A 230,686-nucleotide genomic window follows, 5' to 3' on the forward strand; every position below is an offset into this window, starting at 1 on the left:
ATGTGGTTGCCCGCCGCCTGGCGCCACCGACACTGCCGCGGAGTTCAGTGTGACGTTGGGGTTGGTGCCGCCGTTGCTGTACAGCCCCTTGGTCGAGCTTTGCGCGGTGAAGACCCCGAGCGTGCGCGAGGCCGGTGCCTGGGTGTCGACCGGCGAGGCGGCATCGGCCAACTGCGTGCTGGCGTAAAAGGTATGCGAGTGAGCGGGCATGTGTTGCACGCCAATGGTGGTCTGTGCACTGCCCATTGCCTGGCCCAGGTTGCGCTGCGTGAGGCCGGGGCCTGCGCCGGCGCCTACCGGTACCCGGCCGCGCAGGTCGGGCAGGGCGAAGGTGTTGACCCCATCACCGCCATAGGTGGTGCCCAACAGCGTGAACAACACCTGGTTCTGCTGGATCGACAACAGCTGGCCATTGCACAGTGCCCAGTCCTGTGGCTCGTAGTTGCCTGCGAACAGACGGATTTCCCCGATAAAGGCTTCAGACATGGTTCATTCCTTGATGTGAAGGAGCGTGTTCACGGGCGCGGTGGGTAAACGCCAACACTGGCGATGCAGTACTGCAGCACCAGCGAAGGCTGCATGTTGTCCAGGGGCTGTTGGGGTGGCGTGGGCTGAATCGTTGCCGGGTTGAGCGCTTGCTGCTTGCTACTGTCGAACTTGACGTAGGTGCTGCGCGAAGCGACCGGTGGGGTTGCCAGGTTGGCACTGGTGGCCGGGAACGCACCGGCCGGCCCGCTGTTGCCCAGGGCATCGGATACATAGACCTCATGGGTATGCTGGGCGAGTGCGGCGGCGGGCAGTGTTTCTTTCTCGGTGCCGGCTGACTGGCCCTGGGTATGATTGCTCAGGCCGGGGTCAGGGGTGCCGGTGCTGTTCCGGGCCAGCGCGGTGCGTCCGCGCAGGTCAGGCAGGGCAAACAGGTTGTTGCCGGAGCTGCCGAACTGGGTGCCGAGCAAGGAAAACAGTGCAGCGTTGGTTTGCGTGGATAACAGGCGTCCGTCGCACGGCAGCCAACCCTTGGGCACGAAGTTGTACGGGAACAGGCGGATTTCACCCACGAAAGGTTCCATATGAACAAACCTCCATCATGTTTCTCAGGCACCAAAAAAAACCCACTTGCAGGCAAGTGAGTGACAATCACGGCAGAGCTGACTAGCTAGGTAAGGCGGTTATCGATCACGGCTTGTGGCCGTTCCAGCTTCCATCTGCGCTTCTTCATGAGCGTTCCTTCCATGGTTGCGATAACAGGCAGAGGGTCCGGCGAAGCGGCCCTCGGGAGGTGGGTTGATGCTAGGCGAGGTAGTGACGCATTGCCATCACTGAAAATGGGTATTTCGACGATTTTTTTCAAACGATTGTTTGACTCGGGGCGGCTGTCGGTAATCTGGCGCCAGACACACGTCGCGCCCGGCATTCATGGGCACCTGGCCGTGCCCTGTAGCCAGTGGCTGCGTGCTGTGGAAAGATCCGGGTTCTTTTCCGTGCCGCACTGACGAGCAAGCCATGATCGATTTCCACAATGTCACCGCCTACCAGCAGCACAACCGTGTGCTGGACGGTTTCTCCCTGCACATCGGTGCCGGCGAGAAGGTCGCCATCCTGGGCCCCAACGGGGCCGGCAAAAGCACCCTGCTCAAGCTGATCACCCGCGAGCTGTACCCGGTGGAGCGCGAAGGCAGCCACCTGAAGCTGTTCGGCAGCGACACCGTCAACCTGTGGGCACTGCGCAGTCGCCTGGGGTTCGTGTCCCAGGACCTGCAGGAAGACTACACCCCGCACACCCAGGCGCTGGATGTGGTGGCGTCGGGCTTTTTCGGCGCCATCGGTGCCCATGGCCATCTGCAGCCCGATGACGAGCAACTGGCGCAGGCGCGTGCGCTGCTGGCCGAGGTGGAAATGGCCGGGTACGAAAGCACCATGTTCCAGCGCCTGTCCACCGGGCAGAAGCGCCGCCTGCTGCTGGCCCGCGCGCTGGTTCACCGGCCCAGTGCGCTGATTCTCGACGAGCCGGCCAACGGCCTGGACATGGGGGCGAGCCTGGGCATGCTGAGGTTGCTGCGCAGCTTCTGCGCCGAGGAGCACGCCATGATCATCACCACCCACCATATCGACGAGATCATCCCGGAGATCGAGCGTGTGGTGCTGCTTAGCCAGGGGCGCATCGTGGCCGACGGGCCCAAGGCCGAGGTGCTGACCAGCGCGGCACTGTCGCAGCTGTACCAGACGCAGCTGCGCATCAGCGAACAGGATGGCTGGTACCGTTGCTGGCACGCCTGAACCGGCCTGCGTGCGGCCGGCTCGGCGGGGTCAGGGCACAGGGTTGATGAACGGGCCGCCGGTGAACTGCACGAACAGCTGGCGGTACTCTTCGTTTTCCGGGTCGATGATCAGTGCCTGACGCAGGAACTCCAGCCCCTCGCGAGCGTTGTCCAGCTGGCAGCTGAGGGCAAAGGCCAGGTACAGGTGATAGGCGTTGAAGAAGTCGAACGACAGCGCCACCTTCACCAGGTGCAGGGCGCCGGTCAGGTCCTGGGCCCGCAGGCGCGTGCCGATCTCGTGATTCAACTGGGCGCCATCCTTGATCATCAGGTTCGCCAGGCCGACCTGCTTGCGCAGTACAACCGTATGGCCGTTGCCGACCTTCGAGTCGGTCTGCTCGACGCTTTCGACCAGCCAGTGCCCCAGCCCGACGTTGTTGATCAGGTTGACGGCCCGCAGCATGCTCTGCAGGGAGAGCACCAGGTGATGGCCACGCCACAGGTGCGCGTCGATCGTGCTCATGTCGACGCGCTTTTCGTAGGCGTCGATCATCTGTTCCAGGGTGGTCAGCGCGCGGATGCGGTCGGTGGGCTCGGCGTTGCGGTTGGGGAAGATGCAGAAGAACACGCCACCGTCCTTCACCACCCGGGATGACTCCACGTAGGCCGCCAGCAGGTTGGGCACATGCTCGATGACGTGGGAAGTGATCAGGTAGTCGAAGGTCTGGTCGGCAAAGGGGATATCCAGGAAGTCGCCCAGCGCGTCGACCCTGGCGGGCTCGACGTGGTAGTTGGCCTGTTCCTGCTTGTAGTGCGTGTAGTCTTCCAGGTCCTGCGGGTACAGGAATGCCTCGCCATCGCAGGGGGCCAGGTTGATGCAGTCCGGCAGGTAGAACGCATTATGCGCGGCGGCACCGATCTCCAGGCCGCGGCCCTGACAGTATTTGCTGGCCAAGGCCATGCCTTTATGGTTCATCGACGCTTGCTTCCTCTGAAAAAATGCCTTGCGCAGGCTATCGGCAGGGCCGCGCAAGTATTGAGCCGGGTATGCAGCGCTCGCGTTCAAAGACTTCCCGCGCAGCGTGCAATAGAATACCCGGCGGGCGAACCCGGTTGGTTCGTCCAGTGCCGAAGCCTCTTGTGATTCGTGTAGGCATCAGGCTTCTTGCTGAATTGAAAATAGGCCACACATGCCAAGCGTTTCCCCGGAAGTACAAGCCAAAGAATGGCACAGCATGGTTTCCCAGTACCCATGCACGCTGACCCAATCGTTGCAGGGCCTTGTCGAGCGCAACAAGGTCATGTTGGCCGCGCGGTTCTATGAACACATGCTGGCCGACCCCAATGCTTCGCTGATCCTGTCCCACGACGAGGTCAAGAGCCGCCTGGGCAGTTCGATGCAGGCCTGGCTGGTGCGGGTCTATTCGGTGTCGCCCACCGATGACTGCATGCCGCTGGTTGCCCTGCAGAAGCAGGTGGGGGAAGTGCATGCGCGCATCGACGTGCCGCTGCACCTGGTGCTCAGTGGTGCGCGGCACCTGAAGAAGTTGCTGTTCCAGCTGATTCTCGAACAGCAGTGGGCCAGCGAGGCGCAGGCATTGCGCCTGGCCAGCGAAACCATGGACCTGGCCATGGAAATCATGAGCCACGCCTATTCGCGGTCCCATGACCGCAACTCGCGCAACGAGGAAGGCTACCGGCTGTTCTCGGTGCTGCAGAACATCAGCACCGAGCGCGAGCGTCAGCGCGGCGCCTTGCTGGACTGGGAAAACAGCCTGATGTTCGACCTGGCCATGGGCTCCAACGGCGTGAACCTGCCCAGGCTCGCGGCCTCTGATTTCGGCCTGTGGTTCCGTCACAAGGGCGCCTACGCCTTCCAGAACACCAGCGAAAGCGATCAGATCCTGAAGATCATCCGTCACATGGATGACGTGTTGCTGCCCATGTTTCTTGCCTCGATGCACGAGCAGGAGACGCGCATGCGCCTGCTGCGCGACATTCGCGACCAGACCAAGAGCCTGATGTTCAACCTCGACAACCTGTTCAACACCGCCAACGAGCTGGAAAGCGGCCGCGACGTGCTCACACGCATGCTCAACCGCAAGTTCCTGCCGGTGGTGATCGGCAACGAGATCGCCATCGCGCAGAAGACCGGGCAGACGTTTTCGGTGTTCTCGGTGGATATCGACAACTTCAAGTCGATCAACGACAACTTCGGTCACGAAGCCGGCGACGCGATTCTGCAGCAGATCGCCGAGATCCTCAGCAGCCACAGCCGCGCGGGGGACTACGTGTTCCGCATGGGGGGCGAGGAGTTCCTGATGATCCTGGTGGACATCGACAGCGCCAACGCCATGAAGGTGGCGCAGAAGTTGCGGCGCAAGGTCGAAGCGGAAAAGCTGCAACTGACCGAAGGCCGCAGGCACCAGGTCACCGTGAGCATCGGCATGGCCACCTACAACGGCCACCCCGACTACCAGCACCTGCTGCGACAGGCCGACCAGGCCATGTACCAGGCCAAGCAGGGCGGCCGGAACCGGGTGGTGGCGTACGGGGAACTGACCTCGCCGGAGTGACAGACCAAGCCTGATGGAGGCGACGATGCACACGCCAAGGCGCCTATGGCGCAGCGTTATGTGGTTGACAGTGCTGTGGCTGATGGCCAGTGGCGCGCTCGCCGCCGAGCACGGCCACTGCGGGCGCCAGGCCGGCCCGCAGTGCCTGCACAGCTTCGCGTTGCCGGCAGGTGCAGGCCAGATGCATTACTACGCATCGCGCGTGCCAAGGCCCGGCGACCCCCACGGCCCGCAGACGGCACTGCTGATACTGCACGGGCATCCGCGCGATGTCGGGCGCAGCTTCGAGGCCGGCTTGCAGGCGGCACGTGCTGCGGGCCGGTTGCCGCGTACCCTGGTGGTGGCGCCGCTGTATCAGGTGGCGCCGGCGCAGGCCGGGCGTTGCAGCATGCCGGACACGCCCGGCGCTCAACCGGGCGACGCGCTGTGGAGCTGTGCCGGCTGGCTGGCGGGGGCTCCCTCGCTGGGCGCCCATCCGCTTGGCGCCTTTGCGGCACTGGACGCCTTGCTGGGCGAACTGGCCCGGCAGTGGCCGAGCCTGCGCAGTGTGACCCTGGTGGGGTTTTCGGCCGGTGCGCAGATGCTCCAGCACAGCATCGGTTTTGCCGCCGACCCGCCGGCGGGTGTGGCGCTGCGCTATGTGATCGCCGACCCGGGCAGCTGGCTGTACTTCGACCCGGTTCGCCCCGTGCCCCTGCGGGGCGAGCGAACGGTGCCGTGGGAGGCCTGTGGTACGGGGGGCTGCACCTGGCGCTTCGACGTGCCGGCGACGTCTCCGGCCTGTGCCTATGACCACTGGAAGTACGGCACCCAGTCGCTGCCTGGCTATCTGCCGCGTACCGGCGCACAGGCCCGCGCACACTATGCGGCGGCCCAGGTCGATTACCTGGAAGGTGCCCTCGACAGCAGTGCCGACAAGGGCACGTTCTATCCGATTCTCGACAAATCCTGCGCGGCCATGTTGCAGGGGCCTTTCCGATTGCAGCGAGGGCTGGCGTATGCCGCCTATGAACAGGCCGTGCTCAAGCCGCGCACGCCCAGGCGCATGGTCATCGTGCCAGGTTGCGCGCATGACGTGGCCTGTGTACTGGGCGCCGATGCAGCGCGGCCCGTGCTGTTCGCGCCGCCGCCCTGAGCGTGCCGCAGCGCCACGGCAGGTCAGGAAAATAATTCAGGACCAGCCCATTTTTTTTCGCTTGTGCCAGCCCCTTCGTGCCCTAAGACTCGAGCAGGGCGACGACCGCCTGTTCCCGCGTCAGTACCGGGCTTGCGGGTTCGGGGGCGTGCGCCAACAGAATAACAATCACAAGGTTGGAGGTGCTCGTGAGTGACTACGCTGCTGTGCCAGATGAAAGCGGCCATATCGATGTGCCGGGTGGGAAGGTCTGGTACCGGCTCAACCGCTCGGCCAACAGCGGTGCCGTGCCGCTGATCGTGCTGCATGGCGGCCCCGGCAACTCCCATGACTACCTGCTGCCGCTGCTCGAACTGGTGCCTGACCGCAGCGTGGTGCTGTACGACCAGCTCGATTGCGGACGCTCGCAGCGGGTGGGCGACACACGCAACTGGACGCTGGAGCGTTTTACCGACGAGATAGATGCCGTTCGCGAGCACCTGGGCCTGGGCCAGGTGCATCTGTTTGCCAGCTCGTGGGGCTGCAGCATCGCCATCAACTATGCGGCCCGGCAGCCGGCCGGGCTGTGCTCGCTGGCGCTGTCGGGGCCGTTGGTCGATGCCAAGCGCTGGATGGCGGACTGCGAGCGATTGAAGGCGCAGTTGCCCGACCACCTGCAGGCGGTGATGCGCCGGTGCGAGGCGCAGCGCGACTTCACCAACCCCGAGTACCTCGAGGCGGTCAACGCGTTCTATGTGCGTCACCTGTGCCGCGTGCAGCCCTGGCCGCAGATCGTGGTCGACACGATGGACAATTGCGCGACCGAACTGTACGGCTACATGTGGGGCCCCACCGAGTTCTTCGGCACCGGCACACTGGCGGACCTGGACCTGACCCCGAAGCTGGCGTCGATCGAGGTGCCCACGCTGTTCATGTGCGGGGCCCACGACGAAGGCACCCCCGAATCGGGCCGGGCCTTCGCGGCGATGGTCAGGGGCGCCGAGTTCTGCTGCATACCCGAGGCCTCCCACATGCCGCATATCGAAAACCCCGAACCCTTCTTCAGGCACCTGCGCGCCTTCATTGCCAAGGCGACCCCGCGCACCTGAATGCCGTCGGGTCGATGCACAGCCAGGGCGGCACCGCTGGGGATCATTCCGCCGACGACTGATTGCATGCGCAATGGTCGCTTGTTCGCCTGGTGGCCCACTTTGATACTTGCCCCTTGCAGGAAGCAGCCCCGGTACAGCGCACGCAGCCCCGCGAGCGCTGTACCGACCCTTGAAGTCATGGATAAAACTATAAAAAACAAGTCGACCCAGGCCCCTGGCGAAGCAGGGGGTTGCGCCTCGACGATCTATTGCTTCGGAGATTGCCCATGTCGATTGCCAATGCGTCAGATACCCCCAGTACACAAGACCCGGAGCAGGCAGGGCTCAAACGGGTACTGAGCTTTTCCGATGTGCTCGCCTACGGTCTGCTGTATTTCGTGCCCATCGCCCCGGTCAGCGTGTTCGGGCTTATCTACAACACCTCCGCCGGCATGGTGGCGCTGGTGTACCTGGTGGCCGCCGTCGCGATGATCTTCAGCGCCATCAGCTACAGCCAGATGGCCAGGAAGATCCCCCTGGCCGGCTCGGTCTATTCCTATGTCACCCACGGCACCAACAGCAGCCTGGGCTTCGTGGCCGGCTGGGCGATTCTGCTCGATTACCTGCTGCTGCCGGCACTGCTGGCGGTGCTGGGGGCGGCGGCGCTGTCGGCGCAGTTCCCGCAGGTGCCGACCACGGTGTGGCTGGTCACCTTCGTTGCGGTGCCCACGGCGGTCAACCTGATGGGCATCGAGATGAATGCCAGGTTGAGCAAGGTGCTGCTGCTGATCCAGCTGGTGGTGCTGTTTCTGTTCGCCGCCTTCGCCACCTCTCGCATCATCGAACTCAAGCCGACCCTGGAGCACTTCATCGCGCCATTCTACAACCGCTCCGACTTCTCCATGGCCATGGTGTTCGCCGCCGTACCGATTGCAGCCCTCAGCTACATCGGATTCGACGCGGTGTCGACCCTGAACGAAGAGGCCAAGGGGGGCGGGGAGACGGTCTCCAGGGCCACGATGATGCTGCTGGTGCTGGTCACGGTGCTGTTCGTGGGGCAGGTGTACCTGGCGGCAGTGTTCGTGCCGCTGGGCACGGTGTACCAGGGCGCCGCTGCCGACACCGCGTTCTATACCCTCAGTGCCGAGATCGTCGGGGCCTGGTTTCTGCCGGTGATCACCCTGACCAGCGGCATCATCGCGCTGATGGCCAACACCCTGGTGTCCCAGGCGACCACGGCGCGGGTGCTGTTCAGCATGTCGCGGGACAAGCGCCTGCCCGCGTACCTGAGCCGCATCAGTGCCCGCACCAACGTGCCTGCCAACGCCATCGTCACGGTTGCGCTGGTTTCGTTCGTGGTGGCGTTCGCCGGGGCCGGCTACCTGGATGTGATGGTGACCCTGGTCACGTTCGGCGCGCTGACCGCCTACATCCTGTTGCACGTGTCGGTGATGATCTACTTCAGGAAGATCGGCCAGGCGCAGCTGTTCAGCCATGGGGTGTCCCCGGTGCTGGGCGTGCTGCTGTTGAGCTATGCGCTGTGGAGCACCAACGTGCACGCCAAGGTGCTGGGCGCCGCCTGGATGCTCGGCGGCCTGCTGATTGCCTGGGTGATGCGCCGGCGGGGGGCGCCCTCGCTGACCTGGACGGACTGACTGCACGCTGCTGCCCATGCATCGCCTGGAACAATGCCCGCTCATGCGGGCATTTTTATTGAAAATAAATTCAGTAACGGTCTTGATCGTTATTGAAGATATTTTCAGTATCGCCTAGGATTGCCCCAGCCTGACAAGAACAAGACGGGGTATTGCAGTGACACGACTCAAAGACAGGGCCTATTGGCTCGACAAGGCAGCAACGTTGCCGCTGGAGGGCAGGGCATTCATCGACGGGCGCTATGTGGACGCGCAAGACGGGGCGACCTTCTGCACCCGCAGCCCGGTTGACGACGCCGTGCTCGCGGCGGTGGCCCAGTGCGCGAAGGCCGATGTGGACCTGGCCGTGGCTGCTGCGCGGCGCAGCTTCGAGGCCGGCGTGTGGAGCGAGCTGGCGGCCCGCGAGCGCAAGGCGGTGCTGCTGAGGTGGGCCGCACTGCTCGAGGCGCATACCGACGAGCTGGCGCTGCTGGAGACCCTGGACAGCGGCAAGCCGATTGCCGATACCATTGGTGCCGACCTGCCGGGCACGATCTACTGCCTGCGCTGGTTTGCCGAACTGATCGACAAGGTGCACGGTGAGGTGCCGGCCACCGACCCGCAGTTCTTCGGCACCGTGACCCAGCAGCCGCTGGGCGTGGTGGCGGCGGTGGTGCCCTGGAACTACCCGCTGCTGATGGCCGCCTGGAAGTTCGCCCCGGCCCTGGCAGCCGGCAACAGCGTGCTGCTCAAGCCGTCGGAGAAAACCCCGTTGAGCGCCTTGCGCATCGCCGCCCTGGCGATGGAAGCGGGTGTTCCGGCTGGGGTGTTCAACGTGCTCCCCGGTGATGGCGCGGTAGGGCGCGAGCTGAGCCTGCATGGCGACGTCGACTGTATCGCCTTCACCGGCTCCGGCGCGGTGGGGCGGCAGATCGCGCAGAACGCCGCCGCCTCCAATCTCAAGCGTGTATGGCTGGAGCTGGGCGGCAAGTCGGCCAATATCGTCATGGCCGATTGCGCGGATATCACCCAGGCCGCGCAGTCGGCAGCAGCGGCGATCTTCGCCAACATGGGCCAGGTGTGCAGCGCCGGGTCGCGTCTGCTGGTGCAGCGCTCGGTGATCGAGCCGCTGCTGCGCGAACTGCTCGTGGCCACCGACAGCTATTACCCGGGGCACCCCCTGGACCCGGCCAGCGTCACGGGTGCGATCATCGACGCGGTGCAGTTCGAGCGCGTCCAGCGCTACATCGAAACAGGCCGGCACGAGGCGCAGTTGCTCAAGGGCGGCCAGGCGCTCTCGCCGGTGGGGGCAGGCGCCTACCTGGAGCCGACGATCTTCCTTGCCCCGGACGCAACCGCGCGTATCGCCAACGAGGAAATCTTCGGCCCGGTGCTGGTGGTGATTCCCTTCGACACCCTCGATGAGGCCATCGCCATCGCCAACCAGACCGAGTTCGGCCTGGCGGCGGCGGTGTGGTCATCCGACCTTGGGGCCATTCACCGCGCCACCCGCCAGCTCAGGGCCGGCACGGTGTGGGTCAACTGCTATGACGAACTGGTGGACATGAACTTCCCGTTTGGCGGGTTCAAGGAGTCCGGCAATGGCCGGGACAATTCGGCCCATGCGCTGGGCAAGTACACCGAATTGAAATCCACCATCCTGCGCTGCCGTTGAGGTCAACCCCATGCAAAACACGCTTTCAGCCTTGAACCCGCAACAATGGACCGTGCCACTGCCCATCGAGTACGGCCCGGGTGCGCGTCATCACCTGGCCAGGCTGTGCCGGGACTTCAACATCAGCCGACCGATCATCATCACCGATCAGGGCTCGCTGCGCCTGCCCTTCGTGGATGAACTGCAGCGCAGCCTGACCGAGGCGGGGCTTGCCTGCGGCCTGTACGGCGGCATCGAGCCCAACCCCACCGACCAGTCGGTACTGGCCGGTGCCGCAGCCTATCGGGCCTGGGGCGCCGACGGCATCATCGCGCTGGGGGGCGGCAGTGGCCTGGACGGCGGCAAGGCGGTGGCCCTGGTCGCCCGTCAGCAGCGCAGCGAGCTGTGGGCCTTCGACTTCGACAAGCCGGTGCCGGCAGGTTTCAGTGCGGCGGACTTTGCGCCGGTGATCGCGATTCCCACCACCGCCGGCACCGGCGCCGAAACCGAGAGCACCGCGATGCTCACCGACACCGGGCGCGGCATCAAGGGCTGCGTGTGGCACCCACGGGCGCGCCCGGCGGCGGTGATCCTGGACCCGGAGCTGACCCAGAGCCTGCCGGCCAACCTGACCGCATGGACCGGGTGCGATGCGATCATCCATGCCCTGGAAGCCTACTTCGTGCCCAGCTTCAACCCGCTCAGCGATGGCGCCGCGTTGCAGGCATTGACGCTGCTGTGGGGCTCGATCGACACCGCCGTCGAACGCGGTCACGACCTGGAGGCGCGGGGCAACATGCTGATCGGCTCGTGCCTGGCCGGCGTGGCGTTTCTCAAGGGCCTGGGGCTGGTGCACGCACTGAGCCATATGGTGGGCGCCACCTACAACACCCACCATGGGTTGACCAACGCGGTCATCCTGCCGGTGGTGCTGCGCTACAACCAGGCGCAGATCACCCCGCGCCTGATGCCGGTGGCGCAGGCCCTGGGCTTGCCGGACGCCGAGTTCGAGACCTTCTACAACGCCGTGTGCGCCTTGCTCGACCGCCTGGAGATTCCCAGGTCGCTGGCCGAGCTCGGGGTCCGCCAGGCCGATGTCGGCGCCGTGGCACGCAAGGCCATGGGCGACCCGGCGCGGCTGACCAACCCGCGCGACAGCACCCAGGCACAACTGGAGGCGCTGTTGACCCAGGCGATCAACCACGCCCGCGATTGATGAACCCGCTGTTTTCCGCTTAGCCGTGCAACCAGACCAATAAAAAAAGGTGCAACTGCCATGTCTGCCTCCCACTCGGCGTCCAAGGGACGCCTGAACCTTGAAACACGCTCCATCGATTACGTCCCGCTCGCAGAGCGCCACGGCAAGGCGTGGCACCTGTGGCCCATCTGGTTCTGCGGGGAAGCGCACCTGACCACCCTGGCGGTGGGCATCATCGGGGTCGGCATGGGCGCCAACCTGTTCTGGTCGGCGGTGGCGATCTTCCTGGGCTGCGCCTTCGGCACGCTGTTCATGGCCGGCCATTCCACCCAGGGCCCGCAGATGGGCCTGCCGCAACTGATCCAGTCGCGCCCGCAGTTCGGCTACCTGGGCGCGTTGCTGGTGTATGTGGTGGCCATCGCCACCTACGTGGGCTACAACGCCTTCAACCAGTTGCTGGTGGGCCAGACGCTGCACGAACTGTTCGACGTTCCCGAAAACGGCTCGGCCATCGCCTTCTCGCTGCTGGCGATCGTCATGGCGATTGCCGGCTACAACACCTTCCACAAGGTGCAGCGGCTGCTGGCGTTCGTGCTGATCGCGGTGATGCTGGTGTTCACCGTGGGGCTGTTCTTCTTCGTCAAGCTGCCAGCCGATCAGCTGAGCGTCTCGGACTTCAAGGCAACGCCGTTCCTGGCGCAGTTCTTCGTGGCCGCCGCGTATCAGCTGAGCTGGGCGATCTACGTGTCGGACTACTCGCGCTACCTGCCGGCCAATGTCAGCGTGCGCTCGTCGTTCTGGTGGACCTACATGGGCGCGATGATCGGCGGGGTGTGGATGATGCTGATCGGCGCCCTGGCCGCGGCACTGAGCCCGGGGCAGAACCTGGCCAAGGGCCTGGTGATGCTGGGCAACACACTGTTCGGCGGCTTCGGTGAATGCCTGCTGATCCTGGCGGTGCTGAGCCTGGTGACCAGCGCGGCGCAGAACTTCTACGGCGCCTCGATCACCTTGCTGAGTATCGCCGACACGGTGAAGACCCAGACCTCCACCTTGTTCAAGCGCATCGTCTCGATGTTGCTGGTGGGCGGGACCGCGATCGCCATCGCGATGACCGCCTCGGACAACTTCGTGAAGGACTTCGGCGACTTCCTGGCCATCCTGCTGTACCTGTTCACCCCGTGGACGGCGATCAACCTGGTGGACTTCTACAAGGTACGCCACGGCAAGTTCTCGATTACCGAGATCTTCAAGCCCAACGGGATCTACGGGCGCTGGAACTGGCGCGGCATCGGCGCCTACGTGGCAGGCTTCGTGGCCATGCTGCCGTTCTCCAGCACCGGGCTGTATACCGGCTACGTGACCACGCTTCTCGATGGCGCCGACATCAGCATGCTGGTGGGCCTGGTGGTGTCGGCGCTGGTCTACGGGTGGCTGTGCCGCACCCAGGACATCGCGGCGGAGCTGTCGCGCATCGATGAACTGGACAAGGACCTGGAGCGCGGCCTGAGCGCCAACTGAGCCTGTCGACGATTGCCCCGGCGTGCGCAACGCACGCCGGGGCAATCGCCATTTCCTGTCACTTGCCCGGGCAAAAGTTGCTAAATTGTCGCCTCGCTTGGCGACTGAGATGTAGCCGCTGTCCGGAGACCGGGGCCATGCCCCGCAGTGCACAGGTTGTTGACGTATGAGCAGTGAGCCCGAAGTAACCCAACCCAGGAAGCGTCGAACCCGCATCGACCCCGAGACGCGCCGCAAGGCCATCATCGAGGCGACGATGCAGTGCATCACCCGCTATGGCCACAGTGGCAGTACCCTGGAGCGCATCTGCGCGCAGGCCGGGGTGTCCATCGGGCTGATCGGCCATCACTTTTCCAGCAAGGAAGAACTGATGCTGTCGACCTACCAGGAACTCACCGACCAGCTGCGCGAAGAAACCCGCAAGTACCTGGCGGTGCAGGGCGGCACCCCCGAGGACCGTCTGCTGGCGATCATCCGCTCCTCGTTTCGCGGGCAGATCTTCAACGAGTTCATCCTCACCACCTGGCTGGGGTTCTGGGGGGCGGCGGTATCGTCGGAGCAGCTGCGCGCCTTGAACAAGAAGCTCTATGCCGACTATCGCAAGGAACTGGAGTCGGTGTTCAAGGCCATCGGCAAGGCACAGGGCACGCAGATAGACGCCAAAAGCGCGGCGTTGACCATCACCGCGCTGATCGACGGCTTCTGGCTGGAATGGGCGCTCGACCACAAGGCCTTCAGTTCGAAGAAGGCCGAGAAGTGCTGCATTGTCACGGCGCAGATGTTCGTCAAGGGCGCCGAACCGCTGCAGCCTTGAACGGCTAGGCGAGAAACTCCGGCTCGGCGGGGGGCGCCTGCGGGGTGTCCTCGCGGATGCTGATGTACAGCGCCGCACCGCACACGCCCACCAGCCCCACGCTGGCGATCACGATCTCGCCCAGCAGCATTCCCACGATCAGCAACAGCAGGCTAAGCCGGCAGAACAGGGTCATGGCTGTCTCCTTGGCAGTTGGATTGTTGTGCGGCCTACCTTATACGTTCGCCGTGGCTGCATGCAGCACCGGCGCGTTGCCATGGCATTGCTTCCCTGTGCTTTGGCCGAATTACCACCTGCGCCCAGGCCGGCCGAGGGCTACTTCGGGGTTGATGGGCAAGACGTGGCCGGGGCGCTAGCCGTGACCGGGCAGTGGCTCAGAAACGCCTGCAGACCTTGCTGATAGTCCTGCGCCGGCATCAGCTCGCTGTGCCTGGCAATCAGGCAGGCCATGCCCTTGGCGCGCATGTCTGCGCTCGCCACGTGGTAGAAATCCGGCGTTTCCAGCAGGTGTACGACTTGCTCCCAGGCCAGGACCGTCTTGCCGCCCCGGGCCTTGTCCAGCGTGAAGCCCTGATCATCGAAGCTCAGCTTGTACGTGTCCTGGGCCGATTTCAGGGGTGCCCGAAGCCTGGCCTCGATCAGGCGCTGGTTGAGCCCGCGTACCGGTGCCCGGGGCTTGGCGTGGTTGGCGGCGATCCGCGCTTGCAGGTGGCCGACCCAGCGCCCGGAAAAGCGCCACCACAGCGGGATGAACACCAGTGCGAACAGCAGCAGGGCGATGGCTTTCTCCGGGGTGATGCGTCGCTCCGGGAGATACACCGCCAGCAGGGCGCCGATCAGGCACAGGGCGAACATCAGCGGGCCGATCAGGCGGCTCTGCCACCTGGCGAAGGTGGCCAGGGCACGGGCCTGTTGCGCGTCCTGCTTGAGCAGTTCCTGCTTCAGCGCTTCGGCGATCAAGGACTGGAGGTGGTCGGGGGTGATGCGGTAGTGCAGTTCCATGAGGGGGAATCCGAGGTCCGTCGGGGAGGGCGGCAGTCTACCGGCTTGCGCGCTGCAGGGGCGCGGCTCAGGCGGGAAACTGCGCCATGTGCCGCTCCACCCACGCGTACAGCTGCTCGTCGAGCTGCGTGCGCTGCTGGTTGAAGCGGGTTTGGCAGGCGTCGAAGAGCGGGTCCTGCTGGACCCGTATGGCCAGCTCGACGTGGCGTTCATCGGCATGGGCCTGGCGCAGGTGCTGCTGGCGCTGATCGGCCTGCTCCAGTGTGTTCGCCAGGGCATCGAGCTGCAGGTGCCTGAGTTGGGCGATGGCCTGGGGCAGGTGAAAGTGCAGGGCACTGTCAAAGCCTTCCCATTGCTCGAAGGCCAGCCATTCGTGGATCACCATGAAGCAGCGCAGCGCCGGGGGCAGTTGATCCAGGCGCTCGAAATCCAGCCAGTACTGGCGGGGCAGCTGTTCGGCGGTTTCGATGGCCTGGGCGATCAGGTCCAGGGCGCGTGGTTTGTCCTGGTGATGGTGGCGCAGAATGCGCTGGGTCAGGGTGAAACGCGCTTCGTCCAGGGCGGTCAAGGCGCGGCTCAGGTCGTAGCCCGCACTGTGCAGGTACTGGCGGGCTTGGTGGTGTGGCAGCCCGGATTTTTCCATCAGCACCTGCAGTAGTTCGGCCTTGTACAGCTCGGCGGCCTGCTGCGGGTTGCCGGCGCAGCGTTGCAGCAGGGCCCGGGCGTGACGCAGGCCGATGGGCAGGGCGCTGCGCAGTTGCGCAAGGGCCTGGGTGAGTGTCGGGTCCATTGACGGAGGTGCCTCGGTGTCTGCTGGGGAGCGGGTGTGCAAGAATGCCGGCTCATGACTGATGGACACAACCAGAGGCGCAACAACAATGAACCGTCCGCTTTTCGTTTCGCTGGATGGCCCCAAGGGAACCGGCAAGACCACGCTGCTGGAAGCCGTGACCCAGGCACTGCGGGCGGACGGCAGAAAGGTGGTCCGGCTGTCCGAGAAAAACAGCGACCCCGGCCGGGGCGAGACGATGGCGCTCGTCAACGCACTGGTCAGAAACCCCAGCCGGTCGCTGGAGTGGGCGGTTTGCGAACGCCTTGCCGACAGCCGGGCCTGGATTTCCCGGCAGGTGCTGACCAGGCAGCCGCCCAACAGCATCATCCTGATCGACCGCTGGTATCCATCGGATGCGGCGTTTCGCCGGATAGTGCCGTTTGCCGAGATTCTGCGGTTGAACCTCGAGCGCGAGGTGAGTGTGCCGGACCTGCACGTAGGGGTGGTTACCAGCCCGCAGATTTCGTGGGCGAGGGCGGCGGCCAGAACCCGAGGGCTGGGCAGTACCGTGATGTTCAGCCTCGAGGAGCAGGTTGCTGCCACGCAGGCATTCGAGCAGGCGGTTGCGGATAACGGGTGGGTGCTGTGCCGTAATGAAGGCACGGTTGAGGAGGCGGTGAGGCAACTGGTTTGCGAGATCCATGCTGCCAGTCAAAGGATTCACAAGGCGATCGGTTGATCGTCCCATGCCCAGAATGTGCCGTTCAGCACCATCCGATTTTCCAGCGCTGGCTATCCCTGAGTTCCTGCCAGTCGAGCAGTTGTTTTCGCCCGCTGTGCACGGCCTGCAGTTCGATCTGCAGGGGTGTGCCGTGCTCATCGCAAATCAACTCGGTGACCAGGAAGTGCTTTTCACGGTTGACCGGCTGGCAGGCGGTCCACTTTGACAGCCCAAGCTTTCGTGGATTGAAACGGTTCATGCGTCCTCCGGCAGTTTCGAGCAGATTGCGAGTTGCCCAAGAGGCTGTCGACTGCTGAAGCAGTGCCTCTCGACCCAAGGTGAACGCTCGATCAACGCGTTCGGGGTCTCGGGACGCTCCACTGTAGCCTCTTTCAACCAGGCTCGCAGTGTGGCGCGGGCTTGGGGGCGGCCTGGCCGTTGACCGCATCGGGCATCGGCGGGTGATCCTGCACGGCCTGCATCAGGTCTTCTGTCAGGCGCAACTCGGCACCGGTAGGCGAAAAGGTTGCCGAGGCCGTGAACGGCGCAGGATTGACCGGTACCGGGCGCTTGCCGCGACGCCAGACGAAAAACGTCACCATGCTCAGGTTGACCACCGCGAAGGCCCAGAACAGCCCGTTTTCGCCCAGCGATGTCATGACCGGCGAGATCATCAGCGGGCTCATGGCAGAGCCCAGCGAGTTGATCAGCAGCAGGCCCTGAATCATGGGTACCAGCGCCTCGGGCGACGCGCGGTCTGCTGCATGGCTGACCGCTACCGGGTAGAGCGCGAACACGCCGCCGCCCAGCAGGAACAGCAGTGCGGCCAGCAGCGTCGCGGACAGCGGCAGCAGTACCACGGCCAGCGACAGCACGCTGCATACCCCCGCCAGCACGGTCAGCACTTCCAGGCGGTCCCTGCGGTCGGACCAGCGCCCTACGGGATACTGCAGCAGCATTGCCCCGAGAATCGTCCAGGCCATCAGGCTGCCGACTTCGCCGATATCGTGGCCGATACGCTGCAGGTACAGCGGAAGCAACGAATACACGGCGGCAATGGCCACCCCTGAGCCAAAGCAACCCACCAAGCCGGTAGGCGTCACCCCCAGCAGCTGTCGTGGTTTGAGCGGCTCGACCTGGTCGAGCAGCGGCGACACCCGTGGCAGGATCACGATCGGCAGCACCGACAAGGACGCGAGCATGCCGGCGACCATGAATGGCGCCGTGTCGCCCCAACCGGTGATCTCGCCCAGGGTTGCCTGGCCCAGCACGCCAGCGCCGTACAGGGCGATCATGTAGAGCGCTAGCAGGCGCCCGCGGATCTTTGCGTCACCGGCCAGCAGCAGCCAGCTTTCAATGACCAGAAACACGCCGACGGTGGCCCAGCCGTTGATCAGGCGCAGCACGAACCAGCCCCAGGTGTCATAGAACATGCCCTGCAGCAGGATGGTGACGCCAATCAGCGAGGCGAAGCTGCTGTAGGCACGGATATGGCCGATCCGCAGGATCAGCCGGTCGTTGAACAGGGCGCCTAGCGTAAGGCCGATGAAGTAGGCCGAGGCGACGATACCGATCATCGTGGCCGATTCCCCGGCTTCGCCCAGGCGCAACGTGGTCAAGGACGACAAGGCACCATTGCCCAGGGCGATGATGAACAGGCCCAGCAGGGGCGCCAGCGCCATGGCCAGCAAACGCGGAGACATAAAAACCTCGAGTGACCTGCTGCACGGCGCCTTCGGGCAGTACGCGCGATGTATCGAACGGCAGGAAAGGGCCAGCCAGGGCAGGGCGATGCCCCCTGCAGACTGTAGAAAAGGAGGCGAGATTTTAAGCATTGCGCGGCATTTGCCAAGTCACTTTGCTGCGACGTTGGGACGCAGGCGGTGAGGGGGGAGGAAAGTGCGCAAACTGTTCGCCATTCTGGCGTTATGTCTTAAGATGGCCGGTTGCCGAAAGAACCGTCATGGCAATCGCCATGAAGGGCTTTCATCCTTTGCATATCAAGTGTGGTGAAGATGAACAGGCCTTTCATTTCGCTGTGCCCTGAAATTACCCGGGCACATGCGCTGACGTTGATGGACTGGTTGGAAGACGAACGTGTTACCTGCTATCTGAGTGATTCGCGTGATGTTTCTCGCTCCATCGAACAAGCCATCGATCGGACTCAATTGCCGATCCTGACCCATCTATTCAATCGGGGCGGCCGATTCTTCATGGCCTATGACCGACATGACGCCCCCGTCGGCTTTGTCCGCCTCGTCAAGACTGGCTCCAACTGCGAGATCGTCCTGGTCATCGGAGACAGCGACAAGTGGGGCCGAAACCTTGGCGCCCGTACGATTCGCGAAGGCATGAAACTGGCCTTCCTCGACATGCGGGCCAAGAAGCTCATCGCCAAGATCCACCCGGACAACACGCGCTCGCTGAAAGCCTTTGTACGCAGCGGCTTTGTGCTGGAGAGCGAAACCCCGACATTGAAGTCATTTGCCATGACGATGGGGCGCTACCTCACGTTCTTGCGCGAAGGTGCCGTGGGCGACTCCACCGGGATCTACATCACAGAAATCGACAAGGCCAGGCTCGAGGGCCTGATCGCGCTAGAGGAAGGCCCGACCGTGGTGGAACTCGAGCATGAGCTCGAGCGGGCCATCGTCGTGAAGCCGCAGCAGGTGGCGCGCAATGTCGTCACGATGAACTCCAGGGCCTTGTTGCAGCTGGACGACGAGGAGATCGAAGTGGCGTTGGTCTACCCCGAAGACGCGGACAGCAGCACCGGCAAGCATTCGGTGTGTTCCGACATCGGCGCCGCCATCCTCGGCTATCAGGAGGGGGACGCCATCGACTGGCGAATCGCTGATCGAACCCGCCGGATCGAGATCCGGAAGGTGCTCTATCAGCCCGAGGCTGCGGGGCATTTCCACCTGTAGCTGCACTTTCAGTGGATGGTGGCGATACAGTGGCTATGCTTGGCGTTTCGCAACCCGGCTCCACGAGCCACCTGATGCTCGATTCCAAGGACGGACCATGCACGCTGAAAGTGATAGTACAAACATAACCGGTGTGATTCGAGCCTACGGCGCAAGGTCTCTTGAGACCGAGCCTGCCTGGGCTGCATTGAATGACACTGGCGGTGCGAGCGCCGCGATTGGCGATGACGGGAATGAGGCTGCTGAAAGTACCGACAAGGACGCTTTCGGCCGTGCCATGAAGATGAAGGCTGCCCTTGACCCGTTCAGAGGCTTTGCGTGAGTGCGCAAGTCTGGATGGCGAAATATGGTGCCCTGCGCACCACGCCAGAAGCTGCAGGCAATGGCTGCGCGCAGCAGACCGTATCGGTGCTGCTGGAGGAGGGCTGTACCCTGTGCGATCAGGGCGAGTTCGATGCCGCACAGGCATGCTTTCGTGCCGTTGTGCAGCAGTGTCCTGACTGGGCTGTTGGCCATAACAACCTGGGTTGGGCCTTGCAGCAATCGGGGCGCAATGAGGACGCAATTTCGAGCTACAAGGCTGCGATCAGCCTGCAGCCTGCCTTCGACCTGGCCAGGGCCAACCTGGCCTTTTTGCTGGCCACGCTGTATGGCCACATGGGCCAGCACGATTCGGCCCGTGGCATGTGGAAGGTCCTCGGCGAACTGTACCCGCGCGATCCAGAGATCCTGGAGCAACTCGTCAGCACTTCATTGCGTACTCACGACCTTGACGCTGCGGGCCTGTGGGCTGCGCACTATGCCTCTGTAGTTCGTGGTGACGAGCGCAGCCTGTCTCAACCCGGTGCCTTCGAAGGGCGTGGTGCTGTATCGAGGGCTTCGCGGGCCAAGCTGGTCCACGACCTGGAGCAGTTACGCTATTTGCGAGACCACCAGCTGATTGGTCCGCGTCTTGAGGCGGAGATTGCTAGCTATCAGGCAGCTCTCCAACCATTCGAACAGCCCAACAGTTTGGCAACACCCCCGGCCAACGTCGCTGCGCTGCCCCCGAGCTACGGGCGTAATGTGCACCAGTTGCAGGCTCCGCGACTGCAAGAAGGGGCCTTGAAGATGAGCCAGGCGCTGCTGCGAGCTGAACGCGATTACCTGGAGAGCCCCCTGGGCCTGGTCGTGATCGACGACTTCCTGTCTGCTGATGCACTGGCGCTTGTGCAGGCGTTCTGTTTGCAGTCCACCATCTGGCATACCGACCGATATGCTCATGGTCGGCTCGGCGCGTTCTTCAGGGAGGGTTTCAATTGCCCGCTTCTGCTGCAGGTTGCCGATGAGATTCGGAGTTGCTTCCCCCAGCTTATCGGCAAGCATCACCCATTGCTTCAGATGTGGGGGTTCAAGTACCAGCATGACCAGCCTGCGACACACCCCCATGCAGACTTTGCCGCTGTGAACGTGAACTTCTGGATCACGCCGGACGAGGCAAACCTTGACCGCGACTCGGGAGGGCTTGTGGTCTACGACGTCGAGGCACCCTCTGACTGGGATTTCGAAACCTACAATCGCCAAGGTGATCGAATTGCCGCCTTTCTGAAGGAGGCTGGAGCCCGGCGCACAGTCATCCCTTACAGGTGCAATCGCGCTGTGATTTTCAACTCAGATCTGTTCCATGCCACCGCGCCACTGGCTTTCCGGCCGGGCTACCTCAATCAACGGGTCAATGTGACGCTGCTCTTCGGGGAGCGTGGCAGCGCGCCGGGGCAATGAGGCTGCCAGCCCGGTGAGGTCGCCACCGGGCTGGCAGCATCGGCTATTCGCCTTGCGTGCGGATGTCTACCTGCATGCTACCGACGTTGTCCGTCAGGCCCGCACCATAAATCCCGTTGAGGTCATCATTGATGCACAGTTGCAAGACCCCCGACTGTCCTGCCGGCACCTTGACCTGAGGCCCAACCAGAAACGGTGCGTTGTCGCCAATGCGGCCGATCAGGGCCCCCTCGAACTGGCCGGGCAGGGTATAGCCTTGCTTGGCGCGATAGTTCGTGTTGCCGGCCGGGCCTGTTTTCCCTGTTGCCGGGTTGGAAGTCCAGGAGCCTTGCGCTGCAATCAGGGTGACCTGGCGGCCAGTCACTGTCAGGCCGCTTTGCTGCCAGGCTTGATTGGCCTGAATGGTCACGGTAACCGGATACAGGATGTTCACTGCATCACTGACGCTGGAGGCGTCGAAACCCGCTTTGCCAAGGGCTTCATTCATCTCGGTGGCCGGTGTGGCTGGCAGCACTTTCGGGTTGAGAATGGTTTTCCCGACGTCAAGCGCAGTCAGGTCCGGATAGGTGGTGTGCAGGATGATTGCGAGTTGGGTCGCGGTCAGGGGCGAGAAAACCTCGATCACGGCTTCGGCCACTGCGGTGTTGTCGGTGGTAGCCCCTCGGGCACGTGACTGGAGCTGGGCCAGTGCCTCTTTGACCGCCTCAAGGGGGCTCAGCCCTTGTTGCTTAAGAGACTGCAGGATGCTGATCAGGGTTTCGGTGCTCATGCTGTTTACCTCTCGTAGTCGCTGTTTGTAATGGGGTGAATGACGCAGTTGAACGGTGGACCTTCTTGCTCGGCATGGGGGCGTCACTGATAAGCGAGCACCAGCGCAGTTGATAGCGCCACAGGCGAGATGGCGGGGTACGCCACCTTGAGGCCTGTCGCGGTGTCCGTTGCGGGGTAACCTGCCTTTGCCATGGCGCGCGCCATCTCTGATACGCCAAGCTGTGGGAATGCCTTCAACAGATTGACTGCGCACAGCTCACCAGGCACGCCCTGGTCACGCTGGGAGGCGGCAAACTGCAACGGATCGGGATACGCCAGGGCGAGTACGGTCGCCAGCTCAAGGGGTGGGGTATCAGGCCACACAGCAAGCAGGCCATTGCTGGTCTCAATGGCGGGGTAGCCGCCTTGCGCCATGGCGATGGCCAAAGTGTCCGGTGTCAGGTTCGGGAATGCCGCTATCAACTGTGTACCGCACGCGTTCCCCTCGATAGTGAGGGCATGCAGCGCGGTGGCCATTTCTGATGCGGTTGCATAGGGCGTAATCGTCACCTCGACGACGGCCGACGGCACGCCCGCTACGTAGTTCACCTGGTCAGCGCCAGGCAGCGCCCAGACCTGCACCTGGTAAACGGAAGGCGAATGCGAAGGGCAGGGTAGAGCGAAGTCTGCATGCTCGACGCCGCTTTCCTCCCGGGCGTGCAGCTCAATAACCAAAGGGGCAACCCCTTTCTTCTGCGCCAATGCCTGGTAGCGCAATGCACCGGCAACCGAACGCCAGCGCAATGCAACATTGCTGCCTATACTGCTGGCCTGGAAGTCCTGGGGCTGGCCTGGACGTACAAGCGTCAGCGGCTCGCTGTCTGGACTCGCTACGGATGCATGCCCACCCTTGGCCGTTACGCTGAAGCGATAATCCCCCGCTGGGGAAGCCTCTTCGAAAATGAATGCGTATGTCGCAGGTGGGAGCGACTGATCTGCGCCGGGCTCGATCTGGACCCTATCGGTCGCACTCCCGGGCAGGCGGGTAGAGAGCTCGTACGAGGAGGCCCCGGCAATCGGTGGCCAACTCAGCTGCACTCCATATGCTGGCGCCGGGACCGTGGTGTCTGCTTGAGCGCTGGGTTGGGCCGGCGCTGTCAGCCGGTTGAAGGGAGCCGCCGCCCAGCGGGTGGCCGATTGTTCATGAACACCCTGGACCTGGGCCGTGTAAGGGCCTGAAGGCCACTCTGGGCCAAACTCGAACTGGGTCTGCCGGGCCGCACCCGCCAGGTCCGGGTTGTTCAGCAGGATGGTCGCGGCACTGTCGAGCAATTGCGCGTGATAGCGCGCATTGCCCTGGCCACCCCCCCAGGTCAGAGTGACCACACGGTTGGTGATGGTGACTCGCGGATCAACAGGCGGGCTCTGTGTCGCGGTTCCTGTTCCTGTTCCTGTGCCGCCAGTGCCAGTGCCAGTGCCAGTGCCAGTCCCTGTGCCTGTGCCAGAAAAGAAATCTGCAACCGCGACTACGGCCCCGGCGACCAGGGCCCCAGCAGCGCCGGCCCCCGCCTCTGCGGCCGTGGCTGCGGCAAGGGTCTCTGCAGCTGTCGCAACAACAGCATCTGCTGCTACACCGTCGATCAAGGCCTGGCAGGCAAGAGTAGCGGCATAGGAGGCCGCGGCTTTTCCCGCGGTGAGACCAATGACGGCAGCAATGGCCTCTCGGTTTTTCACCAGGGCTTTGACAAATGATTCAGCTGCTGCAGCCAGAGCACGTTCGATGTAGTTGCCCAACTCGGAAAAGCTGATCGAGTTGGGTAGGGGGATCGACACCAACCCTGGAAATGGAATCGCTACCGCGGTGAGGGAGGTCTGCGCGACGCAGAGCGTATAGGACCCATCGAGGACCAGCGTTACCCCCTCATCATTTTCCTGGGTACCAAACGAGACATTCACGCGGAATTTCGACTGTAGAAGCTTCTCGAAGGCGAACCCGACGAGTTTGCCGCACCCGGCGCTGCCCTGGTCGGAGAGTTTCTGCAGTGTCTTGATGAAATCGATGGCGTTGGTCAGATACTCGAAACTTGGCCAGTTCGTCACCTGGAAGCCACCGTCCTTGCTGTACCGAAGCCCCAGGGATGTGCCAGCGGGCAGGAACGGTGGGTAGTTCGATAGCGCCGTGAGCGTACCGTCGACCTGGGTGTTTCCCTTCGCGTTTCTGGTGGCTTTCACGCGGACGTCGACGCCAAATTGTTCCTGCATGAACCATAGGCTGCCAACGAAACCCATAGAGGATTTCTTCTCGACGGTAGACAGCTCGAACGCAGGCCCGCCGATGGGCTGTGAGGCGCGTGATGCCGCGATGGTCACGATGAAGAGGTCGATGGGCTTGCCCAGGCTGATATCGGCAGTGACGCCATCCTCGGCAATCTGGATCGTGCCGACCACTTCCAGGGTCTTGACGAGTGTCAGGTCGAACAGCGCCCTTATGTTGAACCCATTCTGGTAGTCGATGCTGGCGCTAAGTTGACGATCGGGCAGGTCCCCCTCGGCAGGGCATGAGAATGTCTCCAGTCTTGCGAGTTGGCTTCCAGCGGCCGAGCGGTAATACAGCTCGCTGCCTGCCTTGAAGGTGATGTCGATGAGCGAGGTCGGCCACGGGGCCCCCGGGATGCATTGGTTGAACACATCACCGATCGACAGTGCCTTGTCGACTTTTATGCTGGCCACCTGGGGTTTGCCGTTGTGCAGGTAGATGTACCCGGTCAGCTGGGCTGAGCCGACTCTGACCGTACCCTGGACCTGGAATGTTCGTTGATCATCGTTGTCGCCATAGCGAGCGAATATCCCGAACACCAGGCGCTGGAAGGTAATGCCACGCATCTGGTCGCCGAAGAGCCTGGTAACGCTTTGATCGGGTTCGGCACTTTTCAAGCAGGCTGAGAAGGTTCTGTTGACCTCGTCCGAGTTCAGTACCCCTTCGAACAGATACTGCTTCTCATCAAAAAGGGACACACGCAGCTTGCCTTTGACATTGAGCTGTCTGGCTTCCTTGAAGCGATATCGAACCTCGACCTCTTCAAAGCCGAACAGCTTGAACAAGCGGATGTTCGGCAAGCTGGCCAAGTAGATCGCGTCACTCACCGCCTTGCCGGCGACAGTCCCTCTAGCCAGCACCGCGGAGAGTGAAAGTTTGTCACCGTCGCCAGAGGGCGAGGCGTACCCTATTTCAATCAGGCTGCCGAACAGCTTGATATCGTCGAGGCTTACCGTCAGCCAAAACCCCGCTGTATTGGTCATCGGCTCGGTGGCCCTGGAGACACTGAGTGGAACCGGCGATTGCGGAAAAATCTTGTGCAAAGAGGTGTTCGGGGGGACCGCCCCGTTGCCGAAATGACTGAATGTGAAGAACCCGGCATCCATCACCCTCAGATATTCGGCCGGAAGCTTGATATCGAAGGCTTTGTTGAGTTCAGCGAGAACATTCCACCCCTGTGCATCCTCTGTTCCCAGGTCTGCATAGATCAGGCTGTACTGGCGTGACAGGTCCAGCTGGCACTTGCTTCGGGCGGCGATCTTGCGACCAAAAATCTCCGACCAGGCAAAGTGCGCCGTAACGCGGATATCCATGGGCGAGGGGCCCTCCCGCAGGCAGGTACATCAATGCGGTGGGGCATAGTGACATGCCCCACCGTGGAGGAGTCAGGCCTTGACTTCGAATTTCCCGTCTTTGTATTTGCCTTCGGAGACTTCAACGTTGAGCGCCTGGACGACCTTGGCGTCACCACCAATGGCGTCGGAGATCAGGTCCATGGGTGGTGCAACTGCAACGTATACCTGGTCGGTGGCGCCGACAGCGACTTCGAGAAGTGTCTGCAGTACCGCGTCTGCGGCTTCGCCTTTGGAGGTGACAGTGAAGATGAACGGCTTATCGGCAGTCGGTGCGGAGTTGGGGATGTTGAGCGAAGCTTTGTAGGTCTTGTTGTCGATCAAAAACTCAGCATTTACTTTGGCACTGATACCCATTCTGAGAGCTCCTTGCTGCATGGACTGGGGGGGAGGTGGCCACCTTCCTGGTGACGCGACGGTGGCGCTTGGAAAAGTAGTAGGCACTCGGCGATATAGCAAATGGCCACGATCTTTTTTTGCTTCGCTGCAGGTGCGTTGCGGGCGCGGCATTGCTTCGCTTGTGGACTTCCGGGGGCGGCCACGAAGCAAAGAATGTGTCTATAAAGTCCGGGGCGATTCAGACATCAGTCGTAAGCCTCCAAGATGAACTCACATATTTTGCAGGCGAGGGTATGCGCGGCCCCGCGCATGGTGATGGTAATTTTTGTTGGCGGCTAGCGGCTGACCGATACTCCGTATGCACATAAAGTCCAAGCTCCCAAGATTCTCGATCCGGCAGCACCGGCTAGGCCGGCCCAAATAGCGTTCTTCTCAGCCTGATTAATCCTCTCCCGGCCTGTTCATGCAGCGGATCGTGCAGAGGTAAGCTAGCGCCTGGTGAACAAAGGGTTCGCAGGCGAAGATGGCCGTGAGCTATCATCCCAATCCTCATATCAGGCTCACCGGAAGTTCACCTTCCCGCTAGACCCAAGATCGATCATTCAGTCTTCGGCAGATGAATGCCTGGTAGCCACCAGCCTGCTTGGAGACACGGATGTTCATTCGCTTGCGCGCCATCTATCACCGGGCAGTACATGCCTATCTCGTCTGGAACAACGAGACTCGCCGCAAGCTGGCCGCCCTACAACGATACCCTTGCGCGGTCGTCGCTGCTTACAAGGCCGCTTATGCGTTCTTGGCCACGCCTACTCATGAAAATCTGTTCCAGCCGCTAACCCCTGTGCTCATTGAGCCTGAGAAGATACAGCGGTATGAGCGTGAGTTATTAAACGGTCTGAGGAACGATCAAGTCAGGAACATCGCTATTACGGGGGAGTACGGGGCAGGGAAGAGCAGCGTGCTTCGCACCTTCGTCCACCGCCACCCGGAGTTTGTCTACGCGTTTGTTTCGTTGGCTACCTTCGGCAAGGATAACGAAATCTCCGGGGCGTCTGATCTTGTTAGCGATACCGACGTGGCCTCGGATTCTTCGCGGCCCTCCGAACCCTCCACCAAAGCAGGGCAGGAATCTAAATCCGAGGCAAACAAGGCTGAATCCGATCTCGTTGCTAGGATCGAGGAGACGATCGTCCAGCAGCTCCTGTACGCCGTCCCAGCAAAGACGCTTCCCAAGACCCGCCTTAAGAGAATCGATCAGGCTTCCGGCCTGAAGATCTGGTGGAAAACGCTCTGCTATGGCGCCCTCATTTTGGCAGCGCTGAGACTTTACGTTCCTGTGGCGGAAAAGCTGCCAAGGATCGAGCCGACTTGGCTCATGGAATGGCTGCTGTTGATCCCGAGCCCTCTAGCCGTCGGGATCGCCGCGTTAGGATGCATACACCTGCTACACACGTGTCTGAGGCTGGGTTCGCTGTTTAGTATCGATGGGTTGACGCTCAAAGGCGGCAAACTGGAGACCACTCACCATGGTTCCGTCCTGCACAAAAATATCGATGAGATCATTTACTGCTTTGAGCGAAGCAGCATTGACGTGGTGATCATTGAGGATCTCGACCGATTCGGCATTCATGACGTGTTCACCCGATTGCGGGAAATCAATTTCATCATCAAGCAATCACCTCAGGTGAAACGACCTGTCTATTTCGTCTACGCGCTGCGCGATGAGATGTTCGTCGTCGGCGAGAAAACCAAATTTTTTGACCTCATCGTCCCTGTGATCCCCGTCATCAACTCGGAAAACTCCCAGGAAAAGATGATGGAGCTTCTGAACCTTCGAACCTTCAAATCGAAACCCTTGGGCGAACACCTCGACCGTCGACTGGTGGAGACGGTCTGCTACTACATCGATGACCTCCGGCTGGTGAAAAATATCGTCAATGAATTCGATATGTTTTCAAATATCCTTGCCAGCGGCCTACGCCTGGAGCCAGACAAGCTGTTTGCGATTGTCGCCATCCGAAATCTCCATCCCGGCGCGTATGCCGACCTGGTCAAACGGAGGGGGGCGATCTATGGCGTTATCAAGGGCCTCGATACCTGGAAAATCCAGCAGAACAGCGCCAATGCCAAGCGACTTGATGACTTGCGGCTTGAGCGGGATGAGCGAGTCGCCGAGCTGGCCAACAATGTCACTGAGCTGAGGGCCTACGTTTGGTTCACGCTTCTTCGATTGACCGATTCCAGCCTCGCGACTCATGTGCGAGGCGGTGGTACCCGGTACACGCCGCAGGAATTCGTAACCGACGAAGTATTCGACTTACTGAAGACTAATGCCACGACCCTCACAACGGATGCCGTGGAGCAATATGGGCGGGCGACTAGTTACGCCTCTCGGAACATCTCAATGACTGAGCTGCTCACCGCCACATCCTATGAGCGGCGCCATGCTTTGCTTGGGCGGCGACTTAGCACCATCGCGGACGAAATCGCAGCGGTGCAGAGACAATCGGATCAGGTCATCAGGATGTCGTTCACGACCGCCGTCAAGAAAGGGTATGGAGAGGTCGTAAGGAGCAATCTTCCAGGCTTGGATGTCGTGAGCTATCTAATGCAGCATGGCTTTCTCGATGCCGACTACACCGACTACCTAGGTTATTTCTATCAGGGATCGCTGACGCCTGGTGACAAAGATCTGATCCTTTCATTGAGACGTGGCGTGCTGCCTAAAGTATCCACGCCTGTCGACAGCCCGAGTACCGTGCTGGAGAAGCTCAAGAGCGACGAGCTCGACGAGGGTAGGGGGATCATCGTCGATTTGATCGCCTGTCTCAGCGCCCGACCAACCTCGCTCGCGGCTGGCTCAGCAGACACACAGCTAGGCCATATACTGAGGAGCGGTCTGAACGAGCACACCGAACGAATGGCCATCGCAGTGCGCGAGCTTTTGAGTCGAACAGACGCGGCTGGATTTATTCGCGCCGTGTACCGCCTCGAACCCAAACTGTTTAATAGCCTTTTCAACGCTAGGGAAACGGGGGACGCTGGTGGCGTTTTTGAAGGAAGCGAGGCCCGTCAGTCCTTCGTCAAAGCAATCGTCGACAACCTGCCGGAATCCGACTTCAAGACCCTGGCCGGTGATTCCTCGACGGATCTGGTGCCTACAATCGATGGGCTGGAAGATGCTTCACGGCTGATGCCAGGACTAGAGAGCAATGTGGGAGCATGGGCGTGGCTCAGGGCGTACCCAGTCCAGTTTGCCTCACTGGGCCATACGATGAGTCTCGCAGACCTCGAAAGGCTGATCGACTGGGGCTGCATCAAGATCAACCTGCCTATGCTATCGCTGATATGCGCGAAGTCAGAAGCTGGGCAGGATTCTAAAGACGCCAAATCCGAACCTGCAGATGTGGGCATCGTGTCCTTGCGTAGGCTGCAGGCTTTGGGCATCAATGGGCTCGGTAATTATCTGCTCTCTCACGCCGATGAGCTCGGTAGCGCATTGCTAGATCAGTCCGCTGTCCTGGATGAATCAAGCGACTCCTTGACCAGCTTACTAGCAGAAGTGGACGCAGATCACGATCTGACAAATAGACTCTTCGATCACACGACCTGTGACCTACACACACTCACTGACGCCCCGAGATATCTTTGGGCAAAGGCACTTGAGAGTGATCGCCTGGTGGCCAAAGCTGACGCAGTGTGGATTTTTTTGAGAAAGTCGTTGGGCCAGACGGCAACGTCTCGGACGAAGAAATCGGATCGGAACCCACAGCCGTATTCACCGGCTTCATCGCTCGGAATGCTTCGCCTCTCAAAGGCACGCTGTGGCAGTCAACGAGCGCAGACTGGTCGCTGCAACAGTATCTTCTGGGCTCCACCGGTATCAGTAATGACGTGCTCCAGGTATTGCTCGATGGCGTCGTGCTTCAAGACCTAGCAATGATAAAAACAACGCTACCTGAGGGTCGCTGGGGCATGCTGGTAGCCTCATCATTTTTGCCATACAGCTCGGAAGTCAGGGAGATCGTACTGAATACTTGCCCACACTTCGAAGGCAAGTACCTGGTTGAACGGTGGGATCTAGCAAAAGCAGAGATTGATATGAGCTCGCTCCAGCTTGACACGATGCTCACGCTCAGCAGAAGCAAAGCGCTGTCACTCACACAGAAAATTCAGATGTGGTCAGGGCTTAGCCTGGAGACGATTGAAAGCAAACCGGAAGCGGTTCCAGAGCTCGGCCGTGTATCGATGCTGGCCAATCAAGCTGGCGAAAGGTTTGCTGATTCGCTGATGCCTGTGCTGCGACATCTGGTTCGCAACGCGAGCCTCACCCCGGAGCAGCGCTCTGAAATGCTGACACAATGTCTTCTCGGGATGAAGTGGCCGGACATTGCTGCAGCTCTAGGGTTGCTCGACGATGAGGACTTCAAAACCGTGAGCGCGAAGGTCAAGAAGATCAAGGTGAGAAACACCGAGTCAAATCGGAGGTTGGTCAACGCGATGAAGTATGAAGGGTACTTGGCAACGGTGACCACTGAGGACGACGTCATCATCGCAACCACCAGGCCCTCGTCAATGGCATCTGAGAACGGATGGCTCTAGCCTGAGCGCCGAAGGTAGCAGCTTAGCGACCACCGTAGAGCGCCAGATAGGGCTTGATGCTGACCGCATGGCGGTAACCTGACCCTCGCACATGGCTTCTCTAGCTGCTCGTAAGAGCAGCATGGGCGAGGGGAGTGCAGACGTGAAGCATGGGGCTGTTCTTGTGCCAGCAGGCGGGCGATGCTGGAGCTGTAGCGTGGATACAAACCAATTTTGGGGAAAGTTGGAATCGATGGGAGAGGGTGGAGCGGATCAATATTCAGGTAACGCAGGTAACGACCAAAGACTTCATCGAAATGAGGTGACAGCGGCAGCCAGCCATCCTTGGCTGAGCGAAGCTCAACCGAGCGTCCGTCCGACCTACGATTGAACTGATCGAGATGGCTGGGCGACCTGGCGTTTCCCATGACGCTCCAGAGCCGGCGGCCCGAGTACCTACCCATGATCAGGTACATCTCAATTATTCGGAATTCATGCACGCCCAAGAAATTTGGGAGTGACTTCGGGTTGCTTGAAAGCAAGATCAGCAAGGGGCTGTGCGGCAACGTTTTCACGTGAGGCTGAAGTATCCTTGAGGTAAAAATCCAGAAACTGCGTCGCGCAGCGAATCTCTCGCTTCCAGACATTTTTCTCGATTTCGCCGTCATCACCAATTGATCTGGAATCAAGGAACGGGCGCCAGATTGGGTTTATAGACCAGCCCTCAAATGCGACGCCGGGTTCCTGCACGAAGCGAGCCTGTTTGCCGTACACAGTCCAAGCTTTTGGCGGGTTGAGCACAAACTCTGCGTAGTTCTCAAAATCGTTGCGGCGCCAGTCAACGAGTGACAGGTCATGAGCAAAGCTCCAATTGAGCATTTTCTCCAGACCCATAATGCAGCTGTGGTACTGGCGGTGAGGATTTTCTGTGCCCAATTGTGAGCAATCCAATTCACATACCTGTCGACGTACCAGATGTTGATGAAGGGATGGGCTGCCGGGTCTATCTGGGCTAGCCGATCAGCCACAGCTAGATTCGTAGGAAAAGATTGAAGCTGATTTGGCCTCCAGTAAACGTAGGGAGGGAAAATCCGGCCGAGTCATGACAGAACCAGGGGGCTAGAATGAGTAATGGCTCCTTTAACCTGTAGCAGAAAGCTGCAGCATCGCCATGGTGGGTGTCATGGTCGAGTGGGTTGAGGATCGGATGGGATCAATCGGAGGTTAGTGAAGGGCCATGCGCAGATAGGATTATGAATGGAGCCCAAGCTTTTGAATTTCTGGGAAACGGGGGTTTGTGGGGATTTGACCGGAGGTATGTGGGATTGGACAACGTGTGACCATTAGAGAAAAAGTGGAAATTCTCAAGCTATTGATTTTAAGAGCCTTTCCACCGATTAACTGTTAATGAATGGAAGATTTTTCATTAAATCGGGAGAAATTCCACTCATTAACGGTTATTGACGCCTCGTTCTTCACCACTTGCGTCTAGTATTGGGATGTCGGTAACTGACTTTTTTGTTGTGCTGGCTAAGAATGCTTAATACAAACCTTTCTAAATGAATGGGTTTTAAGTTGCGGTCCAGCAGTAAGCGTAGATAGTAAAGAGGTAATCGCTGTAAAGATTCGCTCAAGTCCAAGTCCTCAATCGATGGAATTGGTTTTTGTTGTGTATTGTTGGTTGGGGCTGCTGTGGTCCCATAGTATGAAAACCAGTGGAAAGGTAACGAGTTAGCTGATATTGAGGGATTGCGGATTATCGAGAAGTAGCTGCGCAGACAAAGTTTTATTTTGTATGCCAAGTTGTACATGATTTCGCGTCGTGTGATGCCGGCAGCAATTATTATTCCTAGGCACACATCGCTGCAGATTATTATTTGCGGGGTAAACGTGGCCATTTTGAATTGATCGTAGACCGGGAAGCCTAGGTCTAAACAGTTGATTCTAATATGTGTAAGCCTAACATTTGCCATGATGAAACCCTCGAAGAAAACTTTGGTAAGCAGCACAGTTCAGTATTTCGGAATAACTGTACAATCTTGCTGTGACGGCTGGATTAACCTCGCTCATTACCAATCTACTCAAGCTACCGATTGATTCGGGTCTAATAGGATAGTGGTAGCCGAAGCCGGTAATTTGGGCGGCAATAGGAGCGATTGATATTTGCGAAGCGTCTGATGTGATGGCGTGAAACATAATAATTGCACACCCGCGCTCCAGCGCGTTGCTAATCACCGCGCCGGTTTGAAAGCTGGACTGCCAACTGAAAGGCTGCCATTGGCTATTACGGGGCCTCGGGGCACTCATATAAAAAGACGCGATGCCTCCGGAGTCGGACTGTGCATGAAGGAATAACTCAAGTAGGAACCTGAAAGCACTGAATCGCTTCTGGGCGGCAGCAGGACATTCGAAATGCATTGTTTCAATCAAGTCTTCATATATTTTGATAGCGGCGCAAGCAATCATCTGAAGTACACTTTCTGGGAGGGTAGTGCGCAGCGAGCTGGGCTTCTGTACTAGGAAGTTCATTAAGTCACTGTTTCTGGCTGGGAAAGAATCCAGCAATTTATTATGTGATTTACAAAAGGGCTGAGCGACTTGACGCCAGGCTTTCATAAACCTCAAAGCGTGATATTCCTTCAACGATGACGCCAAGCACTGCATGCAAACAAAATCGGAAACGGTGTGAGGAATTATCCAGCAGTCATGAGGCTTAACCCTGTCGTAAACAGCCGCAGAGCCTGATTGAGTGTAAGTGTGATCGAAATCGGGGTCGCCTTCGAGTGTGAAATCTTTGATTTCATCGTCGAAGGTGTGAACCTCCGGGGCCTTAAAGACATCTCTCATTACCAATGAAGAAAAAGATTCATCGTCACATAGCGATTTCATAGAAGATCCTGGCATTGTCTTCAATCAATTCCTTTAGTTTTTTTGTGGCAAAAATTATTGTCATATCTGACTGATGATTTAGCATTAGATTTATAACGAGCTGCCGCAAGTGGCGGATCAAGTTTCCAGTGTTGCCATGGGAATGTTGATAGAGCTGGCTCTGGAATTCTTGCAGTTCCATTTTCAGACCATATTTCGTCAGTGCTAGATCGGAAAGTTGACTCAGGTAAAGGTCGAATGAGGGGCCTAGTGACCACTCATCTATATAGATTGATTTGTAGTTCGGGACACCAGATAACCATGTAGGTTTAAGGCGACCTGGATTTCCGAAAATTATCGATGTTTTCGGTATTGCATTTGCCACATTAGTCCACTGAGCTAAATGCTTGGATATATCTTTTTTTTCAATAACTCCATTAAGAAAATCATCTAAAATAATAACCTCAGGTTCAGCCATAGCCAAAAGCTTGGTGATGTAATGAGGCAAATCGTATGATGAGCCGAGTCGCGCACTGTCGACCGGTCTGAAGCCATAATGGTGGAGCAGCATTTGATACGGTGAGTAGAAGGCAAGATCTTGACGTTGCAATACTACAACACCTGTGCTCGTTAATTCGAATTGGTGAGCTATTCGAGACATTACCGTCGAAATTCCGCTTCCAGAATTGCCGCACACTAAAACAGGCATGCGTTGGCGGCGCTCACTCTGAGACTTATGATGCAACTGGATTTCGTCTATGCACTGCGTTACCTGCGGGGTTAAAAACTGCACGTCGTCATGGATGGACTGCGTCAGCAAGCTTGATTCATTCATAAGCTTCCCCGAGCTCAGTGGGATTTCATTAGCGAGACTCCATAGTGTGGAGCAAGCCGGTGCACATGTTCTATGATTTCTGCGCTAATTTGTTCTTCTCCAGTACGTATTGCTTCCGCAGCCGCAACCTGAATAATTTTAGCAACATTGTCCATAATTCCTGAGGATGTTTTTAGTATCATTCGCGCGATTACCTCATCCCATATCCGTGATTGATTTTTTAGCGGTAAAGTGCGTTCATAAGCAAGAAGGAAGGACCGGAAATTTTCGTCGAGCTCCCATTTTGCTAGAGGCCACTGTAGGTAACGTCTTTCCAGTTGGGCGTCGAGTCGGAGTGCTTCACTGGCTTTTTCTGTACCAGACGCAATCACGCTCAGATTGAATTGCTCTCCAGAAAGATTTTTAAGTAGCGATAAATTTGCGCGTTGCTGAAAAGGGGTCAGCGTGAGCGCGTCATGAATTTCGTCAATAACGATGCCTTTGATATTGTTATGAGCGACTGTGCGTGCGAACTCCTTCGAGGCATTAAAGCCACTAAATTTTTTGGTTAGGGGGATCCCGAACGCCTCAAGCAGGAGCTCGCGAAAGTTGTAATTTTCTGGCGTCTGCCGCATACTCATGAAAACAAGTTTATTGGTTTGCTCAACGTTCCTTTCCTTGATTTTCCTGATCAGGCTGGTTTTGCCATATCCGCCTTCACCCCATATCAGCATGCAGGGTGCTTGCACTTTGTTTTTTGACTGAAGCATATAGTCTATTGATTTAAGAATCGAGTCTGCGATTGGGTAGTCGAGAAATACATCTTCTAAACAGATCGCCATTCGCTGCTCAGGTTCAAGTAGCAGCAAAGGCCTGCGCGACTCCCTTACATGTGCATCTGAATAATTGTTGCTAGCTTGATTTGCGAATGTTTCAGTCATATCGAATTCCCTGTTGATTGAATTTATAAGCACGCGATGGGTCGCTAACAACAAAGACAATCTAAAGTTAGAAGCCACACTTGTATTCTGCTCTGATCGAGTTGATCAGTCTGTCAAGTCGTAAAGCGTTGGCGGCAATGAGAAGTTTACGTTGCGCTGAGCAGAGTCTTGCGGATTTTCGATCGAGTCAGGAAAATGAGATCTAGGCAAACCGGATTTTATTGCGCGGTTGTGCTGACGCCTAGCTTCATCTGCATTGTTCATCGCGCTGGCAGCCCGAGTACGTTTTCGGCTAGTTTTAACCAGATCATTATTTTTCAAGACCTGGCGAAGAGCATCCGGATCAGTGATTGTGCCAGGCGGAGCAGACTTGTTAAATTTACGGTTGCACCTATAGCTTTCATAGTTTATGAAATCATGCTCGCCGGTTATTTTGGGTACTTGGACATAGTTATCGCCGACTTTAGCCCAAATCTGTTCTAGATTGTAGGGGTCGAACTTGATAGTGATTTTTCCCCGACCTTGAACTTGGTTGATACCCTGCGAGTGGTATCTATTGCCATTAACATGGATGCCGCTATTATGCACCGGCCTCTGTAGCTCCGGCATAAAGTCGATGAAAAACTGCTGAGGGTTAGTAATCAGCTGTGGAGTTGCTCCTTTAGAGTTGAAATACCCATTCCAGGCGTCTTTAGGTGATTTCTTTAGCACTGAGTGCACCGTTCCATGATAGATCATTACCTGGCCAGCGAACCACGTGACAAACTCGCTGAAGGTCAGCGACGATAGTTTTTCGCTATTATAATCCCCGCGATGTTGAGGATTAGAATATGTTGTACCAGGGAGGAAATGTACTGCAGTAGTCATGAACGTACCGATCAAGCGTTCGATGTGTCCTCCCATATGCTTTTTGTACGGCTTCCTGTACTCTGGTTTTACGTTGTACTTGCTCATGGCTGCACGCAATGTCAGACATCTGAATTCTTTGGCGTTGTCCATGAGTACTATTTGGGGGAGCCCGTAATAAGGATACTCGACATAATCCAGGTCGCTAACAAAGTATCCCATCTTTTTCGGGAGCGCGGCCATCCCTAAACTTTGCTGTACCGAAATTAGGGACGGAGGAAACATTGAGATGTAGTAGCCGAGAATAACACGGCTATATATGTCAATGATTAGCGTTACCCACGGGCGGCCGACAATTATGCTTCTGTCGTGCTCAGCACGCAAAAGCAGATCCACCATTGTATGATCCGTTTGAGCGATACTTAGTGGGGCACTTGCTTCAACGACTCCAGGCCTTGGCTCATATTTTTGGCGTGCTGCATCTTGTCCATTTTTTTTGAGCTCTCTTTCTTTTTGATCGTGCATCTTGATTAATCGGGTAACGGTTCCAAGACTCGGGCATTGCAGCCCTTCCTTGAAGCACTGCGCCTGAACCTGTCTCCAAACTGCTGAATAACTTGCTGCTGGCCCGTTGTAGTGTTTATCAAAGCATTCGTCCACGATGTTGGATATATGCTTGCTGATTCGGGTAGAGCCAATTTTCGGTCCAGCGGTTTGGCGTACTATGCTAGATGGACCAAAGTCTTCGCTGTAGTTTTTGTTGAGTTTGTAAAATTGGCTTTTCTTTATGCCGAGCAACTCGCCGCTTTGTTTAACGTTTAATTCGCCTCTCCTATACTTCATGATCACTTCTGCACGCTCAGCAGCTTGCACTAAGGACTGTGCTGTAGCAGGATCTGTCGGGTCTAGTCGGAAGTTCTCAGGTTGTTTAGATGATTTCGGAATCACTCTGATATCACCTACATTCACTGTATATAACAAACCTGACTCGTGCTCTCTCACCTTTAGATTTTCAGAGCCGATGAGTTCACAAATAACAGCAATCACGCCGTTTACGATTACGTACTCACCAATTTCCAGAATCTGATCCATTGCTCAATTCTCTTATCTCTCCACCTGGCAAGTTCCGCAGATCCGCATTGGATCACGAACAGCGGTACACTGAAGCCGATGTGTACCATTCTAGGGGGGCAGGAATTGAGCAGTCACGAGGCAAAAAAACTTAATTTATGAACAAACAAAACGATAGGAATCAATACCATACAAGATTCTGCATCCCGCGCATTGAGAATCGGTGCGAACGGTAGGGCCCCGATTTAGGAGTACGATGTGGCGCGACCACGTAAGCAGCCCGTTGATTACCTGAGAGTGATGGCGATGGCCATGACCATTGCAGACGAGGCGAGGATTGCTCGCACTGGCTACGCAATGGCTAGGTGGTTTGAGCAAATCCACGGTATGGAATCAGGATCTCTGGATCCAAAACCATGGAGATTGTTTTTGAGAGGGCATCAGCCTCAACACAGCACATTCAACCAGATACTGCTAGCATGCCCTCAAGCATCTGATGTGTATCACCATCCACTGTGGAAACTTCTAAAGGAAGACTGCGACTACTCAACACGAATTGATGTGCTCAATTGCTACGGAGCGGTATCTCCGTCGAGTAGTTATTACTCGCTCAAGGAACTGCAAAAATATAAAAGTTTCGATAGGCTAGCGATATTTATTGCGAGCACTTGTAACGCGATTGACTTGCGAGGAGGGCAAGCTTATCAGGATTTTTTAGATGTGGTTGCTCAACTACTTATTGAGCAAAAGTGGACTATCCTGCATGAGGAGTTCTCCAGTGTGGTCTTCGGCGCTGTAGAGACAGTAGGGGGTGTTTTTTTTGATTCCGCGTGCTATGAAATACGTGGGGTAATCAAATTCTGGGAGGCTGTTTATGAGGGGTATTACAGTCCAGGGGGAAGAGATTATTCAGATGTATGGCTAACGTGGCGTTGCGTCATTAGAGAAATGAACTGGCTAGAACGCATAAATCTGGCAAAGTATTTAAGGACTAGAGCGGATAAAGGAAGCGCTGAGAATGTCGATGGGGAGAAACAGCTAAAACGTATACAGAGAAAGGTGTACAGGTGTTGCCCGCGCACCATTACAGTTTAATGGATGCGCGCAGTGCCTCTAACGCTTGCTTTTGAGATGTGCGTAAAGCTTCGTTATTGGATTGACATATGGCCAGTTCGGTTTTTAAATGCTGTATAGTTAAGCACAGTTTGTTGACTATCACTCGGGCCTCTCCCAGTGATTCTAGACTTTCAACGATTGCAGAAGGCTCTTCTAATGAAAGGCTGGCAGTTGCTAATGAGCCATCAGTGCCTGCAGGTAGGATATTTGAAAGATTAGTAGATTTATTTTGCTCGCTAAGAGTTCGCACCATCCGTAAGATGGTTGTCTTGGATCCTTGATTTCCCAGTTCGGCTCTAATGGAATTGAGGGTTGGTTTCATTCCTTTGGTCTTTAAACGCTGGATTGCTCGTGCGACATCCATTTCGGTTATTTTGCTTTTCATTACTTTGAGCTCCGAAGCCTGCGACCCAAAATATTATGCCCAAGCGTCTTTTTTAAGTCAATGCTAGAAAGCTTAATAAAGCTTCGTCACGTTATGGAGATGCAGCGCTTGTCAGTTACTCTAGCTAGTCACAAGTGCAAGTGCGGTTCACTATGGTATTTATTTCTTGATCAAAGCTTGCTCTCATGTTGGTGTTAATGCAGGTGATTTTTTGAATTCTTGTGGTGTTTTGCAGGTGTAGCAGAACTACTCATTTAAATGCTACGCATAATGCAACTTGTAGCGGCATTACACAGTTAGGTCACTCGGAATATCTCATTAGAATATTTGCTCGGGCAGTACACGAATAGGATGTTTGTGTGCCAAATGCTATTGGTAAACCCCGAACTTTACGCGCTGTAGATACGTTTCGATCAAGCGGTATGCATAGGGATTATGTATCACATCAAGTGGCACATCGCCGCCTAAGAAGCGGCACGGTAATCTCATCCATTGTTCAGCGAGTTCGCGCGTACCAAAAATATTAAGGGATAACTCAAAAATCTTGGCATACATATAGGCCACAGCGCTCTGCTGGGAATTCAGACGTACTGGGAGACGTCCTGCGCGGAGCTTGGCAGAAGTAGGCTTGCCTAATATTCGGCGCAATGTTGGGCCGCACGAGCGTGGTGTAATCTCCAACAACATCTGTTGAACGTCCAACAATGTGAAACCGGCGTTAATGTGGTGATAAATCAGCACGGGGCTCAGTTCACCAATATTGGCATGGATCAAGTATTCCGTTGCCCTGCGTGTGCCACTTTCACGAATCGGAACCATTGAATGTACTCCATTGGCATTCCACCAGCATTTTGTGCTGTCGCTCAGGGTACATCTTACACGTGGCCCTGAGGGTTGACACCCGTTGACCATTGCCAACGTATGGACACCGGGTGTGACGATGCCGATACGCGTGATCGCCGGCGGATCGATCAGCATTTTGAGCGTCGTCTGCCGCCTGACGCTTTGCCACGTTACTTGAGGACCGCAACTGGCTCGCCCTTAGCTCCAACGCAGATAGCAAAATGACGTCCCACCTACCTTGCTCTGGACAAAAAGCTGGAATTCATCTCGGGGGAGGCCGGGCGGTTATTAAAAGAAATCTCGGCGTTCTCGGAAAAAATCGTGCGGCGGCGCGGTGTGTCGCTAGGCTTTGTACGAAAAGTGCCTGCGCGACGATCAGGCTGCGTTGAAAACAGGCTCGGAATGCTCATTTACAACCAGTAAACTCCGCTTCCTCGCCTGTTTTCGCCTTGCCTGATCGCCGCTCGGCGACTTTTCGTACAAAGCCTAGAAGCCCTGGAGGCCAAAATCGCTGAAAGCCTTAAAGAACGGCAGAGCTGGTTGAGGGTGACCGGGGGGCAGAGCGCGCCTGGGCCGAAGACTGAGCTTGTGAGCGCACGATCGCTGGAAATGCTGGCGGATACGAAAAAGCCCGCTTTTAGGGCGGGCTTTCAGGCGTCTCCAAGGGGAGGCGTTTTGCCAACAAAGTCTCGGAGCCAATCACCCTAGATTACACCCCACCGCCACCTTTGTCAGCCCGCTTGAGGTCAGGGCTTCAGCCTCCTGCCTAGCAGCGCATTACTTTATTCCAATCAATTTCGTAGCCGGCGTCCTGTAGTTCCCGGCTCAAGGCTTGCTTCCAACCCTCGTCGCTCATGGAAGTCCAGACTACGCCTGCGAAGTCGCTGGGTATTTCCACTTGGTCACGCTTGAGTGCACAGACCCTGTCACGCCCCAGGTAGCCCAGGAAATAACCAAGTTCCAACAGGACGTTCTGTCTGGCGCGCGGCTCTAATTCTCCGCCCTTTACGCAGCCTTGGTCGTCAGGCGTGAGCAGCACCACCGCAAATCCTACGTCTCGGTGTGCTTCAATCTTCTCGATGACGGTCCGACCACGATTGGCCTGTTCATGGAGAATGACGGGCTCGAATCCAAGCTTTTCAAGGAATCGAGCCACCGACTCACGAGCTCCCTCGTCATGGCCGTGGACAACAAATACTCGATCTGAATGGACAAGCTTATTCTCACGGCCCGAGGCGCTCTGCGTATCCTTCGCAGCTGGGAGATCAGCCAAATCCTCCTTCAAGCTTTTCTGTGCCTGTTCAAGCAGCGCGATGGAGTTCAGCACCCTGCGTTGAATTGGTCCGTGATAGTCGACCGTCTGCCCGGTGGTGAAAACCATCGGGTAATAAGTGAGGTCGGTGGCGGCCGCATAGGTGCGGTAGCTACTGGTGTCCTCGCCGAAACAGCGGGTCAGACTGTCCTTGATGGCAACCTCCAAGGCCTTTAGCTCGGGTGTATTGCCATTCCGGACGGTACCGAGGTCAAAGGCGTGAAGCTCTGCAATTCTTTCGGATAACCGGGCGATACCACGGTCGATCTCTTGCGACGTCAGTTTTAACTTCGGCTGTGGAGGTACAACAGTGGAGGATTTTCGGGCCATGGTTCGCGCGTTCCTTGGTGGCGGTAGGCCATTATTGCTGATTTGAGATGCCGCTTCATCCACTGCTACTTACGTCGGGCGATCGCTCCGGGCTGGCTTCGCCGAGCTGCACCTTGATACTCAGGAGGCGAAGTTGAAAGCGGTTGGTGGCGTGGTGTGGGCTGCACACCCTACTTGTTCACGCATCTGGCGGGCGCCTCCCTGCGCGCTAGGAGGGATTCGCTGTAGGCTGAAGGTCATTTGGCGCGTTCTCGTTGGACGATTCCATCGTAAGGAGTTGGCTGGCACGACTGCCCAGTAAGGACCCCGCCTGGAAATAGCCCATTACGGTACTGACGCTACGGTGCTCAGTCATCGCCATTACCTCGCCGAGAGGCACCCCCTGGCGTCCTGCCTCGGTGACGAAGCCCGAGCGTAGGCTGTGCGCTGCCCAGTCGCCGTCGAGGCCGGCCAGTGCCGCACGGCGTTTGACAATGCGCGCGACCTGGTCACCGGACAGACCAGCAGACGCGACCCGCCCCCCTTTGTACAAGCGGCGAAACAACGGGCCCTCGCAGGCCGGTGCTACAGCGAGCCAGGCGTTAAGTGCCTGTGCCGCCGGCCCCTGCAGGGGTTTTTCCCGACGCACGCCACTACTGTCGGTTTTGGTAGTCCCAAGCGCATATAGCCAGGTGTCGGCGTCCAGACGGCGCAGGTCTCCGATCTGCAAACCCACGATTTCCGAGCGGCGTCGGCCACCGCCGCTCCAAGCCAGCAACAGCAGGGCGCGATCGCGCGTGCCACGCACGCCGTCAGTGCAGGTGGCGAGCATGGCCTGCAGCGGCTCCAACACCACAGCGGTTTTCTTCCGCACGGATACGCCTTGGCGCGCCTGGGCCTTACGTGCCTCGCGAAGAAGCGTCTTCACCGCAGGAGCCTCACTTGGGCTATCCCAGTTTCGCAGGCGATGCCATTTAGCCAAAACTGCCAAGCGATGGCTAACTGTGCTAAACGACAGTGGCCCCGGCTTGCCCTTGACCTTGGCTTCCACCAACGCGGCATCGACGGCCGGCGGTAGCAGGTGTGTCCAGTTACCAGAAGTATCGGGCCTGGCCAAATGGTCGACGATGAATTGCAGGGCGACCTCGGGTGGCAACGCGCCGTCGCCGAGCGAGCGGCGATAACGCAACCGCAACCACGCGGACCAGTAGGTGAGGGCGCTCTGGTAGCTACGCACGGTATTAGCCGCAGTGCCTGCCGCGATGAATGCCTCAGCCGCGGCGCGGGTGCTGTCGGCCAACTCTGTTAGCACCAGCGGCTGGGAGGAGGGCATCTGTACCGGCTCTGTCAAATTCATCTCGCTCAACGCTGCAATAGGTTCGGACAACCTGTGGCTTATCAGACCTAATATAGCGAAGAGCTCGGCGTGACGATATCCATGACCGTGAAGGGCGGCAATCGACCCATAGCGGTCAATCAGATCTATCCGCCAGGTTGCCTTTCTTCAATGGTTTGGGGTCAGACGCTGAGGGGTGCTAACCTGGCAGCTCCCCCGACTCAATCTGCCCCTGCATCCAGTCGACGAACGCCCGTACATTCGGCTGCCCCAGCTTTTCCTTGTGGGCAACCAGGTAGTAAGCAAAGCGCGAAGGCCATGGTCGATCCACAGCCACCACCAGCTTGCCAAGACGCAGGTCTTCTTCGGCATGCTGTAACTGTACAAGCGCAATGCCCTGGCCGCTGACTGCCGCGCGCAACAACAGTAGATCTTCATCAAAACTGGGGCCTCGGCGACTGCGGTGGTCGGGCTCGACGCCGTGGGCCTGCAACCACAGCGTCCAATCGGCGCGATCGGCGTCCTGCAACAGAGGGTAATGCAGGCAGTCCTGCGGTTCATGCAGCGCTGGGCCAGTTGCAAGCAAGCCAGGGCTGGCTACCGGAAGCAATACGGGTGCAAAAAGCGGTATCGACTCCACGCCAGGGTAATCACCCAAGCCATGGCGAAGAGCAATGTCAACCGAGTCACGTTGCAGGTCGGCAAGTTCGGCTGTGGACTGCACGCATACATTGATCTCTGGGTGTAGTGCGTTGAAATCAGCCAAGCGTGGTACCAGCCAGCTGGAGGCGAAGGAAGGTTGGGTGCTGATGTTAAGAACGTTGGCACGGCTCAGCACTTCTAGATCGAGCAGAGCGCTTTCGATCTGGCCAAATCCGCGTGATAGCCCTGGATAAAGACTTTCACCTGCCTCGGTGAGCTGCACGCCATAACGGCTTCGGGTCAGGAGGGTGACCCCGAGACGGTCTTCCAGCAGGCGAATTTGCTGGCTGATAGCACCCGGCGTCACGCCCATGCGCTCGGCGGCGGCCTTCAGGCTACCCAGTCGCGTGGTTTCAGTGAAGGCGCGCAACGCGAGCAGAGGCAAAACTGCACCCATTAGAATCCAACCTTAGAAAAACTGATTTTACTCATAGGAATGATCGTTAGTAGGCCCATAGACCAACAACTAGCATGGCCATGAGCAAACCTAACACGGATCAGTTTTACTAAGGTGAACTACATGCAGGAACCCGCACTTGTACTTTATACCGATAGCTCCCCTAACGGTTTCAAGATCACCATTGCGCTTGAGGAGATGGAGCTGCCTTATCGCCTCGTCCACGTGGACATCGACTTGGGCGAGCATCGGCAGGCTGACTTCCTGGCTCTCAACCCAGCAGGGCGCATTCCGGTCCTGATCGACCACGCAGCGGGGATCGTGCTGTTCGAGTCGGCAGCAATTCTGTTGTATCTGGCGCAACGCAGCGGCCAACTGCTCAAACAGGCCACCCAGCCGCGCTGGGAGGCGATTACTTGGCTGATGTACCACAGCGCGAGCATGGGCCCTATGCTGGGACAGCGTGTGCACTTCGAATGCTTCGAGGCCATACCTGACCCTGTTGCGCAAAAGCGCTATCGCACCCTTACTGAAGAAGCCTTCGCCCTTCTCGATCAGCAGCTTGCCACGCGTGAATGGCTGGCCGGCGAAGCCTATTCGATTGCAGACATCGCCAGCTTCGCCTGGCTACACATTGCCGCAATCGTGGGTTTCGACTTCAACGCCTATGGGAACCTCTGTCGCTGGTACCGGCAAGTCGAGCAGCGCCCGGCGGTACAGCGAGGCATTCGTCTTCCCGCCCCGGCCACTGGCCCCTGACTAAGGACTGTCGATGAAACTCAACACCATCAAAGGCGCCAGCGCCGATGCCTTCGCTCTGCATCCGGGTTACCGCCGCATGTTTGCCCATGGTCAGTTGACCCTGGGCATTTTCCTGCCACTTCGCTTCTATGACGGTGACATGGGTGTGCTCAATGGGCAGGCGCAACTGGTCAGCGAAATCGACCACTTGGGTTTCGCCGCCGTATGGGTACGTGATGTGCCCTTGTACGACCCGGCTTTCGGCGATGCGGGCCAGGTTTTCGACCCTTTCACCTACCTGGCCTACCTGACAGCCCATACCCGCACCATCGCACTGGCAACCGGAAGTGCGATCTTCGCTCTGCGCCATCCCATAGATCTGGCCAAAGCTGCGGCCACGGTGGACTGCCTGTCAGGTGGCCGTCTGGTGATGGGCATTGCCTCAGGTGACCGCCCTGTAGAGTTTCCCGCTTATGGCCTGGCCCATGAAGAACGCGGGGAACGTTTCGTGCAAAGCGTGCACTATGTCCGTCAGTTGCTGGCAGATAGCTCCATGCCAATCACCACGCCGCTGGGGCGGCTTGATCGGGCGCGCCTACTACCCAAGCCCGTCACTGGGCGCATCCCTTTGCTGGTGACCGGCTCATCACGCCAATCCATACAGTGGCTCGGCGAGCAAGCCGACGGCTGGATCACATACCCGGACACCACCCACAACGTCCTCGGCCCTCGGCGTCTGGCCGAAAAAATCCGGGGCTGGCGAGCGGCCATTCCTGGGGGAGGCTTCCGACCGCATGTCACCAATGAATGGATTGATCTCGATGAAAACCCAGACTTCCCGCGAACACCGCTACAGGGTGGTTATGTATTGCGCACAGGCCGCAACGGGTTGATCGAACTGCTTCATGAGTGGCGCGAGGCCGGGGTCAATCACGCGGCTCTTGGCATTCAGATGGCACAGCGCCCTGTGCAAGAGGTGATCCAGGAGTTGGCGGAAGAAGTACTGCCACTCTTTCCATCGTTGGCCGGGCCAGAGGCCCATGCGCAGAACTGGTAGCCATTACGGTGGCTGCCAGTTTCAACGGAACGGGTAGCGGCCTACGCTAGCGCCTGCTATGGGGCGTAAGTATCCGGTCATGGATGGCTGCTTACGACCCAAAGCTGCCGGTGGTTGAGGGCAGCAAACGGCCATTAGTTGCCTTTAGCGAGAGGCCGCAGTCGACCCGAAGCCGCCCTTCATTCAGGGCAGCAACCGGCCAATAGCAGACAGATCGTTCTACAGCCTCGGCGCTTTGTATCAGCCAGCAGAGCACTAGCGCAGAGAGGAAAAATACTGAGTAGGCGGTTTACCCAGTGCTTTCTTGAACATCGTGATGAATGCATTAACAGAGTCATATCCCAGGATGCCCGCCACACGTTGCACGGATACCCCCTCCGCCAAATGACTCAGTGCGATCATCAAATGCAATTGTTGACGCCAGCGTCCGAAGCTCAGTCCGGTCGTGCTTTCTACAAGCCTGGCCAGCGTTCGTTCACTGGTTGCAAGCCGAGTGGCCCACTCGCGCAACGTGGTTCGGTCGCCTGGATCTGAGAAGAGCGTATCCGCGATTTGTTTGATCTTGGGGTGGTCTGATATCGGCAAATGCAGCTCTTTCAGCGGGGCATCGGAAAGCTGCTCAAGCAGCACTGCAACCAGCCGAGCCGTCTTTCCCTCGGAATGGTAAGCAGGTTCCTGTTCAGCGAGATGCAGGACCATCTCCCGAACAAGGGGCGTAATGGCAACCGTGCAGCATTCTTCAGGCATGGCTGCCGCACCGGGCTCAACGAACAGAAAGCAGGTCCGGGCGTTTTCTGTCACTCGGCAACTGTGCGGCGTGCCGCCCGGGATCCATACGGCGTGCTGGGGAGGGACAAGCCAGAGTGCATTTTGCACCTCACAGCTCACTGCGCCATGCAAAGACAGGATGAGCTGGCCTTTGCGATGATCATGCGGACGGGCACCCGAATCATTGCGGTCAGGCGCAACCTTGAGGGCAATCGCTTCCTGGGCGAAAAGGTCTGAATCGAAATCTTCCGGCGAGGAAACGACATTTTTTGAGCTTGGCATAATTTAGATATCAGGTGTCTTGATATCTATATTAGACGGTTCTGAAGTTCTCTACAGTTGTCTTCTTTTAAGAGGACAGATAAAGAATATGTCAGATACAAAAAACAAGTGGCATGCCATCGCGCTCGTCGCAGGCATTCTGCTTATCGCCGTGAACCTGCGCGTTCCCTTTACCAGCATCGCGCCCGTTTTGCCGCTGATCCAGAATGATTTTGGCTTGAGCGCCTCAGCTCTAGGCCTGCTTACTTCACTGCCATTACTTGCCTTTGCAGCCTTCTCCCCGCTCAGCGCATCGGTCGCCCGAAGGTTCGGCATTGAGCGCACGCTTTTCGGCGCACTGTTGGTCATTTCAGCGGGCATCCTGCTGCGCTCCGCAGGCAGCGCATTGGCGTTGTACGCTGGCACGGTATTGATAGGCACCGGTATCGCACTGGGCAACGTGCTGCTGCCCGGCCTGATCAAACGGGATTTCTCAACGAAAATGGCGTCCATGACCGGCGCTTATTCCATCACGATGGGCGCAGCGGGCGCTGTCGGTTCAGCCGTGATAATTCCACTGACCCAATCATGGGGATGGCCGATTTCCCTGAGTTTGTTGGTCGCTGCCCCTCTGTTGGCGCTGGTTTTGTGGCTGCCACAGTTGAAAAAACACGAACACGTGAGTCTGTCCGGCCCGAAACAAGCGCCAACCGTGGCCGTCTGGCGTTCGCCGCTGGCATGGCAGGTCACACTGTTCATGGGGCTGAACGCGATGCCCTTTTATGTCGCCGTAGGCTGGCTGCCGACCATTCTGATGGACCATGGCATATCCCCGGAGCAAGCAGGTACGGTACACGGCACGTTGCAACTGACCACGGCCATTCCCGGCCTGATTTTGGCAGCCACGCTTCGCCGTCTCAAAGACCAGAAACTGGCAGCCGCTACCGTCAGCCTGTTAACCGCCTCATCCCTGATCGGGCTCATTTACGCGCCAGACTACGCCATGTTGTGGGCCGCGTTCCTGGGCTTCGGCTCTGGTGCCAGTATGATGCTCGGCCTGACCTTCATCGGCTTGCGCACAAAAAATGCCGGTGACACGGCGGCACTTTCAGGAATGGCGCAGTGCGTCGGCTACCTGATGGCAGCCGCAGGTCCCTTGCTGCTGGGCCAACTGCACGACTGGACCGGTGGCTGGACATCACCGCTGCTGATCACAGCCGCAATCTCTGTAGCCGGCGCATTCACTGGCATGCTGGCCGGGCGCAACGTTCAACTTGAACCTGCTGAATCATCGTCGCGAACAAGCCCGGCAATCCAGTCAGCGAATGCACTCACGGCTGGCGACAGAAAGCGCTGATGAGGGTATAGCAGGTGCACAGGAACCGAGGCCGGCTGCCAGTCAGCAAGCACCTCGACCAGCCGCCCTTCTCGCAGATGCTCGCTGACCACGTTCTCAGCGAGCTGCACAAGTCCAAAACCTTCAAGGCACATTTTGATGTAGAGCCCAGTCTCGTTGACGGCCGCAGTGCCGTTGACCGGAACTGAGAGCTTTTCAGTACCACGGGCAAAGAGCATTTCACCTGCTTGCCTTGCGCGGCTCGAGAAGTAATGGATGGCGCGGTGGTGAGACAAATCTTGCGGAGTTTGCGGAGTACCGTTTTCTTCGAGATAGGCGACAGAAGCACAGGTCACCCAGCGAAACCGGCCGAGTGGGCGCGCAACGAGCGTTGAGTCATCGAGCTCGCCTGTACGAATGACGCAATCGACACCTTCCTGAATCAGATCAACCTGCCGGTCATTGACGCCTATCATCAGGTAGATATCCGGGTAGCGCCGGTAAAAGTCTTGCAGGTTTGGCATGACGATGAAGTGTGCAATGCCGCCCGGCATATCGACCCGCAAGCGCCCCTGCGGCCGTGTTACGGAATCCGCCACACTTGCCTCCGTGTGTTCGATCAGCTGCAATATTTCTCGGCATTGCGCCAGATACTGTGCGCCCTCAGGTGTCAGGCTAACCCGTCGCGTTGTTCTGTTCAGCAGGCGCACCTTCAGGTACTTCTCAAGATTTTTAACGCTGCTGGTCACTGTCGAGGCCGGCAGAGAGAGCGTCTGCGCCGCCTGGATAAAGCTTCTTGCTTCAGCCACACGAACGAAAACCTGCATCGCTTGAATACGGTCCATGACGGTTAGAAGTCCCAAATCAGTGATCAAGAAGGCATTATTATTCGCCATTATTGAATAATAAAAACGATTTAACTCTCTTTTTCCCGCAGTATCGCCTTGCGTACAGTTCTTCCAACGAAATTTGAAGAGGTGTACTGAAATGACTGAATACAGCCGCAGCATCGTGCAGGCCCCGGCCGCTCCGGCCGCCCGCACACTTATCTGCGGCGCTACCATACTGAGCATGGACGGCGACATCGGCAATCTGTTGCGCGGCGATATCCTTATCGAAGGCAGCACCATCACGGCCATCGGTGAAAATCTCGCAGCTGGCGACGCTGTGGTGATCGAGGCATCCGGGATGATCGCCATGCCGGGCATGGTCGATACGCACCGTCACTCCTGGGAAGGGCAACTACGGCGAATCAATCCGAACGCCGCAACCCTGGAGGACTACTGCAACGCCACCCACTTCTCGTTCGCCAAATACTATCGTCCAGCTGACATGTATATCGGCAACCTGCTGAGTGCATTGGGCTGCATCGATGCCGGTATCACGACCCTGGTGGACAACTCCCATAACAGCCGCACCGGTGCGCACTCCGATGCCGCGGTCGAGGCGCTGCTCGATGCAGGTATACGCGCCGTACACGCCTCGGGGGCGCCGGTTGCTGGTGAGTGGGACAAAGCCCACTGGCCCGGCAACCTGGAGCGTCTGCAGGAAAAATACGTCAAGAACGGTGACAACCCTCTGCTCTCGCTGGCGGTGATGGCGCAGCTGGAACCTGAACTCTGGGCTGAAGCCCGGCGCCTGGGGCTGCCGATCATCACCGAGTTTTTTGGTGGGGACATGGCCGCTGAGCTGGAAGGATTGCATCGCGAGGGCCTGCTGCGCTCCGACAACATCTTCAACCACTGCACCGCACTGCCGGACGCCGGCTGGAAAATCATTCGCGAGGCTGGCGTGCGGGTCAACGTATGCCCGCGTTCAGATGCCCACTACGGCATTGAAGATGGAATGTTCGCCATGCAGTCGGCCCAGCGTCACGGCATCAGCCCGGGGCTGAGTGTGGATAACGAAACCTCCTACAGCGGTGACATGTTCATGGAGATGCGGGTGGCGTTCTACCTGCAACGCGTCATGGGCATGCACCAGCAGCGCTGCTGCGGCGCAGAGCATCATCCTGTGACCCTGCCGGCTCATGGCCTGCTCAAAGCCGCCACTCTTGACGGCGCCACCTGTGCAGGATTGCAGGACAAAGTCGGCACCCTGACCCCCGGCAAACAGGCCGACCTGATCCTTATCAATGCGCAGGACATAAACCTTTACCCGTCGGGTAACGCATTCGGCACCGTGGTACACGCGGCCGAACGCAGCAATGTCGACACGGTCATGATTGGCGGGCGCATCGTCAAGCGCGGCGGCAAGGTGCTGGGCGTGGACAGCGAAAGGCTGCGTGCAGCAATCGACGAATCCCGTGAGCATCTGTTTGCTGCCGCAGGCTACCAGCCGGATATTTTTGCCGAGACATTCATGCCGCTTGAGTCAGCCAAGTAAGGAGGCGCGAAATGAACGCAGCTTACTACCTGCTGGCCATCGCCGCGGGGCTTGGCATTACCCTGCAGACCACGCTGAATGGTCAACTCGCTAAAGGTGTGGGTGGAGATTCCGTAGCGGCGGCGCTGTTCTCATTTACTGCCGGAGCGGTGTGCCTGGGCGTCTTTTCATTGATGCGTGGCGGGATAGTGGCCTCACTGGCGGCTGTACCTGCCCAGCCCTGGTGGAGCCTGCTGGGCGGTCTGCTGGGTGGCGGTGCCTTGCTTAGTTATGTGGTGCTTGCGCCAAAAATCGGCCTGTCAGCCCTGCTGGGCCTCGCTATCGCAGGTCAGATTATCTCCTCACTGGTTATCGATCATTTCGGATTGATGGGGGCATCGGAAAGGCCGGTGTCTCTCATCAAGTTGGCCGGGTCGATGGTGATGCTCGCAGGACTGGCCATCGCCCTGTTCGGTGACAGGTGGTCAGCGCTTTTCTCCAACTGACTGCCTTGTTTGCCCCATCCTGTTTCGTAGGACGCAACCATGTTTAAAACCCTAACCGGCACCACCAGTCTTCTTGGCGAGTGCCCTGTCTGGTGTGAAAGAATCGAACGCCTGTTCTGGACCGATATGAATGACCGCTTCTGGCCGATTTCTGCCTTTCACTGTTCGTTTAGGCAAAAGCCCCAAGGAATTTTTGCGTCTCCTTCCACACGTTAGTTTTTGGACGCCTTCGTTTCCCTGAGAATTCTTCCTGCATCCCTGGCAGGAGGAAGGCCAAATACCCGCGCGTAATCCCGGCTGAATTGCGTCGCGCTTTCATAGCCCACCTCGAAAGCTGCCGCTGTGACGCTCTTGCCACTGGCCACCATGAGCATCCGCGCCTGGAGCAAACGCACGCGCTTTTGATATTGCAACGGGCTCAGGGTGGTGACCGCCTTGAAGTGGCGGTGAAAGGCCGAGACGCTCATCGCCGCTTTGTGCGCCAGGCTTTCTACTCTGATCGGCTCGGCAAAATCCCGACGGATCCATTGAATGGCCAGATTTACTCGGGCCATGGCGGTATCCGGTGCTGCGATCTCCCGCAGCATCCAGCCATGGGGGCCTTGCAGCACGCGAAACAGAATCTCGCGCTCGTATGCAGGCGCCAGGGCGGCGATGGCGTCCGGGTTACCCATCAATCGCAACATGCGCACCCAGGCATCCATCAGCTCGGGCGTGACGGCGGCCACCGAAAACCCAGGTTCGCCCTCATGGCGATCAGCAGGTTTAGGCAGGTCAGCCAGCAGCGTGGACAACACGGTGGGCTCAAGCGTCAGGCTGATGGCCAGGTAGGGTTCGCCTGATGCAGCAGGGTGCACCGTGCCCACCGCGGGCAGCTGAATGGACATGACGAAATAGGTCGCCGGGTCATACCGCAGCGTGGAGTCGCCCACGGTCATGGTTTTGCTGCCCTGCAGGATCAGGTTGATCATTGGGTCATAGACCGCCGCCAGCATATGCTCAGGGATTTTGCCCTGGACCATGGCAACGCGCGGAATGCCCGTCTCCGTGCGGCGGTTTTCGGCCCTGGCGGCGAGGGTGCGGAGTTCGGTTAGCTGATCATTCATGCGGTCATGCTGAATGGCGGAACAGGCGCAGCGCAAGCAAAAAGCAGAAACAGGCAGGTTTCGAGTAGGAACGGCTGCGCCCGCGATGACGAGGTCCCTTAACGTGGAGGCTCATTCAATCAGCCAAGGAGCACGTCATGGGCGTTATCGTCATTACCGGAGGCAGTCGAGGAATTGGTGCCAGTGCAGCAGAACACGCCGCCCGGCGCGGCATGGGTGTCATCCTTACATACAACCAGCATCCGGACGCCGCGGATGAGGTAGTGCGACGCATTGAACAAGCGGGCGGCAAGGCCGTTGCGCTCAAGCTCGACGTCGCGGATGTCCGAAGCTTCGACGCGTTCCGTGAAGCCGTCCTTGCTGCACTCCATGAAACGTGGGGTACGAGCACGCTCGCAGGCATGGTGAATAACGCCGGTTACGGCCTGTTCAACCCGCTGGCATCGGTCAGCGAGGCGCAGTTCGATGGTCTGTTCAATGTTCATCTAAAAGGTCCGTTCTTCCTGACGCAGGCCTTGCTGCCACTACTGGAAGAAAACGCCAGCATCGTCAACCTGACCAGCGCCACCACGCGGGTGGCCACCGCAGGAGTGGCACCTTACGCGGCGTTCAAGGGTGGGCTGGAAGTACTTACGCGCTATATGGCCAAGGAATTCGGCGATCGACGTATCCGTGCCAACGCTGTTTCCCCTGGGGCGATTCGAACCGAGTTGGGCGGTGGACTCAATGATGAGTTCGAGGCGATGCTGGCTGCGCAAACGGCGCTGGGCAGAGTCGGTGAGCCCGATGATGTGGCCCGGATCATCGTCATGCTGATGTCGGAAGAGGGCGCGTGGATTAACGCCCAGAGCATTGAAGTCGCGGGCGGCTACGTCATCTGAACGAGGAGCTTTCAGCATGCTGGATCACATTTTTCTGTCGGTAAGCGACATTGAGCGCTCCATCCATTTCTACGAGGCGGCCTTGGTGCCGCTGGGTATCACCGCGCGCCTGGACTACGACGGCAAGGACGGCCCACCCGGGCACCCGGACTTGAAAGGCTTCGGCGCCAACGGCCGGATGTTTTTCTGGCTGCGCCAGGGTGTAGTTGAAGGGCGAGCTGTACACATTGGTTTTGTGGCAAATAGCAAAGCCGAAGTTGACGCCGCCTACGCAGCCGCGTTGGCTCATGGCGCGGTCGACAACGGCGCACCGGGGGCACGTCTTCACTACGACCCGAACTACTACGCCGCTAATGTCCTGGACCCTGACGGCTATAGCCTGGAATTCGTCTACAAGAATTGGCAGCACGTCCAATGAACAAATTAATGATCTATGGCGCAACCGGTTACGTGGGGCGCATGGCGGCGGAGTATGCCAAGGCACAAGGGCTGGACATTGTCATTGCCGGGCGCCGCCACGACAAAGTACGTACATTCGCCGCAGAGCTGGACGTTCCTTATCGCGTATTCACGCCTGATGCGCCGACAGCAGATTCCCTTGAAGGCGTCGGCGTGCTGGTGAACTTTGCTGGGCCCTTTGCGCAGACCGCCGATGCCTTGATGCGAGCCTGTATCAAGGCTGGCGTCGACTATCTGGATATCACGGCCGAGATCAATGTGTACCGGTTGGCTGAGCGATTGGGCGCTGAGGCGGCCGAGTCAGGGATCATGCTGCTGCCTGGCGTCGGCTGGGACGTGGTGCCGACAGACTGCTTGGCGGTGCATGTCGCTCGCCGAGTGCAGGATCCGCAGTCACTTAGCATTGCACTTCAGGTCGCGGGTTCCATGTCACGTGGATCGGCGCTGAGCGTTAGCGAGATTGTTGGAGCAGGGCTGCTGGCCCGGATTGACGGGCAGCTCGTGGCAACGCCCGATGCGCAACCACGACATTTCGATTTTGGCGATGGCCCGGAAGTCTGTGCGCCGCTGTCTTTCGGAGACTTGGTTACCGGCTGGCACTCCACCGGTATTCCAAACATTTCCATGTTCGTGCATTTCTCAGGCGAGCCCTTTCCCGAAGGCGATCTCTCTCAGCTTCCTGATGGGCCCAACACGCAACAACGTGAAGCCCACCGCGCCCGAGCAGTGGCTGAGGTCACCGGCGCTGACGGCACAGTCGCCCGTTCAGTGATCGAGACTGTCAACGGCTACACCTACACACCGATCGCTGCGGTGGAGGCTGCGCGCCGGGTATTGAGTGGCGAGCGGCGGCCGGGCTTCGAGACGCCGGCAACGCTACTGGGCGTTGGATTCGCCGAGAGCATCGTCGGAACGACCATCACTGATCGCTGACCCTCTGGTACGGCAATGCTGATTTACTCAGCAATTCGCAGCTCTGTCACTTGCTTCGAACTCACGGGAGATCAGCTTGCCAGCAGTTTGCGCCACCTCCACCAGGCGTTCGCAGGGCATGCCACTGCATGCTGCTGCCGACAGCCCGCGCAGGGTGACTAGCAGATAGTCAGCCAGCGCCTGAGCAGCGTCTGGCCGGACCTCATCAAGGTAACGGCGGATCGTCTGGATCCCGGTGTCGCCCAGCTTCTCAGCCATGTTGCGGGCGATCGGATCGTCCGCGCGCATGCCTTCGGTGATCAGGCAGCCGCGCAAAGCGCTGTCGCGTCCGTACTGCTTCGCAGCGGCAACCAACAGCGCAGTCAGCGCTTCGGCAGGTGGGCGATCCGGTGCCAGCAATTTGTCCATCGGGAGCGCGTTTTCACCGGCGTAGCGATGCATCGCACGTTCGAACAGCTCGGCCTTGCTGCCATAGGCGGCGTAAAAGCTGGGCGGCTTGATGTTCATCGCCTCGGTCAGGTCGGCCAGGCTGACAGCGTCGAATCCACGCTGATGAAACAATGCTTGTGCGATGGCTATCCCTTGCTCTCGATCGAAAGCGGGGCGGCGCTGCCTGGGTTTTTCGTTCATGGGTATCTCTCATCTCAATACGACTACTGTAGCGATCGCTACATCCATGTTCAATCGCAATTCCCTGAAAGGTGATTTTAGTGATTACTAAATAGCTTGCGAGCGGCCCTGGGCTTATGTAGTGTTTGCTACATATTCACTCGTTAAGGTATTTGTCATGCAGTTCAAAAACAAGGTTGTGCTGATCACTGGCGGTTCTTCGGGCCTAGGCTTCGCGATCGCCGAAGTGTTCGTCAGTCAGGGTGCCGACCTGATCATCACCGGGCGCCGCCAGCCGCAGCTCGACGAAGCCGTTAGCCGCCTCGGTGGAAATGTTTCTGCCGTGCGGACCGACATCTCGAGCCCTGCAGAACTTGCCGATCTGTACACGCACATAAGCGCAGTCCATGGCCGTATCGATGTGTTGATCGCCAATGCCGGGATGGGTGAAGTCGAGCCTCTGGGGGCAATCACTGAAGCGGGTTTCGATCGGGTGTTCGCAACCAACGTCAAAGGCACCACGTTTACAGTTCAAGGGGCGCTGCCGTTGATGGGCGAGGGCAGCAGCATCGTCATCGTCGGCTCGACTTCCTCGATCAATCCTGGGCCTGGTATGAGCGTCTACGGAGCCACCAAGGCCGCATTACGGGCGATGGTGAGGAGCTGGATTCTCGACATTAAAGGCTCAGGCGTACGCATTAACCTGCTCAGCCCCGGTCCGGTGGACACCCCGTCACTGCGCGACGTACTTGGCGAAAACGCGCAGCAGGTGATCGATGTATTCAATGAGAAGAGCACGCTCGGCCGGATCGGCCAGGCGCACGAGATCGGCCAGGCCGCGCTATTCCTGGCGAGCGATGCGTCGAGCTATGTCAACGGCGCCGAGCTGTTCGCTGACGGTGGGGCTTCCCAAGTCTGAACAACGCTGAGCTACCGCCCCACGCCGGTCCTTCTGAATGCCAAGGAATAATCATGACCGCTTCGCCGTCTGCGCCTGAGGTGCGTGCGCTTCTTCCCGTCGATCAACACGTGCTGGCGCTGGTCGTTATCCTCGCCGCGCAGCTCATGCTGCAGATGGATTTTCTTATCGTGATGGTCGCCTTGCCGCAGATCCAGATGGACCTGGGATTCTCCTCTGCGACGCTTTCCTGGGTGCCCAACGCGTTCGCTTTAGCTTTTGGCGGACTGCTGCTACTTGGTGGGCGGCTGGGCGATGCGTTCGGACGTGTGAGGGCTTTCCAACTAGGGCTGGCAGTCTTCGTGCTGGCTTCACTGGTGGGCGGGTTGGCGCAGAGTCCGCTCATGCTGATTGTCGCACGGGTACTTCAGGGGGTAGGGGCCGCCGTGGCCGCGCCCAGTGTTCTGGCACTGGTGACCAACCTGGCTCGCAACGAGCAAGAGCGCAACCGCGGCATGGCGCTGTTCATCACCGTGTCGTCAATAGGGGCTTCGGCCGGCCTGATTCTAGGTGGCGCACTCACTGAATACATATCCTGGCGCTGGTCACTGCTTATCAATGTGCCGATCGGTGCACTGGTGTTGCTGATGATCGGCCGCTTGGTAGTGGAGACCCCCCGAACGCCGTCGACCTTCGATATTTCTGGCGCGCTGACCGCCACCCTGGGTTCCATCGCCCTGGTGTTCGGCTTCATAAGCGCTGCCGAGCATGGCTGGACCGATGCGGCAACTCTACCGTCGTTCGTAATTGCCATCGTGCTTTTGGCGACGTTCCGCGTCATCGAGGGCCGTGTAAGACAACCGCTATTGGACCTCGACCTTTTGCGCAACAGAACGCGTGTCGTTGCTCTGGTGACCATGGCGGTGATCGTTGGAATGCATTTTTCGATGCTGTTTCTGGTCGTGCAGTATTTTCAGAAGGTGCTCGGCTTTAGCCCGCTTTATGCGGGCCTGGCCTATCTTCCCGTGTCCTGCACGGTGTTCGCGGTGACTCACTTCATGGCGGGCCTGATCGAACGCTTTGGCGCCGAAAGACTACTTGTAGCCGGCTGCGCGCTGGTGTCCTGCAGCTTCATCGGCTTCGTGCTGATGGACGGCCAGGGCAGCTACATGTCCGCAGTCCTGGCGCCGATGTTCGTTCATAGCCTTGGCATTGCCCTGGTATTTACCCCAGGCACGGTACTGATCATGCAGGACGTACCTGCCGAACAATCCGGCAGTGCCTCGGGGCTCTTGCAGATGGACCAGCAGATCGGTGGCGCGCTGGGTATCGCAGTGATCACATCGATTTACGCTGCCACTTCGGTGCCAGAAAATTTCGTATCCGGATTGCCTATGGCCTTCGGCATAGCAGCGCTGTTTTCGCTATTGGCCGGCCTGTCGTGCTGGCTGTTAAGACCTATCCGTGCGGTCGGCCACGCCACCCGCTGCTGACGACGAAGCCCTACGAACCTGCCGAACAATCGGCGCCTTAAGGAGTTACCTGATGAGTGAGTTTGCTGGGTCGGCAATCGATCATATGGGCATCGGTGTTTCGGACATTTTGCATGCACGTGATTTCTACGAACAGGCGCTCAAGCCGCTGGGCATCACATTGATGATGAGCATTGAGGCCGATCCACCTCGATCGAAGCCTCGACGACTGGGGTTCGGTTCCGCAGATAAGCCGTTCCTCTGGCTGCACGACGCTCCCGTTCCCAGCCAGGGGGCCCATATTGCGCTGATCGCGCAGAGTCATGAGGCGGTCGACGCGTTCCATGCGGCTGCTATTGCCGCTGGCGGAAAGGACAACGGAGCGCCGGGGATCAGGCCTCGTTACCACCCTAATTATTACGCAGCCTATGTACTGGGCCCTGACGGAGTGAATCTGGAGGCTGTTTGCCAGCTGACGACTTAAGCGTCAGGGCCACACTGGATGTTTAACGGGCGTCGTTCTTAGCCGGCGATGCGACCAGCCATATCAACGCGTCGAGCTATTCGCCGAGGAGGGCTTCCGAGAATTGAATCCTATTTTTCCGACATTATCCTTGGAGCAACTGGTATGACTGACAGCACCAACCAACGGGATCTCGTGGCACGCCTGGATGCCGAGAGCGCGATCCATCGCCTGCATGCCATCTATATCCATCGTCTCGACAACGGTGACTTCGAGGGCGTAGCAGAGGTTCTCAAACATGCCGTTATCCATGTGCTGGGCAACGAGGCATCGACTGTCGAAGGGCTGATGGCGTTTTTCACCGCTGGTCTTCAGGTCCATGGGGATGGCACTCCGCGTACGTGGCACTCGATTACCAACCAGCTCATTGACGTGGACCCGTCCGGTGAAAGGGCGAGTTCGGCAAGCTACTACACCGTTCATCAGCAGGTCGATGAGTTCCCGTTACAGCCTATCTGCACCGGGAAGTACCTCGATCAGTTTGAGCGGAGTGATGGGGAATGGCGCTTCACCCGGCGGGAGGTGACGCTGCGTTTTGCAGGGGGCCTTCAACACCACGTCAAAGGGACTCAGAGAGATGCGGTAGCGCAGACCACCTGACGGCGTTGCCACTATTTTTCCCTTTGCCCCTAACCACCGAGGATTACGCATGATGTTTTTTAGTAAGCGACAGGCGCTAGTTACCGGCGCCACAAGGGCATAGGTCTCGCCACAGTCAGGGGGTATGGCAGAACTCTTTTCCGTGTGGGTATATACCTCCTAGTTCTAAGGGTGTTACTAGTGAGAGGCAGCTCATCTAGGGCTGCCTTTGGCTGGTAGCTCCGCTTCTGGCCGTTTGCCAAGGGCCGCTTCTGGCCGATTTCTGCCCGTCGCGAAGGCCAGCTATGGGTCGAAAGCGGTCGGTCGAGGATGAGCGCCTCCGACCCAAAGCAGCCCTTCGTGCGGGGCAGCAATCGGCCAGAAGCAGCCACTCAAGTCGGCCGCTTCTGGTCCAAATTTGCTTATCGCTGCAACTTCCCGTGTGCATGTATTGTCGCTGGGGGCTATGGAGGCGGTTCAACCTCTGCGTCGGCGGATATCTTGGAACAGGGTATTGACGGCCTCGATATCACGCAAGAGCTCGTCCGGTTGCGTAACGGCCCGCTGCTGGCCCGCCGCATGTGAATGCGCGCGCACGTTGCGGCAGCACTTGTCATGCAAGCGCTGCACTTCGCGGTAATCAGCTTCCTGCACGCTCATCACACCATTAAGCCGACCGACTGAGATACCGTCGCGGAACCGCACTACCGTTTCATTGAGTATTGTGTCCTCGATCCCTACCTCAATCGTGACACGAAGGTCATCGTAAGCATTGCGCATCGCAAGTCGCTCATCATCCCCTGGTGGATTAGAGAAGTTGGCTACGATTCGTTGGTGGTCAGCACGGTGGTATGTAATGCGCTCACGGTGTCTACGCATGTCGTAGGGCAAACCGGCATCGATATAACCCGGCCCTTCGGCTCGGTAACTGATGGACCTGACCTCAGGGACCAATTGCGCATCTTGGCAAAGGGTAAGCAGCTCTCCGAAAAACACCGCGTCGTGGGTAAATACTATGACTTGTCGGCTGACAGACTCCTCAACAATCCGTCGTGCGACGGCGGTCCGATGGCTGTGGTCAAGGCTTGAAACCGGATCGTCGAATACGATTCCGGAAGTGGACCCTGACTGGTGGAGTTCTGCGAAGAAGTAGGCAAGCGCGCACATGCGCTGCTCTGCCTCGCTGAGTACAAGATGCGGATCAAGCTGGCATTCGTGGAGTTGAATTCCAAGGCGCACCGATCCCGCATCACCGGTTGAGCTGACTCCGGCCCGAATGTGGTAAAGATCCAGTCTGTTAAGTTCGTCGTTTATCCTTCCGGCCAACGCCTCGCTGACGTACCGCTTGGCTAACTGACCTGCAAGCACGCTGATAGAGCGGGTGCCGCCGATGTCCTCAAGGCAATTCTGAAGCTTTGCTCTGAGAGCGAGATTTTCTGTCACCCGGGCGATGCCTTCGATATGTTCGGAAAGTAGCCGCCGCGCTTCCAGCTCCCTCAGGCGAAGCCTCTTCGCCGTCAAGGCCGCTGCATCAAGGTTCGCGCGCAGTCGGACTGCCTCAGCGCGAAGGTCATCCGCGACCTGAAGGAGTGAAGCTGTCGGGGTTGCACCACGATAAGTTGGTCGATCCAACCATTCGCCATCAGCAACGGCCGCTCTGAGCCACTGAAGTCGAGCGGCCAAATCTTCCTGGAAAGTCCGGATTTCGTCCGGTAGCGTTGCGACTCGCGCGCCCAAGTTCTCAAGCATGACCGGGGAAATGGCAAAGGTAACGCTCGTCTGATTGACGTCACGTACGATCTGCTGCCAAGCGTTACGCGCAACTTGCGCTGCATCGGCCGCCCTGTCTCGGATATAGCGATCAAACCGCTGTAAGCGATCTTTCGCTTCAGGAGTCAGCTCCTGCTGGCAAAGCACGCATAGTCCACCTTCGTCGGTGACCGGAAAAGCTTGTCCGGGATATGCAGTGCTGGTCGAGTACTCGCGTGCAGAGTTGAACAATAATGCCCATGGACCTTGTCCAGTTCCGGGAAGCAGCTGCGTGGCATCTTCCGACTGCAATAGCGCAGATGCAGCGCATTCAGCCGCCTCGGCCTCCACAAGGCTTCGATGAGCCGACTGCGTGGCACCAATCGTATCATCAGACACTATGTTGGCAGCCATAGTGATGCTGTTCGCCAGCTCATCGACCCTGATTGCTGCGTTGTCGAGATTCGTCGCCCTGGCGGTGGGATCTGCCTCGCTAATCTCCTGCGGCAGACGCGCGAGTTCTGCTTGCTCAACCGCAGTGAGCGTGGCCAGAGCACGCGCGTGCGTCAGATCAGTGGCCGGACCAATCGGATGTACTGCCTGGCCGGCTACGGTATCGGCGGGAATGACATTGAACTGTGTAATGTCTGTGGTGAGCCCCGCGATTTCTGCCTGAAGCCTTGGGCGGAGTTCCTGATTTAGACCATTTGCCAATTGTTGGAGGTAGGCCAAGGCGGACGGCTGAAAGGTGGCAGCTTCTCTCGACTGGAGGTAATGACGGGCGCAGTCGCTATCGAAGACGGAGATTCCCCTGAGCTCGGTCCGAGGGACATGACCGCGCTGACCGCTCCAGATCGCCTGCTCAGGGGCATGATCCAATTCGAAGTCGATAGTGGCGCTCGGTGTAAGCTGCTGATAGTTCGGGTCGTAGGCATTGGCGTAGACGGTACCTGGGCTCCTCGCCCGGCATGCTTGCTTAAGTACTCGCGCATAGCCGGACTTACCTGCGCCATTGCCACCGTATACGATCGTGAGTCCATGTGACTGAAACGTCAGAGCTTGGTCGCTCGGAATTTTCCCAACGTCAATAAGCGTATGTAGCGATGTGAGAACGACCGTCCTGTCCCGATTCGCCTCGGCAGGGAAATGGTCTGAGGCGAATCTGATCGGCACCGGCACAGGCTCAATTGTGCTGTTTATCCCGTGATGCTGCTTGGCTAGATCGAGAATCTCACCAAGATCCGCCTCGCTCCAAGCCCCTTGAACACAAAGTCTTCGCAAAGCGTCCTGTCGCCACGGTGGTAGCCTGTCCGCCCATGCCAGCACTTCCTCGTAAATAGCCATATCCATGCTCCATTTTTCCCCAAAGGGAATTAGCACAGAAATTATCACTGTGCCATCAAGCGACCGGAAACGCTGGATCAAGGCCAAGGGCTGTCGCCCAGGCTTTCACTATTCGAGCGTATTGCCTGGTGGAGAGATGATCTGAGCCGTGTAGCCGACTCGGAAACAGACACTCCTCGCTACGGAGGTGAGCCTGATGCCATATGGGTTTGCTCGGTGATCTCAAATTGCACTGGATCTGAGTCTTCTGCTGATTCACGATCGCTCGTGACGGCCATGCTTTCCATGGGATAGATCCCGTACACGGACCTTGGTTAAGTCGCAGGCTCGCAGCTTGCTGTCAATGGCCCAGTTAAACAACGCCAGATCGCTAGATTTCTCCGCGATCTGGAGACTTACCCGGATGCTCCAGATATCTCTGAGTCGGAGCGGGGGGAGCGTCAACCAAGCCGGTCTTTGTCCGCAAAGGCAATTCACACATTCGTGTGCTCTATTGGATCCATATCAAATCTGAGTGAATAAATTTCAAACCAATTTGGCAACCTGGGGGCGCTATAGCTTTGCGTACTTTGCAGACTGCATCGAAGCGAATTGCGATCCGCTGAATCTGCAAGCTGCTGAAGTCGCGAAGACCCTTCGGGAGGTATACCGCCTGCAGTTAGAAAGAGCAGCTTCGTAAACACCAGGCCGCCCCATGTGGGCGGCCTTTTTTATGCGTGCCAAAAGTGGGTGCGAAATGACGCACGCAAGGGTGGTGCTATGCACGATGCTGGATACCGACCGCCATCGCGCACTGTGAGTTGACGGCCGGGGCGTCAAAAGGCGAGGGGCAGGTCGTTCCATCGATGCCCGCTCATGGGTGTATCGCCAGTACAGCCATGACCGAGGCTTGCTTGCCCTTGAGACCGAGGCACGAGAGGGAATGGTTGGCTTGTGGGCATTGCCGGAAAGTGAGCGAATGCCGCCCTGGGAGTGGCGGCGGGCCCACCAGCGCGGCCGCTGAAAGAGGGCCAGAACGTCTGGCCCTGTCATGTCTCAAGCCGCTGCGGTGATGACAGTGCGGCTGCCCTGATCATCCGACGCGGAGACGACACCCTTCTTCGTTTTTGAAGCGCACGAGCGAGCCCTCATCGTTCGTTTGCATCTCGCAGTCGTTGAGTATGAAGAACCCGTGGGTGGGCTTTTGGTTTTTGAGCCAGTCGGTCAACGTGGCGGAAGGTGCGATTTTCATGGCTACCGGACGGACCGGTAAGCTGCCGATGGCTTCACGGAGACTGCTCAGCACCGTTTCCGCTTGCTTGTGCGTGTTGGCGTCGACATACACCAGGCCGCTCTGCAAGTCGATTGCCGCGTAGGTGGTTGCTCGCTTGGTCAAGGCTTTGGGCAGGTATTCCTGCAGTACTTGGTCTTTGATCTGGTCCTTCTCTTTGCGGTAGACCTTGCGCACCTCGGCCTTTTCGATCTCCGCGACCTTGTCATTCACCTTTTGATTGATCGCTGATGCCGGGAGGATCTTCGATTCGACCAACAGGCAAATGAGAGCGCTGTTCTCAGCCCAAAGGCTCAGGGGAGGGGTATCGTCGCTGCCATCCACCGTGTTAGGGGCGAGCGGGCTCACGAAGCCGGCCTTGCTGGCTTCTTGGCTGGCGCACGGACGGAAGCGCTTTGATGCTAAGGCTTGATCCAGTGCTGCTTGGTCCAGTTGAAGCGCTTGTGTCAGTCGATACCCCTCAAGTCAATCCTGCAGTCTCCTTAAGCGGTAGATGTGAAGCGTACTGCGGGCTCAACTCAATATTCCACGCTATGGCTCTGGATGACCCGGCATGGACGTATCTACCTTTGCCCACAAGAAAAACGTTTCAGCTGACGTTACGTCTCATTCTGGACATGGTGCATGTGAAGCTCGGGAAATCGAAGCGTTGACATTGGTGGTATTACGGTATTACGGTAACACCCTGAGCCGCTCGCTGGCTGAAAATAAGTCCAACAACCCAGAAAAATGGTGTACGTATGTCTCAGCAATCCCTTCGTACCGGTACCAAAGTCCACCGTATCGCCGTCATCGATGGCCCGAACATGACGAACCTGGGGGCACGTAACAAGCGCGTTTACGGCCGAATCAATTCCTTGTCCGACCTGCAGGCTTATGTGATCGAAAGCGGTCAGAAGCTTGGTGTCGAGGTTGAGGTCTTTGCCTCGAACTACGAAGGCGCCATTCTTGAATTTATCCATGAGTCGGCCTCGCGCGTTGACGGCTACATCATCAACCCGGCTGGTCTGACCGTCGTTGGTGAGGCTACCCGCCATGCTCTCGAAGAAACGCAAAAGCCCGTAGTCGAGGTGCATTTTGCTAATATCGTCTGCCCGCCTACTGCCCCACGTGGCCTGCCTGGTGGCCCATGGGAGTCGAAATTCAGCCGCTCCGCTACCGGTGTAGCTATGGGGTTGCGTCAGTACAGCTACGTTGCAGCGCTGACTGGCCTTACTCTTGCGCTGGATGATGAATCCTTCCTGGGCGCGCCGGCAGCGGTATAAATTCGTAAAACCTAGGATCTCGAAATGACACAAAACCCGTTCCTTCAACTCGCAGCGCCATTGAGGCAGCAGACAGCAGATCTGTTGCGGGCAGCAATCGTGGCGATGGAGTTCAAGCCTGGCGAGCGTCTGATCGAGACACGGTTATGCGAACGTTTTGATGTCAGCCGAACAGTGGTTCGGGAAGTACTTCGGCAGCTGGAGGCCGAAGGTATTGTCGAGATGATTCCAAGGCGTGGCCCTCGTGTCGCGATTCTCACCGAAAAAGATATTCGGGATCTCTACGAACTTCGGGGTGTTCTAGAGGGCTTGATTGGTCAACTCTTCGCGATCCGAGCGTCTGCAGCGCAATGCGCTGAAGTGATTGGATTGACTGAGCAGATCGGCAGCTCTCTTGAGCATCTCCCTGTAAGCGAACGAACCCAACTCAAAGATAGGTATTATCACGTCCTGCTTGCAGGGGCGGATAATGAGGCCGTTGAGCGCGCCTTACGCGCTATTCACAGCCGAACTGAACTGCTACGTGCGTACACCCTAAACCTGCCGGGCCGAGCATTGAGAAGCATCGAAGAGATCAAAGTGATTTCTGAGGCTGCCGCAGTGCGTCGTGATCCTGTCGCGGCGAGAGCTGCATGCGAAAAGCATGTACAGGCCGCCTACGAGGCAGCAAAAGATGGATTCCACGTACTAAATCAGATTGGTGGTGATTGACGGTCATGCACGCATAGGTGCCTGTGATGTCAGAAATACTGAGCTCCGTATGGATAGACCGGTGGTTGGAAAAAGTTGCACAAGATAGAGAGCTTTCCCACATAGGGAAGCTCTCTCGTTTTGGTCTAAAGCTAACTGCCGGCAATGTCACCGCCTGTTTTAAACTTGTACAAGGGCAGTTTGAATATGTCGAGGGCGACCTGACGACGGATTTTGATGTAGTTGAATTTGTCGGTAGCCGCCAAGCATGGGAGAAGATGCTTAAGGTAATTCCCGATCCGCTGCACAACGATTTCTTGGCAATGGAGAAAATTCACGACGAGTTTTCTATTCCGTCGGAGCGCGTCTACCTGCTGCGGCATTTGAGAGTGCTTCAAAAGCTTATGAACATCGCTCCGCGGAGGGGGTAAAAATGGCCTATATTGAAGACGTAATCGGTCGTTACTTGCACCTCAGTATTGCCGGTGTGGAACAGCGGATTTTTTTTGAAGAGGCCGGGCAGGGCATTCCCCTGATTTGCCTGCACACTGCTGGGGCGGATTCACGTCAGTACCGGCAACTGCTTAACGACCCTGAAATCACCAAATCCTTCCGAGTTATTGCATTTGACTTGCCATGGCATGGACGGTCGTTGCCGCCTGATCGCTGGTGGGAGCAAGAATACCTGCTCACTGCAGAAGTGTACGCCCAGACGGTAGAACGATTTGCTGAGGTGTTAGAGCTTGATCGTCCCATTGTGATGGGGTGCTCAATGGCCGGCTCACTAGTGCTGGAACTCGTGCGGCGTAATGCACAGAAATGGCGCTGCGTGATTGGTCTGTCGGGTGCTTCCAATGTAAAGGGCCGCTTCCAGGATTGGTCGTTGGCCCCAGATATCAACGCACAGCAGAGCGTTGCTTCATGGACCTACAGTCTCATGGCCCCCATGAGTCCTGAATCATCGAAGCGAGAGGTCTGGTGGATCTATAGCCAAGGTGGGCCGGGCATTTATCGTGGTGATACCTATTTCTATAGCCAAGACCTTGACCTGCGCGGCCGGGAAGCAGAGATCGACGCAACGACGTGTCCGGTGTATCTGCTAACCGGTGAGTACGATCATGCGTGCACGGTTTTCGATACACAGTCCACCATTGATGCCATTCCTGGTGCGAAGGGCGGGCGAATGGTAGGCATTGGGCATTTCCCAGTGAGTGAAAATTACCCGCTTTTCAAAGAGTATCTCCAGCCGATCCTGGCTGAATTCGTCGATTGAACGACAGGTCTGCCCCACAGTGGGCAGGCGTTAATTCAAGGGCATTCATAATTATCCCGTTGTATCTGAAAAGATGCTGACGCGCCTTCACGCATAACTACAAAAGGTGTTGGTATGATAGACCAAAACATAATTGAGGCTGCCCATAAGGCGTGCGAAGCAGATCGTGCTAAAACGCAGGCGAATCATCAGGTTTCACAGCAAGAAAAAGTCTTTGCCAAAGTAAAGCGACACATTATACCGATTGCGATTCTTGGTTTGTTCGTGGCTTTCATTGACCGTACGAACCTGAGTGTTGCTGGGCATTCGATGAGCGACAGCCTCAGTCTGAGTCCTGCGGCCTTTGGATTGGCAGCCGGCTTATTTTATCTCGGATACATTCTCACCGAAGTCCCTAGTAATATTGCGCTGCGACGATATGGAGCCCGCCGTTGGATTGCGCGCATCATGATCAGCTGGGGAGCAATCACCATGCTCACCATGTTCGTCAACACTGCAGAGTCGTTATATGTGGCGCGATTCCTTTTGGGTATTGCTGAAGCTGGTTTCTATCCAGGCATTTTGTTCTGGATGAGTTTTTGGCTGCCTTCGCGCTCCTTGACTCGAGCTTACTCACTGTTTCAGCTGGGTATCCCCATTTCGCTTGCACTCGGCTCGCTCGTGACCGCTCAACTGCTGCGAATGGATGGGCTCGGCGGAATTCATGGCTGGCAGTGGGTGTTTCTGATTGAGGGCGGCGCCGCTGTATTAATGGGCTTTTTCACGCTCAAGTACATGGCCAACAGCCCGTCTGAGGCCAGCTGGCTGTCACAAGACGAAAAGCAAATTCTGAATGAGGCTCTCAAGGAGGATGCAGCCGCCGTCCATGAACCAGATTCGGGTCACTCGAAGGCGCTACGAGAAATATTCTCTAGCGGAGCCGCTTGGGCATACTCCGCCTGCTACCTCTTCATGATGATCGGTTTCTGGACTGTTACCTACTGGCTGCCTCAAATCCTCCAAGACAGGCTTCAGGTAGACACGGTGCAAGCTGGGGTGTGGTCTGCGGTGCCATGGGTGATCTCCGGTCTGTCCTTGCTCATCGTATCCAAGCGGATCGAAAAGGGCGCCTCGCTAGAAAAGGCCATGGTGGCCGTCCTGTTCTTCTGTGCTATTGGATTTGTCCTTTCCAGCTTGGCGACTTCCGCAACCGTCGCATTCATTGGTCTATGCATGGCCGCTTGCATTCAGGCAGCCGTACCTCTGCTGTTCAGTTTCCCGTCCCGTCATTTCGACGGCGCTCGGGCAGCTGTTGCTCTCGCGATGGTCAACTCCGTGGGAAGCCTCGGCGGCTTCATCGGCCCTGTTCTGCTTGGTTGGATGAAAGGTGCCACAGGAAGCAACCAGGCGGGATTGCTGGCTATGGCGGGAGCATTCGTCATCGCCGGTCTCATTGCAGCCATGCTTCCCAAAATCCTTAGCGCTGCCAAAGCGAAGTCCATCGCTCAACCTTGAAGTGAAAGCAAAACTTTAACCATCAGAGGATCTACGCATGAATCAAGAACTGTTTGACATTGGCCTCAAAACTCGTCGTGAGGTTCTGGGCTCGGAGTACGTCGATGCGTCGCTGAAAAACGCTGACGATTTCAACCGTTGCATGCAGGAGCATGTGACCCAGTACTGCTGGGGTGATGTCTGGAATCGTCCAGGCCTGGATCGCCGCACTCGCAGCTTCTTGAACCTGGCCATGCTCACCGCTCTGAATCGTCCACACGAGATCAAGCTACATGTCCGCGGCGCGATCAATAACGGGTTGAGCAAGGAGGAGATTGCTGAGGTCTTCCTTCAGTCAGCAATCTACTGCGGTGTTCCAGCCGCGATCGATAGCTTCAAAATTGCCAAGGAAGTGTTCCAGGAGATGGGCCTTTAATAGCCCAGTACCCTCGTTCTGCCGGCCCACGGGCTGGCAGGGCGGTTAGAAGTCAGCCTCCATAGGTGGAAACACTGCTTGGGCCTAACCAACAGGTTCGGTTTCCATTCGTGCAAGGTAGTCGTAAAGCTTGCTGGCTTCCGGTGATAGGTTCGACTCGCTAAGCACCCCTACAAACAGCGTCCGTTTGGCCCAGTCGTCTGTCAACTGAATGGCCTCCAACTGACTGCCCAGTAGCTCCTTGCGCACCGATCCCAGGGGGAGCACGCCAATACCGAGGCCTGCTTCGATCATTCTGCAGATGCCATCAAAGCTGCTCACCTGAATTCTAACCTTCAGCATTTTGCCGTTTGCGACGGCTGCATCCGTGAGGCGCCTGAGCAGGGAGCTACCCTGATTGAGGGCAACGAAATCGTAATCCAAGGCCTGTGCCAACGTCGTCTCTGGATGTGCCGTGAGGGGATGGTCGCGTGGGACGAGCAATACGAGCTGGTCTCTACGATAAACACGTTTGACTAGCCCTTCAGAGCTTACGTTATCCGCAAAAATACCAATGTCCGACCTGCCATCGAGCAGCGCAGCAACGATGTCGTCGCTCAATGCTTCTTCCATGCCGATTCGTATGAGCGGATTCTCCGCGAGGTAGCTGGCCAAGTCCTGAGGCAAAAACTGAACAACCGCAGAGGTGTTGGCTGTTAGGCGGACATGCCCTCTAACGCCCATCGCAAAGTCGTTCACATCATAGGCCATGCGATTAACGCTCTCGAGGATGTGGCGTGCGTGGTCGGCGATGCCTCTGCCTGCTGCGGTGAGCTCCATTCCCCGCGGCAACCTCACGAAGAGTGCGCAATCGGTGATTCTCTCTAGCTCAGAAATACGTTTGCTAGCGGTCGAGAGCGTCATGTTGGCTCGCGAGGCTGCCTGGGTCAGATTGAGTGTTTCCGCTGCAAAGACCAGCAAGCGAAGAGTGAGAAGATCGATTTGGAGCAAATTCATTTCATGTCCCAAGGCTTTCCATGTTGGAAAGGGTACTGGAAAATTTTGCAATTTTCATCTACCGAGAGTGGGGCGATCATCTGGCCATAACAATCAACAATATCGGAATACGCCAATGACCTCTCCATTGAAAGGCATTAAGGTTATCGAGATGGGGCAGCTGATCGCGGGCCCCTTTGCTGCCAAGATCCTCGGTGAATTTGGTGCTGACGTCATCAAGATCGAACCGCCAGCTACTGGTGACCCACTTCGCAAATGGCGAATGCTTCATGACGGCACATCCGTGTGGTGGGCTGCTCAATCCCGCAACAAGCGCTCCGTGACCCTTGATCTCCGTCAGGAAGAAGCTCACGACGTCATCAAGCGCCTCGTTAAAGACGCAGATATCCTGATCGAAAACTTCCGCCCGGGAACCCTTGAGAAATGGGGTCTGGGTTGGGACGTTCTGCGCGAAATCAATCCAGGCCTTGTGATGCTTCGTGTATCCGGTTATGGCCAGAGTGGCCCTTACCGTGACCTTCCTGGCTTTGGGGTTATCGGTGAGGCCATGGGCGGGCTCCGTCACCTGTCTGGCGAGCCAGGTCGCACGCCGGTTCGCGTAGGTGTATCGATTGGCGATTCGCTGTCCGCACTCCACGGTGTGATAGGCGTTCTGCTCGCACTTCGTCATCGTGAGCAAAACAATGGTGAAGGTCAGCAGGTAGACGTTGCGCTGTACGAGTCCGTCTTCAATATGATGGAGAGCTTGATTCCGGAATATTCCGTATTCGAGACGATTCGCCAGCCCGCTGGCAGCAGCTTGCCAGGAATTGCTCCGACCAACGCGTACCGTTGCCAGGACGGAAAGTATGCATTGATCGCGGGTAATGGAGACAGCATCTACCGGAGACTGATGGAGAAGATCGATCGCATCGATCTGGCTGATGATCCGGAGCTAGCGCAAAACGATGGCAGGGTGCGCCATGTCGCGCGAATTGATGCGGCTATCTCCACATGGACGGCAGAACGCTCTTTGGAGGAGGTTCTGGATGCGCTCAATGATGCGCGCATCCCGGCAGGCAAAATCTACGATGCCGCCGATATCGCTAGCGATCCTCACTACAAAGCCCGAGACATGCTGCTTGAAAGCACACTCGACGACGGCACGGCGGTGACATTGCCTGGGATCGTCCCGAAGCTTCTGTCGACACCAGGGGCGGTGAGTCGAAAGGCGCCTCGCCTTGGTGAGCATACCGACGAAGTTCTGGAAGCTCACGGCTTCGACGCCGAAACCCGTGAAGCGTGGCGCAGCCGCGGCATCATTTGAAGTACGGAGTAGCCTGATGAAACGCCTATACATGCAGGAAGTCGCAACCCGTGACGGCTTCCAGAACGAATCCACGTTCATCGAAACTGCCGACAAGATCTCAATGGTTAACGCATTGAGTGAGTGCGGATACGCGAAAATTGAAGTCACTTCGTTCACCTCACCGAAAGCGATCCCGGCACTCAGAGATGCTGAAGCTGTTATGCAGGGTATTCAGCGTCATCCCGGCGTTGAGTACACGGTATTGGTACCAAATGTGCGAGGCGCTGAACGTGCATTGGGCTGCGGGGTTGATGAAGCCAACTTGGTGATGTCGGTCAGTGAACCGCACAACCGTTCCAATCTGCGGATGACCCGCGAGCAATCGTTCCTTCAGCTTAAGGAGGTTGTTTCGGTGATTGGCCAAGGGCCTGTCGCGGTGAACGTCTCTTTATCAACCGTCTTCGGCTGCCCCATGCAGGGTGACGTAGCGCTAGATGAGATCCTAGGTTGGGTAGATCGTTTTGCCAACCTCGGCGTTCGGGGCGTCACCTTGTGTGATACGACAGGTATGGCGTTCCCCTCTCAAGTTCAGACCTTTTCCGCGGAGGTCATCAAGCGTTTCCCAGAGCTTCAGGTGACGTTGCACTTCCACAATACGCGCGGGATGGCTCTGGCAAATACTGTGGCGGCCCTCCAAGCCGGCGTGGATCGCTTTGATTCATCGCTTGGTGGGCTGGGCGGTTGCCCATACGCACCTGGCGCCAGTGGAAACGTTTGTACAGAGGATCTGGTGCACATGTTGCAGCTCATGGGCTACGACACCAATGTAGACCTCGACCGAATCCTCCAGGCCTCTGCAAGGCTTCCTGAGCTGATTGGTCATGCAACCCCGAGTCAGATCTTGAAAGCTGGGAAGCGCTTGGATCTGCATCCGATTCCCGAACACGTTCATACGCTGTCCAAGCAAGTGGTGTCTAACGCTACGGAGGCGGTGAAATGATCGACCATCTCGATCACCTGGTACTGACGACTATTGATCTTGACGCCTGCAAAGACTTTTACCTGCGTGTGATGGGCATGGAGTTGGAGACTTTCGGCGCGGGCCGGATCGCATTTCGCTTCGGCAATCAGAAGATCAACGTTCATGCACGCGGGAAGGAGTTTGAGCCCAAAGCTCACCTGCCGGTGCCGGGTGCGTTGGATCTTTGCTTCATTGCGAGCAAAAGCCTTGAAGCGGTCATTGCCCACTTGGAATCGGCGCAATGGCCAATCATCGAGGGCCCTGTCCAGAGAACAGGTGCAACCGGGCCGATCAGATCCGTGTATGTCCGAGATCCGGATCTCAACCTGATCGAGATTTCTGAGCAGCTTTAACGCTGTCGGAACTGAGTACTGAGGTTACCTATGAACATTGTATTTCTGGATGGGGCGAGCCTGCCTTACCCAATGGATCGTCCTGCCCAGGCGACAAACTGGACTGTGCGTGAAAGTACTTCGCAAGATGAGCTAGTCAGTGTCTTGGCAGAGGCGGATGTCGCTATCACAAACAAAGTAAAGCTCGGGAGAGTGCAACTGGAGCAGTTCCCAAATCTCAAGCTCATCTGTGTCGCTGCCACCGGCTACGACTGCGTTGATGTTTCTGCTTGCCGTGATTTGGGAGTGACGGTTTGCAATGCACCTGCCTACTCGGCAAGCAGCGTTGCTGAAGCCGTTATCGCATCGCTGTTTGCGCTTCGCCGCCGCCTTTTCGAATACCGGGAAGCTGCCACCAAGCGTTGGCCTGAGTCAAACCACTTCTGTGTACACGCTACACCGATCCAGGACATCAAGGGATCGACCCTTGGGATCGTCGGGTGGGGTGATATCGGTAGTCGCGTAGCTCAGCTTGCTGTTGGCCTGGACATCAATGTCATCTTTGCAGAGCACCGTGGGGCTGCGCATGTTCGGGAAGGTTATGTCCCATTCGAAACGGTACTTCAAGAAGCCGATGCTATTTCCCTGCATTGCCCTTTGACCCCGCAAACCCGTCATTTGATAGGCGCGGAGCAGCTCAGCCAGATGAAGCAGGGTGCACTGCTTATCAACACCGCGCGCGGGCCTCTGGTGGATGAGCAGGCAGTGCTGGCCGCCTTGCATTCTGGGCATCTTGGCGGTGCAGCACTGGATGTGCTGGATGTAGAACCGCCTCGAGCTGATCACCCCCTGCTTAACGCAGATCTGTCGAATTTGATCGTAACTCCGCATGTCGGCTGGGCGAGTCAAAGCAGTGTGGCACGTCTGATCAATACCTTGCTCTCGAACATTGCTGCCTACGCATCGGGAAAGGCTATCAACGTGGTGACGTAAGTTCCCAAATCGAAATCTAAAAAAAGGTAGAGCGCCATGACAAAAACAATCAGCTCTTCGGCCGACCTGCCTGACCTTCCAGTGGTCAAGCGTAAGCCGTTCTATCACCATCTCTACGTTCAAGTTTTGGCTGCGATCCTGCTCGGTATCCTGCTCGGGCATATCAGCCCAGGCCTGGGTGAGCAGATGAAACCGCTGGGTGACACGTTCATCAAGCTCATCAAGATGCTGATCGCGCCAATCATTTTCTGCACCGTTGTCAGCGGTATCGCAGGCATGCAGAACCTGAAGAAAATTGGCCGTATTGGCTTTAAATCGTTGGTGTATTTCGAGGTGCTTACCACCCTGGCACTGATTATCGGCCTCATCGGGGTAAACCTGTTCAAGCCGGGCGTTGGGATGCATATCGACCCGGCGACGCTGGATGGTTCTGCAATCGCTGGCTACACAAAAGCAGCACATGATCAGAGCGTCGTAGGCTTCCTCACTCATATCGTACCGACTACCGTCTTTGGTGCGTTCAGCGAGGGTGACATCCTTCAGGTCTTGTTCATTTCGGTGCTTTTCGCATTCGGCCTTCAACTGCTTGGGCCGCTGGGTAAGCCTCTGCTTGATACGATCGATCTGGTAGCGCAGGCGTTCTTCCGCATGCTGAAGATCGTGATGTATGTGGCACCTTTGGGCGCCTTCGGTGGGATGGCATTCACTGTCGGCAAATATGGGATCGGCTCCTTGGCGTCGTATGGTCATCTGTTGCTCTGTTACTACGTGACCGGCTTTGTCTTCGTCTTCGTGATCCTCAACCTCGCTGCGCGCTTGGCAGGCTTCAGCCTCTGGAAGTTCCTGAAGTACATTCGTGAAGAGCTCGTACTGGTTCTCGGTACGTCCTCTTCGGAGTCGGCATTGCCTCGCTTGATGGGCAAGCTCGAGAAGCTTGGCTGTGAAAAGTCCACGGTCGGCTTGGTCGTACCTTCAGGCTATTGCTTCAACCTGGATGGCAGCTGCATCAACATGACGGTACTCGCCATCTTCATCGCCCAGGCGCTTGATATTGATGTGTCGATTTACCACCAGGTCACCCTGTTGTTGATTCTTCTGCTGACCTCAAAAGGGGCCGCGAGCGTCACGGGTGGTGCCTTCATTACCCTCGCAGCGACGCTTGGATCTATCGATGTAATTCCAGCAGCAGGCCTCGTCCTCGTGCTGGGTGTATACCGCTTCATCTCTGAAGGTGGTGCCCTCATCAACGTTATCGGTAATGGCGTTGCAGCGCTCTTCGTAGCGCGTTGGGAAGGGGTGCTCGATCGGGATCAGCTCAAACGAGAGCTGGGTTAGGTTTGCGTCCCGGCTCAGTGCTCGCCAACCACGCTAGGCGAGCGTTGGGCCGGTTCGCGACTTTTCATAATCATGCGAGGGGCACATGCCTTATCCGTTTCTGCAAGGTGTGAGTGTCGTTGAGAGCTCAGCATTTGTCCCTGCACCACTGGCTGGGTTGGCCCTGGCTCAGTTTGGAGCAGATGTCATCCGAATCGATGCGATTGGAGGTGGTATAGACTACCGCCGAGCGCCTCGCGTAAGCACGAATGGCCGTAGTCTTTTCTGGACATCGCTAAATGCAGGCAAGCGCTCCGTGGCAATTGATTTTCGCCGCCCTGAAGCACGTGAGCTGGTTCAAGAACTAGTTTGTCGGACCGGCAATTTACTGACCAACCGAGCTGCATCCTGGCTGACTCACAGCATATTGATGAAACGGCGACCAGATCTGATTACATGCCTCATTGAGGGTAATCCTGACGGCTCCTCAGTTATGGAATGTACGTTAAGCAGCGCTACAGGTTTTCCATTGCTTGCTCGGGAGAATGCAAGCGAACGGCCAGTAAACAGCCAGCTTCCGGCTTGGGACGTTATCACTGCATATCAGGCAGCATTTGCGTTTGTGGGCGCGATCAACCGCCGCCTAGTGAAAGGCGAAGGATCCCTGATCAAGTTAGCTATGTCTGATGTAGCATTTTCTACGATGTCTCACCTGGGATTGCTGACTGAAGCTGATGTACTCAATCGTGATAGGGAACCGGTGGGCAACAACATTTATGGTGCTTTTGGGCGAGATTTTGTGACCGCGGATGGGCAGCGACTGATGGTGGCAGCAATCACCGCTACCCAATGGCGCTCCTTGGTTAGCTGTTGTGGCCTTGAGGCTGAGATGTCGCAGTTGGAGATTCGACTCCATCTAGATTTCAGTAATGAGTTTCAGCGTTACGAGGGGAGGGAGGGCATCGTTGAGTTACTCGAGCCATGGTTCCGTAAACGCTCCTTTGCTGAGGTACGTAGGCAGCTTGATCAATTTCAGGTGTCATGGGGCAAGTATTCGAGCGTAAAGCAATTACTGGAGGAAGATACTCGCGTCGGGCTGACCAACCCCATCTTTGAGACCCTTATTACTGATGGCGTGGGTGCACACATCAGTGCAAAGTTAGCAGCGAGATTCGAGGGTGTCGGTCAGACATCGAGCTCACCAGCACCATTGTTAGGTTCGCATACCGACGAAGTGCTCCACGAAGTGCTAGGTCTTTCGGGGGTTGAAATCGCACGCCTGCATGACTCTGGCGTCATTGCAGGACCCAACGCCGATCCTTTTGCTTAATCCTAGAAAACGCATCAACAGCCTTCGCTTTGTTGGTCGCAAAGCAGAGGGGTCATCTTGAAATGATGGCCCCTATTTTTTTGGATGATATCCGATAAATCACCTCCACAATTCCATGTCCACGTTCTAGCGTAGCCACATTGAATAATGCTGCATCAAGCCCGAACCCTACTGTCCCGCCAGTGAACCCAGCTGTGGAGTCTTACCGAGGTGATCGAAGTCCAGCGTGCCCGTTAGCTTTCGGAAGCGAGCCTACAGAGGTGGAAGCGAATCGGCAGGCGACACGAACTGGACATACCAACGCGCCATATGGAATGTGTCCCTGATCGCCGATCCTCTACCAGCTCTCCTACTAGTGGGAAAAAAGCGCTCAAATAACCGCGCGTTCATGCAGGAACTTGAGCAGATGTTCGACGTCCGCATTTGGCAAGCTGCCCGACCGCCACGCGAGGTGCAATTGACGCACAGCCCAGCGCTCCATGACGGGCACCATCACCAGTTGTCGGGAAGTGACAGCGGTGGCGACGGCCGCTCGGGGTAGAACGCTGACGCCATGGCCGGCTTCTACCAAACTAAGGATGGCCTCAAAGCTGGTGGCCTGCAGAGCGATACGCAATGATCGTCCCTGAGCTCCAGCTAGATCGCTCAGCAGCCGAAGAATGGCGCTTCCTTCATTAGTGCCGACGTACTGCTGCTCGAGTATGTGCTCGAGTTTGAGCTGCTTTTCAAATTGCAAAGTGTGCCCCGTGGGCACTACCAGCACCAACTGATCCTTTCGGTACTCCGTTTTCTCAAGGCCCACGCTACTGCAGTTCTGGGCGACAATGCCTAAATCGATATCGCCTGCCTGCAAAGCGCGTACAGTGTCTTCCGAAAGGCGCTCCTGCATCTCGATCCGTACCTCTTTGTAGAGGCTGCGATACGCATACAGATCCTTGGGTAAAAACTGAATGACCGCAGATGTATTTGCCCACAGCCTGATCCTCCCCCGGATGCCTTGAGCGAAATCGGTCATGGTACCTGCCAACCGTTCGGATGCGCTGACGATGAACTGCGCTTGTGCCAGCAGGGCATGGCCGGCAGGGGTCAATTCCATAGACCGGAACCGCCGTTCGAACAGCGCGATACCGATTAACTGCTCAAGGTCGCTCAGGCGTCTGCTCACCGCCGAGAGCGTCATGTGTATGCGCTCCGCAGTCGTCGTAAGGCTTTTGCTTTGCGCGGTGAGGACGAAAATGCGCAATGTCTGCAAATCGAAATTGGATGGGTTGATCACAGCCATGTCGTATCTAGAGGTCAGCTGCGCAGTGATGCGCCGTGATGGGAGGAAGCCAGCCTAGGGCCGGCAGCGAACAGCTTCTCACGCAGGGTACCCGTACGGTAGGCCGTTTTGAATACACCGCGTTCCTGCAGTTCGGGAACTACCCAACGGATGAAACCTTCGACACTCTCCGGCGACACGCTCCGAATGAGGTTGAAACCATCGACATCCGCTTCTTGCTGCCAGGCACACAATTCATCGGCCACTGTGCTGCCATTGCCGATGATCGTGAGTATTCTGGAGCCCAAGGGCATTGACGAGAGTAGCTTGCGTACCGTCCACACCTTGCCTGGGCTGCGACGCGTGAAGGCTTCGAGGGCTGATTGGCCCGACTCGGTCTGTTTGTAAATGATCGGCTCATCCAGACCATAGCGCGAAAAATCTATACCAACGGTAGACGAAAAGTGCGCAAGGCCTGCTTGTGGGCTTGCATACCGACGATAGTCGTCATAGCGCGCCTGCGCAGCAGATAAGGTCGCATCCACCACCACGTTGATCCCGGCGATAACCCGCACAGAATAGGGGTCCCGGCCCGCATCCTTCACTGCCTTGCGCAGGTCACGTACGACAGCGGCAACTACTTCCTTGCTGGGCCCCATGACGAACACGCACTCGGCATGACGCGCGGCGAACAGTTGTCCGCGACCTGACGCCCCTGCCTGATAGATGACCGGGGTGCGTTGGGGTGTTGGCGCGGTCAAGTGCGGCGTGCTGACGTTGTAGTAGGGGCCGGAATGTCTGATTGGGCTGACACCTTGGGGCCGTGTGTAAACCCGGGCATCGCGGTCCAATACGACAGCATCGTCACGCCAGCTTCGCTCCCACAGCTTGTACACGACCTCCATGTAGTCGTCGGCCCGATCATAGCGCTCGTCGTGCCGCGGCTGCTCAACGGCTCCATTGGCTTTGGCGGCGCTGTCCAGGTAGCCAGTGACTACGTTCCAGCCGACACGCCCGCCGGTCAATTGATCGAGGGTGGACATACGTCTGGCGAACAACGCCGGTGGCTCGTAAAGCACGTTGGAGGTAATGCCGAAGCCCAGATGCTCGGTGGCGTGGGCCATGCTGGGCACCAGCAGCATAGGATCGAGTCGCGGCAACTGAATGGCTTCTTCGAGCGCCTTGTCGTAGTTGCCCTCGTAGACGTCGAACGCCCCGAGGCCGTCAGCGAAGAAGATGCCGTCGAACAGTCCCGATTCCAGGGTACGCGCCTGCTCAATCCAGTAATCCAGCTCGTTGAAGCGGTGCGACTGATCGCGAGGGTGTGTCCATAAACCATGGCAGATATGCCCAGGACACGCCATTTCGAACGCGTTTAGCACGAGGTGCTTGGGCTTGCTCATTCAAATATACCCTCGGCGTGGCGGCAGTTTGTCGTTCAGGTAGTAATCCCCCAGAGTCGCGAATTTCCAGCGCACAGGGTCGTGCAAGGTGTGGGTGCGGGCATTGCGCCAATGGCGGTCAAGGTTGTACTGGGCAAGACTCGACTGAGCGCCTGCGAGTTCTACCAGTTTGCTGGAGGCTTTCAGGGCCAGTTCGGTAGCCAGGACTTTGGCCTGCGCCACGGCGACAGACGCAGTTGCCAATGCTTCGGCGGGAGCGTTTGATTTGAGGTCTTCGACCCGGTACGCCGCTTCCTCGAGCAAGGCCTCTGCCGCGTGAAGATCGACCTGCAGGGCGCCAGCGTCGAACAGGCTCAGCACATCGTCGCTGGCGCGTTCAGCGCCGCTATCGATCCAGGGGCGCGCTTTGGTGGTCACGAAGCACTTGAGGTCTTTCAGTGCGGCCCTGGCTATACCTACCTGAATAGACGTATGCCACAGCTGCGCGAACGGACCCAGGCGGCTTGGCTCGTCGAAAATGCGCTGGAACGGCAGCACGTGCTCAGCCAACACAGGTACATCGTCGAACAGTGCAGTACCGCTGCCGGTCGAGCGCTGCCCCATGGCGTCCCAGTCGTCGTAGAGCGTGAGTCCCTTGGCATCGACCGGGACATAGGCCATGTGTTGATAATCTTGCGCGTCCTTGACGAATACAGCGATCCAATCGCTCATCAGTGCGCCAGTGCAGTAGGCTTTCTTACCCTGGATATGCAGACCGTCGGCGGTCTCTATCAGGCGTGTCTTGCGGTGTTTGGCCGTCGAAGTGGGGGTCCCTGTCTCAGCCACTGCGTTGCCCAGCCTGGCACCTTGAAGAATACGGCGGTAAAAGAACTCTCGCTGCTTGGCCGTGCCGACTAGGCGCAATGTCTCGATCGAGTATAAGTGGTTTTGTGGGATTTGCCCGATGCTGGAGTCAGCCTCGCTGAGCAAGACCCCGACCTTGGCCAAGGTATTCGCGCTGACATCCGCCCCACCGTGATCTTTGGGGATGGTGATCGCTAAAAGCCCGGAGCGTGAGATCAAGTTCATTTCCGCGCGAGGGAGCGTGCGATTCGCATCGCGAAGCGAGGCGCCCTCGGCTATTTGCTCAGCAAGTGCGTGTGCGGTTTCTAGCGCTTGCTGATCTGATCGAATGATCACCGTTTTGCTAGCGTGATGCTGATTGTCTTCAAACTCAGAAACCATGTTCATACGAATGAATGCCTGTCAGGTTGAACGCCATTGAGCCAATAGTTGCCTATCAGCTTGTACTTCCAGCGCACGGGGTCATGAAGGGTGTGAGTACGAGCATTGCGCCAATGACGGTCCAGGCCGTATTTGGATGAAGTGGCGCTGGTACCACACAGCTCGAACAATTTCTCGGACGCTTCCAGTGCAACCTGGGTCGTCAGCACTTTTGCTTCAGCTACTGCCACAGATGCATGGGCCGCCGATTGCGCGGTGACTTCGGTGGCACTGACTTGGTCCAGGATGCGCGCTGCACGTCGCAGAAGCGCATTGGCCGCTGCAATGCGTACTGACAGATTGCCGAACGCTGCGATGATGTAAGGGTCTTCGGCTGCTGTCTCTTTACCGCTGTCAATCCAAGGGCGAGAGCGCGTTTTCACGAACGCTTTGGCATCGGCGAAGGCTGCTTCGGCGATGCCGGCGTCTATGGCAGCCTGCATGATCTGCGCGACCGGGCCCTGGAGAGTGATCTTGCCGTCGAACAGCAGATGAGCTGGGAGAATCTGCGAATCATCGACCTTTACATTGTCGAACGTTACTGTCCCGCTCGCGGTGGTGCGTTGCCCGAAACCGGTCCAGTCGTTGTGCAGAGTGACACCTTCGGCATCGGCGGGTATGAATACCCGTGTCAGGCGTTCGGCTTCGTCCAATGCCAAAACCTGTACCCAGTTGGCAAACAGCGCCCCGGTGCAATAAAACTTCACGCCTTGGAGACGCCAGTGGTCGTCACTGCGACGGATGCGAGTCTTGAAGTCGCGCGCATGGCGTGTGCCTCGCTCGGACGTCGCGCTGCCGAAACGCTGGCCAGCTATTACCTTGGCGAAGTAATCGTGCTTTTGCGCTTCGCTGCCGATAGTGCGCAGGCTGTTGACCGCGCCGAAGTGGGTCTGGGGAATTTGCCCGATGCAGGGGTCCGCTGCCGAAATGATACGAAAAACGTCAGTCAAGGTTTCAAAGGATACATCGGCACCTCCGTAGGCCTTTGGGACGGTGATGGCCGTCAAACCGGCGCTCGAGTAAGCGTCCATTTCTGCGTGGGGAAGGGTACGGTCCCGATCACGCTGCGCGGCATCGAGCGAAAAGCGCTGCGCCAGCGCGCGCGCAACTTCCAATGCTTCTGCGTCATCTCTGATGATTCGGGCCGGTGGGGCAGAGGGAGTCTGGGTCATGGGCTGGGGCTCAAGCGGGCGCGCGATGAATGGCAAGGGGCGCAAAACTTTGCGCCACGGGCATGACTTCGATGCGGTTGATGTTTACGTGTGCAGGCAGTTGGATGATCCATGCAACGGCCTCGGCGATGTCGTCGGCCGTCAGGGGTGTAACGTCGTCATAGCGCTTGGCTGCCTCGCCGGCATCTCCGCGCAGCCGCACGGTGGTAAATTCGGTGCCTCCCACCAGTCCGGGCTCAAGGTTGGTCACCCGCAACGCTGTGCCCGCCAGGTCAGAGCGCAAGTTGAGGCTGAACTGCTGGACGAATGCCTTACTTGCGCCGTATACGTTGCCACCCGCGTACGGGTAGGTACCTGCCACAGAACCCAGATTGATGATCGTGCCCTTGTTACGAGCCACCATCCCGGGAAGAACCGCGTGGGTGAGTTCAGTAAGGCCAATGATGTTGGTATTGATCATGGCCCGCCAATCGTTGAGATCGGCGTCTTGTGCCCGCTCCAGCCCCAGTGCGAGGCCGGCATTGTTGACCAGCACATCAAGAGTGGCGAACTCCGCAGGAAGCCCCCCCGGCAGGGCCGCTACGGCCTCTTTATCAGTGATGTCCAGCGCCACAGGGTAAAAGCGCTCGCCCAGTTGATCGGCCAATTGCTCAAGTCGCTCCAACCGCCGTGCGATACCCACGACACGGTGGCCATCATTGACCAGACGCTGCGCGATTGCCTTGCCAAAACCTGAAGATGCTCCGGTAACAAGAACAGTCATATATCGAACCCTTAGTGGAAAGTAACTTCATTCTTGGCACGGCCATTTCGCTATTACCATTGCTGGAACGGAAACGTAAGTTTCGCTGAAAGCAAGGCAACCATTTACTGTATTGATTTAGGTCAAACTGTCGCCTGAGCAACAGTAATGTTCAATTTTTCCAAGGGGTTGCAAACTAACAGGTCTATCGTTATGTCTCTTGAGTCTAGTTCATAAGCTTATGTTCAAAACGTGTATTGCCCCGTGCTACTGCAATGCCTAGCGTGGCGTAATTCTAATCGCCAGGACGTAACGTTATGTGGAAGCTGGTTCGGACAACACGCTATTTAATAGGGGTCGCAGGCGTTCTTTTCTCGGTCGCCAGCATGGCCGCCAGCGACACGCTGGTGGTCGCCAAGAATCTCGAGGACGTACTGTCCCTGGACCCCGCAGAGGCATACGAAAACACCACCGGCGAAATACTCAACAATGCCTATTCGCGACTGGTGAGTCGTGACCCGAACACGCCAGCGCAGGTCATCGGTGATGTAGCTGACCGCTGGACGGCCGCTGCCGATGGCTTGACGTACACATTCCACATACGGGGGGGCCAGACCTTTGCCGATGGTAGGCCTCTTACCGCAGAGGATGCGGCCTGGTCACTGCGTCGCGTGGTCAAACTGAACAAGACGCCATCCTTCCTGTTCGGCCAGTTTGGCTGGACGCCTGCCAATGTCGATGGCCTGGTCCGCGCCACAGCCCCCGAGACCTTGGAACTCAAACTCGGCACAGCCTTGGCGCCTGGCTTAGTTTTGCAATTACTGGCTACTTCGCCAGCTTCGATCGTCGACGCCAAGACTGTACAAATGCATGAGCGTGACGGCGATCTTGGCAATGGGTGGTTGAAGACCGCGTGGGCAGGTAGTGGGCCGTTTTCAATCGCGACCTGGAAGGCCAAGAATGCGATCGTTCTGCAGAGCAACCACGCCTACTATGGCGGCAAGCCACTGCTGGAACGGGTGATCTTCCGCCATGTGGCCGAAAGTGCGACGCAAGCGCTGCTGGTGGCCAAAGGTGATGTCGACATGGCCTACAACCTGGACCCGGACCAAATCAAAGCGCTTGCACCTGCCGCAGCGTTCAACCTCACCAACACCCGCAAGCTCACCGAGATCTACCTGCCGCTCAACCAAAAGAACCCTGCGCTTGCAGACCCCCGCGTCAGAGCTGCTCTGCGCTCGGCGATCGATTACCAGGGTATCGCCAGCAATCTGCTGGCGGGGCAGTGGACCGTTCATCAGAGCCTCTATGGCCAAGGGATTCCCGGAGCGGTCTCCAAGCCGCTCTATCACCTGGACATTGCCAAGGCCAAGCAGCTTCTCAAGGAGGCCGGCTACGACAAGGGCTTGACCCTGAACCTCGATGTCGAAGGGGGCAGTCCTTATCCAGAGATCGCCCAGTCGATCCAGGCAACGTTCGCCCAGGCAGGTATCACTCTCAATCTTTTGCAGTCTGATCGTCGCCAGGTGGTCACCAAGTACCGGGCGCGTGAACATGAAGTCATTCTTTGGCATGCCTCGGTGGATTACAACGACCCCAATGCAGCTGCCAACGATTACGCCCTCAACGAGAACAACGCGGACGACGCGCCTCTCAAGAACAGGGCGTGGCGTAGCGGCTGGGTTGACAGCGAGGCCAACAAGCTGACCCTGGCTGGCCAACGGGAACAGGATCCGCAAAAACGCGCTGCCCTCTATGCGAAGTTGCAGCAACGCGTCCTGGATCAGGCACCGTATATCTTTGCCTTCCAGCAGGTCGAGCAAATCGTCCTGCGAGCCAACGTCAAAGGGTTTCAGAGTGGACCGAACTTCGATTCGGCCGTCTACACCCACGTGAGCAAGGACTGAGAAGATGAACGCTCATGGTCACTGGCTCAAGTCGAGTGTAACCGGTGCTGCTTCGCTAGCCGCGACCTTGCTCGGTTTGCTGGTACTGACATTCTTCATAGGTCGAGCACTGCCTGTGGATCCAGTGCTGGCAGTGGTCGGCGAGCATGCTAGCGCAGATGTCTATGAACGTACTCGTATAGAAATGGGCCTGGACCAACCGGTGACGGTGCAGTTCGCGCGGTACCTGGGGCGCGTGTTGAATGCCGATCTCGGAACATCCGTGGTGAGCGGGCAACCTGTGTTACGCGACCTGGCCAGTTTCTTCCCGGCCACCTTTGAGCTGGCGACGGTCGCCATGCTGATTGGTGCGTTGGTTGGAATACCTGCCGGGGTCTTGGCCGCCGTACACCGCAACCGCTGGCCTGATGTGCTGGTCAGGATAACGGGCCTGGTCGGTTACTCCGCTCCAGTTTTCTGGTTGGGCATCGTCGGACTGGTTGTGTTCTATGTGACGCTTGGCTGGGTGGGCGGCCCGGGTCGGCTCGATACGCTGTATCAATACAGCATCGAGGAGCGTACCGGCTTGGTCTTGATCGACACACTGTTGGCCGGTAGCTGGGATGGGTTCGTCAATGCCTTGAGTCACCTGCTGTTGCCGGCTGTTGTACTGGCCTGGCACACGGCTGCGTACCTCAGCCGGATGACGCGCGCGCTGATGATCGACGAACTCAACAGCGAGTACATCCTGGCAGCGCGCATGAAAGGCCTGAGCGACTGGCGCGTGGTATGGCGCCATGCATTCATCAACATTCGTGTGCCGTTGCTCACATCGGCGGCACTCGCCTATGCCTATCTACTCGAGGGCGCAGTGGTCACGGAGACCGTCTTCGCTTGGCCTGGCATCGGCATGTATATCACCCAGTCGCTGTTCAGCGCAGACCTTCCTGCAGTGCTGGGTGCGACGACGCTCATTGGCTTGCTGTTCCTGATGCTCAATCGTTTCGTCGACTGGCTCTACCCGCGATTGGACGCGAGGATCAAATCATGAACATGTCTGTATCACCCCTACCGCTGGACCTTCAGCCCGCTCCTGAACATGGCGGAGCACGCGGCCGCTGGCGCTGGGCGCTCGATCAACCACTGATGGCCATGGGTGTACTGATCCTGCTGGGTCTGTTGGTGGCCGCGTGTGCTGGACAGTGGGCACCGCAGGACCCCTATATGCAGGCCTTGAGCGAGCGGTTGCAGCCGCCCTCGGCAGAACATTGGTTCGGCACCGATCAGTTGGGCCGGGACATTTTTAGCCGTGTGCTGCATGGGGCGCGCTATACCTTGCTGATCGTGCTCATGGCGGCTGTCAGTGTGGCCCCGGTGGGCATGGCGGTCGGGCTTTGTGCGGGCTATTTCGGTGGCGCACTGGAGACTGTGCTGATGCGCATCACCGACATCTTCATGGCGTTCCCGCGTTTGCTTCTGGCCCTTGCACTCGCCGCCGCCCTCGGCCCAGGACTGGAGAACGCTGTGTTGGCAATCGCAGTCAGTGCGTGGCCACCTTACGCGCGGCAGGCGCGTGCTGAAGCCAAGCGCCTGCGCGAGCGAGAGTTCATCTGGGCGTCACGTCTGGCCGGGGCCTCCCACCTACGCATTCTGCTTCGGCACCTCCTGCCGCTGTGCGCCAGCTCTGCATTGGTGAGGCTCACGCTGGACCTGGCCGGCATGATCCTAATTGCCGCGGGCTTGGGGTTCCTTGGCCTCGGCGCACAGCCGCCTACGCCGGAATGGGGGGCGATGGTCGCCGCTGGACGACAGATCCTGGCACCGTACTGGTGGGTGGCAACCCTGCCCGGATTGGCGATCTTTCTCGTTAGCCTGGCATTGAACCTGGTAGGCGATGGCCTGCGTGACGCGCTAGACCCTCGCGCGGGTCGTTGAGGAGAAAACCATGAATTCACTGCTGGATGTACAAGGTTTGACTGTCAATTACCACCACAAGCGTGTGGTCAAAGGCATTAGCTTCAGCCTGGCGGCCCGGGAACGCCTAGGCATCGTCGGCGAGTCAGGATCGGGCAAGTCACAGACGGTGCGTGCGATTGCCGACCTGCTGGGGACCCGCGCCCAAGTGTCGCTGCAGCGGTTGGCGTTCGACGGCGTCGAACTGACTGCTGCCCATGCCAAAAAACGCGCGGCACTGCGGGGGACGCAGATCGGCATGATCATGCAGGACCCTGGCTATTCGCTCAATCCGGGCATCAGCGTCGGCGAACAGATTGCAGAAATGTACCGGGTACACCGTGGCCTCGCACGCAGAGATGCTTGCCAAGCTGCGCTGCAGGCTATGCAGACGCTGCACATCGAGGCGCCTGAGCGCGTGTACCAACGCTTCGCGCATGAGTTGTCAGGTGGCATGGGGCAACGCGTGATGATCGCAATGATGCTGGCCGCCGAGCCCAAACTGTTGATAGCCGACGAACCGACCTCGTCTCTGGACAAGGGCAATGCCAGGGCGGTACTCGAATTGCTCGACCAGCAGGTGCGTGATCGGCAAATGGGTTTGATCTTGATCAGTCACGACCTCGATGCGATAGCTGGCTGGTGTGACCGGGTGCTGGTGATGCGTGACGGTGAAATCATCGATCAGTGTCTGTCCAGTCAGCTGGGGTATGACGGACATCCCTACACCCGCGCGTTACTGGCCTGCGTTCCTCGCCGAGGTGATCACGGCGCACCGCTGGCGACACTGCAGGATTTCGATCTGGAGCCTGCCCGATGAGCCAGCCTGTGCTGTCAGTCAAGAACGTGTCGATCAATCTGGACGGGCGATCCATCCTGCGCGATGTTTCATTCGACGTGGCGCCCGGCCAGGCTCTGGGACTACTTGGGCGCTCAGGCTCTGGCAAGTCCACGCTGTTACGCGCCCTCTGCGGCATGGTCAAGCTGAGCACTGGCCAGGTTAGCGTCGGCGGTGTGGCGGTCACGGCCGCAGGCGTGGACCATCGTGCCCTGGCGTCGCAGGTACAGATGGTGTTCCAGGATCCCTACGCCTCGCTGCACCCGAGGCACACGGTGGGTAGTACGCTGCTCGAGCCATTGCAGATTCACGGCCTCGGCGATCAATCTCAACGTGTGGCGGCGGCACTCGAAGAAGTCGGCCTGGATGCGACGATGGCGTCGCGTTTTCCACATGAGCTTTCTGGCGGGCAACGCCAGCGGGTGGCCATCGCCCGAGCGCTGATGCTCAGGCCCCGTTTGCTGCTGCTAGACGAGCCAACCTCGGCACTCGACGTATCGGTGCAGGCAGAGGTACTCAACTTGCTGGCCCGCCTCAGGGAACAGCACGACCTCGCGTTGATGATGGTCAGCCACCACCCGGCTGTCGTGAGCTATCTGTGCGAAACCATGATGGAGGTGAGCGATGGCAGCGTCGATGCCCCCTTCGCACGACTGGAACAATCCATTCCCATAAGACGCGTGGCGTGGTGACGCCAGCGTCTGCTGTTTCACCCTGAACCGCAGCACAGGTTGTGCCCCCTGAAACATCGACGCGATGACGCGTAAACGTGCCTGGCGACAGTTGATCGCCAGTGCATGCCACCGTGCCCGATCGATGACGAACGCAAGTTTCTTGCAACCACAATGTACGCAGATAGGAAGTGTCGTATGCGTGTCGGAACACAAACTGCCATAACCGCGTTGCTGCTGGTCAACGGTTGCGTTCACGCGAGTGAACAAGAGAGCGCTACCGGCTTTATCGAAGACAGCTCGTTGAAATTGCTGAACAGGAATTTTTACTTCAACCGAGACTTCAGGGATGCCTCACCCGGAAGCCAAAGTTACCGTGAGGAATGGGCGCAGGGTCTGCTGGGTTTCTACCGGTCAGGTTTCACCCAGGGGGTGATCGGCCTGGGGGTCGATGCGCATGTGTTCGCCGGGGTACGCCTAGATGGCGGGCCCGGCCGGTCGAAGGGCAAGTTGCTGCCCGTCGACAGCGATGGCCGACCTGCAGACGGCTATTCCACGGCCGGGGCAGCGTTGAAAGCACGAATTTCATCGACCACGCTTCGCTATGGCGAGCTGCAACCCAATGCGCCCGTATTCGCCACGGCCGACTCCAGGTTGTTTCCCGAAACGGCCACCGGTCTTCTACTTGAAAGCCATGAAGTTCAAGGGCTGAACGTACAGGCCGGACACTTCACGGCGTTCAAGCGCCGCGAGGCCAGCGGACACGACGGTGACCTGCTGTTGTATTACGGCGATGGCAAGGTCGGCTCCAGCATTGATTTTGTCGGCGGTGACTACGCTTTGGGCAAGCAGCTGACACTGTCACTCTACGCCTCGCAGTTCGACGATACCTGGAACCAGTACTACGGCGGCATCAAGTACCTGCTGCCCTTGTCTGCATCGAGCAGTTTCGCAGTGCAGGCCAATGCCTACCGGACCCGTGATACGGGGGCCGCCTATCAAGGCAGGATCGACACCACCGCGTACAGCATCGCGACGACCTACACCCACGGCGCTCACCGGTTCACCCTGGGCTATCAGAAGATCAACGGCGATACGCCGTTCGACTACGTCGGCACCGGTTCGATCTTTCTGGATAACGCCTCCAATTACTCAGACTTCAATGGCGCACACGAAGCCTCGTATCAGGCGCGCTATGACCTGAATCTGGCAGCCCTGAAGCTTCCCGGAGTGACGTTTTCCGTGCGTTATGTAACCGGCGCTGGCATCGACGGCACGGGGGCGGACATCGACGGTGGCTACGTCGGCCAGCAAGGGCGTGGGGGCAAACACTGGGAGCGTGATCTGGACCTCAAGTACGTCGTTCAGAGCGGCGCGGCGAAGGATTTGTCGCTGCGTCTTCGCCAAGCCACGCACCGCGCCAACGCGTCCCAAGGCGAAAGCGATATCGATGAAGTACGCCTGATTGCCGAATACCCACTGAGCATTTTTTGATCGCGACTCCCGCTTGCCGCATGGGGCAGGCGGGGTTATCCCCGAACAATACGAGAGCACATCATGAACAGCGAAGATTCATCCTGGTTTTCTGGGGCCAGCCAGGGGCGGCGGAGCTTTTTGAAAACATCCATTGCCCTGGGCATGGCCGTCAGCACCGGCGGAATTCTACTGCCGGACGGTGCACAGGCCAGCGTACCGCTGGCGTCCTCTGGCGGGCATCTGCGCCTGGGCCTGGCGGGCGGCGCGACCACCGATAGCCTGGACCCAGCGCTGTGGAGCGACTCCTACATGATTCTCATTGGGTTCGCCGTGCGCTCCAACCTGTTCGAGATAGGCCCGGATGGTAATTTGCTGCCGGACACTGTACGCACCTGGGAGCACTCCGCCGATGCCAGAACCTGGCGCTTCGAGACCGTCAAAGGCGCCACCTTCAGCAACGGCAAGGCGCTGACCGCAGCCGATGTCGTGGCGTCGCTGAATTATCACCGAGGCGAACAAAGCCGCTCTGCTGCGCGTGCCGTCTTCGAGGGAGTGGAGGACATTCAGCTCGATGGGCGCGATGCGTTCATCGTCAGGCTCAACGCGCCCAATGTCGACTTTGCCTACTCGCTCTCCGATCAACACCTGAACATTCTGCCCTCCAGCGAGGGCGTCGTCGACTGGCGCTCCGGGATCGGTGCCGGCCCGTTCATCCTCGAGCAATTCGAGCCTGGGGTGCGCGCGGTACTCAAACGCAACCCGAACAGTTATCGCGACGCTTACCTGGATTCGGCCGAGCTGGTGTCCATCAGTGATGTTGTCTCTCGCCAGTCTGCCCTGCAGAGCGGTCGAGTCGACGTCATCAACCGCGTGTCCTTGAAAACAGCGGACCTGCTTGCCAGAAGCAAGGCAATTACCGTGCAAGAAACCGTCGGCCGCCTGAACTACTGGCTCACGGCCAATACCCAGGCTTCGCCTTATGACAACGCTGACCTGCGAAACGCGCTCAAGTACGGGCTGGACCGGCAACAGTTGCTGGACGTCGTATTCAATGGGCATGGCCGAATCGGCAATGACCAACCGATCACGCCGGGGTATCGGTACTTTAATGTCGAGAACACGCCCAAGGCATATGACCCCGATAAAGCGCGATTCCTGATTAAGAAGGCCGGGCTTGATCGACTTTCAGTGCGGCTTCATACCTCGGAAGCCGCGTTCCCGGGGGCTGTCGATTTTGCCGTGCTTTACAAGCAACAAGCGAGTCGGGCAGGCATCGACATCGATGTCGTCCGAGAGGGCGCAGATGGTTACTGGGCGAAGGTCAAGACCAATACCCCTTCTTGGTACATGACTTACTGGAGCGGTCGCATGACCGAAGATGACATGCTCTCCACGGTCTTCGCACCCACGTCCCAGCGCAATTATACGCACTGGAACAATCCCACGTTCAATGCGTTGCTGGCAGCTGCACGCTCGGAAACCGACGACGCCAGGCGCAGGGCGATGTATGGCGAGATGCAGACCTTGGTCAGCGATGACGGAGGGGCCGTGATTCCGATATTCGGTAATTACCTGAACGCATTCACCCAGCGCGTCAGGCCGTCCGCGAAGATGGCGACCAATGAAGACCTCGATGGCGGCCGACTCCTCGAGCGTTGGTCACTCACCGCGGTTTGATCGTGTGCCGACGCACATGTCTACACCATTTCATGAAGAAGGCATCTATGACTACACGGTCCCCCATCCCATTGGGCTGCATCGTCGACCCCTACGGCAACCATCCAGCGGCTTGGCTCACCGCCACGGCCAAAGCGGATGCAGCGACTCAACTGGCGACCTACAAGGCCATCGCGCGCCTGGCGGAGGTCCATGGGCTGGACTTTGTGTTCGTCCCGGACTCCCCAGCCATGCCTGAAGGCTCATTGGCCCAGGCCAGTCGCTCACCACGCAGTACCAACCGCCTGGAGCCGCTCACCCTGTTGGCGGCATTGGCAGCGGTGACCGAGCGTATCGGACTGATCGCGACCGTCAGCACGAGCTACAGCGAGCCGTTCACGATCGCTCGTCAGTTCGCCTCGCTTGACCATATTAGTGGCGGACGCGTGGGTTGGAACGTCGTTACGACCGAGAACGGTGGTGCGTGGGAGAATTACGCAGGGCAGGGGGCGTTGGCGCACGGTGATCGCTACCTACGGGCACAGGAATACGTCGAGGTCGTGCGGCGTCTGTGGGACAGCTGGGCAGATGACGCGGTGGTGTTCGACCAGGCCGCCGGTCACTACTTTGAACCGAGCAGAGTCAAACCGATCGACCATCGCGGACGCTGGTTCTCGGTCAAAGGGCCGCTCAATATCTCCCGCCCTCCACAAGGGCACCCGGTCATCGTTCAGGCCGGTGGCTCACCGGAAGGACGCGACCTGGCGGCCAGGTATGCCGACCTGGTGTTCACGGTGCAGCCGGACATCGATTCGGCACGAGCGTTCTACGCCGATATCAAACGCCGGGCATCTGCGCACGGGCGTAGCCCGCAAGCCATCAAGGTGCTGCTTGGCACCACGGTGGTGGTGGGCATGGACAAGGCAGATGCCGATGCCCAGCTCGTGGCGCTCGGTGAGCTCATCGATGAGGAGCAAGGTCGTGCAATGGTCGAACGCATTCTGGAAGCCGACCTCTCGGGAGTGTCTTATGAGGCCCCCATTCCCACCGCGCTCATCCCCTCATCCAGCAACCGCAACACAACCTATTTCAATGCACTCAGCGATGCCATACGCAGTCATGGCCTGAGCTTGCGTCAGGTGGCCGGGCGCCTGTCGGCCACCCGCATAGGCAATGCGTTCGTGGGCGATGCGCAGCAGATCGTTGACGAGATGGAGACCTGGCTGGAAGGCGCCTGTGATGGTTTCATGGTGCGTCCCACGCATTTCCCGACCTCGCTCGACGTATTCTGCGATCAGGTCGTGCCGGTCCTTCGTCAGCGTGGGCTGATCAGGTCGGCCCCCGCAGCGGGTACGCTGCGCGATGCGCTGGGCTTGCCGCGACCTTCGGTGGCTGGCGGGGAGGTCGCCTAGCATGCGCGCGTTCGCCACACAAAGCTTGCTCGCCTTGACTACCCTCTGGATGTTGTCGGCGCTCATTTTCCTGGGCATCCGCATATTGCCAGGTGATGTCGCCGTCGCCATCCTCGGGCAAGGGGCGACAGAAGAGTCGCTTGTCGCTCTGCGCCACTCCCTGGGCCTTGACTCTAGCGCTTGGCAGCAATACTGGCTTTGGCTGAACCAGTTGCTGCATGGGGAGCTGGGTAACTCGCTGACCACCAATGCGCCGTTTGGCCCTGTGCTGCTGGGCCGCCTTGGCAACACGCTAGAACTCGCGCTGTTGAGTACCGCGTTGGTGGTACCTCTGTCCTTGCTGCTGGGCGTGGTGTCGGTCATCCAGGAGGGGCGCGGATTCGACCGGGCCTGCAATGCGGTCGTGCTGTTTCTGCTGTCAATGCCAGCATTCCTCGTCGGTTACATGCTTATCGTCAGTCTTTCGGTAAGCATCGACCTCTTCCCCAGCTTGTCGATCGTGACCCAGGACATGGCCGTCGGTGGGTACCTCTGGGCGATGACCCTGCCGGTGCTGACCCTTACGCTCTCGGTACTGCCCTACATCGTGCGCATGACCCGCGGTGCGCTCCTGGATGTGATGCAGGCGCCCTACATTGAAATCGCGGTGCTCAAGGGGCTGCCTCGCTGGCACATCGTGGTGGTTCATGCACTGCCCAATGCTGTCGGCGTGATCATCCAGACCATTGCGCTGAACGTCGCCTACATGGTCGCGGGGGTGGTCGTTATCGAGCAGATCTTCGTTTATCCCGGTCTCGGCCAGTACATGGTGGATGCGGTGGGCAAGCGGGATATCCCAGTCGTTCAAGTGGTGGCGCTGTTTTTTGGAGCCACCTACATCATCCTCAATCGGTTGGCGGATAGCTTCAGCCGTAACAGCAACCCACGTCTGAAAGGGGAGGCCTGAGATGCCAGCGTCGGAAAGGGCAGCAGGAAGATCCTATCGCCAGGTAGGCCTGATACTGGTAACGCTGGTGGCTGTGCCAGCACTGATGGCACCTCTACTGTCTGGCGGTGACATGGGTAATGTGGTCGGAGCACCGTGGGCGGATGCCAGCCTGCAGCACCCGCTAGGCCTGGATAACTTGGGACGTGACATGGCCAATCGGCTGATGTGGTCTGCACGCACGTCGTTGTGTGTATCTCTGGTCGCCACCTTGTTGGCATTCGTAGTGGGAACGAGCCTGGGGGCGTTGGTCGCTGTCCGGGGACGGTGGGTGGAAAAGGTGGCTGACAGAGTGGTAGACCTGCTCATGGCACTGCCACCGCTGATCTTCGCCCTGGTCGTGCTCTCGATTGCTGGAACCTCGTTGGCATCGCTCGTCTTTACCGTTGCGATCATGTCAGCCACGCGATTCTTCAGGGTGTCCCGCACGCTAGCGGCCAGTGTGGTGGTGCAACCCTACTTCGAAATTGCCATCGCGCGAAAGGAGAGGCTGACCTGGCTCATCTTTCATGAAGTGTTGCCGAACATCGTCAAGCCGCTGTTGGCTCAAAGCGGATTGCAGTTGTGTTCTGCGCTGCTGCTCGTCGCATCGCTGGGCTTTCTGGGGTTCGGTTTGGCGCCTCCGTTGACCGACCTCGGCTCAGTAGTACGTGAAAACGCCCCTGCACTGGGCTTTGGACTCTGGGCACCTTTGTTTCCGGCGATCACCATCGCCTTGTTCATTTCTGGCATCAATCTGCTGATCGATGCTGTCTCGGGTACTCGGTCCAGGAGTTGATCAGTTGAGTGAGAACATATTGAGTGTTTCGGGTCTGACCGTTGAACGAATGGCGAGCAGCCCGCAATCTCGGGAACCTGTCACACGGTTGCTGGACGGCGTCAGTCTTTCATTACGCGCTGGAGAAGTCCTGGGTATTGTCGGCGGCTCGGGGGCCGGCAAATCCACGCTTGGCCGAGCTTTGCTCGGCTATGCACGCTCGGGTGTGCGCATCTCGGGCGGCGTGGTGACGTACCGAGGTCGTGATCTTCTGCAAATCCCCGAGCACGAACTGCGCGGAATTCGAGGCGGTGGCATCGCCTATATCGCGCAGAACCCGGCTGGCAGTTTCAACCCGGGCCTAACCATCGGCCGGCAGATCGTCGAGGTGCTCCGCAGACACCGCGCGCTGGATTCGAGATCCGCCAAGACTGAGGCGGCCAAGCTCTTGACGTCCCTCGAACTGCCGGACCCCCTGAAGTTCATGAAACGGTATGCCCACCAAGTGTCCGGCGGGCAGGCGCAGCGGGCGCTCATCGCGATGGCGCTGGCCGGTGGGCCATCCTTGCTGGTGCTGGATGAACCGACCACCGCGCTGGATCCAACGACGCGGGCGACGGTGGTGGCATTGATCACTTCGGTCATCCGCTTGCATGGCACTGCGGCAATCTACATCTCTCATGATCTGGAAGTGGTCAATGCCATTGCGGATAGGATCATACGTCTGGAAAAGGGCGTGTTGATGAGCGAACAGGATGTCGCTGCGTTGATGGAAGAGCATGCCATGCCTAGGCCGTCGCGGTTGCAATCCAGGGTGAAACAATTGCCAGAAGCGCTGCTCGAGGTGACCGACATCCGTGCAGGGTTCGCAACTGCGCAAGAGATATTGCGGGGCGTATCACTGACACTGCGACCGGGCGCCATCGTCGGCCTCGTAGGGCAATCCGGAGGCGGGAAAAGTACCCTGGCCAGGATCATCTGTGGACTTCATCCCGATTACGAAGGCCATGTCTCGCTCTCTGGACAACGGCTCGACCCGTCCATAAAGCGACGCGCTGCAGAACAGGCACGGCGAGTACAGATGGTGTACCAGTCAGCTGAAATGGCCATGAATCCCCAGCATACGGTCGAGAAGATCATCGGGCGCGTAGTGCACCGTCACTTCGGGCTCGACCGCAAAGCCGTCACGGCTCAGACCGTCACGCTTCTGCAAAAGGTCGGGCTGGACGGTAGCTTTCTTTCACGCACGGCCCGGGAAATGTCCGGTGGCCAACTTCAGCGTATAGGTATCGCCCGTGCCCTCGCGGCCAGGCCTGAGCTGATCGTTCTCGATGAAGTGACATCGGCGCTGGATGTGCAGACCGCGCGCGGCATTCTTCGCTTGCTGCGCACATTGAGCGAACGTGAGGGGGTGGCCTACCTGTTCATCAGCCATGATATGAGCGCGGTGATCGAGCTTTGTGATGAGGTCGCAGTGCTGGATAACGGTGCTGTGGTCGCCGTCGGGGAGCCTCGTTCGGTACTCGGCTGCGCTGCGCTGCAAGACCCTCGCAGCGTGGCAACCGTCGCCTGATCCAACGCTTTCGCGAGCAAGCCCGCGCCCACAGGGGGGCTGTAAGGCAAAAATCTTTGGGCTGCGCAGAAAGCCTCTGTGTCCGGCCTTGTGTCGCGAAAGGGTCACAAAACAGACGACCAAGTCTTGACTGACCGGCATTGCCCTGGGCACCCCGTCAGCACCGGAGAGATTTTTAAGGTGTCGGGGGAGGGCACAGGCCGAGGCGCCGTTGGCAATCCAGGGGGCTGAATGCGCCTGGGCCTAGCGCGCGGGCGTCAACCCATAGCGTGGGCCCTGCGTAGTCGAGCAACTCCTTCGTGGTCCTCATCGAGTTTGCCGCGCCCTCCAACCTGCTGGAGATCGGTCCGGAAGGGAATTCGCTGCCGGACACTCGCACGTGAGACCATTTGCTGATGTGAAGACCTGACGCTTCGAAATCGTCCAAGACTCTACTTTAAATGGGAAAATCTTTTTCACTGAGGTGGTAGGCGGGTATGTTTTGATTTATCAAAATTAGACTAAATAACAGTGCAATCATGTTTATGAGTTTCACAATAATAAGTTACTCGCGCAATGTTTCGTTTATCTTAGCTATATTAAAACCTGCTATCCCGGCTGTTAAATTTCTTGGCGGTATAGCGAGGGCTTTCTACGTTCTGCTGTCAGATCTAAGTATGTTGAATTATGCATGTCGCGACCTCAACGGCTATGGGCCACACAAATCATTATTGCGATGGCGGGGTAGTGTTAGTATATCAGTGAAATAGCGACGCCTGCCTTCCCGTGTTACGGCGGCGATTGAGATTCCTGAGTTCGGTCTTTTTTCTATCCGATATAATGGAGGTCGAATTTCTTTTTAATGGGCCGGGCTACAGTGAAAATAATAGAAAACCAGCACTCCAAAAGATCTGGCAAGCTATAAGTGCTGGTGAAAGTTATACTCAGCTGTCCTAATAGATACGATTTTTTGCGGTTTTTTTGATTAGTTTTTTTGTTGGTTGTGGATGGGTTGCACCCGGTTGACATGCTAAGCAAGCTGATGAATGTTTGGACCTACCCTGAAGGACAAACTCATGTCTAAACTCGCTGAATTTCGTGCCCTTGAGCAAAAGCTTGCGGCGCAGCTGGCCGAGCTGGATAGCTTGAAAAATGACAACGCTCTTAAGCTCATTCACCCGACGGAAGCCGCGTCTGGCGTCTATGGGGCCAAACAGAGAAGGTGAGCGGCAGCTATCGACCCATGCCAGTCGCTAAAATAACGGGTTTAGTGAGCGCGACGCGCACTCTGTGGGAGCGGGCGTGCCCGCTTCCACAAAGATTGCTGTTCGGCTGACCGGCAGCATGGGTCGATTGCAGCCGGTCATCGATGACCTGTTCCGACCCAAAGCAGCCCTCAGGAAGGGCAGGATTCAGCCAGAAGCAGGCGCTTAAATTCATAAGCGAGATGCGCCTCCACGTTTCTGGCGCTCATCACGATCTCTGGGATCGCTAAGCCCCTCTACCTCGTAACAAAGTTTTACATCTCATGGAGAGGCCTATATGATCGGGTGCTGGAGATGGCATTCCTCCACTTACCAACCGCTGCGCCTATAGCAGCTGATGATGCCTACAGACGCCTGATCAAGACAGGTCTGTAGGCGTTCGCGCGCAGAATCCCCCTTTTTTGGTCAGGCCCACTTTCTTTTGTGTGGCTGATCTCATGTCAAAACTCAGAAAACCCGAACAACTCGATCTGCTTCCCTATATCGGGAAATGGCTGGTGCTTGCCAGTGCCGTGGCGCTTCTGGCGGGATCGGCATCCGCGCTGTTTCTGTTCTCCCTCGATCACGCGACCCAATGGCGCGAAAGCCACCGCTGGGCCATCTGGCTGCTTCCCCTTGCAGGCTTTGCGGTGGGGCTGGTTTACCACCTGATCGGCAAGCCGGTAGACGCGGGCAACAACCTGTTGATCGACGAGATTCACGATCCGAAGAAAACCGTGCCCTTGCGCATGGTGCCGCTGGTGCTGGCGGGTACGCTGATCTCGCATCTGTTTGGCGCATCGGTCGGACGCGAAGGCACCGCCGTGCAAATGGGTGGCGCGCTGGCCGATCAGATTACTCACCTGTTTCGCCTACGCCGCGAAGATCGCCGAATCATGCTCATGGCAGGCATCAGCGCAGGTTTCGCTTCGGTCTTCGGCACACCGCTGGCCGGAGCAATATTTGGCCTCGAAGTGCTCGCCATCGGCCGCATGCGCTACGACGCGTTGTTCCCGTGCGTGGTCGCCGCCATCGTCGCTGATCAGGTCGGGCTGCTCTGGGGCGTTGCACACACTCACTACATCATCGGCGAAATCGCGCCCGTGCAGTTCTGGACAGTGATGGCAGTGGTCGCCGCCGGCATCGTGTTCGGGCTCGCGGGGCTGCTGTTCGCCACCGCCACCCATACCCTTGGGGCGTGGATAAAGAGGCTGATTCCCTACTCGCCCTTTCGTCCCGTACTCGGAGGGATCTTGGTAGCCACGGCGGTGTGGGCACTGGACGCTTATCAGTATATCGGCCTGGGCATCCCGAGCATCGTTCAGTCCTTTGCAGCCCCCGTGGCCCCCTGGGACTGGCTTGGCAAACTTGCGTTTACCGTAGCCTCACTCGGTACAGGCTTTAAAGGTGGCGAGGTCACGCCGTTGTTCTACATGGCGCGACGCTGGGCAATGCCCTTGCGCCGCTGTTGCACCTGCCGTTCTCGATGCTTGCTGGCATCGGCTTCGTCGCTGTCTTTGCCAGCGCCGCAAACACCCCGCTGGCGACCATTGTCATGGCCATGGAGCTGTTCGGCCCCGATATCGCCCCTCTTGCCGCGATTGCTTGTATCGCCAGCTACCTGGTGTCGGGCCATACCGGCATCTATCACGCCCAGCGCGTGGGTCAAAGCAAGCATCGTGGTGTCCTGCCCGCTGATATCCGTCTTTCGGAGATCAAGACCTTTCACGCACAGCGCAACGATGCGAGCACAGCCAACCCGGTCGTCGAGGATAAGCAGAAATGAGTGAGTCAAAACCGAATCGCTTAACCCTGTTGCAGCTGTATTTTCCAAGTGCGAGCCGTGCTCGTGTGACCCGCTTCTGGCACCGATTCAGTGCTCCTACACTCGCCCAACACCTGTTGAGGGTGGCCACTGCGGCGAAAATCGAGCAGGTGATTCTACGCACTGTGGCAGCAGGCTATCTGCCTGGTCAGCGCTTTTCGCATTATCACCCTGAGCTTGGCGGGATGCGTCATCCTCAATGCCTGGAATTGCTGGATACCGAGGATCGGTTACGTGCCTTCCTGAGGGATCACTCCGAGGAGCTGCGCAAAGTTCGTGCAGTCCTGATGTAGTGGTCTAATGAAACCGGACACCCATTTAGGCGAGAATGCTCGCCATAGAGAGGTGTCTGATGACCAAGCAACGTCGTACCTTTACCCCTGAGTTCAAGCGCGAGGCTGCGTGCCTGGTGCTCGACCAAGGCTACAGCCATATCGAAGCCGCCCGTTCGCTCGGATTGGTCGAATCGGCGCTTCGTCGATGGGTGAGCCAGCTTCAGCAAGAACGTAGCGGTGTTACTCCCACCAGCAAGGCTCTGACACCTGAGCAGCAAAAAATCCAGGAACTCGAAGCCCGTATCAATCGGCTAGAACGGGAAAAATCGATCTTAAAAAAGGCCACCGCGCTCTTGATGGCCGAGGAACACGAGCGTTCGCGTTAATCGATCAACTGCGGGCTCAAGAGCCTGTTGATCTGTTGTGCTCGGTATTTGATGTCACCCGATCTTGCTACTACGCGTACTGCCGGAAACGTCGGTATCCGGATGCCGAACGAGTAGTCTTGCGTAGCCGCGTGAACGAGTTGTTTACGCAAAGCCGAAGCGCTGCGGGCAGCCGGAGCATCATGCTGATGATGAAAGAGGACGGCATGCAGATCGGGCGATTCAAGGTACGTAGGTTGATGCGCGAGCTGAACTTGATCAGCAAACAGCCGGGCTCCCATGCCTACAAAAAGGCTACCGTGGAGCGGCCTGATATCCCGAACGTGCTTGATCGCGGGTTCAGCGTGGCATCCCCGAACACAGTCTGGTGCGGTGACATTACGTACGTCTGGGCTGAAGGCCAATGGCACTATCTGGCGGCTGTCATCGACCTTTGTGCCCGGCGTGTTGTAGGTTGGGCGTTCTCAGCCAAGCCTGATGCCGACCTGGTGATCAAGGCATTGGATATGGCCTATGAGCAGCGTGGCCGGCCTCAGAATGTGCTGTTTCACAGCGACCAGGGCAGCCAATACGGCAGCCGAAGTTTCCGCCAGAGACTATGGAGATACCGCTTCACGCAGAGCATGAGTCGGCGCGGCAACTGCCACGACAACGCGCCGATGGAGCGGCTATTTCGCAGCCTGAAGACTGAATGGATACCGACGGTGGGCTACATGAGCGCTGTGCTGGCACAGCAAGATATCAGTCGGTTTTTGATGGAGCGGTACAACTGGCGGCGACCGCATCAATTCAACGAAGGGCTACCGCCTGCGGTCGCAGAGGAAAAACTCAATTCAGTGTCCGGGATCAGTTGACCACTACACTTGCTTCTTCAGATCTCCGAATGGCCAGCCTCTCTTCTACTTTGCAACACGTTTCCTGCAAGTTTCCCAAGGGGTTCAGCATCTCTCCCAGCAGCTTCCGCACGCGAGAGAAATCTTCCTCTTCGCAGGCTGAAAATGTCAGATTCCAAGATCGCTCTGGCATCTTGGGTGAACTGCGAAATTTGCTTCCACTTTGCCGACTTCGCTTTACGTCGCCCCTTCATCTGCTCCTCGCGTCAGTAACCTGGCCTGAAGAATTGATAGATCTGGAACTGATCACAGCTCGTCCCCACGCGGAAAACCCAATGCCCTGGGATATTTACCAAGCGGCCTCCAATGCCCGTGAATGCTGCTGTCAGTGGAGGAGAGGCCTCACAAGCATTTCACTTTTGACTGAGGAGATCATTAGTGGAGTCGAACAGGACATGACTTGTTGAAAAGCCTTGGGGGTCGTGGCTTCCGTTCAAAAAGTAGCTATGGCCGCCCTTGACCTCGTATTGCAGTTCAAAGTCATTGGTGCCCCCTGAGCTGAGCACACTCAATTTCTCAAGTTTCTCCATCATCCATCGAGCTTGCCCGTTGGTATGTGGTGGCGTTACCAGCATCACCTCATCAAGCCATGTGTGGCTGGATTGACAATCGACGAGATCTCGAAGCTCTTGGGCATGATGGACCATCATCATGGACGTTGAGACCTGACTCCCTGACTTGCGGCTCACCTGAAGATAGAACCATGGGTGAATCAGCTCCTGCTCAACGCATCGCCATAGCTGGCTGTGACCATGACCCTCAAGCCCTTCGATTACCATTTCAGTGTGGCGATAGGTAGTGAACATCGGCAAGCCCTCAAAATGAACACTATAGATTGTAGCCCTATAGGATTCGATAGCGCTTCATCGTTCCTTTTGTGGGAACGTAAAATTGGAACTCAGTATCGCGTTCGGCCTTGCGCTCAAAAAGGTTCGAAACAGTAGAAATCTCACGCAAGAAGATTTCTCTACCGTGAGCAGCCGCACGTATCTCAGCTCACTGGAACGAGGCCTGAAAAGCCCTACGCTGGAGAAAATCAATCAGCTAGCGGGTACGCTCGACGTTCACCCGCTCACCATCCTCGTAGCCACATACGTCGCGCGGGACGCCAACCTGGACATTGAGGGTCTTTTTCAGAGAATCAAAGATGAATTGGCTGGGATGAGCTCTTTCCAAGACCTCTCTCAATGATGCGCTAGCGCCTCTCGCTGAACCTGTGATGAGTGAGCGCATGCTATCGCTGGGCATGGAGGTCTTTGAGGGTACGGCGTGAGCAAAAGGGGCAGGGCAGAGGTACATCGTTGGTTACCACCAGAGTGAGAGGCATAAGATCTGCCGGGTGCCTGGTGTGCCGGGATACACTGTTGACGCAGCCTTGCCTGTTCCACGTTCTTCGGCAAGCGGCAGACTGCCGAAAACCTTGGCTGCCTGCTCAAGAACCTTGGCGAATTGAAAGGCTATTGCGCTCTGCGCGTCGGCGCAAGTGATCAGCATAATTGAATGCCAGGCTTGGGATACGAGTAGCGAAGACCGTACACTGCATGAACGGATGCTGGCCCAGCGTGACCTGTTACCCAACGATGCTACTCCTTGAGGTAAGCCAATGCTTGGAAAAAGCAATCCTCACACAGGTGCAGTTCATAGCGCTCCCCATCCAGGACGGAGCGTAGGTTAGCCAAAGTGAAGAGGTAGACGACCACGGTAATCGCCATCTATTCAGAGATCACGATCTACAATGCTCAAATCTTTGTTGGACCGGTGACGTTGTTCGTCAATGCTGTGGTAGTAATTGTTCACCGTAGTGGACAAGCTTTCGTGACGCAAATCAGCCTGCAGGTCTTTATCATTACGAACTTTTGCATCGAAGGTTGCTGAGGTATGACGTAGCCAATGGGTCGAGGCAGAACGTAGGGCATCTATCTCGTCCTCAGTTCGATCTTCCTCCTTCATTCGGCTTAGGGCCTCATCAAAGACACTCTGCACCAAAACACGAATATGTCCTTCAGACAATCCTTCTCGTCCATGATGAGCGCGGAGTAGGGGTGTTGCATCATCCGAGGTGGGGGTAGCAGTTAAGCCTAGATAATGACGGTACCGACGCATCCAGACATCGATATATTCATTTTTAACGCTAATCTTGGCAATTTTGTTACCCTTGCCGATTACGTGAAACCACCAGGCGCCGGATGAGTCCTTCCGGAAATCACTCATCAAAGGTTGCCAGTTATCACGACCGGCTAAGTCAGAGATACGGAGGTACATCGAAAAGATTGTTGAGATGATGAATAAGGTGCGCTCATGCTTATCCGGATCAGAGCTCGCCATGCCCTCAGCCGTATCAAGAACGTAGCTCCATTGGAGTGGAGTCAAAGATTTAGCTTTTTGAGTCCCGGAAACACGCTGCTTATACTTGGATTTCTGCTTAATGGCTCGAATGGGGTTAACGCTTTCAGTCAGGCCTTCATCAGTACAGAATTGGAAGAAGCTACCGCATACCGCAAAGATTTGGGCGATCGAGTCTTGAGCCAGCTTGCGTGACTGCGGCTCAAGCTCGCGCAGTGTCTCTTTTGCAATTTTCGCGGATCTTTTACTGGTGGTAAAGAAAAAAGGACGCCATTGAGGATTGGCAATATACGTGTCTGTGTCTTTAGCCTTGCGGCCTCCGATGCGCTTGAATCGGGCCTTGACGATTGGACCGATCCACTCAGCCGGAGGCTTGATGCAAAACTCCATGAAACGTTCGCCATCCTGGCGTTTCATCTCCAGCAGCGGTTTTTTTGCCACGATGAGACACCACAGAAGCATTCGTTCCACATGGGTGCGGTAGGAATTGAAAGTCGCTTGGTTACCACCGTACGATCGGAGAAAACTGCGGACAGCTAGATATCCCTCAAATGGCTGAAGGGCTTCAGGGAATGACTTGAGAAACTCGAGGACTGGAGGCTGCTCAGCACTCAAATTGCTATGGTTTAACTCTTGAAACCGGTCGTGGGTTTCAAAAAGCGGAAATGGAGAAACTGCAGTAGCCATTGGAAATCCCGGGATGGATGCTAGTGAATCGTACATCTGAACCTCCGGTGCTGCAATATTCGGTTCTGACAATTATCGAATATTGCAGCACTCAGAATGAGTTACCTCAACTACTCCGTTGAGGCGCCGGAGCGCAACGGACGGAAATCCGATCGGGACCATGCTTGATCTTCCGCTAGCGCGGCATCGCGCGCACCAGCGCCCTTCAGAATTGCAAAAGGGGCAGTCCTGAGCTGAAGGCATCGCTCTTTAATGACACCACTGGCTTCCATCTTGTCAGCAATAAGTGCGAAGAAAACGTTAACAAGTTCTCGAATTTGTCGAGCGCTGAGCCCAGGCCTTCCGTATGAGGTCTCTAACAGAGCGACGTCCTCTTTATCTGTAGGGAATGGAGGCAGTCCGCGGCTTAACCGATAACGCTCCAGGTACGGTAGGAGACCTAGCGGAACTCGAGTAGGAGTTATCTCGTGCACGCAACTATCTAACTTGAACCACCATACATCGCGACGCTTAAAAAAAGAGGTCATTAACGGGGCTTGCCGATTGCTACCTCCTAAGTCCGAAATACGGACGCGTAAGTGGTATGCGCACATAATTATAAACAGTGCTCGCTCATGCCTCTGATCTTCATCAGCTAACGCAACTGCAAGCTGGCTTGCAAACTGCCACAGATCAAAAGCCAAAGCTGGTCTGGGTGCACGAAAGGGTTTCTCGCGCTTTGAGTGCACTGAATTTAGGACTGCAACTGGATTGACGAAAGCGTTCCCAGTAGCCAGCAGGTAATTATAAAGAGAGCTGCATATTCGGAGTAGCTGTACTATAGAGCTGTTTGACATCGAGAGTGATCGCGCATTGTTGAAGGGTCGCCAATTTTCGTTGAATGATATTCCGTCCTCCCCATTCACGAAGCGTTTCCGGGGGCACGCTGTTTGCCAGTTGTCAGGCGGCATCTTATTAAAAGCAATAAAGTCTTTAATCTCCAGGACCGACAGATCAAGAATTGACTTATTTGCTACTAGCCAGCTCCAGAGCAAAAGACGCTCAGCAGACTGCCTGTAAGATAAGAACGTGCTTTGCTCATCCGTGTATTGAGCTAAGAAGCCGCGAACCAAAGTAAAGTCAGTCAAATATCTTTCAGGGGCGAGCAGATTTTGAAGGAAATCCGAAACAGGCGCGTAGTGCTCCAGAAAATCCTGCAGAGGAATCTCCACGGACATACGGTCATTAAATATTGGGCGAGGATGCATTCGGGCGTACCGCATAACTGGGACTGATCTTTACGTTAAGTTGACATCTTCGGCGCGTCAAGAACGCGTTTGTTCAAGCGGATGTAATCGGTAAATTCCACTCATTACCAGTGATGAGCGGAAAAAAATTTGGATGATTTTTTTGCTACCATTGTCACTCGAACCCCCGTGATACAGCGCCTCCAGTGCGACAGCGCCGGAAAGCTATCGATTAATAAGTGGACAAGGTATGACGCGAACATGGTTCGTTTCGCCATTAATGGGTGGAAAATCTGTAGATGCAGCCGGGCCGAAGGGTGATTCCACTCAATAACTACGGTTTCAAGTGGTACAGATTATGAGGGCGAACGAAAAAACCATTGAAATCAGGTGGTTGCTTGAGAGAGCGCCATTCCATTCATTAAGTGACGGTCACACAACGTGAACTTACCAACGCTACACATGATTTAACATAATATACATTATGCGTACTTACGTATCATCCGCTCAAGACTACGCCAGGCCAGATTTCAACCCTGAGCCCCCCGTGCTTTCCCACCACGAATCGCTTTGCGGCATACTCACAAGCTTTGCACCGCTTGCACGCACTTCAAGGGACGACATGGTAAGAACATTTGAACCGCAAGACATGGAACGCGTCCTCGACATCTGGTTACGCGCTTCGATCAAGGCCCATGACTTTATCGACGCGTCGTATTGGCAATCCAATGTCGTGGCAATGCGCGAACTCTATATCCCTGCATCACAGACAATTGTCATCGAAGACAAATCGGCGGTTCAGGGATTTTGCTCGTTGCTGGACAACCAACTGGCGGCACTGTTCGTGGACCCTGACCAGCAAGGCCGCGGACTGGGTCGTCAATTGCTCGAACACGTCAAATCGTTGCGTACCGAATTGAGCCTGGGGGTTTACAAGGAGAATTCACGCAGCATCGCTTTTTACCAGTCCCAGGGTTTTACAGTGATCAAGGAGCAGATTGATCCGCAGACAGGCCATGCCGAGTACCTGATGAGCTACAAGAGCCACCTTTAAACGTCTGGACGCCACATTCGTCCGTTGGACCCCTCAACCTTCGAGGTTTTTGCATGAAGCAATGTTTCGCCGTTCTAAGCAGCCTGTTACTGATTGCTGGTTGCGATGTTTCATTCAACACAAACGCCAGCGGTACACAGGCGTCCGCAGTCGTAGTCTCCGATCCAGGCTCTGCGCAACAGCAACGCCTGGTGGTCGATACCGCTGTGCAGTTCCTGATGTTGCTCGATGCCGGAAGAACCGACATGACCTGGGCCACAGCGGGCTCCGCGCTCAAGGCAACCACGACCGAGTCGAACTGGGTAAAAGGCATCGGGACGTTGCGCATGGGCCTGGGCGAGCTGAAGCAACGTGATCGAGCACAGATCACCTTCACCAAACAGCTGCCTGATGCGCCGCCTGGGCATTACGCTGCAGTTCAGACCCAATCGGCCTTTTCGAACCTCACCGTCACCGAGGCTGTGCTGCTGGCTGAAGAAAACGAACAGTGGCGCGTTGTCGGCTACAACCTCAGTAAAACCGTCGAAGTTGCTGCAAAAATGCGGCTCTTCTAGTTGCGTTGGTGAGGTTGGATTCGCAGCGGATCAAGGATGCCCCTGCTCCCCGCTAAACTAGCCTTTTCTTATAACTCAACTAAAGGACTATTTAGTTGAGTTATATTGAAATGTGGAAAGCAGCTGGTCACGCCTACCTGTACCCTGCCCCCTCCTGGTCAATTTGCTGCCTCATCAGGCAAACAATTTCAGCGCATCGTCATTCCACTCATGGCCCTGCTCCGACCAGCCGTTACCCACAGGTGGTGGAAATGCGGTATGGCAATAGCCCTGCTTGCCCGTGAAATCAAACACAGCATGAGGGCGATCGTTGATCAGCAATACCGCCTTGCTATGGTCCATGGACCAGCCGACCTTCACTGTCGAAGGCTTTTGCCGATCAGTTACCTCGTCCACGTTGTAGATGTGCAACGCATCCTGGATCGGGTTCTCGGTAGCCGTGGTGTCAAGTGCATAGAAGTAGCCGGTCTCCTCGTCGTCCTCGAACACCACAACAAAGGCCCCCTCCTGTGCGGGCGCCTCGACTACAGTGGCTTGGCCTACGATGAGTTCCTGCTCTGCTGCGAGGTAGATGGGCATGCGAACGGTCCTTGTCACCGAATAAAAAGAAGGCGCGAATGATGCCTAGCCTTGCGTAGTGCTCGCAAGGCCCGGCACTCACATAAGTTTGCGTATGACCTGCAGCGCGCCAAGATGCACCGGGTAGAACCAGTACGCCCAATGGCGTACCGGCCAGATGCCGGTGGTGAGAGGCATGCGTAACAGCCACAGGCCGAACAGCGGTGCAAGGAACGCGGTGCCGAGTACCGCCAGTGAGTAGGCGTCCACTTCCATCGCCCTCGCCCACAAACTGCTGCGGGTATTGACCGCCACGCTGAGCAAGGCCGGCACCAGCCATATCGGCCCCGGCCGCTTGATGGCCAACAGCAGGGCCGCCGGCAGCAGGCAGCCGAGAAATCCGTACATCAGCCGCTCGTCCAGCCAGGCGGCCGCAACAGCGGCGCCCACGGCCAAGGCGGCACTGAGCGTGTTGCGATGCTGAAAGCCCCAGGCAATCAGCAGCCCGAGGGTCAGGGTGAACATCACATTGAGGGTGCCCAGCGCACTGATGGGGCGGTACACCCCTTCGGATATCACGCTGAACACCAGCATCCAGCCCAGGTAGCGCGTGTTGCTTTGGCTGAGCAACTGGCCAGGGCGCGAACGCGCGACGTTGGCGGCGATCGCCAGGCAAAACAGCGGGAACGCCAGCCGTCCGGGTATGAACAGGGCGTGGGCGTCGGGCCACAACAGGCGCAGATGATCCAACAGCATGGTCAGCATGGCCAGCCACTTGATCAGGTCCAGCGGGATATCGCGCCGTGTCGCTACAGTCATGGCTCCTCGTTTGGGTCAATGGAAGGCCAGGCCATCATCACACTTGCCGGGCTACCCGCGCCAGCAACACCTCAAGCGGGTGCTGCAACCCCTGCCCCTCCTGGCGCTTGACCTGGCTGCGGCACGAATAACCATCGGCCAGCAACCGGCCACCCTGCCCATGCCGGGCCACGATCGGTTGCCAGGACTGCTGGTAGATGATCGCGGAGGTGGCCACGTTGCGGGTCTCGTGACCATAGGTACCGGACATCCCGCAGCAACCGCTCGCAAGCACCTGAAGCTTGAGCCCCATGCGTTCGAACACCTTCTGCCACAGCGCGATCGCCGCCGGCTCGTTGGTCTTTTCGGTGCAGTGCGGCAGGAACTGGTAGACCTCTTCGTCGACCACCGCTGGCGATTCGGGCAGCACCGACGCCAGCCACTCCTGTGGCAAAGCCACGGTCGGGGCACCGTCGTTGCCCAGGGTCTTGCGGTATTCCTGGCGATATACCAGGGTCATCGCCGGGTCCAGGCCCACCAGGGGTACGCCCGAGGCCTGCAACAGCAGCAGCGACTTGGCGTTGAACTGCGCAGCCTTGGCGAACGCCCCCAGAAAGCCCTGCACCTGCAACGGCTTGCCATTGGGTGCAAACGGTGCCAGGTACACCTGGTAGCCGAGGCGGCTGATCAGTTCCAGCCACTGGGCTGCCAGAGGCGTTTCGAAGAAGCGGGTGAACGCGTCCTGCACCAGGATCACGCTGCGCTTGCGTTGTTCGTCGGACAACGCGGCCAGGGCGCCCACACTTGCCTGCTTGACGTTCCAGCGCTTGCACTCGGCTTCGAAGTCATGGGTGCTCAGCAGCGGGCTGTCGACCATGCCGGCCATGTGCTGCAGCACGTAGCGCACCGGTGTGGCGGCCATGATCGCGTTGTACAGTCGCGGCAAGCGCGCCAGGTGCGGGATGCTGAACTCCAGCGAGCCGATCAGGTAGTCCTTCATCGGGCGCAGGTAACGACTGTGGTACAGCTCCAGAAAGCGCGAGCGAAACTCCGGTACGTTGACCTTGATCGGGCATTGCCCTGCGCACGACTTGCACGCCAGGCAACCGGACATCGCCTCGTACACCTCATGGGAGAAGTCCTTGCGCCCTGCCAGGCGTGCCAGGGAGTTCCAGGTGCGCTGCGCTACACCGGTTACCCTGCCCGCTCCCGCCAGGTTCAGCACGTCCACCCCCGCCTCGCCCTGGCGGCGCAGCCATTCGCGAATCAGCGAGGCACGGCCCTTGGGCGAGTGGATGCGGTTGCGCGTGGCCTTCCACGACGGGCACATGGCGTCGTTGGGGTCGAAGTTGTAGCACGCGCCGTTGCCGTTGCAGTGCACGGCGCTTTCATAGTGTTGCCACACGCGCTCGTCGATGGTGCGGTCCAGGTCGCCGCGCAAGGTAACCGCGTCCACCTCGGTCAGGCGCGCCGTCGGCACGCTCGACGGGGTGGCGATCTTGCCAGGGTTGAGCTGGTTGAACGGGTCGAACGCGGCCTTGAGGTCCTGCAGCGCCGGGTACAGCTCACCGAAGAAGTCCGGCACGTACTGCGAGCGCAGGCCCTTGCCGTGCTCGCCCCACAGCAGGCCCCCGTACTTGTGCGTAAGCGCCGCGACGGCGTCGGAAATCGGCCGGATCAGCTGGGCCTGGGCCGGGTCCTTCATGTCCAGGATCGGCCGCACGTGCAGCACGCCGGCATCCACATGGCCGAACATGCCGTACTGCAGGCCGTGGCTGTCGAGCAAGGCGCGAAACTCGAAGATGTAGTCGGCAAGGTTCTCCGGCGGCACGGCGGTGTCTTCCACAAAGGGCTGCGGGCGTGCCTCGCCCTGCACGTTGCCCAGCAGACCGACCGAGCGCTTGCGCATGGTGTACACCTGGTTCACCGCCTGGGCACCCACCGCCAGGGTATGGCCCAGGCGCACCACCGAGGTGTCGCGCTGCAGGTGCTGGATGAAGGCGTCGACGGTCTGTTCAAGGGCATCCAGGTCGTCGCCGCTGAACTCGATCAGGTTGATGCCCAGGGTCTGGGTGTCGGGGTGCGGCGGGAAGTACTGGGCCACGCCGTGCCACACGATGTCCTTCATCGCCAGCATCAATACCTTGGAGTCCACCGTCTCGATCGACAGCGGGCTGTGCGCCATCAGCGCCTTGGCGTCGCGCAGTGCATCCATGAACGCGGCGTACTGCACGTTGACCAGGATCGAGTGTTTGGGGATGGGCAGCACATTGAGCCTGGCCTCGACGATGAAGCCCAGCGAGCCTTCCGAACCGCACAGCACGCTGTTGAGGTTGAAGCTGTCCGGGGTTTCGCGCAGGTGCGCCAGGTCGTAGCCGGTCAGGCAGCGGTTGAGCTTGGGGAAGATCGCCTCGATCAGCGCCGCCTTGCCGTCGGCAATGGCCTGGGCGCAGCGATAGACTTCGCCGACCTTGTCGGTACGGGCGGTACAGGCCTGCAACTGCGGGTTGTCGATCGGTGCGGTGTCCAGGCGAGCGCCACCCAGCAGCACGGTGCTCAGTTCGAGCACGTGGTCGCGGGTCTTGCCATAGGTGCAACTGCCCTGCCCGCTGGCATCGGTGTTGATCATGCCGCCCACGGTGGCACGGTTGGAGGTGGACAGTTCCGGCGCGAAGAACAGGCCGTGGGGCTTGAGCGCGGCGTTCAGCTGGTCCTTGACCACCCCGCTCTGCACCCGCACCCAGCGCTGCTCGACGTTGATCTCGAGGATGTTGTTCATGTGCCGCGACAGGTCGACGATGATCCCGTCGGTCAACGACTGGCCATTGGTACCGGTACCGCCGCCACGCGGCGTGAGCACCACCGAGCGATGCTGCGGCTGGGCGACCAGGCGTGCCAGCAACTCGACATCCTGCGCGTCACGGGGGAACACGGCCGCCTGGGGCAGGCGCTGGTAGATGGAGTTGTCGGTGGCCAGCACGGTACGCAGGCCCATGTCGCGCGCGACCTCGCCCCTGAAGCCCTCGCTCTGCAGTGCATCGAGAAAACGCTGGTAATGGCTGGCGGGGACACGGTCGGGGGCAAGCAGAGCAATCATGACAAGGGATCCTGAGGCGATATATGACGCAGCGTCACATTCAAAACACGTATGCTTGGCAGCCAGGCAAGGTCTGCCGCATGCTTTATGGGGCTATGTTCCCGTGTGCGGCGCGGGCCTACAACTGAATTTCGTGTGACTTTTGCATGAGCTTTATGAATGAATCCAAGACGACTCACCCCTTCCATGTCGGTGCTTATCGCGTTTGAGGCCTCGGCGCGCCATGGCAGCTTCACCAAGGCGGCCGAAGAACTGGCACTGACCCAGAGTGCGGTCAGTCGCCAGGTGCAGGCGCTGGAGGCGCAACTGGAGGTGGCGTTGTTCAGCCGCGTGGGCCGGCATATCGAGCTCACCGCCGCCGGCGCCCTGTATCACCACGAGCTGGCCGCGGCCCTGGCCCGCATTCGCAACGCGACGCTGCAGACCATCGCCCACAAGGCCGGCGACGGGCCGCTGCACCTGGCGGTGCTGCCCACGTTCGGCTCCAAGTGGCTGCTGCCGCGCATGAATGACTTCTACCGCCGCCACCCCGGCGTGCTGGTGCACATGCATTCGCGCATTGCCCCGGCCGAGCAGGACAAGGATCAGATGCACGCCTTCATCAGTGTCGGCACCGGGCATTGGCCCGGTCATGTGGCGCATCGGCTGCTGTCCGAGACGCTGGTGGTGGTGGCCAGCCCTGGCGCCCTGCCCGGCTACGCCAGCCTGACGCCGGCGGACATCTCGCAGCAGGCCCTGCTCAGCGTGGTGTCACGCCCCCATGCCTGGGCCGACTGGTTCGAACAGAACGGCCTGCAGCACCGGGCCATGCGCATGGGGCCGGGCTTCGAGCTGACTGCCCACCTGATCCAGGCGGCGGTGGCCGGTATCGGCATCGGGCTGGTGCCACGCATTCTGGTGCAGGACGAGATCGCCAGCGGCGAGTTGGTGGCGTTGTTCGAGCCGGTGGACAGCGGGCGTGGCTACTACCTCACCTACGCCACGCGCTATCAGCAGTTGCCAGCGCTGCAGGCGTTCACCCAGTGGCTGCTGTCGGTCGAGTTTCCCGACAGCTGAGCGACCTTACCGGCGCCCTGTAGGAGCCGGCCTTGCCGGCGAAGGCACCGACGCCGTTGCCGCAAGGTGCGCGCTGCCCCTTCGCTGGCATGGCCAGCGCCTACCGGTTGCCGGGCACAAAGCCCACTGTGTTCGCTAGCGAACAGACGCCTGCGCCATGCGTCGCCACACTGGGGGCCAGACCCCGCGACGCGAGCACCTACAGGCCTTTATGGATAATTACTGGAGCCGTGCACGCGCCAGCCTGCGCAACGCAGGCCTTTGGCGCACCACACCCCGCAAGTTCGAATACGAAGCCATCCTGCGCTCCGAACTGTTCAGCGCCGAGCAGATGGCCGCCCACGGCACCTTTCTGGCCCAGCACCACGCCCTCAGCCCCCGCAGCGGCAAGGACACCCTGCTGGCACGGCTGGCCGACAACGAACGGACCCTGGCCAGCAGCTGCGCGGTGCTGATCGCCGAACAGCCCACCGCGCGACGGGTCACGCCGGCGGCCGAATGGCTGCTGGACAACTACTACCTGGTCGAAGAACACATCCGCATCGCCAAGACCCACCTGCCCAAAGGCTACAGCCGGGAGCTGCCACGCCTGGCCAACGGCGTGTCCAGCGGGCTGCCGCGGGTGTATGACATCGCCCTGGAAACCATCGCCCATGGCGATGGGCGCGTCGACGTGGACAGCCTGAGCCACTTCGTCGAGGCCTACCAGAGCGTCACCTCCCTGGCGCTGGGCGAGCTGTGGGCCATTCCGATCATGCTGCGCCTGGCGCTGATCGAAAACCTGCGCCGGGTCGCCTCGCGGGTCATGGCCAGCTGGGCCGACCGCAACCTGGCCAACGACTGGGCCGACCGCCTGCGCGAGACCGCCGGGCGCGACGCCAAGAGCGTGGTGCTGGTGCTGGCCGACATGGCGCGCTCGCAGCCGCCGATGACCGCCGCCTTCGTCGCCGAGCTCGCACGCCGCCTGCAAGGCCAGAGCGCCGCGCTGATCCAGCCGCTGACCTGGGTGGAGCAGATGCTCGCCGAATCCGGCCTGAGCATCGAGCGTCAGGTGCAGCTCGATGCCCAGCAGCAGGCAGCCGACCAGGTCTCGGTCAGCAACAGCATTGCCAGCCTGCGCCTGCTCGCCACCAGCGACTGGCGCGAATTCGTCGAGCACATGAGCCACGTCGAACGGGTGCTGCGCAGCGATCCTGCCGGCATCTACCCAGCCATGGACTTCGCCAGCCGCGATCATTACCGGCATGTCATCGAACGCCTGTCCCGGCACAGCGCACAGTCGCAGGCGGCAATCGCCCGCGCCGCCGTCGAACTGGCCGCCGGTGCGCCCAGCCCGCTGCCACACGCCAGCGCCACCACCCATGTGGGGTTCTACCTGGTCGGCGCCGGGCGAGCGCAGCTAGAGCGCCGCGTGCACGCCGGCGTGGCGCTGGGCGAGCGTTGGCGGCGACTGCTGCATCGCGCGCCACTCACGTTCTTCCTCGGCCCGGTGGCGCTGCTCACGCTGGGCCTGAGCGCACCGCTGCTGTACACCACGCTGCGCGATGGCTGGCCACTGGCAGTGCTGCTTGCGCTGGCCCTGCCCACGCTGGTGATGACCAGCCGCCTGGCCATCGACCTGGTCAACTGGCTGGTGACCCTGAGCGTGACGCCCCGCCTGCTGCCGCGCCTGGATTTCAGCGAGGGCCTGCCCGCTGAGGCGCGTACTTTGGTGGTGGTGCCCACCCTGATGGCCAATGCCGCCGATATCGAGGAGTTGGCAGAGGGGCTGGAAGTGCGCTTTCTGGCCAATCGTGACGATTACCTGCACTTTGCCCTGTTGACCGATTTTCTCGATGCGCCCAGCGAAACCCTGCCTGAAGACGCCGCGCTGATGGCCCTGGCCGCCAGCCTGATCGAGGGCCTGAACCACAAGTACCCGAACGATGCGCGCTTCGTGCTGCTGCACCGTCCGCGGCGCTGGAACCCCGCCGAGCAGGTGTGGATGGGCGTGGAACGCAAGCGCGGCAAGCTGGCCGGTCTCAATGCACTGCTGCGCGGGCACGGTGAGGGGCGCTTCATGTTGCAGGTGGGGGATGTCCAGGTGCTGGAGGCGGTACGTTACGTCATCACCCTGGACACCGACACCCAGCTGCCGCGCAATGCGGCCCGCCAGTTCGTCGGGGCCATGCAGCACCCGCTCAACCGCGCCCAGGCCGGCAGCGGCTACGCCATCCTGCAACCGCGGGTCGGCATCAGCCTGCCCAGCGCGGCGCGCTCGCTGTATGCGCGACTGTTCGGCAGCGACGCCGGCGTCGACCCGTACACCCGCGCAGTGTCGGACGTGTACCAGGACCTGTTCGAACAAGGCTCGTTCATCGGCAAGGGTATCTACGACGTGGATGCGTTCGAGCAGGCGCTGCAAGGCTGCCTGCCGGACAACCGCATCCTCAGCCACGACCTGATCGAGGGCTGCTACGCCCGCAGCGGGTTGCTCAGCGATGTTCAGGTGTTCGAAGAGTACCCGGCCCGCTACAGCGCCGACGTCAAGCGCCGCCACCGCTGGATTCGCGGGGACTGGCAACTGCTGCCGTGGGTGTTGCCCTGGGCGCCCACCGCTGGCGGCACCTATGCGCGCAACCGGCTGGATGCCCTGGCCCGCTGGAAGCTGTTCGACAACCTGCGCCGCAGCCTGGAGCCCGGTGCATTGCTGTGCCTGTTGCTGTGGGGCTGGCTGGCCTCGGGCCGGCCCGGGCTGTGGACCCTTGCCGCGCTGTTGCTGGTATTGACCCACGCGGTGCTCGGCACCCTGCTGGAGATGCTGCGCAAGCCTGTCGACGTACCCCTAGCGCAGCACCTGTGGGCGGCGCTGCGCGGCTGCGCCCTGCATTTCGCGCGCGCCGGCCTGCACCTGGCCTGGCTGCCGTATGAGGCCTACTACAGCCTTGACGCTATCGTGCGTACGCTGTGGCGCATGCTGGTCAGCAAGCAGCGCCTGTTGCAATGGAGCCCGTCACGGGAAGTCGAACGCACCAGTGTCAATCGTCTGGGGGCTCTGTACCGCAGCATGTGCAGCGCCCCGATACTGGCCCTGGTCGTGGGCCTGTGCCTGTGCCTGCTGCCCAGCCCCATGACCCTGGCCCTGGCGGCGCCCTTGCTGCTGGCGTGGCTGGCCAGCCCGGCACTGGCCTGGTGGATCAGCCGCCCCTCCCCGCGCGCGCACTTCGACCCCACTGCCGAAGACCTGCGCTTTCTGCGCAACCTTGCGCGCCAGACCTGGGCGTTTTTCGAGCAATACGTCGGCCCCGACGACCACTGGCTGCCCCCCGACAACGTGCAGGAACTGCCGGTTGCCCGCATTGCCCACCGCACCTCGCCCACCAACATGGGCATGGCATTGCTGGCCCACCTGGCCGCCCACGATTTTGGCTACCTTGGCGGCGGGCGGCTGCTCGAGCGCCTGCAGTCCATGCTCGACAGCATGGACGGGCTGGAGCGTCACCAGCGCCACTTCTACAACTGGTACGACACCCTCACCCTGAAACCCCTGCCACCTCTGTACGTCTCCACGGTGGACAGCGGCAATCTCGCCGGTCTGCTGCTGACCTTGAATCCCGGCCTGCTGGGCCTGGCCGACACACCGCTGGATGACCCGCGCCAGGCCCAGGGGTTGCTCGATACCCTGGAAGTCTTCGGCCAGGCCTTGACCAGTGCCGGCCTGCCCGCCACCGAGGTACAGGCGTTATGCCGGCGTCTGCTGGCACCTCAGCCACACGATCTGGCGCAGCTGCTGCAGGACGCACTCGACCTGCCGGCGCCCGCCGACGATCCGGACGCGCGCTTCTGGTTCGACAGCCTGCAACGTCAGTGCACCGAGCAGCGCGACGAACTGCTGCGTTTTGCCCTGCCTGCCACCAACGAACCGGGCGTGCGGCCGCCGACCGGTTGCTGGCGCGACCTGGCGCGGCTGGACGCCGAGCAGTGGTGCGCTGCCGATCGCCCGCAGGTGCTGCAGGTACAGGCCCTGGCCCGCCAGCGCATGCAGCAGGCGGCGCAGCTTGCCCAGCGCGTCGAGGCCATGGCCGACATGGACTTCGGCTTTCTCTACGATGCCCGCCGCGAGTTGTTCGTGATCGGCTACAACGTCGATGAGCGACGCCTGGACAGCGCCTTCTACGACCTGCTGGCATCCGAAGTTCGCCTGACCAGTTTCGTGGTCGTCGCCCAGGGCCAGGTGCCTCAGGAAAGCTGGTTTGCCCTGGGGCGCCTGCTGACCAGCAATGCCGGGGTGCCGGTGCTGCTGTCGTGGTCCGGCTCGATGTTCGAGTACCTGATGCCGATGCTGGTGATGCCCAGCTACGAAGGCACACTGCTCGACCAGACCTGCCAGGCGGCCGTCACCCGCCAGATCGAGCATGCCAGCCAGCTGGGCACGCCCTGGGGCGTTTCGGAGTCCGGCTACAACACCGTCGATGCGCACTTGAACTACCAGTACCGCGCCTTCGGCGTGCCGGGGCTGGGCCTCAAGCGTGGCCTGGGCGAGGACAACGTGGTCGCGCCCTACGCCAGTTCCCTGGCACTGATGGTCGCGCCCGCGGCCGCCTGCCACAACCTGCGGCGCCTGGCCAAGCAGGGGCTGGCCGGGCGGTTCGGGCTGTACGAGGCGGTCGACTACACCCCGGCACGCCTGCCCCCTGGCACCGATGCCGCCGTGGTGCGCTCGTTCATGGCACACCACCAGGGCATGAGCCTGCTGGCCCTGACCTCGCTGCTGCTGGGCCAGCCCATGCAGCGGCGCTTTGCCGCCGAGCCGGCCTTCCAGGCCTGTGCCCTGCTGCTGCAGGAGCGCGTGCCCAAACGCGCCACGCAATACCTGCATGCAGCCCAGGCGCCTACCGTCGACGATGCCAGCCAGGGCAATGAAACCAAGCTGCGCGTGTTCACCGACCCGGACCGTCGTCGGCCGGCCGTGCAACTGCTGTCCAACGGGCGCTACCACGTCATGGTCAGCAATGCCGGTGGCGGCTACAGCCGCTGCAACGACATGGCGGTAACGCGCTGGCGCGAAGACATCGCCAGCGACAGCCTTGGCACCTTCTGTTACCTGCGCGACGTGGCCAGCGGGCATTTCTGGTCCACGACCTACCAGCCCACCCAGCATCGCGCGCACAGCCAGGAAACCGTGTTCACCGATGCCCGCGCCGAGTTTCGCGTGCGCGAGTTCAACTTCGACTGCCACACCGAGATCGTGGTGTCCCCCGAGGACGATATCGAGCTGCGTCGCCTGCACCTGACCAACCGCGCCCGTACCCGGCGCACCCTGGAGCTGACCAGCTACGCCGAAGTGGTGCTGGCCTCGGCCATCAGCGATGCGCTGCACCCGGCGTTCAGCAAGCTGTTCGTGCAAACCGAGCTGGTGCGACCGCTGCAGGCGATCCTGTGCAGCCGGCGTCCGCGTGCCAGTGACGAAGCCGTGCCGTGGATGTGCCACCTGCTGGCAGCCCACGGGGCGGACATCGAGCAGATCTCCTACGAAACCGACCGTGCCCGCTTCATCGGCCGCGGCCGCACCCTGCAGGCGCCGGCCGCGCTGACGGACACCTGCGAGCAGCTGTCCGGCACTGCCGGTGCGGTGCTCGACCCGGTCGTGGCCATCCGCTGCCGTATCAGCCTGGAGCCTGGCCAGAGCGCCACCATCGACCTGGTCACCGGGGTGGCCGACAGCCGCGAGGCCTGCCTGCACCTGATCGACAAATACCGCGACCGGCACCTGGCCGACCGGGTGTTCGACCTGGCCTGGACCCACAGCCAGGTGCTGCTGCGCCAGCTCAACACCTCGATGGCCGATGCCCGGCTGTTCGAGCAGATGGCGGCCTCGGTGCTGTATGCCAACCCTGCATTGCGCGCCGAAAGCGCCGTGCTGGCCAGTAACCGGCGTAGCCAGTCGGGGCTGTGGGGCCAGGCGATCTCCGGCGACCTGCCCATCGTGCTGGTGCAGATCGCCGACCCGGCCAACATCGAGCTGGTGCAGCAGATGGTCCAGGCCCATGCCTACTGGCGCCAGAAAGGCCTGGTGGTGGACCTGGTGATCTGGAACGAAGACCAGGCCGGCTACCGCCAGCAACTGCAGGACCTGATCATGGGCCTGGTGACCTCCGGGGTCGAAGCGGCCCTGCTGGACCGCCCCGGCGGCATCTTCGTGCGTCCTGCGCAGCAGCTGTCCAGCGAAGACCGCACGCTGATGCGCTCGGTGGCACGCCTGATACTCAACGACAGCCATGGCAGCCTGGCCGAGCAGGTCCACCGGCGGCGCATCGAGCCGGCCCTGGCGCCGTTCACCCCCAGCCTGCTGCAAGGGCCGCAGAGTGCCGGCTACACGCTGCAGCCGCTGGCCATGGCGCCCACGCTGGGCAACGCCTACGGCGGCTTCAGCGCCGACGGCAGTGAATACATCATCAATCATCGCCCGGGCCAGCCGACCCCGGCACCCTGGGTCAACGTGCTGGCCAACCCCGGGTTCGGCAGCATCGTCTCGGAAACCGGCGGTGCCTACAGCTGGTACGAAAACGCCCACGAGTACCGTTTGAGCCCCTGGCACAATGACCCGGTCAGCGACCCCGGCGGCGAAGTGCTGTACCTGCGCGACGAAGATTCCGGGCAGGTCTGGTCGCCGACCCCGGCGCCCTGCCCGGGCAGCGGCGCCTACCGAACCCGCCACGGCTTTGGCTACAGCGTGTTCGAGCATGTGCAGGACGCCATACACAGTGAGCTGTGGGTGTTCGTGGCGCTGGATGCGCCGGTCAAATTCTCGCGCCTGGTGCTGCGCAACACCGGCGATCGTGCGCGACGCCTGTCAGCGACCTGCTACGTGGAATGGGTGCTGGGGGACTTGCGCAGCAAGTCGGCCATGCACGTCGTCACCGAAGCCGACCCGTTCAGTGGCGCACTGTTTGCGCGCAACGCCTACTCCATCGAATTCTCGGGTCGCGTGGGGTTTCTGGACTGCGACTGGCCCCAGGCCGGCCTCAGTGGCGACCGGGTCGAGTTTCTGGGGCGCAACGGTACCCTGGCCGACCCGGCAGCCCAGCGCCGGGCGCGCCTTTCGGGGCGCCTCGGCGGCGGCATGGACCCCTGTGGTGCGTTGCAGGTAAGCGTCGAGCTGGCGCCTGGTGAAAGCCGCGAAGTGGTGTTCCGCCTGGGCGCCGAGCAGGACGCCAAGGCCGCCACCCGGCGGGTGCAGCAGTACCGCGGCGTACGCGCCGCCAACGTCGAACTGGCGCGGGTCACGCAGCACTGGCGCACCACCCTGGGCAGCCTGCGCATCCACACCCCGGAGCCTGCGCTGGACGTGCTGGTCAACGGCTGGCTGATGTACCAGGTGATTGCCTGTCGCTTCCATGCCCGCAGCGGCTATTACCAGTCCGGCGGTGCATTTGGCTTCAGGGACCAGTTGCAGGACAGCATGGCCATGGTGCACGCCGACCCTGCCAGCAGCCGCGCCCACCTGCTGCTGTGTGCCCGCCACCAGTACGTGCAGGGCGACGTGCAGCACTGGTGGCACCCGCCGATGGATCGCGGCGTGCGAACACGTTGCAGCGACGACATGCTCTGGCTGGCCCTGGCCACCAGCCGCTATGTGCAGATCACTGGTGACACTGCGGTGCTGAACGAGCCCGTCGGCTATCTGGACGGTCGCGCACTCAACAACGGCGAGGAGTCCTACTACGACCTGCCCGGTCATTCGCCCCTGCAAGAGCCCCTCTACCAGCATTGCCAGCGCGCGCTGGAGCACGGCCTTTGCGTCGGGGCCCACGGCTTGCCGTTGATGGGCAGCGGCGACTGGAACGACGGCATGAACAAGGTGGGCGAGCACGGCATCGGCGAAAGCGTATGGCTGGGCTTTTTCGCCCACGAGGTGCTGCGTCGGTTCGCCGAAACGGCGCAGTTGCATGGCGACGCCCGCTTTGCCCAGCGCTGCGGCGAGCAGGCGCTGCGGCTGCGCAGCAACCTGCAGGCCCATGCCTGGGACGGCGCCTGGTACCGGCGTGCGTATTTCGACAATGGCCAGCCCCTGGGGTCGGCCAGCAACCAGGAGTGCCGCATCGACTCCATCGCCCAGAGCTGGTCGGTACTGTCGGGCGCCGCGCCCCTGGATCACTGCCGCAGTGCCATGGCGTCGCTGGACCGCCACCTGGTGCGGCGTGATATCGGCATCGTGCTGCTGCTGGACCCGCCGTTCGACAAGGGCACGCTCGACCCCGGCTACATCAAGGGCTATGTACCGGGGGTTCGTGAAAACGGTGGCCAGTACACCCACGCCGCCGTGTGGGCGAGCATGGCGTTCGCCCGCCTGGGCGACGGCGCCCGCGCCTGGGAACTGATGCGCATGATCAGCCCCCAGAGCCAGGGCCATGCCACCCGCATCGACACCTACAAGGTGGAGCCCTACGTGATGGCGGCGGATGTCTACGGTGTGGCGCCCCATGCCGGGCGCGGCGGCTGGAGCTGGTACACCGGTGCGGCCGGATGGATGTACCGGCTGATCGTCGAATCGCTGCTGGGGGTGGAGCGCCAGGGCAGCACACTGCTGCTGCAACCGCTGCTGCCGCCAGAATGGTCGGGCTTCAGCCTGCAGTACCGGTATGGCGCCAGCGTTTATCACATCGATGTGCACCACGGCACACAGGCCGTACAGGTGCTGAGCCTGGATGGCGGGGTGATCGACGGCACAAGCCTGTCGCTGGTCGATGATGGCGCCGAGCATCAGGTCACCTTGCTGTGCGCTGCATCGGCAACCGCGACGTTACCCTTGCTAAAGGGAGTACCCTAGGGCCTTACCCTATGGATGCCGGCCCCATGTCCCATGATCCAGCCAGCGGGCAGAACCATCTGCTCGCCGCCCTGCCCGACCCGGTACGCGAGCGGCTGCTGCCGCACCTTGAGCAGGTTGCCTTGCCGCTGGGCAAGGTGATCTACGAGCCGGGCGACAGGCTGACGCATGTGTACTTTCCCACCGATGCCATCGTTTCGCTGCTGTATGTCATGGAAAACGGCGCCTCGGCGGAGATCTGCGTGGTGGGCAATGAGGGGCTGGTGGGCATTGCGGTGTTCATGGGCGGCGAAAGCACCTCCAACCGTGCCGTGGTGCAAAGTGCCGGGCTTGCCTGGCGCTTGCCGGGCCAGCGGCTCAAGGACGAGTTCGACCGCCATGGCGAGCTGTTGCTGCTGATGTTGCGCTACACCCAGTCGCTGATCACCCAGATGGCACAGACCGCCGTGTGCAATCGCCACCACTCGATCGATCAGCAGTTGTGCCGCTGGCTGCTGCTGTCGCTGGACCGCCTGACCGGTAACGAGCTGAACATGACCCAGGAGCTGATCGCCAACATGCTGGGCGTGCGCCGCGAAGGCGTCACCGATGCGGCCGGCAAGTTGCAGCGCCTGGGGGTGATCGAGTACAGCCGCGGGCACATCAAGGTGCTCGATCGGCCGCAGCTGGAACGACTGAGTTGTGAATGCTATGCGGTGGTGCGCAGTGAAACCCAACGCCTGTTGCCCTACTTGCCGTTACGTACCTAGTTTTCCATACCCAATACCCTACGGTACGTAACTCGTCACCGGTGCCAGGTTCTTGTAGAACCTCAATGCCTGATCATTTATTCCAAAGCAAAAGCCGAGAATCACATGGCTGTCGTTATTGTTCAGGTAGCGGCCAAACTCCACCTCCGTCATTCCCTTGAGGTCGACTACCCTCACTCTTCCTCCCACTGCGCCACCATGGGTCGCCGTATCCGATAGGAAAAAATCTGAATTGATCAAGGTTGATCTGCGGATGCCATTACTGGCCCAGTTGGCTCCATCGGGTGCGCCGTGAGAGCCCGAAAAAATCAAGATCTCCCGTGGAACGGCATTCACACTCGTTCTACGGCGGAAATAATTCAGGGGCGTATTGAAGTTTTTTCCTGCAACGGGGCGGTTGCTACCGAAGATGATTTTATCCTGCCCCGTCGAAAAGCTTTTCCAGGCCGCCTTCGGTGCCGAACTCAGGGGTTGCGTGGTCACAGTCGGCAGGCTGGAAAACTTCGAAGCGCTTCTTTTCAGCAGTTGACCATTGCGCAGGCCACCCACTAGGCGATTGGCCTTCGCGGCAACTTTTGGCGCAGACGACCCAATCGACATACCTAACGAAGCCAGGCCTGTTCCGAACGATATCCAGCCCAGAATGCCAGCAGCCTTTTCGTTGCCACTGGCCTCAAGCGCCATCGACGCAGCTCCGCTACCCAGGGCAATGGCTTCCACCGCTACCGCTGCCACCGATACGGCTCCTGCAATGGATGTGGTGGCCACTGCCGCGACAGCGCCTGCCGCAGCACCTGCAGTACTCGCACCGGCACCGAGCAAAGCTGTGTACGCCGCACCTACCGCAGGCGCTGCGGTGCCGGCAGTCACGACCACTGCAATCGCCCCCATCACCAGCCCGATACCAGCCACGACCCAGTTCCACCACGCATGCCCGTCCGGGTCAACGCGGTTGACCGGGTCGCCGCTGCAGTACGCATAGCGGTTCAAGCCGCCCGCACCATCGGGGCTTGCACTGTCGGGGCTGAGGAACATGAACAGGCACGGGTCGTAAGGGCGGTTGCTGCCGGGCATGTACAACAGACTGTCGGTTTCGCGCACTTCACCGGCGTAGCCCACCCTGCTTTGCGCGGTGCCGTTGTCCAGGCCATGTGCGCTGTAACCCACAAAGCAATTGCTCTCGCCGGTTTCAATCTGCACGCTGCCTTGCCCATCGCTGGCGCTGATCATAACCGTGCGTACCGCCTGGCTCAGCAGGGTCTGGGCGAACACGGTGCTGCCGGCACGCATCAAGGTCAACCAGCCCTGGTCGCTCTGCTCGTTGACCATACGCTGGCCGTCATAAAAACGGTGGCTCGTGGTGCCATTGACGCGGGTCTCGATCAGACGGCCCAGCGGGTCATACGCATAGTCGCAGGTACTGGTGCCGTCCTCCCGGCGCGTCAGGTGCCCCTGGCTGTCCCAGGACAATGCCCGCCACAGTTGTCCGTCATGCCGCTCCCTTGTCAGTTGACCAGCGGCGTCGTATTCAAGGTCGATGATCAGAGCCTGCGGCCAGCTGTGGGTGATCTGAACCGGACGATCTGCAGCCACATCGCTGTCGTAGGCGAACCTCATGTGGTTGCATTGACCATTCTCGTACTCGGTGTCGATCTGTTCATAACCGTCGAGCGCATTGAAACAGAACGTCTGGCGACGAATGCGCTGCCCGGTGCGGGGGTCGGTGACCAGATGAGGCCCTTGCGTGGTGGCTTCGACCAGGCGATTGCGCACGTCGTAGCGGTAGTGCTCTTCGCTCAACAAGGTAGCCTGCTCCGCCTCCAGCGATTCCCACGTGCGTGTCGCCACCTGATCCTGCTGGGTCCAGCTCAAGCGCTGGCGAAAGCGCTGCATACCCGAGATACCATGGCACACCCATGTCCGGGTGCACTCACGGCCCAGGAGGTCGTAGGTCAGGGTCTGCTGCTGGGACTGGCCGTGCTGGCCGTCGGTGGTGAGGGTCTGCGCCAACCGACCGAATGCGTCGTAGCCCAGTTGCAAGGCCAGCGGGCCGCAGTGCTGGCCACTGATACGCCCCACGGCATCGTAGGTGCAGTAAGTCATCTGGCCGTGTACATCGGCAAACGACAGCACGCGACCGTTCAACGAATACTGCCAGCCGCAGGTATGGGGCTGTCCTGCATGGTGCCAGTGCTCGGCACTGGTCACACCCGAGGCGGTGAAATCCCAAGCTATCTGCCCCAGCCCGCCGGTGGCCCGGGTAAGGCGACCGTGGGGCGGGCTGTAGGTGAAGGTACTTTCACTGTTTTCGCTCGGCCGCGCGATGCGCTTGAGCTGATAATCCAGCTCGGGTTCATAGCCGAAGTGCGTGACACTGCCGTTGGAGCGTGTGAGTGCTTCGGGAGGAATCTGCCCCGGCACATACGCCAGGATTTCCTGCTGCCCGCCGCAATCGCGCGTCAGGGGGCGATCCAGGCCATCGAACGTCTGCTTGAGCAGCAGCGTCTCGCGGGTTGCGGTGCATAGTGAAAGGGTTGCAATGGCATCGCCATCGCTGTGGGGGGCGAAGCGCCATTTCACGCGGCTGTGGTCTTGCAGGGTACGCTGCGCGACCCGGCCGTCACGGTCGTAGACGGTGGACGTGGTGCGCTGCTCGCCATCGGGCGTTTCTATCGTATGGGCTACCGGACGCTGAAGCGCATCGAGTGTCCAGCGCTCCCGGCGCAACAACGGGCCACCCCCAGGCTCATGCAGCTCCACACGTTCGACACTGCCGCTTGCATTCAGGTACAGCGTGGTGCGAGGCCCTTGCTCCCCGGTGGCGCTCTGTTGCCAGGACACTTGGGTACGCTGGATGGGGTCGTGCTTTGTATGGTCCACCGTGCCGTCTGCATGCTGCACCCGGCATGCGGAGCCCCAGTCATCGTAGGCGGTGAGCACCGTACTGCTACAAAACGGGGTGTTCTGGGCGGCAGCCCAGTCCTGCGAGGTCTCACTGGTGACATTGCCCTGTACGTCGTAGGTCACTCGGCGCACTTCACGCAGGGGGGCACCGGGGCTGTCCAGAAACTCGAGCAGTTCGCGCACCGGGCGTCCCTGACCATCCAGCTCCACACGCAGGCGCTGGCCGTTGCTGTCGGTCTGCTCGACGTACACCGTTCGATCACGCTGCAGGCCAACCAGCTGGTAGGTACAGCGGGTGCTGGTCGCATACGGCGTGTTCGCGCTTTCTATGCGGCGTATGGTGCGGCCCAGTGCGTCGTGGTCAAAACGGGTCACGGTACCGTGTTCGTTGCGTTCTTCGATGGTCAGGCCCGTCAGCACGTGGCGCAGGGTCGATGAGCTGATTACCAGGTGGTCATGGCTGATCCGTTGCTGGGTTTCGCACAGCAACGGGCCTTCGAAGGTGCGCAGGAAATTCGTGGTGGCGGCGTAGCCGTTGTAGAGCGTGACACTGGATATCGGTAGGCCATGGAACGGGCTGTCGGCTGCCTGCTCGACACGCTGCAGGATTCTGGCCGTTTCAACTTCCCCGCTATCAATCGCTTCCCGAGCCACTTCGCTGTCCAGCACCAGGTGCTGTCGATCCTCTGCCTGGCGCTTGTGCAGCCTGACGTAGGCATAGTCGGTGTGCGCCACATGACCCGCTGACCGTGCATCGGGTGCCGGGGCAGTAGTGGTGAAGCGCTTGAGCCAGCGCACGAACCTTCCCCCGTCATCCGGGCAGCCCTGCGCGCCACCCAGCGGATAGTATTCGCGGCTTTCGCTGCGCCCATCGGCGAATCGCTGGTTCAGTACATTGCCATAGGCATCGTATTCGCACGTGTCGCGTTCCTCCCTGAACCGGTTGCCGGTTTCATAGCGGGTAATGCGGGCAATCGGCAGCTGACACCAGGCCGGCTGGTCGTCCCAACCCACTGCAGGGTCGTCTGCGTACACGCTCTGCTGGCAAACCCTGCACTCGCCGCGCACGGTCAACTTCTGCGTCTGCAGGTGATAGTGATTCCAGGTGTATTCGACACTTTGCACCTTGCGCCCCTGTTCGTCGTGCAGGGTTTGCAGGCATCCATAGTCATAACGTGGCAGAAGATAGAGGTTGTCCTTGCCGTCTGCCCATTCACCTGCCGAGACACCCCCGTAGCCAAAGCAGTTGTTGGAGCCGATCAGGGCGTAGGTGGTGTAGGCCACCGGCTGGGCCGCACCGGGGTCGTGCCGATGCGTGGACACCCTGGGCAAAGCGGTCAGCGGCGCGCCCTGTGGCAGCCGAAGCCCATTGTTCCCCGTGGCGTAATCGACTTCGTCCGTGCTGCCCAGCGGCCCCAGCACCTTGCTCGGGAACAGCAATCGGCTTTGCGGATCCTGCCAATAAGTGAAGGCCCAGCGGTTGCCGCCATCAGGCAGGATCAGCTCATTGAGCCGGTCACTTCGCAGCAGCGTGACGACTGTGGTGCTGTCAGAACCCGGAAACATCACGAAGCGGGTTTCATCCCTATCATGCTGGACGTCCAGCAACAGACGCTGCTCGTCGCGGATGGTCCACAGCAGGTAGGGGCCACTGCCTGCAAGCCATTCAAGGTACGCGCGGCGCCCCTGGGCAGAAACGATCTGCTTGAGCATGGCCATGCCGCTGTTGTCCTGGACCTCGAGGTACTCGCAGACGCCATCCTTGTAGTCGATGCGAAAGCAGCGAGCCCTGTCGTCAACGGTGAACACCTTGAACGAACACAGCTTCTGGTCTTCGAACACCAGTTGCCCGCCCTTGCTCAAATCCGAACGGTCGCTATCGAACTTGAACGTGTCGCCCGAATTGATCCGTAGCTGACCGGTATTGAAATCAAGCATGGACAACCCGAGCGTCCAGCCGAGGCCATACCCGCTGTCGGTGTGCGAGCCCAGTGGGCTGAAATGCAGCGCAGGTTGAATGACCGGCCCGGCAAGGTGGTTGGCGTGCAGTGCCGGCAGCTCGCAAGCCAGCGTGAACTGGCTGGTTCTGGGGTCCACGCCGGTGCTTACATGGCTCAGAAAATTACTCGCCTGGGTGTAGAGCGCGCCGGCGCGCAGGCGCCGGGTAACGTCGTCAGGCCTCGTCATCCGTGGCGCTCCGGCTTTCGGCACCCGTTGCCAGCGACAGCCGCAGGCTGCGTGAGCCGGACGCAGAGGTATCGGCGTAATGGATCATCAAGGTGTGGTCGTTGCCATACGCGTCAACGAACAACAGCGGGCGCGGGCCACCTTGCTCTCGGGAGGACTGGCTATGAAACGGTATGTTGTTGCCCCCCTGAAGTACCACAACGACGCTCTGCGGGCGTATCCTTGACACGCTGGGCACTGGCCTGAAGTCGTCGCCCAGCTCGATCAGAGGGTTGTAGGACACCTCGCTGTGGCCCGGGGCGGCGTAGCCGACGTGGGAGGCCCGGGTGTCACTGGGCGAACGCACGGCCCACTGGATCATCCCGAAACCCGTAGGTTCCACGGCACGCAAGGCCACCCAGGTGCTCAGCACATATTCCCAGATGAAAAGATCGGAATTTCCCTCACCGCCTATCAGTTCCCGCTCAAAGCTGTAGTCGTCAAGGCCGAACACAGGGATGGGCTTTGTGCTGATATCGACGTGCTCGTCGAAACTGGTTTCGCTGCCGTCCGTGACGTAGAAGTACTCTTCAGCGCCCTGTATGCGGGTGATGCCCGCCCAAAGGGTGACATTGGTGCCCGCAAGGGCACGGGAATGCACGTAGAACCGGCGGGTGTAGACGGCAAGTGCTTCGCCCTCTGAAACTGCATGCGCGCTGGCCTGTGCTGACGTGGCTGGGTAGTAGTCGTAGGCGTTGCGTACCGTCCTGTAGAACCATTGGGCTTGCCCGTTATCCTCGCACTGCAGCGCAGTGTAGGTACCGTCATCGTTGCGTAGCAGCAGGCACACGCTGTCGAGCTCTTGCTGGGAGACGTCCTGATTGGTGCGTGGCTGTATTTCCACTACAACTTCCACCTGCTGGCGCAGATTCGGGTAAAGGTGTCCCGTTGGCGAGCCTAGTCTCATACGTATCTGCGACAGCCAACTCCCCAATGGTGGCGCAGCTCGCGAAGATGCAAGCGCCTCGAATGATCGGGGAGGCACCCCTTCAACGGTCAAGGTATACCCCCACGGTGCCTGGTTGCTTGCATTCGGGTCTTCGGAATGCAGGTGCACCGACAGATCGAAGCGGTTGCCATAGACATCCATGCCGTAGGTGTAGCTTTGCTGGAGTCTCTTCAGAACGACGTTGAAGTAGGCGATCATGCCCACCGCAATACAGATTGCGTCACGCGGTGATCTCAGGGGGCTGAGAAGGTCGTAGTAGGCCATCATCATTTCGGTTGAGCCCACGATCGTGGGGGTCGATGCCGTGCTGTTGGGGGCTCCGATGCAGGTTGCCTTGTTCAAGTGGAGCGACGATCCATAGGCGGGTTGTTGCATGCTGTGGATCTTCACGACATTGGCGGTTCGTGGGTTCTGCAATGTAACGTAGGTATTTTCGACACGTGCCGCACGCCCTCCGGCCTCTGAGGAGGCGCCCTGGAACACCACCACAGGCCTGGATACGACCAACCCGTGCCCTACCCTGTATTGCGTTGGTTCTACAGCCTCTATCTGAACGCTGCTATTGAAACGCCCTCCTTCGCCTTGGCCACCATACGGGACATCAAGATTGTTGGTCGTCCAGACTCTGCTTTGCACTCTGATCCTGGCTGCAAACTTGAACACCGTGCGCGCATCAACACTGGGGTCCAAATGCAGGTAGCGTACAAAGGTCTGATAGTCATTGCTGTCAGTATGTTTTTTTTTTGAAGTCTTGCCACTTCTGACGGTGCCTTCATCATAAGGCAGTATCCCGGTTTCGGGCGGCTGCGTCCCAGAAACCCACCCCCCGGGCGCGGTGGTATACGGAATTATCTCGAGGCCGCCAACTGGTAACAGTACCACTTCGCCATACGAGTTACGGGCTTGTAAGGTTATGATCACTTTTGATTTTTGACGACCATTCGCGAACAGATGTGCTTTGGCATTCTGTTGCCCTCTGAACGCATCTGCCTCGATCAGAAAATAACTCAAGGTTGCAACTGCAGTGTCTGTAACGTGGGCCATGATGTCGCTTCCTGCGGTTGAGTGGAACGGGTTGCCGGGAGTGGGCTTTATCCATCGGCTGATACATAGACGCAGGACACCTTGCCCTCCAGCTTCCCATCCTTGAAGCCCTCGGAGATGATGCCCCGGGTTACCTCCTGGCCAATAGCGACATAATGGGCCTTTGAAACACTTATTTTTGCAGTCATCTGACCATAGATCGGATTGACGATTTTATAGTGCGAATAGGACTCATCCGAATTGCAGTGCCCGGCATTGTAAATGCCGAACCTTACGCCATCCCGAGGGTTTTCAACGGCGAAGTTATACATCTCGTCATTGTCGCAATCATTGTTGGCAAAGCGATGCATGCCGACGGTCATCTGGATAGTGCATCCCCCGCTGTTTTTCTTGTACAAATGCAACACTGAAATACCCTGTGGTGCAGGAGGAGGCGTTGTGGACTTATTCATGAAAAGGATGATGACCAGCGAGAGCACAATCATTATCACGAAAAGCGTGAAAGCAATAAGGGTGCGCGAAAAATGGAGGTTCATGAGGATGCCCTTTATCTGGCAGCGTGGCATTCAGAGTGTAAGATCACTGCCCTCCCGGTCAAGTTGCTAGTTAAACAAGTTCATGCTGAGCACCTGTGTTTTCAGACTGGTAATATTGCCAGTTGCAAGGCATGAAACGTGTATGGCAACACTGGGCACATCGAGTGAAAGTTACGCGTGCTGAACCCTCTGCCCAGGCTGGCACACTCATTCACTTGCAACAAAAGCCTTGACCGGCTCGCACCATGGCGTTACGTTCTCGCCCGCATTTTTGCAAGCCTGCACAGGAGTCCTGCATTGGACAGTTGCCCTAGTCGATTGCGACAGGTACAGCCGGCGAGCTAGTCCAGCAGACCCTTCTGCCACTGCTCGCCGAACACGGTGGTCAGTGGCGATCCGCATCCCTGGCGGGATGACGCATCTTCATTTCCCCTCCCCGCTTGACGCCCCTCATCGTGACGAGGTGTGTCGGCTGCTCGTACCCGTTGCCATCCCCGAAATCTTTACGCGCACAAGTGCGCTGACGCCGGCTGTCTGCCGGTGCCTTGAGGTGGTTCATGGATTGGAAAGTATTCTTGCTGCGCGTGGCTGTCGCGCTGGTACTGGGGGCGCTGATCGGCGCTGAACGTCAACTGCGTCAGCGCCTCACCGGGCTGCGCACCAATGCGCTGGTGAGCACCGGCGCCTGCCTGTTCGTGCTGGTGACCCAGGCCGTACCGGGCATGCTCCCGGCCGACGCTTCGCGGGTGGCGGCCTATGTGGTGTCGGGCATCGGTTTTCTGGGCGGTGGCGTAATCATGCGCGACGGCATGAACGTGCGCGGCCTGAACACCGCTGCCACGCTGTGGTGTACCGCCGCCGTCGGTGTGCTGTGCAGCCTGGGGCTACTGCTTGAGGCGAGCCTGGGCAGCCTGATGGTGCTATGCGCCAACATCCTGCTGCGTGACATCGCCCAGCGGCTGAACCAGCAGGATGTGTTACCGGCCAGCGAGGCCGAGCAGCGTTACGAGGTGCGCATCGTATGCCGCGCCGAAGACGAGATCCAGGTACGCAGCCTGATGCTGCACAGCTTTGGTAGCAGCGGCCTGCGCCTGCAATCACTGCACAGTGAAGACCTGCCCAACCCGGCCAAGCTGGAGGTGCGGGCCGAGTTGATGGGCGACCCGCAGGCGCCCTCGCAGCTCGAGCACCTGGCCAGCCGGGTGAGCCTTGAGAAAGGCGTCAGTTCGGTACGCTGGCAGGTATTCGAGCTGGCGTCGGACTGACCCGCTTCAGCAACTGGCGCGCCACTCGCGGATCTGTTCGTGGGTGGCCGTCACCCCGCCGCACACCACCACCAGCACCGACTGATATGCCTTGAGTGCCTCACTCGGTGCATAGGCCAGCGCCAGCGCTGCACCACAGGCCGGCTCCACCAGGATACGGTGGTCGAGCAGAAAACGTTCGCAGGCATCCAGCGCCTGAGCGTCAGTCACCACATGGCTGTGAATCGTCCGTTGCTGGCTGAGTTCGAAGGCCTGCTGGCATACCTGCTTGGCCCCCAGCGAGGTCGCCACGCTGGTCACTGCGGGCAGGGCCGTCGGGGCCTTGCTGGCCATCGCGGCAGCCAGCGAGGCGGCGCCGTCGGTCTCCACGGCAAATACCGGCACGTCAGCCCAGTCGTTACGTGCCAACCCCTCGCACACCCCGGCCAACAGGCCGCCCCCGCCCACCGAGAGCACGATCGCATCGGGCTTGAACCCACTGATGACCACCTCGTCGATCAGGCTGGCATGGCCTTGCCATAGCAGCGGATCGTCGAAGGGGTGGATGAAGGCCGCGTCGTCGGTGAGCAGCGATTGCGCATAGGCATTGGCCTCGTGCCAGGCGCTGCCGTGCACGATGACCTCGGCGTCCTCCTGGCGAATCAGCTGCCTGGCGCGCTCGGTGGTGGTTTGCGGCACCACCACGGTCACCGGCAAGCCCAGGCAGCGGCCCGCATAGGCCACCGCAATACCGGCGTTGCCCCCCGACGAGGACACGAAGCGGCGCTTGCCTTGCCTGGCATAGGCCTGGCAAGCCAGGCCCACGCCACGCAGCTTGAACGAGCCACAGGGCTGCAGGGCGTCGAGCTTGAGCCACACGTCCTGGCCGCTGGCCAGGCTGAGCGGGCGCGAAGGTACCAAAGGGGTTTCGAGATGCAGGGACATACCAGGCTCCAGGTCAGGCCAGTTCGACGATCGATTGAATTTCAACGCTTGCTCAGCGGTTGCGGATTTCATCGAGGTAGTTGTAGATGGTGTAGCGTGTCACCCCGAGTGCGGCGGCAGCTTTCTCGACGGCGCCCTTGACGATGAACAGTCCGCCATCGTGCATCTGGCGCACCGCCTCGAGCTTCTGCGCCTTGGCGATACGCCGGCCCTGGCTGCGTGCGTCGTGCAGGGCCGCATCAATGATCTGCGCCATCAACTGCTCGAGGTCGGGTTGGTTCTCGGTGGGCTCGCCGGGGGCTGCCCCGGTGCCGGGCAGCAGCTGTTCCAGGCACGCCTGGGCGGCAGCGATGCCACTGAAGTCGGTGTTCACGCACAGGCTGGCATAGGGCTCGCCCAAGGCGTCGCGGAACACCGCAGTGGCACTGCGCAGGGTCTTGCCGTCGCGGCCCAGGCTCGGGTAGTTGCCCACCACCACCGGGGTATGGCTGCCCTTGTCGCGCAGGGCCTGCAGCACCGCATTGAACCCCTGGTCTTCACGAGGCCCGGCCAGTACCGGGCTGCCGATCTGACGCCCACTGACATGCCCGTTGGCAATGGCAATCACCGAATGTTCCGGCCGGGTCAGGTCGTGCAGGACCACCTCGGTGGTGCGTCCCAGCACAGTGCCAAGCATCTGCACCGTTGCGTGCAGTACGCCCAGCACCAGCTGGCGTTCAGGGGTTGTATCGAGGGCCATCGAGCGCACCACAAGAAAAAACGAACCGAGAAAATATCAACATAAAGTTTAATTTTCAACGGTTCGTTAAAATCATCGCAGCACAAAATCGCGTGCTAGCCACCATCGGTATCGATATCGGCATCAGTGCGCGGCTTGCGCTCACGTTGTGGCTTGAAGTCAGGGCTGTAGGGGTTTTCCTTGTGAGGTTCGGGTGTATTGCTCTGCTCCTGCCCTCCTTCGTCCGGGCGTCCGGCATCCTGCAACGGAACCTCCACATCGCGTTCAGGCAGGCTCTTGCCATCGTCCGGGCGTTTCCAGGTTTGCGGCAGCGGTTGTGGCTGGTCTTCAGCAACGGGCTCGCGGTTGCGCGGGTCATGAATCATGCTTGGCGTCCTCCAGTACAGGTTCAGCGTCGTTCATCCGACAGTGGCGTCGGCTCGTCAGGTTCGGGCACTGACGGGTTGGTGTCGGGAATGCCCTCGACGTCGTTAGGGTGTTCGCGGCGATCGTCGTCGCCACGCACGTTCGGGTCAGTCACCGGGTCGTGTTCGCGTCGCGGGTCGTTGAGCGGGTCCTTCCACAGGGGGTCATCCTGCGGGCGTGGATCGATAGCCATGGCGGTCACCTCAGGTCGTGGTCCGACAAATGCGGGCCCTGCAGTTTTCGAGGCCCCTGGACGTGGTAGGTGCCAGCCAGCCGATCAATGGTCAGGGGCCGCGTATCCGCCAGCGAAGGAAAAATATGCTCTGTGCCCCGCAAAATCCGCTGCAACCTGCGGGGCACGCAAGGCCAGCACGCGGTAAGGTAGGCAAAAACTACAACCTGAGGTGTTTGCGTGGCGTCCTATACCCTGCGTCAGCTTAGATATTTCGTCACCACGGTCGAATGCGGCAGCGTGGCCGAAGCCTCGCGCAAGCTGTACATCGCACAGCCATCGATATCCACGGCCATCAAGGGGCTCGAAGACGGGTTCGGCGTACAGTTGCTGATTCGGCATCATGCCCAGGGGGTTTCACTGACCCCGGGCGGTGCGCGGTTCTACCGCAAGGCTCAGGAACTGCTGCGCATGGCCCATGAGTTCGAGCAGAACGCCCTGGCGGACAACGACGTGGTGAGTGGGCAGATCGACATCGGCTGTTTCGAAACCGTCGCCCCACTCTATCTGCCGCGGCTGATCGCCGGGTTTCGCCAACGCTTTCCGGGCGTGGAAATTCGCCTGCGCGATGGCGAGCAGCAAGAGCTGGTACAGGGGCTGACGGCCGGCCGCTTCGACCTGGCGATCTTCTACCAGCATGACCTGGACAGCACCATCGAAACCGAGCCGCTGACCGCGCCGCAAAGGCCCTACGCCCTGCTGCCTGCTGGCCATCGCTTCGCCGGTCAAGCCCAGGTCTCGCTGCGCGACCTGGTACTTGAGCCGATGATCCTGCTGGACGTGCAACCCAGCCGTACCTATTTCGTGAGCATTTTCGAGGAACTGGGCCTGAACCCGAACATCGTGTTCGGCTCGCCCTCTATCGAGATGGTGCGCGGCATGGTCGGCCAGGGTTTCGGTTTCGCACTGCTGGTGACGCGGCCACGTTCCACCATCAGCTATGACGGCCAGCCACTGGTGTGCGTGGATATCGCCGAAGACGTGACCGGTTCGGCACTGGTGGCCGCCTGGCTCAAACGTGCGCAGCTGACCAAGCCTGCGCAGTTGTTCGTGGATTACTGCAAGGAGCAGTTCAGGCTGTGGCTGGCGTGAAAGCGGGCCGATCACTGCACGCTGTAATTGCGTCTGCCTGCCAAGTGCTTAGTTTCAGCAGGTATCAATAAAGCGACAACTCACGACCTGTGCTCGGCCGCAATAAAGTGCGGGCCTGCAACAACCTAGGGGTTGCAGTTGGCCTTGACCGCCGCCTCGTGGGACACATAAGGGCGATGCGGCTCGATGAACCAGGATGCTTTGGTTCGGTACGTGGTCAGCAGGCAGACGAACTGGCGACGCATGCTGTTGGTGTTGCTCCACTGCCGGTCACTGCCGGCCTTGTTCAGCAGCTCCTGGAACGCCAGGTCGGTCTGGTCTGCGGCGATAGTGCGGGTACAGGCGGAAGGCTTGATTTCCAGGCTCCACTGGTTGCCATTGATCGCGCCCCATTTCACCGAGTCTATGTAGCGCGGGCAGCGGCCTGGCACCGGTTTCGGAGGCACGACCCCGGTCGACCCTGTTTCGGCTTGATCGGCAACGATAAAGTCGAAGCGAAAGTGATCATTGATGTTGGCAGGTGGCGTCAGCCGCACAATGGGCACGATGATGCCGGTGTCGGCCCGAAACTCTTTCTGGTTGAGCCTGGCAGCGGCCAGCCCGTTCGGTACCCCTGCCGGCCAGTGGGCAGGCACACCCACTGGCATATAGAAGAATGCCTGGATGGGCAGGGTTCTGGCACGACCCGCCGGCCATGTCGTAACAACAAGTTCGTTCTGCTCGCTGAACCCTTCTGCGGCCAGGATGTTTTTCATCTGCAGCATGAGCATGAAGTAACCGGCACTGTTGGCAACGCCCCTGCGCATGTCGAAGCCGCATTGATTCAGCGGGCGGTACTTGGCGGGCTGGTACCAGATCCCGAGCCATTGTTGTGGCGTGGTAACGCCCTGGCTCTGGCATGGCCGACTATGTGGGTAAACAACTCCCTCGTAGACCATGGTGCCGCAGGGTGTGTTCCTGAACCAGTTCCAGCCATCCATGCTGTAGGCGCACTGCACCATCAGCAGGTCCTTGCCCGCTGGCCTGCGGTCCTGGGGATACATGATCAGACCGTCGTTGAAGCCCCACGCCACTGACCTGAACCTTGCGTCGTAACGTATGTAGGAGAACGAGGTTCCGCCACTTCTCGCCGAGGTCGGGCTAGGGTCCCAGATGCGAAATGCCCCGGGGTTCTGCGGCCGCTGGGTGACGCGCATCAGGACACCGCTGCATAGAAACGGCGGTTTGCCTGAATCACCGCAATGCGAGTTGCCTGCGCTGTAGTTGTACCTGAGGTCGGCTACGGTGGCGTTGCCGTCCTCCAGCGAGCTGCGTGGTGAGCCAGGCGCCCACTGTGCCAACCCCGGCGCACTGGCTGCTACGCACCCCAGAAACATCAACATCTTTAACCTGTTCATGGTCCACTCCTTGTGCTGCAGTGCTGAAACTGCCTGTCAACGTGGCGTCGGATTGCAACCGGCAGCCACCGATACGCGATGAGACACATCGGGTCGAAAAGGCTCCAGGTTCCAGGTTTTCTTGTAGCGGGCGGTGGCCAGGTGGCACACCAACTGACGACGCATGCCGCCCCCGTTGTCGAGGCGCCAGCGCCAGTCACTGCCGTAGCGCTTGTACAGTTCCGCGTAGGCGGCGTTGGTTTCGTCCTGGCGGATGCGTCGTCCGCAATAGGTAGGTGTGAGCTCCAGGGTCCAGGCGTTCTTGCGGATGCCTGGGTCGTAGCGGTAGCTCCACTGCCCCGACTCGAAGTAGCGCGTGCAACGTGCGCGCGCAGCGGCTTCGCCAGGCAAAGCGTCGACGGAGGAAAGCTCGCTGCTCGACGCCTGGGTGCCTGGCGCATGAGGCGTCGACTGCTGGCTCGGATGGATGCAGCCAGTCAGCAGTACTGCTGCCAGCAAACAACAAGCTCTGGTGGCAAGATGGATGGGCATCACCGGCTCCTTTGGCAGGATTGCCCATGTCGATCACACTTCAGGGGTTGCCGTTGGCTGCCATTGCGGGCTGGTGACGCGCATACGGGCGGCGCGTCTCGATGTTCCAGGGGGGCTTGTTCGGTACGGACAGGCCGGGCCAGCGTATGTCGCAAGGTGTTCATGTCGCTCTCCCACTGTCTGCCCAACGGCAAGGCAAACAGTAACGGTGAGCAACACCAGCCCGCTACTGACAGAAGTATCAGTAGCGGGGGCTAAGGCCTGGGTGGGATATTGGCTCGAATCAGCGCGCCGCCCAGGCATTGAAGCGTTGTTCCAGCTCCTCGCCATGGTCAACCCAGAACGCCGCATCCACTGCTCGCGCCTGGGCCAGGTTGGCTTCGGCAGTGGGCAACTGCTTCTGTACTTCGGCTGGCAGCAAACCCAGGGTCTGCTTGTTTACCGGGCCATACGGAATGTTTTCCGAGAACACCTTCTGCGCCTGTGGCTGGCTGGCGAACGCAATGAAATCCTCGGCCAGTTTCTTGTTCGGCGTACCCTTCACCACCGCCCAGTATTCAGGGTCGAACAGGCTTTGCGGCCATACGATGCTCAGCTTCATGCCCTCCTTCTGCGCAGCCGCGATGCGCCCGTTGTACGCCGCGCTCATCACCACATCGCCGGCAATCAACCACTGCGCAGGTTGCGCCCCGGCTTCCCACCACTGGATGTTGGACTTGATCTGGTCCAGCTTGGCGAACGCGCGGCTCACCCCTTCAGGGGTGCCGAGCACCTTGTACAACTCATCGGGCTTGACGCCGTCGGCGAGCAAGGCGATCTCCAGGGTGTACTTGGCGCCCTTGCGCAGGCCGCGCTTGCCGGGGAAGTCCTTCACGTTCCAGAAGTCCGCCCATGAGGTCGGCCCCTTGGCCAGCTTGGCATGGTCGTAGGCCATCACCATCGACCATACATAGGTGGCCACGCCGCACTCGGTGAAGGTGCCGGGCACAAAATTGGCCTGGTCACCGAAACGTTGCGGGTCGAGTTTCTCGAACAGGCCTTCATCACAGCCGCGCAACAGCTCGGGGCTTTCGACCTCGACCACATCCCAGCTGGTGTGGCCGACGTCGACCATGGCCTTGATTTTCGACAGCTCGCCGTTGTACTCGCCTGCCACCACGGTGCCCGCACCGCTGGCATTGAATGGCTGGAAGTAGGCCTTTTCCTGTGCCTGCTTGGTGGCGCCGCCAAACGAGATGACGGTCAGGTTCTGCGGGGCGGCAAACACGGCACTGCTCAACAGGGCCAGGGCAAACGGAACGCTGCAACGCAAGGATCGGGTCATGGCTCACTTCCTCGACTAGGCCGGCACGCTCGTGCGCGCGGGCGGGGTTTTGTTAGGCGACCGCGGGTACGGTCGTCCTGCTCTACGGCAGTAAAAGGTGCAACGTTGGCCGGCTCGTATGCCGATCTGTGTGTTATGTCTCGCTCAAAAACGCCGCCAGACGCTCCATCAGCCGGTCACAACCAGCCAGCTGTTCGACGCTGACGTATTCGTCCGGCTTGTGTCCCTGGTCCATGCTGCCCGGCCCGCAGACCACCGCCGGTATCCCCGCCTGGTCGAACAGCCCGCCTTCGGTGCCAAAGGCCACCGTGCTGAAGGCATCGCTGCCGCACAGCCGGGCAATCAGCTGCGCCGCCGCGCTGTCCGGTGGCGTGGCAAGCCCCGGGTAGCTCGACAGTGCTTCGAAACGAATGCCGCTGTCGGCATTGACCGCCTGCATCGCCGGCACTACTTCGCGCGCGGCAAACGCCTGCAATTCATCGGCCACCGCTTGCGGGGCGAACGCCGGCAGCGCCCGCACCTCGAAATCGAAACGGCAATCGGCCGGCACGATGTTCAGCGCCGTGCCGCCCTGGATCGTGCCCACCTGCACGGTCGAAAATGCCGGGTCAAATCGTTCGTCGTGAAGCTCCGGCGCCGCCAGACGCTTACCGATTGCCCCCAGCTGGCCGATCAGCCGCGCCGCCTGCTCGATGGCGTTGACGCCATAGGGCGCGTAGGCCGAATGACAGGCCGCGCCGTGCACATGGCAGCGCATGGCCAGCTTGCCCTTGTGCCCGAGCACCGGCTTGAGTTCGGTGGGTTCGCCGATCAGGCACAGCGCCGGCATCGGGATACGCCGTGGCAACACCTCGAGCAGGCTGCGTACCCCCAGGCAACCCACCTCTTCGTCATACGAAAACGCCAGGTGTACCGGGCGGCGCAACGGGCTTGCCAGAAACAGCGGCACCGCCGCCAGCACCGAGGCCAGGTAGCCTTTCATGTCGGCAGTGCCCCGGCCGTACAGCTTGCCGTCCTGCTCGCTCAGGTCGAACGGCGGCACCGTCCAGGCCTGGCCGTCCACCGGTACCACATCGGTGTGTCCGGACAGCACCACGCCACCCTCCACACCCGGGCCGATGCTGGCCAGCAGGTTGGCCTTGGTGCGTTCGGCGTTGTAGATCAGCTCGCAGTCCACCCCCAGATCGTCCAGGTAATCGCGCACGAACTCGATCAGCGCCAGGTTCGAATCCCGACTCACCGTGGCGAAGCCGACCAGCTGCGCCAGCAGGGTGCGGCTGCGCCATTCACTCATCGCCGGGCACTCCGTAGCTGGGCGCCTGCGTCGGGTCCAGGGCGCGGGTCAGGTAGTCCTGCAACTGGGGTTCATAGGCGGTCCACAGTTTGTGCAGTTCGCCGATGGGATTCTCGTCGGCCCAGTCCACCCGCAGGTCGACGATCGGCCAGGTCAGGTCGCCGACCACCGACAGTGCCGCCGAGTGCACCGCCCCGGCCTCGCCGCCTGCGGCCTGCCCCGCCTGCAATGCCGTGAGCAACCGGGCGGCCAGGCAGCCCTCGCTGCGCTCGAAGGCCTCGACCATGCGTTCGATCACCGCGCTGCTGGCCAGCAGGTTGCCGGCGGCCACGCATTGATCGCCTGCCACTGCATTGTGGGTGCCCAGTGCGTGGCTGCCACTGAAGAGTGCGGTGCGCCCCTGGGCATCCACCACCGCTACCTGACGGTACTGGCCATAGCCATTGCTCGACAGCGCCTGGTCCAAGGCCGTGGCGGGGGCCAGCCCGTCGGCCAGGCCATCGAGAATCTGCGGGCCCAGCGCCGGCAACGTGATGTTCTGGCTCGACACTGCGCCCACGCCGGCACGCAGCCAGGGGCAACGCGCCCCCACGGCGATGCTCGACGAGCTGATGGCGATACCCAGCTGACCGGTTTCGGCGCAGCGTCCGACGATAGAAAAAGTCATGTGCCGCTCCTTATTCGGGGATCACCGCGATCACGTCGATTTCCATCAGCCATTGCGGTTGGCCCAGGGCACTGACCACCAGCCCGGTGGAAATCGGAAACACGCCCTTGAGCCATTTGCCGACCTCCTGGTACACCGGCTCGCGGTAGCGCGGGTCGATCAGGTAGGTGGTGGTCTTGACGATGTGGCTCAGGTCGCTGCCGGCTTCTTCGAGCAGTTGCTTGACGTTGCGCATGGCCTGTTCGGCCTGGGCCCGCGGGTCGCCAAGGCCGACCAGTTGGCCGTCGAAATCGGTGCCCACCTGGCCACGCACGTAGACCGTGTTGCCGGCACGCACGGCCTGGCACAGGTCGTTGTCCAGGGTCTGGTTGGGGTAGGTATCCTTGGTGTTGAACATGCGGATGCGGGTATGGGTAGGCATCAACGTACTCCCAGTTTCTGGACGTTGGAATCACAGTGGGCGGCAGCCTCGCGTTGCGCGGCGTCGCGGTAGTCGAAATAGGTGCGCTGTTTCACGATGTGCTCGGCGATGTGCCGGGCGTCGTGCCACACGCCCCAGATAAAGGCAGAGCCACGGCGCGACAGCCACGGCAGGCCGACGAAGTAGATCCCCGGTTCGCGGGACACACCGCGCTGATGCTGTGGCTTGCCGTCGGGCTTGAAGGCATCGACCTTCAGCCAGCTGTAGTCGGTCGAGTAGCCGGTGGCCCAGATGATCGAGGTGACACCGGCCTTGGCCAGGTCCAGCTCAAGAATCGGCTGGGTCAGGCACTGCGGGTCGGGCAGCATGTGGCGTGCTTCGGGTTCTTCGGGCAGGTCCAGGCCGTTGCGTGCAATGTAGTCGTCGGCGGCATCCAGCAGCGCCAGGTAGTTCTCGTCGCCGCGGGCGATGTTCTCGGCCAGGTTGGCCTCGAAGTTGACCACACCTTGATCGAATGCGCGGGTCAGGCCCACCAGCGTGATGCCCTGGTGGGCCAGCTTGCGAAAGTCCACGGTATGGCCGCCACGGGCACCGCTGACCGCGATGGTCACGTGCTCCTTGCCGGGCTGCACGCCTTCGGCGTCCCACAGGCCGAGCACCCCCAGCCACCAGCAGAAGTCGCGATTGCGGTAGGCACGTGGCGGGCGATCGTGCGCGCCCACCGACAGGTACACGTGCTTGCCGGCGCGCTGCAGTTCATCGGCGATCTGCACACCCGAGGAGCCCGCGCCCACCACCAGCACCGCGCCTTCGGGCAATTGCCGGGGGTTGTGGTAGTCGGCCGAATGCAGCTGGGTGATGCCGGGAAGCTGCGGGGCGATGGGCGGGATCACCGGGCGCTGGAACGGCCCGGTGGCCACCACCACCTGGTTGGCCTCGATCAGGCCCGTGGAGGTCTGCACCGTAAAGCCCGGGCGACCTTCGTTGCGTTCGACCTTGAGCACTTCGACACCGGTACGAATGGGCGCGTCGATCTTCTTGGCATAGGTCTCGAAGTAGGCCGCCACCTGATCCTTGCCGGCGAAGGCGTCGGCATCCAGGCCTTCGAATTCCAGGCCCGGGAAGCGGTCGTGCCAGGCCGGGCCGTTGGCCACCAGCGAGTCCCAGCGACCGGTGCGCCAGGCTTCGGCGATGCGGTTGCGTTCCAGCACCAGGTGCTGCACCCCGAGGCGGCCCAGGTGCTCACTCATGGCCACGCCGGCCTGACCGGCGCCTACTACAAGCGTATCAATTCGGGTTTTTTCAACGGTCATGGCTGTGCGCTTCTGCATGAGGGGGGTGCCCGCATTCTGTGCGCCGCCGGGTATTAGCGAAATTATGATTTATGTCGCCACTGGCAAGGAAAAAGCGTGCCCCCGTATTGCCCATGCCAGGGGCGCTTGCACAACCCTGGTGCTTTGCACAGACTGCGTGGGTTCCCATTGCAGAGCGTGCCCGATGTCCTTTTCCATTCGCCTGGCCACCCCTACCGATGCTCCCCTGCTGCCTGACATAGAGCGCTCTGCGGCCCAGACCTTTGTGCAAGTGCCGGCACTGGCGTGGATTGCCGAGCACACGGTGCTCAGCAGCGTCGAGCACCTGGAGTTCGTGGCTGCCGGGCTCGAGTGGGTGGTGGTGGATGGGCGGGATCGCCCAATTGGGTTCTTGTGTGCCAGCGCGTTCGATGAGTCGCTGCACATCGAAGAGCTGGCGGTGGATCATTCGCAGCAAGGCCAGGGCCTGGGTCGGCGATTGATTGCGGCCGCGCGCGCGCATGCCGAGGCCCAGGGCTTCGCGGCCCTGACCCTCACCACCTTTGTGGCGGTGCCGTGGAATGCACCGTTTTATGCACGGTTGGGTTTCGAGAGACTGGAAGAGGCGTCGTTAAGCGGTATGTTGCGCCGGCAGATGGCGTACGAGGCTTCGCGAGGGTTGCAGGGGCGGTGTGCGATGCGCTTGTCATTGCGCGACTAACTGGCGCCCCAAGACGCCGGCAAGGCCGGCTCCTAGATTCGCTGCAACGCACCCTGCCCTGTCAGGGGTGAGTCGGCAGCCCTGTCTGCTCGGCTTCAGCTTGGTCTGAGGCTTGCTCCTTTGCCTTCAAGGCCTCCAGCTCTGCATCGCGCTGCTCGACCTGCGCCTGCAATTGCTCGATCACCTGCTGTTGCTGGCGTTGTTCACCCGCCCCCTGCTCCACCTGCTGCCCCAGCACCTGGTTCTGCCGCAGCAGCTCCTCCCGCGCACCCAACGACTGCGCCAGGCTGGCCATCAAGGTCTTGATCTCCTGTGCCTGTTGCGCCTGCTGGTCCTGCAGCGCCTGCCGCTCACGCTGCACCTGCCGCGCCTCCACCAGCAAGCGCTCGTTGTCGCGGTTGAGCCGCGTCAGTTCGTCCTGCTTGACGATCAGGCTCTGCTGCAACTGACGCACCTCGACCTGCAACTGCTGTACCTGCGCCTCATGGCGGCGCTGATCCTGCTCGCGCTGCTCACGGGTGGCGGTGCGGTAATGCTCCAGCGCATCGCGGGCATGCTGGTGCTTGTCTTCCAGCGACTGGATCTGCTCGTCCTTGTCGTTCAGGCGCAGGTTCAACTCACCTACCGCCTGATTCAAGGTGGCATTGCGCGTCTGCTCGGTCTGCAGGGTACTGCGGGTCGTGGCCAGCTGCGCCGACTCACCCGCCAGCGCCTCGGCCTGAATCTGGTGTTGCTGCTGCAGGGTCGCCAGCGCCTGCTGGATCGCCTGCAGTTCGCCCTGCAAGGCCGCCTTTTCATGGTCGAACACGTTCTGCGCCGCTTCGATACGTGCGTCGCCCTCCTCCACCAGTTGCTGGGCCAACTGACTGACCAGGTTGGCCAGGGCTTCGCTCATGCCCGGCTTGTCCGCCGCCAGTGTCGGTTGCTGCGCGTCCAGCTCCTTGAGGTAGCGGTGAATCGTGGTCTTGGACCCTGTGTTGCCCAGCTCGATGCGTACGGCATCGATACTGGGGTGTTCGCCACGGGCCAATAGCGCCTGACGCGCCTTCTGCACGATTGCCTTGTTGATACCGCCACGGGCCATGGGTGCTCCTACTATTTCGTAATGTGGTACGTACTATGTATATACATACTAAATGAAATTGAAAAAATGCCTATAGAAATCAGAATAAAAGATGAAATAATCACGGCTTATCACATGTGATAGGCAAAAAACGCCCGATTGCAGTCGCTCAGCCGTACACCGATGGAGAACCTGCCGATGAACAAGCTCGATCGCTACCTGGACGCAGCCGTAAGGGACAACACGCGGCGCAGCTACCGCGCGGCCGTGGAGCATTTCGAGGTGAGCTGGGGTGGCTTTCTACCGGCCACGGCCGACAGCATCGCGCGCTACCTGGCCGATTACGCCGAGCAGCACTCGATCAACACCTTGCGCCAGCGCCTGGCCGCGCTGGGCCAGTGGCACACCAGCCAGGGCTTTCCCGACCCCACCAAGGCGCCGCTGGTGCGCCAGATGCTCAAGGGCATACGTGCGGTGCACCCGGCGCAGGAGCGCCAGGCAGCCGCCCTGACCCTGGAACACCTGCAGCGCACGGTCGACGCGCTGCACGCCAAGGCCGCACAGGCGCAACAGGCGCACTGCCTGCCCGAGCTGCTGCGCGCACGGCGCGATGTCGCCCTGCTGCTGATCGGGTTCTGGCGAGGGTTCAGGGGCGATGAACTGGCGCGCCTGCGCGTGGAGCACATTCAGGCCCAGGCGGGCGTGGGCATGCAGCTGTACCTGGCGCAAAGCAAAGGGGACCGGCAGGGCCGCGGGGTCAGTCATCGCACCCCTGCCCTGAAGAGCCTGTGCCCGGTACAGGCCTACATCGACTGGATCAGCGTGGCGGGCATCGCCCGCGGGCCGGTGTTTCGCAAGCTCGATCGCTGGGGCAACCTGGGCGAGCAGGCGCTCAACAGTGGCAGCCTGATCGTACTGCTGAGGCGGATTTTTGCAGATGCCGGGCTACCCGCCAGCCTCTACAGCAGCCACTCGCTGCGTCGTGGCTTTGCCACCTGGGCCAGTGGCAATGGCTGGGACATGAAAGCGCTGATGGCCCACGTGGGCTGGCGCGACGTGAAATCGGCGCTGCGCTACGTGGATGCGTCGGCGTCGTTCGGGGAGCTGGAAGTGTTGCCGGCCAGGAGGGACGTACTGACAGCCGACTGAGCATTGCGGTGAGGCCACCCGGCGCTCACCGTCACACCCCTCTCACAGCTTCGCGATCGACACCTCGGTCGATTTCACGAACGCGATCACCTCGCTGCCAATCCTCAGTTCCAGCTCATGCACCGACCGCGTGGTGATCACCGAGGTGACGATGCCGGCCTGGGTCTGCACGTCGATTTCCGAGACCACCGGCCCCTCGATGATCTCCTTGATGGTGCCCTTGAACTGGTTACGTACGTTGATCGCCTTGATGGTCATGGTGTGGCTCCTTAGCAGTTGGGAGCACCGTCGTTGCAGTGCGTGAATGCAGAGTGCACCGCAAAGATGAAAATCAAAAAGAATAAATATCGACAAATATAGATCCGTTTGGAATATGAAAAGCTGTATATCAACATTCCTAAACGTTATTTATTTAAGGTTTTTTAGATCATTTAGCATCGACAGGGCCCGGCCTTGAGGCCCGAACCTTTTTGCACAGGTAACCCGCGTGAGCGCCACGTTGCATACCCCTCGATCGACCCCGCTGCAGATTGCCCGCGACCTGGCCCAGACATTCAGCCGCAGCGTGGTAGAGCGCGACCGCAAGGGCGGCACGCCCAAGGCCGAACGCGATGCCCTGCGTGCCAGCGGCCTGCTGGCCCTGAGCATCCCCCGCGAGTTCGGCGGGCTGAACGCCACCTGGAGCCAGACCTTCGATGTGGTGCGCGAATTCGCCCGGGTCGACAGCTCGATTGCCCATGTGTTCGGCTTTCACCACCTGATGCTGGCCACCGTGCGTCTGTTCGGCGCACCTTCGCAATGGCAGCCCTGGTACGAGCTGACGGCGCGCAAGAACTGGTTCTGGGGCAATGCCCTCAACCCCCTCGACACCCGCACCATCGTCAAGCACCACGGCAGCTGGCGTGAATTCTCCGGCAAGAAGAGCTTCTGCTCGGGCGCCAGCGATTCACAAATGCTGATTGCCTCGGCCGTCGACGAGGCTGCCGGGGGCAAGCTGCTGATTGCCGCGATACCCAGCGGTCGCACCGGCATCACCCTGCACGACGACTGGCACAACATGGGCCAGCGCCAGACCGACAGCGGCAGCGCCACCTTCGAACGGGTGCGCGTGGAAGAAGGCGACCTGCTGCTCGACCCCGGCCCGCTGAGCACGCCGTTCGCCTGCCTGCGGCCGCTGATCGCCCAGCTGCATTTCGCCAACATCTGCCTGGGCATCGCCGAAGGCGCGTTCGAAGAAGCGCGCCAGTACACCCTCAACGAGACCCGGCCCTGGTTCAAGTCCACAGCCCTTGATAGCCGCGACGATCCTTATGTACTGGGCCACTTCGGCGACTTCTGGGTACGCCTGCAAGGCGCCCGGTTGCTGCTCGACAACGCCGCCGGCGAACTCGACCGGGCCTGGGCCAAGGGCGCCGCGCTTGGCGCAGACCAGCGCGGCCGGGTGGCGGTGGCCATCGCCACCGCCAAGGTGGCGGCCAGCCGCGACGGCCTGGAGCTGTGCAGCAAGGTCTTCGAGGTCACCGGCGCCCGCGCCACGCAGGCCTCGGTGGGGCTCGACCGGCACTGGCGCAACCTGCGCACCCAGAGCCTGCACGACCCGCTGGATTACAAACTCCATGAACTGGGCGACTGGGCCTTGAACCAGCGCCTGCCGATTCCGACGTTCTATTCATAGTGTGACTGCCATGCAATTGTTGACCCTACCGCCCTCGCCCGCGTTGGCCACCTCGATCCGCGCCACCGCGCAGGTGTTCGAAGACCCCAAGTCACGTGCGCTGCTGGCGCACCTGCAACAGGTGGCGCCCAGCGAAGCCAGCGTGCTGATCATCGGCGAGACCGGTACCGGCAAAGAGCTGGTGGCGCGCCACATTCACAACCTGAGCGGGCGACGTGACAAGCCGTTCGTGGCCGTCAACTGCGGCGCGTTTTCCGAATCGCTGGTCGAGGCCGAGCTGTTCGGCCACGAGAAAGGCGCCTTCACCGGCGCCCTGGCGGCCAAGGCCGGCTGGTTCGAAGAGGCCAACGGCGGCACCCTGTTCCTCGACGAGATCGGCGACCTGCCGATGCCGATCCAGGTCAAGCTGCTGCGCGTGCTGCAGGAGCGCGAAGTGGTGCGCCTGGGCTCGCGCAAGAGCATTCCCATCGATGTGCGGGTACTGGCCGCCACCAACGTGCAGCTGGAAAAGGCGATCAATGCCGGGCACTTTCGCGAAGACCTCTATTACCGTCTGGACGTGGTCAGCCTGGAGCTGGTGCCGCTGCGCGAACGCCCCGGCGACATCCTGCCGCTGACCCGCCACTTCATCGATGCCTACAGCCAGCGCCTGGGCTACGGCCAGGTGCGCCTGAGCGCCCAGGCCGAGCACAAGCTGCGCACCTACGGCTGGCCGGGCAACATCCGCGAGCTGGAAAACGTCATCCACCACACCCTGCTGATCTGCCGCGACGGCCTGATCGAGCACGACGACCTGCGCCTGTCGAACATGCGCATCGAACGCCAGGACGACAGCCCCAGCCAGGACGACTCGGCCCAGGCGCTGCTCGAACGGGCCTTCCAGAAACTCTTCGAGGAACAGGCCGGCGCGTTGCACGAACAGGTCGAGGACGCGCTGTTGCGCGCGGCCTACCGCTTCAGCCACTACAACCAGGTGCACACCGCCAACCTGCTGGGCCTGACCCGCAATGTCACGCGTACCCGCCTGATCAAGATCGGCGAACTGGCGGTCAATCGCCGCCGGCCCACCGGCGCCACCCAGGGCGAGCGGGTGCTCAACCTGTCGATCTGATCAGCCACGCGCGGCATACACCGCATTGCCGGCGTCCGCTGCCAGGCGCCGGAACACCAGTGCCGAGGCCATGCACGCCAGCCCGCACAGCAGCATCACCCAGGCCACGTCGCTGGTGACGGGGGTGGCGTGCCCGCGCAGGTTCATCAGTACCCCCAGCAGCGAGGCGGCCAGCCCCACCGACAGGCTCATGCTCAACTGCACCGTCATCGCCGACAGGCTGCTGGCCCGGCTGCTCAGCGCCGCCGGTACATCCGCATAGGTCAGCGCGCCCAGGGTGCTGAACTGCAGCGAACGAATCACTGCGCTGGCGAACAGCATCAGCACGATCACCCAGTACGGCGTATCGCTGGTAAAGCTGGCACAGGCCCCCAGGGTCAGCCCGGTGAGCAGCGCATTGCCGGTGAGCGTGCGACGGATGCCGAAGCGGCGCACCACGCGCACTGCCAGCAGCTTCATCAGAAACGCCCCCGCGCCACCCGCCAGGGTCAGCAGCCCCGCATGCAGCGGGCTCAGGCCAAAGCACAGCTGAAACATCAGCACCAGCAGGAACGGGCCAGACGAGGTGCCCAGGCGCAGCAGGTTGCCGCCCCAGAAGCTGATGCGGTAGCTGGGAATGCGCAGCAGCGACAAGTCCAGCAGCGGTTCGGCGCAGCGCCGTGCATGACGGATGTACCACGCGCCGCACAGCAGCCCCGCCCCGATCATTACTGCCACCCACGCTCGTGGCAGCAGGCCGTGGCCCAGCGCCTCGAAACCGAACACCAGCGCCCCCAGCGCGGTGCCGCTGAGCAGCAGCCCGCGCACATCCAGTGCCCGCGCACGAACCCCGGGATAATGCGGCACATGGCGCAGCACCAGCACGATGCCCACCAGGCCGATGGGCAGGTTGATCAGGAAGATCCAGTGCCACGACACGAACGTCACCATCAGCCCGCCCAGCGGCGGCCCGATCATGGGCCCGATCAGCGCCGGAATGGTCAGGTACGACAGGTTGCGCATCAGGTCTTCGCGCGGCGACCAGCGCAGCAGGATCACCTGCCCCACCGGCACCATCATCGCCCCCGCCGCGCCTTGCAGCATGCGCGCCAGGCACAGCTGCAGCAGCGAGGTGGATGCCGCGCAGGCCAGCGACGACACGATGAACAGCACGATCGCCGCCACGAACAGCCGTCGTGGGCCGAAGCGGTCGGCGGCCCAGCCACTGACCGGCACGCACAGCGCGGCGGCCAGCATGTACAGCGACACCACCAGATTCATGCGCACGCTCGGCGCGCCGAAGTCGCTGGCCATCTGCGGCAAGGCCGTCATCACCACGGTGGAGTCGATCAGTTCCATGCACAGCGCGCAGCCGATGATCATCGGCACCTTGCGCGAAACCGGCCGCAAGGCCGGCAGGGGTTCGGCCATGGTCACTCAGAACAGCCCCGAGGTCGGCGGCGGCGTGCCCTTGAGGTACCAGGTGCCGACCGCCGAGGCCTTCCAGTGGCGCGGGTTGTGGTTGGCCACCGTACGCGCGTTGCGCCAGTGCCGGTCGAGGTTGTGGCTGCGCCCGGTGGTGGACGCACCGCCCACATCGAACAGCAGCTCGGCGGCCCGCAGCGCCGATTCGGCGGCGATGTACTGGGCCTGGGCCACGTCGATGGCGGCCTGATCCACCGCCTGCGGGTCCAGTTGCAGGGCCCAGGCGCGGTCGATCACCGCTGCGGCCTTGAGCACCACCGCTTCGGCGGTGAAGGCGCGCGCGGCCACTTCGCCCACGCTCAGTTGCACATAGGGGTCGTCCACCGACTGGCTGGCGCTGCTGTGCTTGATCGGTCGCGCATGCTCGCGGGCAAAGCGCACTGCATCCTCCTGGGCATTGCGCGCGATGCCGGCCTCCACGGTGGCGAGGAACAACTGCAGAAACGGGGTGACGATGGTGCGCTTGCCCTCTTCCACGGTGCGCGGACGGATCTCGCTGGCCAGCACCTGCACATCGTTCAGGCGCGTGGTGCCACTGGCGGTCAGGCGCTGGCCCATCGCGTCGAAGTCGTCCACCAGCTCCAGGCCCAGGCGATCGCGCGGCAGCACGAACGACACCGGTCTGTCCTGTTCGTCCAGCGCCACGGCGCTGACCCAGTCGGCGTACAGCGCGCCCGTGCTGTAGTACTTGCTGCCGCTGACGCGAAAGTGCTCGCCATCGGGCACGATGCGCGCGCTGATCGCGCCATTGGCGCCGCCCACCTCCCAGCCTGCGTTGCCCAGCACGGCACCGTCCAGGTAGCGCGCGAACCAGCGCTGGCGTTCCTGCTCTGCACCGCTATGGTCGGCGGCCAGCAGCCCTTCGACGAAGGCAAAGCCCGGGCGCAGGGCCTGGGCCACATTGGAGTCCACCGAGGCCACCCGCAGCAGCAGGCCGATAACGTCGCTCACCGAGCCGCCGGGGCCACCGTAGGCGAGCGGGATGCGCACGGTATAGAGCCCTGCGGCGGCCAGCTGGCGTATGGCGTCATACGGCAGCTGGCGCTCACGTTCACGCTCGGCTGCACCGGCCGCAATCTCGGGAAGCAAGGCATCCAGGCGTTGATGCAGGTGCGCAACGCTGGTCAGTGCGTGTTGGGGGGCGTGTTTGGGGACTTCGGACAAATGCGGCATGGGCGCCTCCTTGGGCGTTTGAAAACTCTCAGGCAGATTCGGTAGCGGGTGTTTCGTCGAACTGGCCAGCGGCCTGGCGACTCCACAACCGGTGGTACTGGCCGCGCTGGCGCAGCAGTTGTGCATGGCTGCCGTCCTCGATCAGGCGGCCCTTGTCGAACACCAGGATGCGGTCCAGGTGCGCCACCGTGGACAAGCGGTGCGCGACCACCAGCACGGTCTTGCCGTGCATGATTTCGTCGAGTTTTTCCTGGATGAAACGCTCGGTGAGCGAGTCCAGGCTGGAGGTGGCTTCGTCCATCACCAGGATCGGGGCGTTCTTGAGCAACACCCGGGCAATCGCGATGCGCTGGCGCTGGCCACCCGACAACTTGACCCCGCGCTCGCCCACCAGCGAGTCGTAGCCGTGTTCCATGCTGTCGATGAAGTCGTCGGCGCCGGCGCGGCGGCTGGCATGCACCACGTCTTCGAAGCTGGCCTCCAGGCGCCCGTAGTGGATGTTCTCGCCGATGCTGCGGTGGAACAGGCCAGGTTCCTGGGGGATCAGGCCGATCTGCTGGTGCAGCGAATGCTGGGTCACTTCGCGCACATCGCGTCCATCCACCAGCACCTGGCCGCTGTTGACGTCGTACAGGCGCAGCAGCAGGTTGAGCAGGCTCGACTTGCCCGAGCCCGAGGTGCCCACCAGGCCCACGGTCTGCCCCGCCGGGATCACCAGGTTCAGGTGCTGGAAGATCGGCTTGTCGGGCGCATAGCCGAAGCTCACGTCGCGAAACTCGATGTCGCCGCGCACCGGCGGCAGCGCCCGTGCGCCGGGAAGGTCCACCACCTCGTGGGGCCGCACCAGGGTGCGCACGCCGTTGGCGATGTTGCCGGTGGCCTCGAAGAACTCCAGAAAGCGCCGCGACAGGTTGCTCACGTCATTGATGATCAGCAGCGACAGGCTGGTGGCCATGACGAAGGTGGCGATGTCGATGCGCCCCACGTACCACTGCTGCAGCGCAAGCCCCAGCATGCCCAGCTTGAGGGCCACGCCGCCGGCCGACTGGAACCAGCGGATCTTCTCCATGTACCAGAACGAGCGGTAGGCCGCGTCCACCTCGCGGTCAAGGTAGTGCCCCAGGTAGCCGTGCTCGAACGGCTGGCGGGCGAACAGGCGGATGTTGGTGAGGTTGCTCACCGCGTCCACCACCTTGCCGTTGCTGGTGCTGCGCGCCGCCGAATACTGCTGCGCCAGCGGGTGGCTGCGCCGCGCCAGGACATAGCAAATGCCAATGAACAGCAGCGACCAGCCGAGCATGAACGCGGCCAGCAGGCCCGAGGCGCTCCACAGCAAGGCGGTGGCCAGGCTCAGGGTCAGCGCCAGGCCGAGCATGTCGAACAGCAGGATGCCCAGGGTCTGGTTGACCCCCAGCGCCACCTCGGCGATGCGGTGCGCCAGCGCCCCGGCGAACTCGCTGCTGACAAAGCGCTGGGAATGGCGTTGCAGGTAGGCGAACAAGGCATGGGTCACGGTTCGCCGCTGCAGCGGCAGCACCTTGATGTGGCAGGCGGCGGCGCTGCGGGCGCTCAGCATTTCCAGCACCAGCAGCGTGCCGAACAGGCTCAGGGGCGCCACCAGCCCCGGCAGCGCGGCATGTACCGAGGCGGCCTCGGTCACCTGCCGGGTGATCAGGCCCAGCGCCCAGGGGATCAGCACCGCGCTGACCACGGCGATGCACTGCAACAGCAGGATGCTTGAGTACCAGACCTTGTAGTTGCCGATGCACAGGCGCACGAAGGCCAGCGGCGTGTCCGGCAGGTGGTCGATCTTCCAGTGGTGCAGCCGTCGTCGCGGCGTGTGGCGGGTCGAGAAATGCAGGCTCATGGTTCAGATCGCCAACTTGAGGAATTCGAACGAGGTACGACGGCCGCTTTCCAGGTGCGGAATGGCCTCCAGCAAGGCCAGGGTGTAAGGATGCTGCGGGTGGTCGAACACGTCGCGTACCGCCCCGCTCTCCACCGCCACGCCGTCCTTCATCACCAGCACCTCGTCGCTGACCTGGTTGATCACCCCCAGGTCGTGGGAGATGAACAGGCACGCCAGGCCCAGGCGCTGCTTGAGGTCGTCGAGCAGTTCGAGGATCTGCGCCTGTACCGACACGTCCAGCGCCGACACCGGCTCGTCGCACACCAGAATCTGCGGCCCGGCGGCCAGCGCGCGGGCAATCGCGATGCGCTGGCGCTGCCCGCCCGACAGCTCGATGGGGCGCCGGTCGAGCAGCGCCGCGTCCAGGCGTACCAGGCCCAGCAGTTCCTCGGCCCGCCTGCGCCAGTCGGCGCGCTTGTGCCCGGCCACCTCCAGCGCCTCGAACAGCACGCGCTGCACGTTGTAGCGTGGGTCGAAGGAGCTCAGCGGGTCCTGGAACACCACCTGGATGCTGCGCCGCAACTGACGCTTGTGCGCCTCGGAAAGCTTCAGCCAGGGCTGGCCCTTGATCTGGATATCGCCGCTGTCGGGGGTTTCCAGGCCCAGGATCATGCGAGTGAGGGTGGTCTTGCCCGAGCCCGACTCGCCGACGATGCCCAGGGTCTTGCCGCGGCGCAGTTGCAGCGACACCTGGTTGACCACGGTGCGCATCTGCCCGTCCGGGCCCTTGAACGCCTTGCTCAGCTGGCGCACCTGCAACAGCGGTGGCTCCTGGGTCGGCGCCACGATGGCCAACGGCGTTCGTGCTGCCCCCGGCGTGCGCCGAAAGTGCACCGCCCGGCCGGCACGCAGCAGAAACTGCGTGTAGGGGTGCTGCGGGTCGTGCAGCACCGCCTCGACGCTGCCCTGCTCGACGATCACGCCGTTGTGCATCACCGCCACGCGGTTGGCCAGGCGCGACACCACCGCCAGGTCGTGGCTCACGATCAGCATCGCGGTGTTCTCGCCACGCAGCGATTCGAGCAGGCTCAGCACCTGCGCCTGTACCGTGGCGTCCAGCGCGGTGGTCGGCTCGTCGGCAATCAACAGGCGCGGGTTGCAGGCGATGGCCGAGGCGATCAGCGCCCGCTGGCGCAGCCCGCCCGACAGTTGATACGGGTACTGGCGGGCGCGCAGTTCCGGCTGCGGCACGCCGACGGCGCGCAGCAGCTCGATCACCCGGGCCTGGCGCTGCGCGCGGTCGAGCCCGGTATGCAGCTGCAGCGGCTCGGCGATCTCCTTGCCCACCGGGCGCAAGGGGTCCAGCGCGCCCAGGGCATCCTGCATCACGAAGCCGATCTGCGCGCCGCGCACCTGGCGCCAGGTGCGCTCGTCGAACTCGCGCAGGTCGTGCCCGGCAAAGTCCAGGCGGCTGGCCTGCACCTGGGCATGGGCGCCGGTCAGCCCGGCCAGCGTGCGTGAGGTGACACTCTTGCCCGAGCCCGACTCGCCCACCAGCGCCAGGCACTCGCCCTGGTGCAGCTGGAAGCTGATGCCCTTGAGGGTGGGCACGGCCTGGGCGCCAAAGCGCACGTGCAGGTCCTGTACATCGATAAGCGGTGCGCGACTCATGGGCGTTTACCTTCGCTGCGGCGCAGCAGTTCGCGGCCGATCGTACTGATCGAGACCACGGTCAATGTGATTGCCAGGGCGGGCCAGGCCACCAGCCACCAGGCGTTGGCCAGGTAGTTGCGGCCCACGGCGAGCATGCCGCCCCACTCCGGCTCCGGCGGCGGCGCGCCAAAGCCCAGAAAGCTCAGGGCGGCGCCCGAGACGATGTTGCCGCCGATGCCGATGGTGGCCAGGATCAGGATCGGCTTGATCGCATTGGGCAGTACATGGCGCAGGATCACCGCGTGCCGGCCCAGGCCCAGGGTGGTGGCGGCCTCGACATAGCCGGCACCGCGCACCACCAGGGCCTGTGCGCGCACCAGGCGTGCATAGCGCGGCACGCTGGCGATGCCCACGGCAATGATGGTGTTCAACTGGCCCTGGCCGAAGAAGGTGATGATCACCAGGGCCAGCAGCAGGTCGGGGAATGCCAGCAGCACATCCACCCCGCGCATCACCGCACCGTCCAGCCAGCGCGGGCCGAGCCCCGCCGCCAGGCCGAACAGGGTGCCCAGCAGCAGGCCGATGGCGGTGGCCGACAGGCCCAGCACCAGCGACGGGCGCACCGCGTACACCAGCCGGGTGAGGATGTCGCGGCCGTTTTCGTCGGTACCCAGCCAGTACAGGCTGTCGGGGGCACGAAACGCCTGGCGCGCACTGGCCTCCAGCGGGTCGCCCGCCACCAGCCAGTGCGGCTGGATGGCCGCAATCACCAGCAGCAGCACGAACAGCCCGGCCAGCACCAGGCCCGGGCGGATGGCCCAGCGCCGCACCTTGCGCCGCCGGGCCACGAATAGCGGCTCGGCGGCAATCAGGCCGACGCTCGCGCTTTGATTGATGGGCGCCATGGGCACCTCCACAGGCTAGGGGTTGCGGCTCAGGGCGCCGGGTTCGGGGTGTGCGCGTGGATCTGCTCGATGCGCGCCAGGGTCTCGCCGCTCAGTTGCAGCTCAAGCGCGCCGATGTTCTCGCGCAGTTGCGCCAGGCTCGTCTGCCCGGTCAGGGCGCTGCTGACGAACGGCTTGCCGATCACCGCAGCCAGGGCCAGTTGCGCGGGGCTCACGTCCAGCTCGCGGGCCAGTGCCACGTAGGCGGCAATGGCCTGCTGCGCCGACGCGCTGTCGTAGCGGTTGAAGGTGCGGTACACCGACGACAGGCGCGAACCTTCGGGCCGTGCGCCGCCCAGGTACTTGCCGGTGAGCGCGCCGAAGGCCAGCGGCGAATAGGCCAGCAGGCCCACCCCTTCGCGGTGGCTGAATTCCGACAGGCCGCCTTCGTACAGGCGGTTGAGCAGGCTGTAGGGGTTCTGGATGCTGACGATGCGCGGCAGCCCCAGCACCTCGGCCTGGCGCAGGAACTGCCCTACCCCCCACGGGGTTTCGTTGGACACGCCGATATGGCGGACCTTGCCCGCCTGCACCTGCTCGGCCAGCACCTGCAGGGTTTCGCCGATGGCAATGGCCTGCGGATCGTCGACATACGGGTATTCGCGCTGGCCGAAGAAGTTGGTGCTGCGGTCGGGCCAGTGCAGCTGGTACAGGTCCAGGTGGTCGGTCTGCAGGCGCTTGAGGCTGCCGTCCAGCGCGGCGACGATGTTGGCGCGGTCGTGGCGGCTGAGGCCGTCGCGGATATGCGTGCCGCTGCCGGGGTTGCGCGTGGGGCCGACGATCTTGCTGGCCAGCACGATATCGCTGCGCCGGCCGGTCCGGGCCAGCCAGGTGCCGATGAAGCGCTCGGTGCTGCCCCAGGTGTCGGCATGGGTCGGGGTCGGGTACATCTCGGCGGTGTCGACCAGGTTGACACCGTGGTCCAGCGCCAGGTCCAGCTGCTGGTGGGCGTCCTGCTCGCTGTTCTGGTGGCCCCAGGTCATGGTGCCCAGGCCGATGACGCTGACCTTGATGTCGCTGTTGCCCAGTGTGCGGTAGTTCATGGGGTGTGCCTCGCTAATCGGTTCAGACGGCCTCTGCCGCACGTTGGTACTGGCTGGCCGGGTACGGCAGGCCCAGGTGGTCGCGCAGGGTGCTGCCGGTGTATTCACGGCGGAACACCCCGCGCTGCTGCAGCAGCGGCACCACCTGGTCGACGAACACCTCGACCCCCGAGGGGAACATGTCGGGCATGATGTTGAAGCCATCGGCTGCGCCGGCGCGGAACCAGTGCTCCAGGGTGTCGGCGACCTGTTCCGGGGTGCCCACCAGCAGGCGGTGGCCCACCAGGATGCGCCGCGACAGTTCGCGGATGGTCAGGTTCTCGCGCCGTGCCAGGTTCAACTGGGCTTCGAGAAAACCGTGCGAGCCGCGCTCGAATTCGCTGACCGGGCCAATACGCTCCCACGGCAGCGGCGCGTCCAGGTCCAGTTCGTCGGGGGGCAGGCCGATGCGAAACGCCAGTTGCTGCACCAGCCCCGCCTCGCCGCTGTAGGCGTTCAGTTCATCGAAGCGCGCACGGGCTTCGGCCTCGGTGCTGGCGATCACGGTGGACAGCCCCGGCATGATCTTCAGGTGATCGGGGTTGCGGCCCCACTGGCGTGCGCGCTGTTTCATCTCCTGATAGAACGCCTGGCCGTCGGGCAAGGTGGTCTGGGTGGTGAAGATCGCGTCGGCATAGCGCGAGCCCAGGGCCTTGCCGCCCTCGGACGAGCCGGCCTGTACCAGCACCGGCCGGCCTTGCGGCGAGCGCGGCAGGTTGAGCGGCCCCTTGACCGAAAAATGCTCGCCCACGAAGTCGATGCTGTGCACCTTGTGCGGGTCGGCGAACTGGCCGCTGGCGGCGTTGCCGATGATCGCGTCGTCCTCCCAGCTGTCCCACAGCTTGAGGGTCACGTCGATGAACTCGTCGGCCCGCGCATAGCGGTCCACATGGCGCGGCGCACCGGCCAGGCCGAAGTTCTGCGCGGCGGCGTCGCCGGCGTTGGTCACCACGTTCCAGGCCGCCCGGCCGCCGCTGATGTGGTCCAGCGAGCTGAAGCGCCGCGCCAGGTTGAACGGGTCGTTGTAGCTGCTGGACGCGGTGGCGATCACCCCGATGTGCCGGGTGGCCAGGGCCACGGCCGTCAGCAGCACGGTCGGTTCCAGGCGCCCGGCCGGGTGCTGGGCGATGTCGCCCGCCAGCGCCGGGCCGTCGGCGAGGAAGATCGCGTCCAGGCACCCCCGCTCGGAAATGCGCGCGATATTGCGGTAGTACTCGACGTCGAGGTAGGCGTTGGCCGGTACTTCGGCCTTGCGCCAGGCGCTGGCATGCGCGCCGAAGCCGAGGATGTTCATGCCGATGCTCATCTGTCTTGCGGTCTGGCTCATGGCTGCTGCTCCTGAATGAAGGCGGTTACACCGCGCTGGCTTCGTCGCGCACGGTGGTGCCGTCCTGGGCATGCAGCGCACGCCAGGCAGCACCGGGGCTGACGCCGTTGAGGTAGTAGTTGCCCAGCGCGCGCTCGCGGTAGATCGCCGGGTTGTGCGAGGCCAGGGTGCGCGCATTGCGCCAGTGCCGGTCCAGGCGCCGGGCCTGGCTGGTGGCCGACGCGCCGCCCACCTCGAACAGCAGGGTGGTGACTTCCAGCACCTGCTCCAGCACGATCTGCTGGGCCTGGAAGGTGCGGATATCGGCCTCGACGTAGTCGGCTTCCTGGGCGCTGTCGTTCAGCTCGGCCTGGTGTACCCGCTCGAGTACCTCGGCGGCAGCCAGCACCAGGGTTTCGCTGGCATAGGCCAGGCTCGACAGGCGTCCGATCACCCGCTGCACCAGCGGGTCGTCCTTGGGGCTGGACTGGCCCGGCACGCCGAAGGCGCGGGTGCGGCCCTGGACGAAGGCGGTGGCATCGCGCAGCGCGGCGCGGGCGATGCCGGCCAGGGTGGCGAGGTGGAACAGCTGATAGAACGCCGAGATGTACGACTCGGCGCGCAGCTCGCCGGGCTTGAAGCGGCGCAGCACATGCTGCTCGGGCACCGCCACCTGCTCGAAGCGTGTGGTGCCGCTGCCGCTCAGGCGCTGGCCGAAACCGTCCCAGTCGTCTTCACGGGTCACGCCGGGGGCGTCCACTGCCACCACCACGCTGACGAAATCCTTGTCGTGCATGGCCACGGCCGCCACCCAGTCGGCGTAGATAGTGCCGGTGCAGTAGTACTTCTCGCCGTTCAGGCGCCAGCCCTCCTCGGCGGCCTCCAGGCTGACCGAGTTGGTGCTGCTGTCGCTGCGCTCGGCCATTGCCGCGCCCCACAGCTGCCCGGCCACCACCTTGGCGAACCAGTAGTCCTGGGACGCCGGTTCGCGGGCCGACAGCCGCCCTTCGACGAAACCGAAGTGCGCGCGTACGATCTGCGGCAGGTTGGAGTCGGCCTCGGCCAGGTCGATCAGCAGGCCAAACAGCACCGGCAGGCTGATGCCGGCCCCCCCATGCGCCTGGGGCACGCGCAGCGCCGTGAAGCCGGCATCGCGCAGCAACGCCACGGCCTCGAAGGCCAGTTCGCGCTGCTGCTCTCGCGCCACCGCACCCTCGCCGATCTGTGCGAACAGCGGCTTGAAGCGCGCCTGCAGCGCAGTGTAGGAATTGGATTGGGTCATGACAGGTCCTTGCTTGGGGGTGGCATCACACGGCCTTGGCACGCGGGTCCACCCAGTGATTGATCAGGTCGACGAGAAAGTTCACGACCACGTAGATCGCCGCCGCCAGCAGGGTGATGCCCAGCAGCAGCGGCACGTCCTTGGATGTTGCGGCGTCGAGCATCAGCCGGCCGATGCCCTGGCGCGAGAACAGCAGCTCGATCACCACCGCACCGCCGAGCAGGCTGGCGAACACGAAGCCGGAAAGGGTCACCAGCGACACCAGCGCATGGCGCAGCGCGTGTTTGAGGCGCACGCCGGTTTCGGACATGCCGCGGGCGCGCGCCATGGCGATGAAGGGTTGTTCGAGAATGTCTTCCAGTTCCTGGCGCAGTACCTGGCTGAGCACCGCCGCCACCGGCAAGGCCAGCGCCACGCTCGGCAGTATCAGCGCCTGCCAGCCGCTGGAGCCGGACGGCGGCAGCAGGTGCCAGCCGAATGCGAACACCAGCAGCAGGCCCAGGCCGATCACGAACGAGGGCGCCGACGACAGCACCAGCTCCGTGCCCGACACCAGCGAGCGCAGCCATGGCGCGCGATTGGCGGTGAGCACGGCGACCAGCACGGCCAGCAGCACCGCCAGTACCGCCGCGGCCAGCGACAGTTGCACGGTGGCGCCCAGTTGCCCGGCGATGATCTGCCCCACCGGGATGCGCAGGCGGTACGACTCGCCCAGGTCGCCCTGGGCCAGGCGCCCCAGGTAATGGCCGTACTGCACGATCAACGGCTGATCCAGGCCGTATTCGGCGCGCACCTGGGCGATCAGCTCGGCACTGGGCATCGCCTCCGGCCCGCCGAGGATGGCCAGTGCCGGGTCGCCGGCGCTCAGGTTCAAGGCCAGGAAGGTCAGGGTCGCCGCGCCCCAGAGCACGCCGATGCCGGCCAGCAGCCGACGGAGTATCAGGCGCAGGGTGTTCATCGGGCCTCCTGGTCGAGCCATATGCTGGTGAAGAACGGGGTGTTGTGCGAGGTATCGAAGATCACGCCCTTGACCGCCTTGCGGTAGGCCACCAGCACATGGCTCTCGTACACCGGTACGGCCGGCACGGTTTCCACCAGGCGTTGCTGCGCGGTGCGGTACAGCGCGGCCAGCTCCACCGGGTCGGTGGAACGGCGCGCCGCCGACAGCGCCGCATCGAGGGCGTCATCGCGAAAGCGCCCGGCGTTCTGGCCGATGAGCTTGGGCGTGCTGATCGCATTGCTGTGATAGAGGATGTACAGCCCGTCGGGGGTGTTGGTGTGCCAGTAGCCGCCGGCGATTGCCTGAAAGTTGCTGGCATAACGGCGCTCGGTGACCTGGGCCAGGGGCAGCAGATCGATGGCCAGCTCGAAACCGACCTTCTTGAGGTCGGCCTGGATGGCCACTGCCACGCTACCGGGGAAGGCGCCGGTCTCGTACATCAGCAGGCGCGCCGACAGGCGCTGGCCGTCCTTGACCCGGTAGCCCCTGGCGTCACGTTCGGTCCAGCCGGCCTGGTCGAGAATGCGGTTGGCCTCGGCCACGTCATAAGCCAGCACATCCTTGAACGCGGGGTCGTAGTAGCGGGTGTTGGCGGCCAGGAAATCGCCCTTGGGCTGGTACTCGCCAAAGCCGGTGATCCAGGCCAGGCCGTCGCGATCGATGGCCTTGGCCACGGCGCGGCGCACCTGCACGTCCTGGAACGGGAACTGCTCGACGTTGAAGGTCAGGCTGCGAAACGGGTTGGCCTTGCGGATGCGGCTGCTCATCTGCAGGTCGGGGTTGCTGCGAATGGCCCTGGCGTTCTGCGCCGGCGCGTCCACGGTGAAGTCCGACTGGCCGGACTCGAGCGCGCTGAAGCGGATCATCGGCTCGGGCACGATGCTCAGTTCCAGGCGGTCCAGGTAGGCCTCGCCGTTGTGCCGGGTCACCGGGGGCGCCCAGTTGTAGCCCTTGCGCCTGACAAAGGTGGCGCCCTGGTCGCGGGTGTAGCTTTCCAGCACGAAGGGCCCCGAACCGATGGCGTGCTCGGCGATGGACTTGGGCGCCTCGAGGATCTGGCGCGGCGAGATCATGCTCAGCCAGGACTGCGCCAGCACGTCCAGGAACGGCGAATAGGGTTCGCGCAGGTGCGCCTCGAAGGTGTACTCGTCGACGATGCGCCCGTCCACGTAGGGCGCGATGTACGCGGCGGCCAGCGGCGACTTGGTGGCCGGGTCGCGCATGTGCTCCAGGTTGATCTGCACGGCGCGGGCGTTGAATTTCTCGCCGTCGCTGAAGGTCACGTCATCGCGCAGGTGGAAGGTGTAGGTCTTGCCGTCCGGCGAGATGTCCCACGACTTGGCCAGCCACGGCGAGATGTTGCCCTGCTCGTCCTGGTACAGCAGGCAGTCGAACAGGATGCGCCCCAGCCACTGCACGTTGCCGTGGGAAATCGAATGCACGTCCAGGGTGGTGGTGTCGGACGCCGTGGAAATGCGCAGCGTGCCGCCCGGCTTGCCCGGCGCGGCTTCGCGGTAGTCCTCGGCGGCGTAGCTCACGCTGCCGTCGCGCAGCACGCCGTCGGCGCTCGATACGCTGTTGCGCGGCGCTTCGCTGGCCGGCTTGCAGGCGCCCAGCGCCACCACGCTGGCGAGTACGGCCAGGCGTGCGAGCCTTGTGATCAGGGTCATGTGCTTCCTCCGCCAGCACCGCGTGCAGGTGCACGTCGGCGCTGGCCGCGCTGGCTTAGAAGTTGTAGGTCACGCCGGTGAAGGCGCCGAAGCCGTCGCCCGGGTACAGCGACGCGACGTCCCTGCCCTGGGAGTTGTAGGTCGGCAGCACGGCGGTCACGTAGTCCTGGTCGGTGATGTTCTTCAGGTCCAGGTACACCTGCCAGGTCTTGCCCGGGTCGTCGTAACCCAGGCGCGCGCCCCACAGCGTGTAGGACGGCGCGTAGAAGCTGTTGGCGTAGTCCACCGACGTCTTGGAGGCGGTGCGCACGTTGACCCCGGCGTAGAAACCGCTGGCCCACTGGTACTGCAGCTCGCCCTGATACACGTGCTTGGGCAGGCCCGGCAGTTCGTTCTTCTTGAACAGCGGGTCGTTCTCGTAGTGGAAGTCGTTGAGGGTGTAGGCCTGGCGCCAGGTCAGGCTGTCACCGTTGGCGCCTTCCCACAGGCGGGTGCTCAGGCCGGCCTCGATGCCCTGGTGGATGGTGGGCGTGGCATTGGAGGTGGACACCACCGCAGCAGAGGTGGCAGTGGCCGGCAGCACTTCGACGTTGAGCAGCTCGTTCTTGACCCAGGATTTGTAGAACGCCAGGCTGCCGTCGAAGATCCCCGACTTGCCCTTGATACCGAACTCCACGGTGTTGGCCGCTTGCGGCACCAGTGGCTTGGCATAGTTGCTGGTGACCCCGGAGCCGGAGCTGGACCAGGAGCTTGGCGGGTCGATGGTGCGGCTGGCGTTGGCGAACAGTTGCACGTCCGGGGCGATGTAGTAGCGCAGGCCGATACGCGGGGCCAGCTTCCACTCGTCGTACTTGTAGTGGCTGGGCAGGCCGCTGGTGTTGGGGCGGTCGCTGTAGGTGACGTTGATGTCACGCTTGATCTCGATCGCCGAAACGCCGGTGGCCAGGTACAGGTTGTCGGTCAGGCCCAGGTCGTTGCCCAGGGTGAACACATGGTCGAACGAGCCGTCGTACTCGACCTGCTTCTGCAGAATGCCCAGGTCCTTGTCGCCCTTGTAGGTGCGTGCGCCGGAACGGATGTGCTGGGTGCTGCTCCAGCCCGCGGTGGTGGTGCTGGGCAGGCCGAACAGCTGGTCGGTGCGGCTGTACTTGAGCGAGTAGTTGATGTCGCGCCAGTCCCAGTAGTTGGGGTTGACGGTGCTCTTGCGGCTGAGGATCTGCGGGTAGTTGTGGTACACCAGCCCGGCTTCGAGGGTGGCATCGTCATCGAAGGTGTAGGTGGTCTTGCTGCCGACCCAGGTCGAGCCGCGCTTGGTGGAGTCGCCACGGGTGGCGTAGGTGGCGGCGTTGGTCTGTTTGGAGTTCTTTTTGAGCTGCGCCAGGGTCAGGGTGCCCGAGTTCTCGTGGTATTCCTCGCGGTAGCGGATGTACAGACGGGTTTCGAGCTTGGGGTTGAAGCGGTAGCCGAAGTTGCTGACCACCCCCTTGGCCTTGGTGAAGGTGAAGTCCTGGTAGCCGTCGCGGCGAGCGTTGTCGACGCTGACGTAGTAGTCGGCATTGCCGGCCACGCCGCCGGTGCTCAGGGTCTGCTTCTGCCAGCCGAAACTGCCGCCTTCGAGCTTGATGCGGTTGCCCGGTGCGGTCAGCCCGGAGTTGGTCACGAAGTTGATCGCGCCCCCCAGTGAAAGTGCGCCGTATTCGAAGGCGTTGGCACCGCGCAGTACTTCGGTGTAGTTCAGGCCCTGGGTATCCAGAAGTTCATAGGGCGTGCCACCGGCGCCGGTCAGTGCAAGGCCGTCGAAGAGAAACTTTGTGCCTTCGCGAAAATAGCCGGGCGAGGTATTGGCGCCGGAGCCGCGAATGGAAATCTTGATGGCATCGTTGCCACCGGCAGCTTGGGCGTAGACGCCGGGCTGGTACGCCAGGGTGTCTTCCAGGGTGGCCGAGCGGCCCTTTTCGACTTCAGCCTGGGTGACCAGGCTGGTACCGCCGGCGACCTCGTCGAGTTTGCTCTGCGCCGCCTGCACAGGGCTCTGTTTGGCGGCCTGCACGGTAACCGTACCCAGGCGCTTGTCGCCGCTGGTGTCGGTGTCGGCAGCCGAGGCCAACGGGATGAAGGTTAATAGTGCGCTGCTTACAGCGAACAGGGATGAATGTCGCAATACTGCCGAAGTTGCCCAATGCACGCGTTTCAAGGTCTTGCTCCCCACCTGATTAAAATTAGGCGAGTTTCTATTGGTATAGTCAATCTCACAGGGACTATTGCAGCGAGCGTGCCAACTGGCGAAGTGCCTTGTTTAAAGGGGTTTAGTTATAAAGCGGCAAGTAATCGAGTGTTGTATTCGAGGGCTAGTGTCGGGAGGGTGTTGCCAGGCGAACAGTTGCCAGTTGCTGATCTATGTATATAACCGGCAAGGCCGGCGCCTACAGGTTGGCCGCTGTCTGTAGGCGCCGGCCTTGCCGGCGAAGCAGTAGTGGGCTTGTTACAGACCCTGGTGCAAGGCCCACAGCCGCGCGATGTCCCGCGCCCTGTCACGCAGCAGCGGCGCCGCCTGCTCGCACGCCTGCTGCAGGCTCATCGGCCCGCTGGTCAACGCAAATGCCGCATCGATGCCATGCTCATACAGCGCCTGATAGCCCTCGCCCAGGGTGCCGGCAATCACCACCACCGGCACGCCGTGACGCCTGGCTATGCGCGCCACACCGAACGGGGTCTTGCCGCGCAGGGTCTGCGCATCGAAGCGCCCCTCTCCGGTGATCACCAGGTCGGCACCGCGTACCGCCGCCTCCAGCCCGGCCAGCTCGGCCACCACTTCGACCCCAGCACGAAACTGCGCGCCCATGAAGGCCTTGGCCGCAAAGCCCATGCCGCCCGCTGCGCCACAGCCCGGAAACGCCCGAACGTCTTCCTCCAGCAGGCCGGCGCAATGGTCGGCAAAGTGCCCCAGTGCATGGTCGAGCAAGGCGACCTGGGCGGGGCTCGCCCCCTTTTGCGGGCCGAAGATCGCCGAGGCACCATTGGCCCCGCACAGTGGGTTGTCGACGTCTGCGGCCACTTCCACCTGCACGTCGAGCAGGCGCGGGTCCAGCCCGCTGCTGTCCAGCCGGGCCAGGTGCGCCAGGGCCAGGCCGCCCGGTGCCAGTTCAGCGCCCTGGGCATCGAACAGCCGCAGCCCCAGCGCTCGCAGCATCCCACTGCCGGCATCGTTGGTGGCACTGCCGCCGATGGCCAGGATGATGCGCTGTGCCCCGGCATCCAGCGCCGCGCCGATCAGTTGCCCGGTGCCATAGGTGCTGCTGCGGCAAGCATCGCGCTGCGCGAGGCCGAGCAGTTGCAGGCCGCTGGCCTGGGCCATTTCGATGATGGCGGTGTGGCTGTCGGCCAGCCAGCCCCAGTGGGCCAGTACCGGTGTGCCGAGCGGGCCCTGCACCTGCAGGCTGCGCTGTTCGCCGCTGCAGGTCGCCACCAGGGCCTGCAGGGTGCCCTCGCCGCCATCGGCCATCGGGCAACTGACCAGCTCGGCCTGTGGCAAGGCATCGGCCAGCCCCCGGGCGATGGCAGCGGCCACGTCTTCGGCGCTCAGGCTGTCCTTGAACGAGTCGGGGGCGATGACGATTTTCATGCGGTGTGCTCCTTATCCAGATGAGCTGCATGCTGACAGTTGCGCCGGCGGCGGGCGTCGGTCGGATGCACAGGCGGGCGCAGGGTTATTTGTTCAGTTGGACAATGCACCGACCAAGCGGCCCGCACAGGCAATCAACTGTGCACGGGCAACAACTGCAACCCCAGGTACAGGCTCAGCATCCCTTCCAGCCGCATCGGGTCCACCCCGCTCAACTCGGCCACCCGTTCCAGTCGGTAACGCAAGCTGTTGCGGTGAATGCCCAGCGCCTCGGCGCACGCCTGGCTCTGCCCGTCGTGGGCGCACCAGGCCCGCAGGGTGGCCAGCAGCTGCCCGTTGCTGTCCTTGGCACGCAGCCGTTGCAGCGGTTGCAGCAGTTCGTCCAGCGCATCGTCGTTGCGATGACGCCACAACAGCGCCGGCAGCCGATAGCGCGCCAGGGTCAGCAGGCGCTGGCGGGGCAGTACCTCGCGCCCGTAGGCAAGCAGGTCGCGCACCCGACGATAACCGCGGCGCAGGTTGTCCAGCCCTTCGGCCGGGCCAGCAACTGCCAGGCGCTGCACGGTCCAGCCCTGGGCCTGCATCTTGTCCAGCAGGCGCTGTTCGTCCAGCGCCACCGTCGCCGGGCGGCACCACAGCAACGACTGACGTGCCGGGCTTACGCACCAGCTGTCGGGGTAGCGCAGCATCAGCCAGGCCGCCAGCGGCTCGGCGGCCGGGCCCTCCTCCAGCTCGAACAGGCACGGGATACGCGTGAGCTGGGGTTTGAGACCCAGTTGCCGAGCCTCGTCCACCAGCCGGGTGGCGTCGCCGTTGCCGCCCAGCAGCAAGGCCAGCAGGTCGTCGCAGCGCTGCTTGCGCCACTGCTGCTGCACTTGCAGGTGCCGTTGGGCCAGCAGCATCTCGGCGGTCATGCGCACCAGTTCGGCGTAGGTGCGCACCTGCTGCGGGTCGCCGGTGATGCCGAGCACGCCGATCAGGCGCCCGTCCAGCAGCAGCGGCAGGTTCACACCCGGCTGCACACCCTTGAGGCACCTGGCGGCCTCTTCGTCGAGCTCGACGATGCGCGCGTTGGCCAGCACCAGTTGCGCGCCTTCGTGGCGGGTGTTGATACGCTGCGCCTCGCCACTGCCCAGGATCAGCCCCTGGCTGTCCATGACATTGACGTTGTAGGGCAGAATGGCCATCGCACGGTCGACGATATCCTGTGCCAGGTCGTGGTCGAGCTCGAACATGGGCGGATCCTTGTGGTCGCAATGGTTGGTCGAGGGCACAGCGGTGCAGCGCAAAGGCTGTGCAAAAGCACAAAGACAGCGTCCTCTGGCTCAAACAGACTCGTCATGACAACTGCCTCGACGCAGTTGCGGCGATAAACATAAAAACAGAGAGAGAATCATGTCATACCGCCCTGCCCCTGACCAAGGCCACGACATCGACCGCAACGCGCTGTACCGGCGCATCACCCTGCGGCTGATCCCGTTCATCTTCATCTGTTACCTGTTCAACTACCTGGACCGCGTCAACGTCGGCTTCGCCAAGTTGCAGATGCTCGACGCGCTGAAGTTCAGCGAAACCATCTACGGCCTGGGTGCCGGCATCTTCTTCATCGGCTACGTGCTGTGCGGCCTGCCCAGCAACCTGGCGCTCAACCGCTTCGGGCCACGGCGCTGGATCGCGCTGATGATGATCGCCTGGGGCACGCTGTCGACCTGCCTGCTGTTCGTCACCACCCCCATGGAGTTCTACGTGCTGCGCCTGTTCACCGGCGCCGCCGAAGCGGGGTTCTTCCCGGGTATCGTGCTGTACCTCTCGCGTTGGTTCCCGGCGCAGCGGCGCGGGCGCATCATGGCGCTGTTCATGTCGGCGATCCCGGTGTCGGGGCTGCTGGGCGGGCCGTTCTCGGGGTGGATTCTCAACCACTTCGCCGCCGGCCAGGGCGGCCTGGCCGGCTGGCAATGGATGTTCCTGATCCAGGGCGTGCCTACCGTGGTGCTCGGCTGTCTGGCGATCGTGCTGCTCAGCGATGGCTACGCCAAGGCCGGCTGGCTGACCCCGGCGCAGCGCCAGGCGGTTGAGGCCGACCTGAACGCTGACGCGGCGGCCAAGCCGAAAACCGCCAGCGACAGCCTGCTGTCGGTGCTGGCCAACCCGTTGATCTGGACCTTCGGCTTCATCTACTTCTGCATCCAGAGCGGCGTGTATGCGATCAACTTCTGGCTGCCATCGATCATCAAGAACATGGGTTTCGACGATGCCCTGCTGATCGGCTGGCTGAGCGCCATCCCGTACCTGCTGGCCGGGCTGTTCATGCTGCTGGTGGGGCGTTCGGCAGACCTGCGCAACGAGCGGCGCTGGCACCTTGTGGTGCCGATGCTGATGGGCGCGGTGGGGCTGCTGATGGCGGTCAACTTCGCCCACAGCCCGGTGATCGCGATACTGGGCCTGAGCATCGCGACCATGGGCGCGCTCACCGGCCTGCCGATGTTCTGGCCGATGCCCACTGCCCTGCTCACCGCGGGCACTGCGGTGGCGGGCCTGGCGATCATCAACTCGGTGGGCCAGATGGCCGGGTTCCTCAGCCCGTACCTGGTGGGCTGGATCAAGGACCAGACCGGCTCGACCGACGTGGCATTGTATTCGCTGGCGGGGTTGATCGTGGTGGGCAGCCTGGTGGCACTGCGGGTGTCGCGCTCCAGCTGACGACCGCTTCGCCGGCAAGGCCGGCTCCTATGGGCCTGAGGGCCGTTCACACGATTGTGCGGGAGCCGGCCTTGCCGACGAAGCTTTCAACCCTGTAAAACAGCTCGACCCCCTCCCGCAAAAGGATGCTCGAGCATGATCTACCGTCCCCTGGGCCGCAGTGGCCTGCAGGTTTCCGCCCTCACCCTGGGCAGCATGATGTTCGGCGAGCAGACCAGCACCGAAGACTCGCTGCGTATCATCGACAAGGCCTGGGACCAGGGCATCAATTTCATCGATACCGCCGACGTGTACAACGCCGGCCGCTCCGAGGAAATCGTCGGCGAAGCCATCGCCCGCCACCGTCACGACTGGGTGCTGGCCTCCAAGGTCGGCTTCGGCCCGGTCGACGGCCTGCCCAACCGCAGCGGCCTGAGCCGCAAGCATATCTTCAATGCCATCGACACCAGCCTCACGCGCCTGGGCACCGATTACCTGGACATCTACTACCTGCACCGCGAAGACCACGCCACCCCGCTGGAGGTCAGCGTGGCAGCCATCGGCGACCTGCTGCGCCAGGGCAAGATCCGTCACTGGGGCGTGTCGAACTTTCGCGGCTGGCGCATCGCCGAGGTGTGCAACCTGGCCGAACGCCTGGGTATCCCCAAGCCTGTGATCAGCCAGCCGCTGTACAACATCGTCAACCGCCAGGCCGAAACCGAGCAGTTCACCGCTGCAGCCTTTCACGGCCTGGGCGTGGTGCCCTACAGCCCGCTGGCGCGTGGGGTGCTCAGCGGCAAGTACGCCCCCGACGCCACCCCGGACGCCAACAGCCGCGCCGGGCGCCAGGACAAGCGCATCCTCGAGACCGAATGGCGCAGCGAGTCACTGGCCATCGCGCAGAAGATCCACGCCTATACCCAGGCCAAGGGCGTAGGCATGGTCGAGTTCGCCATTGCCTGGGTGCTCAACAACCAGCACGTCAGCTCCGCCATCGTCGGCCCGCGCACCGAAGCACAGTGGGACACCTATGGCGGTGCGCTGCAGGTGAAGATCACCGCCGAAGACGAAGCCTTCATCGATTCGCTGGTTACCCCCGGGCATGCCTCCACCCACGGCTACAACGACGCGGCGCACTTCGTCAGCGGGCGCCAGCCACGCTGAGTTCGCAACCGATCAGGTGGCTGATGGCGGCCTTGAGCTTCATCGGCCGCACCGGTTTGTGCAGCAGGCTGTGGCCCAGGTCGCGCACCTGCTGCTTGAGCTCCACGCTGTAGTTGGCAGTGATCATCAGGGCCGGCAACGGCGTGTGCCGCTGCGTATTGATCGACCCGACCGCCTCCAGGCCGTTGCGGTCGTTGTCCAGGTGATAGTCGACGATCAGCAGGTCGGCCCACTCGCTGTCCAGTGCCACCTGGCGGGCCAGGTCCTGCTCGCTCAGGGCGGTGACCACCGAGCAGCCCCAGTGCTCCAGCAGGCTGCGCATGCCCGCGCAGATCGCCGCATCGTTGTCCACCACCCAGATACGTGCGCCGTCCAGGCGTTCGGTCAGCGGCTCGACCTGTGACGGTTGCGGCTCGCGCCGGGGCGCACGCTTGCTGCGCGGCACCTCGATGGAGAACACCGAGCCCTTGCCCGGCGTGGAGCGCAGGTGCACGCGGTGGCCGAGAATGCCGGCGATCTTGTCGACGATGGCCAGGCCCAGGCCCAGGCCGCGATCCTGGTCGGGACGCTGCAGGTCGCCGCGCTTGAACTCCTGGAACACCTCGGCGCACTTGTCGGGGGCGATGCCGATGCCGGTGTCCCATACCTCGATGAACACCCGCTGCCCACGCCGCCGGCACCCGAGCATCAGGCGCCCCTGCGGGGTGTAGCGGATGGCATTGCTGAGCAGGTTGCGCAGGATGCGTGCCAGCAGCTGGATGTCGCTGCGCACCCGCAGGCTGCTGCGCACGTAGCTCATGCGCAAGCCTTCGCTGGCGGCGGCATGGGCGTACTCGGCGGCCAGGTTGTCGAGCAGGTCGCTGACCGCGAAGGTCGCGACGTCGGCCTTGATCACCCCGGCATCGAGCTTGGAGATGTCGACCAGGGTGCCCAGCAGGCTTTCGACGTCATCCAGCGAATTGCTGACGTTGCGCACCAGCGCCGGGCTTGCACAGTTCTGCTCCTGCAGCGCGCTGGTGAACAGGCGCGCGGCGTTGAGCGGTTGCAGCAGGTCGTGGCTGACCGCGGCAAGGAACTTGGTCTTGGACAGGTTGGCCTGGTCGGCCTCCTGCTTGGCCTCGCGCAGGCGCGCTTCGGCGCGGCGCCGCTCTTCGATTTCGCGCAGCAGTTGCTGGTTGAGCTGGGTGAGTTCGGCGGTGCGCTCGCGCACCCGCAACTCCAGGTTCTGGTAGGCCTGGTGCAGGGCTTCGGCGGTACGCCGGCGTTCGGTGATGTCGCGGATCAGCACGAAGATCCCCACCACCTCGCCGCTGGCCAGCTGGTTGGGTACATAGGAGCGCAGCATGTAGCGCTCCTGGCCGTGGGCGTTGGTTTCGGCGAACTCGAATGTCACGCTCTCGCCCGACAATGCCCGCTCCACATAGCTCTCCAGGCGCTGGTAATGCTCGGCGCTGTGCACCTCGCGCAGGCTCTGGCCGAGCATTACCCCGCGCGGCCAGCAGTACCACTGCTCGTACACCTTGTTGGTGAACTCGTAGACCAGGTCGGCGTTGAGGTAGGCGATCAGCGCCGGCACGTGGTCGGTGATCAGGCGGATCCAGCGCTCGCTCTCGCTCAGCGCCTCGGCATGCTGATAGCGCTCGGTGATGTCGGTGAAGGTGTTGACGAAACCGCCGGCCGGCAGCGGATGGGTACGGATTTCGAGCATACGTCCGTCGAACAGGCGCTGCTCCAGTTCATGGATGCTGCGCCCGTTGGCATCGGTGCTGGCCGGGGTGAGCAAGGCCAGCTCGCTGTCGGCGATCACCTCGGCAAAGTCGCGATGGGCGGCAATCGGGGCCAGCCCGCTGAGTTCCAGGAAGCGCCGGTTCCACAACTCCAGCACGCCGTCGGCATTGACCATGGCCACGCCCTGGGACAGGTTGTCGACCGCACGCTGCAGCAGGTGCGACTTCTGCGCCACGGCCTGTTCGCGGCGCTGGGTTTCGCTGAGCTTGATCTGGGTGATGTCGGTGAACAGCATCACGCAGCCGCCGCCCTGGGTCGGGCGCTCGCTGACCTGCAGCCAGCGCCCGCCCTGCAGGCGGTACACCATGTGCTCGGCGCTGGGGCCGCGTTGTTCTTCGCAGAACAGCCCGGTGCTCTGCATCAGCCGCTTGATCTCGGCCAGACGCATGCCGCCGATGATGCGGATGCGGCTGTTGGCCCAGAACGCCTTGAAGCGCTGGTTGAACAGCACGATGCGCTGCTGCGGGTCGAACAGCACGAAGGCGTCGGAAATGCTTTCGATGGCGTCCACCAGGTACTGGTGCGCGGTTTCGGCGCGCAGCCGCGCATCGCTGAGCAGGTGGTTGCTGGCCTTGAGTTCGGCCATGGCCTGGTTCAGCGCATCGGTGCGCTCGCGCACCTGCTCGGCCAGCACCACCGAGTGCTGGAACGCCGCATAGGAGTCGTCCGGGCGCGCGGCGCCCGATTCCTGGCGTTCGATCAGGGCGGCGTTGATACGGCTGAGCTTGCGGTTTTCATGCTGCAAGCGGGCGATCAGCGCGGCCTGGTCAATGTCCACGGCGTGCACGGGGCTGGCCAATGGCGACGCCGGTGAACGTCTGGTTGATGTGCATGCCATTGAACTGTTCTCCATAGGAGTTGAACCCCACCACAGGCTGCTGCTGCAAAAAGGCGCCGACGGCTTCGAACTCTGCGCTGCCTTCCAGCTCCAGGCGGCGCAGGAAGCAGTCGCAGCCGATGGTCAGCAGCAACGGCCCGAGGCGTTCGCGCAAGCCGTCGAACAACGCGCTCAGGTTGGGCAGCAGGGGCCCGGGGCGCATGGCGGTGAGCACGATGCCGTTCTCCACCGCGCAGTAGAAACTCAGGCTGCCGTCGTCGTGCACCTGCTGGATGGCCCGCACGTAGTAGCGCTCGTTGATGCGCACCGCCAGCGGGTGGGCGGCGAAGGTGCGGTGGTCGAGCTGTTCGGGGGGCACGCCGATCAGCGCGGCGTATTCCTGCGCGGCGGGTTCGGCATTGAGCTCGTAGACCCGGCGCAGGGTACTGTCGGCGCGGGTGACCACGAGCTTTTCCTGACGCGGCTGGATGTGATGGGTGGTGAATACCTCGAAATCCAGGCAGGTATTGACCAGCAGCACCACGGCAGCGCTGCTGTGGAAGGCGCCGTTGAAGTACACATGGGTGTGGTGCAGGTAGTTGTCGTCGCCGGCCGAGCCGCCGAAATGCGGGATGTCGCCCAGGGCGGCACTGAGGGCGGCAAGCACGGTTTCCTCACGGCTGGACAGCCCGTCGAGCAGGGTCAGGGCGAAGCTGTGGCCCTTGATCGGGGCCAGGGTGTTGCTGCGACAGTCGCCGACCAGGCGCTCGACCATCTGCTGCGCGTCGATCAGGCTGAAGTACTGCATGGGGGCGATGAGTTCGGCGGCAATCGAGAACATCCGGTAATCGAAGCCCAGCGCGGTGATGCAGCCGCGGCCGTAGCCTTCGGGGGTGATTTCGCCGGCGCTGGTGCAGCCTGCCAGGCGGATGCCGCCCAGGCTCTGTTGTAGCGAGTGGGCCAGGGCTGGCAGGTCGTATTCGGCGGAGCAGAAGAACAGCACGAAGCCCAGGTGCGGGTGCAGCAGCTGACGGGCCAGGTCCTGTGCGGCCTCTTCGGCGACACTGGCGCGCGAGACGGCACTGACAATGCCCTCGGCGGGGGGGTGGTGCATGACGGCCTCCGGCGGGGGCTTTAACGGATGGGCCCAGTGTACGAAGGGGCTGGAGGGGGTCGAATGCTACTTGGGTAGTGGGTGGGGGTGGCATTGGTTGTAGGTTTGCAAGGGGGGTGCCCTTTCGCTGGAACGCCGGCGCCCACAGGTTTGCCACTGACGTGAAGAACAGTGGCATCGCTGTGGGCGCCGGCTTGCCAGCGAAGGGGCGACGCGGTTTACCAGGTCAGCACGGCACCCAGGGCCAGCGTATCGGTGTCTTCGTTCTGGCTGCTGCCCTCATGCCCGCGGATTTCGAACTGGTTGTATTCGGCTACCAGGGTGAGGTTGGCATTGATGTCGCGGAACAGCGCGATGCCGCGGGTCTCGTAGTCGGCGCCGGTGTTGACCGCGCCGTTGCCGTCGTCCTTGGTCTTGCCGTACGACAACGCCAGGCGGTTCTTGCCGAACTTGTACGAGCCCTGCATCAGGTAGCCCTTGCTGTCGACCTCGCGCAAGGTGGCTTCCCCGGCGTTGTTGGTGAAGAACGGGTTGATGCCCTTGGCGGTGAAGCCGGAACCGGTCAGCGAGAAGGCGCCCATCTTGGCCTGTACGCCATAGCCCAGGCCCTTGGAGGTCACCGAGTCGACGTTGTGGTCGGTGTTGTCCGAGGTCTGGTAGCCACCGTTGATCCAGCTGTAGATCTTGGCGCCCCCCAGGTCGAACTGGTAGGTGATCTCGCTCTCGGTGCGCGGATTCTTCTGGTAGGCCTTGCCCACCGCGCTGTCATCGTTGGTATCGACCGGGTCCATGATGCCCACGGCGATGCGCAGGCCATCCATCACCGGGGTGCGGTAGGTGATCTGCGCAGTGGGGAACGGGTACGGGTAGCCGGTGCCGATGTTGCCGAACGATACGCCGCCACCGTCCACCAGGCCGAGGGTGTCACTGACCTGGCCATAGCCGGCCAGCAACTCGTCGAGCAGGATGTTGGAACGGGCGAACAGGCCGAAGTCCTTGCCGATCAGTACTTCGCCCCACTCCGAATTGGTCACGGTGCCGTAGAACTGACGCACGTCGATGGCCGTGTCGGTGCCGTTGGTTTCACTGTCGTTGATGGTGACCCAGAACGAAGCGCGCCCGCCCAGCTTGAGGTCGTCGATCTGACGGGTCATGTTGAAACCCAGGTAGTTGGGCAGAAAGCCCATCTTGACCCGGGACTGGCGACGGTCGAACTGCTCGCCGTCACGGTCGACCTTGCTGTTGACGTAGAAGGCGTTGATGTAGCCGTCGGTGGAAAAGGTCGTGTCGTCCTTGTCGTACAGCATGATCTCGGCCTGGGCCAGCGGGGTCAGGCCCAGCGCGGCAAGGCTCGCCACCAAGGGCAGGAAACGTGTATGGGCATTCTTATTGTTGTGCATGACGCTCTCCGCAAACGGGTGGACGGTTGTCGGAGGCGATTATCGAAAAGCGGCGCCGCGCGCCCTACGCTGCCTTGGGGGCAAGGCGCTGCTGCTTTGGCGAGGCGCGAGGTGCCAGGCACCGGGGAACTAATCCTGTGTCCGCCAGTGTCACAAGGCTAAAGTGCCAGCACCCGCTCCGGATGGCCGAGACCACCATGCAAAAATGCAGACAGGCACTGCAGTTTTGTCGATTGTAATGGGCAAAATTGCACTGTTACGATCCGACGATCCTTGAATTCATCTCCACGGCGCGACAAATCATGTGGAAAATCAATAACAAAGCAGGGAGACAGCGATGACCGCGCAAGCGCATTCCCCGGTCGATACCAACGTACTGGCTACTGTACGCAACCATGTAGGCCATCTGACCCTCAACCGCCCCGCCGGCCTCAACGCCCTGACCTTGCCGATGGTGCGTCAGCTGCAGCAGCAGCTCGACGCCTGGGCCGTCGACCCGCAGGTTCACGCAGTGGTACTGCGTGGCGAAGGCCCCAAGGGTTTCTGCGCCGGCGGCGACATCCGTTCGCTGCATGACAGCTTCAAGGCAGGCGACAGCCTGCACCGCGACTTCTTCGTGGAGGAGTACGCGCTGGACCTGTGCATTCATCACTACCGCAAGCCCATCGTTGCCCTGATGGACGGCTTTACCCTGGGCGGCGGCATGGGCCTGGCCCAGGGCGCGGAGCTGCGTGTGGTCACCGAGCGCAGCCGCCTGGCCATGCCCGAAACCGGCATCGGCTACTTTCCGGACGTGGGCGGCAGCTATTTCCTGTCGCGCATCCCCGGCGAACTGGGCACCTACCTGGGGGTGAGCGGCGTGCAGATCCAGGCGGCCGACGCGCTGTACTGCGGGCTGGCCGACTGGCATGTCGACAGCGCCAGGCTGAGCACCCTGGATGAACGCCTGAACACGCTCAAGTGGAGCGAGCACCCGCTCAAGGACCTGCAGGGCGTGCTGGCCAGGCTGGGCACCCAGACCCTGGACAACCCTCCCCTGGCTGCGCTGCGCCCGGCCATCGACCACTTCTTCGCGTTGCCCGATGTGGCCAGCATCATCGAGCAACTGCGTGCCGTGACCGTCGGCGACAGCCACGAATGGGCACTCAAGACCGCCGACCTGCTGGCCACGCGCTCGCCCCTGGCGATGGCGGTGACCTTGGAGATGCTGCGCCGCGGGCGCCACCTGAGCCTGGAGGACTGCTTTGCGATGGAGCTGCACCTGGACCGGCAATGGTTCGAGCACGGCGACCTGATCGAAGGTGTACGCGCGCTGATCATCGACAAGGACAAGCAGCCTCGCTGGAACCCCGCCACCGTCGCCGAGCTTTCACACTCGCGGGTGGATCAATTCTTCGAAGGCCTGTGAGGGCCGGAGTACGCACATGCAAGACCTGGAACTGACTGAAGAACAGATCATGATCCGCGACATGGCGCGCGACTTCGCCCGTAACGAGATCGCCCCGCATGCCCAGGCCTGGGAAAAGGCCGGCTGGATCGACGATGGCGTGGTGGCCAGGATGGGTGAGCTGGGCTTGCTGGGCATGGTGGTGCCCGAGCAATGGGGCGGCAGCTACACCGACTACGTGGCCTATGCACTGGCGGTGGAAGAGATTGCCGCCGGCGATGGCGCCACCGGGGCGTTGATGAGCATCCACAACTCGGTAGGCTGCGGCCCCCTGCTCGCCTATGGTAGCGAGCTGCAGCAGCAGACCTGGCTGGAGCGTCTGGCCACCGGCCAGGTGATCGGCTGCTTCTGCCTTACCGAACCCCAGGCCGGCTCCGAGGCGCACAACCTGCGCACCCGTGCCGAGCGCGTGGGTGACGAGTGGGTGATCAACGGGTCCAAGCAGTTCGTCAGCAATGCGCGGCGCGCGGGCCTGGCGATCGTGTTTGCGGTGACCGACCCGGAGCTGGGCAAGAAAGGGTTGTCGGCGTTTCTGGTGCCGACCGACAACGAAGGTTTCGTGGTCGATCGCAGCGAACACAAGATGGGCATTCGCGCCTCCGACACCTGTGCGGTGACCTTGAACAACTGCCGTGTGCCGGCAGCCAACCTGCTGGGCGAGCGTGGCAAGGGCCTGGCGATCGCGCTGTCCAACCTTGAGGGCGGGCGTATCGGCATTGCGGCTCAGGCGCTGGGCATTGCGCGCGCGGCGTTCGAGGCGGCGCTGGTGTATTCGCGTGACCGCATCCAGTTCGGCAAGCCGATCAACGAGCACCAGAGTGTGGCCAACCTGCTGGCCGACATGCAGGTACAGCTCAATGCGGCGCGGTTGTTGATACTGCATGCGGCGCGTTTGCGCAGTGCGGGCAAGCCGTGTTTGAGCGAGGCTTCGCAGGCCAAGCTGTTTGCTTCGGAGATGGCCGAACGGGTGTGTTCCAAGGCCATCCAGGTGCATGGTGGGTATGGTTACCTGGAAGACTACCCCGTGGAGCGATACTACCGCGATGCGCGGATCACGCAGATCTATGAGGGCTCGAGCGAGATTCAGCGCATGCTGATTGCGCGGGAGTTGAAGCACTATCCGTTGTAAAGGCGCGGTTTGATGTGATGCCGGGCCACCATGGCCTGTCAGCCTTGTTGGCCCGGCCCCAGACCTTCTAGCGATCCACCCGTTTGAGCACCTGCCGCTCATACTGCGGGTACAGATGGCTCACGCTGCGAATGAGCTCGTACTGACTCAACGCTATGCCCGCAAACCGCTGGGGTATCGGCGTGGCAATCACCTCGGTCATGTCCAGCCCCTGCGCCGCACTCTCACGCATCACCTTGTCCAGCCACCCCAGGTAATCAACCATCTGCGCAAACGGCGCACGGTCCGTGGCCAGCGGGCCGTGCCCCGGCACCAGCACCTTCCACGGCAGCGCCTCGAGCCGCTGCAGATCCTGTAGCCACACCGCCAGGCCAGGGGTGTTGGGCGTGGTCAGCGCACGCTGGTAGAACAACAGATCGCCGGCAAACAACACTCCGGTCTTTTCATCGAACACCGCCAGGTCGGCACCGCTGTGACCGGTCAAGGCCAGCAGCCGCAACCGGTGCGAACCGAACGCACGCTCACCCGCCGCCACCTGTTGGTCGGGCAGGCGCACCTGGGTGCCACGCATCCAGTCACCTACCATGCGGTACATGTTCTCGGCCAGGCCATCCCCCTGCTCCTCCAGCAACTGCGTGGTGCCAGGCAGTGCACCGACAGGCACACCGGCAAAGGCCTGGCTGCCCAGTGCGTGATCGGGGTGGTGATGGGTCAGCAGCACCTGCACCACCGGCTGGTCGGTGACGCTTTCGATGGCTTTGCGCAAGGCCTGCCCATAGCGCAGCGACGGACCGCTGTCGATCACCACCACGCCAGCCTCGGTGACGATGAAACCGGTGTTGACGATGTTGCCGCCGTTGGTTCGGGAGAAGTGCTCGGTGCTGCCCTCCAGCACATAGGTGTCGGCCGCGATCTGGCGCGGCGCCAGGTGATAGTCCAGGTCGGCCAGGCTCGGCAGGCTGACACACGCCAGCAACAGCAACAGTGCTCGCATCACGGTCCTCACTCGATGGCAGCGTCGAACTGGTTGCCGTTGTTGTCACGCAGCACCAGGCGGGTAGCCCCCTGGTTGAGCAGGTCGAAGCCCAGGCTGGGGTTCTCGCTCACGGCAGGAAACAGTTCGAGGGTGGCCAGCGACTGGCCCTGGGCATCGAACAGCTCGGCGTGTTCGATGAAGAATTCGGGGATGCCGCCAGTCAGGCCGTTATCCATCGGATGCGACACGTCCAGGCGCACGCGGCTGAAGGCTTCGCGCGGGTAGCGTGCACCCAGTACCTGGCCCAGACGCTCTTCCCAGCCGGGCTGGCTGCGTACCACGCTGGGCGCCGTGCAGCCACCGCCGGCGGCATCGATCAGGCTCGAACCGATGTGCCAGGTACCGTCATCGGTCAGCACGGCCGCCCGCAGCGGGGTGGCCTGCTCGATGCGTATGCGCACAGCCAGCCACGGCAGAACCTGCGGGCCGGGATGGAAATCGACGACCCGCGGTATCGGGTTGAGTTCGGCCCACACGAGTATGCGCTGCACCTTGCCCGGCAACGCCCGGGCATCGACCTGCAACGGCACCTGTCGGGCGTCCTCGGCGAATGGCGGGGCAATCACCCGCACGCGCTCATCAAAGACGTAGGGCTCATCCTGGAGCCACTGTTTGCGATAGAACTCCCACATCACCGACGGCACCGGATCGGCACCCGGCTGTATTGCACAGGCCGGGCCGGCCAGCAGCAACGCGGCCAACAGCAACGGTACCCGGCGCATGGCCTATTCCTCGATGTGCACGCTGTCAAGGTAGGTACGCACCGCCCACAACGCTTCCTGGCTCAGATAGTCGGCCATCTTGGGCATGTACACGCGCCCGTCACGCACCGCGCCGTTGCGTACCCGCTCCACGAACCATTCATCGCCCGCCTCGCCCTCGTCCAGCAGGCGCAGGTCGGGGGCGATACCACCGGACTTGGCTTCCAGGCCGTGGCAGGCCGCGCAGTTCTGGTTGTAGGCCGAGGCGCCGATGGACACTGCCTCGTCATGGTTGGGGCCGTTGCGGTAGGGGTTGGTTTCACGCCACTCGTCACCGAGTTTTTCCAGGGTGCCGGTGTTGACCGCCGACGGGGTCACGTTGCCATGGGCGAACACCGCCCCGGTACTCATCAGGCCGGCCATCAGCACGGCGCTCATCCAGGCGTTTTTCACTGTTGTCATTGTTCTGCCCTCGACTGCTTTGTCTGTACGGTTTGCACGCAGGCACCTCGCGATACCGGGGTGCTGCCGGGCATCTTAGAAAGCGCACTCCAGCGCCCCCATGCTGCTTTGGTGGTCGCGTGCTACTCCCTTGGTAGTAGGGCTTGTGGGGCAGTGCCAAATCATGCGCCGACTGGGACATTTTCCCGCTCAGGGCGGGAGTTTTTCCGTATCTGCGCAGGCGGCGACGATCCAGTCTAGGCAGGCACAAAACCTCCATTGGGAACACCCACTATGACAATAAGATCGTTACCCGCCGCGCTTTCCCCACTGTCCATGGCTGTGCAGGCCGTCCTGCTGGTCTCGAGCCTGGCCCTGGCACCGGCGGCCAACGCCAAGCCGGTGACCTGGGAAGACATCGCCAACGACCACCTCAACACCCAGAACGTGCTGCAGTACGGCATGGGCACCAATGCCCAGCGCTGGAGCCCGCTGGCCATGGTCAACGACAAGAACGTGTTCAAGCTGACCCCGGCCTGGTCGTACTCCTTCGGTGACGAAAAGCAACGCGGCCAGGAATCCCAGGCGATCATCAACGACGGCGTGATCTACGTCACCGGCTCCTATTCGCGGGTGTTCGCCCTGGATGCCAAGACCGGCAAGCGTCTGTGGACCTACAACCATCGCCTGCCGGACAACATTCGTCCGTGCTGTGACGTGGTCAACCGTGGCGCTGCCATCTTCGGCGACAAGATCTACTTCGGCACCCTCGATGCCCGCGTGATCGCGCTGAACAAAGACACCGGCAAGGTGGTATGGAACAAGAAATTCGGCGATCACAGCGCCGGCTACACCATGACCGGCGCCCCGACCCTGATCAAGGATCAGAAGAGCGGCAAGGTGCTGCTGATTCACGGCAGCTCCGGTGACGAATTCGGCGTGGTCGGCCAGCTGTATGCCCGCGACCCGGAAACCGGTGAAGAAGTGTGGATGCGTCCGTTCGTCGAAGGCCACATGGGCCGCCTGAACGGCAAGGACAGCACCCCTACCGGCGACGTCAAGGCCCCGTCCTGGCCGGACGATCCGACCACCGAGACCGGCAAGGTCGAATCCTGGAGCCACGGTGGCGGCGCCCCATGGCAAAGCGCAAGCTTCGACCCCGAAACCAACACCATCATCGTCGGCGCCGGCAACCCTGGCCCGTGGAACACCTGGGCACGTACCTCCAAGGACGGCAACCCGCACGACTTCGACAGCCTGTACACCTCGGGCCAGGTCGGCGTCGACCCGACCACCGGTGAGGTCAAGTGGTTCTACCAGCACACCCCGAACGATGCCTGGGACTTCTCGGGCAACAACGAACTGGTGCTGTTCGACTACAAGGACAAGGACGGCAAGCAGTACAAGGCCACCGCGCACGCTGACCGCAACGGCTTCTTCTATGTGGTGGACCGCACCAACGGCAAGCTGAAAAACGCCTTCCCGTTCGTGGACAACATCACCTGGGCCAGCCACATCGATCTCAAGACCGGTCGCCCGGTCGAAAACGAAGGCCAGCGCCCGGCCAAGCCATTGCCAGGCGAAACCAAGGGCAAGCCGGTGGAAGTCTCGCCACCGTTCCTGGGCGGCAAGAACTGGAACCCGATGGCCTACAGCCAGGACACCGGCCTGTTCTACGTACCGGCCAACCACTGGAAAGAGGAATACTGGACCGAAGAGGTCAACTACAAGAAAGGGTCGGCCTACCTGGGCATGGGCTTCCGCATCAAGCGCATGTACGAGGACCACGTAGGTTCGCTGCGTGCGATGGACCCGACCACCGGCAAGGTGGTGTGGGAGCACAACGAGCGCCTGCCGCTGTGGGCCGGCGTGCTGGCCACCAAGGGCAACCTGGTGTTCACCGGTACCGGCGACGGCTACTTCAAGGCCTTCAACGCCAAGACCGGCGAAGAGCTGTGGAAATTCCAGACCGGCAGCGGCATCGTTTCGCCACCGATCACCTGGGAACAGGATGGCGAGCAGTACATCGGCGTGACCGTCGGCTACGGCGGTGCAGTACCGCTGTGGGGTGGCGACATGGCCGAGCTGACCAAGCCGGTGGCACAGGGTGGATCGTTCTGGGTGTTCAAGATCCCGGCCTGGGATACCAAGACCGCCAAGCGTTGATCTGAGCGTTTTCGCGGGTCAAGTTCGCCACCACAAGGGATCACCAAACCTGTGGGAGCGGGCTTGACCCGCGTCTGCTTTCAAACTGCCAAGGAGATTCCCATGAAGTATCTGCCCCTAGTGCTCGCCGTCGCCCTGTCCCCGGCTTTTGCTGCCGACGACGAACTGGAACCACAGCCGCTGAAGATCAACGGCTGCATCATCCAGCCTGAAAGCCAGTGCCCCGGCGCCAACCTGCAGAACGCCGACCTGAACAACCAGGACATGCGCAAGATGAACCTGGCCGGTGCCGACCTGCGTGGCGCCAACCTGCGTCACGCCAAGCTCGACCTGGCCAACCTGGAGAAAGCCAACCTGCAAGGCGCCAACCTCACCCGTGCCAGCCTGCAGCAAACCAACCTGCGCGTGGCCAACTTCACCGATGCCACGCTGATCGCGGTCCAGGCCTGGGGCATGTACGCCCAGGGCGCCAACTTCAATGGTGCCAACCTCAGCGCCGCCTACCTGGAGTTTGCCCGCCTGTCCGGCGCCAAGCTGCACAATACCAACCTGCAAGCCGCCGACCTGGAAATGACCTGGCTGAGCAGGGCCGACCTTGTGGGGGCGAACCTGGCCGATGCCAACCTGCAGGAAGCCAAGTTCGGTGAAAGCAACCTGGAGAAAGCCGACCTGCGCGGCACTCGCCAGCACTACGCCAACTTCCAGGACAGCAACATGGAAGGCTGCCAGGGTTGCCCGAGCACCTGGGACTAGGTGCCTGCGTACACAGCCTACGCCGCTATACGCAGCAGGCCGGCTTCGATTGCCAGGTGCACCAGTTCGGCATGGGAGCTGACCTGCAGCTTGCTCTTGAGCAAGGTCAGGTAGTTGGAGACGGTCTTGGCGCTGATGCACAGCTGCTGGGCTATCAACCGGGTCGGCGTGCCCTTGGCCAGCATCAGGAAGATTTCGATCTCGCGCTGGGTCAGCCCCTGCAGCCGAGCATTGCCGCCACCCTGCCCCGGGTGCGGCTGGCAGGCCAGCTGGGTGGCCAGCGGTTGCTCGATGTAGGCATGCCCCGCCAGTACCCGGCGCACGGCTTCAAGCACCACCGCCGGCGCTGCCGCCTTGGACAGAAACCCGCAGGCCCCCGCGTCCAGTGCCTGGCGAACCAGGCCCAGCTCGGTGTGTTCGCTGAAAAACAGCACGCGCAGTTGCGGCAGGCGCTGACGCAGGCGCCGGGTGGTTTCCAGGCCGCTGATGCCGGGCAGGTCGAAGTCCATGATCACCAGGCCGGGCAGTTCCTCCTGCACCTGCTGCAGGGCCTCTTCGCCGCTGCCGGCCTCGCGAACTGGCAGTCCATTGAGCCCTTCGCCCAGAAAGTGGGCCAGGCCCAGGCGGATCATCGGGTGGTCGTCGACCAGCAAGATGCCCATCGCGCAGTTCTCCTGTAGTGGCTATACCCCATGCTAGAGCCGCTGGCGAGCACGGCCGCTACTACTTTGGTACTGCCCGCGCTGTCGATGGTCGCATTCACAAAGCGCCAGTACTGGCCTGTAATACCAGGCATAACAAAAACGAGACTGCCGACCATGCTGCTGCGTGCCTTGTTCGCTTCTGCCTGCCTGACCCTGGCGGTGCCCGCCAGCGCCGACACGGCGCTGTTCACTGCCGACGGCTACCGCGCCACCCTGTACCGCAGCCCTACCCCCGATAAGGCGCCGCCGGCGCAGACCCTCGATACCGCGCAGCTGCAGGCCCTGCTGCAACAGCAGCCACCGCCGTTGCTGATCGACGTGTACAAGCGCCCCTGGCTGCATGGCCGGTTCATCGACAGCGAGCCGCATGCCAACCTCCCCCACAGCCACTGGCTGGCCAACACCGGCGATGGCCAGCTGGACGACGCCTGGGCCCGCTATTTCAGCCGCCACCTGCAACGCCTGAGCCATGGCGACAAGCAGCGCGCCATCGTCTTCTACTGTCGCTCCGATTGCTGGCTGAGCTGGAATGCGGTCAAGCGCGCCGATGCACTGGGCTACACGCGGCTGTACTGGTACCGTGATGGCCTGGATGCCTGGGAGAATGCCGGGCTGCCGGTACACCCCGCGACACCCGAAGCGTTCCCCTGACTACTGTCTGCCTAGCGGTCAACCACAACAATAAGGTGCAAAGCCATGTACAAGATTCTGATCGCCGACGACCACCCGCTGTTTCGCGAAGCGATCCACAACGTCATCACTGACGGCTTCCCTGGCAGCGAGGTCATGGAAACCGCCGACCTGGACAGCGCCCTGAGCCTGACCGGCCAGCATGACGACCTGGACCTGATCCTGCTGGACCTGAACATGCCCGGCATGCATGGCCTTGGCGGGCTGATCAACCTGCGCAACGAGGCGCCGACGATCCCGGTGGTGATCGTCTCGGCCGAGCAGGACAAGCAAGTGGTGCTGCAGGCAATCACCTATGGCGCGGTGGGGTTCATCACCAAGTCGTCGCCGCGCTCGCAGATGACCGATGCCATCGAGCAGATCCTCAACGGCAACGTGTACCTGCCGCCCGACATCATCCGCACGCAAAAAAGCACCGGCCGGCGCAACCAGAGCGAGCATGCAGGCTTTGCCCCGGAGCTGCTGCAGGCGCTCACCCGCAAACAGTTGCTGGTGCTCGAGCGCATGACCAAGGGGGAGTCGAACAAGCAGATCGCCTACAACCTGGATATCGCCGAGACCACGGTCAAGGCCCATGTCTCGGCGATTCTGCGCAAGCTCAACGTGCACAATCGGGTGCAGGCGATTCTCAGTGCCGGCGATATCGACTTTACCGCCTATCTGCGGCGCTGATCAGCCGGCGCCGGGCAGCGCGAGGGTCTTGCCGCTGCCCACCGGCCCCATCGTCAACAGGGTTTCGGCCAGGGTCATGGGAACGATCATGTCCTTGGCGTTCTGCGCCTTGTAGTTGATGTCGGCATCGATGTGCTGTTGCACCTGCGCCGCATAGTCGGCCGGATACTGGGCCTTCTCGATTGCCGGCAGGCTGTTGTAGTGAGCCTGCACTTGCTTGAAGAAGTCCGTCATGCGGCCGGTGGTGTTGTATTCCTGTTGCGCCTTGTCGCTGACCTCGCGACGCCACGCCTGCTCCTGGCGGGTGGACTCCTCGAACGCGGCGCGCCGTTCGTTGACCGTGAAGGTGCCGCTGTCATCGTAGGTGATCAGCGCCAGTTGCTCGCGCGACAGGCCGGCGAACGGGTTTTCAACGGTCTTGCTGCCCACGGTCAGCGTCGCGTTCACGAACGCAGTGGCCTGTTCGGCCCGGGCCAGCAGCTCGGGGTCATCGGTGGCCGGTACTTCCTTGTCGTGGGCGGCCTTGTTGGCCGAATACGCAGCGCCGGTAATCTTGTCGAGCAGCGACCTGGCCAACGCACCGAGTGCCGAATGGCTCAGGCCGGTATCGCGCTCGCTGGCACGGGTGGCACTTGCGGCCAGTTGACGGGCCAGGTTGGAGACACTGCTGGTATCCTGCCCGGCGTAGGCATTCAGGGCCCTGGCGCTGCTGCTGTTGCCATGGTTGATGCCAAGGCTGGTAGGGAGGGGGCTTGCACCGGTGGTGCGGGTGGTAATGGCCGATGTGTAGTCGTTCACATGCATCGGGAGACTCCATGTGGTGGTATGCACGTCTGTGCGGCGTGCGCTGACAACGCTCCGGTGCCAGCAATCGGGCGCAAGCCTAACGCCATTTGCCGGTTGCATCCAGTTGCGCGCCTGAAGTAAGCTCGGGCAATCAACTGGAGCACAGCATGTCGTCTATTTCCCTCACTCAAGCACTGCACACAGGTCGCGTATCGCACCTGGCGGCTGTGCCTGCGTGCGCGGCACTGCCTGCCAGCGGCTTTTATTTTGGGTATTGGTTTAGCCACAGGCGCCGCTGATACCCACACCGGCGCCCACTCCCAGGGCCGCCGAACACGAGAATACTCAACCCCCGGTCGGCCCTGCCCACCGGGGGTTTTGTTTTGGGCGCCGTACGCCACCGACATCGATGAGGATTGCAGCATGAACCACAGCACCTATTACCGTTACCAAAGCCTTGCCTGGCGATTTAGCCACTGCCGTTCGGGCCAGCCAGCCGCCTCCGACCGGTCGAGTACAGGTGGCACGCAAACACCGACACGAAATCGAACATCTCGCTAGGGCCGAAGGCGCGGGACCGAACCCGCCTTCCGCCCAAGGAAAACCGACCATGCAAGCGTCCACCCAAGCCCTGAACCTGTCCCAACCCCAGGCTGTCGCAGCCAACAGTAGCCTCAACCTGCGCCTGCCCAGCCCGTTTCAGCTCAAGCAGCAACTGCCCTTGTCCAGCGCCCTTGGCGGCCAGGTCGAGCGCCACCGCCAGGCGGTGAAGGCGATTCTCGACGGCGAGGATGATCGCCTGCTGGTGATTGTCGGCCCCTGCTCGCTGCACGACCCCCACGCTGCCCTCGAATACGCCGAACGCCTGGCCGCCCTCTCCCGCCAGGTCGATGACCAGTTGTTGCTGGTGATGCGTGCCTATGTCGAAAAGCCTCGCACCACGGTGGGCTGGAAAGGCCTGGCATACGACCCGCACCTGGATGGCAGCGATGACATGCAGGGTGGCCTTGCACTGTCCCGCCAGCTGATGCTGGGCATGCTCGAACGGGGCCTGCCGGTGGCTACCGAACTGCTGCAGCCGATGGCAGCAGGCTACTTCGATGACCTGCTGAGCTGGGCGGCCATCGGGGCACGCACCACCGAGTCGCAGATTCACCGCGAGATGGTCAGCGGCCTGGGGCTGCCGGTCGGATTCAAGAATGGCACCGACGGCGGCGTGGGTATCGCCTGCGACGCCATCCGCAGTGCCGCGCATGCCCACCGCCACTTCGGGCTGGATGCCCAGGGGCATCCGGCGATCGTCGAGACCCTTGGCAATCCTGATACCCACCTGGTGCTGCGCGGCGGCCACCAGGGCCCCAACTACGATGCCGCCAGCCTGGAGCAGGCACGCCAGGGCCTGCACAAGGCCGGCATCCGCCCACGCCTGATGGTGGACTGCAGCCATGCCAACAGCGGCAAGGACCCACTGCGCCAACCTCAAGTGTTCAATCAGGTGCTGCAGCAACGCTTGCAGGGTGACCGCTCGATCATCGGCATGATGCTCGAAAGCCATTTGTTCGAGGGTTGCCAGGCACTGGGCAAGGCCCCCCTGCGCTACGGTATATCGATCACCGATGGCTGCCTGGGCTGGGGGGCCACAGAAGCCTTGTTGAGCGAAGCGGCCACTAGCCAACTCGGGTAGACACCTGTCGCCCCGACGAGGGCGCCTCGGCGCCCCTCACATAGGCAGAATGTTAAGGGGCAGGCAGGTCAGACGTACTGGTCCTGCCGTTCCAGCTTGCCCAGGGGCAGTGGGTTGGCCGCTGTCGCGTCGATTACCGAAGGGCCTGATCGTTCGGGTCGTAGATGAATAGGCGTCCATCTGTGGGCATCGGGCGCAACTGAAGCAACGGCAAGGTACGGCCCGTATCGGCGAAGTAGTCGGTCTGGAACCGCTTGCCACCTGCCAGGCCATCGCCCGCAAAGTAACTGGCCCTGCTGTAGAGCAGCGCCTCAAGCGGCAATCCAAGCGGCGCACCGGCGGGCCAGGCCGCTACAACCATTTCATTCCAGCCAAGGCCATCGTTGAGCTGTTGGCGGATCTCGTTGGCCACCCGAAATTGTTGCGCCGCCGGGGAGAACCAACAACCTGAGTATGGGCTGCCACGGAAGCGCGCCAACCATGCCGCTGCCGAATCGATCCCCGCTGAGGCGCAAGAAAGCCGGAAGTCGCACATATCGGCCCGCCCGCCAGTGCTACCATCGAAGGGGTACACGCACCGTAGAGACAAGGGTCTGGTCGCCGGTGCCGCTTCTTCACGTATCACCAGCCCCTGCGCCTTGTAGGTACGCAGCACCTTGCTGTCGGCGCGAAAATAACTGAAGGACACGCCATTGCCGCGTACCGAATTGGAGCTCGGGTTCCACGCACGGAAGTTGCCGACATCGGTCGTGCGCAGCAGTACACCACGGCAGTAGAAGGCGCCCCGATTGCCCCGGCAGGTGTCGTCGCCATTGCCGGTGTCGAGGTAGCGTGTGTTGAGCCGTGCCGCCACCCGGTAGCCATTGTCCAGTTGGTCTTGCTGACTGAAACCGAAGACCTGCCCCTGCGGTTCGCCAAGCTGCAAGCGCAGTAGCGGCAGCCATGTACCGGTGGCCTGGAAGTAATCGCGTTGGCTGCTCTGGGCGCGCAACAGACTGCCGGCTTGCCCGGGGTCATAGAACACGCCCTGGATCGCGAGTTGCCCCGGCGCCTGCGCATTCCAGCCGTTCACCACCACCTCGCCCAGGTTGGCCGCTGGCTGGGTGGCCTGGTACGGCTTGCCGTGGGCCAGCGCCGTAAAGCGATCAAACAGCAAAAACCCCGCGCCCGAGCCCAATGTCGTCGGCACATGGTCTTTGCGCACAAAGATGAAGCGCATGTCGGTGCCTTCGGCGGCGTCAGGCACCCAGAACTTCTCGGCCTGGTTGGGCATCAGCGTGCGCAGCACGATGCCGCTGCAGGCAAAGGCAGGTGCGCGCCCCACGCACTGGGACGCGGTACTGGCGTAGCGCGCATTCAGCAGCGCGGCGGTTTGTGGACCCCCAAGGGCATACGCTGCACTCTGTACAAGGCACAAGGTGCAGCCCAGGCACAGTGAACGCATCAGGTTCCTCATCGTCGACTCCTTGGCAGCGTGGCTGCGATCAGTGGATATCAGCTTGGATAGCCTGGTTCGTACTCGCCCGCCCGCCCCGAGAAGGCAGTGCCAGCAGAGGGTTTCAGGTACGATTGCTCACCTCACTCCGTAGCTCGCCGTGCTGCCACGCTTGTCGGTCGCAGTGAAGCCCCCTGGTTACCTCCATGCCCTATGCCTCGCGTTGTCACAGGTTCTGGTCCAGGGGGTCGAAGGTGAACACCTGGCCGTTGGCCGCCGTCAGATCGACCCGTAGCACAGGAATGACCTTGCCGGCCTGTTGGTAGTAATCGCGCTGGATGTACCGGGCACCGCTCAGCCCGCCACTGCCACGGATAAGGAATGCAGCCTCGAGTGCCAGTTGCGGGCCGATGTTCTGCGGCCAGGACGCGATGATGATTTCGTTCCAGGCGCCGCTATGGGCACGCACTTCGATACTCAACTCGAAGGCCGCAGCACTGGGGTCGAAGGCGCAACTGCTGAAGGGGTTGGCGCCATAGCGGCTGCGCCAGGCGCTGACACTGTTGATGTTCTGCGAGGCGCAGCTGGCCCGGCAGCTGTTGGGGATGACACTGCTACTGGCATTGGCCGGGTAGGCACAGCGCATTACCAGTGTCTGGCGTGCGGGTGCTGCAAGCTCGCGGTAGATGAGCCCTTCGGTACCGGCCAGGCGCTGCGTACCGACATCGCTACGTATGTAGGAGAACGACACGCCGTTGCGTGTCACGGAGTTGCTGCTGGGGTTCCATGCGTGAAAACCGGAGGCGCCATTCACTGCACGGATCAGCACCCCGCGACAGTAGGCGGCTGCCTGCCCGTCGCGGCATTCGCTCAAGGCATCCCGATAGCGGTGCTCAAGGCGCTCGGCCACGCGCCTGCCATTGTAGAGCTGCTCTTGCTGCGCGAAGCCGAACACCTGTGCCTGCGGATCGCCAGGCGCAATCCGCAGGATCGGCAGCCAGAGGCCGGTGGCCTGGTAATAGGCCAACTGATTGCGCTGAGCGCAGCGCAGGCCCCCGGCCTGCGCGCTGTCATGGAACAGTGCCTGGATGGCAAGCTGCGCCGGCGCCTGTGCCTGCCAGCCAGACACCAGGACCGCCCCGGGCGATACCGGGTCTTGCACAGCCTGAAAAGCCTTGCCAAGCGCTGCTGCGCTCAGACCATCGAACAGCAGGTAGCCGCACCCGAGCGCCAGGCCCGCCATGCTGCGGTCGTTGCGCAGGAAGACAAAGCGCAGGTCGCTGCCGGCAACGTCCTTGAGCGCCCAGAAATCTGCGTTCGCACTCTGCGGTACGCTGCGCACCAGTACGCCGCTGCAGGCGAAGGCAGGACTTCTGCCCACGCACTGTTCGGGCGTGCTGGTGAAGCGTGCATTGAGCCACTGCGCCGTGCGGGTGCCTTCCTGCGCGTGCACCGGCGCAAGGAAGGCGCACAGTGCCAGCACACCGCACAGTCTCAAGATGCCCATGTGTGCGCGCCTCATTTGAGCTGCTGCACAGCGGGGTCATAGGTGAAGGGCTGCCGATTGGCGGCCTGCACGTCCAGTTTGACCAGCGGTAGCCAGCGGCTGGTCTCCTTGAAGTAGTCCTGCTGGAACGACTGCCCCCCGGCCAGGCCGTTGGTACCCCCCACCTGCCCCAGGTAATGCGCAGTGGCGCTGAAGAAGAACGCTTCGATCGGCAATTGCGCTGCAATGTCCTGCGGCCAGGTAGGGACCATGATTTCATTCCAACCGGTTAGCCCCGGGACTTTCTGGCGAATCTCGACCATCAGTTGCAAGGCCGTGGCGTCGGCGCGGAACGCACAGCTTCTGAACCGATTCCCAGCAGTGGAGGCGGACCAGGTGGCGACGCTGTTCACCGGCGGTTGTTTTTCGTCGCACCAGCCACGAAAGGTGCAGGTGTTGGTTGATACCGCATCGTGCGTGGCGCCGTCGGCGACGTACAGGCATGCGGCAGGCAGGGTGTGTATTACAGGGGCGGCGGTTTCGCGAATCAGATAGCCTTGCGGCCACACCACCACCTTGATGGCCATGTCACTGCGCAGGTAGCTGAAGGACACGCCGCCGTTCTTCAGCGCACGGGGGGCCGGATTCCAGGCCTTGAAGTTGCCCGTGCCTGTCGAGCGCAACAGCACCCCGTTGCAATCGAACCCGGAGCGGCCGCTGATACAGCCAGGCCGGGTGTCGGCGTAACGCTGGTTGAGGCGCCGGGTGACCCTGTAGCCATTGTCCAGCTGATCCTGCTGGCTGAAACCGAACACCAGGCCATTGCCATCGCCCAGGTGCAGGCGCACCACCGGCAACCACTGGGCCGTGGCGTCGAAGTAGGCGCGCTGGCTGCGTTGGGCTGCCGCCAGGGCACCGGCCCGGGTGACGTCGTAGAAGATGGCCTGGATGGGCAATTGCGCGGGCACCTGGGCATTCCAGGTACTGACCACCACGCCACCGGCACTGCTGTCGGCCTGATACGGCCTGCCCAGGCCCACGGCCGTCAGCCGGTCGAACAGCACGAACCCCGAAGGTGCTGCCAGCCCGTCAAGGGCGCGGTCCTTGCGCAGAAAAACCAGTTGCGCGGCATCGTCTTTCTTCCAGAACGTTTCGACGTCGCTGGCTGGCACTGCGCGCAGCAACACGCCGCTGCAGGCAAAGGCCGGTGCGCGTCCTACGCACTGTGCCGGTGTGCTGCTGTAGCGCGCATTCAACTGCATCGCTACCTGCGGGCTCCCGACGGCATGGGCGCTGCCCAGCAAAACGCACAATGCGATGCCACAAATCAGTTTGCTCGCAACATTCATACAGGTCGCCTCCCATGGCGCGCCGCTGTTCAACGAATGCCGGCCGGGTAGCCCAGCTCATACTCTGTCGTGACTTCGGAACTGACCAGGTTGTCGTAGAGGTCCAGGTACACGGCCGTCTGTGCGCCCAACCCTTTGCCCCACACCCGGTACGGAGCCAGGTTCAGTGCCTCGGCGAGGCTGTTGGCCGGCGATGGGTAGAGCCGTGCCAGCGCCTCGAAATCCTCGTCGCTCGGCAGGGTGTAGCCCTCGTCGCGGGCCTTGGCCTGCGCCTGTGCCCAGGTGGATCGATACGCCGAGCTGAGCAGGCGCAGCTCACGCACGCCGCGCACACTGAGCACGTAGCTGGAACTGGCCCCTGCCGCGTTCTGCGCAGTGACGGTGATGTTGCCATTGCCCCATACCGAGACCTGTCCATCGGGATCGACCCTGGCAATGCCCGTGTTGTCCACGCGATAGGCGGTGGCCCCTGGCTGTGCACGGGTGTAGCGGGCATAGTCGGGGATGGTCGGTGGCGTCCTGGCCAGGTTGTGCTCGTCGAAGAACACGACATAGCGTCGGCTGGCCAGGTTGAGTGCCTGTGCAGCAGTGAAGCCTTCCTTGATCAGCAGGGTGACCACGCCCGATCTGCGCGGCGCCGAGCGCGGCGCCTGCGCGGTGTAGTAGACCTGCAGGGTCTTGCCGACATTGGCCTCGACATAGCGCTTTTCGATCGGCAAGGTGACGGGTTTGCCGGCATTGCGCGCCGAGATCGGCCAACTGATCGTGGTGATCGCCTGGCCTTGCGCATCGGCAAGGTAGATCGTCAAGGTGGTCTGGAACGCCAGTACTACCGCGTTATCGTTATCAACCCCCTGGACGGTGATGTTCAGCCCCGTGGCCGGTACCTTTTCAGGGTCCAGCTCGGCGCCCTGCAAGGCTGCCACTTCGGGCAGGCGAAGGGTTGGGTCCGAAGGTTGGGTAGTGTCTGCATGCGCATTGAACATGCTCGCGCAAACGCATAACACCAGTGCCGCATAGGTACGTCTGATTGCGTCCATCAACGGTTGCTCCTGCCATGGAGTCAGTGGGGCTGGCTGATGCCTATCGCGTAGCCTTTCTGGCTTGGGCTGGCGCTGCTTACCTGCAGCGTTGCCAGGTCCAGGTAGGTGGGCGAGCCGCTCGTATCAGTAACAACACCCAGAAAGCCTTTTTCCGTCATGTCCGGCAGGCCCAGGTTCTGCGCGTTCAGATAGCCCGCGAGGTCGTCTTTTGCCGCCGCGTACACAGCGCTGAAGCGACTGAAGTCGTCGGCTGTCGGCACGTCCAGGCCATAGCTGGTGGCGGCTAGTGCGGCGCCTGGGGCCTGCAGTTCGTGGTCGTAGCTCAACAGGTACAACCCCCTGACCCCTCGGACCGTCAGTGTGTAGCTGCCGACCGAGGCACCGGCAGCGTCCAGTGCGGTAATGGTGACCGGCGGATCCTCTGCATTGCCCAGCAGGCTGACCTTGCCGCTGCTGTCGACACGGGCAACCTTGGTGTCGCTGCTTTCGTAGTTGACGGCCTGTGCGGTGGTGCGGGTGAACTGTGCGTAGTCGGGCACTTCTGGCGGCGGGCTGGGCTCCTCGGCGGCGGTGCGGAACACGATGTAGTTGCGGCCGCTGAGGTCGACTGTCAGGGGCGCAGCGAAGTTCGCCTTGATGGTGAATGTCAGTACCTGCGACTTCACCCCGTCGACCTCGTAATACACGCGCAGTTGTTGGCCCTCACGGCCAAGCAATATGCTTTTCGCAATATTTTCCCACACCGCCAGTCGGTCGTTGTTCGGGGTGGGCCTTACCTCGTCGTAGAGCACCTTGTTCTGCTCGTCGAGCACAAACAGCTTCAGCACTTTGTTGTGCCAGCTGGCACTTCTTTGTACCTCTGCACGGGTGAATTCACCCACTGTACCGAGGTCGAGTGCCCCTTCGCTGACGTCGTTCATCTTTGGCACGGTGTAGTCGGTCATGTCGTCAAACTCCCGCAGGTAGGCAACCGGCGCCAGGCAGCGCCGATTGCAGGGTCATATCGCTCAAAGGCCTCAGGCGCCTGGCGCGCCAGCCCATTCGCCGTCGGCCTCGGCATTGACATCTACCCGGTGGCCGGTGGTCACCTTGTTGCGCAGCGCCGCCTGCACCGCCGCACTGTCGCCACCGCCCTGCGGTTGGCCCCACGTCACCACGCGCCCGTCTGACGTCAATGCGGCGAAGCCGTTGGAGTTGGCGTACACCGCACGCACATGTTTCAGTTGGTCGGACACCCGGCTGATATCGCCGCCGGCTTCAGAACGCCCCCAGACCGCCACGGTGCCGTCGCTGCACAGGGCGGCGAACGCCCATGCGCTGCCGGTGACCTGAATGACATTGCGCAGGTTGGCCACAGGCTGTGGCACGTTGCCGCCGTTGTTCGCGTTGCCCCAGGCCACCACCGAACCGTTCCTGCGCCGGGCACAGAAGGCATGCCAGGTGCTGGTGACCTCCACGATGTCAGTCAGACCTGCAATTTCTTGCGGCACCGAGCCGCCATGGCTGCCAGCCCCCCAGGCCACTACCTGGCCGGTGGCACGCAAGGCGCTGAATGCCTGGGCCGTAGCCCCCTCAAGGGTGACGATATCGGTCAACTGGGCGATTGCATCCGGTACCGTGCCGCCATATCCGGCATTGCCCCAGGCAACGACACGATTGTTGGTGCGCCGTGCGGCAAAGGCGGCAAAGTTGCCCTTGACGTAGTAGATGTCCTTGAGGTCGGCGATATCGTTGGGCAAGCTGCCGCCGTTGGCGGCACTGCCCCAGGCTACCAGCGAACCGTCGGCACGCTGCGCTGCAAAAGCGCTGCCGGCACCGTAGACAGCGGTGAAATCCGTCAGGTTGAGGATCCCCGGCGGAATGGTCGCGCCCTCGGGCCCCACACCCCAGGCAATGAGGCGGCCGTCGGCTTTGCGTCCGACAAACGCCCTGGCATTGCTGCGCACTTCGACGAAATTTCCGGTTTCACCTTTAGGCATGGAACCGCCCTCGCCCGCCTGGCCCCAGCACTGCACAGTGCCATTGGTCATGCGTGCGGCATACGCGCTGCGCGTGCAACTGACTTCAGCGATGTCGTCGCGGGTCTGCAATGTCGGCGGAATAGCTGCCCCGTAGGCAATACTGCCCCAGCCGACGATATCGCGCTCCCCCCCTGAGCGTTCGTTGCGCAGGGCGACAAACGCTGCACTGCCATTGACCGCGGCGTCGATTCCGTTGCCGATGATGTTGGCCGGGTTGAGCTGCACCTCATCGGTTTGCGTGCGCACGCGCAGCGCCTTCCAGGGCTGCTTGTCCATCCAGGTAGTGCCTGCGGTCCAGGTGGGCTCGTCCAGGTAACGCCATTCGGCGAGGATCGGCTGCAGGCTTTGCGCATTGAATGCGCTCAGAATTCGCGAGGTACTGGAGGCGCGGTAGGTGCTCGCGCCGTAGCGGGCGCCGAAAATACGCAGGTTGCCGCTGCCTATCACACGGTTTACGAAATAGCTGTTGGACGGCGAGCGTTCCTCCGGGCCGCCGCTGCTACGCTGCAGCGTGTATTCGAGCTTGATCGTGGTGCGATTGCTGGCGTTGATCGTGGCATAGGGTACCGACACGTCGAGGGCCTTGCCCTCGTCGCCCGCCGTTACCACGATCGTGCGGTTGAAGTTGCCTGCCGGCAGCTCGCTGTACACCCGTACGGTCACCCTGTCACCGCGCAGCAATCTGGCCACGGTGTCGATCCGATACGTTGCACCATTGCGTACATCGTCCGGGTTCAGCTGGTTGTTGGCGGTCGCCTGCACGAATATCGGCAGCGGCAGCGCCGCACGCTGTACCCGCAGCGTGACGGTGCCGGACGTCTGCTCGCGGCCATCGAAGCGGTACACCACGTACTTGACCCGTACATTGGCATCGATGTTGGCCAGTACGAACCGTGCATCGATAGACTGCTTAAGCTCACGTGTCTGATCTTCCAGTATGTACAGGGTGACGCTCGTCGAGCCTTGGGGGGCATCGCCATCCCAGAGCAGTTCCACTTCATCGCCAAGTTTGAGCTGGGCCTCGGCTGGGATCGTGACCACTGCATCGCCCACAGGGCGCAGCGTGCCATTGACCGCGCCCTCCACCACCGGGTCGGGCAGCAGTAACTGGCGCTCTTTGCGACGCAACGAAAGCATGGCAGACACGCGAGTCGGCTGGCGGTCTTCGATGACCTGGTAGTACACATCGGCTGCCACTGTCAGGTAGTTGCTCCATTTGGCGTGCTCGAAGGTGAACGTCACTTGCTTGTCGAGATTGTTCTTGGTCACCTTCATCAGATCGTCGAAGAAGGTACCGCCCGCGTCGGACCACACCACCCTGATGGTCTGGTCGAGTTTCATTCCGGTGTACGGCTCGATGATCACATCGACGCTGGCGAGGACATCAGGATCCAGTTCACCGTCTTGTGCCTGCGGGCAACGGGGTGCCGGCAGTTCCAACTGCGCCACGCCCACTTGCAGCGTGAGAGCCTGTGATTCCAGAGGGCGCCCCAGGCCCTGCCGGCTTACGGTGTAGCTGACTTCGAGCGAACCGCCGCTGAGCGGCTGAATGTTCTGCGGCCCGTTCACGGCAAACGAGATGTCTTTTCCTGCGCTGGCGCTGGTGACCGTTTTGGCGTCCTTGTAGAGCAACGTGCTGCCATCGGAACCGGTGCCTCGCCAGGTGATCTCGATGAAGTCGTCCTTCTCCAGCTGGGCCGCTGCCGGTACCACCACGGTCGCCGTTGCCAGTGTGGCCTCCAGCACGCCGTCGACCGCTTCGGTCACTTGCGGGCTTGGCAGCTTGACGGCGGCGCCGATAAAGTTTGCGCCCACACGCCGGGAGGTCTGTACTACGTTGCTTTTATCAGGCTTTCTGGTGAACCAGGTCCTGCCAAAACCCCGCGCCAGCATCTGCACGTGGGCATAGGGAATCTTGAATACCAATATCCGGGGGCTGCTCAACTTTTGCGAGTAATTCAGGGCAATGATCTGGCCTTGCGCCGTGGTGCCTACCCAGTACAGGGTAATCTCATCCCTTGCCTTGAAGCCGAACACCGACAGCGCCGCCACCTGTACTTCCAGGCCATCTTGCGCCACCAGCGCCACATCGATCGGGTCGCCCTCCACGGCTTGCGAGTCTGGGTTGACGATGATGGGCGGCAACAGTTTGTTGGGGTCGATCGATACCTCGATGTAACCGCGCAATGACCAGTCGCTTGCGGGATTGAACACTTCGTCCCAGATCCAGTACACAAGCACCAGCTTTTCGCTGTCGCCGGCCTCGTAGATGAGCTCGGCATCCACCTCGATGACGAGGTCGTTGCCCACCTCGTCAGGTTGCACGATGTACTCGACGATCGAGCCGCCCCAACTCAGGCGAATGGTGTCGTACTCGCGCATGTTCGGGTACGCCGGTACGGTGACTTCCACGCCATACAGCTCGCCATCAAGGAAGTCCTTGATGTCTTCTTCACCCACCACGCCACCGATTGGAGGGCTCGTCAGAAACGGTGGCAGCAGCTTGTAGTGCCCGGCGCGATCGGGTTCAGGGTCGTTTCCGCCGGGGTACTTGAGGCGTGCCAGTACCTTGAGCACCAGCGAAGACTCCTTGTTGGTGGAGCCTGCACGCGTGATCACGTAGTAGAGGTCGTGCACGCCCTCCAGCACCTTTTTGGCCGGGATGTAGGTTTCGATGTTCTGGCCGAGCTGCTCCTCGCGGACACTGACCTTCACCGCCGCGATGTTGCTGGTGCCATAGAACACCTCGATCAGATCCCCCGCCAGCATGTTCGGATACGGCTGCACGAATACCTGCATTCCGCGCACCGAATTGACCATCCCCTTGTTCACGCCAACCTGGGCGCCTTCGGTGTATACCGGGGTGATGTAACCTGGAATGTAGATGCGTCGCAGGGCCAGGGTGCCGGCTGCAAATCCTCCGAATGCCGGCGGCCCTCCCACTATGGCATTGAACAGGTCGATCATCGTTTGCAAGCCCGATTGGGTCCCGGGGACAATCAAGTTGTTCGTCATGAAGTTTTCTCCAATCCAGGAAGCCCGAAAGGTATGAACGGGGGAATGGGCTGGAAATGATTCAAAGGCAAAATGTACGAGGCGCACAACTGACACAAATACCAGGTGCCCGGCCAAGGCACGTGCGCACAGGGGGAGGAAATCGCGCGCCGATTGCGCTAGGCTGCACCTTTACTCACCAGGAGCATTCTCCATGGCAAAAGCCACCGCCCGTCACATCCTTGTCGCCAGCGAAGACAAGTGCAACGAACTCAAGGCACAGATCGAAGCCGGCGCCGACTTCGCCGAAATCGCCAAGGCCAACTCCACCTGCCCCTCCAGCCGCCAGGGCGGTGACCTGGGCTCGTTCGGCCCCGGCCAGATGGTCAAGGAGTTCGACACCGTGGTGTTCAGCGCACCGGTGAACACTGTTCAAGGCCCGGTGAAGACCCAGTTCGGCTATCACCTGCTGGAAGTGACCAGCCGCCAGGACTGATCGGCCTTGGCCGCATCTGCCGGCCGTGTCGAGGGTCGGCCCGCTCCTGTGAGAGCGGGCTTGACCCGCATTGTGCTGTTCGCCCTTGCCCCGCTGCTGTTTCTGCTGCCTCCCTGGCAAACCCTGATCGCCGCCCCCAGCCACGCCCTCACCGTCTATGGTGAAGCCCCCCGCTACCGCGCCTCGTTCAGCCATTTCGACTACGTCAACCCGCAAGCCCCGAAAGGTGGAAGCCTGCGTCGCTCGGCGCTGGAAATCGGCGGCTTCGACCATGTGCTGCCCTACATCGACAAGGGCACCGGGGTCAGCGAGGTGGACGGCTGGCTGTATGCACCGCTGGCCATTCGGTCACTGGACGAGCCCTATACCGTGTACGGCCTGATCGCGCAAAAGCTCGAGCGCAGTGCCGATGGGCTGTGGCTGCGCTTCTACATCGATCCGCGTGCGCGTTTTGCCGATGGCCGGCCAGTGCGTGCCGAGGATGTGCGCTTCACCTACCAACTGCTGCTGCGTGAAGGCAATCTCAAGTACCGCACGCAGTTTGCCGACGTGGCTGCTGTGGTGGTCGAGACGCCCCTGCAGGTACGCTTCGACTTCAAGAACAATCAGAACCGTACCCTGGCCCTGGACCTGGCGTCGCTGCCGGTATTGCCCGAGCACGCGCTCGACCAGGATGCATTCACCAACGGCGGCGGCTTCCAGGCGCTGGTGGGTAGCGGCCCGTACCGCATCGCACGGGTCGACAACGGGCGCAGCATCACCTTCGAGCGCAACCGCGACTGGTGGGCACGGGACCTGCCGGTCAATCGTGGGCGCTACAACTTCGACCAGCTGAAGATCGAGTATTTCGGCGACACCGACGTGGCGCGCCAGGTGCTGCGCGGTGGCGGTTACGATTACAACCGCGAGTTCTCCGCCACCGGGTATTCGACCGGCTACAACGGCCCGGCCCTGGACGACGGGCGCCTGCAACGTGCGCACCTGGCCCGAGGGGCGCCGCAGAACGCCCAGGGCTATGTGTTCAACCTGCAGCGCCCGATGTTCCAGGACCGGCGCGTGCGCCAGGCGCTGGGCCTGCTGTGGGATTTCGAATGGAGCAACCGGCAGATGATGCGCAACCTGTACATCCGCCAGCAGAGCTTTTTCGCCAACAGTGCGCTGGCCGCCCGCGCCCTGCCCGACCGCGCAGAGCTCGCCCTGCTCGAACCCCTGCGTGCCCAGGTGCCGGCCGAGGTATTCGACCGGGTGTTCGAGGCGCCGCGCACCGACGGCTCGGGGCTGATCCGTGACAAGCAGCTGCAAGCCCTCGCTCTGCTGCAGCAGGCCGGCTGGCGCCCGCAGGGCGATCAGCTGGTCAATGCCCGGGGCGAGCCGCTGAGCTTTACCTTCCTCAATGGCCAGTCGGGCCTGGAGCGCCTGCTGCTGCCGTGGAAACGCAACCTGGCGCAGATCGGCATCACCCTGGACATACGCCGCATCGACGCGGCCCAGTACGTCAACCGGCTGATGGCCCGTGACTACGACATGATCGTCACTGGCTACCCGGTGTCGCCCTCGCCGGGGCTGGAGCTTTACAGCTACTTCGGCTCGGCGGCGGCTACCGACCCTGGCTCGAACAACTACATGGCCCTGCAGGACCCGGCGGTGGACAGCCTGATCGACGGCCTGGTCAAGGCCGCGAGCCCGGCCGACATGCTGCGCCATGCCCATGCGCTGGACCGGGTGCTGCAATGGAACTACTACTGGATCCCCAATTACTACCCACCCGGCGCCTCCACGGTGTGGTGGAACCGCTTCGGCATCCCCAAGGTGCAAGCCAGCAATGACCCGGCGCTGGACACCTGGTGGGAGGTCAGCCCCACCCCGCTGACCACGGCGCAGATGGCCGAGCGCCTGGAGGCTGCGCCATGACCGCGTACATCCTGCGCCGGCTGCTGCTGATACTGCCCACCCTGCTGATCATTGTGCTGGTGAACTTCGTGATCATCCAGGCGGCACCGGGCGGCCCGGTAGAACAGGCCGTGGCGCGCCTGCAGGGTATCGGCGGCGGTGCGCCGGGGGCCGGCAGCGACACGCTGCACAGCGACTCGCGGGCCAGCCGCGGGCTGGACCCCAAACTGCTGGAGACCATCAGACGCCAGTACGGCTTCGACAAGCCGGCCCACGAGCGGCTGTGGCTGATGCTCACTCGCTACGCCCAGCTGGATTTCGGCAGCAGCTTCTTTCGCGGTGCCAAGGTCACCGACCTGATCCTGGACAAGTTGCCGGTCACCCTCTCACTGGGCCTATGGGCCACCCTGATCACCTACCTGGTGTCGATCCCGCTGGGCATCCGCAAGGCCATCCGCCACGGCAGCGCTTTCGATGCCTGGAGCAGTGCGCTGATCGTGATCGGCTATGCGCTGCCAGCGTTTCTGTTCGCACTGTTGCTGATCGTGCTGTTTGCCGGTGGCACCTCGCTCAACTGGTTTCCGGTGCGCGGGCTGGTGTCGGAGAACTTTGCCGAGCTGAGCCTGGCCGGCAAGCTGGCCGACTATTTCTGGCACCTGGTGCTGCCGGTGGGCTCGCTGGTGATCGGCGGTTTCGCCACCCTCACCCTGCTGACCAAGAACGCCTTCCTCAACGAGATCACCCGCCAGTACGTGGTCACCGCGCGGGCCAAGGGCCTGAGCGAGCGTCGGGTGCTGTACGGGCATGTGTTTCGCAACGCGATGCTGCTGGTGGTGGCGGGCATTCCCCAGGCGCTGATCACGGTGTTCTTCGCAGGCTCGCTGCTGATCGAAGTGATCTTCTCGCTCGACGGCCTGGGCCGCATGAGCTACGAGGCGGCGGTGTCGCGGGATTACCCGGTGGTGTTCGGTTCGCTGTTCATCTTCACCCTGTTCGGCCTGTTGATCCGCCTGCTGGGCGACCTGTGCTACACCCTGGTCGACCCGCGTATCGACTTTGCCACGAGGCAGCACTGATGCGGCGCCTGTCGCCGTTGTCCAGGCGCCGGCTGGCGAATTTTCGGCGCAATCGCCGCGGCTGGTTCTCGCTGTGGGCGTTCGGGCTGCTGTTGCTGCTCAGCCTGGGGGCGGAGCTGGTGGCCAACGACAAGCCGCTGCTGCTGGGCTACCAGGGCAGCCTGTACTTCCCCGTCTTCAAGCGTTACACCGAACAGCAGTTCGGCGGCCAGTTGCCGTTCCAGCCCGACTACCGCAGCCAGTACGTGCGCCAGCTGATCGAGGGCCAGGGTGGCTGGATGCTGTTTGCCCCGATCCCCTTCAGCGCCGACACCCCCAACTACGACCTGCAGGTACCCACCCCCAGCCCACCCACCGCCACCAACTGGCTGGGCACCGACGACCAGGCGCGCGACGTGCTGGCGCGGGTGCTGTACGGCACCCGTGTGTCGATACTGTTCGCCCTGCTGCTGACCGCCATCAGCACCGTGATCGGCGTGGCCGCCGGCGCCCTGCAGGGCTACCACGGCGGCTGGGTGGACCTGATCGGCCAGCGCCTGCTGGAAGTGTGGTCGGGGCTGCCGGTGCTATACCTGCTGATCATTCTCAGTGGTTTTGTGGAGCCCGGCTTCTGGTGGCTGCTGGGAATCATGGCGCTGTTTTCATGGCTGGCGCTGGTGGACGTGGTGCGCGCGGAGTTCCTGCGCGGGCGCAACCTGGAATACGTGCAGGCCGCCAGGGCGCTGGGCCTGCCCGACCGGCTGGTGATCGTGCGGCACATTCTGCCCAATGCGATGAACGCCACGCTCACCTACCTTCCGTTCATTCTCACCGGGGCCATCTCGACCCTCACTGCACTGGATTTTCTCGGTTTCGGCATGCCCGCCGGCAGCGCCTCCCTGGGCGAGCTGGTGAACCAGGGCAAACAGAACCTGCAGGCACCATGGCTGGGGTTTACCGCATTCTTCACCCTGGCGTTGATCCTTTCGCTGCTGGTGTTCATCGGCGACGCATTGCGCGAGGCGTTCGATCCACGGGCATAATCGCAGCCTCATTACGGCGGAGCGGCCCATGCAAGACAGTGACAGCCTCAAGGACTACCAGCGCGTGCGCCAACTGGCGATCCGCTCGCTGTTCGAGATCATCGAGCAATCCAGCGAGGGCACGATCATCGTCGATCGCGATGCACGAATCGTGTGGATGAACCAGCGCTACGCACGGCGCTTTGGCCTGGAGGACGCCAGTGCCGCGATTGGTCAGCCGTGTGAAAGCGTGATCCCCGGCAGCCAGATGCGCGACGTGATCACCCAGGGCCGGCCGATTCTGCTGGACATGCTCGACACGCCCAAGGAGCCGCTGGTGGTGATGCGCCTGCCGATCCACGATGCCGAGGGCGCGGTGATGGGCGCCATCGGCTTTGCCCTGTTCGATGAGTTGCACAGCCTTTCGCCGCTGCTCAAGCGCTATGCCAGCATGCAGCAGGAACTGGCCTCGACCCGCTCGCTGCTGCGTGCGCGCCAGGCCAAGTACAGCTTTGCGCAGTTCATCGGTACCAGCGCCGCAAGCCTTGAGGTCAAACGCCGCGCGCGGCGTGGGGCCAGCAGCGATTCGCCGGTGCTGCTACTGGGTGAGACCGGCACGGGCAAGGAGTTGCTCGCCCATGCCATCCACGCCGCCTCGCCCCGCGCCCACAAGCCGTTTGTCAGCATCAACAGCGCCGCTATCCCGCACGATCTGCTGGAGGCCGAATTCTTCGGCACCGCGCCGGGTGCGTTCACTGGCGCCGACCGCAAGGGCCGGCCGGGCAAGCTGCAGGTGGCCGAAGGCGGCACGCTGTTTCTCGATGAGATCGGCGACATGCCGCTGGCGCTGCAGAGCAAACTGCTGCGCGTGCTGCAGGAAAAGGAATACGAGCCGGTGGGTTCCAACCAGATGCTGCAGAGCGATGTGCGGGTGATTGCTGCCACTTCGCGCGACCTTTCGGCAGCGATGGCCCGCGGGGAGTTTCGCGCCGACCTGTATTACCGCCTGAACGTGCTGCCGATCGAGGTGCCGCCGTTGCGTGCCCGGCTCGATGACCTGCCGGCGTTGAGCGAGGCGATACTGGAGGAGCTGGGCAGCCGTCATGAACTGCAGGCACCGGCACAGGCGCTGCTGGCCCGACATGCCTGGCCGGGCAACATTCGCGAGCTGCGCAACGTGTTGGAGCGGGCCACGCTGATGGCCGACCAGCAGCAACTGACTGCCGCCCAGGTGCAATCGGCATTGGGCCCATTGACGCCCCTTACAGTCGACACCGACCCCGTAACCGACTACAGGCAGGCGTGCGAAGCATTCGAGCGCCAGTTGCTGGAAAACGCCCTTGCCCGCTGCGCCGGGAATGTGCCGCAGGCCGCGCGTGAGCTGGGGTTGGGGCGTTCGACGCTGTACAAGAAGCTGGCGGTTCTGGGGATTAAGTCTCAATAGAGAGACTGTCATCTCAACCTGGAGACGGCCTTGCTGATGAATGGGCACAACGCGGTCATAGACCTGTTTGCGCGGTGTATCAGGCAGATCGCATGTGCAGGTTTTACTGGCGCTGCGCACCAGATCGCGGGGCAAGGCCCGCTCCTACGGCCTGCCGGCCAGAGGCGTAGGAGCCGGCCTTGCCGGCGAACGGGCGCGAAGCGGTCGTAGACCCTGACTGCGCGATGTATCAGGCAGACCGCATGTACAGGTTTTACTGGCGCTGCGCACCAGATCGCGGGCAAGGCCCGCTCCTACGGCCTGCCGGCCCGAGGCGTAGGAGCCGGCCTTGCCGGCGAACGAGCGCGAAGCGGTCGTAAAACCAGAGTGCACGGGGTGTCAGGCAGACCCGTGTGCAGATCCTCCTGCGCTGCAAGCGCACGCACGGCACAGCCAGTCTCAAACCAGAGACAATCATTCGATAAATTCTACTGGAATTAATATTTATTTTTATAAATCAATAGCTTATTAACATGGCACGGTCTTCGCTAAGGGCTGCATCCCAACAAAAACAAGATGCACCCAAGGAGACACTCAATGAGTGTGATCATTGCCCTGGCAGCCCTGGCGCTGCTGATGCTGGCGGCCTACCGTGGCTACAGCGTGATTCTTTTTGCCCCCATCGCCGCCCTCGGCGCGGTGCTGCTTACCGACCCTTCCGCCGTCGCGCCCGCCTTCACCGGGGTGTTCATGGAAAAGATGGTCGGGTTCATCAAGCTCTATTTCCCGGTATTCCTGCTCGGCGCCGTGTTCGGCAAGCTGATCGAGCTCTCGGGTTTCTCGCGCTCGATCGTGGCTGCCGCCATTCGCCTGCTAGGCACACGCCAGGCCATGCTGGTGATCGTACTGGTGTGCGCGCTGCTCACCTATGGCGGCGTGTCGCTGTTCGTGGTGGTGTTCGCGGTGTACCCGTTCGCCGCCGAGATGTTTCGCCAGAGCGATATCCCCAAACGTCTGATACCAGCCACCATTGCCCTGGGTGCGTTCTCGTTCACCATGGACGCCCTGCCGGGCACCCCGCAGATCCAGAACATCATCCCCAGCACCTTCTTCAACACCACCGCCTGGGCCGCGCCTTGGCTTGGCGTGATCGGTACGCTGTTCGTGTTCTGCACCGGGATGCTGTACCTGCAGCGCCAGCGCAACAAGGCGCAGCGCGCCGGTGAAGGCTACGGCAGCGACTTGCGCAACGAGCCCGAAACCGCCGCCGACCTGACCCTGCCGCACCCGCTGCTGGCGTTGTCGCCACTGCTGCTGGTGGGGGTGATGAACCTGCTGTTCACCCACTGGATCCCGGCGTGGTACGGCAAGACCCACAGCCTGAGCCTGCCCGGCATGAGCGCCCCGGTACAGACCGAAATCGCCAAGCTGACGGCCATCTGGGCAGTCGAGGCCGCCCTGCTGCTGGGCATCCTGCTGGTGCTGGTCAGCGCCTTCGGCGCCATCCGCACGCGCCTGGCAGAGGGCAGCAAGAGCGCGGTCAATGGTGCCCTGCTGGCGGCGATGAACACGGCGTCGGAATACGGTTTCGGCGCGGTGATCGCGTCGCTGCCAGGCTTTCTGGTATTGGCCGATGCGCTGCGCAACATTCCCAACCCGCTGGTCAACGAAGCCATCACCGTGACCCTGCTGGCCGGCATCACCGGCTCGGCATCCGGCGGCATGAGCATTGCGCTGGCGGCCATGGCCGACAGTTTCATCAGTGCGGCGCACGCGGCGAACATTCCGCTGGAGGTGCTGCACCGAGTGGCCGCGATGGCCAGCGGCGGCATGGACACCCTGCCGCACAACGGCGCGGTGATCACCCTGCTGGCGGTGACCGGTCTGACCCACCGCGAAGCCTACAAGGACATCTTCGGCATCACCCTGATCAAGACGCTGGCAGTCTTCGTGGTGATCGCTACCTTCTACGCTACAGGCATTGTCTAAGGAGACTTCCATGAGCCTTGCAGGAAAAGTCGCACTGGTTACCGGTTCCACCAGTGGCATCGGCCTGGGTATCGCCCAGGCATTGGCCGGCGCTGGCGCCGATGTGATTCTCAACGGCTTCGGCGACGCCAGTGCAGCGCTTGCCGAGGTGGGCCGGCATGGCACCCGGGTGGGGCACCACGCGGCAGACCTTGGCAGCGTGGAGCAACTGAACGACCTGTTTGCCTATGCCGAACGCGAGTTCGGCGGGGTCGATATCCTGGTCAACAATGCCGGCATCCAGCATGTCGCCCCGGTGGAGGCGTTCCCGGTGGAACGCTGGGACGCGATCATTGCGCTCAACCTTTCGGCGGTGTTTCACAGCACCCGCCTGGCACTGCCCGGCATGCGCCAGCGCAACTGGGGGCGGGTGATCAACATCGCCTCGGTGCACGGGCAGGTCGGCTCGGTAGGCAAGGCCGCCTATGTGGCGGCCAAGCACGGGGTGGTCGGGCTGACCAAGGTGGTGGGCCTGGAGACCGCCACCAGCAACGTGACCTGCAACGCCATCTGCCCCGGCTGGGTGCTCACCCCGCTGGTACAGAAGCAGATCGACGATCGCATCGCCAGCGGGGTCGACCCGCAGCAGGCCCAGCAGGACCTGCTGGCCGAAAAGCAGCCCTCGCACGCCTTCGTCACACCGCAACACCTGGGCGAGCTGGTATTGTTTCTGTGTAGCGAAGCCGGCAGCCAGGTACGCGGCGCCGCCTGGAACATCGATGGCGGCTGGCTGGCCCAGTAGCCATCGGCCTGGGGCGCAGGTACCGCTGGCCGGCTACGACTGTCATTTTCAAACCGCAAGGAGCTTTTATGCGACCGCTTTCCCTGACCGCCCTGTTCATGCTGCCCCTGGCTTTCAGCGCCCCTGTTCTCGCAGCCAGCCTCAAGGATGTGGCCCCTTATCCCGAAGCCGAAAACGGCTTTGTGCGCCAGGTGATCCACCTGCCCGAGCAGAAAGACGAGTCGGCATTCAAGGTCGAGGTACTGGCCGGCAAGACCCTCAAGGTGGACTGCAACCTGCAGCGCCTGGGTGGCAACCTCGAAGAGAAGACCCTCGAAGGCTGGGGCTATAGCTACTACCGGCTGGACAAGGTGATGGGCCCTGTCTCTACCCTGATGGGCTGCCCCGACAACAAGAAGACCGACGCCTTCGTGCCGGTGGTCGGCAATGGTTTCCTGCTGCGCTACAACAGCAAGTTGCCGGTGGTGGTCTACACCCCCAAGGACGTGGAAGTGCGCTATCGCATCTGGTCGGCTTCCAGCGACGTGAAACGCGCCACGGTGGAGTAACCCGCCAAGGCGTGGGTTCGGGGCACGGCGCGCCAAGCCGCCCTGCCCCGAATCAGGCATAATCGCCGGTTTTACCCGTAACAGAGGCAACATGAAAGCACAGGCCCGTCACATCCTGGTCAAGACCGCCGAAGAGGCCGAACAGCTCAAGCAGCGCATCGCCAAGGGCGAAGCCTTCGATGTGCTGGCGAAAAAGTACTCCACCTGCCCGTCGGGCAAACGCGGCGGCGACCTGGGCGAAGTACGCCCGGGACAGATGGTGGGCGCCATCGACCAGGTGATTTTCAAGAAGCCGTTGCGGGTGGTACACGGCCCGATCAAGAGCAAATTCGGCTACCACCTGGTGCAGGTGTTCTACCGCGATTGAGCCCTCTGCCCTGATCGACAGGCGTGCCATCGGTCAGGCGTTTTTGCGCCAATGTGCACATTTCCGATGACCACCTATCATTTCTGCCAGTTGCGACCGCCGTCGCAGCCCTGTATCGCTTGGGCCGATCGCTAGCCCAAGGAGGACGAAATGAGCCCGCCCAGCCGCGTTGCCCTGGCGTGCCTGCCGTTGCTGGGCCCGTGGGCCCTGACAAGTCAGGCGGACTGCACCTTCGCCCCTACCGGCGGCAACGATCGTTATGTCTGCGACAGCGGCATTGGCACCTCCCTTGTCGACCCTGGCGGTGACAACACGCTGATACTGCCGGCCAGGGGCAGCGGCACCCTCGCCGGCAGCGTGACCTTCGGCCCCGGCGCCGACCGCGTCGAAATGGCGTCGGGTATCATCACCGGCGTGCTCGATCAGGGCGCGGGCATCGACACCTTCATCATGACCGGCGGGCAGTTGCAGGCCTTGCAGCAGGGCAACGGCCGCGACCTGTTCCAGATGAGCGGCGGACGCATCATCGGCGCCTTCGAAGATGGCGATGTGGCCTACATGAGCGGCGGGCGCATCGGGCGCGTCGACATGAAGCTGGACCGCAACCTGTTCGACATGTCCGGCGGCATCATCGACGCCAACCTGGTCACAGGCTTTGACCGCGACACGGTCATCGTCAGTGGCGGACGCATCGGCGGCAACATCAGCGTCAGCGGCGGCGACGACAGTGTGACCATCAGCGGTGGCGAGGTGGTGGGCAATGTACTGCTCAGCTTCGGCGACGACAGCTTCACCTGGCGCGACGACGGCATCGTGCGCGGTGCGGTGCTGATGGGCGACGGCAGCGACCAGGCGCTGCTGGCCAACCTCGACGAAAGCCGCGTGGGGCTGGTGCGCCAGGTGGACGGCGGCCTGGGCAGCGACAGCCTGGTACTGGACCATACCCGCAGCAGCCTGGGCGCGCGCTATACCGGTTGGGAGCGCATGGCCCTGACCAACGCCTCGGTCTTCAACCTGGATGACCACCTGGTTCTTGGAGACCAGGGCACGGGTACCGGCACCTTGCTGATCGATGCCACCAGCCAGCTGGTGGCGCGCACCGGCCAGGTGACGGCGTTTGCCGGCGGCACATCGGTGAGCGTGAACAACGCCGGGCTCATCGACCTCAGCAGCGGCGCCAATGCACTGGGCCGCCTGACCCTCGACGGCAACTACGCAGGCAGCAACGGCGTGCTCAAGGTCGACAGCGTGCTCGAAGGCGACGGCGCCGCCTCCGACCGGCTGGTGGTCAACCAGGGCTCGCTGGCCGGCAGCACTGCCCTGCAGGTCAACAACCTGGGCGGCAGCGGCGCGCTGACAGCGGCCGACGGCATCCAGGTGGTCGAGGCCGGCCCTGGCACCACCAGCACCAGCACGGCGTTCAGCCTTGGCCAGCCCTTGTCGGCCGGGGCCTACCAGTACTACCTGTTCAAGGGCGGGGTCAGCGCTGGCAGCGAGAACAGCTGGTACCTGCGCTCGAGCGTGGTCGCGCCCCCGGTATCGGCGCCGCCCCTGCCCGGCCAGCCACCGCCACCGGTGGTGCCGGCGCCCGTGGCCGCACCGGGTACCCCGCCACTGCCCACCCCGGTCGCCGGGCAGGCCATCGTGCTGTACCGCGCCGAAGTGCCGGTGTACGCGGTGGCCAGCCGCGCCGCGGCCATCATCAGCCTGTCGACCCTGGGCACCTTCCACCAGCGCCAGGGCGAGCAACGCCTGCTCGACGAACAAGGCCCGGTGGCCGCCGGGTGGGCCCGCACCTTTGGCGAGCACCTGCGCCAGCAGTGGTCCGGCACGGTGTCGCCAAGCCTGGACGGCAACCTGAGCGGTTTCGAGGTGGGCCATGACCTGTATGCGACGCACACCGACGACGGTTATCGCCAGCACGCCGGGGTGTATGTCAGCCATAGCCGGCTCGATGGCGATGTCAAAGGCTTCGCGCTGGGTTTCGAGGACAATGCAGTGGGCGATGTTCGCCTCGATGGCGACAGTGTCGGCGCCTACTGGACGCTGATCGGCCCCGGGCAGTGGTACGTGGACACGGTGCTGCAGTACACCGATCTGGACGGCCGCGCCCGTTCCGATCGCGGCGTGAAGCTCGATCTGGATGGGCATGCCCTGGCGGCCTCCGTGGAGGCCGGCTATCCGCTGGCATTGAGCGCGCGCTGGGTGGTCGAGCCCCAGGGGCAGGTGATCGCCCGCAAGGTCGACTTCGATACACGCAGCGATGGCATTTCAACGGTCACCCAGGACAGCCAGACCAACTGGACCGGGCGCGTTGGCGCACGAATCAAGGGCACCTATCTGGCCGGCAGCGTGCCGCTGGAGCCCTACCTGCGCAGCAATGTATGGCGCAGCAGTGGCGGGCGCGACACCCTGCGGTTCGACGGGGGCGAGCCGATCAGGACTGATCAGGCCGCCACCTGGATGGACGTGGGCGCCGGCCTGAGCGCCCGGCTGAGCCCCGCCGTGGCGATGTACGGCGCAGTGACCTACAGCGCCAACCTTGACAGCCGCCAGCAGGAATCGATTGGCGGCACCCTGGGGCTGCGCATCCGCTGGTAGAGCTCAGGCCCGGCGTGCGGCGAGCAGGCCGAACCCCGCCAGGCCCAGCAACGATGCGCTGACCCGGTTGAACAGCCGACGCGGTGCAGGCTGGTTGAACCAGCGCTGCATGTACGCCCCCAGCCAGCCGTAGATGGCGATGGCCAGCCACTCCAGTACCAGGAACATCGCCCCCAGCACGGCGAACTGCTCGGCCACCGGCGTGGCGCTTGTCACACTGACGAACTGGGGCAGGAACGCGGTGAAGATCAGGATGGCCTTGGGGTTGCCCGCCGCCACCAGGAACTCCTGGCGCGCCAGGCGCAGGGTGCCCACGCCGCGTGCACCGACCTGCGCGGCCTCGCCGACCGGTGCGCGCCACAACTGCCAGGCGATGTAGAACAGGTAGCCGGCGCCCAGCACCTTGACCAGCAGGAACAGGTATTCACTGGTATGCAGCACCACCGCCAGGCCCATGGCGGCCAGTACGATCATGCCGGCAAACGCCAGCAGGCGGCCGGCGCCAGCCAGGCAGGCCGTGCGCAGGCCGTAGCGGCTGGCGTTGTTCAGCGACAGCAGGTTGTTGGGGCCAGGGGCCATGTTCAGGGCGAAACAGGCCGGGATGAATAACGCGAGGGTGGTCAGGTCCATGAGGGGCTCCGGTGGCTGGGGCAACGAGTTTCAAATGCCCTGCCGGCCAGCGTCAAGTCATGTATGATCGCGCGCTTCTCGAAATCTGCCAGGAGGCGACCATGCGCCAGAACAGCGTGGGCAGCGGCCATATGATGGTCTTGCTGATGGCTGGCTTCCTGTTGATTGTGGGTGCCCTGGCGATGGCCCTGCTGAACCTGCAAGACCTGCAGGCGGGCAGCGTGACCAGTATGGTCAGCAACCGTATCCGGCCAGTCCACCACGTGACCCATACGCTGCGTGACAACCCCGACGCGTTTCATGCCGCGATCCTGTTCAAGATGGTGTTCAGTGGCCTGATGCTGCTGGTTGGCGTCGCGTTGGCATGGGTATCGATACGCCAGCTCAGGCGAACCCCCACCAAGCCCAACGGTGACCCGTGGTGGTTCATCTAGGCGTCTGCAGTAACTCAAGGCTGGCAAGATCAAGCAGGCTGAAGTGTCCGCTTGCCCAGCCGCCGGTATCGAGGTGCCAGACATTGCCCAGCACCTTTACCTCGCGCAGCGTGGTGTGCCCGACGATCAGCGCACGCAAGCCCTGAACCTCGCCAGTGTCGCCCTGCTGCAAGCGTCGTCGCGACCATTGGCACACCTCCTGAACATCGGCTGAAGGTTCGCCTGCCAGGTGCTCGCACAGTGTCTGCCAATGCGCGAACGGGCAGTCGGCGTGCAGCAGGCCGACCAGGCCTTCAGGGGTTTGCAGCTCCAGCGCCAGGGGCATCTGTTCGAAGGCGGCCACAAAGCGGGCCTGGGCCTGCGCATCCAGGTCAAGAAACCAGCCGCCACCACTGGCGCGGTACATCGCCTGGTCCAGCCAGTGGCCCCGCACGTGGGCAATGGCCAACGCTTCATGATTGCCTTGCACCGCGTGAAACCAGGGTTGATCGAGCCATGCCAGCGCCTGTTCGCTGTCGGGCCCACGGTCGACCAGGTCGCCCACGCTGAAAAGCCGATCGATGGCCGGATCGAACCCGACGGCATCCAGTGCCTGCTGCAGGCGCTGGAAGTGCCCATGGATATCGCCCACCGCGATATCGCGACCACGACGGTTGGCCCGTACCTGCACCCTGGCGCTCATGCTGTGCCTCCCCTCTTCTGTTGCCGATGGTGTCGCCTGCTAGAATGCACCCATTTGAACGCAATCAGCCCATCCGAGGTATCCATGGGTATCAAGAAGTCCTCCGCAGAACTCAAACGTGACCTGAAGCTGGTCGCCACCGACCTGGAGCGTACCGCCGGTGAAATCAGCAAGCTGGCCGAGCGCATCAAGGACGTCGACGTGGTGGCGGTGCTGCACCTGATGAACCGCCTGTACCGGGACTCGGACAAGCTCAAGGCCTATGCCGACGAGGTCAAGGACGGGCGCATCGTGCGCGGCAAACCCGATTGAGGCTGGGGGGGCCAACTGCCGGCGCACTGCTACACTTAATTCGCCGAAGGGAGGAATGCGCCATGTCCGACAAAGAGATCACCACCCTGCTGACCCTGATCAACCACCGTCAGGACCGCCTGGCCGTGGCCTGCAAGGAGATCGCCGACTGGATCGACCGCCAGGGCGATGTACCGGTGGCGGGCAAGATCCGCGACACCCTCAAGGCCGTCGAAGCCGACGAGGTGCTGGTGAAGAAGACCCTGACCTCCCTCACCCTGGACCGACCGCTGCCGCGTTTTCGCTAGCCGCTGACAGGCAGGCGCATCGCCCGTTCCGATGGAATTGTTGTCGCAATATCAATATGATAGCGGCCTGTCGCACGCCGTTCGTGCGACAGTGGACAATGACTCGGGAAGGATTACTCGTGAAAGATTTTGTTATCAGCGTCAACAACGTGGTGCTGTACGTGGCACTGGCCGTCATCTGGATTTCCGGCCTGTTCATGTTCAGCCAGAGCTTCCTGGCTGGCCTGGGCACATTGATTGTCGGTACGCTGACCTGGTGTATCGTTTCCGGCTTCTGGTTCGTCCAGTCGGCCACCTACGAAGAACTGCGCAAGCTCAACAACAAGCCCTGACGCCCCGGCGTAGCGCTTGACCCACTGCCCCGCGGCGTTGCCCGGGGCAGTTCTGTTTCAGGGCCCTGCTGCCCGCCCCCACCCCGCAACCTGCTGTAACGCAACCGGTCGCCCCCTCGCGACATCCGGTGGAATCCCTGCCGCCCTGGCCTGTCGGAAGCTGTGCAACGCCCTTCATACCCATGAACACTGCGAGGCAGGCAATGACCAATCAAACACTGCAAAACGAAGTACTCACCCGGCTGTACCACGCCCACCCGAACGGGTTGGGCAAGGAAGTGCTGGACAACTTCGAAGGCGAAAAGGCGGTGGCCGAGACGCTCAAGCAACTGCAGGACAAGGGGTTGATCCAGGACGGTGCGGTCACCGTTGGGGCCGACGATGAACCGTCAGTGCGTTACCCGATCAAGCTCAGTGCGGCGGGTGTGACCGCGGCCAAGGCAGCCGGCGGCTGATTGCACGGCTGATTGCAAAAAAGGCCCGGCATTGCGCCGGGCCCTTGTTTGCGGCTACTCGCCAAGAAGCGGTGGCTTGCGTGGTTCTGGCCCGCCCTTGGGCGCCTTGGCCGGGCCTACCGGATCCACCTGCGGGTCATCCAGGTCTGGCGAATCGGGATCAAAGTCCAGCGTGTCCCGTTCAGAGGCGTGCTCGGATGAATGCGGTCCTTCTGGTTTGTGCTGATTACCGGTCATCAATACCTCCACGTCGTCGAATGGGGCCAGGCATCCGGGTGTCTGCCAGCGATCCCCCCAGCCCCCTGGCAGACGCCCCTGCGCTCAATCATTGGGCAGCGGCATGTCTTCGTCATCGGGCACGCCATCACCGCTGGCCGGGTCTTTCCAGTCCTCGGGACGATCTGGCGTGAACACCGGTGGGCGTGCCAGCGGATCGACGTCTTCGGGAGCCGTCGTCGGTTGGGTGGGGTCTTGGGCTTGGGCAGTCACTTGGTCAGTCATGGAACACCTCGCCAGCAAAGGCCCGGAACATCCGGGCCCTGTCAGTTGGAGGTCAGGCCGGGGCCAGGGTGCAGCACACGCGACGAATGGTGAAGCCGGCAGGGCTATGGGTCTTCGGGCTGGTCATCGTCATCGTCGAGCAGACCCCAGGCATCATCGTCCTCGTCATCCTCATCCATACCGCCCGCCTCTGGCTCGGGGGCAATGTATTGATCGTGAAATTCGTAGTCGAGCAGGTGGTCGTGCTCGGGTTCGTGGATATCGTCGTCATCGTGCATGGAACGGGCTCGCCGGCGGTTCTGGTAAGCGCGTATTTAACCAGACTTTGAAGGGGCGCCGCGCGCCCCTTCACAGCTGAGCCCGCTCCTGCAGAACGGTGCAGGAGACGGGCTGCAACGGCTACTTGGTAGCCCAGGCGTTGAACCGCTCCTCCAGTTCGTCACCATGATCGACCCAGAACTCGACGTTCATCGACAGCGCCCCTTGAAGGTTCTGCGGCGAGGTCGGCACCCAGCTGGCCAGCGACGGGTCCAGCTTTGCCGCGGCCTGGGTGTTGGTCGGGCCGTAGGGAATCTGCTGTACATAGCGCACCTGCGCTGCCGGGTCGTTGGTGTAGGCGATCAGCCGCTTGGCCTGGTCGACATGTTTGGAGCCCTTGATGATGGCCCAGTAGTCCATGCCGTACAGGCTGCCGGGCCATACCACCGCCAACGGCGCACCGGCCTGCGCGGCACTGGCGATGCGCCCGCTGTAGGTGGAGGTCATCACCACGTCACCCGCCGTCAGCCACTGCGCCGGCTGGGCGCCTGCCTCCCACCACTGGATGTTGGGCTTGAGCTCGCTCAGCTTGGCAAAGGCGCGGTCCACGCCCTCGGGGGTGGCCAGTACCTTGTAGACGTCCTCGACCTTGACGCCGTCGGCCAGCAGTGCGAACTCCAGGTTGTACACCGCACGCTTCCTCAGGCCGCGCTTGCCCGGGTATTTGTTCACGTCCCAGAAGTCGGCCCAGGAGGTGGGCGCCTGGGCCAGTTTGTCGCGGTCATAGGCGATCGCCACGCTCCACACCAGCGCCGCCGAGCCGCACGCCAGGGCAGCGTCCGGGATCAGCTCGTCGGCATGCCCCAGCTGCTTCCAGTCGAGGGGTTCGTACATGCCTTCGTCGCACCCGCGCATCAAGTCAGGCCCTTCGATCTGCACCACATCCCAGTCCACATTGCCAGTGTCGACCATCACCTTGATGCGGGCCATTTCACCGTTGTACTCGCTCTGGATCAGCTTGCTCTTGTCCTGGGCACTGAACGGCTGGAAGAACGCCACGTCCTGGGCCTTCTGCCCGGCACCGCCATAACCCACCACGACCATCTGCGGAGCTGCCTGGGCACTGCCCAGGCCCAGGGCAAGCAGCACTGCATACAGGCCTGGTTTACGCGGGAACGCTTTCATCGATGGATCCTCCTGCGGGTACCACTCGGCCTGGCGCCGGCGTGGTCCACTTTCTTGTTTTTGTGAGGTAAGCCCCTGCACTGGGGTGACTCGACGCTAATCAAACCCAAGTAAAAAAACAAGTTGATTTTTTACTGTCGGTACACTTTCATAGAAAAATAATAACAACACCCCCGCTGGAGCCTGACCACCATGTCGACCGCCTTCGCGCACCTGTTCACCCCGTTGCAGATCCGTGGCAAGCGCCTCAAGAACCGCATCATGTCCAGCGGCCACGACACCTCGATGCCCACCGACAACCTGGTCAACGAACAGCTGATTGCCTATCACCAGGCCCGGGCCGAAGGTGGTGTGGGGCTGATCGTGCTGCAGGTGGCCGGGGTACACGACAGCGCCCGCTACACCTCCCACGTGCTGATGGCCACCGATGACGCCTGCATCGAGGGGTATCGCCGGCTGGCCGAGACCTGCCATGCCCACGGCACCGTGGTGCTGTCGCAGATCTTTCACCCGGGGCGCGAGATCATGGAGTCCAGCGACGGCTTGCTGGCGGTGGCCTACTCGGCCTCGGCGGTGCCCAACGAACGGTTCCGGGTGATGCCGCGCGAGCTTGACCAAGGCATGATCGACGAGATCGTGGCCGGCTATGCCGCGGCGGCGCGGCGCCTGCATCAGGCGGGCGTGGACGGCGTGGAGGTGGTGGCCAGCCACGGGTACCTGCCCGCCCAGTTCATCAACCCACGGGTCAACCGGCGTAGCGACGGCTACAACGGCGACCTTGAACATCGTTTGCGCTTTGTGCGCGAGGTCATCGCCGCGGTGCGTGCCAGCACCGACGAACACTTCATTATCGGCCTGCGCATCAGCGCCGATGAACGCGACGCCGAGGGCCTGAGCGAAGATGAATCGCTCGGCGCGGTGAAGGCCCTGCAAGGGCAACTGGACTATGTGCATATTGTGGCCGGCACCTCGGCGTCCCTGGGCGGCGCGGTGCATATCGTGCCGCCGATGGCCATCGAGGCCGCCTATCTGGCCCGCGAGGCGGGCACCTTCAAGGCCAGCCTGGACATTCCGCTGTTCGTTACCGGGCGCATCAACCAGCCCCAGGAGGCCGAGCTGATACTTGCCCGCGGCCAGGCCGACGTGTGTGGCATGACCCGCGCGCTGATCTGCGACCCGCAGATGCCGAACAAGACCGACAGCGGCCGGGCCGAAGACGTGCGTGCCTGCATCGCCTGCAACCAGGCCTGTATCGGGCACTTCCACAAGGGCCTGCCGATTTCGTGCATCCAGCATCCGGAGACCGGGCGCGAGCGGCAGTTCGGCCAACTGCAGCCTGCCACACTGCGCAAGAAGGTGATGGTGGTGGGCGGCGGCCCGGCCGGCATGAAGGCTGCCGCGGTAGCGGCGGCCCGTGGTCATCAGGTCACCCTGTATGAGGCGGCCGCCCAACTGGGTGGCCAGGTGCTGCTGGCGCAACTGCTGCCACGGCGCAGCGAATTCGGCGGTGCCAGCACCAACTTGCAACGCGAGATGCAGTTGGCCGGCGTGGAGGTGGTGCGCAATACCCGGGTCGACCGCGCGCTGGTCGAGCGCGAGCAGCCGGATGCCGTGATCGTTGCCACCGGTGCCGCGCCCTACTGGCCGGCTTTCGAGCGCGGCGGCGAGTTGCAGGTGGTCGACGCCTGGCAGGTGCTGCGCGAGCAGGTACAGGTCGGTCGCTCGGTGATGGTGATGGACTGGCGCTGCGACTGGATCGGGCCGGGCATCGCCGAACGCCTGACCCGCGCCGGGCATCAGGTGCAACTGGCGGTCAACGGTACCCACTGTGGCGAGAGCCTGCCGCTGTATGTGCGTGACCAGATGGCCGGCGAGCTGCACAAGCTGGGCATCCCGATCACGCCCTATGCGCGGCTGTATGGCTGCGACGACAGCAGCGTCTACCTGCAGCACACCGCCAGCGGCGAGGCGATGATCTTCGAAGGCATCGACACCCTGGTGCTGTGCCACGGCCATCACCCGGTCGACACCCTGGCCGGCGAGATCCAGGACCTGGCCCCAGTACACCGCATTGGCGATTGCCTGGCGGCGCGTACCGCCGAGGAAGCCATCTATGAGGGTCTTAAAGTCGCCGCGAGCCTGTGAGGCTGTTTATACTCCGGGCCTTTGCAGGGCTGATCGGATAACGCCATGAGCAACAACAGCAAGCTGCCGCCCACCGCCGAGGACGGCAGCGCCGCGCCGCACTTTCTGGGCACGCGCATTCGCGGGCTTCGCAAGCGTCGCGGCATGACCCTGACCGAGCTTGCGCAACAGAGCGAGCTGACCGCCGGCTATATCAGCCAGCTGGAACGCAACCTGTCGTACCCCTCGATACCGGCACTGTTCAATATCGCCCGCAGCCTGGGCGTGACCATCCAGTGGTTCTTCGCCAGCGAGGCGGTCACCGCCCCCGAGGACAGCGGCTACGTGGTGCGCCGGCAGAGCCGACTGAGCGTGCATTACGAAGACGGCATCGTCGACCAGTTGCTCACCCCGCAACCCAACCGCGAACTGGAGATGCTCCACTCGCGTTTTCCGCCAGGCACCTACAGCCAGCAGAGCTACAGCCATGAGGGCGAAGAAGCCGGGTACGTGCTGTCCGGCCGCTTCGAGCTGTGGGTGGGGGATCGCCATTTCGAACTCGGCGAAGGCGACAGCTTCAGCTTCTCCAGCCAGGAGCCGCACAAGTACGGCAACCCGGGTGAAGTGGATGCGGTGGTGATCTGGGTGATCACCCCGCCCACCTTCTGAGCCCTGCGCCCCAAGCCTCGGCTGACTGGGGCGCACGTTCGCTCAAGCTAGTTGTTGGGGGGTTGCCGAGGCGCCGGCTCCGCAGGGGGCGTGTCGGGCTTTTGCATCTGCAGGGAAGACTTGCTGCGATCGGTATCCTTGTCGACATGCTCGGGCTCGTTGAAGCACCCTTGCAGCATCGACAGGCTGGCGACCAGCAACGCCAACGCGGTCAGTTTCATGACGCTAACCTCCAGGCACTGCCGGCATTGGCAACGCCGCTCAGTGGAAGATAAAGGCATTGGCTTCCTTCACCAGCTCGCGCCACTCGCGACTGCTGATGATGCCCGCCACCTCGAGTGCATCGGCGGCCATCAACGCCTTGTCGTAACGCTGCTCGGCGTCCAGTGACGCATGCTCGTGGACCAACGCCTGTCGCCAGTTCTGCAACGCCTGCCTTTTGTCCGTGTCGTTCATCGTCACCTCTCCTCTACGACTGGAACGGTGCGTACTGCATTGCCAATGGCCAGCGCCTGCGCACTGGCCAGCGGGCATTGGCTCAGGGTTGGGCTGCATCACCGCCGTGTGCGCTGGCAAGTGCCCTGGCCTTGGTCAGATGCTCTTTCAGCGTGGGCAGGGTTTTCTCGGCGAACGCCTTGAGCTCGGCATCGGTGCCGTCCTTCACATAGTTCTCGAACAGCTCGATGGTGGCCTCGTGCGCCTTGACCTGGTTGTTGGCATAGGCCTGGTCGAACGACTTGGCGCTACGCAGCTCCAGAATCATCGCCTTGGCCTTGTCCATCAGCATGGCATCATCCGAGACTTCCAGCTTTTTGCTGGCAGCGATGGCCTTGAGCTTCTCGTTGGCTGCGGTGTGGTCCTTGACCATCATGTCGGCAAAGGCCTTCACGTCGCTGGCGCTGCCCTTCTCCTGGGCCAGCTTGCCGGCTTCCACTTCGGCAATGCCTTTGGCCGAGGCGTCTTCCACGAAATCGTCGGCGTCCTGGGCCGCGTGTACCGCGCCTGCCAGGGTAAACGCCAGCGCAAAAGCGCTGCTTCGCAACAGGGTATTCATCATGAAATCCTCGTTCTGTTTTTCGGGAACTGCGTTTGAGGTACCGCTGTTCATGTGAGCGCGTGGCGGCGTGGGTGGTTCATCTTTTTTGCCTGGCCTGTTTGCGGTCGTCGATACACGGGCAAAAAAATTGAATTAGCCCGACACCCGCCCGGTCCAGACCTATGAACGCAGTAAATCTGACGAGGTAACAGCAATGACTATCGAAGCAGAGACACTCGTACAACTGACCGACGCCCTGCGCAAACGCGGCCTGACCCGCGTCTCGGACATCACCTTCATGCGCGCGCCCTACCGGCACAATCACCGCTGGACCTGCACGGTGAAATAGCAATCATTCAGACCAATCCCGTAAGTTTCACAAGCCTTTCACATTCGAAGGCTTATGGTTGACCCAGCTCCTAGTAGAAACCTTTAAGCCCGCTCCCCCCCATCGCGGGCTTTTCTTTGTCTGGGATTTGGGTTGTCACAGATAGGCTGATGACCGAGCCGCCTTTTGTTCAACGCACACAAAAGCGCTCGACCTCATGATTGCCGAGGCGAGCGCTGTTGCGTCCTGAGTGTAAATGTCAGGGATCAAGTCGCTGGTGCAATTCAAATCCCCTCGAATTTGAACGGTGTTGACTCTTCGAAGCGGGCGGACACTTCGCCGGCATACACGTTTGCCTGGTTCGGGCCCAGGTCCAGCTTTTTCACCTTGCCGGTTTTCTGGCTGAGGTCCAGCTTTTTCAGGTCAACCCAGAACGTATTGGGCGTGACTGCGGACTCGAAAAAATACTGCTTGTGTTTATGGTCCGCCACAGTCCGCCAGCGCGTGGATGAGATATTGGGCTGATCTGGCGTTGTAATGCCGTACGGCACCGAGACGTTGCGAATCACACTGAATACACTGGCCAGTGACAGCCGCGCATCCTCATGCTTGGGCACGGCATTTACGTAGAAGGACGCACGCGCAAAGCGATCAGGCGAGCGGTTGGTGCCAGGCAACATCTGTGTTCCGTCAATGCCTTGCCAATAAGCATACATTTCCAACTGCTCGTCGAACTTCGGCGAGTTCGTCATCACTTGATATTTTCTGTCGTGGTGAATGACTTGCTTGCCATCGATATACTCAACAATTGCGCTATCGCCCGACGCATCGGACATTGAAAGGTGCAGCGTTGCCAGGCGGGTTTCGTTCGGAACCTTGGATGTCACCACATGAAACGGTTCGGCCTTGAGCGCCTCGACCGCTTCAGCCACGGTCTTGAAGTTATCCAATACGTACTGAGCCCATGCCGAGATACTGAGCCCTGGCTTGCCCTGTTCGAGTGCTGGATATTCTGATTCCACCAGCCACAGCAGGTTTGCAGACAACCCGGCTTCGTTGATGCCGTCGGTGGTGGAAATATCGTAGCCGGACGCAATGACACTGCCGTACTTCGACGTCCAGGTAACCGAATTGGGGCCTGCCTCACCGTGGCGCTTCATGCCCTGGGGGAACACCCACAGGTTGGTTTCCACATCCTTCGCCCAGTCCATTGAGCGTGCCGTTATGATCTGTTGGTTATCTCCAAGAAAAACCAGCCGCGTGCAGGCGTGCACCACGGGTATCGATGAACAGAAACCGACCAGGGCCAGTGCAATTCCTTTTGCTGCGGGTGAAAGTTTCATTCCTTTGATTTCCTTGACCAAACTGATTATCAACACGCGCGAGCCCAGGCCTTCAAGCGAACGTGCAAGCACCTGGCTCGGTAATGACAAATAGTGTTTGATCGTCAATGACGACAAACATCAGCCAATAAAGCACGGACATATCAGAAATCAAGATTTGAGGGGACAAACAGCGTTCGCTTACAAGTACCGCAGCCTTGGCTTACCCCACTTGGGTCGATTCGGTGTTTTTCCATTTTGTGGTTGCACGGGCTAGCGCAGCGATTGCACATGTTTTCGCCAGCGTCGACACTGCTGCCCGGGGCCGCACGCCAAAGATGGACGCCGACGCTTGGCTCGCAACCGGATTGAAAGGAATCAAGAGCATGAATGATCGAAAGCCAGTCACCCTGGCTCAGCTTGAAGCTGAAACCGAAAAGTTCTTTGGCATGCACTGGAACACCGACGTGCTCGGCATTCAACCGCCTGCCTGGCATGCCTGGCGGGAGTTCAAGGGGTCTGTACCGAACTATCAGCTGGGAGGCTGTTATGCGCTGTTTGCCGGGGACGATCTTGAGTACATCGGCCTGGGCGCCAGCCGAGGGGGTGGATTGTATTGTGATCATGGGATATCACGCCGACTGAGCTCACATGTGTACCGCCTGGACAAGGAGCGCGGCCCGGGCTGGTTGAGGCTGCGCCCACGTTGGGAGTCCATAACCTCGATACACACCATAGGCTTCGAGGCGCGGCACAGCCACTTGGCTTCAGCGCTTGAGGCCTATCTGATTCGTGCATTTGAAGGTCGATCGCGCAATGCTCGTCGCTAATGGTTCATGCGAACGCCAGAGCAAGTGGTTCGAGACATGGCCTCCACCTGCACGGATGGATCGGCTCCTCCTTGGATTTGGGGCGCTGCACAAGCTGTCGACTGTCATTGGCTGGCACCTACACTCACCTCTTCATACTCCGCAGGATAAGCGTTTGATCTCCACCGCTAACATCACCATGCCGTCCTGCATGGGGCTCAAAGGGTGCTTATAGGTCGGTTTTATTGGGCCAAATCCCCCCCTACACCCCATCAAAACTCGGTGATTGGTATCAGAATTGGTATCACTTCAACGTGCCACTGGCGTCCTGCCGACAATTCCACCCCAACTCTCATTAACTTTTGTTGCTGCAGCTTCACAAGCTTTGGCGTGCGGCGTTGTGAGCGTCCGCCCAACGCACCTTTCATAATTAAATGGGTGTCCAGCAGGTACTGAGCTTGCTCACTCGTCAAATGGGCTGATTGAATACTCGAGTTGTGCTTGAATGATATTTGTCAATCCCGCTATATCAGTCACCGTTGGGAGCATGAGTATTGTCACCAGAAAGTCACATCAAGATGGCTACGTCTGATTCCGCGTGGTCAGTTTTTCTGGTGTTTTTGCGCTTGGGACTAACGTCTTTCGGCGGCCCGGTTGCCCATCTGGGGTACTTTCGTGAAGAGTTCGTAGCCCGGCGCCAATGGCTTAGCGACCGCAGTTATGCCGATTTGGTCGCTTTGTGCCAATTCCTTCCGGGGCCCGCGAGTAGCCAAGTTGGCATAGGATTGGGACTGTCTCATGCCGGATTTTCTGGAGCTATTGCTGCATGGGCAGGTTTCACATTGCCATCGGCTCTAATGCTGGTTCTGTTCGCTAAGGGTATGTCCACTTGGGGAAGTGCTTTCCCAAGCGGTCTATTGCACGGCCTTAAAATCGTCGCGGTCGCTGTCGTCGCTCAAGCAGTCTGGGGAATGGCCCGCAATCTTTGTACCGATGTGCTTCGCGTGACTATCGCCGCATTCTCTGCCTGCGCTGCACTCCTGTGGCCCAATGCATTGGGACAGATTGGTGTGATCGTCTGCGCCGCCCTCGTCGGCTTGATGCTGCTTAAAACCACACAGCGCCAAGCCGCGGAATCTTTGGCGATCTCGATCACCAAGAAGGTGGGTGCGATCTCCTTGGTGGTGTTTTTCAGCTTGTTGTTTGGCCTTCCATTATTGATGCAGGTTTGGCCCTCTCAAACGCTAGCTATGCTGCACGACTTTTACCAGGCCGGTTCATTAGTCTTCGGAGGGGGGCATGTTGTGCTGCCGTTACTTCAGGCGGCAACGGTACCCAACGGCTGGGTAGCCAACGACACTTTCCTGGCTGGGTATGGCGTAGCGCAGGCAGTACCGGGCCCACTCTTTAGCTTTGCAGCATTTCTCGGTGCCTCCATGAACGTCCAGCCTTCTGGCTGGGTGGGCGCGTCGGTGTGCCTCATCGCTATCTTTGCACCTTCATTCCTCCTCGTGATTGGCGCGTTGCCTTTCTGGGAGCAACTGCGGCATAGCTCTCGCACTCAGGCGGCGCTTGCAGGGGTCAACGCGGGAGTGGTCGGGCTTCTCCTGGCGGCCTTGTACAACCCGGTCTGGACGAGTGCCATATTAGCTCCCCAAGACTTCGGGTTGGCGCTGATAGCCCTTGTTGCCTTAATGTTCTGGAAGGCTCCTCCTTGGTTAATTGTATTGGGCAGTGGCTTGATCGGATGGTTGCTAAGTATTGTTTTTTAAAGAAAGCCAGCTAATTCAGCATAGCTAAGCCGCGCTCGTTCTATAGGCGTCAGCTGAACCAAGCTTGCGTGATAAAACAGGGGTTCATCTAAGCGGCAGAAGCTCGGCGATCTCGCTTGGCCGCTGCAAAGCGAGCCGACGATTTACTCTGCTGCACCTTCTCCAACCGAGTATCCTTCGACGTATATTTCGCACACTACTGTCCCATGGACACGCCGTCTCAATGACGAGTTGCGGGCCGCCCGCCCAAGGCGCTCAGCTGGTACTCGCTCACAGCCTGCATAAGTGACTCTGCCTCAAGGCGCAGGCACTCGACATCCTCAGCAGGAGCAAGTAATTCCAGCGCTTCGTGATAGCGCCGCACCGCATCCATCGCCTGCTGCATCAGCGGCTCACCCGCCGCCATCTTCTCCTGCAAGTCGTCCATGCTGTCCTCCAGTTTCGGTCAGGGCAGTATAGGCCTGTTCGCAGGTTGCTCCCCTTCCCCGACTTTGATCAGCATCTGCCGCAAGGTCTCCCGCTCTTTCATCGGCACGCTTGCGGCGGCGGATGACGAGGAACCCCATGGACACACCAGTACTGCATGGATAAACAGTATCGTACAACTACCTTCTTCGGCGTACAAATGTCCACGTCGAACGGTGAGTTTCGCCGCGACTTCACAAGGAGCACCCCGCAAATGGATGAAAATCTTCTTCGCGAGATTCGTGAGTTACTAGAAAACCCTCCACCACGCCCAGACTTGGATGCCCTCATCGAAAGCGGCGACTTGATCAAGGTCGCAGGTGGCTACCAAGCGCCAACTGAAAAAGGCCGGAAGGCCATTGAAAAATTCGTGATAGGCGTGGCGTTAAGCAACAAGGGAAAGCCGCCTGTATACCAGCTCAGTGTGCGCCGTAAGCGAAAAAAGGCCAAAGTAGCTACCTGCAGGCAATCAGCGCTGACTTCAACTGCTTTTCGAAATTGATCCGCTGCCTGCGCCCAGCCAGCAGCGCCTGCACCTTCACTTCCAGGCTGTCGGCCTTGCGCAGTCCGCCGGCCTAATGAAGATGCGGCAGATCCTTGCCGCGCGTCTTGGCCACGACAATTCGCTAGCGTCGGCCGGCCCATGTAGGTTACGTGATCAGTGATTGGGAGTTGATTCCAGAAGCTTGAGGACTTCATTCGCATACTTCCAAGCCGCCGGCCAACAGGCCAGCCGCAAGATCTAATGCATAAAGACCTTTCGCCTAACTACTTCAGCCCCGAAATAATCGAACCTATTGAAGAAGGGCCCCAATTAAGGGGCCCCCGGGTGCCTAGTCTTTCTTCTCGATAAAATCAGGGATGATATCTGGGTCAAAGCCGCCGTCATCACCACCCTCGTCGCCACCACCACCCTCGTCGCCACCCTCGTCGCCACCATCCTCGCCGCTGTCTGGCGGGTAGTCGCCCGAATCGCCACCTTCTGGCAATAAACCTTCGGGGTCGGGGTCGGAAACGGTGCCGACCACATCGCCAGCGCTTTCAGGCGGGGTCGGATCGTTTCCGTCAACCGCTGCTGGGGCTGGAGTGCCGGACAGATTGCGCAGGATCATTTTAATAGCCTTACCACCCACCGAGACGATAACTTGGGCTGCCACGCCGGACGCGATCTGAAGTCCCAGGTTCTTAAGATCCTCCTCGCTCGCCGACTCGGGCATGTAGTTTTGCGGCCAGTTCAGATTGCTTTTGGCCGCTTGCAGAACTTGATTGTACAGACTGCTCTGCTCTGCGCCAGTCGGCCCTACGGTTAGGGAGCAACTGTAGGTGCTGACGGTGTTAGTGCCTTGCGGCTCCATCACATCGATAGAAACCAAATGCTGCGCGTCGCGCTGTGCGGCTTCTTGAACCGCGCCCGAGAGCTGGTTCAGGTTATAGCAGAACGGGACAAAGCAAATATTCCCGAAAGCATCGGTGAATTGCAGGCGAAGAGGGTTTTTTACATTCATTTCTAAGGTCCTTCTTGGAATGAATCTTGATCGTATAGGGAATAAACGAAAGTTGCAAACGCGCACAAACGCGCAAGCCGCGCTAAATGCCGCCGTTAGTGTCTTCCTATGGCCACAGCGGAAATACCCGATAAACAGATGGTACGACCGAAAATAAACAGCATACTAAGTAATTTTGATTGATTACAGGGTTTTGCCTGTTTAGCGCGAAGGCAGCGACAGCATATGCCTGCTATTACCCCGCGCGTTCATCCACTCGTGTGATCAGGTAGTAAGCTCCATGTCAGAAAATGCGGCTGCCTCTTTCCTGGCGACCAGAGCTGATCCGATTAATGACAGCCTCGCAAGTCAGCCCCGCTATTCGACTTCGCTCAAGCGCTGCTGCGCAACTGCCCGCCATTCGGTCAGCGTCTTCAAGCAATCCCCCGAGCACCACGACGGCAGAGGCCCCTGCCTGGCGCTGCTGGGCATCGATGGCACCACAGGTGGCTGATCGGCCGGCGCGCAGTCGGGTGATTTCCCCGCGCAGGCCGCCAGCAGCAGACTCAGCAGCAGCGGCGCGGATGGTGACCTCTTCCAGTTTCTTGCGTGCATGCTCACCTTCCTCGTCTGCCACCTTCTGGCGGCGTTGCTCCTCGGCGCGCGCTTGTGCTGCTGCTCGCCGGCTGTTCTCCGCGACTACCAGGCGGTAGTCGGCCAGTTCGGTACGAGCCTCGGCTGTCTCGCCCTGGGCGACCACCACCCGGTACTGCTGGCCACAGCCCACCACTACCAGGGCAATCAACCACCAGCACCAGGCGGGCACAGCGGCCAACCAGTTCATGCCAGGGCCCGCCGCACGCCTTCATCAATGACCGCCGGCGAATACGGGTTGCTGCCGTTCTCATGCACGATGATGCCCAGCACGGTCTCGCGCAGGGTCTTGGGGTCGGCCATGTTGATCGAGTCGCGCATGCCGACGCCCAGGCGCTTGGCGATCGCTGCAGCGTATGCCTGGGTGTTGTTCTCGTTGCTGGGCGCCCAGCGGTTGATGAACTCCAGTGGCGTATCGATGCCGGGCTTGCCTACGCCGGGGATGCCGTCCTTGCCTCGGTAGTTGAGCAGCAGCTTGCCCAGGGCGCGGATACCGTTCTCTGGAGTGTCGAACCGGGCGAACCGTGGTTTCGGTACGCCCTGCTCCAAGCCGAGCTGGCCCTGCCAGGCGTTTCGTGGGTTGTAGTCGATGTTTCCGGGGTTGTTGTTACGCACGCCGCGGGGGAGCGATTGGGTCATGGGTTTTCTCCAGGCAATAAAAAACCCGCTCAAGGCGGGTATTGGTGTTCGGCCGGAATCAGGCCGGCGGCGCGGGCCAGTCGATTTCCGCGGGGTACCCAGGCTGCTCCGGCAAGCGGCTCAGTGCGACCCGGTATTTCTTCCAGGCCTTGAGCGAGGCGACCTCTGCATCAGTTGCATCGTGGATGTCGACGGCATCCTGGAGCGGGGCAATCGCTGAGTCGGCAGCGGCACGGCGGCTAGCCGCATCAGCCTGCACGGCACCGAGAAGCTGTGCCGCAGTGGCTTCTTGCTTCATCTCTGCCGTGACCATCTGACTCCAGTCGATTGCGCCGACACCTGCGGGCCAGCTCGCCGGCGCATCTGGCTGCGGGTCGCGGTCGGTGGGCAGTGGCACCCGGCCATCTGCTGGGTTGACGATGTCGACAGGGAAGCGCGATTGCTCACTCGCATCCGCGCCGTGCGGCAGCATGAGTGTCAGCACCAGGCCGCCACTGATCCGCTCGACTGGCGCAATCACGAACTCGCAGTCGACAGCCTCGGCAGGGAGCGTCGCGCCATCCGGCAATCGCGTGAAGTCAAATTCCACACCATTCACTTCCAGTATGTCGGCGGACCTGGCCACAACTAAGCCCAGATCAGAGCGTACAGGGGAAAGCTTGATGATCATTACCGCCACCTGCCTTTAATTTTGATGAAGTATGAAAAGCCGCCGATGGCGATCCCCGTAGTGTTGAAAATGTGTACCCTGGCGCTGCTCAACCCCGGGGCGGAGAACGGGAAGCCAACTGCGACACGTGCCGCGAGCCCAGTTGTACCGCTCGTTGCCAGCCCCGCAGATCCAGTGATCGTCGGTGTGCCAACAAACGTAGCCGGGTATGTCACAGAGATTTCGATGCCCGAGTTGTTGGGTATGGACTGCGAGTTTGAGCCTGTGATCCAGCCCTCGAGCGTTCCGTCTGCAAACTTCGTGTAGTCGCCGTTCGCATTACTGCCTCGTTCTATGATCGCGCCGCCCACGGTGCTCACTGTGCCGACCACGTCCGCCAATGCGGCTGATTTCAGTCCGAGCGCAGTGCGCGCATCTGCAGGCGTCGTCGCTCCCGTCCCGCCCTGCGCGATCGTCATGGCTTTCGTCAGCGCAGTCAGCTCAGTGATGTCCGCGTTCCGGCCGGAAGCCGCGGCGCCGATGTTCGCGCGCAGCTCTCCGGCAGTCTGGGCGGCTCCGAGGATCGCGAGCACATGCCCCCACTGCTCGGAGATCTGCTTGAATCGATCACTCAGGTCTTTGGGGTAGCCCTGGATCGGGACCAGGCTATATGCGCCGGCTGTGACTGTAGGCCCCTGATACGCGGGAGCGATGCTGAGCACTGTGTTGCTTGCGACGTTCACGACTTCGTAGCCGCGGCCATCGGGGCCCTTGAATTCGTCACCGACCCTGCAATTCGCAGCGAATGCTGTGCCGGTCCCGGTCACTGTAGTTGAGCCGCTTGTGATCGCGACATTACCTGCTCTGTACCAACCCATGGTTTCTCCAGGCAACAAAAAACCCGCTCAAGGCGGGCTCTTGATGTTTGCAAATCAGTTGTAAGGAAAAGGTAACCCGGCAGTCTTTATCACGAGGGCTACCGGCAGCCGGTCGGTCGGGATAGCGGTAAAGGACGCAGGAACCGATGCGTTCATTGCTGGGTACGAGACCGGGCTTCCGCCCGAATTTGCGAACATGAACGATATACCGCCCACGCGGCCATATGCCCCCTCGCTCACGGTGCACAGGGAAAGCATGGATCCTGATATTGTCTGTGTATTCCAGAGCGCGGCACTGCGCGAGAACGGCAGGAACACTGCGTACTCGACCCCGGTATCGAGCCCTACATCAACAACGCAATGCATCTGAGCATCTTGCGATGCAGTCTGGTAGCGAATGCGCTCTATTCGACCTCCGTCGTATGTGAGCAACTTGCGGCCGTACTGATCGTTTCCAGCAGGAGGGTCGGGAGCCTGAACTGCATTCACGATATTCAGCGGTGGCTGCAACGAGTTGAACGTGATCTGTCTATCCTCGTTCCAGGTCTTCAGGTACGGCCGGCCTGGGATATTGTCGGCCATCAAATCGAAGCAGTAGAACTTCGTTGAAGCATCACCTCCGGCATACATGAATGTCATGTTGCTACCTGACCGCGATGTACCGTTGAGACACCCTTTCCCCACAATGAACACGATCGGCGATATCGCATTACTTATTGTGAAGCCGAACATTGTATCGCCGAATCGGTTTGAGTCGATCCAGTTTGCTCCGTTGTTCGGATCAAGTTGGGCTGAGCGCAGGTATTTTCGAGGCCAAGTTTCTATCTCTGACATAGACCCACTTTTTACAAGCCCGTAGCAGATCTTGCTCGTATCAAACAGAAGCTCACCGGCCTCCTTGTTCACTATCAGTCGAGCGACCATCAGTAGTACCCGTAGTAAATGCGGCAGTTGGCCGAGAAGTAGCCCCAGCCTGAAGTCGAATATGAGTACGACCAGGAAAGCGTGTTGCCACTGATTGTGACGCCTGGTTTTTTTCCTTTCTCGCGAGCCAGATCAACAAGCGGCACGACGATATAGAACATCAACTTTCCGGTGGGTGGCGCAGGTATAGCTGTCGAACCATCTGCGCCTCCCGTGTCCACGCTGCCCACCATCTGACTGATTTTGCTGGTCATGTCGACCAGCACTTTTTCATCTGCCGTCTGTATAAAAAGTCCAGTCATCTCAAAGAACCAACTCGATTCCGAGGACGCCGTTTGCGTGGTACATCCGGACGCCGGAGTTGTTGATAGAGAGACGGCTTTGGCCTGGCCCGGTACCGTTGAACTCGAACACCCCAGTTGAGCGATAAATTGCCCAGCCCTGAACGCCCGCTACGTAGTCTGTAGTGCTGATCATGTCGCCGATCTTCGCATTTGTAATGGTGCCGTCTTTGATGAATGCAGCATCGATAAACGTTTGCCCACCCTGGATCGCGAAGAACGATGCCGGTGTTCCGTTGATGTCGTTGACCACAGCGAACCTGTCGGCGTTGACGATGAATTGGCTCTGTAGGCCCGCTGGTCCGTTCTCGATGCCCAGGCCGATACCTGCAACAACATACTTGCCTTGGGAGTTGACCTGCATTTTGACGGCCCACATCGTCGAGGCCTTTTCATCGGCATCGACCTGGGCCTGGCTGATCGTCTGCACTGCTGCACTGGTATCAGCAAGGGTTGCTTCGAGCGTTTCAGTCTTGCGCACGATGACTTCATCGCGCGTTGCGCTGACTTTTACTTCGCTCACGAATGCCGCAGTTGCGTCCCACTGCGCCAGGGCGCCGGCCATGTCCCCAGCCGGGTCGTCGTCGCGAGCAGAGGCGCGCAGGGCCTGCACGCTTTCTGCTGTCGCCGTGACCTTGCCATCCACTTCTGTGATCTTCGTCTTGTTCGTCTGCACCTGCTGCGCCAGGCCATTGGCCGTTTGAACAGACTGCCCGACATCGATCCAGAGGTTCGCATTCGGCGGAGAATTCGCACCCGAGGCATCGGCAGGAACAGGGCCTTTTGCCTGGTAGATCCGGCCATCAACGACGACCATCTGGTCTTTCGCGTAAGGCTCATCTGGGTTGTAGGCCTTGAGCCCGTCAAGCGCATCGATCTGGTCTTGCAGGCCGTCGATCTTGTCGATGAGCTCCTTGCCCAGCTCAGTCTCGCCAATTTGCCCTGCAATGAGGTCGAGGATCGGCGCAGCATCCATGCCGCTCTGCCCCAGTACGCCGTTGTCCACGGGATACCACGGCCCGATGTTGCCGGTGCGGTCGACCAGGCGCGCCCAGAAGAAAAACGACACGCCCGCTGCCAGCCCCTGCAGCATGAAGTCGTGCTGCGGGTAGGCCAGGTCGGTGAGTTTCGTGGCCACCGACAGGTCATTGCTTGGGCTGTACCAGATCTCGGTACGCTGTGTGTCTTCTGCGCCTTCAGGGAAGCCCCATCGCAAGCCAATCGCGAACAGCTCGCTCGATGCGTTCAGATACGACACCGCCGGAGGCAGGCCCTCTTTGCCCTTGAGCTCGGTGAGCATCGAGTCTCGCCAGATCGACGAGATATCGAACGCACTGACTGCTCGAACCCGAGCAAGGTACTGGCCGGCGTATATGCCCACCACATCGACTGAAGTCGCCCCAACGCGTTGCAGCTTTATCCAGTTCCCGTTGTCCTTGCGCCATTCCACGTCGTAGGCCACGGCCCCGTTCACGGCCGGCCAAGCAATGGTCATGGTACTCACCGCGATACCTTGGTCTACAGCATGGTTCGAGGTCAGAACCACGCTAGCCGGTGGAGGAACGACGGTGATCGGGATCACGCTGATCGGCCGCTCTTCCAGGCGGGCCCCGGTGTCGATATGCGCAAACTTGCTCGGGTCGTACTGCACCGCGCTGATCTCAAACACACCAGGCTCTGGGCGGGTAACGCTGGTCACACGGTACAGCGGTACCGCCAGGTCGTCTGCGTCGAGCGCCCACACCAGCTCAGGCTCCGGTACCACCGAGTAGGCAGTGGTGACGGTTACGGCCCGGCCGCTCACCGATTGAACGGTGCGTGCCTGGCAGGTTCCATCCGGCAGGTTGAGGATCAAGCGGTCACCGGCCTTGGCCTGGGTGTCACGGTCCAAGCCGATGGTGCGGCCGGATACAGCAGCGATGCGCCCGCCAATTGGCCGGCCCGCCAGCAGCTCGTCCGCGACCGGGATCACATAGCCCGGCAATGGGATTCGCCCATCGAGCCCGACCTTGAAGGTGATGCCTCGATCTCGTGAGTTCGTCAGCAGCGCCCATTTGCCGCGGCGCTGGGCCTCCGATTCGCGGGTGCAGCCGATCGCGCTAATCTCCAACACGTTGTCGCCATAGCGGCGCTGCAGTTTCTGGTCAGTCACCGAGGTGACATCGGTGTCGTAGCTGTTCGCCGGGTTGTCGTAGCTGATCAGGGCGCGGCTGTAGCGCGTGCGCTCCGAGGCGCTCGAATAGGTGAACTTGCCGTCGATGACGTTCGCCCGGGTGTAGGCGAAGTCGAAGTCGGTGTCGCGCGGCATGTCAGCCAAGCTGTACACCTGCCCCTGCGCCCAGTAGGTCATACCCCGGTAGATCGCCGAGATATCGCGCAGCAGGCTCCAAGCGTCAGCTTTGCCCTGAAGGTTAAGATTGCAGATGAAACGCGGCTCCTGGCCGCCCCTCCCGTTCGGTACCATCTGGTCGCAATACTGGGCGATCCGATAGAGCTCCCACTTGTCGACCTGCCAGGGCTTGATGCGCCGACCCAGACCAAAACGGTCGTTCACGGTGATGCCGTAGGTGTGCCAGGCCGGGTTGTCGGTCCAGGCCTCTTTGAAGGTGCCATCCCAGACCCCGGTGTAAACCCTTGAGCGCGGGTCATAGTTGCTGGGCACCTGGAATTTGCGAGCGTCACACTCCACAGTGACCGCCGGAATGTTGCGGAACTGCTCGGCCGAGAACTCGATGTACAGCAACGCGGTGTTCGGGTATCGAACCTTGGCGTCGATCACCTCGGTCCGCCCGACTATCTGCATGGTGTCGGCGATCTTGTTGTTGTTCTGGTTAGGCGTCAGCCGGCGGACGCGCAGCAGCCAGCCACTGGTAGCCTTTGGCAGGTCGATGCGGCGGGTGCGCTCGTAGGTGCTGGTGGTCTTGCCGTCGACAGCCTCCAGCAGCACCTGCTTATACGCCCCGCCGTCAGTAGCGAGGTCCACGGCGTATTCAATCCGATAGCCTTTGACGTTCCCTCCTGAATCGACCGATTGCAGCATTGGCCAGGCAAAGCGCAGGCGGATCGCGGATAGCTCCAGCCTGTCGATCGCGCGGATGTAGGCGTTATCGCTGCGCAATTCGACGCTCTCGCTGATCTCGTTCTCGATGGACGGGATGCCTGGGATATGGCCCTGCTCCACCGAGCCTGTACGCCATTCCCACTTCACGTTCGGGAAGTTCAGGTTGCCGGCCGGGTCAGCCAACGGCGTGTTGTCCAGATAAATGTCCCGCGCAGTTGGCGTCCCCTCGAACTCACCCTCTCCCACGGCGATCAGCATTTTTGCCACGGCGACCGAGCGCAGGCTGTCCGGCGCCTCTGTAGGCTGTTTCGGCTTATCCGAGCCACCCTTGGCGCCTACGATGTCCAGTTTCTGTGCTGCGCCCATGCTTTCCTCCAGGCGTAAAAAAACCGCCAGGCGGCGGTCGGTGTTCTGTGTACGGGTTAGAGTTTGTCTTCGGAGTAAATAGCGGCGCTGATGACCGCTCCACCCCACCGCCGACGCCCCAGGCAGAGTGGTACGGGGTTGCCACTGGCGGTGGTGTTTCGGGCGCTGCCAAATGCGTAGCCCGGGGTGTTCTCAGGGGCAGCGCTGGTCTTCAGGCCTTTGGCTTGGGGGCTGAGCATTTGGATCACGCCGCCAGCGGCATTAGCCACCCCGGCGCTGGTTACCAGCATTGCGGTGCTGGCAGACCAGCCCAACGGGTTCCACCATGCCAAAGCAATTAGAGCCACCCCGATAACAGTTTGCAACACGCCCGCTCTTTTGCTCCCGGTGATGACTGGCACAATTTTGATTTCACGACACCCGCCAAGCCCAAACTCATTTTCTGTAACGTTTTTACCATTCCGGTACACCGCGAAAATCAGGCCCCTTTCCCTAGCGCTCGCCAACTCACGGAAGAACCCAGGATAGTTAGAGTCAATGGCGCGCATGCCTTCATGTACGTCGCCATTGCCAAGAAAAAAATTGTGCTGCCTGCCAAACTTTTTCCCCAAAGAACCACAAAGCGTGATCTTAGTTTTTGGGGTGTACTCAATTGCAAGGGCTGCCATTGCGTCTCTCCGAACAATAAAAAACCGCCCGTAGGCGGTTATGGTTAGCAACAAGTCATCGGGCGCAGGACTTCACTACTTCTGGCACTCGATCAATTGGCGATTGCCACGTTCTGTAAAAATGGTAGGAAACCTTAGAGCCCGTTGAGGTTGGCGTTACATCAGCCAAGTGCCAGGGGGTCTGTGAATCAGGCGAGAACACTGTGTAGCGCCCATTGGACTCTTGCAACGTTCCACCTATGCCCGCCCCCCAAACGGCGATGTTCTGCCAGCCATCCCGAATACACTCGGCAACCTGCTTTGCGCTATTCGACGATGACACCTGCAGAAGTGGAGCCGTATCTCGCGTATCGCTCACGTTAGAACACCCCGCCAACAACGCCATCCCAATCGCACCGATCAGAGCTCTCATGTATTCCCCCTTCACTTAGATGGGGGAACCATATCAACGAATCGGTATTTCTGGCTATCAGTGCCGTTTTTCAGTGACAAGGTCGCCGGTAGATGCTGCATGGAACACCCTGCGCCACTGCGCAACGAGCGCCTCATCGGGTGGCAAGCAGCACCACCCCAGGAATTGCTTCACCAATGGGTGGTGTCCGCCAGCAGTTTGGATCAGGACGTCAGGATTCATATCATTCTGAGCACAAAATTCGACCCAGACGACCTTTGCAGCATTCATTTGAGCCATGATAGGAGGTGGATTATCGGACGCTTGAATGGCCAAAGCGATGCCGCGCATCTCCATTTCAAATCGCGCAGCCACATTCATCAGCATTCGCGTCTTGTCGAGGTACTCGAGGCTCTGGATCTCAACTTTATGCCGAGGGCAGGTATCAACCAACTTTCTCACCCGATCAAAGTCATGGCTCGCAGTTGCTTCGATTGTTAGCCTCACACGCTCTTCGGTTCCGATCTTGCTGTAGTCCATGCTTACTTCCTTGATGAATTATCGATAGCACAGTAACCCCGCATGGGCGGGGTTCGGCTTGATTGGCTGATTACCGCGAAAGGCCGTGTGCAACCACCTCAGGCATTTCGGCTTGGAGCTTCTCAGCCAGGCGCTTCAGGGGCTTGGCCACCGACTCCTTCCAGAGGATTTGCTGGATCGGCTTGCCGTCGCTGTGCTTCTTGCCAGTATCAGTGATCACGGCAAATTCCTTGCCGTCCGGCGTGACCTCCCAGCGTTTCTTGCCTGGCTTGTAGATCACATGATGCTGTAGCCCACACTGGGCCAGCAGCTTGTTCATGCTTGCCGCACTCATGCCGAACTTCGCGCCAAGCTCGGTTGGCGTGTAGTTCAGCTCCTGGGCTTCATTGACCAGGCGCTTCACACCGGCCATTTCCATAAGGTCGATACCGATTGCCGAGCGGACCATGCTGTTCGCGCTCAGGATGGCCTGGTTTCCTTCAAGCCCCAAGCTCTCGGCAATTCGCTTGGCGGCGTCGAAGCTGTCAGCGGCCACCGGTAGGCGCCGCTCAAGCGGTATCGAATCCTCGTTGGCTGCCGGCTGCTGTGCTCGGGGATTTACAGCGTGGCCATCGTTCCAGTACTGCCAAAGCGCATCATCGCACTCATTCTGATAGTCGATGATCGTCTGTCGAATGCTCTCATCAACCTTTTTCGGGTTGACGCTATACATCCAGGCCGGGAGCTTCTTCAGCGGCAGGCACACCACCTCCCTTGCTTGGTCATCTCCGGGGAGCTGCGTAACCATATGGGTGATGCAGGCCTCGAACCTGTCTACCAGCTTTCGGTGCTGAGGCTGCCAAGCCATCCCCATGCCTTCGACGATAGGCCGCATGGGCACGAATGGCTCGTCATGATGCTCAACGATGAAAAGATTGGTGCCATGAAACGGAACAGTCATCAGCGCGCTCATGCTGCAGCCCTCTCCTTTGGTGCATCAACCGCATAACGCTGAGGCTCTTCCATCACACGACCCAAGCCTTTCACAAAGGAGGTGATTTCCCGCAGCTTGTTGCGGTAGGTGCGAAGCTCCCACCAGGCGCCGCGGATGTCGAAGCCTGCCTTCTCCAGATCCCACAACAGGCTCTCAAGAGGCGTGGTGCCGTCACGCGTATCGCGAATGTCTTCGAGCGTCACGTCCAGCCACGCCTGTTTTTCGTTGCGGACAGTCAGCATCCCTTCGCGGATGGCTGCCAGGGCCTCAATTGGGTAGTGGATGTTCAGCGGCAGCTGCAACTGTGGCGGCTCCTTGGCGATGAACTCACCTTCCAGCACGCTGTAGGCTGCAATGAAATTACAGGCGGCTTCGAACTGGCCAGCCGGGATCAGCTCGGTGCGCGGTACGTTGAAGCGGGTATGCAGGCGATTGTGCATGGTCAGCGCGAAGCTTTGACGCTTGTCCGCCGCGACCGCTCTGCCCTTGTCCCTGATCAGGCCCTTGATGACGCTCAGCTCGCTCATGCCGATCAGTTCATCCATGAGGGTTGGCATCTTCGCCTGCTGGTCATCGTAGCGGCCGCGCTTGCGGATCGCTGGCAAGACTTCAGCCGTCACCCACTTCTTGAAACGCTTGGCCTCGGCCTTGCGACTACGAAGGACCGCCG

198 protein-coding genes, 4 pseudogenes and 1 riboswitch (2 of these 203 only partly in view) are annotated in these 230,686 nt (G+C 61.1%); of the genes and pseudogenes, 97 read left to right on the plus strand and 105 right to left on the minus strand.

What is annotated here, in order from left to right:
• Both LOY33_RS11920 and LOY33_RS11925 read right to left on the minus strand, forming a co-directional pair.
• On the minus strand, positions 1-486 hold the 5' portion of the coding sequence (locus tag LOY33_RS11920) for a phage tail protein (RefSeq protein WP_058540206.1). It extends 72 nt beyond the left edge of the window; 486 of the gene's 558 nt are visible here — the first part of the coding sequence; its start codon is at positions 484-486; the stop codon falls past the left edge of the window.
• 29 nt (positions 487-515) lie between these two features.
• Positions 516-1,070: a phage tail protein gene (locus LOY33_RS11925; protein WP_054914486.1), complete on the minus strand. Its 555-nt coding sequence runs from the start codon at positions 1,068-1,070 to the stop codon at positions 516-518.
• A gap of 433 nt (positions 1,071-1,503) precedes the next feature.
• Here LOY33_RS11925 and LOY33_RS11930 point away from each other — a divergent pair, with 433 nt between their 5' ends.
• The gene (locus LOY33_RS11930; RefSeq protein ID WP_043861240.1) at positions 1,504-2,277 is read left to right on the plus strand and encodes an ABC transporter ATP-binding protein; all 774 of its coding nucleotides are present in this window, start codon (positions 1,504-1,506) and stop codon (positions 2,275-2,277) included.
• A 30-nt stretch (positions 2,278-2,307) separates the two neighbouring features.
• Here the strand turns inward: LOY33_RS11930 and LOY33_RS11935 are convergent, their stop codons facing one another.
• Positions 2,308-3,234 carry a bifunctional 2-polyprenyl-6-hydroxyphenol methylase/3-demethylubiquinol 3-O-methyltransferase UbiG gene (locus LOY33_RS11935; RefSeq protein ID WP_258662707.1) on the minus strand — a complete coding sequence of 309 codons (927 nt, stop codon included), beginning with the start codon at positions 3,232-3,234 and terminating at the stop codon, positions 2,308-2,310.
• Positions 3,235-3,493: 259 nt separating this feature from the next.
• Here LOY33_RS11935 and LOY33_RS11940 point away from each other — a divergent pair, with 259 nt between their 5' ends.
• The 8 genes from LOY33_RS11940 to betI all read left to right on the plus strand — a co-directional run bounded on the left by LOY33_RS11940 (position 3,494) and on the right by betI (position 13,860).
• Positions 3,494-4,834, plus strand: a complete 1,341-nt coding sequence (locus LOY33_RS11940; RefSeq protein WP_173925049.1) for a diguanylate cyclase — start codon at positions 3,494-3,496, stop codon at positions 4,832-4,834.
• 58 nt (positions 4,835-4,892) lie between these two features.
• The gene (locus LOY33_RS11945) at positions 4,893-5,969 is read left to right on the plus strand and encodes a hypothetical protein (RefSeq protein WP_253086659.1); all 1,077 of its coding nucleotides are present in this window, start codon (positions 4,893-4,895) and stop codon (positions 5,967-5,969) included.
• A 188-nt stretch (positions 5,970-6,157) separates the two neighbouring features.
• Positions 6,158-7,057 carry a proline iminopeptidase-family hydrolase gene (locus LOY33_RS11950; protein ID WP_258662710.1) on the plus strand — a complete coding sequence of 300 codons (900 nt, stop codon included), beginning with the start codon at positions 6,158-6,160 and terminating at the stop codon, positions 7,055-7,057.
• A gap of 269 nt (positions 7,058-7,326) precedes the next feature.
• Positions 7,327-8,694: an APC family permease gene (locus tag LOY33_RS11955; protein WP_043861243.1), complete on the plus strand. Its 1,368-nt coding sequence runs from the start codon at positions 7,327-7,329 to the stop codon at positions 8,692-8,694.
• Between the two features lie 157 nt (positions 8,695-8,851).
• Complete coding sequence (locus LOY33_RS11960; RefSeq protein WP_258662712.1) at positions 8,852-10,348, plus strand: aldehyde dehydrogenase family protein; 1,497 nt, start codon at positions 8,852-8,854, stop codon at positions 10,346-10,348.
• Between the two features lie 10 nt (positions 10,349-10,358).
• Positions 10,359-11,543 (plus strand): iron-containing alcohol dehydrogenase, encoded by a 1,185-nt coding sequence (locus tag LOY33_RS11965; protein WP_054914492.1) that lies wholly within the window; start codon positions 10,359-10,361, stop codon positions 11,541-11,543.
• Positions 11,544-11,603: 60 nt separating this feature from the next.
• Positions 11,604-13,046 carry a cytosine permease gene (locus LOY33_RS11970; RefSeq protein WP_043861246.1) on the plus strand — a complete coding sequence of 481 codons (1,443 nt, stop codon included), beginning with the start codon at positions 11,604-11,606 and terminating at the stop codon, positions 13,044-13,046.
• A gap of 166 nt (positions 13,047-13,212) precedes the next feature.
• Positions 13,213-13,860 carry a transcriptional regulator BetI gene (gene betI, locus LOY33_RS11975; protein ID WP_052504246.1) on the plus strand — a complete coding sequence of 216 codons (648 nt, stop codon included), beginning with the start codon at positions 13,213-13,215 and terminating at the stop codon, positions 13,858-13,860.
• Between the two features lie 4 nt (positions 13,861-13,864).
• Here the strand turns inward: betI and LOY33_RS11980 are convergent, their stop codons facing one another.
• From LOY33_RS11980 to LOY33_RS11990, 3 genes are all read right to left on the minus strand, one after another.
• On the minus strand, positions 13,865-14,035 hold the full coding sequence (locus LOY33_RS11980; RefSeq protein WP_173925048.1) for a hypothetical protein: 171 nt from the start codon (positions 14,033-14,035) through the stop codon (positions 13,865-13,867).
• 140 nt (positions 14,036-14,175) lie between these two features.
• Positions 14,176-14,862 (minus strand): hypothetical protein, encoded by a 687-nt coding sequence (locus tag LOY33_RS11985; protein ID WP_258662714.1) that lies wholly within the window; start codon positions 14,860-14,862, stop codon positions 14,176-14,178.
• Positions 14,863-14,929: 67 nt separating this feature from the next.
• On the minus strand, positions 14,930-15,652 hold the full coding sequence (locus LOY33_RS11990) for a DUF4375 domain-containing protein (RefSeq protein WP_258662716.1): 723 nt from the start codon (positions 15,650-15,652) through the stop codon (positions 14,930-14,932).
• A gap of 88 nt (positions 15,653-15,740) precedes the next feature.
• Here LOY33_RS11990 and LOY33_RS11995 point away from each other — a divergent pair, with 88 nt between their 5' ends.
• Positions 15,741-16,373: a dTMP kinase gene (locus LOY33_RS11995; RefSeq protein WP_078480948.1), complete on the plus strand. Its 633-nt coding sequence runs from the start codon at positions 15,741-15,743 to the stop codon at positions 16,371-16,373.
• A 25-nt stretch (positions 16,374-16,398) separates the two neighbouring features.
• On the opposite strand, the gene LOY33_RS12000 is transcribed toward LOY33_RS11995, so the two are convergent.
• The gene (locus LOY33_RS12000) at positions 16,399-16,614 is read right to left on the minus strand and encodes a TIGR02450 family Trp-rich protein (RefSeq protein WP_054914496.1); all 216 of its coding nucleotides are present in this window, start codon (positions 16,612-16,614) and stop codon (positions 16,399-16,401) included.
• Between the two features lie 133 nt (positions 16,615-16,747).
• Positions 16,748-18,058, minus strand: coding sequence for an MFS transporter (locus tag LOY33_RS12005; protein WP_104572466.1), 1,311 nt, complete (start codon positions 18,056-18,058; stop codon positions 16,748-16,750).
• A 260-nt stretch (positions 18,059-18,318) separates the two neighbouring features.
• On the opposite strand from LOY33_RS12005, the pseudogene LOY33_RS12010 reads away from it, so the two are divergent.
• The 3 genes and pseudogenes from LOY33_RS12010 to LOY33_RS12020 all read left to right on the plus strand — a co-directional run bounded on the left by LOY33_RS12010 (position 18,319) and on the right by LOY33_RS12020 (position 21,043).
• Positions 18,319-19,282: pseudogene (locus LOY33_RS12010) on the plus strand (GNAT family N-acetyltransferase).
• A gap of 97 nt (positions 19,283-19,379) precedes the next feature.
• A complete protein-coding gene (locus LOY33_RS12015) occupies positions 19,380-19,604 on the plus strand; it encodes a hypothetical protein (RefSeq protein ID WP_100632747.1) in 225 nt (74 codons plus the stop codon).
• Entirely contained in the window at positions 19,601-21,043 is a 1,443-nt protein-coding gene (locus LOY33_RS12020) for a tetratricopeptide repeat protein (RefSeq protein WP_258662718.1), read from the plus strand. Before LOY33_RS12015 ends, LOY33_RS12020 begins: the two co-directional genes overlap by 4 nt.
• A 43-nt stretch (positions 21,044-21,086) precedes the next feature.
• On the opposite strand, the gene LOY33_RS12025 is transcribed toward LOY33_RS12020, so the two are convergent.
• From LOY33_RS12025 to LOY33_RS12035, 3 genes are all read right to left on the minus strand, one after another.
• A complete protein-coding gene (locus LOY33_RS12025; RefSeq protein WP_100632749.1) occupies positions 21,087-21,812 on the minus strand; it encodes a hypothetical protein in 726 nt (241 codons plus the stop codon).
• 83 nt (positions 21,813-21,895) lie between these two features.
• Entirely contained in the window at positions 21,896-25,423 is a 3,528-nt protein-coding gene (locus LOY33_RS12030; protein WP_258662723.1) for a hypothetical protein, read from the minus strand.
• Positions 25,424-25,495: 72 nt separating this feature from the next.
• The gene (locus LOY33_RS12035) at positions 25,496-25,819 is read right to left on the minus strand and encodes a hypothetical protein (RefSeq protein WP_123753042.1); all 324 of its coding nucleotides are present in this window, start codon (positions 25,817-25,819) and stop codon (positions 25,496-25,498) included.
• 637 nt (positions 25,820-26,456) lie between these two features.
• On the opposite strand from LOY33_RS12035, the gene LOY33_RS12040 reads away from it, so the two are divergent.
• Together LOY33_RS12040 and LOY33_RS12045 are read left to right on the plus strand one after the other, a co-directional pair.
• Positions 26,457-29,738: a hypothetical protein gene (locus tag LOY33_RS12040; protein WP_258662726.1), complete on the plus strand. Its 3,282-nt coding sequence runs from the start codon at positions 26,457-26,459 to the stop codon at positions 29,736-29,738.
• A gap of 2 nt (positions 29,739-29,740) precedes the next feature.
• The gene (locus LOY33_RS12045) at positions 29,741-30,403 is read left to right on the plus strand and encodes a hypothetical protein (RefSeq protein ID WP_258662729.1); all 663 of its coding nucleotides are present in this window, start codon (positions 29,741-29,743) and stop codon (positions 30,401-30,403) included.
• Positions 30,404-30,874: 471 nt separating this feature from the next.
• Here LOY33_RS12045 and LOY33_RS12050 read toward each other — a convergent pair whose 3' ends face one another.
• The 5 genes from LOY33_RS12050 to LOY33_RS12070 form a co-directional block, all read right to left on the minus strand.
• Positions 30,875-31,333 (minus strand): hypothetical protein, encoded by a 459-nt coding sequence (locus tag LOY33_RS12050; RefSeq protein WP_231390589.1) that lies wholly within the window; start codon positions 31,331-31,333, stop codon positions 30,875-30,877.
• Between the two features lie 1,008 nt (positions 31,334-32,341).
• Positions 32,342-33,271 carry a hypothetical protein gene (locus tag LOY33_RS12055; protein WP_258662730.1) on the minus strand — a complete coding sequence of 310 codons (930 nt, stop codon included), beginning with the start codon at positions 33,269-33,271 and terminating at the stop codon, positions 32,342-32,344.
• Complete coding sequence (locus LOY33_RS12060; RefSeq protein WP_258662732.1) at positions 33,255-34,085, minus strand: hypothetical protein; 831 nt, start codon at positions 34,083-34,085, stop codon at positions 33,255-33,257. Before LOY33_RS12060 ends, LOY33_RS12055 begins: the two co-directional genes overlap by 17 nt.
• 14 nt (positions 34,086-34,099) lie before the next feature.
• Positions 34,100-35,005, minus strand: coding sequence for a TniB family NTP-binding protein (locus LOY33_RS12065; protein ID WP_258662734.1), 906 nt, complete (start codon positions 35,003-35,005; stop codon positions 34,100-34,102).
• A gap of 105 nt (positions 35,006-35,110) precedes the next feature.
• Complete coding sequence (locus tag LOY33_RS12070; RefSeq protein WP_258662736.1) at positions 35,111-36,943, minus strand: Mu transposase C-terminal domain-containing protein; 1,833 nt, start codon at positions 36,941-36,943, stop codon at positions 35,111-35,113.
• A 237-nt stretch (positions 36,944-37,180) separates the two neighbouring features.
• Here LOY33_RS12070 and LOY33_RS12075 point away from each other — a divergent pair, with 237 nt between their 5' ends.
• The gene (locus LOY33_RS12075; protein WP_258662737.1) at positions 37,181-38,017 is read left to right on the plus strand and encodes a hypothetical protein; all 837 of its coding nucleotides are present in this window, start codon (positions 37,181-37,183) and stop codon (positions 38,015-38,017) included.
• On the opposite strand, the gene LOY33_RS12080 is transcribed toward LOY33_RS12075, so the two are convergent.
• The 5 genes from LOY33_RS12080 to LOY33_RS12100 form a co-directional block, all read right to left on the minus strand.
• The gene (locus LOY33_RS12080; RefSeq protein ID WP_258662738.1) at positions 38,007-38,423 is read right to left on the minus strand and encodes a DNA-binding protein; all 417 of its coding nucleotides are present in this window, start codon (positions 38,421-38,423) and stop codon (positions 38,007-38,009) included. The genes LOY33_RS12075 and LOY33_RS12080 overlap by 11 nt on opposite strands.
• A gap of 369 nt (positions 38,424-38,792) precedes the next feature.
• Positions 38,793-39,242, minus strand: coding sequence for an antitoxin Xre/MbcA/ParS toxin-binding domain-containing protein (locus LOY33_RS12085; protein WP_258662739.1), 450 nt, complete (start codon positions 39,240-39,242; stop codon positions 38,793-38,795).
• Positions 39,243-40,032: 790 nt separating this feature from the next.
• Positions 40,033-40,908: a nucleotide-binding protein gene (locus LOY33_RS12090; protein WP_258662741.1), complete on the minus strand. Its 876-nt coding sequence runs from the start codon at positions 40,906-40,908 to the stop codon at positions 40,033-40,035.
• Between the two features lie 208 nt (positions 40,909-41,116).
• Positions 41,117-42,220, minus strand: a complete 1,104-nt coding sequence (locus tag LOY33_RS12095) for a site-specific integrase (RefSeq protein ID WP_258662743.1) — start codon at positions 42,218-42,220, stop codon at positions 41,117-41,119.
• Positions 42,221-42,422: 202 nt separating this feature from the next.
• Positions 42,423-43,322: a LysR substrate-binding domain-containing protein gene (locus tag LOY33_RS12100; protein ID WP_258662745.1), complete on the minus strand. Its 900-nt coding sequence runs from the start codon at positions 43,320-43,322 to the stop codon at positions 42,423-42,425.
• Positions 43,323-43,445: 123 nt separating this feature from the next.
• Between LOY33_RS12100 and LOY33_RS12105 the strand changes: the two genes are divergently transcribed.
• Positions 43,446-44,081 (plus strand): glutathione S-transferase family protein, encoded by a 636-nt coding sequence (locus tag LOY33_RS12105; protein WP_258662747.1) that lies wholly within the window; start codon positions 43,446-43,448, stop codon positions 44,079-44,081.
• A gap of 13 nt (positions 44,082-44,094) precedes the next feature.
• A complete protein-coding gene (locus LOY33_RS12110) occupies positions 44,095-45,120 on the plus strand; it encodes an LLM class oxidoreductase (protein ID WP_258662749.1) in 1,026 nt (341 codons plus the stop codon).
• A gap of 255 nt (positions 45,121-45,375) precedes the next feature.
• Here the strand turns inward: LOY33_RS12110 and LOY33_RS12115 are convergent, their stop codons facing one another.
• Positions 45,376-46,170 (minus strand): helix-turn-helix domain-containing protein, encoded by a 795-nt coding sequence (locus LOY33_RS12115; protein ID WP_258662750.1) that lies wholly within the window; start codon positions 46,168-46,170, stop codon positions 45,376-45,378.
• A gap of 88 nt (positions 46,171-46,258) precedes the next feature.
• On the opposite strand from LOY33_RS12115, the gene LOY33_RS12120 reads away from it, so the two are divergent.
• Positions 46,259-47,506 (plus strand): MFS transporter, encoded by a 1,248-nt coding sequence (locus LOY33_RS12120; protein ID WP_258662751.1) that lies wholly within the window; start codon positions 46,259-46,261, stop codon positions 47,504-47,506.
• Here LOY33_RS12120 and LOY33_RS12125 read toward each other — a convergent pair.
• A complete protein-coding gene (locus LOY33_RS12125; RefSeq protein ID WP_258662752.1) occupies positions 47,419-48,495 on the minus strand; it encodes a LysR family transcriptional regulator in 1,077 nt (358 codons plus the stop codon). The genes LOY33_RS12120 and LOY33_RS12125 overlap by 88 nt on opposite strands.
• Between LOY33_RS12125 and LOY33_RS12130 the strand changes: the two genes are divergently transcribed.
• Together LOY33_RS12130 and LOY33_RS12135 are read left to right on the plus strand one after the other, a co-directional pair.
• Positions 48,473-49,870: an amidohydrolase family protein gene (locus tag LOY33_RS12130; protein ID WP_258662754.1), complete on the plus strand. Its 1,398-nt coding sequence runs from the start codon at positions 48,473-48,475 to the stop codon at positions 49,868-49,870. The two genes, LOY33_RS12125 and LOY33_RS12130, sit on opposite strands and share 23 nt — an antisense overlap.
• Before the next feature lie 11 nt (positions 49,871-49,881).
• Positions 49,882-50,355 (plus strand): DMT family transporter, encoded by a 474-nt coding sequence (locus LOY33_RS12135; protein ID WP_258662755.1) that lies wholly within the window; start codon positions 49,882-49,884, stop codon positions 50,353-50,355.
• Positions 50,356-50,567: 212 nt separating this feature from the next.
• Here the strand turns inward: LOY33_RS12135 and LOY33_RS12140 are convergent, their stop codons facing one another.
• Complete coding sequence (locus LOY33_RS12140; protein WP_258662756.1) at positions 50,568-51,461, minus strand: AraC family transcriptional regulator; 894 nt, start codon at positions 51,459-51,461, stop codon at positions 50,568-50,570.
• Between the two features lie 137 nt (positions 51,462-51,598).
• Here LOY33_RS12140 and LOY33_RS12145 point away from each other — a divergent pair, with 137 nt between their 5' ends.
• From LOY33_RS12145 to LOY33_RS12155, 3 genes are read left to right on the plus strand one after another with little or no spacing between them, the layout of a single operon-like run.
• Positions 51,599-52,342, plus strand: a complete 744-nt coding sequence (locus tag LOY33_RS12145; RefSeq protein WP_258662757.1) for an SDR family NAD(P)-dependent oxidoreductase — start codon at positions 51,599-51,601, stop codon at positions 52,340-52,342.
• Positions 52,343-52,358: 16 nt separating this feature from the next.
• Complete coding sequence (locus tag LOY33_RS12150) at positions 52,359-52,760, plus strand: VOC family protein (RefSeq protein WP_258662758.1); 402 nt, start codon at positions 52,359-52,361, stop codon at positions 52,758-52,760.
• Positions 52,757-53,734 (plus strand): trans-acting enoyl reductase family protein, encoded by a 978-nt coding sequence (locus LOY33_RS12155; protein WP_258662759.1) that lies wholly within the window; start codon positions 52,757-52,759, stop codon positions 53,732-53,734. The genes LOY33_RS12150 and LOY33_RS12155 overlap by 4 nt, the downstream gene beginning before the upstream one ends.
• Before the next feature lie 27 nt (positions 53,735-53,761).
• Here LOY33_RS12155 and LOY33_RS12160 read toward each other — a convergent pair whose 3' ends face one another.
• Positions 53,762-54,364 (minus strand): TetR/AcrR family transcriptional regulator, encoded by a 603-nt coding sequence (locus LOY33_RS12160; RefSeq protein ID WP_258662760.1) that lies wholly within the window; start codon positions 54,362-54,364, stop codon positions 53,762-53,764.
• Positions 54,365-54,521: 157 nt separating this feature from the next.
• On the opposite strand from LOY33_RS12160, the gene LOY33_RS12165 reads away from it, so the two are divergent.
• From LOY33_RS12165 to LOY33_RS12180, 4 genes are all read left to right on the plus strand, one after another.
• The gene (locus LOY33_RS12165; RefSeq protein WP_258662762.1) at positions 54,522-55,262 is read left to right on the plus strand and encodes an SDR family NAD(P)-dependent oxidoreductase; all 741 of its coding nucleotides are present in this window, start codon (positions 54,522-54,524) and stop codon (positions 55,260-55,262) included.
• Between the two features lie 53 nt (positions 55,263-55,315).
• Positions 55,316-56,734 (plus strand): MFS transporter, encoded by a 1,419-nt coding sequence (locus tag LOY33_RS12170; protein ID WP_258662764.1) that lies wholly within the window; start codon positions 55,316-55,318, stop codon positions 56,732-56,734.
• 52 nt (positions 56,735-56,786) lie between these two features.
• Entirely contained in the window at positions 56,787-57,197 is a 411-nt protein-coding gene (locus LOY33_RS12175; protein WP_258662766.1) for a VOC family protein, read from the plus strand.
• 144 nt (positions 57,198-57,341) lie between these two features.
• On the plus strand, positions 57,342-57,836 hold the full coding sequence (locus LOY33_RS12180; protein ID WP_258662768.1) for a nuclear transport factor 2 family protein: 495 nt from the start codon (positions 57,342-57,344) through the stop codon (positions 57,834-57,836).
• Between the two features lie 456 nt (positions 57,837-58,292).
• Here LOY33_RS12180 and LOY33_RS12185 read toward each other — a convergent pair whose 3' ends face one another.
• The 3 genes and pseudogenes from LOY33_RS12185 to rdgC all read right to left on the minus strand — a co-directional run bounded on the left by LOY33_RS12185 (position 58,293) and on the right by rdgC (position 62,628).
• Complete coding sequence (locus LOY33_RS12185) at positions 58,293-60,908, minus strand: AAA family ATPase (protein ID WP_258662769.1); 2,616 nt, start codon at positions 60,906-60,908, stop codon at positions 58,293-58,295.
• A 70-nt stretch (positions 60,909-60,978) separates the two neighbouring features.
• Positions 60,979-61,385, minus strand: a pseudogene (locus LOY33_RS12190) (hypothetical protein); the annotation flags it as partial.
• A 595-nt stretch (positions 61,386-61,980) separates the two neighbouring features.
• On the minus strand, positions 61,981-62,628 hold the full coding sequence (rdgC, locus tag LOY33_RS12195) for a recombination-associated protein RdgC (RefSeq protein WP_258662886.1): 648 nt from the start codon (positions 62,626-62,628) through the stop codon (positions 61,981-61,983).
• Between the two features lie 290 nt (positions 62,629-62,918).
• Between rdgC and LOY33_RS12200 the strand changes: the two genes are divergently transcribed.
• From LOY33_RS12200 to LOY33_RS12225, 6 genes are all read left to right on the plus strand, one after another.
• Positions 62,919-63,443 (plus strand): 3-dehydroquinate dehydratase, encoded by a 525-nt coding sequence (locus LOY33_RS12200; protein WP_258662771.1) that lies wholly within the window; start codon positions 62,919-62,921, stop codon positions 63,441-63,443.
• 24 nt (positions 63,444-63,467) lie between these two features.
• Positions 63,468-64,154: a GntR family transcriptional regulator gene (locus LOY33_RS12205; protein ID WP_258662773.1), complete on the plus strand. Its 687-nt coding sequence runs from the start codon at positions 63,468-63,470 to the stop codon at positions 64,152-64,154.
• 26 nt (positions 64,155-64,180) lie between these two features.
• On the plus strand, positions 64,181-64,564 hold the full coding sequence (locus LOY33_RS12210) for a hypothetical protein (RefSeq protein WP_258662775.1): 384 nt from the start codon (positions 64,181-64,183) through the stop codon (positions 64,562-64,564).
• Positions 64,565-64,566: 2 nt separating this feature from the next.
• The gene (locus tag LOY33_RS12215) at positions 64,567-65,406 is read left to right on the plus strand and encodes an alpha/beta fold hydrolase (RefSeq protein WP_258662778.1); all 840 of its coding nucleotides are present in this window, start codon (positions 64,567-64,569) and stop codon (positions 65,404-65,406) included.
• A 114-nt stretch (positions 65,407-65,520) separates the two neighbouring features.
• On the plus strand, positions 65,521-66,900 hold the full coding sequence (locus LOY33_RS12220; RefSeq protein ID WP_258662780.1) for an MFS transporter: 1,380 nt from the start codon (positions 65,521-65,523) through the stop codon (positions 66,898-66,900).
• A 37-nt stretch (positions 66,901-66,937) separates the two neighbouring features.
• The gene (locus tag LOY33_RS12225) at positions 66,938-67,315 is read left to right on the plus strand and encodes a carboxymuconolactone decarboxylase family protein (RefSeq protein WP_258662781.1); all 378 of its coding nucleotides are present in this window, start codon (positions 66,938-66,940) and stop codon (positions 67,313-67,315) included.
• Between the two features lie 84 nt (positions 67,316-67,399).
• On the opposite strand, the gene LOY33_RS12230 is transcribed toward LOY33_RS12225, so the two are convergent.
• Positions 67,400-68,311, minus strand: coding sequence for a LysR family transcriptional regulator (locus LOY33_RS12230; RefSeq protein WP_258662783.1), 912 nt, complete (start codon positions 68,309-68,311; stop codon positions 67,400-67,402).
• Positions 68,312-68,426: 115 nt separating this feature from the next.
• Between LOY33_RS12230 and LOY33_RS12235 the strand changes: the two genes are divergently transcribed.
• From LOY33_RS12235 to LOY33_RS12260, 6 genes are all read left to right on the plus strand, one after another.
• Positions 68,427-69,617, plus strand: a complete 1,191-nt coding sequence (locus LOY33_RS12235; protein WP_258662784.1) for a CaiB/BaiF CoA-transferase family protein — start codon at positions 68,427-68,429, stop codon at positions 69,615-69,617.
• A gap of 16 nt (positions 69,618-69,633) precedes the next feature.
• Positions 69,634-70,599, plus strand: coding sequence for a hydroxymethylglutaryl-CoA lyase (locus tag LOY33_RS12240; protein WP_258662785.1), 966 nt, complete (start codon positions 69,634-69,636; stop codon positions 70,597-70,599).
• Positions 70,596-70,973, plus strand: a complete 378-nt coding sequence (locus LOY33_RS12245; RefSeq protein ID WP_258662787.1) for a VOC family protein — start codon at positions 70,596-70,598, stop codon at positions 70,971-70,973. The genes LOY33_RS12240 and LOY33_RS12245 overlap by 4 nt, the downstream gene beginning before the upstream one ends.
• 30 nt (positions 70,974-71,003) lie before the next feature.
• Positions 71,004-71,945, plus strand: coding sequence for a D-2-hydroxyacid dehydrogenase (locus tag LOY33_RS12250; protein WP_258662788.1), 942 nt, complete (start codon positions 71,004-71,006; stop codon positions 71,943-71,945).
• A 36-nt stretch (positions 71,946-71,981) separates the two neighbouring features.
• The gene (gene dctA / locus LOY33_RS12255) at positions 71,982-73,280 is read left to right on the plus strand and encodes a C4-dicarboxylate transporter DctA (RefSeq protein WP_258662790.1); all 1,299 of its coding nucleotides are present in this window, start codon (positions 71,982-71,984) and stop codon (positions 73,278-73,280) included.
• Positions 73,281-73,365: 85 nt separating this feature from the next.
• Complete coding sequence (locus tag LOY33_RS12260) at positions 73,366-74,589, plus strand: CoA transferase (RefSeq protein WP_258662792.1); 1,224 nt, start codon at positions 73,366-73,368, stop codon at positions 74,587-74,589.
• Between the two features lie 370 nt (positions 74,590-74,959).
• Here LOY33_RS12260 and LOY33_RS12265 read toward each other — a convergent pair whose 3' ends face one another.
• Genes LOY33_RS12265 through LOY33_RS12285 form a run of 5 tightly spaced genes read right to left on the minus strand, consistent with a single transcriptional unit; the run spans position 74,960 to position 80,451 of the window.
• On the minus strand, positions 74,960-75,871 hold the full coding sequence (locus LOY33_RS12265) for a LysR family transcriptional regulator (RefSeq protein ID WP_258662793.1): 912 nt from the start codon (positions 75,869-75,871) through the stop codon (positions 74,960-74,962).
• A 14-nt stretch (positions 75,872-75,885) separates the two neighbouring features.
• Positions 75,886-77,253, minus strand: coding sequence for an LLM class flavin-dependent oxidoreductase (locus LOY33_RS12270; RefSeq protein ID WP_258662795.1), 1,368 nt, complete (start codon positions 77,251-77,253; stop codon positions 75,886-75,888).
• Positions 77,254-78,483 carry an SfnB family sulfur acquisition oxidoreductase gene (locus LOY33_RS12275; RefSeq protein ID WP_258662798.1) on the minus strand — a complete coding sequence of 410 codons (1,230 nt, stop codon included), beginning with the start codon at positions 78,481-78,483 and terminating at the stop codon, positions 77,254-77,256.
• On the minus strand, positions 78,480-79,688 hold the full coding sequence (locus tag LOY33_RS12280) for an SfnB family sulfur acquisition oxidoreductase (protein ID WP_258662800.1): 1,209 nt from the start codon (positions 79,686-79,688) through the stop codon (positions 78,480-78,482). The genes LOY33_RS12275 and LOY33_RS12280 overlap by 4 nt, the downstream gene beginning before the upstream one ends.
• Positions 79,689-79,698: 10 nt before the next feature.
• Positions 79,699-80,451, minus strand: coding sequence for an SDR family NAD(P)-dependent oxidoreductase (locus LOY33_RS12285; RefSeq protein ID WP_258662801.1), 753 nt, complete (start codon positions 80,449-80,451; stop codon positions 79,699-79,701).
• A gap of 296 nt (positions 80,452-80,747) precedes the next feature.
• On the opposite strand from LOY33_RS12285, the gene LOY33_RS12290 reads away from it, so the two are divergent.
• The 15 genes and pseudogenes from LOY33_RS12290 (at position 80,748) to LOY33_RS12360 (ending at position 98,200) form a co-directional block, all read left to right on the plus strand.
• Positions 80,748-82,337 carry an ABC transporter substrate-binding protein gene (locus tag LOY33_RS12290; RefSeq protein ID WP_258662802.1) on the plus strand — a complete coding sequence of 530 codons (1,590 nt, stop codon included), beginning with the start codon at positions 80,748-80,750 and terminating at the stop codon, positions 82,335-82,337.
• 4 nt (positions 82,338-82,341) lie between these two features.
• Positions 82,342-83,367: an ABC transporter permease gene (locus LOY33_RS12295; RefSeq protein WP_258662804.1), complete on the plus strand. Its 1,026-nt coding sequence runs from the start codon at positions 82,342-82,344 to the stop codon at positions 83,365-83,367.
• On the plus strand, positions 83,364-84,251 hold the full coding sequence (gene nikC / locus LOY33_RS12300; RefSeq protein ID WP_258662805.1) for a nickel transporter permease: 888 nt from the start codon (positions 83,364-83,366) through the stop codon (positions 84,249-84,251). Before LOY33_RS12295 ends, nikC begins: the two co-directional genes overlap by 4 nt.
• Before the next feature lie 10 nt (positions 84,252-84,261).
• Positions 84,262-85,089, plus strand: a complete 828-nt coding sequence (locus LOY33_RS12305; RefSeq protein ID WP_258662806.1) for an ABC transporter ATP-binding protein — start codon at positions 84,262-84,264, stop codon at positions 85,087-85,089.
• Positions 85,086-85,799: an ABC transporter ATP-binding protein gene (locus LOY33_RS12310; RefSeq protein ID WP_258662809.1), complete on the plus strand. Its 714-nt coding sequence runs from the start codon at positions 85,086-85,088 to the stop codon at positions 85,797-85,799. Before LOY33_RS12305 ends, LOY33_RS12310 begins: the two co-directional genes overlap by 4 nt.
• Positions 85,800-85,976: 177 nt before the next feature.
• Positions 85,977-87,272: an OprD family porin gene (locus LOY33_RS12315; protein ID WP_258662811.1), complete on the plus strand. Its 1,296-nt coding sequence runs from the start codon at positions 85,977-85,979 to the stop codon at positions 87,270-87,272.
• Positions 87,273-87,335: 63 nt separating this feature from the next.
• The gene (locus tag LOY33_RS12320; protein ID WP_258662813.1) at positions 87,336-88,931 is read left to right on the plus strand and encodes an ABC transporter substrate-binding protein; all 1,596 of its coding nucleotides are present in this window, start codon (positions 87,336-87,338) and stop codon (positions 88,929-88,931) included.
• A 47-nt stretch (positions 88,932-88,978) separates the two neighbouring features.
• A complete protein-coding gene (locus LOY33_RS12325; protein WP_258662816.1) occupies positions 88,979-90,322 on the plus strand; it encodes an NtaA/DmoA family FMN-dependent monooxygenase in 1,344 nt (447 codons plus the stop codon).
• Position 90,323: 1 nt separating this feature from the next.
• Entirely contained in the window at positions 90,324-91,268 is a 945-nt protein-coding gene (locus LOY33_RS12330) for an ABC transporter permease (RefSeq protein WP_258662818.1), read from the plus strand.
• A gap of 112 nt (positions 91,269-91,380) precedes the next feature.
• Entirely contained in the window at positions 91,381-92,085 is a 705-nt protein-coding gene (locus LOY33_RS12335) for an ABC transporter permease (protein WP_258662820.1), read from the plus strand.
• Positions 92,086-92,089: 4 nt separating this feature from the next.
• The gene (locus tag LOY33_RS12340; RefSeq protein WP_258662823.1) at positions 92,090-93,637 is read left to right on the plus strand and encodes an ABC transporter ATP-binding protein; all 1,548 of its coding nucleotides are present in this window, start codon (positions 92,090-92,092) and stop codon (positions 93,635-93,637) included.
• A 1,055-nt stretch (positions 93,638-94,692) separates the two neighbouring features.
• Positions 94,693-94,785, plus strand: a pseudogene (locus LOY33_RS12345) (transcriptional regulator); the annotation flags it as partial.
• Positions 94,786-95,162: 377 nt separating this feature from the next.
• A riboswitch (Fluoride riboswitch) is annotated at positions 95,163-95,235 on the plus strand.
• Between the two features lie 275 nt (positions 95,236-95,510).
• A pseudogene (locus LOY33_RS12350) lies at positions 95,511-96,646 on the plus strand (voltage-gated chloride channel family protein).
• Positions 96,643-96,978 carry a hypothetical protein gene (locus LOY33_RS12355; RefSeq protein ID WP_258662824.1) on the plus strand — a complete coding sequence of 112 codons (336 nt, stop codon included), beginning with the start codon at positions 96,643-96,645 and terminating at the stop codon, positions 96,976-96,978. The pseudogene LOY33_RS12350 and the gene LOY33_RS12355 overlap by 4 nt, the downstream one beginning before the upstream one ends.
• Before the next feature lie 59 nt (positions 96,979-97,037).
• A protein-coding gene (locus tag LOY33_RS12360) for an IS3 family transposase (protein WP_088513810.1) occupies positions 97,038-98,200 on the plus strand; the annotation gives its coding sequence in 2 pieces (ribosomal slippage) (positions 97,038-97,290 and positions 97,290-98,200; 1,164 coding nt in all).
• 392 nt (positions 98,201-98,592) lie between these two features.
• On the opposite strand, the gene LOY33_RS12365 is transcribed toward LOY33_RS12360, so the two are convergent.
• On the minus strand, positions 98,593-99,045 hold the full coding sequence (locus tag LOY33_RS12365; RefSeq protein WP_174369655.1) for a hypothetical protein: 453 nt from the start codon (positions 99,043-99,045) through the stop codon (positions 98,593-98,595).
• A gap of 85 nt (positions 99,046-99,130) precedes the next feature.
• Here LOY33_RS12365 and LOY33_RS12370 point away from each other — a divergent pair, with 85 nt between their 5' ends.
• Complete coding sequence (locus LOY33_RS12370; RefSeq protein ID WP_258662825.1) at positions 99,131-99,430, plus strand: helix-turn-helix domain-containing protein; 300 nt, start codon at positions 99,131-99,133, stop codon at positions 99,428-99,430.
• Between the two features lie 525 nt (positions 99,431-99,955).
• Here LOY33_RS12370 and LOY33_RS12375 read toward each other — a convergent pair.
• Positions 99,956-101,305, minus strand: coding sequence for a site-specific integrase (locus tag LOY33_RS12375; RefSeq protein ID WP_258662827.1), 1,350 nt, complete (start codon positions 101,303-101,305; stop codon positions 99,956-99,958).
• Positions 101,306-103,117: 1,812 nt separating this feature from the next.
• Here LOY33_RS12375 and LOY33_RS12380 point away from each other — a divergent pair.
• Together LOY33_RS12380 and LOY33_RS12385 are read left to right on the plus strand one after the other, a co-directional pair.
• On the plus strand, positions 103,118-103,549 hold the full coding sequence (locus LOY33_RS12380; RefSeq protein WP_043862798.1) for an N-acetyltransferase: 432 nt from the start codon (positions 103,118-103,120) through the stop codon (positions 103,547-103,549).
• A gap of 53 nt (positions 103,550-103,602) precedes the next feature.
• Positions 103,603-104,103 carry a DUF4019 domain-containing protein gene (locus tag LOY33_RS12385; protein ID WP_058540192.1) on the plus strand — a complete coding sequence of 167 codons (501 nt, stop codon included), beginning with the start codon at positions 103,603-103,605 and terminating at the stop codon, positions 104,101-104,103.
• Between the two features lie 174 nt (positions 104,104-104,277).
• Here the strand turns inward: LOY33_RS12385 and LOY33_RS12390 are convergent, their stop codons facing one another.
• The 3 genes from LOY33_RS12390 to LOY33_RS12400 all read right to left on the minus strand — a co-directional run bounded on the left by LOY33_RS12390 (position 104,278) and on the right by LOY33_RS12400 (position 108,556).
• Positions 104,278-104,682 (minus strand): DUF2251 domain-containing protein, encoded by a 405-nt coding sequence (locus LOY33_RS12390; RefSeq protein ID WP_258662829.1) that lies wholly within the window; start codon positions 104,680-104,682, stop codon positions 104,278-104,280.
• 78 nt (positions 104,683-104,760) lie between these two features.
• Positions 104,761-105,480: a TraX family protein gene (locus LOY33_RS12395; RefSeq protein WP_043862795.1), complete on the minus strand. Its 720-nt coding sequence runs from the start codon at positions 105,478-105,480 to the stop codon at positions 104,761-104,763.
• Between the two features lie 37 nt (positions 105,481-105,517).
• Positions 105,518-108,556, minus strand: coding sequence for an FAD-binding and (Fe-S)-binding domain-containing protein (locus LOY33_RS12400; RefSeq protein WP_258662832.1), 3,039 nt, complete (start codon positions 108,554-108,556; stop codon positions 105,518-105,520).
• Positions 108,557-108,715: 159 nt separating this feature from the next.
• Between LOY33_RS12400 and LOY33_RS12405 the strand changes: the two genes are divergently transcribed.
• From LOY33_RS12405 to LOY33_RS12415, 3 genes are all read left to right on the plus strand, one after another.
• Positions 108,716-109,612 (plus strand): LysR substrate-binding domain-containing protein, encoded by an 897-nt coding sequence (locus LOY33_RS12405; protein ID WP_078480977.1) that lies wholly within the window; start codon positions 108,716-108,718, stop codon positions 109,610-109,612.
• A gap of 211 nt (positions 109,613-109,823) precedes the next feature.
• Positions 109,824-118,421 (plus strand): glycoside hydrolase family 94 protein, encoded by an 8,598-nt coding sequence (locus LOY33_RS12410; protein WP_258662834.1) that lies wholly within the window; start codon positions 109,824-109,826, stop codon positions 118,419-118,421.
• Between the two features lie 26 nt (positions 118,422-118,447).
• Entirely contained in the window at positions 118,448-119,170 is a 723-nt protein-coding gene (locus LOY33_RS12415) for a Crp/Fnr family transcriptional regulator (protein ID WP_043862791.1), read from the plus strand.
• An 18-nt stretch (positions 119,171-119,188) separates the two neighbouring features.
• On the opposite strand, the gene LOY33_RS12420 is transcribed toward LOY33_RS12415, so the two are convergent.
• From LOY33_RS12420 to LOY33_RS12430, 3 genes are read right to left on the minus strand one after another with little or no spacing between them, the layout of a single operon-like run.
• Complete coding sequence (locus LOY33_RS12420) at positions 119,189-124,261, minus strand: RHS repeat-associated core domain-containing protein (RefSeq protein WP_258662836.1); 5,073 nt, start codon at positions 124,259-124,261, stop codon at positions 119,189-119,191.
• Positions 124,248-126,293 (minus strand): hypothetical protein, encoded by a 2,046-nt coding sequence (locus LOY33_RS12425; RefSeq protein WP_104572459.1) that lies wholly within the window; start codon positions 126,291-126,293, stop codon positions 124,248-124,250. The genes LOY33_RS12420 and LOY33_RS12425 overlap by 14 nt, the downstream gene beginning before the upstream one ends.
• Positions 126,294-126,340: 47 nt before the next feature.
• Positions 126,341-126,829, minus strand: a complete 489-nt coding sequence (locus LOY33_RS12430) for a hypothetical protein (RefSeq protein ID WP_146095014.1) — start codon at positions 126,827-126,829, stop codon at positions 126,341-126,343.
• A 557-nt stretch (positions 126,830-127,386) separates the two neighbouring features.
• Between LOY33_RS12430 and LOY33_RS12435 the strand changes: the two genes are divergently transcribed.
• Positions 127,387-128,094 carry an MgtC/SapB family protein gene (locus tag LOY33_RS12435; protein ID WP_043862787.1) on the plus strand — a complete coding sequence of 236 codons (708 nt, stop codon included), beginning with the start codon at positions 127,387-127,389 and terminating at the stop codon, positions 128,092-128,094.
• 6 nt (positions 128,095-128,100) lie between these two features.
• On the opposite strand, the gene LOY33_RS12440 is transcribed toward LOY33_RS12435, so the two are convergent.
• The 4 genes from LOY33_RS12440 to LOY33_RS12455 all read right to left on the minus strand — a co-directional run bounded on the left by LOY33_RS12440 (position 128,101) and on the right by LOY33_RS12455 (position 130,355).
• Positions 128,101-129,018, minus strand: a complete 918-nt coding sequence (locus LOY33_RS12440; protein WP_258662837.1) for a pyridoxal-phosphate dependent enzyme — start codon at positions 129,016-129,018, stop codon at positions 128,101-128,103.
• A 52-nt stretch (positions 129,019-129,070) separates the two neighbouring features.
• Entirely contained in the window at positions 129,071-129,757 is a 687-nt protein-coding gene (locus LOY33_RS12445) for a transcriptional regulator (protein WP_054914513.1), read from the minus strand.
• 95 nt (positions 129,758-129,852) lie between these two features.
• A complete protein-coding gene (locus LOY33_RS12450; RefSeq protein ID WP_043862785.1) occupies positions 129,853-130,122 on the minus strand; it encodes a hypothetical protein in 270 nt (89 codons plus the stop codon).
• Positions 130,123-130,145: 23 nt separating this feature from the next.
• On the minus strand, positions 130,146-130,355 hold the full coding sequence (locus tag LOY33_RS12455; protein ID WP_043862784.1) for a hypothetical protein: 210 nt from the start codon (positions 130,353-130,355) through the stop codon (positions 130,146-130,148).
• A gap of 219 nt (positions 130,356-130,574) precedes the next feature.
• Here LOY33_RS12455 and LOY33_RS12460 point away from each other — a divergent pair, with 219 nt between their 5' ends.
• Positions 130,575-131,486 carry a LysR substrate-binding domain-containing protein gene (locus LOY33_RS12460; RefSeq protein WP_043862783.1) on the plus strand — a complete coding sequence of 304 codons (912 nt, stop codon included), beginning with the start codon at positions 130,575-130,577 and terminating at the stop codon, positions 131,484-131,486.
• A 125-nt stretch (positions 131,487-131,611) separates the two neighbouring features.
• Here the strand turns inward: LOY33_RS12460 and LOY33_RS12465 are convergent, their stop codons facing one another.
• The 7 genes from LOY33_RS12465 to LOY33_RS12495 form a co-directional block, all read right to left on the minus strand.
• On the minus strand, positions 131,612-132,883 hold the full coding sequence (locus LOY33_RS12465) for a DUF2599 domain-containing protein (protein WP_078480984.1): 1,272 nt from the start codon (positions 132,881-132,883) through the stop codon (positions 131,612-131,614).
• A gap of 36 nt (positions 132,884-132,919) precedes the next feature.
• Complete coding sequence (locus tag LOY33_RS12470) at positions 132,920-133,414, minus strand: DUF2599 domain-containing protein (RefSeq protein ID WP_258662841.1); 495 nt, start codon at positions 133,412-133,414, stop codon at positions 132,920-132,922.
• A gap of 283 nt (positions 133,415-133,697) precedes the next feature.
• The gene (locus LOY33_RS12475; protein ID WP_043862780.1) at positions 133,698-134,738 is read right to left on the minus strand and encodes an ABC transporter substrate-binding protein; all 1,041 of its coding nucleotides are present in this window, start codon (positions 134,736-134,738) and stop codon (positions 133,698-133,700) included.
• A 133-nt stretch (positions 134,739-134,871) separates the two neighbouring features.
• Complete coding sequence (gene argE / locus LOY33_RS12480; RefSeq protein WP_210015176.1) at positions 134,872-136,032, minus strand: acetylornithine deacetylase; 1,161 nt, start codon at positions 136,030-136,032, stop codon at positions 134,872-134,874.
• On the minus strand, positions 136,025-136,699 hold the full coding sequence (locus LOY33_RS12485) for a DUF1028 domain-containing protein (RefSeq protein WP_043862778.1): 675 nt from the start codon (positions 136,697-136,699) through the stop codon (positions 136,025-136,027). Before LOY33_RS12485 ends, argE begins: the two co-directional genes overlap by 8 nt.
• A gap of 10 nt (positions 136,700-136,709) precedes the next feature.
• The gene (locus tag LOY33_RS12490) at positions 136,710-137,120 is read right to left on the minus strand and encodes a RidA family protein (protein WP_003182257.1); all 411 of its coding nucleotides are present in this window, start codon (positions 137,118-137,120) and stop codon (positions 136,710-136,712) included.
• Positions 137,120-138,451, minus strand: coding sequence for a flavin-containing monooxygenase (locus LOY33_RS12495; protein WP_408980698.1), 1,332 nt, complete (start codon positions 138,449-138,451; stop codon positions 137,120-137,122). Before LOY33_RS12495 ends, LOY33_RS12490 begins: the two co-directional genes overlap by 1 nt.
• Positions 138,452-138,617: 166 nt before the next feature.
• On the opposite strand from LOY33_RS12495, the gene LOY33_RS12500 reads away from it, so the two are divergent.
• On the plus strand, positions 138,618-139,133 hold the full coding sequence (locus tag LOY33_RS12500; RefSeq protein WP_258662846.1) for a GNAT family N-acetyltransferase: 516 nt from the start codon (positions 138,618-138,620) through the stop codon (positions 139,131-139,133).
• A 61-nt stretch (positions 139,134-139,194) separates the two neighbouring features.
• Here the strand turns inward: LOY33_RS12500 and LOY33_RS12505 are convergent, their stop codons facing one another.
• A complete protein-coding gene (locus LOY33_RS12505) occupies positions 139,195-140,217 on the minus strand; it encodes a DNA-binding protein (protein ID WP_116054003.1) in 1,023 nt (340 codons plus the stop codon).
• Positions 140,218-140,394: 177 nt separating this feature from the next.
• On the opposite strand from LOY33_RS12505, the gene LOY33_RS12510 reads away from it, so the two are divergent.
• Positions 140,395-141,345 (plus strand): site-specific integrase, encoded by a 951-nt coding sequence (locus tag LOY33_RS12510; RefSeq protein ID WP_258662849.1) that lies wholly within the window; start codon positions 140,395-140,397, stop codon positions 141,343-141,345.
• Between the two features lie 42 nt (positions 141,346-141,387).
• Here LOY33_RS12510 and LOY33_RS12515 read toward each other — a convergent pair whose 3' ends face one another.
• On the minus strand, positions 141,388-141,603 hold the full coding sequence (locus LOY33_RS12515; RefSeq protein ID WP_043862773.1) for a molybdopterin-binding protein: 216 nt from the start codon (positions 141,601-141,603) through the stop codon (positions 141,388-141,390).
• A gap of 241 nt (positions 141,604-141,844) precedes the next feature.
• Here LOY33_RS12515 and LOY33_RS12520 point away from each other — a divergent pair, with 241 nt between their 5' ends.
• Together LOY33_RS12520 and LOY33_RS12525 are read left to right on the plus strand one after the other, a co-directional pair.
• Positions 141,845-143,020 carry an acyl-CoA dehydrogenase family protein gene (locus LOY33_RS12520; RefSeq protein WP_213086009.1) on the plus strand — a complete coding sequence of 392 codons (1,176 nt, stop codon included), beginning with the start codon at positions 141,845-141,847 and terminating at the stop codon, positions 143,018-143,020.
• A 10-nt stretch (positions 143,021-143,030) separates the two neighbouring features.
• On the plus strand, positions 143,031-144,131 hold the full coding sequence (locus tag LOY33_RS12525) for a sigma-54-dependent Fis family transcriptional regulator (RefSeq protein ID WP_043862771.1): 1,101 nt from the start codon (positions 143,031-143,033) through the stop codon (positions 144,129-144,131).
• Here LOY33_RS12525 and LOY33_RS12530 read toward each other — a convergent pair whose 3' ends face one another.
• The 13 genes from LOY33_RS12530 to LOY33_RS12590 all read right to left on the minus strand — a co-directional run bounded on the left by LOY33_RS12530 (position 144,132) and on the right by LOY33_RS12590 (position 162,411).
• Entirely contained in the window at positions 144,132-145,541 is a 1,410-nt protein-coding gene (locus tag LOY33_RS12530) for an MFS transporter (protein ID WP_231390590.1), read from the minus strand. It abuts the gene before it with no gap.
• Between the two features lie 6 nt (positions 145,542-145,547).
• Entirely contained in the window at positions 145,548-146,768 is a 1,221-nt protein-coding gene (locus LOY33_RS12535) for an acyl-CoA dehydrogenase family protein (protein ID WP_043862769.1), read from the minus strand.
• Between the two features lie 28 nt (positions 146,769-146,796).
• Positions 146,797-148,635, minus strand: coding sequence for an ABC transporter ATP-binding protein (locus LOY33_RS12540; RefSeq protein WP_258662852.1), 1,839 nt, complete (start codon positions 148,633-148,635; stop codon positions 146,797-146,799).
• Positions 148,636-148,638: 3 nt separating this feature from the next.
• Positions 148,639-150,288 carry an ABC transporter ATP-binding protein gene (locus LOY33_RS12545; RefSeq protein ID WP_058540182.1) on the minus strand — a complete coding sequence of 550 codons (1,650 nt, stop codon included), beginning with the start codon at positions 150,286-150,288 and terminating at the stop codon, positions 148,639-148,641.
• On the minus strand, positions 150,285-151,175 hold the full coding sequence (locus LOY33_RS12550) for an ABC transporter permease (protein WP_063611979.1): 891 nt from the start codon (positions 151,173-151,175) through the stop codon (positions 150,285-150,287). The genes LOY33_RS12545 and LOY33_RS12550 overlap by 4 nt, the downstream gene beginning before the upstream one ends.
• A gap of 29 nt (positions 151,176-151,204) precedes the next feature.
• A complete protein-coding gene (locus tag LOY33_RS12555; RefSeq protein ID WP_078480993.1) occupies positions 151,205-152,257 on the minus strand; it encodes an NADP(H)-dependent aldo-keto reductase in 1,053 nt (350 codons plus the stop codon).
• A 22-nt stretch (positions 152,258-152,279) separates the two neighbouring features.
• Positions 152,280-153,623 carry an LLM class flavin-dependent oxidoreductase gene (locus tag LOY33_RS12560; RefSeq protein WP_054914522.1) on the minus strand — a complete coding sequence of 448 codons (1,344 nt, stop codon included), beginning with the start codon at positions 153,621-153,623 and terminating at the stop codon, positions 152,280-152,282.
• 25 nt (positions 153,624-153,648) lie between these two features.
• Positions 153,649-154,884, minus strand: coding sequence for an acyl-CoA dehydrogenase family protein (locus LOY33_RS12565; RefSeq protein ID WP_058540179.1), 1,236 nt, complete (start codon positions 154,882-154,884; stop codon positions 153,649-153,651).
• Positions 154,885-154,909: 25 nt separating this feature from the next.
• Positions 154,910-155,842 carry an ABC transporter permease gene (locus tag LOY33_RS12570; RefSeq protein WP_054914524.1) on the minus strand — a complete coding sequence of 311 codons (933 nt, stop codon included), beginning with the start codon at positions 155,840-155,842 and terminating at the stop codon, positions 154,910-154,912.
• The gene (locus LOY33_RS12575; RefSeq protein WP_258662854.1) at positions 155,839-157,554 is read right to left on the minus strand and encodes an ABC transporter substrate-binding protein; all 1,716 of its coding nucleotides are present in this window, start codon (positions 157,552-157,554) and stop codon (positions 155,839-155,841) included. The genes LOY33_RS12570 and LOY33_RS12575 overlap by 4 nt, the downstream gene beginning before the upstream one ends.
• A gap of 55 nt (positions 157,555-157,609) precedes the next feature.
• Positions 157,610-159,739 carry a TonB-dependent receptor domain-containing protein gene (locus LOY33_RS12580; protein WP_229590261.1) on the minus strand — a complete coding sequence of 710 codons (2,130 nt, stop codon included), beginning with the start codon at positions 159,737-159,739 and terminating at the stop codon, positions 157,610-157,612.
• Positions 159,740-160,036: 297 nt separating this feature from the next.
• Positions 160,037-161,176 carry a glycerate kinase gene (locus LOY33_RS12585; RefSeq protein WP_054914526.1) on the minus strand — a complete coding sequence of 380 codons (1,140 nt, stop codon included), beginning with the start codon at positions 161,174-161,176 and terminating at the stop codon, positions 160,037-160,039.
• A gap of 134 nt (positions 161,177-161,310) precedes the next feature.
• On the minus strand, positions 161,311-162,411 hold the full coding sequence (locus tag LOY33_RS12590; protein WP_258662855.1) for a sugar diacid recognition domain-containing protein: 1,101 nt from the start codon (positions 162,409-162,411) through the stop codon (positions 161,311-161,313).
• A gap of 160 nt (positions 162,412-162,571) precedes the next feature.
• On the opposite strand from LOY33_RS12590, the gene LOY33_RS12595 reads away from it, so the two are divergent.
• Complete coding sequence (locus LOY33_RS12595; protein WP_078480999.1) at positions 162,572-163,876, plus strand: MFS transporter; 1,305 nt, start codon at positions 162,572-162,574, stop codon at positions 163,874-163,876.
• A gap of 135 nt (positions 163,877-164,011) precedes the next feature.
• On the plus strand, positions 164,012-165,019 hold the full coding sequence (locus tag LOY33_RS12600) for an aldo/keto reductase (RefSeq protein WP_043862758.1): 1,008 nt from the start codon (positions 164,012-164,014) through the stop codon (positions 165,017-165,019).
• Here the strand turns inward: LOY33_RS12600 and nahK are convergent.
• From nahK to LOY33_RS12615, 3 genes are all read right to left on the minus strand, one after another.
• Complete coding sequence (nahK, locus tag LOY33_RS12605) at positions 164,997-167,645, minus strand: hybrid sensor histidine kinase/response regulator NahK/ErcS' (protein ID WP_258658248.1); 2,649 nt, start codon at positions 167,643-167,645, stop codon at positions 164,997-164,999. The genes LOY33_RS12600 and nahK overlap by 23 nt on opposite strands.
• Positions 167,575-168,738 (minus strand): nitric oxide-sensing protein NosP, encoded by a 1,164-nt coding sequence (gene nosP, locus LOY33_RS12610; protein WP_258658250.1) that lies wholly within the window; start codon positions 168,736-168,738, stop codon positions 167,575-167,577. Before nosP ends, nahK begins: the two co-directional genes overlap by 71 nt.
• A gap of 218 nt (positions 168,739-168,956) precedes the next feature.
• Positions 168,957-170,138, minus strand: a complete 1,182-nt coding sequence (locus tag LOY33_RS12615; RefSeq protein ID WP_043860154.1) for a porin — start codon at positions 170,136-170,138, stop codon at positions 168,957-168,959.
• 337 nt (positions 170,139-170,475) lie between these two features.
• On the opposite strand from LOY33_RS12615, the gene LOY33_RS12620 reads away from it, so the two are divergent.
• Positions 170,476-171,546 carry an enoyl-CoA hydratase/isomerase family protein gene (locus LOY33_RS12620; RefSeq protein ID WP_258658254.1) on the plus strand — a complete coding sequence of 357 codons (1,071 nt, stop codon included), beginning with the start codon at positions 170,476-170,478 and terminating at the stop codon, positions 171,544-171,546.
• A 16-nt stretch (positions 171,547-171,562) separates the two neighbouring features.
• The gene (locus tag LOY33_RS12625) at positions 171,563-172,714 is read left to right on the plus strand and encodes an acyl-CoA dehydrogenase family protein (RefSeq protein ID WP_116054022.1); all 1,152 of its coding nucleotides are present in this window, start codon (positions 171,563-171,565) and stop codon (positions 172,712-172,714) included.
• Between the two features lie 67 nt (positions 172,715-172,781).
• Here LOY33_RS12625 and LOY33_RS12630 read toward each other — a convergent pair whose 3' ends face one another.
• From LOY33_RS12630 to pedF, 3 genes are read right to left on the minus strand one after another with little or no spacing between them, the layout of a single operon-like run.
• Entirely contained in the window at positions 172,782-173,708 is a 927-nt protein-coding gene (locus LOY33_RS12630; protein ID WP_258658266.1) for a quinoprotein relay system zinc metallohydrolase 1, read from the minus strand.
• Between the two features lie 8 nt (positions 173,709-173,716).
• Positions 173,717-174,472: a quinoprotein dehydrogenase-associated SoxYZ-like carrier gene (locus tag LOY33_RS12635; RefSeq protein ID WP_043860158.1), complete on the minus strand. Its 756-nt coding sequence runs from the start codon at positions 174,470-174,472 to the stop codon at positions 173,717-173,719.
• A gap of 3 nt (positions 174,473-174,475) precedes the next feature.
• The gene (pedF, locus tag LOY33_RS12640; RefSeq protein WP_043860159.1) at positions 174,476-174,913 is read right to left on the minus strand and encodes a cytochrome c-550 PedF; all 438 of its coding nucleotides are present in this window, start codon (positions 174,911-174,913) and stop codon (positions 174,476-174,478) included.
• Positions 174,914-175,186: 273 nt separating this feature from the next.
• Here pedF and exaA point away from each other — a divergent pair, with 273 nt between their 5' ends.
• Positions 175,187-177,058 carry a quinoprotein ethanol dehydrogenase gene (gene exaA / locus LOY33_RS12645; protein ID WP_043860160.1) on the plus strand — a complete coding sequence of 624 codons (1,872 nt, stop codon included), beginning with the start codon at positions 175,187-175,189 and terminating at the stop codon, positions 177,056-177,058.
• Positions 177,059-177,160: 102 nt separating this feature from the next.
• Complete coding sequence (locus LOY33_RS12650) at positions 177,161-177,811, plus strand: pentapeptide repeat-containing protein (RefSeq protein WP_043860161.1); 651 nt, start codon at positions 177,161-177,163, stop codon at positions 177,809-177,811.
• 17 nt (positions 177,812-177,828) lie between these two features.
• Here LOY33_RS12650 and LOY33_RS12655 read toward each other — a convergent pair whose 3' ends face one another.
• On the minus strand, positions 177,829-178,473 hold the full coding sequence (locus LOY33_RS12655) for a response regulator transcription factor (RefSeq protein ID WP_043860162.1): 645 nt from the start codon (positions 178,471-178,473) through the stop codon (positions 177,829-177,831).
• Positions 178,474-178,629: 156 nt separating this feature from the next.
• On the opposite strand from LOY33_RS12655, the gene LOY33_RS12660 reads away from it, so the two are divergent.
• Positions 178,630-179,166 carry a PQQ-dependent catabolism-associated CXXCW motif protein gene (locus LOY33_RS12660; protein ID WP_258658293.1) on the plus strand — a complete coding sequence of 179 codons (537 nt, stop codon included), beginning with the start codon at positions 178,630-178,632 and terminating at the stop codon, positions 179,164-179,166.
• Positions 179,167-179,211: 45 nt separating this feature from the next.
• The gene (locus tag LOY33_RS12665; RefSeq protein WP_043860164.1) at positions 179,212-179,877 is read left to right on the plus strand and encodes a response regulator transcription factor; all 666 of its coding nucleotides are present in this window, start codon (positions 179,212-179,214) and stop codon (positions 179,875-179,877) included.
• On the opposite strand, the gene LOY33_RS12670 is transcribed toward LOY33_RS12665, so the two are convergent.
• Positions 179,878-180,681, minus strand: a complete 804-nt coding sequence (locus tag LOY33_RS12670) for a hypothetical protein (RefSeq protein ID WP_052504202.1) — start codon at positions 180,679-180,681, stop codon at positions 179,878-179,880.
• Positions 180,682-181,273: 592 nt separating this feature from the next.
• Here LOY33_RS12670 and LOY33_RS12675 point away from each other — a divergent pair.
• Positions 181,274-182,347, plus strand: coding sequence for a 3-deoxy-7-phosphoheptulonate synthase (locus tag LOY33_RS12675; RefSeq protein WP_258658305.1), 1,074 nt, complete (start codon positions 181,274-181,276; stop codon positions 182,345-182,347).
• A gap of 133 nt (positions 182,348-182,480) precedes the next feature.
• Here the strand turns inward: LOY33_RS12675 and LOY33_RS12680 are convergent, their stop codons facing one another.
• From LOY33_RS12680 to LOY33_RS12705, 6 genes are all read right to left on the minus strand, one after another.
• Positions 182,481-183,803, minus strand: a complete 1,323-nt coding sequence (locus LOY33_RS12680) for a hypothetical protein (protein WP_258658308.1) — start codon at positions 183,801-183,803, stop codon at positions 182,481-182,483.
• Between the two features lie 205 nt (positions 183,804-184,008).
• Positions 184,009-185,289 (minus strand): hypothetical protein, encoded by a 1,281-nt coding sequence (locus LOY33_RS12685; protein ID WP_258658311.1) that lies wholly within the window; start codon positions 185,287-185,289, stop codon positions 184,009-184,011.
• Positions 185,290-185,300: 11 nt separating this feature from the next.
• Positions 185,301-186,530 (minus strand): hypothetical protein, encoded by a 1,230-nt coding sequence (locus tag LOY33_RS12690; RefSeq protein WP_258658314.1) that lies wholly within the window; start codon positions 186,528-186,530, stop codon positions 185,301-185,303.
• Positions 186,531-186,646: 116 nt separating this feature from the next.
• Positions 186,647-187,657 (minus strand): hypothetical protein, encoded by a 1,011-nt coding sequence (locus LOY33_RS12695; protein ID WP_258658316.1) that lies wholly within the window; start codon positions 187,655-187,657, stop codon positions 186,647-186,649.
• A 23-nt stretch (positions 187,658-187,680) separates the two neighbouring features.
• A complete protein-coding gene (locus LOY33_RS12700) occupies positions 187,681-188,604 on the minus strand; it encodes a hypothetical protein (protein ID WP_258658318.1) in 924 nt (307 codons plus the stop codon).
• Between the two features lie 72 nt (positions 188,605-188,676).
• Positions 188,677-192,783, minus strand: coding sequence for a hypothetical protein (locus LOY33_RS12705; protein WP_258658321.1), 4,107 nt, complete (start codon positions 192,781-192,783; stop codon positions 188,677-188,679).
• A gap of 106 nt (positions 192,784-192,889) precedes the next feature.
• Between LOY33_RS12705 and LOY33_RS12710 the strand changes: the two genes are divergently transcribed.
• The 10 genes from LOY33_RS12710 (at position 192,890) to LOY33_RS12755 (ending at position 204,847) form a co-directional block, all read left to right on the plus strand.
• Complete coding sequence (locus LOY33_RS12710; RefSeq protein WP_043860171.1) at positions 192,890-193,171, plus strand: peptidylprolyl isomerase; 282 nt, start codon at positions 192,890-192,892, stop codon at positions 193,169-193,171.
• Positions 193,172-193,240: 69 nt separating this feature from the next.
• Positions 193,241-195,082 carry an extracellular solute-binding protein gene (locus LOY33_RS12715; protein WP_253086710.1) on the plus strand — a complete coding sequence of 614 codons (1,842 nt, stop codon included), beginning with the start codon at positions 193,241-193,243 and terminating at the stop codon, positions 195,080-195,082.
• Complete coding sequence (gene yejB / locus LOY33_RS12720; RefSeq protein WP_058540166.1) at positions 195,079-196,137, plus strand: microcin C ABC transporter permease YejB; 1,059 nt, start codon at positions 195,079-195,081, stop codon at positions 196,135-196,137. The genes LOY33_RS12715 and yejB overlap by 4 nt, the downstream gene beginning before the upstream one ends.
• Positions 196,137-197,159 (plus strand): ABC transporter permease, encoded by a 1,023-nt coding sequence (locus LOY33_RS12725; protein WP_213607481.1) that lies wholly within the window; start codon positions 196,137-196,139, stop codon positions 197,157-197,159. The genes yejB and LOY33_RS12725 overlap by 1 nt, the downstream gene beginning before the upstream one ends.
• 28 nt (positions 197,160-197,187) lie before the next feature.
• Entirely contained in the window at positions 197,188-198,582 is a 1,395-nt protein-coding gene (locus LOY33_RS12730) for a sigma-54-dependent Fis family transcriptional regulator (protein ID WP_100632779.1), read from the plus strand.
• A 576-nt stretch (positions 198,583-199,158) separates the two neighbouring features.
• Positions 199,159-200,550 carry a GntP family permease gene (locus LOY33_RS12735; protein WP_058540163.1) on the plus strand — a complete coding sequence of 464 codons (1,392 nt, stop codon included), beginning with the start codon at positions 199,159-199,161 and terminating at the stop codon, positions 200,548-200,550.
• Positions 200,551-200,560: 10 nt separating this feature from the next.
• The gene (hbdH, locus tag LOY33_RS12740) at positions 200,561-201,331 is read left to right on the plus strand and encodes a 3-hydroxybutyrate dehydrogenase (protein ID WP_043861492.1); all 771 of its coding nucleotides are present in this window, start codon (positions 200,561-200,563) and stop codon (positions 201,329-201,331) included.
• Positions 201,332-201,399: 68 nt separating this feature from the next.
• Positions 201,400-201,879 carry a serine protease inhibitor ecotin gene (gene eco, locus LOY33_RS12745; protein ID WP_253086694.1) on the plus strand — a complete coding sequence of 160 codons (480 nt, stop codon included), beginning with the start codon at positions 201,400-201,402 and terminating at the stop codon, positions 201,877-201,879.
• A 91-nt stretch (positions 201,880-201,970) separates the two neighbouring features.
• Positions 201,971-202,246, plus strand: coding sequence for a peptidylprolyl isomerase (locus LOY33_RS12750; protein ID WP_038611202.1), 276 nt, complete (start codon positions 201,971-201,973; stop codon positions 202,244-202,246).
• 150 nt (positions 202,247-202,396) lie between these two features.
• On the plus strand, positions 202,397-204,847 hold the full coding sequence (locus LOY33_RS12755; RefSeq protein ID WP_253086695.1) for an autotransporter outer membrane beta-barrel domain-containing protein: 2,451 nt from the start codon (positions 202,397-202,399) through the stop codon (positions 204,845-204,847).
• Between the two features lie 3 nt (positions 204,848-204,850).
• Here LOY33_RS12755 and LOY33_RS12760 read toward each other — a convergent pair whose 3' ends face one another.
• The gene (locus tag LOY33_RS12760) at positions 204,851-205,477 is read right to left on the minus strand and encodes a LysE family translocator (RefSeq protein WP_043861489.1); all 627 of its coding nucleotides are present in this window, start codon (positions 205,475-205,477) and stop codon (positions 204,851-204,853) included.
• 101 nt (positions 205,478-205,578) lie between these two features.
• Here LOY33_RS12760 and LOY33_RS12765 point away from each other — a divergent pair, with 101 nt between their 5' ends.
• On the plus strand, positions 205,579-205,911 hold the full coding sequence (locus tag LOY33_RS12765; RefSeq protein ID WP_258658358.1) for a hypothetical protein: 333 nt from the start codon (positions 205,579-205,581) through the stop codon (positions 205,909-205,911).
• Here LOY33_RS12765 and LOY33_RS12770 read toward each other — a convergent pair.
• Positions 205,904-206,593 carry a metallophosphoesterase gene (locus tag LOY33_RS12770; protein WP_253086697.1) on the minus strand — a complete coding sequence of 230 codons (690 nt, stop codon included), beginning with the start codon at positions 206,591-206,593 and terminating at the stop codon, positions 205,904-205,906. The two genes, LOY33_RS12765 and LOY33_RS12770, sit on opposite strands and share 8 nt — an antisense overlap.
• Before the next feature lie 84 nt (positions 206,594-206,677).
• On the opposite strand from LOY33_RS12770, the gene LOY33_RS12775 reads away from it, so the two are divergent.
• The 4 genes from LOY33_RS12775 (at position 206,678) to LOY33_RS12790 (ending at position 207,979) form a co-directional block, all read left to right on the plus strand.
• Positions 206,678-206,905 (plus strand): hypothetical protein, encoded by a 228-nt coding sequence (locus tag LOY33_RS12775; RefSeq protein ID WP_043861486.1) that lies wholly within the window; start codon positions 206,678-206,680, stop codon positions 206,903-206,905.
• A gap of 62 nt (positions 206,906-206,967) precedes the next feature.
• Positions 206,968-207,192 (plus strand): hypothetical protein, encoded by a 225-nt coding sequence (locus LOY33_RS12780; protein WP_043861485.1) that lies wholly within the window; start codon positions 206,968-206,970, stop codon positions 207,190-207,192.
• A gap of 119 nt (positions 207,193-207,311) precedes the next feature.
• Positions 207,312-207,524: a hypothetical protein gene (locus tag LOY33_RS12785; protein WP_043861484.1), complete on the plus strand. Its 213-nt coding sequence runs from the start codon at positions 207,312-207,314 to the stop codon at positions 207,522-207,524.
• 203 nt (positions 207,525-207,727) lie between these two features.
• Positions 207,728-207,979, plus strand: a complete 252-nt coding sequence (locus LOY33_RS12790; RefSeq protein ID WP_043861483.1) for a hypothetical protein — start codon at positions 207,728-207,730, stop codon at positions 207,977-207,979.
• Between the two features lie 54 nt (positions 207,980-208,033).
• Here the strand turns inward: LOY33_RS12790 and LOY33_RS12795 are convergent, their stop codons facing one another.
• The 4 genes from LOY33_RS12795 to LOY33_RS12810 all read right to left on the minus strand — a co-directional run bounded on the left by LOY33_RS12795 (position 208,034) and on the right by LOY33_RS12810 (position 209,923).
• Complete coding sequence (locus LOY33_RS12795) at positions 208,034-208,216, minus strand: DUF6021 family protein (RefSeq protein WP_078480403.1); 183 nt, start codon at positions 208,214-208,216, stop codon at positions 208,034-208,036.
• A gap of 84 nt (positions 208,217-208,300) precedes the next feature.
• On the minus strand, positions 208,301-208,480 hold the full coding sequence (locus tag LOY33_RS12800) for a hypothetical protein (protein WP_080922870.1): 180 nt from the start codon (positions 208,478-208,480) through the stop codon (positions 208,301-208,303).
• A 104-nt stretch (positions 208,481-208,584) separates the two neighbouring features.
• Positions 208,585-208,758, minus strand: coding sequence for a hypothetical protein (locus LOY33_RS12805; RefSeq protein WP_253086698.1), 174 nt, complete (start codon positions 208,756-208,758; stop codon positions 208,585-208,587).
• 121 nt (positions 208,759-208,879) lie between these two features.
• On the minus strand, positions 208,880-209,923 hold the full coding sequence (locus LOY33_RS12810; protein WP_258658366.1) for an ABC transporter substrate-binding protein: 1,044 nt from the start codon (positions 209,921-209,923) through the stop codon (positions 208,880-208,882).
• A gap of 192 nt (positions 209,924-210,115) precedes the next feature.
• Here LOY33_RS12810 and LOY33_RS12815 point away from each other — a divergent pair, with 192 nt between their 5' ends.
• Positions 210,116-212,068 carry an FAD-dependent oxidoreductase gene (locus LOY33_RS12815; RefSeq protein WP_253086700.1) on the plus strand — a complete coding sequence of 651 codons (1,953 nt, stop codon included), beginning with the start codon at positions 210,116-210,118 and terminating at the stop codon, positions 212,066-212,068.
• A gap of 45 nt (positions 212,069-212,113) precedes the next feature.
• Positions 212,114-212,716 (plus strand): helix-turn-helix domain-containing protein, encoded by a 603-nt coding sequence (locus tag LOY33_RS12820; protein WP_043861479.1) that lies wholly within the window; start codon positions 212,114-212,116, stop codon positions 212,714-212,716.
• A 47-nt stretch (positions 212,717-212,763) separates the two neighbouring features.
• Here the strand turns inward: LOY33_RS12820 and LOY33_RS12825 are convergent, their stop codons facing one another.
• The 3 genes from LOY33_RS12825 to LOY33_RS12835 form a co-directional block, all read right to left on the minus strand.
• Positions 212,764-212,937 carry a hypothetical protein gene (locus LOY33_RS12825; protein ID WP_167400191.1) on the minus strand — a complete coding sequence of 58 codons (174 nt, stop codon included), beginning with the start codon at positions 212,935-212,937 and terminating at the stop codon, positions 212,764-212,766.
• 40 nt (positions 212,938-212,977) lie between these two features.
• Positions 212,978-213,172 (minus strand): hypothetical protein, encoded by a 195-nt coding sequence (locus LOY33_RS12830; protein WP_054914550.1) that lies wholly within the window; start codon positions 213,170-213,172, stop codon positions 212,978-212,980.
• Positions 213,173-213,254: 82 nt separating this feature from the next.
• The gene (locus LOY33_RS12835) at positions 213,255-213,770 is read right to left on the minus strand and encodes a DUF4142 domain-containing protein (RefSeq protein ID WP_043861503.1); all 516 of its coding nucleotides are present in this window, start codon (positions 213,768-213,770) and stop codon (positions 213,255-213,257) included.
• Positions 213,771-213,966: 196 nt separating this feature from the next.
• Here LOY33_RS12835 and LOY33_RS12840 point away from each other — a divergent pair, with 196 nt between their 5' ends.
• A complete protein-coding gene (locus LOY33_RS12840; protein ID WP_255001044.1) occupies positions 213,967-214,101 on the plus strand; it encodes a hypothetical protein in 135 nt (44 codons plus the stop codon).
• A gap of 263 nt (positions 214,102-214,364) precedes the next feature.
• On the opposite strand, the gene LOY33_RS12845 is transcribed toward LOY33_RS12840, so the two are convergent.
• A complete protein-coding gene (locus LOY33_RS12845; protein ID WP_253086701.1) occupies positions 214,365-215,423 on the minus strand; it encodes a linear amide C-N hydrolase in 1,059 nt (352 codons plus the stop codon).
• A 365-nt stretch (positions 215,424-215,788) separates the two neighbouring features.
• Between LOY33_RS12845 and LOY33_RS12850 the strand changes: the two genes are divergently transcribed.
• A complete protein-coding gene (locus LOY33_RS12850; protein WP_253086702.1) occupies positions 215,789-216,232 on the plus strand; it encodes a hypothetical protein in 444 nt (147 codons plus the stop codon).
• 557 nt (positions 216,233-216,789) lie between these two features.
• Positions 216,790-217,983, plus strand: a complete 1,194-nt coding sequence (chrA, locus tag LOY33_RS12855; protein WP_229590258.1) for a chromate efflux transporter — start codon at positions 216,790-216,792, stop codon at positions 217,981-217,983.
• A gap of 220 nt (positions 217,984-218,203) precedes the next feature.
• Here the strand turns inward: chrA and LOY33_RS12860 are convergent, their stop codons facing one another.
• A complete protein-coding gene (locus LOY33_RS12860; protein WP_123752658.1) occupies positions 218,204-218,410 on the minus strand; it encodes a hypothetical protein in 207 nt (68 codons plus the stop codon).
• 252 nt (positions 218,411-218,662) lie between these two features.
• Between LOY33_RS12860 and LOY33_RS12870 the strand changes: the two genes are divergently transcribed.
• On the plus strand, positions 218,663-218,950 hold the full coding sequence (locus LOY33_RS12870) for a hypothetical protein (protein WP_258658399.1): 288 nt from the start codon (positions 218,663-218,665) through the stop codon (positions 218,948-218,950).
• Between the two features lie 331 nt (positions 218,951-219,281).
• Here LOY33_RS12870 and LOY33_RS12875 read toward each other — a convergent pair whose 3' ends face one another.
• The 12 genes from LOY33_RS12875 to LOY33_RS12930 all read right to left on the minus strand — a co-directional run.
• The gene (locus LOY33_RS12875) at positions 219,282-219,953 is read right to left on the minus strand and encodes a hypothetical protein (RefSeq protein WP_258658401.1); all 672 of its coding nucleotides are present in this window, start codon (positions 219,951-219,953) and stop codon (positions 219,282-219,284) included.
• A gap of 283 nt (positions 219,954-220,236) precedes the next feature.
• On the minus strand, positions 220,237-220,776 hold the full coding sequence (locus LOY33_RS12880; RefSeq protein ID WP_258658403.1) for a DUF2514 domain-containing protein: 540 nt from the start codon (positions 220,774-220,776) through the stop codon (positions 220,237-220,239).
• On the minus strand, positions 220,773-221,225 hold the full coding sequence (locus LOY33_RS12885) for a structural protein P5 (protein ID WP_258658406.1): 453 nt from the start codon (positions 221,223-221,225) through the stop codon (positions 220,773-220,775). Before LOY33_RS12885 ends, LOY33_RS12880 begins: the two co-directional genes overlap by 4 nt.
• A 58-nt stretch (positions 221,226-221,283) precedes the next feature.
• Positions 221,284-221,895, minus strand: a complete 612-nt coding sequence (locus tag LOY33_RS25930; RefSeq protein WP_309475751.1) for a tail fiber assembly protein — start codon at positions 221,893-221,895, stop codon at positions 221,284-221,286.
• Complete coding sequence (locus LOY33_RS12895) at positions 221,895-222,752, minus strand: phage tail protein (RefSeq protein WP_258658410.1); 858 nt, start codon at positions 222,750-222,752, stop codon at positions 221,895-221,897. The genes LOY33_RS25930 and LOY33_RS12895 overlap by 1 nt, the downstream gene beginning before the upstream one ends.
• Before the next feature lie 54 nt (positions 222,753-222,806).
• Complete coding sequence (locus tag LOY33_RS12900) at positions 222,807-223,676, minus strand: hypothetical protein (protein WP_258658413.1); 870 nt, start codon at positions 223,674-223,676, stop codon at positions 222,807-222,809.
• The gene (locus LOY33_RS12905; RefSeq protein ID WP_258658416.1) at positions 223,676-223,978 is read right to left on the minus strand and encodes a hypothetical protein; all 303 of its coding nucleotides are present in this window, start codon (positions 223,976-223,978) and stop codon (positions 223,676-223,678) included. Before LOY33_RS12905 ends, LOY33_RS12900 begins: the two co-directional genes overlap by 1 nt.
• 1 nt (position 223,979) lies before the next feature.
• Entirely contained in the window at positions 223,980-227,444 is a 3,465-nt protein-coding gene (locus LOY33_RS12910) for a host specificity protein J (RefSeq protein WP_258658418.1), read from the minus strand.
• Between the two features lie 56 nt (positions 227,445-227,500).
• Positions 227,501-228,112: a tail assembly protein gene (locus tag LOY33_RS12915; RefSeq protein WP_258658419.1), complete on the minus strand. Its 612-nt coding sequence runs from the start codon at positions 228,110-228,112 to the stop codon at positions 227,501-227,503.
• A 469-nt stretch (positions 228,113-228,581) separates the two neighbouring features.
• A complete protein-coding gene (locus LOY33_RS12920; protein ID WP_258658421.1) occupies positions 228,582-229,043 on the minus strand; it encodes a hypothetical protein in 462 nt (153 codons plus the stop codon).
• Positions 229,044-229,113: 70 nt separating this feature from the next.
• Positions 229,114-229,995, minus strand: coding sequence for a phage antirepressor N-terminal domain-containing protein (locus LOY33_RS12925; protein WP_258658424.1), 882 nt, complete (start codon positions 229,993-229,995; stop codon positions 229,114-229,116).
• On the minus strand, positions 229,992-230,686 hold the 3' portion of the coding sequence (locus tag LOY33_RS12930) for a Bro-N domain-containing protein (RefSeq protein ID WP_210015024.1). It continues 325 nt past the right edge of the window; only the last 695 of its 1,020 coding nucleotides appear in the window; its start codon lies off the right edge, out of view — the gene reads right to left on this strand; it ends in the stop codon at positions 229,992-229,994. The genes LOY33_RS12925 and LOY33_RS12930 overlap by 4 nt, the downstream gene beginning before the upstream one ends.

Origin of the sequence: Pseudomonas sp. B21-036, from assembly GCF_024748925.1 — a bacterium.
Lineage (GTDB): Bacteria > Pseudomonadota > Gammaproteobacteria > Pseudomonadales > Pseudomonadaceae > Aquipseudomonas > Aquipseudomonas palmensis.

Excerpts from the sequence above, each read along its gene's own strand:
- LOY33_RS12335 (WP_258662820.1), top strand. The coding sequence starts at position 91,381 with ATGGGTAATGTGGTCGGAGCACCGTGGGCGGATGCCAGCCTGCAGCAC.
- LOY33_RS12245 (WP_258662787.1), top strand. The coding sequence starts at position 70,596 with ATGATCGACCATCTCGATCACCTGGTACTGACGACTATTGATCTTGAC.
- LOY33_RS12540 (WP_258662852.1), bottom strand. The coding sequence starts at position 148,635 with ATGAGCCTGCATTTCTCGACCCGCCACACGCCGCGACGACGGCTGCAC.
- LOY33_RS12110 (WP_258662749.1), top strand. The coding sequence starts at position 44,095 with ATGAAACTCAACACCATCAAAGGCGCCAGCGCCGATGCCTTCGCTCTG.
- LOY33_RS12105 (WP_258662747.1), top strand. The coding sequence starts at position 43,446 with ATGCAGGAACCCGCACTTGTACTTTATACCGATAGCTCCCCTAACGGT.
- LOY33_RS12090 (WP_258662741.1), bottom strand. The coding sequence starts at position 40,908 with ATGGCCCGAAAATCCTCCACTGTTGTACCTCCACAGCCGAAGTTAAAA.
- LOY33_RS12915 (WP_258658419.1), bottom strand. The coding sequence starts at position 228,112 with ATGGCAGCCCTTGCAATTGAGTACACCCCAAAAACTAAGATCACGCTT.
- LOY33_RS12310 (WP_258662809.1), top strand. The coding sequence starts at position 85,086 with ATGAGCCAGCCTGTGCTGTCAGTCAAGAACGTGTCGATCAATCTGGAC.
- LOY33_RS12200 (WP_258662771.1), top strand. The coding sequence starts at position 62,919 with ATGTCTCAGCAATCCCTTCGTACCGGTACCAAAGTCCACCGTATCGCC.
- LOY33_RS12810 (WP_258658366.1), bottom strand. The coding sequence starts at position 209,923 with ATGAAAGCGTTCCCGCGTAAACCAGGCCTGTATGCAGTGCTGCTTGCC.
- LOY33_RS12155 (WP_258662759.1), top strand. The coding sequence starts at position 52,757 with ATGAACAAATTAATGATCTATGGCGCAACCGGTTACGTGGGGCGCATG.
- LOY33_RS12395 (WP_043862795.1), bottom strand. The coding sequence starts at position 105,480 with ATGACTGTAGCGACACGGCGCGATATCCCGCTGGACCTGATCAAGTGG.
- LOY33_RS12585 (WP_054914526.1), bottom strand. The coding sequence starts at position 161,176 with ATGAAAATCGTCATCGCCCCCGACTCGTTCAAGGACAGCCTGAGCGCC.
- LOY33_RS11990 (WP_258662716.1), bottom strand. The coding sequence starts at position 15,652 with ATGGACCCGACACTCACCCAGGCCCTTGCGCAACTGCGCAGCGCCCTG.
- LOY33_RS12065 (WP_258662734.1), bottom strand. The coding sequence starts at position 35,005 with ATGACTGAAACATTCGCAAATCAAGCTAGCAACAATTATTCAGATGCA.
- LOY33_RS12270 (WP_258662795.1), bottom strand. The coding sequence starts at position 77,253 with ATGAGCAAGCCCAAGCACCTCGTGCTAAACGCGTTCGAAATGGCGTGT.
- LOY33_RS12860 (WP_123752658.1), bottom strand. The coding sequence starts at position 218,410 with ATGGACGACTTGCAGGAGAAGATGGCGGCGGGTGAGCCGCTGATGCAG.
- LOY33_RS12275 (WP_258662798.1), bottom strand. The coding sequence starts at position 78,483 with ATGAACATGGTTTCTGAGTTTGAAGACAATCAGCATCACGCTAGCAAA.
- LOY33_RS12670 (WP_052504202.1), bottom strand. The coding sequence starts at position 180,681 with ATGCATGTGAACGACTACACATCGGCCATTACCACCCGCACCACCGGT.
- LOY33_RS12125 (WP_258662752.1), bottom strand. The coding sequence starts at position 48,495 with ATGCTGCGGCTGTATTCAGTCATTTCAGTACACCTCTTCAAATTTCGT.
- LOY33_RS12780 (WP_043861485.1), top strand. The coding sequence starts at position 206,968 with ATGTCCGACAAAGAGATCACCACCCTGCTGACCCTGATCAACCACCGT.
- pedF (WP_043860159.1), bottom strand. The coding sequence starts at position 174,913 with ATGACAACAGTGAAAAACGCCTGGATGAGCGCCGTGCTGATGGCCGGC.
- LOY33_RS11980 (WP_173925048.1), bottom strand. The coding sequence starts at position 14,035 with ATGACCCTGTTCTGCCGGCTTAGCCTGCTGTTGCTGATCGTGGGAATG.
- LOY33_RS12250 (WP_258662788.1), top strand. The coding sequence starts at position 71,004 with ATGAACATTGTATTTCTGGATGGGGCGAGCCTGCCTTACCCAATGGAT.
- LOY33_RS12410 (WP_258662834.1), top strand. The coding sequence starts at position 109,824 with ATGGATAATTACTGGAGCCGTGCACGCGCCAGCCTGCGCAACGCAGGC.
- betI (WP_052504246.1), top strand. The coding sequence starts at position 13,213 with ATGAGCAGTGAGCCCGAAGTAACCCAACCCAGGAAGCGTCGAACCCGC.
- LOY33_RS12875 (WP_258658401.1), bottom strand. The coding sequence starts at position 219,953 with ATGAATGTAAAAAACCCTCTTCGCCTGCAATTCACCGATGCTTTCGGG.
- LOY33_RS12525 (WP_043862771.1), top strand. The coding sequence starts at position 143,031 with ATGCAATTGTTGACCCTACCGCCCTCGCCCGCGTTGGCCACCTCGATC.
- LOY33_RS12690 (WP_258658314.1), bottom strand. The coding sequence starts at position 186,530 with ATGCAGTTGAATGCGCGCTACAGCAGCACACCGGCACAGTGCGTAGGA.
- nosP (WP_258658250.1), bottom strand. The coding sequence starts at position 168,738 with ATGCACCACCCCCCCGCCGAGGGCATTGTCAGTGCCGTCTCGCGCGCC.
- LOY33_RS12455 (WP_043862784.1), bottom strand. The coding sequence starts at position 130,355 with ATGGCTATCGATCCACGCCCGCAGGATGACCCCCTGTGGAAGGACCCG.
- LOY33_RS12600 (WP_043862758.1), top strand. The coding sequence starts at position 164,012 with ATGATCTACCGTCCCCTGGGCCGCAGTGGCCTGCAGGTTTCCGCCCTC.
- LOY33_RS12320 (WP_258662813.1), top strand. The coding sequence starts at position 87,336 with ATGAACAGCGAAGATTCATCCTGGTTTTCTGGGGCCAGCCAGGGGCGG.
- exaA (WP_043860160.1), top strand. The coding sequence starts at position 175,187 with ATGACAATAAGATCGTTACCCGCCGCGCTTTCCCCACTGTCCATGGCT.
- LOY33_RS12835 (WP_043861503.1), bottom strand. The coding sequence starts at position 213,770 with ATGAATACCCTGTTGCGAAGCAGCGCTTTTGCGCTGGCGTTTACCCTG.
- LOY33_RS12635 (WP_043860158.1), bottom strand. The coding sequence starts at position 174,472 with ATGCGCCGGGTACCGTTGCTGTTGGCCGCGTTGCTGCTGGCCGGCCCG.
- LOY33_RS11930 (WP_043861240.1), top strand. The coding sequence starts at position 1,504 with ATGATCGATTTCCACAATGTCACCGCCTACCAGCAGCACAACCGTGTG.
- LOY33_RS12725 (WP_213607481.1), top strand. The coding sequence starts at position 196,137 with ATGCGGCGCCTGTCGCCGTTGTCCAGGCGCCGGCTGGCGAATTTTCGG.
- LOY33_RS11940 (WP_173925049.1), top strand. The coding sequence starts at position 3,494 with ATGGTTTCCCAGTACCCATGCACGCTGACCCAATCGTTGCAGGGCCTT.
- LOY33_RS12080 (WP_258662738.1), bottom strand. The coding sequence starts at position 38,423 with ATGAAAAGCAAAATAACCGAAATGGATGTCGCACGAGCAATCCAGCGT.
- LOY33_RS11955 (WP_043861243.1), top strand. The coding sequence starts at position 7,327 with ATGTCGATTGCCAATGCGTCAGATACCCCCAGTACACAAGACCCGGAG.
- LOY33_RS12210 (WP_258662775.1), top strand. The coding sequence starts at position 64,181 with ATGTCAGAAATACTGAGCTCCGTATGGATAGACCGGTGGTTGGAAAAA.
- hbdH (WP_043861492.1), top strand. The coding sequence starts at position 200,561 with ATGAGCCTTGCAGGAAAAGTCGCACTGGTTACCGGTTCCACCAGTGGC.
- LOY33_RS12445 (WP_054914513.1), bottom strand. The coding sequence starts at position 129,757 with ATGGCCCTCGATACAACCCCTGAACGCCAGCTGGTGCTGGGCGTACTG.
- LOY33_RS12815 (WP_253086700.1), top strand. The coding sequence starts at position 210,116 with ATGTCGACCGCCTTCGCGCACCTGTTCACCCCGTTGCAGATCCGTGGC.
- LOY33_RS12895 (WP_258658410.1), bottom strand. The coding sequence starts at position 222,752 with ATGGGTTGGTACAGAGCAGGTAATGTCGCGATCACAAGCGGCTCAACT.
- LOY33_RS12095 (WP_258662743.1), bottom strand. The coding sequence starts at position 42,220 with ATGCCCTCCTCCCAGCCGCTGGTGCTAACAGAGTTGGCCGACAGCACC.
- LOY33_RS12760 (WP_043861489.1), bottom strand. The coding sequence starts at position 205,477 with ATGGACCTGACCACCCTCGCGTTATTCATCCCGGCCTGTTTCGCCCTG.
- LOY33_RS12695 (WP_258658316.1), bottom strand. The coding sequence starts at position 187,657 with ATGGACGCAATCAGACGTACCTATGCGGCACTGGTGTTATGCGTTTGC.
- LOY33_RS12800 (WP_080922870.1), bottom strand. The coding sequence starts at position 208,480 with ATGACTGACCAAGTGACTGCCCAAGCCCAAGACCCCACCCAACCGACG.
- LOY33_RS12660 (WP_258658293.1), top strand. The coding sequence starts at position 178,630 with ATGCTGCTGCGTGCCTTGTTCGCTTCTGCCTGCCTGACCCTGGCGGTG.
- LOY33_RS12465 (WP_078480984.1), bottom strand. The coding sequence starts at position 132,883 with ATGAACAGGTTAAAGATGTTGATGTTTCTGGGGTGCGTAGCAGCCAGT.
- LOY33_RS12420 (WP_258662836.1), bottom strand. The coding sequence starts at position 124,261 with ATGACGAGGCCTGACGACGTTACCCGGCGCCTGCGCGCCGGCGCGCTC.
- LOY33_RS12100 (WP_258662745.1), bottom strand. The coding sequence starts at position 43,322 with ATGGGTGCAGTTTTGCCTCTGCTCGCGTTGCGCGCCTTCACTGAAACC.
- LOY33_RS12545 (WP_058540182.1), bottom strand. The coding sequence starts at position 150,288 with ATGAGTCGCGCACCGCTTATCGATGTACAGGACCTGCACGTGCGCTTT.
- LOY33_RS12770 (WP_253086697.1), bottom strand. The coding sequence starts at position 206,593 with ATGAGCGCCAGGGTGCAGGTACGGGCCAACCGTCGTGGTCGCGATATC.
- LOY33_RS12440 (WP_258662837.1), bottom strand. The coding sequence starts at position 129,018 with ATGTCCCTGCATCTCGAAACCCCTTTGGTACCTTCGCGCCCGCTCAGC.
- LOY33_RS12150 (WP_258662758.1), top strand. The coding sequence starts at position 52,359 with ATGCTGGATCACATTTTTCTGTCGGTAAGCGACATTGAGCGCTCCATC.
- LOY33_RS12120 (WP_258662751.1), top strand. The coding sequence starts at position 46,259 with ATGTCAGATACAAAAAACAAGTGGCATGCCATCGCGCTCGTCGCAGGC.
- LOY33_RS12295 (WP_258662804.1), top strand. The coding sequence starts at position 82,342 with ATGAACGCTCATGGTCACTGGCTCAAGTCGAGTGTAACCGGTGCTGCT.
- LOY33_RS12850 (WP_253086702.1), top strand. The coding sequence starts at position 215,789 with ATGAATGATCGAAAGCCAGTCACCCTGGCTCAGCTTGAAGCTGAAACC.
- LOY33_RS12570 (WP_054914524.1), bottom strand. The coding sequence starts at position 155,842 with ATGAACACCCTGCGCCTGATACTCCGTCGGCTGCTGGCCGGCATCGGC.
- LOY33_RS12280 (WP_258662800.1), bottom strand. The coding sequence starts at position 79,688 with ATGACCCAGACTCCCTCTGCCCCACCGGCCCGAATCATCAGAGATGAC.
- LOY33_RS12425 (WP_104572459.1), bottom strand. The coding sequence starts at position 126,293 with ATGGCCCACGTTACAGACACTGCAGTTGCAACCTTGAGTTATTTTCTG.
- LOY33_RS12290 (WP_258662802.1), top strand. The coding sequence starts at position 80,748 with ATGTGGAAGCTGGTTCGGACAACACGCTATTTAATAGGGGTCGCAGGC.
- LOY33_RS12365 (WP_174369655.1), bottom strand. The coding sequence starts at position 99,045 with ATGTTCACTACCTATCGCCACACTGAAATGGTAATCGAAGGGCTTGAG.
- LOY33_RS12430 (WP_146095014.1), bottom strand. The coding sequence starts at position 126,829 with ATGAACCTCCATTTTTCGCGCACCCTTATTGCTTTCACGCTTTTCGTG.
- LOY33_RS12040 (WP_258662726.1), top strand. The coding sequence starts at position 26,457 with ATGTTCATTCGCTTGCGCGCCATCTATCACCGGGCAGTACATGCCTAT.
- LOY33_RS12535 (WP_043862769.1), bottom strand. The coding sequence starts at position 146,768 with ATGCCGCATTTGTCCGAAGTCCCCAAACACGCCCCCCAACACGCACTG.
- LOY33_RS11935 (WP_258662707.1), bottom strand. The coding sequence starts at position 3,234 with ATGAACCATAAAGGCATGGCCTTGGCCAGCAAATACTGTCAGGGCCGC.
- LOY33_RS12490 (WP_003182257.1), bottom strand. The coding sequence starts at position 137,120 with ATGCCTACCCATACCCGCATCCGCATGTTCAACACCAAGGATACCTAC.
- LOY33_RS12175 (WP_258662766.1), top strand. The coding sequence starts at position 56,787 with ATGAGTGAGTTTGCTGGGTCGGCAATCGATCATATGGGCATCGGTGTT.
- LOY33_RS12325 (WP_258662816.1), top strand. The coding sequence starts at position 88,979 with ATGACTACACGGTCCCCCATCCCATTGGGCTGCATCGTCGACCCCTAC.
- LOY33_RS12475 (WP_043862780.1), bottom strand. The coding sequence starts at position 134,738 with ATGACCCGATCCTTGCGTTGCAGCGTTCCGTTTGCCCTGGCCCTGTTG.
- eco (WP_253086694.1), top strand. The coding sequence starts at position 201,400 with ATGCGACCGCTTTCCCTGACCGCCCTGTTCATGCTGCCCCTGGCTTTC.
- LOY33_RS12730 (WP_100632779.1), top strand. The coding sequence starts at position 197,188 with ATGCAAGACAGTGACAGCCTCAAGGACTACCAGCGCGTGCGCCAACTG.
- LOY33_RS12415 (WP_043862791.1), top strand. The coding sequence starts at position 118,448 with ATGTCCCATGATCCAGCCAGCGGGCAGAACCATCTGCTCGCCGCCCTG.
- LOY33_RS12710 (WP_043860171.1), top strand. The coding sequence starts at position 192,890 with ATGGCAAAAGCCACCGCCCGTCACATCCTTGTCGCCAGCGAAGACAAG.
- LOY33_RS12885 (WP_258658406.1), bottom strand. The coding sequence starts at position 221,225 with ATGACCCAATCGCTCCCCCGCGGCGTGCGTAACAACAACCCCGGAAAC.
- LOY33_RS12615 (WP_043860154.1), bottom strand. The coding sequence starts at position 170,138 with ATGCACAACAATAAGAATGCCCATACACGTTTCCTGCCCTTGGTGGCG.
- LOY33_RS12880 (WP_258658403.1), bottom strand. The coding sequence starts at position 220,776 with ATGAACTGGTTGGCCGCTGTGCCCGCCTGGTGCTGGTGGTTGATTGCC.
- LOY33_RS12165 (WP_258662762.1), top strand. The coding sequence starts at position 54,522 with ATGCAGTTCAAAAACAAGGTTGTGCTGATCACTGGCGGTTCTTCGGGC.
- LOY33_RS12595 (WP_078480999.1), top strand. The coding sequence starts at position 162,572 with ATGTCATACCGCCCTGCCCCTGACCAAGGCCACGACATCGACCGCAAC.
- LOY33_RS12045 (WP_258662729.1), top strand. The coding sequence starts at position 29,741 with ATGATAAAAACAACGCTACCTGAGGGTCGCTGGGGCATGCTGGTAGCC.
- LOY33_RS12025 (WP_100632749.1), bottom strand. The coding sequence starts at position 21,812 with ATGAGCACCGAAACCCTGATCAGCATCCTGCAGTCTCTTAAGCAACAA.
- LOY33_RS12140 (WP_258662756.1), bottom strand. The coding sequence starts at position 51,461 with ATGAATGATCAGCTAACCGAACTCCGCACCCTCGCCGCCAGGGCCGAA.
- LOY33_RS12820 (WP_043861479.1), top strand. The coding sequence starts at position 212,114 with ATGAGCAACAACAGCAAGCTGCCGCCCACCGCCGAGGACGGCAGCGCC.
- LOY33_RS12485 (WP_043862778.1), bottom strand. The coding sequence starts at position 136,699 with ATGACTTTTTCTATCGTCGGACGCTGCGCCGAAACCGGTCAGCTGGGT.
- LOY33_RS12505 (WP_116054003.1), bottom strand. The coding sequence starts at position 140,217 with ATGGCCCGTGGCGGTATCAACAAGGCAATCGTGCAGAAGGCGCGTCAG.
- LOY33_RS12685 (WP_258658311.1), bottom strand. The coding sequence starts at position 185,289 with ATGGGCATCTTGAGACTGTGCGGTGTGCTGGCACTGTGCGCCTTCCTT.
- LOY33_RS12390 (WP_258662829.1), bottom strand. The coding sequence starts at position 104,682 with ATGCCCATCTACCTCGCAGCAGAGCAGGAACTCATCGTAGGCCAAGCC.
- LOY33_RS12550 (WP_063611979.1), bottom strand. The coding sequence starts at position 151,175 with ATGGCGCCCATCAATCAAAGCGCGAGCGTCGGCCTGATTGCCGCCGAG.
- LOY33_RS12015 (WP_100632747.1), top strand. The coding sequence starts at position 19,380 with ATGCACGCTGAAAGTGATAGTACAAACATAACCGGTGTGATTCGAGCC.
- LOY33_RS12805 (WP_253086698.1), bottom strand. The coding sequence starts at position 208,758 with ATGCACGATGACGACGATATCCACGAACCCGAGCACGACCACCTGCTC.
- LOY33_RS12180 (WP_258662768.1), top strand. The coding sequence starts at position 57,342 with ATGACTGACAGCACCAACCAACGGGATCTCGTGGCACGCCTGGATGCC.
- chrA (WP_229590258.1), top strand. The coding sequence starts at position 216,790 with ATGGCTACGTCTGATTCCGCGTGGTCAGTTTTTCTGGTGTTTTTGCGC.
- LOY33_RS12665 (WP_043860164.1), top strand. The coding sequence starts at position 179,212 with ATGTACAAGATTCTGATCGCCGACGACCACCCGCTGTTTCGCGAAGCG.
- LOY33_RS12230 (WP_258662783.1), bottom strand. The coding sequence starts at position 68,311 with ATGAATTTGCTCCAAATCGATCTTCTCACTCTTCGCTTGCTGGTCTTT.
- LOY33_RS12145 (WP_258662757.1), top strand. The coding sequence starts at position 51,599 with ATGGGCGTTATCGTCATTACCGGAGGCAGTCGAGGAATTGGTGCCAGT.
- LOY33_RS12790 (WP_043861483.1), top strand. The coding sequence starts at position 207,728 with ATGACCAATCAAACACTGCAAAACGAAGTACTCACCCGGCTGTACCAC.
- LOY33_RS12680 (WP_258658308.1), bottom strand. The coding sequence starts at position 183,803 with ATGAGGAACCTGATGCGTTCACTGTGCCTGGGCTGCACCTTGTGCCTT.
- LOY33_RS12035 (WP_123753042.1), bottom strand. The coding sequence starts at position 25,819 with ATGGGTATCAGTGCCAAAGTAAATGCTGAGTTTTTGATCGACAACAAG.
- LOY33_RS12900 (WP_258658413.1), bottom strand. The coding sequence starts at position 223,676 with ATGGTCGCTCGACTGATAGTGAACAAGGAGGCCGGTGAGCTTCTGTTT.
- LOY33_RS12240 (WP_258662785.1), top strand. The coding sequence starts at position 69,634 with ATGAAACGCCTATACATGCAGGAAGTCGCAACCCGTGACGGCTTCCAG.
- LOY33_RS12530 (WP_231390590.1), bottom strand. The coding sequence starts at position 145,541 with ATGGCCGAACCCCTGCCGGCCTTGCGGCCGGTTTCGCGCAAGGTGCCG.
- LOY33_RS12775 (WP_043861486.1), top strand. The coding sequence starts at position 206,678 with ATGGGTATCAAGAAGTCCTCCGCAGAACTCAAACGTGACCTGAAGCTG.
- LOY33_RS12650 (WP_043860161.1), top strand. The coding sequence starts at position 177,161 with ATGAAGTATCTGCCCCTAGTGCTCGCCGTCGCCCTGTCCCCGGCTTTT.
- LOY33_RS12825 (WP_167400191.1), bottom strand. The coding sequence starts at position 212,937 with ATGAAACTGACCGCGTTGGCGTTGCTGGTCGCCAGCCTGTCGATGCTG.
- LOY33_RS12755 (WP_253086695.1), top strand. The coding sequence starts at position 202,397 with ATGAGCCCGCCCAGCCGCGTTGCCCTGGCGTGCCTGCCGTTGCTGGGC.
- LOY33_RS25930 (WP_309475751.1), bottom strand. The coding sequence starts at position 221,895 with ATGATCATCAAGCTTTCCCCTGTACGCTCTGATCTGGGCTTAGTTGTG.
- LOY33_RS12330 (WP_258662818.1), top strand. The coding sequence starts at position 90,324 with ATGCGCGCGTTCGCCACACAAAGCTTGCTCGCCTTGACTACCCTCTGG.
- LOY33_RS12735 (WP_058540163.1), top strand. The coding sequence starts at position 199,159 with ATGAGTGTGATCATTGCCCTGGCAGCCCTGGCGCTGCTGATGCTGGCG.
- LOY33_RS12000 (WP_054914496.1), bottom strand. The coding sequence starts at position 16,614 with ATGAACCGTTTCAATCCACGAAAGCTTGGGCTGTCAAAGTGGACCGCC.
- LOY33_RS12005 (WP_104572466.1), bottom strand. The coding sequence starts at position 18,058 with ATGTCTCCGCGTTTGCTGGCCATGGCGCTGGCGCCCCTGCTGGGCCTG.
- LOY33_RS12055 (WP_258662730.1), bottom strand. The coding sequence starts at position 33,271 with ATGAAATCGCTATGTGACGATGAATCTTTTTCTTCATTGGTAATGAGA.
- LOY33_RS12085 (WP_258662739.1), bottom strand. The coding sequence starts at position 39,242 with ATGGTTCCGATTCGTGAAAGTGGCACACGCAGGGCAACGGAATACTTG.
- argE (WP_210015176.1), bottom strand. The coding sequence starts at position 136,032 with ATGAGTGAATGGCGCAGCCGCACCCTGCTGGCGCAGCTGGTCGGCTTC.
- LOY33_RS12840 (WP_255001044.1), top strand. The coding sequence starts at position 213,967 with ATGACTATCGAAGCAGAGACACTCGTACAACTGACCGACGCCCTGCGC.
- LOY33_RS11945 (WP_253086659.1), top strand. The coding sequence starts at position 4,893 with ATGTGGTTGACAGTGCTGTGGCTGATGGCCAGTGGCGCGCTCGCCGCC.
- LOY33_RS12510 (WP_258662849.1), top strand. The coding sequence starts at position 140,395 with ATGAACAAGCTCGATCGCTACCTGGACGCAGCCGTAAGGGACAACACG.
- LOY33_RS12185 (WP_258662769.1), bottom strand. The coding sequence starts at position 60,908 with ATGGCTATTTACGAGGAAGTGCTGGCATGGGCGGACAGGCTACCACCG.
- LOY33_RS12555 (WP_078480993.1), bottom strand. The coding sequence starts at position 152,257 with ATGAACTACCGCACACTGGGCAACAGCGACATCAAGGTCAGCGTCATC.
- LOY33_RS12405 (WP_078480977.1), top strand. The coding sequence starts at position 108,716 with ATGAATCCAAGACGACTCACCCCTTCCATGTCGGTGCTTATCGCGTTT.
- LOY33_RS12215 (WP_258662778.1), top strand. The coding sequence starts at position 64,567 with ATGGCCTATATTGAAGACGTAATCGGTCGTTACTTGCACCTCAGTATT.
- LOY33_RS12515 (WP_043862773.1), bottom strand. The coding sequence starts at position 141,603 with ATGACCATCAAGGCGATCAACGTACGTAACCAGTTCAAGGGCACCATC.
- LOY33_RS12030 (WP_258662723.1), bottom strand. The coding sequence starts at position 25,423 with ATGGATATCCGCGTTACGGCGCACTTTGCCTGGTCGGAGATTTTTGGT.
- LOY33_RS12135 (WP_258662755.1), top strand. The coding sequence starts at position 49,882 with ATGAACGCAGCTTACTACCTGCTGGCCATCGCCGCGGGGCTTGGCATT.
- LOY33_RS12265 (WP_258662793.1), bottom strand. The coding sequence starts at position 75,871 with ATGGCTGTGATCAACCCATCCAATTTCGATTTGCAGACATTGCGCATT.
- LOY33_RS12910 (WP_258658418.1), bottom strand. The coding sequence starts at position 227,444 with ATGGGCGCAGCACAGAAACTGGACATCGTAGGCGCCAAGGGTGGCTCG.
- LOY33_RS12160 (WP_258662760.1), bottom strand. The coding sequence starts at position 54,364 with ATGAACGAAAAACCCAGGCAGCGCCGCCCCGCTTTCGATCGAGAGCAA.
- LOY33_RS12495 (WP_408980698.1), bottom strand. The coding sequence starts at position 138,451 with ATGCAGAAGCGCACAGCCATGACCGTTGAAAAAACCCGAATTGATACG.
- LOY33_RS12565 (WP_058540179.1), bottom strand. The coding sequence starts at position 154,884 with ATGACCCAATCCAATTCCTACACTGCGCTGCAGGCGCGCTTCAAGCCG.
- LOY33_RS12375 (WP_258662827.1), bottom strand. The coding sequence starts at position 101,305 with ATGTACGATTCACTAGCATCCATCCCGGGATTTCCAATGGCTACTGCA.
- LOY33_RS12870 (WP_258658399.1), top strand. The coding sequence starts at position 218,663 with ATGGATGAAAATCTTCTTCGCGAGATTCGTGAGTTACTAGAAAACCCT.
- LOY33_RS12225 (WP_258662781.1), top strand. The coding sequence starts at position 66,938 with ATGAATCAAGAACTGTTTGACATTGGCCTCAAAACTCGTCGTGAGGTT.
- LOY33_RS12315 (WP_258662811.1), top strand. The coding sequence starts at position 85,977 with ATGCGTGTCGGAACACAAACTGCCATAACCGCGTTGCTGCTGGTCAAC.
- LOY33_RS12500 (WP_258662846.1), top strand. The coding sequence starts at position 138,618 with ATGTCCTTTTCCATTCGCCTGGCCACCCCTACCGATGCTCCCCTGCTG.
- LOY33_RS12470 (WP_258662841.1), bottom strand. The coding sequence starts at position 133,414 with ATGCCCATCCATCTTGCCACCAGAGCTTGTTGTTTGCTGGCAGCAGTA.
- LOY33_RS12625 (WP_116054022.1), top strand. The coding sequence starts at position 171,563 with ATGCAAGACCTGGAACTGACTGAAGAACAGATCATGATCCGCGACATG.
- LOY33_RS12795 (WP_078480403.1), bottom strand. The coding sequence starts at position 208,216 with ATGACCGGTAATCAGCACAAACCAGAAGGACCGCATTCATCCGAGCAC.
- LOY33_RS12655 (WP_043860162.1), bottom strand. The coding sequence starts at position 178,473 with ATGGGCATCTTGCTGGTCGACGACCACCCGATGATCCGCCTGGGCCTG.
- nahK (WP_258658248.1), bottom strand. The coding sequence starts at position 167,645 with ATGGCATGCACATCAACCAGACGTTCACCGGCGTCGCCATTGGCCAGC.
- LOY33_RS12070 (WP_258662736.1), bottom strand. The coding sequence starts at position 36,943 with ATGGATCAGATTCTGGAAATTGGTGAGTACGTAATCGTAAACGGCGTG.
- LOY33_RS12750 (WP_038611202.1), top strand. The coding sequence starts at position 201,971 with ATGAAAGCACAGGCCCGTCACATCCTGGTCAAGACCGCCGAAGAGGCC.
- LOY33_RS12235 (WP_258662784.1), top strand. The coding sequence starts at position 68,427 with ATGACCTCTCCATTGAAAGGCATTAAGGTTATCGAGATGGGGCAGCTG.
- LOY33_RS12675 (WP_258658305.1), top strand. The coding sequence starts at position 181,274 with ATGCAAGCGTCCACCCAAGCCCTGAACCTGTCCCAACCCCAGGCTGTC.
- LOY33_RS12220 (WP_258662780.1), top strand. The coding sequence starts at position 65,521 with ATGATAGACCAAAACATAATTGAGGCTGCCCATAAGGCGTGCGAAGCA.
- LOY33_RS12130 (WP_258662754.1), top strand. The coding sequence starts at position 48,473 with ATGACTGAATACAGCCGCAGCATCGTGCAGGCCCCGGCCGCTCCGGCC.
- LOY33_RS12385 (WP_058540192.1), top strand. The coding sequence starts at position 103,603 with ATGAAGCAATGTTTCGCCGTTCTAAGCAGCCTGTTACTGATTGCTGGT.
- LOY33_RS12620 (WP_258658254.1), top strand. The coding sequence starts at position 170,476 with ATGACCGCGCAAGCGCATTCCCCGGTCGATACCAACGTACTGGCTACT.
- LOY33_RS12700 (WP_258658318.1), bottom strand. The coding sequence starts at position 188,604 with ATGACCGACTACACCGTGCCAAAGATGAACGACGTCAGCGAAGGGGCA.
- LOY33_RS12400 (WP_258662832.1), bottom strand. The coding sequence starts at position 108,556 with ATGATTGCTCTGCTTGCCCCCGACCGTGTCCCCGCCAGCCATTACCAG.
- LOY33_RS12765 (WP_258658358.1), top strand. The coding sequence starts at position 205,579 with ATGCGCCAGAACAGCGTGGGCAGCGGCCATATGATGGTCTTGCTGATG.
- LOY33_RS12630 (WP_258658266.1), bottom strand. The coding sequence starts at position 173,708 with ATGCGAGCACTGTTGCTGTTGCTGGCGTGTGTCAGCCTGCCGAGCCTG.
- LOY33_RS12260 (WP_258662792.1), top strand. The coding sequence starts at position 73,366 with ATGCCTTATCCGTTTCTGCAAGGTGTGAGTGTCGTTGAGAGCTCAGCA.
- LOY33_RS12905 (WP_258658416.1), bottom strand. The coding sequence starts at position 223,978 with ATGACTGGACTTTTTATACAGACGGCAGATGAAAAAGTGCTGGTCGAC.
- LOY33_RS12170 (WP_258662764.1), top strand. The coding sequence starts at position 55,316 with ATGACCGCTTCGCCGTCTGCGCCTGAGGTGCGTGCGCTTCTTCCCGTC.
- LOY33_RS12920 (WP_258658421.1), bottom strand. The coding sequence starts at position 229,043 with ATGGACTACAGCAAGATCGGAACCGAAGAGCGTGTGAGGCTAACAATC.
- LOY33_RS11995 (WP_078480948.1), top strand. The coding sequence starts at position 15,741 with ATGAACCGTCCGCTTTTCGTTTCGCTGGATGGCCCCAAGGGAACCGGC.
- LOY33_RS12590 (WP_258662855.1), bottom strand. The coding sequence starts at position 162,411 with ATGTTCGAGCTCGACCACGACCTGGCACAGGATATCGTCGACCGTGCG.
- LOY33_RS12205 (WP_258662773.1), top strand. The coding sequence starts at position 63,468 with ATGACACAAAACCCGTTCCTTCAACTCGCAGCGCCATTGAGGCAGCAG.
- LOY33_RS12575 (WP_258662854.1), bottom strand. The coding sequence starts at position 157,554 with ATGACCCTGATCACAAGGCTCGCACGCCTGGCCGTACTCGCCAGCGTG.
- LOY33_RS12285 (WP_258662801.1), bottom strand. The coding sequence starts at position 80,451 with ATGACTGTTCTTGTTACCGGAGCATCTTCAGGTTTTGGCAAGGCAATC.
- LOY33_RS11965 (WP_054914492.1), top strand. The coding sequence starts at position 10,359 with ATGCAAAACACGCTTTCAGCCTTGAACCCGCAACAATGGACCGTGCCA.
- LOY33_RS12560 (WP_054914522.1), bottom strand. The coding sequence starts at position 153,623 with ATGAGCCAGACCGCAAGACAGATGAGCATCGGCATGAACATCCTCGGC.
- LOY33_RS12305 (WP_258662806.1), top strand. The coding sequence starts at position 84,262 with ATGAATTCACTGCTGGATGTACAAGGTTTGACTGTCAATTACCACCAC.
- LOY33_RS12450 (WP_043862785.1), bottom strand. The coding sequence starts at position 130,122 with ATGATTCATGACCCGCGCAACCGCGAGCCCGTTGCTGAAGACCAGCCA.
- LOY33_RS12115 (WP_258662750.1), bottom strand. The coding sequence starts at position 46,170 with ATGCCAAGCTCAAAAAATGTCGTTTCCTCGCCGGAAGATTTCGATTCA.
- dctA (WP_258662790.1), top strand. The coding sequence starts at position 71,982 with ATGACAAAAACAATCAGCTCTTCGGCCGACCTGCCTGACCTTCCAGTG.
- LOY33_RS12925 (WP_258658424.1), bottom strand. The coding sequence starts at position 229,995 with ATGAGCGCGCTGATGACTGTTCCGTTTCATGGCACCAATCTTTTCATC.
- LOY33_RS11985 (WP_258662714.1), bottom strand. The coding sequence starts at position 14,862 with ATGGAACTGCACTACCGCATCACCCCCGACCACCTCCAGTCCTTGATC.
- LOY33_RS11970 (WP_043861246.1), top strand. The coding sequence starts at position 11,604 with ATGTCTGCCTCCCACTCGGCGTCCAAGGGACGCCTGAACCTTGAAACA.
- LOY33_RS12380 (WP_043862798.1), top strand. The coding sequence starts at position 103,118 with ATGGTAAGAACATTTGAACCGCAAGACATGGAACGCGTCCTCGACATC.
- LOY33_RS11925 (WP_054914486.1), bottom strand. The coding sequence starts at position 1,070 with ATGGAACCTTTCGTGGGTGAAATCCGCCTGTTCCCGTACAACTTCGTG.
- LOY33_RS12355 (WP_258662824.1), top strand. The coding sequence starts at position 96,643 with ATGAGTGAGTCAAAACCGAATCGCTTAACCCTGTTGCAGCTGTATTTT.
- yejB (WP_058540166.1), top strand. The coding sequence starts at position 195,079 with ATGACCGCGTACATCCTGCGCCGGCTGCTGCTGATACTGCCCACCCTG.
- LOY33_RS12435 (WP_043862787.1), top strand. The coding sequence starts at position 127,387 with ATGGATTGGAAAGTATTCTTGCTGCGCGTGGCTGTCGCGCTGGTACTG.
- LOY33_RS12060 (WP_258662732.1), bottom strand. The coding sequence starts at position 34,085 with ATGAATGAATCAAGCTTGCTGACGCAGTCCATCCATGACGACGTGCAG.
- LOY33_RS12845 (WP_253086701.1), bottom strand. The coding sequence starts at position 215,423 with ATGAAACTTTCACCCGCAGCAAAAGGAATTGCACTGGCCCTGGTCGGT.
- nikC (WP_258662805.1), top strand. The coding sequence starts at position 83,364 with ATGAACATGTCTGTATCACCCCTACCGCTGGACCTTCAGCCCGCTCCT.
- LOY33_RS12830 (WP_054914550.1), bottom strand. The coding sequence starts at position 213,172 with ATGAACGACACGGACAAAAGGCAGGCGTTGCAGAACTGGCGACAGGCG.